Origin of the sequence: Sulfitobacter sp. SK012 (assembly GCF_003352085.1) — a bacterium.
Lineage (GTDB): Bacteria > Pseudomonadota > Alphaproteobacteria > Rhodobacterales > Rhodobacteraceae > Sulfitobacter.
The window spans coordinates 4,353,240-4,582,420 of sequence record NZ_CP025804.1 but is presented as its reverse complement, the minus strand read 5'-3'; the positions used below and the strand labels follow the sequence as shown (position 1 = coordinate 4,582,420).

General features: G+C 55.2%; 218 protein-coding genes, 1 tRNA gene and 2 riboswitches (2 of these 221 cut by a window edge). Of the genes, 130 read left to right on the top strand and 89 right to left on the bottom strand.

Features of this window, described 5'->3' with window-relative positions; genetic code table 11:
• The 5 genes in view from C1J03_RS22305 to C1J03_RS22285 are tightly spaced (at most 57 nt apart) and all read right to left on the bottom strand, a layout consistent with a single transcriptional unit that may run on beyond the window.
• Window positions 1-659, bottom strand: partial view of an ABC transporter ATP-binding protein gene (locus tag C1J03_RS22305; protein WP_254694132.1) — the 5' portion only. 136 nt of this gene lie to the left of the window's left edge; only the first 659 of its 795 coding nucleotides appear in the window; it begins with the start codon at window positions 657-659; the stop codon falls past the left edge of the window.
• Between the two features lie 50 nt (window positions 660-709).
• Window positions 710-1,522 carry an ABC transporter permease gene (locus C1J03_RS22300; RefSeq protein ID WP_254694131.1) on the bottom strand — a complete coding sequence of 271 codons (813 nt, stop codon included), beginning with the start codon at window positions 1,520-1,522 and terminating at the stop codon, window positions 710-712.
• Between the two features lie 31 nt (window positions 1,523-1,553).
• Window positions 1,554-2,564: an ABC transporter permease gene (locus C1J03_RS22295; protein WP_114888578.1), complete on the bottom strand. Its 1,011-nt coding sequence runs from the start codon at window positions 2,562-2,564 to the stop codon at window positions 1,554-1,556.
• 57 nt (window positions 2,565-2,621) lie between these two features.
• Entirely contained in the window at window positions 2,622-4,148 is a 1,527-nt protein-coding gene (locus C1J03_RS22290; protein ID WP_114888577.1) for an ABC transporter substrate-binding protein, read from the bottom strand.
• Between the two features lie 21 nt (window positions 4,149-4,169).
• Window positions 4,170-5,741 (bottom strand): phytoene desaturase family protein, encoded by a 1,572-nt coding sequence (locus C1J03_RS22285; protein WP_114888576.1) that lies wholly within the window; start codon window positions 5,739-5,741, stop codon window positions 4,170-4,172.
• A gap of 109 nt (window positions 5,742-5,850) precedes the next feature.
• Here C1J03_RS22285 and C1J03_RS22280 point away from each other — a divergent pair, with 109 nt between their 5' ends.
• From C1J03_RS22280 to C1J03_RS22260, 5 genes are read left to right on the top strand one after another with little or no spacing between them, the layout of a single operon-like run.
• Window positions 5,851-6,642, top strand: a complete 792-nt coding sequence (locus C1J03_RS22280) for a cyclase family protein (RefSeq protein ID WP_114888575.1) — start codon at window positions 5,851-5,853, stop codon at window positions 6,640-6,642.
• Window positions 6,643-6,645: 3 nt separating this feature from the next.
• On the top strand, window positions 6,646-8,208 hold the full coding sequence (locus tag C1J03_RS22275; RefSeq protein WP_114888574.1) for a phytoene desaturase family protein: 1,563 nt from the start codon (window positions 6,646-6,648) through the stop codon (window positions 8,206-8,208).
• Complete coding sequence (locus tag C1J03_RS22270) at window positions 8,205-8,687, top strand: MarR family winged helix-turn-helix transcriptional regulator (protein WP_114888573.1); 483 nt, start codon at window positions 8,205-8,207, stop codon at window positions 8,685-8,687. Before C1J03_RS22275 ends, C1J03_RS22270 begins: the two co-directional genes overlap by 4 nt.
• A gap of 9 nt (window positions 8,688-8,696) precedes the next feature.
• A complete protein-coding gene (locus C1J03_RS22265) occupies window positions 8,697-10,844 on the top strand; it encodes a thiamine pyrophosphate-dependent enzyme (RefSeq protein ID WP_114888572.1) in 2,148 nt (715 codons plus the stop codon).
• The gene (locus tag C1J03_RS22260) at window positions 10,841-12,376 is read left to right on the top strand and encodes an indolepyruvate oxidoreductase subunit beta family protein (protein ID WP_368073913.1); all 1,536 of its coding nucleotides are present in this window, start codon (window positions 10,841-10,843) and stop codon (window positions 12,374-12,376) included. The genes C1J03_RS22265 and C1J03_RS22260 overlap by 4 nt, the downstream gene beginning before the upstream one ends.
• On the opposite strand, the gene glpK is transcribed toward C1J03_RS22260, so the two are convergent.
• The 4 genes from glpK to C1J03_RS22240 form a co-directional block, all read right to left on the bottom strand.
• Window positions 12,373-13,866, bottom strand: coding sequence for a glycerol kinase GlpK (gene glpK / locus C1J03_RS22255; RefSeq protein ID WP_114888571.1), 1,494 nt, complete (start codon window positions 13,864-13,866; stop codon window positions 12,373-12,375). The genes C1J03_RS22260 and glpK overlap by 4 nt on opposite strands.
• Window positions 13,863-15,428 (bottom strand): glycerol-3-phosphate dehydrogenase, encoded by a 1,566-nt coding sequence (gene glpD / locus C1J03_RS22250; protein WP_114888570.1) that lies wholly within the window; start codon window positions 15,426-15,428, stop codon window positions 13,863-13,865. The genes glpK and glpD overlap by 4 nt, the downstream gene beginning before the upstream one ends.
• Window positions 15,429-15,516: 88 nt before the next feature.
• Complete coding sequence (locus C1J03_RS22245) at window positions 15,517-16,584, bottom strand: flavin monoamine oxidase family protein (protein WP_114888569.1); 1,068 nt, start codon at window positions 16,582-16,584, stop codon at window positions 15,517-15,519.
• A 23-nt stretch (window positions 16,585-16,607) separates the two neighbouring features.
• Complete coding sequence (locus C1J03_RS22240; protein ID WP_114888568.1) at window positions 16,608-17,261, bottom strand: cupin domain-containing protein; 654 nt, start codon at window positions 17,259-17,261, stop codon at window positions 16,608-16,610.
• 293 nt (window positions 17,262-17,554) lie between these two features.
• Between C1J03_RS22240 and C1J03_RS22235 the strand changes: the two genes are divergently transcribed.
• The 8 genes from C1J03_RS22235 to C1J03_RS22205 all read left to right on the top strand — a co-directional run bounded on the left by C1J03_RS22235 (window position 17,555) and on the right by C1J03_RS22205 (window position 28,763).
• Complete coding sequence (locus C1J03_RS22235) at window positions 17,555-18,988, top strand: NAD(P)-dependent oxidoreductase (protein ID WP_114888567.1); 1,434 nt, start codon at window positions 17,555-17,557, stop codon at window positions 18,986-18,988.
• Window positions 18,988-19,113, top strand: a complete 126-nt coding sequence (locus C1J03_RS26005; protein WP_302661611.1) for a hypothetical protein — start codon at window positions 18,988-18,990, stop codon at window positions 19,111-19,113. The genes C1J03_RS22235 and C1J03_RS26005 overlap by 1 nt, the downstream gene beginning before the upstream one ends.
• Window positions 19,106-19,534 carry a GFA family protein gene (locus C1J03_RS22230; RefSeq protein WP_114888566.1) on the top strand — a complete coding sequence of 143 codons (429 nt, stop codon included), beginning with the start codon at window positions 19,106-19,108 and terminating at the stop codon, window positions 19,532-19,534. Before C1J03_RS26005 ends, C1J03_RS22230 begins: the two co-directional genes overlap by 8 nt.
• Entirely contained in the window at window positions 19,531-24,063 is a 4,533-nt protein-coding gene (gene gltB / locus C1J03_RS22225; protein ID WP_114888565.1) for a glutamate synthase large subunit, read from the top strand. Before C1J03_RS22230 ends, gltB begins: the two co-directional genes overlap by 4 nt.
• Window positions 24,064-24,206: 143 nt before the next feature.
• A complete protein-coding gene (mtgA, locus tag C1J03_RS22220) occupies window positions 24,207-24,938 on the top strand; it encodes a monofunctional biosynthetic peptidoglycan transglycosylase (RefSeq protein WP_114889147.1) in 732 nt (243 codons plus the stop codon).
• 54 nt (window positions 24,939-24,992) lie between these two features.
• Window positions 24,993-25,658 (top strand): FtsZ-binding protein FzlA, encoded by a 666-nt coding sequence (gene fzlA / locus C1J03_RS22215; RefSeq protein WP_114888564.1) that lies wholly within the window; start codon window positions 24,993-24,995, stop codon window positions 25,656-25,658.
• 6 nt (window positions 25,659-25,664) lie between these two features.
• Window positions 25,665-26,687, top strand: a complete 1,023-nt coding sequence (gene queG / locus C1J03_RS22210; RefSeq protein ID WP_114888563.1) for a tRNA epoxyqueuosine(34) reductase QueG — start codon at window positions 25,665-25,667, stop codon at window positions 26,685-26,687.
• Window positions 26,688-26,756: 69 nt separating this feature from the next.
• Window positions 26,757-28,763 carry a hydantoinase/oxoprolinase N-terminal domain-containing protein gene (locus C1J03_RS22205; RefSeq protein ID WP_114888562.1) on the top strand — a complete coding sequence of 669 codons (2,007 nt, stop codon included), beginning with the start codon at window positions 26,757-26,759 and terminating at the stop codon, window positions 28,761-28,763.
• Window positions 28,764-28,768: 5 nt separating this feature from the next.
• On the opposite strand, the gene msrA is transcribed toward C1J03_RS22205, so the two are convergent.
• Window positions 28,769-29,278: a peptide-methionine (S)-S-oxide reductase MsrA gene (msrA, locus tag C1J03_RS22200; RefSeq protein WP_114888561.1), complete on the bottom strand. Its 510-nt coding sequence runs from the start codon at window positions 29,276-29,278 to the stop codon at window positions 28,769-28,771.
• Window positions 29,275-29,724 carry a peptide-methionine (R)-S-oxide reductase MsrB gene (gene msrB, locus C1J03_RS22195; RefSeq protein WP_114888560.1) on the bottom strand — a complete coding sequence of 150 codons (450 nt, stop codon included), beginning with the start codon at window positions 29,722-29,724 and terminating at the stop codon, window positions 29,275-29,277. Before msrB ends, msrA begins: the two co-directional genes overlap by 4 nt.
• Before the next feature lie 231 nt (window positions 29,725-29,955).
• On the opposite strand from msrB, the gene C1J03_RS22190 reads away from it, so the two are divergent.
• Window positions 29,956-30,588 (top strand): class I SAM-dependent DNA methyltransferase, encoded by a 633-nt coding sequence (locus tag C1J03_RS22190; protein WP_114888559.1) that lies wholly within the window; start codon window positions 29,956-29,958, stop codon window positions 30,586-30,588.
• 7 nt (window positions 30,589-30,595) lie between these two features.
• Here the strand turns inward: C1J03_RS22190 and C1J03_RS22185 are convergent, their stop codons facing one another.
• The 5 genes from C1J03_RS22185 to ade form a co-directional block, all read right to left on the bottom strand.
• Window positions 30,596-31,591 (bottom strand): GlxA family transcriptional regulator, encoded by a 996-nt coding sequence (locus C1J03_RS22185; protein WP_114888558.1) that lies wholly within the window; start codon window positions 31,589-31,591, stop codon window positions 30,596-30,598.
• 69 nt (window positions 31,592-31,660) lie between these two features.
• Window positions 31,661-32,530, bottom strand: a complete 870-nt coding sequence (locus C1J03_RS22180) for a DMT family transporter (protein ID WP_114888557.1) — start codon at window positions 32,528-32,530, stop codon at window positions 31,661-31,663.
• Window positions 32,531-32,872: 342 nt separating this feature from the next.
• Entirely contained in the window at window positions 32,873-33,163 is a 291-nt protein-coding gene (locus C1J03_RS22175) for an HU family DNA-binding protein (RefSeq protein WP_114888556.1), read from the bottom strand.
• Window positions 33,164-33,292: 129 nt separating this feature from the next.
• Window positions 33,293-34,762, bottom strand: a complete 1,470-nt coding sequence (locus C1J03_RS22170) for an AMP nucleosidase (RefSeq protein ID WP_114888555.1) — start codon at window positions 34,760-34,762, stop codon at window positions 33,293-33,295.
• Window positions 34,763-34,937: 175 nt separating this feature from the next.
• A complete protein-coding gene (ade, locus tag C1J03_RS22165) occupies window positions 34,938-36,734 on the bottom strand; it encodes an adenine deaminase (protein WP_114888554.1) in 1,797 nt (598 codons plus the stop codon).
• A 52-nt stretch (window positions 36,735-36,786) separates the two neighbouring features.
• Here ade and C1J03_RS22160 point away from each other — a divergent pair, with 52 nt between their 5' ends.
• Window positions 36,787-37,206 carry a VOC family protein gene (locus C1J03_RS22160; RefSeq protein WP_114888553.1) on the top strand — a complete coding sequence of 140 codons (420 nt, stop codon included), beginning with the start codon at window positions 36,787-36,789 and terminating at the stop codon, window positions 37,204-37,206.
• Here the strand turns inward: C1J03_RS22160 and C1J03_RS22155 are convergent.
• Window positions 37,176-38,072 carry a LysR family transcriptional regulator gene (locus C1J03_RS22155; RefSeq protein ID WP_114888552.1) on the bottom strand — a complete coding sequence of 299 codons (897 nt, stop codon included), beginning with the start codon at window positions 38,070-38,072 and terminating at the stop codon, window positions 37,176-37,178. The genes C1J03_RS22160 and C1J03_RS22155 overlap by 31 nt on opposite strands.
• Before the next feature lie 97 nt (window positions 38,073-38,169).
• On the opposite strand from C1J03_RS22155, the gene C1J03_RS22150 reads away from it, so the two are divergent.
• The 5 genes from C1J03_RS22150 (at window position 38,170) to C1J03_RS22130 (ending at window position 44,287) form a co-directional block, all read left to right on the top strand.
• Window positions 38,170-38,916 (top strand): class II aldolase and adducin N-terminal domain-containing protein, encoded by a 747-nt coding sequence (locus C1J03_RS22150; RefSeq protein WP_114888551.1) that lies wholly within the window; start codon window positions 38,170-38,172, stop codon window positions 38,914-38,916.
• A 27-nt stretch (window positions 38,917-38,943) separates the two neighbouring features.
• Window positions 38,944-40,104 (top strand): acyl-CoA dehydrogenase family protein, encoded by a 1,161-nt coding sequence (locus tag C1J03_RS22145; RefSeq protein ID WP_114888550.1) that lies wholly within the window; start codon window positions 38,944-38,946, stop codon window positions 40,102-40,104.
• A 57-nt stretch (window positions 40,105-40,161) separates the two neighbouring features.
• Window positions 40,162-42,177 (top strand): acetate--CoA ligase family protein, encoded by a 2,016-nt coding sequence (locus C1J03_RS22140; protein WP_114888549.1) that lies wholly within the window; start codon window positions 40,162-40,164, stop codon window positions 42,175-42,177.
• A gap of 16 nt (window positions 42,178-42,193) precedes the next feature.
• Window positions 42,194-42,973, top strand: a complete 780-nt coding sequence (locus tag C1J03_RS22135; RefSeq protein ID WP_114888548.1) for a carnitinyl-CoA dehydratase — start codon at window positions 42,194-42,196, stop codon at window positions 42,971-42,973.
• Between the two features lie 63 nt (window positions 42,974-43,036).
• Window positions 43,037-44,287 carry a glycosyltransferase family 4 protein gene (locus C1J03_RS22130; protein WP_114888547.1) on the top strand — a complete coding sequence of 417 codons (1,251 nt, stop codon included), beginning with the start codon at window positions 43,037-43,039 and terminating at the stop codon, window positions 44,285-44,287.
• Between the two features lie 31 nt (window positions 44,288-44,318).
• Here the strand turns inward: C1J03_RS22130 and C1J03_RS22125 are convergent, their stop codons facing one another.
• Complete coding sequence (locus C1J03_RS22125) at window positions 44,319-45,425, bottom strand: polysaccharide biosynthesis/export family protein (protein ID WP_114888546.1); 1,107 nt, start codon at window positions 45,423-45,425, stop codon at window positions 44,319-44,321.
• Between the two features lie 159 nt (window positions 45,426-45,584).
• Here C1J03_RS22125 and C1J03_RS22120 point away from each other — a divergent pair, with 159 nt between their 5' ends.
• The 8 genes from C1J03_RS22120 to C1J03_RS22085 all read left to right on the top strand — a co-directional run bounded on the left by C1J03_RS22120 (window position 45,585) and on the right by C1J03_RS22085 (window position 54,311).
• A complete protein-coding gene (locus C1J03_RS22120; protein ID WP_162798634.1) occupies window positions 45,585-46,442 on the top strand; it encodes an NAD-dependent epimerase/dehydratase family protein in 858 nt (285 codons plus the stop codon).
• Complete coding sequence (locus C1J03_RS22115) at window positions 46,439-47,053, top strand: sugar transferase (RefSeq protein WP_114888544.1); 615 nt, start codon at window positions 46,439-46,441, stop codon at window positions 47,051-47,053. Before C1J03_RS22120 ends, C1J03_RS22115 begins: the two co-directional genes overlap by 4 nt.
• Window positions 47,054-47,201: 148 nt before the next feature.
• A complete protein-coding gene (locus C1J03_RS22110; protein WP_114888543.1) occupies window positions 47,202-49,082 on the top strand; it encodes a polysaccharide biosynthesis protein in 1,881 nt (626 codons plus the stop codon).
• Between the two features lie 122 nt (window positions 49,083-49,204).
• Window positions 49,205-51,367, top strand: a complete 2,163-nt coding sequence (locus tag C1J03_RS22105; protein WP_114888542.1) for a YjbH domain-containing protein — start codon at window positions 49,205-49,207, stop codon at window positions 51,365-51,367.
• Complete coding sequence (locus C1J03_RS22100) at window positions 51,364-52,068, top strand: YjbF family lipoprotein (RefSeq protein WP_114888541.1); 705 nt, start codon at window positions 51,364-51,366, stop codon at window positions 52,066-52,068. Before C1J03_RS22105 ends, C1J03_RS22100 begins: the two co-directional genes overlap by 4 nt.
• Window positions 52,069-52,217: 149 nt before the next feature.
• On the top strand, window positions 52,218-52,454 hold the full coding sequence (locus C1J03_RS22095) for a hypothetical protein (protein ID WP_114888540.1): 237 nt from the start codon (window positions 52,218-52,220) through the stop codon (window positions 52,452-52,454).
• 120 nt (window positions 52,455-52,574) lie between these two features.
• A complete protein-coding gene (locus C1J03_RS22090) occupies window positions 52,575-53,441 on the top strand; it encodes an SDR family oxidoreductase (protein ID WP_114888539.1) in 867 nt (288 codons plus the stop codon).
• Between the two features lie 81 nt (window positions 53,442-53,522).
• Window positions 53,523-54,311, top strand: a complete 789-nt coding sequence (locus C1J03_RS22085; protein ID WP_114888538.1) for an ion transporter — start codon at window positions 53,523-53,525, stop codon at window positions 54,309-54,311.
• Here the strand turns inward: C1J03_RS22085 and dxs are convergent, their stop codons facing one another.
• The 5 genes from dxs to C1J03_RS22060 all read right to left on the bottom strand — a co-directional run bounded on the left by dxs (window position 54,312) and on the right by C1J03_RS22060 (window position 58,717).
• On the bottom strand, window positions 54,312-56,240 hold the full coding sequence (dxs, locus tag C1J03_RS22080) for a 1-deoxy-D-xylulose-5-phosphate synthase (protein ID WP_114888537.1): 1,929 nt from the start codon (window positions 56,238-56,240) through the stop codon (window positions 54,312-54,314). It lies immediately after the preceding gene.
• A 9-nt stretch (window positions 56,241-56,249) separates the two neighbouring features.
• Window positions 56,250-57,131, bottom strand: a complete 882-nt coding sequence (locus C1J03_RS22075) for a polyprenyl synthetase family protein (RefSeq protein WP_174234486.1) — start codon at window positions 57,129-57,131, stop codon at window positions 56,250-56,252.
• A 9-nt stretch (window positions 57,132-57,140) separates the two neighbouring features.
• Complete coding sequence (locus C1J03_RS22070; protein WP_114888536.1) at window positions 57,141-57,383, bottom strand: exodeoxyribonuclease VII small subunit; 243 nt, start codon at window positions 57,381-57,383, stop codon at window positions 57,141-57,143.
• 126 nt (window positions 57,384-57,509) lie between these two features.
• Entirely contained in the window at window positions 57,510-58,211 is a 702-nt protein-coding gene (locus tag C1J03_RS22065; protein WP_114888535.1) for a response regulator, read from the bottom strand.
• Window positions 58,208-58,717: a MarR family winged helix-turn-helix transcriptional regulator gene (locus C1J03_RS22060; RefSeq protein WP_114888534.1), complete on the bottom strand. Its 510-nt coding sequence runs from the start codon at window positions 58,715-58,717 to the stop codon at window positions 58,208-58,210. The genes C1J03_RS22065 and C1J03_RS22060 overlap by 4 nt, the downstream gene beginning before the upstream one ends.
• Before the next feature lie 164 nt (window positions 58,718-58,881).
• Between C1J03_RS22060 and C1J03_RS22055 the strand changes: the two genes are divergently transcribed.
• Entirely contained in the window at window positions 58,882-59,751 is an 870-nt protein-coding gene (locus C1J03_RS22055; RefSeq protein ID WP_114888533.1) for a branched-chain amino acid aminotransferase, read from the top strand.
• Between the two features lie 30 nt (window positions 59,752-59,781).
• On the opposite strand, the gene C1J03_RS22050 is transcribed toward C1J03_RS22055, so the two are convergent.
• The gene (locus tag C1J03_RS22050; protein WP_114888532.1) at window positions 59,782-60,450 is read right to left on the bottom strand and encodes a helix-turn-helix transcriptional regulator; all 669 of its coding nucleotides are present in this window, start codon (window positions 60,448-60,450) and stop codon (window positions 59,782-59,784) included.
• Between the two features lie 103 nt (window positions 60,451-60,553).
• Between C1J03_RS22050 and C1J03_RS22045 the strand changes: the two genes are divergently transcribed.
• Together C1J03_RS22045 and C1J03_RS22040 are read left to right on the top strand one after the other, a co-directional pair.
• Window positions 60,554-61,006, top strand: coding sequence for a hypothetical protein (locus C1J03_RS22045; protein WP_216825881.1), 453 nt, complete (start codon window positions 60,554-60,556; stop codon window positions 61,004-61,006).
• A complete protein-coding gene (locus C1J03_RS22040; RefSeq protein WP_114888531.1) occupies window positions 60,999-61,871 on the top strand; it encodes a DMT family transporter in 873 nt (290 codons plus the stop codon). Before C1J03_RS22045 ends, C1J03_RS22040 begins: the two co-directional genes overlap by 8 nt.
• Before the next feature lie 13 nt (window positions 61,872-61,884).
• Here C1J03_RS22040 and cobO read toward each other — a convergent pair whose 3' ends face one another.
• From cobO to C1J03_RS22025, 3 genes are read right to left on the bottom strand one after another with little or no spacing between them, the layout of a single operon-like run.
• The gene (gene cobO / locus C1J03_RS22035) at window positions 61,885-62,478 is read right to left on the bottom strand and encodes a cob(I)yrinic acid a,c-diamide adenosyltransferase (RefSeq protein WP_114888530.1); all 594 of its coding nucleotides are present in this window, start codon (window positions 62,476-62,478) and stop codon (window positions 61,885-61,887) included.
• An 11-nt stretch (window positions 62,479-62,489) separates the two neighbouring features.
• A complete protein-coding gene (locus C1J03_RS22030) occupies window positions 62,490-63,467 on the bottom strand; it encodes a DMT family transporter (protein ID WP_114888529.1) in 978 nt (325 codons plus the stop codon).
• A 46-nt stretch (window positions 63,468-63,513) separates the two neighbouring features.
• The gene (locus tag C1J03_RS22025) at window positions 63,514-63,906 is read right to left on the bottom strand and encodes a DM13 domain-containing protein (protein WP_114888528.1); all 393 of its coding nucleotides are present in this window, start codon (window positions 63,904-63,906) and stop codon (window positions 63,514-63,516) included.
• 137 nt (window positions 63,907-64,043) lie between these two features.
• On the opposite strand from C1J03_RS22025, the gene C1J03_RS22020 reads away from it, so the two are divergent.
• A complete protein-coding gene (locus tag C1J03_RS22020; RefSeq protein ID WP_162798633.1) occupies window positions 64,044-64,637 on the top strand; it encodes a TetR/AcrR family transcriptional regulator in 594 nt (197 codons plus the stop codon).
• On the opposite strand, the gene aroC is transcribed toward C1J03_RS22020, so the two are convergent.
• Window positions 64,634-65,734: a chorismate synthase gene (gene aroC, locus C1J03_RS22015; RefSeq protein ID WP_114888526.1), complete on the bottom strand. Its 1,101-nt coding sequence runs from the start codon at window positions 65,732-65,734 to the stop codon at window positions 64,634-64,636. The genes C1J03_RS22020 and aroC overlap by 4 nt on opposite strands.
• 93 nt (window positions 65,735-65,827) lie before the next feature.
• Window positions 65,828-65,928, top strand: a riboswitch (TPP riboswitch).
• Between the two features lie 34 nt (window positions 65,929-65,962).
• Here aroC and C1J03_RS22010 point away from each other — a divergent pair.
• The 3 genes from C1J03_RS22010 to C1J03_RS22000 are packed head-to-tail and all read left to right on the top strand — an operon-like array spanning window position 65,963 to window position 69,154.
• Window positions 65,963-66,943 carry a thiamine ABC transporter substrate-binding protein gene (locus C1J03_RS22010; RefSeq protein ID WP_114888525.1) on the top strand — a complete coding sequence of 327 codons (981 nt, stop codon included), beginning with the start codon at window positions 65,963-65,965 and terminating at the stop codon, window positions 66,941-66,943.
• Window positions 66,919-68,475, top strand: a complete 1,557-nt coding sequence (locus C1J03_RS22005) for a thiamine/thiamine pyrophosphate ABC transporter permease ThiP (protein WP_114888524.1) — start codon at window positions 66,919-66,921, stop codon at window positions 68,473-68,475. The genes C1J03_RS22010 and C1J03_RS22005 overlap by 25 nt, the downstream gene beginning before the upstream one ends.
• A complete protein-coding gene (locus C1J03_RS22000; RefSeq protein WP_114888523.1) occupies window positions 68,462-69,154 on the top strand; it encodes a thiamine ABC transporter ATP-binding protein in 693 nt (230 codons plus the stop codon). Before C1J03_RS22005 ends, C1J03_RS22000 begins: the two co-directional genes overlap by 14 nt.
• Here C1J03_RS22000 and C1J03_RS21995 read toward each other — a convergent pair.
• Window positions 69,146-69,592, bottom strand: a complete 447-nt coding sequence (locus C1J03_RS21995; protein WP_114888522.1) for a 6,7-dimethyl-8-ribityllumazine synthase — start codon at window positions 69,590-69,592, stop codon at window positions 69,146-69,148. The genes C1J03_RS22000 and C1J03_RS21995 overlap by 9 nt on opposite strands.
• Before the next feature lie 78 nt (window positions 69,593-69,670).
• Window positions 69,671-69,829, bottom strand: a riboswitch (FMN riboswitch).
• Window positions 69,830-69,888: 59 nt separating this feature from the next.
• Here C1J03_RS21995 and C1J03_RS21990 point away from each other — a divergent pair.
• The 7 genes from C1J03_RS21990 (at window position 69,889) to C1J03_RS21960 (ending at window position 76,476) form a co-directional block, all read left to right on the top strand.
• On the top strand, window positions 69,889-70,515 hold the full coding sequence (locus C1J03_RS21990) for an FMN-binding negative transcriptional regulator (protein ID WP_114888521.1): 627 nt from the start codon (window positions 69,889-69,891) through the stop codon (window positions 70,513-70,515).
• 64 nt (window positions 70,516-70,579) lie between these two features.
• Entirely contained in the window at window positions 70,580-71,191 is a 612-nt protein-coding gene (locus tag C1J03_RS21985) for a glutathione S-transferase (protein ID WP_114888520.1), read from the top strand.
• Window positions 71,192-71,368: 177 nt separating this feature from the next.
• Complete coding sequence (gene petA, locus C1J03_RS21980) at window positions 71,369-71,929, top strand: ubiquinol-cytochrome c reductase iron-sulfur subunit (RefSeq protein WP_114888519.1); 561 nt, start codon at window positions 71,369-71,371, stop codon at window positions 71,927-71,929.
• Between the two features lie 12 nt (window positions 71,930-71,941).
• Window positions 71,942-73,285 (top strand): cytochrome b, encoded by a 1,344-nt coding sequence (gene petB, locus C1J03_RS21975; protein ID WP_114888518.1) that lies wholly within the window; start codon window positions 71,942-71,944, stop codon window positions 73,283-73,285.
• 12 nt (window positions 73,286-73,297) lie between these two features.
• Window positions 73,298-74,077 (top strand): cytochrome c1, encoded by a 780-nt coding sequence (locus C1J03_RS21970; protein ID WP_114889144.1) that lies wholly within the window; start codon window positions 73,298-73,300, stop codon window positions 74,075-74,077.
• A 923-nt stretch (window positions 74,078-75,000) separates the two neighbouring features.
• Window positions 75,001-75,537 carry a Hint domain-containing protein gene (locus C1J03_RS21965; protein WP_114888517.1) on the top strand — a complete coding sequence of 179 codons (537 nt, stop codon included), beginning with the start codon at window positions 75,001-75,003 and terminating at the stop codon, window positions 75,535-75,537.
• 564 nt (window positions 75,538-76,101) lie between these two features.
• Window positions 76,102-76,476: a glycine zipper family protein gene (locus tag C1J03_RS21960; protein WP_114888516.1), complete on the top strand. Its 375-nt coding sequence runs from the start codon at window positions 76,102-76,104 to the stop codon at window positions 76,474-76,476.
• Window positions 76,477-76,749: 273 nt separating this feature from the next.
• On the opposite strand, the gene C1J03_RS21955 is transcribed toward C1J03_RS21960, so the two are convergent.
• Entirely contained in the window at window positions 76,750-78,411 is a 1,662-nt protein-coding gene (locus C1J03_RS21955) for a sulfatase-like hydrolase/transferase (protein WP_114888515.1), read from the bottom strand.
• A gap of 399 nt (window positions 78,412-78,810) precedes the next feature.
• Here C1J03_RS21955 and C1J03_RS21950 point away from each other — a divergent pair, with 399 nt between their 5' ends.
• The 8 genes from C1J03_RS21950 (at window position 78,811) to C1J03_RS21910 (ending at window position 85,340) form a co-directional block, all read left to right on the top strand.
• Entirely contained in the window at window positions 78,811-79,875 is a 1,065-nt protein-coding gene (locus C1J03_RS21950; RefSeq protein ID WP_114888514.1) for a 3-carboxy-cis,cis-muconate cycloisomerase, read from the top strand.
• 180 nt (window positions 79,876-80,055) lie between these two features.
• Window positions 80,056-81,225 carry a 4-hydroxybenzoate 3-monooxygenase gene (pobA, locus tag C1J03_RS21945; RefSeq protein ID WP_114888513.1) on the top strand — a complete coding sequence of 390 codons (1,170 nt, stop codon included), beginning with the start codon at window positions 80,056-80,058 and terminating at the stop codon, window positions 81,223-81,225.
• 192 nt (window positions 81,226-81,417) lie between these two features.
• Window positions 81,418-81,798: a 4-carboxymuconolactone decarboxylase gene (pcaC, locus tag C1J03_RS21935; protein WP_114888512.1), complete on the top strand. Its 381-nt coding sequence runs from the start codon at window positions 81,418-81,420 to the stop codon at window positions 81,796-81,798.
• Window positions 81,795-82,532, top strand: a complete 738-nt coding sequence (gene pcaH / locus C1J03_RS21930; protein WP_114888511.1) for a protocatechuate 3,4-dioxygenase subunit beta — start codon at window positions 81,795-81,797, stop codon at window positions 82,530-82,532. Before pcaC ends, pcaH begins: the two co-directional genes overlap by 4 nt.
• A 2-nt stretch (window positions 82,533-82,534) precedes the next feature.
• Entirely contained in the window at window positions 82,535-83,149 is a 615-nt protein-coding gene (gene pcaG / locus C1J03_RS21925; protein WP_114888510.1) for a protocatechuate 3,4-dioxygenase subunit alpha, read from the top strand.
• A gap of 9 nt (window positions 83,150-83,158) precedes the next feature.
• Window positions 83,159-83,998, top strand: a complete 840-nt coding sequence (locus tag C1J03_RS21920; protein ID WP_114888509.1) for a 3-keto-5-aminohexanoate cleavage protein — start codon at window positions 83,159-83,161, stop codon at window positions 83,996-83,998.
• Complete coding sequence (locus tag C1J03_RS21915) at window positions 83,995-84,702, top strand: CoA transferase subunit A (protein ID WP_114884852.1); 708 nt, start codon at window positions 83,995-83,997, stop codon at window positions 84,700-84,702. The genes C1J03_RS21920 and C1J03_RS21915 overlap by 4 nt, the downstream gene beginning before the upstream one ends.
• Window positions 84,702-85,340: a 3-oxoacid CoA-transferase subunit B gene (locus tag C1J03_RS21910; RefSeq protein ID WP_114884850.1), complete on the top strand. Its 639-nt coding sequence runs from the start codon at window positions 84,702-84,704 to the stop codon at window positions 85,338-85,340. Before C1J03_RS21915 ends, C1J03_RS21910 begins: the two co-directional genes overlap by 1 nt.
• 46 nt (window positions 85,341-85,386) lie before the next feature.
• On the opposite strand, the gene C1J03_RS21905 is transcribed toward C1J03_RS21910, so the two are convergent.
• The 9 genes from C1J03_RS21905 to C1J03_RS21865 all read right to left on the bottom strand — a co-directional run bounded on the left by C1J03_RS21905 (window position 85,387) and on the right by C1J03_RS21865 (window position 94,788).
• A complete protein-coding gene (locus C1J03_RS21905; protein WP_114888508.1) occupies window positions 85,387-86,169 on the bottom strand; it encodes a LamB/YcsF family protein in 783 nt (260 codons plus the stop codon).
• Between the two features lie 3 nt (window positions 86,170-86,172).
• A complete protein-coding gene (locus C1J03_RS21900; RefSeq protein WP_114888507.1) occupies window positions 86,173-87,201 on the bottom strand; it encodes a biotin-dependent carboxyltransferase family protein in 1,029 nt (342 codons plus the stop codon).
• Window positions 87,198-87,935 (bottom strand): 5-oxoprolinase subunit B family protein, encoded by a 738-nt coding sequence (locus C1J03_RS21895; RefSeq protein WP_114888506.1) that lies wholly within the window; start codon window positions 87,933-87,935, stop codon window positions 87,198-87,200. The genes C1J03_RS21900 and C1J03_RS21895 overlap by 4 nt, the downstream gene beginning before the upstream one ends.
• On the bottom strand, window positions 87,928-88,746 hold the full coding sequence (locus tag C1J03_RS21890; RefSeq protein WP_254694130.1) for a hypothetical protein: 819 nt from the start codon (window positions 88,744-88,746) through the stop codon (window positions 87,928-87,930). Before C1J03_RS21890 ends, C1J03_RS21895 begins: the two co-directional genes overlap by 8 nt.
• A gap of 126 nt (window positions 88,747-88,872) precedes the next feature.
• Window positions 88,873-90,183 carry a TRAP transporter large permease gene (locus tag C1J03_RS21885; RefSeq protein WP_114888504.1) on the bottom strand — a complete coding sequence of 437 codons (1,311 nt, stop codon included), beginning with the start codon at window positions 90,181-90,183 and terminating at the stop codon, window positions 88,873-88,875.
• Between the two features lie 4 nt (window positions 90,184-90,187).
• On the bottom strand, window positions 90,188-90,712 hold the full coding sequence (locus C1J03_RS21880) for a TRAP transporter small permease (RefSeq protein ID WP_114888503.1): 525 nt from the start codon (window positions 90,710-90,712) through the stop codon (window positions 90,188-90,190).
• A 69-nt stretch (window positions 90,713-90,781) separates the two neighbouring features.
• A complete protein-coding gene (locus C1J03_RS21875; RefSeq protein WP_114888502.1) occupies window positions 90,782-91,771 on the bottom strand; it encodes a TRAP transporter substrate-binding protein in 990 nt (329 codons plus the stop codon).
• A 20-nt stretch (window positions 91,772-91,791) separates the two neighbouring features.
• Window positions 91,792-93,042, bottom strand: a complete 1,251-nt coding sequence (locus tag C1J03_RS21870) for an NAD(P)/FAD-dependent oxidoreductase (protein WP_114889143.1) — start codon at window positions 93,040-93,042, stop codon at window positions 91,792-91,794.
• 144 nt (window positions 93,043-93,186) lie between these two features.
• The gene (locus tag C1J03_RS21865; RefSeq protein WP_114888501.1) at window positions 93,187-94,788 is read right to left on the bottom strand and encodes a GMC family oxidoreductase; all 1,602 of its coding nucleotides are present in this window, start codon (window positions 94,786-94,788) and stop codon (window positions 93,187-93,189) included.
• 115 nt (window positions 94,789-94,903) lie between these two features.
• On the opposite strand from C1J03_RS21865, the gene C1J03_RS21860 reads away from it, so the two are divergent.
• From C1J03_RS21860 to C1J03_RS21845, 4 genes are all read left to right on the top strand, one after another.
• Window positions 94,904-96,136 carry a TRAP transporter substrate-binding protein gene (locus C1J03_RS21860; RefSeq protein ID WP_114888500.1) on the top strand — a complete coding sequence of 411 codons (1,233 nt, stop codon included), beginning with the start codon at window positions 94,904-94,906 and terminating at the stop codon, window positions 96,134-96,136.
• A gap of 120 nt (window positions 96,137-96,256) precedes the next feature.
• Window positions 96,257-96,925, top strand: coding sequence for a TRAP transporter small permease (locus C1J03_RS21855; protein WP_114888499.1), 669 nt, complete (start codon window positions 96,257-96,259; stop codon window positions 96,923-96,925).
• On the top strand, window positions 96,925-98,283 hold the full coding sequence (locus C1J03_RS21850; RefSeq protein ID WP_114888498.1) for a TRAP transporter large permease: 1,359 nt from the start codon (window positions 96,925-96,927) through the stop codon (window positions 98,281-98,283). Before C1J03_RS21855 ends, C1J03_RS21850 begins: the two co-directional genes overlap by 1 nt.
• A gap of 17 nt (window positions 98,284-98,300) precedes the next feature.
• Window positions 98,301-99,074 (top strand): IclR family transcriptional regulator, encoded by a 774-nt coding sequence (locus C1J03_RS21845; RefSeq protein WP_114888497.1) that lies wholly within the window; start codon window positions 98,301-98,303, stop codon window positions 99,072-99,074.
• Here C1J03_RS21845 and C1J03_RS21840 read toward each other — a convergent pair.
• Entirely contained in the window at window positions 99,051-100,280 is a 1,230-nt protein-coding gene (locus tag C1J03_RS21840; protein ID WP_114888496.1) for a winged helix-turn-helix domain-containing protein, read from the bottom strand. The genes C1J03_RS21845 and C1J03_RS21840 overlap by 24 nt on opposite strands.
• Window positions 100,277-101,314: a LacI family DNA-binding transcriptional regulator gene (locus C1J03_RS21835; protein ID WP_114888495.1), complete on the bottom strand. Its 1,038-nt coding sequence runs from the start codon at window positions 101,312-101,314 to the stop codon at window positions 100,277-100,279. The genes C1J03_RS21840 and C1J03_RS21835 overlap by 4 nt, the downstream gene beginning before the upstream one ends.
• A 112-nt stretch (window positions 101,315-101,426) precedes the next feature.
• On the opposite strand from C1J03_RS21835, the gene C1J03_RS21830 reads away from it, so the two are divergent.
• The 3 genes from C1J03_RS21830 (at window position 101,427) to C1J03_RS21820 (ending at window position 102,515) form a co-directional block, all read left to right on the top strand.
• A tRNA-Arg gene (locus tag C1J03_RS21830) sits at window positions 101,427-101,503 on the top strand.
• A gap of 153 nt (window positions 101,504-101,656) precedes the next feature.
• On the top strand, window positions 101,657-101,899 hold the full coding sequence (locus tag C1J03_RS21825) for a hypothetical protein (RefSeq protein WP_114888494.1): 243 nt from the start codon (window positions 101,657-101,659) through the stop codon (window positions 101,897-101,899).
• A gap of 103 nt (window positions 101,900-102,002) precedes the next feature.
• Complete coding sequence (locus tag C1J03_RS21820; protein WP_114888493.1) at window positions 102,003-102,515, top strand: hypothetical protein; 513 nt, start codon at window positions 102,003-102,005, stop codon at window positions 102,513-102,515.
• 270 nt (window positions 102,516-102,785) lie between these two features.
• Here C1J03_RS21820 and C1J03_RS21815 read toward each other — a convergent pair whose 3' ends face one another.
• Window positions 102,786-103,697 (bottom strand): VPLPA-CTERM sorting domain-containing protein, encoded by a 912-nt coding sequence (locus tag C1J03_RS21815; protein ID WP_114888492.1) that lies wholly within the window; start codon window positions 103,695-103,697, stop codon window positions 102,786-102,788.
• A gap of 41 nt (window positions 103,698-103,738) precedes the next feature.
• Here C1J03_RS21815 and C1J03_RS21810 point away from each other — a divergent pair, with 41 nt between their 5' ends.
• Complete coding sequence (locus tag C1J03_RS21810; protein ID WP_254694129.1) at window positions 103,739-105,019, top strand: ABC transporter transmembrane domain-containing protein; 1,281 nt, start codon at window positions 103,739-103,741, stop codon at window positions 105,017-105,019.
• 10 nt (window positions 105,020-105,029) lie between these two features.
• Here the strand turns inward: C1J03_RS21810 and C1J03_RS21805 are convergent, their stop codons facing one another.
• Window positions 105,030-106,277, bottom strand: coding sequence for an IS256 family transposase (locus C1J03_RS21805; RefSeq protein ID WP_114887356.1), 1,248 nt, complete (start codon window positions 106,275-106,277; stop codon window positions 105,030-105,032).
• A 486-nt stretch (window positions 106,278-106,763) separates the two neighbouring features.
• Between C1J03_RS21805 and C1J03_RS25495 the strand changes: the two genes are divergently transcribed.
• A complete protein-coding gene (locus tag C1J03_RS25495) occupies window positions 106,764-106,910 on the top strand; it encodes a hypothetical protein (RefSeq protein ID WP_162798632.1) in 147 nt (48 codons plus the stop codon).
• Window positions 106,900-108,234, top strand: coding sequence for an HlyD family type I secretion periplasmic adaptor subunit (locus tag C1J03_RS21800; RefSeq protein ID WP_114888491.1), 1,335 nt, complete (start codon window positions 106,900-106,902; stop codon window positions 108,232-108,234). The genes C1J03_RS25495 and C1J03_RS21800 overlap by 11 nt, the downstream gene beginning before the upstream one ends.
• A 660-nt stretch (window positions 108,235-108,894) precedes the next feature.
• Here C1J03_RS21800 and C1J03_RS21790 read toward each other — a convergent pair.
• The 11 genes from C1J03_RS21790 to C1J03_RS21735 all read right to left on the bottom strand — a co-directional run bounded on the left by C1J03_RS21790 (window position 108,895) and on the right by C1J03_RS21735 (window position 120,485).
• Window positions 108,895-109,989, bottom strand: a complete 1,095-nt coding sequence (locus tag C1J03_RS21790) for a cupin domain-containing protein (RefSeq protein ID WP_114888489.1) — start codon at window positions 109,987-109,989, stop codon at window positions 108,895-108,897.
• A 27-nt stretch (window positions 109,990-110,016) separates the two neighbouring features.
• Window positions 110,017-111,120 (bottom strand): pyridoxal phosphate-dependent aminotransferase, encoded by a 1,104-nt coding sequence (locus C1J03_RS21785; protein WP_114888488.1) that lies wholly within the window; start codon window positions 111,118-111,120, stop codon window positions 110,017-110,019.
• A gap of 202 nt (window positions 111,121-111,322) precedes the next feature.
• Window positions 111,323-111,952, bottom strand: a complete 630-nt coding sequence (locus C1J03_RS21780) for a methyl-accepting chemotaxis protein (RefSeq protein ID WP_114888487.1) — start codon at window positions 111,950-111,952, stop codon at window positions 111,323-111,325.
• Window positions 111,953-112,013: 61 nt separating this feature from the next.
• The gene (gene leuB / locus C1J03_RS21775) at window positions 112,014-113,120 is read right to left on the bottom strand and encodes a 3-isopropylmalate dehydrogenase (protein WP_114888486.1); all 1,107 of its coding nucleotides are present in this window, start codon (window positions 113,118-113,120) and stop codon (window positions 112,014-112,016) included.
• A 56-nt stretch (window positions 113,121-113,176) separates the two neighbouring features.
• Entirely contained in the window at window positions 113,177-114,055 is an 879-nt protein-coding gene (locus tag C1J03_RS21770) for an endonuclease/exonuclease/phosphatase family protein (protein WP_254694128.1), read from the bottom strand.
• A gap of 89 nt (window positions 114,056-114,144) precedes the next feature.
• Entirely contained in the window at window positions 114,145-114,987 is an 843-nt protein-coding gene (locus tag C1J03_RS21765) for a hypothetical protein (RefSeq protein ID WP_254694127.1), read from the bottom strand.
• Between the two features lie 293 nt (window positions 114,988-115,280).
• Entirely contained in the window at window positions 115,281-115,886 is a 606-nt protein-coding gene (leuD, locus tag C1J03_RS21760; RefSeq protein WP_114888484.1) for a 3-isopropylmalate dehydratase small subunit, read from the bottom strand.
• A gap of 152 nt (window positions 115,887-116,038) precedes the next feature.
• Window positions 116,039-116,746, bottom strand: a complete 708-nt coding sequence (locus tag C1J03_RS21755; protein ID WP_216825880.1) for a THxN family PEP-CTERM protein — start codon at window positions 116,744-116,746, stop codon at window positions 116,039-116,041.
• Between the two features lie 307 nt (window positions 116,747-117,053).
• Window positions 117,054-117,854: a VPLPA-CTERM sorting domain-containing protein gene (locus tag C1J03_RS25820; RefSeq protein WP_254694126.1), complete on the bottom strand. Its 801-nt coding sequence runs from the start codon at window positions 117,852-117,854 to the stop codon at window positions 117,054-117,056.
• 326 nt (window positions 117,855-118,180) lie between these two features.
• Window positions 118,181-119,587 carry a 3-isopropylmalate dehydratase large subunit gene (leuC, locus tag C1J03_RS21740; protein ID WP_114888481.1) on the bottom strand — a complete coding sequence of 469 codons (1,407 nt, stop codon included), beginning with the start codon at window positions 119,585-119,587 and terminating at the stop codon, window positions 118,181-118,183.
• 253 nt (window positions 119,588-119,840) lie between these two features.
• On the bottom strand, window positions 119,841-120,485 hold the full coding sequence (locus tag C1J03_RS21735; protein WP_254694125.1) for a VPLPA-CTERM sorting domain-containing protein: 645 nt from the start codon (window positions 120,483-120,485) through the stop codon (window positions 119,841-119,843).
• A gap of 236 nt (window positions 120,486-120,721) precedes the next feature.
• On the opposite strand from C1J03_RS21735, the gene C1J03_RS21730 reads away from it, so the two are divergent.
• The 4 genes from C1J03_RS21730 to rlmH all read left to right on the top strand — a co-directional run bounded on the left by C1J03_RS21730 (window position 120,722) and on the right by rlmH (window position 123,895).
• Complete coding sequence (locus C1J03_RS21730) at window positions 120,722-122,068, top strand: mechanosensitive ion channel family protein (RefSeq protein WP_114888480.1); 1,347 nt, start codon at window positions 120,722-120,724, stop codon at window positions 122,066-122,068.
• A 57-nt stretch (window positions 122,069-122,125) separates the two neighbouring features.
• Window positions 122,126-122,893 carry a hypothetical protein gene (locus C1J03_RS21725; RefSeq protein WP_114888479.1) on the top strand — a complete coding sequence of 256 codons (768 nt, stop codon included), beginning with the start codon at window positions 122,126-122,128 and terminating at the stop codon, window positions 122,891-122,893.
• Between the two features lie 148 nt (window positions 122,894-123,041).
• Complete coding sequence (gene rsfS, locus C1J03_RS21720; protein ID WP_114889140.1) at window positions 123,042-123,401, top strand: ribosome silencing factor; 360 nt, start codon at window positions 123,042-123,044, stop codon at window positions 123,399-123,401.
• 23 nt (window positions 123,402-123,424) lie between these two features.
• Window positions 123,425-123,895 carry a 23S rRNA (pseudouridine(1915)-N(3))-methyltransferase RlmH gene (gene rlmH, locus C1J03_RS21715; protein ID WP_114888478.1) on the top strand — a complete coding sequence of 157 codons (471 nt, stop codon included), beginning with the start codon at window positions 123,425-123,427 and terminating at the stop codon, window positions 123,893-123,895.
• Between the two features lie 9 nt (window positions 123,896-123,904).
• Here the strand turns inward: rlmH and C1J03_RS21710 are convergent, their stop codons facing one another.
• Window positions 123,905-124,258 carry a hypothetical protein gene (locus C1J03_RS21710; RefSeq protein ID WP_114888477.1) on the bottom strand — a complete coding sequence of 118 codons (354 nt, stop codon included), beginning with the start codon at window positions 124,256-124,258 and terminating at the stop codon, window positions 123,905-123,907.
• Window positions 124,259-124,305: 47 nt separating this feature from the next.
• Window positions 124,306-124,998 carry a DUF599 domain-containing protein gene (locus C1J03_RS21705; protein WP_114888476.1) on the bottom strand — a complete coding sequence of 231 codons (693 nt, stop codon included), beginning with the start codon at window positions 124,996-124,998 and terminating at the stop codon, window positions 124,306-124,308.
• Window positions 124,999-125,334: 336 nt separating this feature from the next.
• Between C1J03_RS21705 and C1J03_RS21700 the strand changes: the two genes are divergently transcribed.
• The 7 genes from C1J03_RS21700 (at window position 125,335) to C1J03_RS21670 (ending at window position 132,007) form a co-directional block, all read left to right on the top strand.
• The gene (locus tag C1J03_RS21700) at window positions 125,335-126,783 is read left to right on the top strand and encodes an FAD-linked oxidase C-terminal domain-containing protein (protein WP_114888475.1); all 1,449 of its coding nucleotides are present in this window, start codon (window positions 125,335-125,337) and stop codon (window positions 126,781-126,783) included.
• Window positions 126,784-126,833: 50 nt separating this feature from the next.
• Window positions 126,834-127,943, top strand: coding sequence for an FAD-binding protein (locus C1J03_RS21695; protein WP_114888474.1), 1,110 nt, complete (start codon window positions 126,834-126,836; stop codon window positions 127,941-127,943).
• Window positions 127,940-128,305 carry a hypothetical protein gene (locus C1J03_RS21690; RefSeq protein ID WP_114888473.1) on the top strand — a complete coding sequence of 122 codons (366 nt, stop codon included), beginning with the start codon at window positions 127,940-127,942 and terminating at the stop codon, window positions 128,303-128,305. The genes C1J03_RS21695 and C1J03_RS21690 overlap by 4 nt, the downstream gene beginning before the upstream one ends.
• Before the next feature lie 12 nt (window positions 128,306-128,317).
• The gene (gene glcF, locus C1J03_RS21685; protein WP_114888472.1) at window positions 128,318-129,697 is read left to right on the top strand and encodes a glycolate oxidase subunit GlcF; all 1,380 of its coding nucleotides are present in this window, start codon (window positions 128,318-128,320) and stop codon (window positions 129,695-129,697) included.
• A 91-nt stretch (window positions 129,698-129,788) separates the two neighbouring features.
• The gene (locus C1J03_RS21680) at window positions 129,789-130,592 is read left to right on the top strand and encodes a trypsin-like serine peptidase (protein WP_441351121.1); all 804 of its coding nucleotides are present in this window, start codon (window positions 129,789-129,791) and stop codon (window positions 130,590-130,592) included.
• Window positions 130,579-131,409 (top strand): trypsin-like serine peptidase, encoded by an 831-nt coding sequence (locus C1J03_RS21675; protein WP_162798631.1) that lies wholly within the window; start codon window positions 130,579-130,581, stop codon window positions 131,407-131,409. The genes C1J03_RS21680 and C1J03_RS21675 overlap by 14 nt, the downstream gene beginning before the upstream one ends.
• Window positions 131,410-131,536: 127 nt before the next feature.
• Window positions 131,537-132,007, top strand: coding sequence for an Hsp20 family protein (locus tag C1J03_RS21670; RefSeq protein WP_114888469.1), 471 nt, complete (start codon window positions 131,537-131,539; stop codon window positions 132,005-132,007).
• Window positions 132,008-132,068: 61 nt separating this feature from the next.
• On the opposite strand, the gene C1J03_RS21665 is transcribed toward C1J03_RS21670, so the two are convergent.
• Together C1J03_RS21665 and C1J03_RS25640 are read right to left on the bottom strand one after the other, a co-directional pair.
• Window positions 132,069-133,562, bottom strand: coding sequence for a vanadium-dependent haloperoxidase (locus C1J03_RS21665; protein ID WP_216825879.1), 1,494 nt, complete (start codon window positions 133,560-133,562; stop codon window positions 132,069-132,071).
• A 42-nt stretch (window positions 133,563-133,604) separates the two neighbouring features.
• Window positions 133,605-133,811, bottom strand: a complete 207-nt coding sequence (locus C1J03_RS25640; protein WP_216825878.1) for a hypothetical protein — start codon at window positions 133,809-133,811, stop codon at window positions 133,605-133,607.
• Window positions 133,812-134,083: 272 nt separating this feature from the next.
• Between C1J03_RS25640 and C1J03_RS21660 the strand changes: the two genes are divergently transcribed.
• Window positions 134,084-134,797: a hypothetical protein gene (locus C1J03_RS21660; protein WP_254694124.1), complete on the top strand. Its 714-nt coding sequence runs from the start codon at window positions 134,084-134,086 to the stop codon at window positions 134,795-134,797.
• 48 nt (window positions 134,798-134,845) lie between these two features.
• On the opposite strand, the gene C1J03_RS21655 is transcribed toward C1J03_RS21660, so the two are convergent.
• Complete coding sequence (locus C1J03_RS21655) at window positions 134,846-136,318, bottom strand: NAD-dependent succinate-semialdehyde dehydrogenase (protein WP_114888467.1); 1,473 nt, start codon at window positions 136,316-136,318, stop codon at window positions 134,846-134,848.
• Between the two features lie 79 nt (window positions 136,319-136,397).
• On the opposite strand from C1J03_RS21655, the gene C1J03_RS21650 reads away from it, so the two are divergent.
• From C1J03_RS21650 to C1J03_RS21610, 10 genes are all read left to right on the top strand, one after another.
• Window positions 136,398-137,189, top strand: a complete 792-nt coding sequence (locus tag C1J03_RS21650; RefSeq protein WP_114888466.1) for an alpha/beta hydrolase — start codon at window positions 136,398-136,400, stop codon at window positions 137,187-137,189.
• A 120-nt stretch (window positions 137,190-137,309) separates the two neighbouring features.
• Entirely contained in the window at window positions 137,310-138,521 is a 1,212-nt protein-coding gene (locus C1J03_RS21645) for an aminopeptidase P family protein (RefSeq protein ID WP_114888465.1), read from the top strand.
• Between the two features lie 164 nt (window positions 138,522-138,685).
• Window positions 138,686-139,762: a hypothetical protein gene (locus C1J03_RS21640; protein ID WP_114888464.1), complete on the top strand. Its 1,077-nt coding sequence runs from the start codon at window positions 138,686-138,688 to the stop codon at window positions 139,760-139,762.
• Window positions 139,737-140,003, top strand: a complete 267-nt coding sequence (locus C1J03_RS21635) for a hypothetical protein (RefSeq protein WP_162798630.1) — start codon at window positions 139,737-139,739, stop codon at window positions 140,001-140,003. Before C1J03_RS21640 ends, C1J03_RS21635 begins: the two co-directional genes overlap by 26 nt.
• On the top strand, window positions 139,996-141,117 hold the full coding sequence (locus tag C1J03_RS21630) for a hypothetical protein (RefSeq protein WP_114888462.1): 1,122 nt from the start codon (window positions 139,996-139,998) through the stop codon (window positions 141,115-141,117). The genes C1J03_RS21635 and C1J03_RS21630 overlap by 8 nt, the downstream gene beginning before the upstream one ends.
• Window positions 141,118-141,183: 66 nt before the next feature.
• Window positions 141,184-143,121: an AAA family ATPase gene (locus tag C1J03_RS21625; RefSeq protein WP_114888461.1), complete on the top strand. Its 1,938-nt coding sequence runs from the start codon at window positions 141,184-141,186 to the stop codon at window positions 143,119-143,121.
• The gene (locus C1J03_RS25490) at window positions 143,118-143,345 is read left to right on the top strand and encodes a hypothetical protein (RefSeq protein WP_162798629.1); all 228 of its coding nucleotides are present in this window, start codon (window positions 143,118-143,120) and stop codon (window positions 143,343-143,345) included. The genes C1J03_RS21625 and C1J03_RS25490 overlap by 4 nt, the downstream gene beginning before the upstream one ends.
• A complete protein-coding gene (locus C1J03_RS21620) occupies window positions 143,342-144,697 on the top strand; it encodes a DUF6638 family protein (RefSeq protein WP_114888460.1) in 1,356 nt (451 codons plus the stop codon). Before C1J03_RS25490 ends, C1J03_RS21620 begins: the two co-directional genes overlap by 4 nt.
• A 3-nt stretch (window positions 144,698-144,700) precedes the next feature.
• Window positions 144,701-144,967: a hypothetical protein gene (locus C1J03_RS21615; protein WP_114888459.1), complete on the top strand. Its 267-nt coding sequence runs from the start codon at window positions 144,701-144,703 to the stop codon at window positions 144,965-144,967.
• Window positions 144,968-144,982: 15 nt separating this feature from the next.
• Window positions 144,983-145,609 carry a DUF1523 family protein gene (locus tag C1J03_RS21610; protein ID WP_114889139.1) on the top strand — a complete coding sequence of 209 codons (627 nt, stop codon included), beginning with the start codon at window positions 144,983-144,985 and terminating at the stop codon, window positions 145,607-145,609.
• Between the two features lie 84 nt (window positions 145,610-145,693).
• On the opposite strand, the gene C1J03_RS21605 is transcribed toward C1J03_RS21610, so the two are convergent.
• Both C1J03_RS21605 and C1J03_RS21600 read right to left on the bottom strand, forming a co-directional pair.
• Window positions 145,694-146,074 carry an HIT domain-containing protein gene (locus C1J03_RS21605; RefSeq protein ID WP_114888458.1) on the bottom strand — a complete coding sequence of 127 codons (381 nt, stop codon included), beginning with the start codon at window positions 146,072-146,074 and terminating at the stop codon, window positions 145,694-145,696.
• A gap of 10 nt (window positions 146,075-146,084) precedes the next feature.
• A complete protein-coding gene (locus tag C1J03_RS21600) occupies window positions 146,085-147,662 on the bottom strand; it encodes a DUF5928 domain-containing protein (protein ID WP_114888457.1) in 1,578 nt (525 codons plus the stop codon).
• A 142-nt stretch (window positions 147,663-147,804) separates the two neighbouring features.
• Here C1J03_RS21600 and C1J03_RS21595 point away from each other — a divergent pair, with 142 nt between their 5' ends.
• From C1J03_RS21595 to maiA, 3 genes are all read left to right on the top strand, one after another.
• Entirely contained in the window at window positions 147,805-148,623 is an 819-nt protein-coding gene (locus tag C1J03_RS21595; RefSeq protein WP_114888456.1) for a sulfotransferase family protein, read from the top strand.
• A 120-nt stretch (window positions 148,624-148,743) separates the two neighbouring features.
• Window positions 148,744-149,439: a fumarylacetoacetate hydrolase family protein gene (locus tag C1J03_RS21590; protein ID WP_114888455.1), complete on the top strand. Its 696-nt coding sequence runs from the start codon at window positions 148,744-148,746 to the stop codon at window positions 149,437-149,439.
• Window positions 149,436-150,083, top strand: a complete 648-nt coding sequence (maiA, locus tag C1J03_RS21585; RefSeq protein ID WP_114888454.1) for a maleylacetoacetate isomerase — start codon at window positions 149,436-149,438, stop codon at window positions 150,081-150,083. Before C1J03_RS21590 ends, maiA begins: the two co-directional genes overlap by 4 nt.
• Window positions 150,084-150,089: 6 nt before the next feature.
• On the opposite strand, the gene C1J03_RS21580 is transcribed toward maiA, so the two are convergent.
• From C1J03_RS21580 to C1J03_RS21555, 6 genes are all read right to left on the bottom strand, one after another.
• Window positions 150,090-150,677 (bottom strand): DUF805 domain-containing protein, encoded by a 588-nt coding sequence (locus C1J03_RS21580; RefSeq protein WP_114888453.1) that lies wholly within the window; start codon window positions 150,675-150,677, stop codon window positions 150,090-150,092.
• Window positions 150,678-150,750: 73 nt separating this feature from the next.
• Entirely contained in the window at window positions 150,751-151,740 is a 990-nt protein-coding gene (locus tag C1J03_RS21575) for a P1 family peptidase (protein ID WP_114888452.1), read from the bottom strand.
• 64 nt (window positions 151,741-151,804) lie between these two features.
• Window positions 151,805-153,262, bottom strand: coding sequence for an aldehyde dehydrogenase family protein (locus C1J03_RS21570; protein ID WP_114888451.1), 1,458 nt, complete (start codon window positions 153,260-153,262; stop codon window positions 151,805-151,807).
• Window positions 153,259-154,863: an ABC transporter ATP-binding protein gene (locus C1J03_RS21565; protein ID WP_114888450.1), complete on the bottom strand. Its 1,605-nt coding sequence runs from the start codon at window positions 154,861-154,863 to the stop codon at window positions 153,259-153,261. The genes C1J03_RS21570 and C1J03_RS21565 overlap by 4 nt, the downstream gene beginning before the upstream one ends.
• Entirely contained in the window at window positions 154,860-155,675 is an 816-nt protein-coding gene (locus tag C1J03_RS21560; protein WP_114888449.1) for an ABC transporter permease, read from the bottom strand. Before C1J03_RS21560 ends, C1J03_RS21565 begins: the two co-directional genes overlap by 4 nt.
• Window positions 155,672-156,619 (bottom strand): ABC transporter permease, encoded by a 948-nt coding sequence (locus tag C1J03_RS21555; RefSeq protein ID WP_114888448.1) that lies wholly within the window; start codon window positions 156,617-156,619, stop codon window positions 155,672-155,674. The genes C1J03_RS21560 and C1J03_RS21555 overlap by 4 nt, the downstream gene beginning before the upstream one ends.
• An 86-nt stretch (window positions 156,620-156,705) precedes the next feature.
• Here C1J03_RS21555 and C1J03_RS21550 point away from each other — a divergent pair, with 86 nt between their 5' ends.
• Window positions 156,706-157,827, top strand: coding sequence for an acetoin utilization protein AcuC (locus tag C1J03_RS21550; RefSeq protein WP_114888447.1), 1,122 nt, complete (start codon window positions 156,706-156,708; stop codon window positions 157,825-157,827).
• A gap of 58 nt (window positions 157,828-157,885) precedes the next feature.
• Here C1J03_RS21550 and C1J03_RS21545 read toward each other — a convergent pair whose 3' ends face one another.
• Window positions 157,886-159,364 carry an ABC transporter substrate-binding protein gene (locus C1J03_RS21545; protein ID WP_114888446.1) on the bottom strand — a complete coding sequence of 493 codons (1,479 nt, stop codon included), beginning with the start codon at window positions 159,362-159,364 and terminating at the stop codon, window positions 157,886-157,888.
• 126 nt (window positions 159,365-159,490) lie between these two features.
• Between C1J03_RS21545 and C1J03_RS21540 the strand changes: the two genes are divergently transcribed.
• Window positions 159,491-160,738, top strand: coding sequence for an Hsp70 family protein (locus tag C1J03_RS21540; RefSeq protein WP_174234485.1), 1,248 nt, complete (start codon window positions 159,491-159,493; stop codon window positions 160,736-160,738).
• Here the strand turns inward: C1J03_RS21540 and C1J03_RS21535 are convergent.
• Entirely contained in the window at window positions 160,728-162,005 is a 1,278-nt protein-coding gene (locus tag C1J03_RS21535) for an acetylornithine deacetylase/succinyl-diaminopimelate desuccinylase family protein (protein WP_114888445.1), read from the bottom strand. The genes C1J03_RS21540 and C1J03_RS21535 overlap by 11 nt on opposite strands.
• A gap of 177 nt (window positions 162,006-162,182) precedes the next feature.
• On the opposite strand from C1J03_RS21535, the gene C1J03_RS21530 reads away from it, so the two are divergent.
• Complete coding sequence (locus tag C1J03_RS21530; protein ID WP_441351145.1) at window positions 162,183-163,109, top strand: YihY/virulence factor BrkB family protein; 927 nt, start codon at window positions 162,183-162,185, stop codon at window positions 163,107-163,109.
• Between the two features lie 31 nt (window positions 163,110-163,140).
• Here the strand turns inward: C1J03_RS21530 and C1J03_RS21525 are convergent, their stop codons facing one another.
• Window positions 163,141-163,692 carry a cupin domain-containing protein gene (locus tag C1J03_RS21525; RefSeq protein ID WP_114888443.1) on the bottom strand — a complete coding sequence of 184 codons (552 nt, stop codon included), beginning with the start codon at window positions 163,690-163,692 and terminating at the stop codon, window positions 163,141-163,143.
• Window positions 163,693-163,878: 186 nt separating this feature from the next.
• Here C1J03_RS21525 and gabT point away from each other — a divergent pair, with 186 nt between their 5' ends.
• Window positions 163,879-165,273 carry a 4-aminobutyrate--2-oxoglutarate transaminase gene (gabT, locus tag C1J03_RS21520; RefSeq protein WP_114888442.1) on the top strand — a complete coding sequence of 465 codons (1,395 nt, stop codon included), beginning with the start codon at window positions 163,879-163,881 and terminating at the stop codon, window positions 165,271-165,273.
• Between the two features lie 73 nt (window positions 165,274-165,346).
• On the opposite strand, the gene C1J03_RS21515 is transcribed toward gabT, so the two are convergent.
• Window positions 165,347-165,964 carry a helix-turn-helix transcriptional regulator gene (locus C1J03_RS21515; RefSeq protein ID WP_114888441.1) on the bottom strand — a complete coding sequence of 206 codons (618 nt, stop codon included), beginning with the start codon at window positions 165,962-165,964 and terminating at the stop codon, window positions 165,347-165,349.
• Between the two features lie 487 nt (window positions 165,965-166,451).
• On the opposite strand from C1J03_RS21515, the gene C1J03_RS21505 reads away from it, so the two are divergent.
• Complete coding sequence (locus tag C1J03_RS21505) at window positions 166,452-166,868, top strand: DUF6855 family protein (RefSeq protein ID WP_114888439.1); 417 nt, start codon at window positions 166,452-166,454, stop codon at window positions 166,866-166,868.
• Between the two features lie 42 nt (window positions 166,869-166,910).
• Here the strand turns inward: C1J03_RS21505 and C1J03_RS21500 are convergent, their stop codons facing one another.
• Window positions 166,911-167,783, bottom strand: a complete 873-nt coding sequence (locus C1J03_RS21500; protein ID WP_114888438.1) for a LysR family transcriptional regulator — start codon at window positions 167,781-167,783, stop codon at window positions 166,911-166,913.
• A gap of 104 nt (window positions 167,784-167,887) precedes the next feature.
• Between C1J03_RS21500 and tmpA the strand changes: the two genes are divergently transcribed.
• On the top strand, window positions 167,888-169,030 hold the full coding sequence (tmpA, locus tag C1J03_RS21495; RefSeq protein ID WP_114888437.1) for a 2-trimethylaminoethylphosphonate dioxygenase: 1,143 nt from the start codon (window positions 167,888-167,890) through the stop codon (window positions 169,028-169,030).
• Window positions 169,027-169,620 carry a (R)-1-hydroxy-2-trimethylaminoethylphosphonate oxygenase gene (gene tmpB / locus C1J03_RS21490; RefSeq protein WP_114888436.1) on the top strand — a complete coding sequence of 198 codons (594 nt, stop codon included), beginning with the start codon at window positions 169,027-169,029 and terminating at the stop codon, window positions 169,618-169,620. The genes tmpA and tmpB overlap by 4 nt, the downstream gene beginning before the upstream one ends.
• A gap of 135 nt (window positions 169,621-169,755) precedes the next feature.
• On the opposite strand, the gene C1J03_RS21485 is transcribed toward tmpB, so the two are convergent.
• The 5 genes from C1J03_RS21485 to C1J03_RS21465 form a co-directional block, all read right to left on the bottom strand.
• Window positions 169,756-171,939 (bottom strand): TRAP transporter permease, encoded by a 2,184-nt coding sequence (locus C1J03_RS21485; protein WP_114888435.1) that lies wholly within the window; start codon window positions 171,937-171,939, stop codon window positions 169,756-169,758.
• 69 nt (window positions 171,940-172,008) lie between these two features.
• On the bottom strand, window positions 172,009-173,004 hold the full coding sequence (locus C1J03_RS21480; protein ID WP_114888434.1) for a TAXI family TRAP transporter solute-binding subunit: 996 nt from the start codon (window positions 173,002-173,004) through the stop codon (window positions 172,009-172,011).
• 127 nt (window positions 173,005-173,131) lie between these two features.
• A complete protein-coding gene (locus tag C1J03_RS21475; RefSeq protein ID WP_114888433.1) occupies window positions 173,132-174,469 on the bottom strand; it encodes a sigma-54-dependent transcriptional regulator in 1,338 nt (445 codons plus the stop codon).
• A complete protein-coding gene (locus C1J03_RS21470; protein WP_114888432.1) occupies window positions 174,466-176,190 on the bottom strand; it encodes a sensor histidine kinase in 1,725 nt (574 codons plus the stop codon). Before C1J03_RS21470 ends, C1J03_RS21475 begins: the two co-directional genes overlap by 4 nt.
• 230 nt (window positions 176,191-176,420) lie before the next feature.
• Window positions 176,421-177,209 carry a hypothetical protein gene (locus C1J03_RS21465; RefSeq protein WP_254694123.1) on the bottom strand — a complete coding sequence of 263 codons (789 nt, stop codon included), beginning with the start codon at window positions 177,207-177,209 and terminating at the stop codon, window positions 176,421-176,423.
• A gap of 358 nt (window positions 177,210-177,567) precedes the next feature.
• Here C1J03_RS21465 and C1J03_RS21460 point away from each other — a divergent pair, with 358 nt between their 5' ends.
• Window positions 177,568-178,914: a tetratricopeptide repeat protein gene (locus C1J03_RS21460; RefSeq protein WP_254694122.1), complete on the top strand. Its 1,347-nt coding sequence runs from the start codon at window positions 177,568-177,570 to the stop codon at window positions 178,912-178,914.
• Window positions 178,915-179,019: 105 nt separating this feature from the next.
• On the top strand, window positions 179,020-179,964 hold the full coding sequence (locus tag C1J03_RS21455; RefSeq protein ID WP_114888430.1) for a homocysteine S-methyltransferase family protein: 945 nt from the start codon (window positions 179,020-179,022) through the stop codon (window positions 179,962-179,964).
• 165 nt (window positions 179,965-180,129) lie between these two features.
• Here C1J03_RS21455 and C1J03_RS26000 read toward each other — a convergent pair whose 3' ends face one another.
• The gene (locus C1J03_RS26000; RefSeq protein WP_302661610.1) at window positions 180,130-180,255 is read right to left on the bottom strand and encodes a hypothetical protein; all 126 of its coding nucleotides are present in this window, start codon (window positions 180,253-180,255) and stop codon (window positions 180,130-180,132) included.
• 404 nt (window positions 180,256-180,659) lie between these two features.
• Here C1J03_RS26000 and C1J03_RS21450 point away from each other — a divergent pair, with 404 nt between their 5' ends.
• The 14 genes from C1J03_RS21450 (at window position 180,660) to C1J03_RS21385 (ending at window position 198,291) form a co-directional block, all read left to right on the top strand.
• On the top strand, window positions 180,660-181,619 hold the full coding sequence (locus C1J03_RS21450; protein ID WP_114888429.1) for a TAXI family TRAP transporter solute-binding subunit: 960 nt from the start codon (window positions 180,660-180,662) through the stop codon (window positions 181,617-181,619).
• 110 nt (window positions 181,620-181,729) lie between these two features.
• Window positions 181,730-184,477 carry a TRAP transporter permease gene (locus C1J03_RS21445; protein ID WP_114888428.1) on the top strand — a complete coding sequence of 916 codons (2,748 nt, stop codon included), beginning with the start codon at window positions 181,730-181,732 and terminating at the stop codon, window positions 184,475-184,477.
• A 162-nt stretch (window positions 184,478-184,639) separates the two neighbouring features.
• Entirely contained in the window at window positions 184,640-185,749 is a 1,110-nt protein-coding gene (locus C1J03_RS21440) for a carbon-nitrogen hydrolase family protein (RefSeq protein WP_114888427.1), read from the top strand.
• Window positions 185,750-185,833: 84 nt separating this feature from the next.
• The gene (locus tag C1J03_RS21435) at window positions 185,834-188,575 is read left to right on the top strand and encodes an aminotransferase class I/II-fold pyridoxal phosphate-dependent enzyme (RefSeq protein WP_114888426.1); all 2,742 of its coding nucleotides are present in this window, start codon (window positions 185,834-185,836) and stop codon (window positions 188,573-188,575) included.
• Window positions 188,576-188,589: 14 nt separating this feature from the next.
• Window positions 188,590-190,050, top strand: coding sequence for a biotin carboxylase (locus C1J03_RS21430; protein WP_114888425.1), 1,461 nt, complete (start codon window positions 188,590-188,592; stop codon window positions 190,048-190,050).
• Window positions 190,051-190,068: 18 nt separating this feature from the next.
• Window positions 190,069-191,040 (top strand): C45 family autoproteolytic acyltransferase/hydolase, encoded by a 972-nt coding sequence (locus tag C1J03_RS21425; protein WP_114888424.1) that lies wholly within the window; start codon window positions 190,069-190,071, stop codon window positions 191,038-191,040.
• Window positions 191,041-191,094: 54 nt separating this feature from the next.
• On the top strand, window positions 191,095-191,742 hold the full coding sequence (locus C1J03_RS21420; protein ID WP_114888423.1) for a paraquat-inducible protein A: 648 nt from the start codon (window positions 191,095-191,097) through the stop codon (window positions 191,740-191,742).
• The gene (locus C1J03_RS21415) at window positions 191,700-192,359 is read left to right on the top strand and encodes a paraquat-inducible protein A (protein WP_114889136.1); all 660 of its coding nucleotides are present in this window, start codon (window positions 191,700-191,702) and stop codon (window positions 192,357-192,359) included. Before C1J03_RS21420 ends, C1J03_RS21415 begins: the two co-directional genes overlap by 43 nt.
• On the top strand, window positions 192,352-194,436 hold the full coding sequence (locus tag C1J03_RS21410) for a PqiB family protein (protein WP_114888422.1): 2,085 nt from the start codon (window positions 192,352-192,354) through the stop codon (window positions 194,434-194,436). Before C1J03_RS21415 ends, C1J03_RS21410 begins: the two co-directional genes overlap by 8 nt.
• A gap of 1 nt (window position 194,437) precedes the next feature.
• Window positions 194,438-195,004: a PqiC family protein gene (locus C1J03_RS21405; protein ID WP_254694121.1), complete on the top strand. Its 567-nt coding sequence runs from the start codon at window positions 194,438-194,440 to the stop codon at window positions 195,002-195,004.
• 64 nt (window positions 195,005-195,068) lie between these two features.
• Window positions 195,069-195,557, top strand: a complete 489-nt coding sequence (gene smpB / locus C1J03_RS21400; RefSeq protein ID WP_114889134.1) for an SsrA-binding protein SmpB — start codon at window positions 195,069-195,071, stop codon at window positions 195,555-195,557.
• Window positions 195,550-196,206 carry a glutathione S-transferase family protein gene (locus tag C1J03_RS21395; RefSeq protein ID WP_114888421.1) on the top strand — a complete coding sequence of 219 codons (657 nt, stop codon included), beginning with the start codon at window positions 195,550-195,552 and terminating at the stop codon, window positions 196,204-196,206. Before smpB ends, C1J03_RS21395 begins: the two co-directional genes overlap by 8 nt.
• Window positions 196,207-196,252: 46 nt before the next feature.
• A complete protein-coding gene (sseA, locus tag C1J03_RS21390) occupies window positions 196,253-197,107 on the top strand; it encodes a 3-mercaptopyruvate sulfurtransferase (RefSeq protein WP_114888420.1) in 855 nt (284 codons plus the stop codon).
• A complete protein-coding gene (locus C1J03_RS21385; protein ID WP_114888419.1) occupies window positions 197,107-198,291 on the top strand; it encodes an amino acid aminotransferase in 1,185 nt (394 codons plus the stop codon). Before sseA ends, C1J03_RS21385 begins: the two co-directional genes overlap by 1 nt.
• Before the next feature lie 88 nt (window positions 198,292-198,379).
• Here the strand turns inward: C1J03_RS21385 and C1J03_RS21380 are convergent, their stop codons facing one another.
• Window positions 198,380-199,702, bottom strand: a complete 1,323-nt coding sequence (locus C1J03_RS21380; RefSeq protein ID WP_114888418.1) for an ammonium transporter — start codon at window positions 199,700-199,702, stop codon at window positions 198,380-198,382.
• Window positions 199,703-199,730: 28 nt separating this feature from the next.
• Window positions 199,731-200,069 carry a P-II family nitrogen regulator gene (locus C1J03_RS21375; protein ID WP_114888417.1) on the bottom strand — a complete coding sequence of 113 codons (339 nt, stop codon included), beginning with the start codon at window positions 200,067-200,069 and terminating at the stop codon, window positions 199,731-199,733.
• Between the two features lie 255 nt (window positions 200,070-200,324).
• Here C1J03_RS21375 and C1J03_RS21370 point away from each other — a divergent pair, with 255 nt between their 5' ends.
• The 9 genes from C1J03_RS21370 to C1J03_RS21330 all read left to right on the top strand — a co-directional run bounded on the left by C1J03_RS21370 (window position 200,325) and on the right by C1J03_RS21330 (window position 210,672).
• Window positions 200,325-202,529 carry a transglycosylase domain-containing protein gene (locus tag C1J03_RS21370; RefSeq protein WP_114888416.1) on the top strand — a complete coding sequence of 735 codons (2,205 nt, stop codon included), beginning with the start codon at window positions 200,325-200,327 and terminating at the stop codon, window positions 202,527-202,529.
• 102 nt (window positions 202,530-202,631) lie between these two features.
• The gene (locus C1J03_RS21365) at window positions 202,632-203,471 is read left to right on the top strand and encodes a PhzF family phenazine biosynthesis protein (protein WP_114888415.1); all 840 of its coding nucleotides are present in this window, start codon (window positions 202,632-202,634) and stop codon (window positions 203,469-203,471) included.
• Between the two features lie 469 nt (window positions 203,472-203,940).
• Window positions 203,941-205,677, top strand: a complete 1,737-nt coding sequence (locus C1J03_RS21360) for a type I secretion system permease/ATPase (protein WP_114888414.1) — start codon at window positions 203,941-203,943, stop codon at window positions 205,675-205,677.
• A complete protein-coding gene (locus tag C1J03_RS21355; RefSeq protein WP_114888413.1) occupies window positions 205,674-206,981 on the top strand; it encodes an HlyD family type I secretion periplasmic adaptor subunit in 1,308 nt (435 codons plus the stop codon). Before C1J03_RS21360 ends, C1J03_RS21355 begins: the two co-directional genes overlap by 4 nt.
• A 73-nt stretch (window positions 206,982-207,054) precedes the next feature.
• Window positions 207,055-207,513, top strand: a complete 459-nt coding sequence (locus C1J03_RS21350; protein ID WP_114888412.1) for a RidA family protein — start codon at window positions 207,055-207,057, stop codon at window positions 207,511-207,513.
• Window positions 207,510-208,271: a glycerophosphodiester phosphodiesterase family protein gene (locus C1J03_RS21345; RefSeq protein ID WP_114888411.1), complete on the top strand. Its 762-nt coding sequence runs from the start codon at window positions 207,510-207,512 to the stop codon at window positions 208,269-208,271. The genes C1J03_RS21350 and C1J03_RS21345 overlap by 4 nt, the downstream gene beginning before the upstream one ends.
• A gap of 51 nt (window positions 208,272-208,322) precedes the next feature.
• The gene (locus C1J03_RS21340) at window positions 208,323-209,510 is read left to right on the top strand and encodes a GNAT family N-acetyltransferase (RefSeq protein WP_114888410.1); all 1,188 of its coding nucleotides are present in this window, start codon (window positions 208,323-208,325) and stop codon (window positions 209,508-209,510) included.
• Complete coding sequence (locus C1J03_RS21335; RefSeq protein WP_114888409.1) at window positions 209,507-209,803, top strand: 4a-hydroxytetrahydrobiopterin dehydratase; 297 nt, start codon at window positions 209,507-209,509, stop codon at window positions 209,801-209,803. The genes C1J03_RS21340 and C1J03_RS21335 overlap by 4 nt, the downstream gene beginning before the upstream one ends.
• 23 nt (window positions 209,804-209,826) lie before the next feature.
• The gene (locus C1J03_RS21330) at window positions 209,827-210,672 is read left to right on the top strand and encodes a mechanosensitive ion channel family protein (protein WP_114888408.1); all 846 of its coding nucleotides are present in this window, start codon (window positions 209,827-209,829) and stop codon (window positions 210,670-210,672) included.
• A 61-nt stretch (window positions 210,673-210,733) separates the two neighbouring features.
• On the opposite strand, the gene C1J03_RS21325 is transcribed toward C1J03_RS21330, so the two are convergent.
• Window positions 210,734-211,222 (bottom strand): peroxiredoxin, encoded by a 489-nt coding sequence (locus tag C1J03_RS21325; protein WP_114888407.1) that lies wholly within the window; start codon window positions 211,220-211,222, stop codon window positions 210,734-210,736.
• 87 nt (window positions 211,223-211,309) lie between these two features.
• On the opposite strand from C1J03_RS21325, the gene C1J03_RS21320 reads away from it, so the two are divergent.
• Both C1J03_RS21320 and rsmD read left to right on the top strand, forming a co-directional pair.
• On the top strand, window positions 211,310-212,518 hold the full coding sequence (locus tag C1J03_RS21320; protein WP_114888406.1) for an NAD(P)/FAD-dependent oxidoreductase: 1,209 nt from the start codon (window positions 211,310-211,312) through the stop codon (window positions 212,516-212,518).
• Entirely contained in the window at window positions 212,515-213,066 is a 552-nt protein-coding gene (gene rsmD, locus C1J03_RS21315) for a 16S rRNA (guanine(966)-N(2))-methyltransferase RsmD (protein ID WP_114888405.1), read from the top strand. Before C1J03_RS21320 ends, rsmD begins: the two co-directional genes overlap by 4 nt.
• On the opposite strand, the gene map is transcribed toward rsmD, so the two are convergent.
• On the bottom strand, window positions 213,063-213,884 hold the full coding sequence (map, locus tag C1J03_RS21310) for a type I methionyl aminopeptidase (protein WP_441351120.1): 822 nt from the start codon (window positions 213,882-213,884) through the stop codon (window positions 213,063-213,065). The two genes, rsmD and map, sit on opposite strands and share 4 nt — an antisense overlap.
• Window positions 213,885-213,914: 30 nt before the next feature.
• Window positions 213,915-214,628 (bottom strand): DNA/RNA nuclease SfsA, encoded by a 714-nt coding sequence (gene sfsA / locus C1J03_RS21305; protein ID WP_114888403.1) that lies wholly within the window; start codon window positions 214,626-214,628, stop codon window positions 213,915-213,917.
• A 46-nt stretch (window positions 214,629-214,674) separates the two neighbouring features.
• Between sfsA and C1J03_RS21300 the strand changes: the two genes are divergently transcribed.
• Genes C1J03_RS21300 through C1J03_RS21285 form a run of 4 tightly spaced genes read left to right on the top strand, consistent with a single transcriptional unit; the run spans window position 214,675 to window position 217,636 of the window.
• Window positions 214,675-215,394: a competence/damage-inducible protein A gene (locus C1J03_RS21300; RefSeq protein ID WP_114888402.1), complete on the top strand. Its 720-nt coding sequence runs from the start codon at window positions 214,675-214,677 to the stop codon at window positions 215,392-215,394.
• Window positions 215,394-216,110, top strand: a complete 717-nt coding sequence (locus C1J03_RS21295) for a GNAT family N-acetyltransferase (RefSeq protein ID WP_114889133.1) — start codon at window positions 215,394-215,396, stop codon at window positions 216,108-216,110. Before C1J03_RS21300 ends, C1J03_RS21295 begins: the two co-directional genes overlap by 1 nt.
• Window positions 216,111-216,122: 12 nt before the next feature.
• Window positions 216,123-216,692: a peroxidase-related enzyme gene (locus tag C1J03_RS21290; protein ID WP_114888401.1), complete on the top strand. Its 570-nt coding sequence runs from the start codon at window positions 216,123-216,125 to the stop codon at window positions 216,690-216,692.
• Window positions 216,689-217,636 (top strand): OmpA family protein, encoded by a 948-nt coding sequence (locus C1J03_RS21285; protein ID WP_114888400.1) that lies wholly within the window; start codon window positions 216,689-216,691, stop codon window positions 217,634-217,636. The genes C1J03_RS21290 and C1J03_RS21285 overlap by 4 nt, the downstream gene beginning before the upstream one ends.
• 93 nt (window positions 217,637-217,729) lie before the next feature.
• Here the strand turns inward: C1J03_RS21285 and C1J03_RS21280 are convergent, their stop codons facing one another.
• Entirely contained in the window at window positions 217,730-218,635 is a 906-nt protein-coding gene (locus tag C1J03_RS21280; protein ID WP_114888399.1) for a LysR family transcriptional regulator, read from the bottom strand.
• Between the two features lie 314 nt (window positions 218,636-218,949).
• Window positions 218,950-220,977: an NADPH-dependent 2,4-dienoyl-CoA reductase gene (locus tag C1J03_RS21275; RefSeq protein WP_114888398.1), complete on the bottom strand. Its 2,028-nt coding sequence runs from the start codon at window positions 220,975-220,977 to the stop codon at window positions 218,950-218,952.
• 15 nt (window positions 220,978-220,992) lie between these two features.
• Between C1J03_RS21275 and C1J03_RS21270 the strand changes: the two genes are divergently transcribed.
• The 3 genes from C1J03_RS21270 to C1J03_RS21260 all read left to right on the top strand — a co-directional run bounded on the left by C1J03_RS21270 (window position 220,993) and on the right by C1J03_RS21260 (window position 222,487).
• A complete protein-coding gene (locus C1J03_RS21270; RefSeq protein ID WP_114888397.1) occupies window positions 220,993-221,526 on the top strand; it encodes a GNAT family N-acetyltransferase in 534 nt (177 codons plus the stop codon).
• A complete protein-coding gene (locus C1J03_RS21265; RefSeq protein WP_114888396.1) occupies window positions 221,523-222,005 on the top strand; it encodes an RNA pyrophosphohydrolase in 483 nt (160 codons plus the stop codon). The genes C1J03_RS21270 and C1J03_RS21265 overlap by 4 nt, the downstream gene beginning before the upstream one ends.
• 62 nt (window positions 222,006-222,067) lie before the next feature.
• The gene (locus C1J03_RS21260; protein ID WP_254694120.1) at window positions 222,068-222,487 is read left to right on the top strand and encodes a hypothetical protein; all 420 of its coding nucleotides are present in this window, start codon (window positions 222,068-222,070) and stop codon (window positions 222,485-222,487) included.
• Here C1J03_RS21260 and C1J03_RS21255 read toward each other — a convergent pair.
• Genes C1J03_RS21255 through nth form a run of 3 tightly spaced genes read right to left on the bottom strand, consistent with a single transcriptional unit; the run spans window position 222,484 to window position 224,716 of the window.
• Window positions 222,484-223,083 carry a GNAT family N-acetyltransferase gene (locus C1J03_RS21255; protein ID WP_114888395.1) on the bottom strand — a complete coding sequence of 200 codons (600 nt, stop codon included), beginning with the start codon at window positions 223,081-223,083 and terminating at the stop codon, window positions 222,484-222,486. The genes C1J03_RS21260 and C1J03_RS21255 overlap by 4 nt on opposite strands.
• Window positions 223,083-224,075, bottom strand: a complete 993-nt coding sequence (locus C1J03_RS21250) for an adenosine kinase (protein WP_114888394.1) — start codon at window positions 224,073-224,075, stop codon at window positions 223,083-223,085. Before C1J03_RS21250 ends, C1J03_RS21255 begins: the two co-directional genes overlap by 1 nt.
• The gene (gene nth, locus C1J03_RS21245; protein ID WP_114889131.1) at window positions 224,072-224,716 is read right to left on the bottom strand and encodes an endonuclease III; all 645 of its coding nucleotides are present in this window, start codon (window positions 224,714-224,716) and stop codon (window positions 224,072-224,074) included. The genes C1J03_RS21250 and nth overlap by 4 nt, the downstream gene beginning before the upstream one ends.
• A 359-nt stretch (window positions 224,717-225,075) precedes the next feature.
• Here nth and C1J03_RS21240 point away from each other — a divergent pair, with 359 nt between their 5' ends.
• The 3 genes from C1J03_RS21240 to C1J03_RS21230 all read left to right on the top strand — a co-directional run bounded on the left by C1J03_RS21240 (window position 225,076) and on the right by C1J03_RS21230 (window position 227,449).
• Window positions 225,076-225,942 carry a methylated-DNA--[protein]-cysteine S-methyltransferase gene (locus tag C1J03_RS21240; RefSeq protein WP_114888393.1) on the top strand — a complete coding sequence of 289 codons (867 nt, stop codon included), beginning with the start codon at window positions 225,076-225,078 and terminating at the stop codon, window positions 225,940-225,942.
• Between the two features lie 146 nt (window positions 225,943-226,088).
• Window positions 226,089-226,760, top strand: coding sequence for an OmpA family protein (locus tag C1J03_RS21235; RefSeq protein WP_114888392.1), 672 nt, complete (start codon window positions 226,089-226,091; stop codon window positions 226,758-226,760).
• 146 nt (window positions 226,761-226,906) lie between these two features.
• Window positions 226,907-227,449 (top strand): NADPH-dependent FMN reductase, encoded by a 543-nt coding sequence (locus tag C1J03_RS21230; RefSeq protein WP_114888391.1) that lies wholly within the window; start codon window positions 226,907-226,909, stop codon window positions 227,447-227,449.
• Here C1J03_RS21230 and C1J03_RS21225 read toward each other — a convergent pair.
• Window positions 227,446-228,477: an NAD(P)/FAD-dependent oxidoreductase gene (locus C1J03_RS21225; protein ID WP_114888390.1), complete on the bottom strand. Its 1,032-nt coding sequence runs from the start codon at window positions 228,475-228,477 to the stop codon at window positions 227,446-227,448. The genes C1J03_RS21230 and C1J03_RS21225 overlap by 4 nt on opposite strands.
• Before the next feature lie 61 nt (window positions 228,478-228,538).
• Between C1J03_RS21225 and mnmD the strand changes: the two genes are divergently transcribed.
• Window positions 228,539-229,181: the 5' portion of a tRNA (5-methylaminomethyl-2-thiouridine)(34)-methyltransferase MnmD gene (mnmD, locus tag C1J03_RS21220; protein ID WP_114888389.1), read on the top strand. It continues 29 nt past the right edge of the window; 643 of the gene's 672 nt are visible here — the first part of the coding sequence; it begins with the start codon at window positions 228,539-228,541; its stop codon lies beyond the right edge, outside the window.

Sequence of the window (229,181 nt, the reverse complement as noted above, 5' to 3'; positions counted from 1 at the left end):
GCACGCATTTGGGCTTCTTCAATGACTTTTCCAGCGTAAAGTACCGACAGGGAATCGCAGATTTTTGACACCACGCCCAGGTCATGCGTGACAAACAAAAGCGCTGTGTCATGACGCGTTTGCATCTGCGCGATCAGGCGCAGGATTTGTTTTTGCACGGTTACGTCCAAGGCGGTTGTCGGCTCATCAGCGATGATAAGCTTCGGTTCGGCCGCAAAGGCAGCTGCAATCAAGATGCGCTGGCGCATACCTCCCGACAGTTCGTGTGGATAGCTGCGCATGACCCGGCTGGGGTCTGGGATTTGGACCTCATCCAGCAACTCTAACGCGCGGCTTTGCGCCGCGCTGCGGGTCCAGCCCAAAATGTCGACCAATCGGCGTGTAATCTGCGGACCAACACGGCGGACAGGGTTCAATGCGGTCAATGGGTCTTGTGGGATCAGCGCGGCGCTGGCCCCAATATGATGCCGCCGTCTGCGAGAGGGCAGGCCAAGCAAATCAATGCCATCGAGCCAAATCTCTCCACTCGTGATTTGCATCGCGCGGGGCAAGGTGCCCAAGACTGCTTTACCAATCATCGACTTGCCCGCACCAGATTCGCCCACCAACCCATGGACCTGCCCCGCAGCCACATCCAAAGAGACGTCGCGAAGTATCACGCCCCCCCCTTTTAGCGTCACGGTCAGACCTCTGATGGACAGATACGCGGTCATCGAAGCACCGGATCAAAGCGATCTTTGAGACCCTCGCCCAATTGCGAAAAACTCAGAACGGTGAGAAAGAGCGTGATTAGCGGAAAGACGAGGACCCACCAGGCCTGATGCACGGATGTGCGCCCCTCTGAGATCATACCGCCCCACGTTGGGCTGTCGGTTGAGATCGACAGATTAACGAAAGACAAGATCGCCTCGACGATAACGGCGATGCCCATTTCCAGCGTAAGTAGAGCCACAATTGTTGGCAAAACATTAGGCAGGATTTCAGTCAGCATTGTGCCAAACCGGGTACGCCCGGCGATCTGCGCGGAGGCGACATAGTCCATCGCGGATTGCCCCATCGCTTCGGCGCGGATCACGCGCGCAAAGCGGGTCCAGTCGATAATGATAATCGCAAGGATGATGGAGGTCAGGCCGGTGCCAAGAACGGCAATAAGTAGAATTGCAAAAAGAACCGGCGGGAAGGCCATCCAAATATCGACGAAGCGGCTGATGATACGGTCTGGCCAGCCACGGTAGTACCCTGCGATAAGGCCGAGTGTGGCTCCAATCACGCATGTCAGCGTTCCCGCAACAACGGCGACGATTAAGGCCAAACGTGCCCCATAGATGATGCGCGTCAGGACATCCCGACCCAACGAATCGGTGCCAAGGTAGTATCCCGGCTCAGATCCGGGCTCCCAAAAAGGCGGGAGGCGTGCAGTAAACAGGTCTTGGGCAAGGGGGTCTTGGGGCGCGAGCCAAGGCGCCAATATTGCAACGAATGCAAGGACGAGAAGCCAACCGCCCGAAAGCCAGAGCCGCACTCCCAAGGGGCGCCTGAGGGTTCCCCGCGCGTCACGCATTTCGCAGCCTCGGGTTGAGAACAACATACAGCATGTCGACAAAGAGATTGACCATCGTAAAGAGGACCGCAAACAGGATCACGATGCCTTGGATCAATGGAAGGTCCCGGTTGATGACCGCGTCGATAGCCATATTGCCAAGCCCTTCGTAGCTAAAAAGGCGCTCGATAATGACTGTGCCGCCAATCAGAAAAGTAAACTGGACCCCAACAAGTGTCAGTGTCGGAAGGATCGCGTTGGGCAAGGCTTCATGGACGATGACGTGCGTCTCGGAATAACCCTTGGTGCGGGCGAGGGCGACGTAATCAAGGTGCATTGTCTCTTTCAGAGACTGTTTCAGAAGTTGTGAAATGATCGCCGCCAGCGGAATGGCAAGGGCTAGGGCGGGCATCAGCATATGCGCGATCAGGTCGCTGAATACATCGAAACGCAGCCGCACAATGCTCTCGAATAAATAGAAGTTGGTGGTGAAATCAATGTCTAAACTGGGGGAAATGCGCCCTGAGATGTGAAAGACGGGCCAAAGCACGCCAAATAGCAAGATCAACACCAATCCCCACAAGAAGTCCGGAACTGAAAGGGCGATGCCAGACGTCACATCAATCGCGCCCTCGGCCTTACCATCGCGAAACCGGGTTCCGGCAAGGGCAAGAGCACCCCCAAGCGCTACGGCGATACCCAACGCCACAATCGACAACTCTAACGTTGCGGGCAGACGCCCCAGCACCAGGCCAGAGACAGGCTGCCGCGTTGTGATTGATGTGCCAAAGTCGCCCTTCAAGACATCAAAAAACCAGATCAAGAATTGCTGCAAGATTGATTTATCAAGGCCATATTGTGTCTCTAACCGGAGGATATCAGCATCTGTCGCGCCGGGCGGAAGCATCATTGCAATCGGATTGCCTGGCACAACACGCACAACAACAAACACAATCACCGCCACGCCAAAGAGCGTGATCGCGGTGCTGATGAGCCGCAATAGGATAGTGCGCAAAAGTTTCATGGGAATCCGGTTTGAAATACGGTGGAGCCAACCTTTGCCAGCACCACCGGGTCGCTTTTACGAGCGTGTCATGAGGTGCGGAAGCAGCGCCCCTGAGCGATGAGGTTGAACCGTCACGGCATCGGAATGCACGATCGGCTGGACGTACTGCAGCAGTGGAATAACCTCAGCCTCTTCGGCGATGTGCCGGTCGACTGCCTTCCAGCCAGCAATGCGCTTGGCCTCGTCTTTTTCGCCCCAAAGCGGCGCGATTAGATCGAAGGTATCCTGACCGTCCCAAACAGAGTGCGGCGATGGACCAAACATCGCAAAGCCGGTTGAGGTCGTTGGATCACCCACCGAATTGCCCCAGTTGTAGAAGGCCGCCGGTGCGAGCTGATCTGCGGCGCGCAGTTCAAAGTGCTTTGCGATCTCGTAAACCTCGATTTCTGCCTCGATCCCGACCTTGCGCCAAAGGCCAACAATCGCCTGAATGATCTCATAGTCCTTAGGCTTGAAGCCCTTCGTCGTTTGGATCGTAAACTTGACAGGGTTGTCTGGGCTAAATCCTGAGGCCGCCAACAACTCAATCGATTTCTCCGGGTTATACTCAACGGTGATCGACGGATCGTATGCTGCGTAATCTGGCGTTTGCAGTGTGTCGATTGGCACGCCGTAACCCGACAGCAATCGGTCTACGATCAGCGATTTGTCGATGGCGTGGGCGGCGGCCTTGCGCACATTTGGATCGGCCATCGCATCAATATCGTTGAGGAAAATCATCCCAATATCAGAGATGGGTTCCGCTACACCGGCCAAACCATCTTTGGCCTTGAGGCGGTCAAACTCCTCATAAGGAATTTCAAGCGTCACATGGGAATTGCCAGATTCGACCTCGGCCACCCGGGACGCCGCGTCTGTCACGAACTTGATTGTCACGGTTTTGAATTCCGGTGCCCCGCCCCAATAGTTTTCATTGGCTTTCAGGCGCACAAACGCATTGCGTTCGAATTTATCGACCATGTAGGGGCCGGTTCCGATGGGGGCCGCTTCAAACCCGTCTGCGCCAACTTCCTCGTAGTATTTCTTGGGCATGACATAGCCTGTGAGAAAGCTCATCCATTTGAAGAACGTAGGCTCATACTCCTTGACGTCCGCCGTCACGCGGTTGCCTTCGGCTTTGATGTTTTCAACTTTGCCCCAGACAAACTGGATTGGGTTCCCTGTCTCTGGGTTGGCGGCACGTTGCAACGACCAAACAACATCCTCGGCCGTCAGCGGATCACCGTTGTGCCAGGTTACACCTTCGCGCACATCCATCCAGATTTGGCTCTCGTCATCATTCCAGCCATGATCCGCAATGATGCCAGATCCAAAGCTGAGGTCAGGGTTTTGTGGGATATAAAGATCAAATACAGACTGATAGATGCCCTGGATCGTCGGGTTCACTGCGGAGGGTCCAACAGTCGGGTCCCAGCTGGGCAGATTGACGTTATAGGCAATGACCAGCTCGTCAATCGCCTGGGCAAAACTAGGTAGGCCGATGGTGGTAAATGCCGCGGCCGCGGCGGATGTCTTGAGAAGGCCTCTGCGTGAAAGTTTCATTTGTAATCTCCCTGATTGTTATTATTTTCCGGCAAGTTTTTTGGCGAGCAAAGTGCCGGGCCCTGCTCCCGTTCCGCCACCGGGCCAAACAGCGGCACCAGTGTGATAAAGGTTTTTGATTGGCGTCTTTCCATCGGCGTACCCGCGCGCGGGACGGTTCATGAAATGTTGGTGAAGATGGTGGCTCCCACAGACTTGATCACCACCAACAAGATTAGGATTATCCGTCTCTAACATGGCCGGGCTGACAATATGCTTGGCTAAGATCTTAGCGCCGGTACCGGGGGCGTAGCGCTCCAGAATATCCAGCGTACGGGCCGCCATCGGCTCCGCTGCGTCTTGCCAATTGGTCGCTGCTATTTGATTCAAAGCGTCGCCCTTAATCTGCCCCGGTACCATGCGAACCTGAAGCCAAAGAACATGTTTGCCCGCAGGCGCACGGGTGGGGTCGACCACCGTCGGTTGACCGCAAACGATCACCGGCTCAGACGGCAGTAGGCCTGCTTTCGCTTGCGCATATGCCTGCGCCATCTGGTCCATGGAGGGCGCGATATGAACATAAGCAAAACGTTTCAACTCAGCCCCCGCGGTCCAGTCCGGCAGGCCGTCCATCGCAAGGTGGATCATCATTGTGCCCGGAGCATGCTGGAATTTCTGCATCGCATCTGTGTGGCGCGCATCCCCGATGTCGCCAGTAAGCTTGGCCAAGGCTGCCGGCGCGACATTGGCGATTACGGCTTTGCTCGCCATCACCCGCTGACCGTCGGCTAGCGTAATCCCGTAAGCTTTCCCTTCTCGGTGGTCGATGCGTTCCACGGGGCTGTTACAAATCACGTCGCCGCCACGCGCTTTGATCATTGATACCATCGAACGGGTCATTGTATCCGCGCCACCTTGGCCCAAAACCATGCCAAAGGCCTGTCCAGCCATCGCCTCAAGGTACGGAAAGAGTGCGCCGCCTGCGATGTCAGGCGCGAAATCCAAATGCATGCCCCATGCAGCAAGTGTTGCTTTGACGTGGTCGCTTTCAAAGGTCTGATCGAGCCACGCACGGGGCGACATCATCAAAAACCGCGCAAGATCAAGTGTGCCAGCCCCGTGCCGTTTGCGCCAAGTCTTCCAGCCTAAAGATGAAATTGCACGCAAATTCATGGGGCTGCCAAGTAGGGCAAATATATCCTCAGCTTCACTGGGGAAGTCATCCGTTAGTTGTTGCCAAGCCGCTGCATCTGCGTTTGAAAACCCGCGAACACGCGCCTTTGTCAGCGCTGCATCGGCAGAGACGCCCAGCCATTTTCCGTCTGGAAAAACAGACGCAAAGGGGTTGGATGTTGGTGCAAAACGCAGACCATGTTTGGCCAGATCGTCCGCATACTCACTATTAAAAGCAGACCCTGCAAAGAGCGAGAGATTCATCGCCGCCCAATCATGGCGAAATCCAGGAAGGGTGTACTCGCCTGTCTTGACTGCACCGCCAGGTACGGAGGCCTGTTCATAGACGGCGACCTTCCAGCCGCGCGCTGCCAAGTGGCAAGCGCAAGCCAAACTATTGTGACCAGCCCCGATGATTATTGCATCCGGATCTTCGCTCATTGCTTTGCATCCCCTCGACAAGATAATTGCAAACGCATGTAAATTTGTCTAGCATTGATTCAGGAAACACTGCGCGGGCGAAACTGTGCAAACTCAGGGAGACGGGATTATGAGCGCTGCTTCATTGTTGGGCGAATTGGGAAAAATGCTGGCCACGGGCGGGGTCGAGGTGGTGGATTGTTCAGGATCGCTTGGTCCTGATACGCCGATCCTGCAGCTGCCCGCTGACTTTGCGAAACCCACGCCAAAGGTCGAGATTCACAAGATTTCTGAATACGACAATGACGGGCCTTTCTTTGCGTGGAACTGGCTGGTGTTGGGCGAACACTCTGGCACGCATTTTGACGCGCCGCATCACTGGGTCACCGGCAAGGATTATGAGGACGGCTACACTGACACCTTGGATGTGAACCGCCTTATCGCGCCAGTGAATGTTATTGATTGCTCCGCAGAAAGTGCGGCAAACGAAGATTTTTTGCTGACCGCTGACCTGATCAAGGCGTGGGAAAAAGAGCAGGGCGATATTGGCGCAGGCGAATGGGTCGTGATGCGCACCGACTGGGACAGCCGTGTAGATGACGAGGCGAAGTTTCTAAATGCCGATGACACAGGTCCCCACAGCCCTGGGCCGACCCCTGATGCGATCGAATACTTGCTAAGCAAGAAGATCGTCGGTTGGGGAACCCAGTGCATTGGAACAGATGCAGGGCAGGCTGGCGGAATGGAGCCGCCTTACCCGGCGCACAACCTACTGCACCGCGATAATTGCTTTGGGCTGGCGAGCCTTGCAAATCTAGACAAGCTGCCTGCCAAAGGTGCGGTCTTGATTGCCGCGCCGCTGAAGATCGCAAAGGGTACCGGCAGTCCGATACGGGCGCTGGCGTTGGTCCCTAAGGACTGAGGCGTGGCGGACGTCGATCATCTGATCATCGGGTCGGGCATTAACGGTTTGGTGGCCGCCGCGATGTTAGCGCGCAAAGGCGATAGCGTGCTGGTGATCGACCGCGAAGATCGCTTGGGTGGCTGCATGATGACGTCTGATGACGTGACGTTGCCCGGCTTTCATCATGATGTGATGGCCACAACATTTGTCCTGTTTCTAACTGGCTCCGCGCATGAAGCGTTGGGGGCAGATTTGGCGCAACATGGGCTGGAGTTTTGCCATTCACCAAATCCAACGGCGGTGCTGCGTCCAAATGGTGAGGCGCTTGTGTTGTCAATGGATCGCGCCGCCAATGTGGCCGCATTCAATGCAACAAGCGCCGGAGCCGGAGATCAGCACGCGGCAGATGTTGGGCGCATTGAACAAGATGCGCCGTTTCTTTTTGCGCTGTTAGGGCAGCCGCTTTGGTCACGCCAAACGGCGACATTGTTGGCAAAGCAAGCATGGAAAAGAGGCCTCAATGACCTCAAAGTCTGGTTCGGTGAGGCACTGGAACCCGCACGTGGTTGGTTGGAAACTCGCTATGACAGCGTGTCGGTGCAGGCGCTTTGGGCTCCGTGGGTTCTGCATGTCGGATTGACGCCTGAGGCGAGTTATTCTGGGCAGATGGCGCGGGTGATTGCTTTTGCGTTGGAGGCAGCTGGCGCGCCAATTGTGAAGGGCGGCGCAGGGCAAGCGGTCGTCGCCTTTGAGACTCTGATAGAGGCGCATGGCGGAGAATGTCGGACCGGCGTAGAGGCCAAGAGAGTTATTGTCGAAGGCGGTAAAGCAGTAGGGATAGAGACTGTTTCTGGCGAAAAGATCCGTGCTAAAAATGTCATTGCATCCACTGCACCTAGACAGCTGGACGATAGCTTGCTCGATAGTTCCATGCGCTCTGACAGCCCCAAGAAATTTCGTCATGGGCGCGGAAACTTCCAGCTGCACTATGCGCTGGATGCAACACCTGATTGGGTGGCAGATGGATTGGATGACGTCGCGCTGATCCATCTCTCTGATGGAATCGATTCAGTCTCTAAATCAAGCAATGAGGCAGAGCGGGGCATGATCCCTGTGACGCCAACGATCTGTGTTGGCCAGCCTCACGCCCTTGACCCGACGCGCTGCCCTGAAGGCAAAGCGATCTTGTGGTGTCAGATCCCAGACAGCCCGACCCAGATCAAGGGCGATGCCGCAGGAGAGATTGAAACAGAAGAGACTTGGACCGAGGCCATGCGCGAGGTCTATGCCGACCGTATCGAAGGTATCTTGCGCAAGAGTATCCGTAATTTTGACGACATTGTTCTCAAACGCCGTGCCTATTCGCCCGCTGATCTGGAGGCGATGAATGTGAACCTTGTTGGGGGCGATCCTTACGGCGGTGCCTGCGCGCTAGACCAGTTTTTTGTCTGGCGACCGCATGCCGGATCGGCCAACAACGCAACCTCGATTAAAGGTTTTTATCACATTGGTGCTTCAACCCACCCCGGGCCGGGATTGGGCGGTGGATCGGGCTATAACCTCGCGAAAGGGCTTGGCGCATGACGAAGCAGCAAAAAATCGCGACCCCCCAAGTGCATCGATTGGGCGAAATGGGGCTGGAAAACTTTGCCCCCTATCTGATGAACCGCATCATCGGGCGATATAACGCCGCGCTACAAAGCGAGATGGCGGCATTGGATTTAACAACTCCGCAGGCACGTTCATTGGCTGTTTTGTCAGTGATCGACGGCATCCTTATACGAGAACTGGCCGTTTACGCGGTCGTGCAACAAAGCACGCTGAGCCGGGCATTGGATGCGCTGGACCAAGGCGGGATGATCCGTCGCGAGACCGATACGGAAGACAGCCGGGCCACGCGCGTGTTCCTTAGGGACGCAGGGCGTGATGCCTACGAGCGGCTTTGGCCGCATATGTCAGCAGCCTACGAGCAAATGTTTGCAGGTATTGATGACGTGGAAAAGCGTGCCTTTGTCGGGACGCTGCAAACCATGCTGCGCAACATACGCAAACATGATTTCTAAGGGGGCACTATGGCTGAACGTTCGTTCAAGGCTGAGGTAGAGCACCTGCGCAAAGGTGATGGTGATGTATTCACCGGCGAGGGCATTCTGGCGATCACCAAGGCGCTGTTGGAAAACGGTGTCGGGTATGTTGGCGGGTATCAGGGGGCTCCGATCAGCCATTTGATGGACGTATTGGCAGATGCGCAAGAACTCATGGGTGAACTTGGCGTACGGTTCGAGGCCAACGCAAGCGAGGCAGCAGCCGCAGCGATGTTAGCTGCTTCCGTGCACTACCCAATCCGGGGTGCGGTAACGTTTAAGGGGCCTGTTGGGGTCAATGTCGCATCAGATGCATTGGCCAATCTCAGCTCCTCAGGTGTGACGGGTGGAGCTTTGGTGATTGTCGGCGAAGATTACGGCGAGGGATCGTCGATCATGCAAGAACGCAGCCACGGATTTGCAATGAAGTCGCAGTTCTGGATGCTGGATCCTCGACCAAACCTGCCTAGCATCACCAAAGCGGTGAAAGACGGTTTTGAGCTGTCTGAGGCAAGTAATACGCCAGTGATGCTGATGGTGCGCATCCGATCTTGCCACGTCACGGGCAGCTTTGAGACTCGCGATAACGTGGCACCGCCCTTGACGGTTAAGGAAGCAGTTGAGAACCCGCGCAGCGATTTCGCGCGTGTCGTGTTGCCGCCCATGAGTTACCTGCATGAGCAGGATAAGATCAACAATCGCTGGCCCGCGGCCGAAAAATTCATCGTTGAGAACAAGCTAAACGAGATGTTTGGACCAAGCAAAGCGTCGCTTGGGATCATCGTACAGGGCGGCATGTACAATGGCTTGATCCGCGCATTGCAACGGCTTGGATTGGCGGATGTATTCGGGAAAAGCGACATACCGATCTATGTGCTTAACGTCACATATCCTATAGTTAGAGACGAATTTGATGGATTTTGCGAAGGCAAGGACCACGTGATGATCGTGGAAGAAGGCCAGCCTGATCACATTGAACAACAGCTGGGATCGTATCTTTTCAAGTCGGGACGGCAGCTGAAGCTCTATGGCAAAGACGTGTTGCCGATGGCGGGTGAATACACAGGTCAGGTGATGCTTGATGGCGTAACCTGGTTTCTACGTGCCGCTGCCCCTGACATGCTACCCGGTGCAGTGCGCGCGCCAAACGCGCCGCAACCAGAGATACCTGATCTGAGCAAAACAGTGCCTATTCGCCCACCTGGCTTTTGCACCGGTTGCCCGGAACGCCCCATCTTTGCAGCTCTAAAATTGACCGAACAGGAATTAGGCAAACACCAGATCACTGGCGATATCGGCTGCCACCTATTTGCCAGTTTGCCGCCGTTTGAGATTGGCGGATCGACGATGGGCTATGGATTGGGGCCAGCGTCCAACGCCGCCTTTGATGGGGGCGGGGAGCGGCGCGCGATCTCGATCTTGGGGGATGGGGGTTTTTGGCACAACGGGCTTAGTTCGTCGATTGGAAACATGGTGTTCAACAAATCCGACAGCGTGGCGGTGATCGTGGACAATTACTATTCTGCAGCAACAGGCGGGCAGGACGTGCTATCTTCGCGGGCCCCTAATGCAACGAAGGCGACGAATAATCCGATTTCAGCGGCGCTGAAGGGTGTCGGTGTGGAGTGGATACGCCAGATTGACCACACCTATGACGTCGGCAAAGTTCGGGAGGTTCTGCACGAGGCACTGACGACGGATTTTAAAGGGCCAAAGGTGATTGTCGCCTCGTCTGAATGCATGTTGAACAAGCAGCGGCGTGAAAAACCGTTGCGCAACAAAGCGATCAAAGAAGGACGGCGGGTGGATATTCCGCGCTTTGGCATTGATGCGGATGTTTGCACCGGGGACCACGCTTGCATCCGGCTTTCTGGTTGTCCGTCTTTGTCGCTGAAGCGGCTTAATGACCCGCTGCGCGATGATCCTGTCGCGCATATTGATCAGACCTGTGTGGGGTGCGGAAATTGCGGCGAAGTCGCAGATGCTGCCGTGCTCTGTCCTTCATTTTACCGAGCTGATGTGGTGCATAATCCCAGCGGATTTGAGCGTTGGGTGGCCGATAAGCGAAGTCAGGTGATCGATTGGCTACAGACCAAGCGGGATGCAAAACGCCTGCGCCTAGAGGATGTCGCGTGAACCTGATTTTACCGCAAAAGACCCCTGATGCACGCATGGGAGAGATCCTAAAGCTGGCAGTGATGGCCGTTGGTGGGCAAGGCGGCGGCGTGCTGACGGGCTGGATCGAAGGGATGGCGCGGGCCAATGGTTATGATGTGCAGGCGACATCCGTAGCTGGCGTGTCGCAGCGTACCGGGGCCACGATCTATTATGTTGAGATGATCCCAAGCAGTGCGCAGCAGCCGATTTTTGCGCTGGCCCCGTCGACCGGCGACGTCGACGTGCTGATCGCCTCAGAGATGATGGAAGTGGGGCGCGCTGTATTGCGCGGCTTTGTGACGCCGGATCGAACAACGCTGATTGGTTCAACGCATCGCACTTTGGCAGTCAGCGAAAAAACGGTACCTGGGGATGGAATAGCCAATGCAGATGAGGTGCACGCCGCAGCCGAAATTGCCGCACAGAGACTGATATTGGCGAATATGGAACAGTTGGCGATCGCGCAAGGTTCAGTCATTTCCGCGTCTTTATTTGGCGCTTTGGCAGGATCCGGCGCACTACCGTTTGACCGCGCGATGTTTGAGGATGCCATCCGGGCAGGAGGCAAAGGAGTTGAGCCTTCGCTGCGGGCATTTGCTGCGGGGTTTGATGCAGCCCAGAACGGTGAGCCTGACGCGCCTGAAATGGCCGCAAAGCCAATCGCGCAGATCGTTGGGCCCGATGTGTTGCTGCGGGACTGGCAAAAACTCATCAACAGAGTGGGCACTTTGCCTGAGCGTGTTCATGAGATGGCACAGGCTGGCCTGCGCAAAGTCGTGAATTTTCAGGATTGCAGTTATGGCGCGGTCTATCTGGAAAGGCTGGCGGAAATCGTCGGGCAAGATGACGCTGCGCATGATTGGAAGCTCAGCATTACAGCGGCAAAATATATCGCCAATGCGATGTCCTATGATGACATCATCCGGGTGGCTGATTTGAAAACCCGGCGTCCGCGCTTTGACCGGATCAGAGCAGAGATGGGTGCGCAGGATGATCAACTGATGCAGCTGACAGAGTTTTTCCACCCCCGCGCTGAGGAGATCGCCGGAATGCTGCCAGCAAAGATGGGCGCGCGGGTTGAAGCAAATCCGAAACGGATGGCGCAATTGGGCCGCTGGTTTGGCAAGGGACGTCGCCTACGCACGGACAGCCTGTGGGCGTATCTGATGCTGCATTTCTTGGGGGGCCTCAAAGGCTACCGTTTGCGCACCCACCGTCACGCAATAGAGATAGCACATATGGAAGAATGGCTAGAACAGAGCCTAACGCCGCTCAGCAACGATTATGCGCTCAGCGTCGAGCTTTTGAAGTGTCGACGCTTGGTCAAAGGCTATTCTGACACGCATGTGCGCGGGCTGTCGAAGTTCGGTACCGTGATGGGCGCGGCCAAGTTGTTACACGGCCGCGAGGATGCAGCAGTCTGGATCGCGCGCTTGCGCGAAGCGGCGCTTCAGGATCCCGAAGGAAAGGCGTTGGCAGGCGCAATAGAGACAGTTCGTTCGTTTACCTAGACGGACAGAGTAGCCTTAATCGCACGTTTCCATGCGCCATACCGGACCTCTCTGGTTTCGTCGTCCATCGTGGATGTGAAGGTCCGCTCCAGCGCCCAAGCATCGGCAAAACCTTGCATGTCTGGATAAATCCCGGCGCGCTGTCCGGCAAGCCACGCAGCCCCCAGCGCAGTTGTTTCAACCACCATTGGTCGATCCACAGGCGCGCCAATAATGTCTGACAGAAACTGCATGGTCCAGTCGCTATTGCTCATCCCGCCGTCCACGCGCAGGGTCGGTTCCGCCTCATCTGTTTGCCAGTCGGCGTGCATGGCTTCTAGCAGATCACGGGTCTGAAATCCGACGCTTTCAAGTGCTGCACGGGCAAGTTCTGAGGGGCCGGTGCCGCGCGTTAAGCCGTAGATTGCGCCACGGCAATCGGGGTTCCAATAAGGCGCACCAAGGCCTACGAACGCAGGCACCAAAATGACGTCCTGCTCTGGGTCGGCAGCTTCGGCGAGCGGTTGTGTTTCGGAAGCATGGTCGATCAGTTTAAGCCCGTCGCGCAGCCATTGCACGACGGCCCCAGCGACAAAGATGGATCCCTCCAACGCATAGGTCGGCTTGCCGTCTAGTTGGTAGGCGATGGTGGTCAACAGGCGGTTCTTTGACGTGACCGGTGTGTCGCCTGTGTTCAACAGAGCAAAACAACCGGTGCCATAGGTTGATTTCATCATGCCGGGGGCGAAACAGGCTTGCCCGATGGTGGCGGCTTGTTGATCGCCGGCCACACCAAGGATCGGAATTTCACAGCCAAACAGATCTGCGCGGGTCATTCCGAAGTCGGAGGCACAGTCGCGCACTTCTGGGAGCATCTGCATTGGGATATCAAATAGGGCGCAGATTTCCTCGCTCCAGCAACCGGCATGGATGTCATAAAGCAGGGTCCGCGCAGCGTTGGTTGCGTCGGTCACATGCGCGACACCACCGGTAAGCTTCCAGATCAGATAGCTGTCTACCGTACCGAACAAGAGCTTGCCTTGCGCAGCACGAGCCCGAGAACCCTCATGCTGATCAAGGATCCACTTGAGCTTGGTCCCTGAAAAATACGGATCCGCCAGCAAGCCGGTGGTCTTGGTAAGCATCGGTTCATGGCCATCTTCGCGCAGGGTCCGGCAGAAATCAGCCGTGCGGCGGTCTTGCCAAACAATAGCGTTGTGCAATGGCGCGCCGGTTTCTGCGTCCCAAACCACAGTCGTTTCGCGCTGATTGGTGATCCCGATGGCGGCGATATCTGCGCCAGACAACTGCGCCTTTTCGATTGCGGCGCGACAGGTGGCAGCCGTTGTCGACCACAGATCTGAAGGATCATGTTCGACCCAACCGCTTTGTGGAAAATGCTGTTCAAATTCTTCTTGGGCAGAGGCGATGGGGTGCATACCCTCATCAAAGATGATCGCACGCGATGACGTGGTCCCTTGGTCGATCGCAAGGATATGAGTGGCGGTCACGGGCGGTTCTCCTTCATCCAGTCGTCTAATTTACTTGCAGCAGCGGCATCCAGTCGCAGCCCCAGTTTGGAGCGACGCCAGAGCACATCTTCTGCTCTTTCTGCATATTCATGGGTCATAAGCCAACGCACTTCCGCTTCGGTCAAGGTCGCACCAAAATTGGCACCAAGCGCTGCGGTTGACGTGGCATCACCCAAAAGGGGCCATGCGTCTGTTCCGTATGCGCGGATCAGGCGGCGCGCCCACTTTAGGTCCAGAAAATCGTATTTTGATCGCAGCTTTTCGATCAAGCGCGCGACATCGCCAACCGGAAAATCACCCCCGGGCAGAGGGGCACCAGCGGTCCAATGCGGCTTCATGTTGGGTATGTGAGGCGCAATCTTGTCCAGCGCGTCTTCGGCCAGTTTTCGGTAGGTGGTGATCTTGCCCCCAAAGATATTCAGGATCGGCGCACACGCTTCGTCGTCTAGTTTTAGAACATAGTCGCGCGTGGCAGCCGTCGCACTTCGCGCGCCATCATCATAGAGAGGGCGAACGCCAGAATACGTCCAGACGACGTCATCACTGGTCAGTTGACGTTTGAAATATTGATTGGCAAATCCGATCAGGTAATCCTGTTCTTCTGGCGTGCAGACGGGTTTGACCGACGGGTCATCATGTTCAGCGTCGGTTGTGCCAATCAGGGTGAAATCGGTCTCGTAGGGGATCGCAAAGATGATCCTCCCGTCGGTTCCCTGAAAGAAATAGCATTTGTCATGATCATAAAGCCGGGGAGTGACAATGTGACTGCCCCGGACAAGCCGCACGCCCTCGCTTGAATTGATGTGTACTTTGGACTGGATGATATCCCCGACCCACGGGCCGCCAGCGTTGACCAGAATGCGGGCATGATGGGTTTGCGTGCCTGTAGCGCCTTCGGTGGTAATTTCCCAGTGATCGTCTTTGCGGCTAGCGGAGGTCACACGGGTCTGGGTCATGATCTTAGCGCCAAGCTCTTCGGCTGCGCGCGCGTTCAGCACAACCAATCTCGAATCTTCGATCCAGCAGTCGGAGTATTCAAACGCCTTGGCGAAACGTTCCTCAAGAGGGGTCCCTTCGGCTGTGCCGTTCAGGGATAGCGTTTGCGTGGCTGGGAGGATTTTGCGGCCCCCCAAGTTATCATACATGAACAGACCAAGCCGGATCAGCCAAGCGGGGCGACGCCCCTTCATCCAAGGCATCACGATATTCAGAATACGCGACGTGGGCGTTTCACCTTCAAACCGCATATCTGGGTGGTAGGGCAGCACAAAGCGCATGGGCCAGCTGATGTGTGGCATTGCCCGCAGCAGGACTTCGCGTTCGGCAAGTGCGTGGCGGACCAGGTTAATCTCGAAATACTCGAGATAGCGCAGACCGCCATGAAAGAGCTTGGTCGAGGCAGAAGAGGTCGCAGAGGCGAGGTCATTCATCTCTGCCAAAGTAACGGACAGGCCCCGCCCTGCCGCGTCGCGGGCAATGCCGCAGCCATTCACACCACCGCCGATGACGAAAAGGTCGCTGATCTGCGGATCGGATGCCATCGATTGCGCCTGCCTATCAATTTGGGATCGTGTCAGAATGATCTCAGCATTGGTAAGGGGAACCTATATGTGGCGCAAGACCTGCGGCTCAGACCTCTGCTTGTGATCCATAAGCATGCTGCAGGAATTTAAATGATGCTTCCGCTGCTTCGAGAGCTCCTTCAAGAAAGCCGCCAAATTGAGGTGCAACTTCGGTTCCAGAAAAGCTGAGGCACCCGCCCCAAGGATCTTTGAGGTTGGAGGGTAGGCTGTAGGTTGGATGCGCATACATCGGGGCCAGGTCAAGCTGGGTTGCTGTCTTGGAATCAGCGGCCCAATCCTTGATAAACAGCGCTTTTGGGTGCGCGGCTTGCGGGCCAAAAAGCCGTGTTAGTTGGGCGGTAACATGCGACCGCAGCGCTGTCTCGTCTTGTCGCGCTTCTGGAGGAACTCCGATAAATCCAAAGAGCGCGCCCAAACGGCCGTCCGCTGGAGAGGCGTCGTGGATTTCGACCATCGGGCCGACACGGCTCATCGCGTCTCCCGACAGATCTTGGGCACGCCAAAAGGGCGTCTCATAAACCGCAACGGCCTTGGCCTGACCGGCCATCCAAGTTGGAATATCAGTCATACTGCGAAGGGCAGGCGTAGGAAGAGCGGGCGTAAACGCCATCTCAGCGGCGACGCGTGGAGGCAAGGCCAGCACAACATGCTGCGCGTTCAGCGATGTGCCGTCCGTAAGTTTGGCGGTTATTCCGCTAGATGTTTTTTCAAGGGTCGTAACCTCAGCGTTGAGGCGCATGTTGTCAGCCGGGATGGTGTTTGCCAGACCATCGATGAGCGCCCCGAGACCGCCTTCAAGACGGTAGGACCCCTGCATAGATGCATGTCCGCGCCCATGCTGTACGCCATTTTCATCCTCAAAAGTCAGGATGCCTTCGTAGTGCTGATCGAATTTCTTGAGCCCTAGCTCTGCGATCAATGCTGCGATCCGGGGCTGTCCGGGCCAAAACCAACCTGGCCCCAAGTCAAAATAGCCCTTGCCAACGGTTTGCGTCAGGATGCGTCCGCCCAAGCGGTCTCGTGCTTCAAGCAGCAAGAAATCGTGACCGTCGCGGTGTAATTGCGTGGCGAGGCTGAGGCCAGAAAGGCCGCCGCCGATGATTAAGGTGTGCATTTAGATTGTCCGGAGTGGGCGCGTCATGGGCGCGGAGCAGAAGCGAAAGGCAAGTGGCCCGTTTTCATCCAGACCGCAGCGCCATCCGGCCCAGCACTCGCATCAAGATTTGCCCCCTCAGGCAAGCGCAACCAGCTCCCCTCGCGCAGGATATCACCCCCTTCAGACAGGGTTCCCGAAAGAACCAGAAGTTCGGCACCGCCGGGTAGGTCTTGGGCAAGGGCTTTGCCTGCGTCGAGCGCGTGATATGTCACTGTTTCTTGAGGATCTTGGTGCAGAATGGTGCGCCCTTTTTGAGCCTCCACGGCCATATCAACGCGGATTTGCTTGCGGTCATTCATGTCGAATTGCCACAGCTTGACGAAGATGGTGCAGCCAGCCTCTGAACCGGGGGTGTGCGCGCTTGTGGGTGGGTTTCGGACATATGTTCCAGCAGGAAAATCGCCATGCTCGTCTTGGAATACACCGTCGAGTACGATGAATTCTTCACCTCCCGTGTGGGTGTGCGCAGAGAATTTCGAGTCGGGTGCATACCGCACAATCGTCGTCGCGCGCGCAACCTCTCCGCCGATGCGGTCTAGCATGCGCCGATCAACCCCAGCCATTGGGGAGGCCTGCCAATCCAGTTGATCTGAGTGGATCACCACCCGCTGGGAGAAGTCTGCGTTGAGTTCCATGGTGCTGTCCTTTGGCAGGTGCTTCGTCGGTAGCGCTTCATATAGATATCGTAAGCTGTCTTGTTTAGCCAAGGTCATCGAATTGTGATGCGTTTGAGGAATTATGCTAGTCTGAGGGGAGTCAATGCAGTCGGAAATCAATATAGTCCCGATTCGGTCCTACATTTGGTGGATTTCCGCTACTAAATGATGGGTAGCAGCAATAAATGTGAATATAGGTCAGCAGTGCTGCCTTTCATTCCAACTGCTGATGCTCTATCGGGGTCTTTCGATTGTATTGAGAGGGCGAACCAATGGCAAAACAGCCGATGCTTAAATTCACCAGCGTTGAGCGGGATATGCCCGAGAAACGTCCGCCTAATCTACGCCGTGAAGATTTTCATGAGATATATGCAGAGTACGCGGACGCCAAAGCCCGCGAGCAGTCCAGCCGGTGCAGTCAATGTGGTGTGCCGTATTGTCAGTCGCATTGTCCGCTGCACAACAATATTCCCGATTGGTTGCGCCTGACCGCCGAAGGCCGCCTTCAAGAGGCGTATGAGATCAGCCAGGCCACAAATACATTCCCCGAGATTTGTGGTCGGATTTGCCCGCAGGACCGTCTGTGCGAAGGCAATTGCGTTATCGAACAATCGGGCCACGGCACTGTCACCATTGGGTCGGTCGAAAAATACATTACCGACACCGCATGGGAAAAGGGCTGGGTCCAGCCAATCAAACCGGCGCAGGAACGGACTCAGAGTGTTGGGATTATCGGCGCGGGTCCGGGCGGCCTTGCTGCGGCGGATGTACTGCGGCGTCAGGGTGTGCAGGTCACGATCTATGACAGATATGACCGTGCGGGCGGGCTTCTGACCTACGGCATTCCTGGCTTTAAGTTGGAGAAAGACATTGTGACCCGTCGCAATGATCAACTGGCGCAAGGTGGCGTGACCTTTAAGCTGAATTGCAATGTCGGCGAGGACATCAGTTTTGATGAAATTCGCCGTGCACATGATGCGATTATTATCGCTACAGGTGTCTATAAAAGCAGAGATTTACAGGCCCCTGGTGTCGGTGTGCAGGGCCTTGTCCCGGCGCTTGATTTCTTGACTGTGAGCAACAAGAAGAGCTTTGGCGATGACGTGCCGAAATTTGATGATGGCAGCCTGAATGCGAGTGGCAAACGGGTTGTTGTGATCGGTGGTGGCGATACGGCCATGGACTGTGTCCGGACGAGCGTGCGGCAAGGTGCGGCAAGCGTGAAATGCCTGTACCGCCGCGACCGGGCCAACATGCCGGGCAGCCAGCGTGAAGTTCAAAACGCCGAGGAAGAAGGCGTTGTGTTTGAATGGTTGAGCGCGCCCAAGGGTTTTACCGGAGATCCGATTTTGGGCGTGATGGTCCAAAAAATGCGTTTGGGGCAGCCCGACGTCACTGGCCGTCAGGCCCCCGAAGTGATCGATGGTGCGGATTATGTTGAAGACGCTGACTTGGTGATTATGGCGCTGGGCTTTGAGCCTGAGGACCTGCCAACGTTGTGGAAATGCCCGGACCTGCCGGTGAACCGTTGGGGTACGATCAAAGCCGATTATGTGACCGGAGCCACCGAGGCCGAGGGCGTTTATGCGGTGGGCGATATTGTGCGCGGCGCGTCACTGGTTGTTTGGGCGATCAAGGATGGGCGCGACTGTGCCGAGGCGATCCTTGCCAAGCTGGGAACTGCTGAAGTGATGGCGGCTGAGTGATGAAGTCGGGCTGTGACATGCGTGCACAGGATGTGCACAACCTGTGCACCGAAGCGGTGCACATCAGCCAAAGCGGTATGACAGGTCCGCTGACCCGAATTGATGGAGATGTAAACAATGTCTAAAGATATCAAAGGCCAGTGTTTATGCGGCGCGGTAACGGTCTCTGCCAAGGTAGATAAACCGCGGTTGCGTGTTTGCCATTGTGACATGTGCCGCCAGCATACATCCGGTGGGTTCTATTCGATTGAAACATTGCCAGACAGCATCAATGTTGCCGGGCCTGCGCAGTCATTCATATCGTCCGATTGGGCCGAGCGAGGGTTCTGCAGCACCTGTGGCTCCACGCTTTGGTACGGCATGCAGCATGATGGGTCGCGCAATCTGGCGGCTGGACTGTTCCCAGATGCCGGGGGCGGGGTCCTCAAGATAGAATTTTTTACGGATATGTGTCCCGCGGGCTATCGCCTTGCTGGGGATCACAAAAAGTTAAGTACTGAAGAAACAACTGCGATGTTCGCCCCCTTTGAAGGAGACGCCAAATGACCAAATATGATGACGCATGGGTGGCCCGCGAAGAAGCCAAGCGCGCCATGGTGGCCGAAAAGGGCATGTATTCGCCAGAGGAAGAGCATTCATCCTGTGGTGTCGGCTTGGTCGTGAATATCGACGGGTCGAAAACGCGCGATGTGGTTCTGAGCGGTATCAAAGCGCTCAAGGCGATTTGGCACCGGGGTGCGGTAGACGCGGACGGAAAAACAGGCGACGGCGCGGGCATCCACGTCCAGATTCCAGTGCCGTTTTTCTACGATCAGGTACGCCGGACAGGGCACACGCCCCGGGAAGACCAGTTGATCGCTGTGGGCCAAGTGTTCTTGCCGCGCACAGATTTTGCCGCCCAAGAAACCTGCCGAACCATCGTGGAAACCGAAGTCCTGCGGATGGGGTATTATATCTATGGATGGCGCCATGTGCCGGTGGATATTTCCATGCTGGGCGAAAAGGCCAATGCGACGCGGCCTGAAATTGAGCAAATCCTGATTTCGAACTCCAAGGGGGTCGATGAGGAGACGTTTGAGCGTGAGCTTTATGTGATCCGCCGCCGCATTGAGAAGGCTGCAGTGGCTGCACAGGTGCCGACGCTTTATATCGCGTCGATGTCGTGCCGGTCGATCATCTACAAAGGGATGATGTTGGCCGAACAGGTTGCGGAGTTCTATCCGGATTTGATGGACGACCGTTTTGTCAGTGCATTTGCGATCTATCACCAGCGGTATTCGACAAACACCTTTCCCCAGTGGTGGCTTGCGCAGCCGTTTCGGATGCTTGCGCATAACGGCGAGATCAACACCCTAAAGGGTAACCTTAACTGGATGAAATCGCACGAAATTCGCATGGCGTCAGCCACGTTTGGAGACATGGCTGAGGATATCAAACCCATCGTGGCGGCGGGGTCATCGGATTCTGCGGCCTTGGATGCTGTTTTTGAAGTGCTGGTTCGGGCAGGGCGTACAGCGCCGATGGCCAAGACGATGCTGGTGCCTGAATCGTGGTCCAAGCAGGCGGTGGAACTGCCGCAGACATGGCGCGACATGTATTCCTATTGCAACTCGGTGATGGAGCCGTGGGACGGCCCCGCAGCACTTGCAATGACCGATGGTCGCTGGGTGTGTGCCGGGCTTGACCGCAATGGTTTGCGCCCGATGCGCTATGTCGTGACAGACGACGGCATGCTGATCGCGGGATCCGAGGCTGGAATGGTGCCGCAAGATGAGGTGCGCGTTGTCTGCAAAGGTGCGCTTGGGCCGGGGCAGTTGTTGGCGGTCGATATGACCGATGGCAAAATGTACTTGGACACCGAAATCAAAGATAAGCTGGCGAGTGCGCGGCCCTTTGGTGAGTGGGTCGGCAAGATCAACGAGCTGGACAGCGCAATTGCAGCAGTCACCGAAAAGCCGATGTTTAGCGGTGGTGAATTGCGCCGACGTCAGGTTGCAGCGGGTTATACCATCGAAGAGTTGGAGCAAATTCTTGCCCCGATGGCCGAAGACGGCAAGGAAACGCTCGCGAGTATGGGCGATGATACGCCCTCGGCAGTGCTTTCGGGTCAGTACCGCCCGCTGAGCCATTTCTTCCGTCAGAACTTTAGCCAGGTTACGAACCCGCCGATTGATAGTTTGCGTGAATTCCGGGTGATGAGCCTGAAGACACGGTTCGGCAACCTCAAGAACGTGCTGGATGAAGACAGCAGCCAGACCGAAATTCTGGTGCTTGATAGTCCGTTCATGGGCAACGCACAGTTCGAAGAATTGCAGGGCCATTTCAACGCTGACGTGGTGACCATCGATTGTACGTTTGAGCCGGGAACAGGCAGCCTGAGCGCAGGGCTTTCGCGAATCAGGGCCGAAGCGGAGGATGCCGTGCGGTCCGGTGCCGGCCATCTTGTGCTGACGGATCAAAACAGCAGTGCTGGCCGAGTGGCCATGCCGATGATCTTGGCGACCAGCGCGGTGCATAGCAATCTGACGCGCAAAGGTCTGCGGACATTTACATCGATAAACGTAAGGTCGGCGGAGTGTATCGACCCGCATTATTTTGCTGTGCTGATCGGCTGTGGCGCGACGGTTGTGAACGCCTATTTGGCAGAGGATTCGATTGCCGATCGCATCGGGCGCGGCTTGCTGGATGGGACATTGACCGAAGCGATCCGCCGGTACCGCGATGCGATCGACCAAGGCCTGCTCAAGATCATGGCGAAGATGGGGATTTCGGTGATCTCTTCTTATCGCGGTGGGCTGAACTTTGAAGCGGTGGGACTAAGCCGAGCCATGGTCGCAGAATATTTCCCCGGTATGACCAGCCGGATCAGCGGTATTGGCGTGAGCGGCATTCAGCACAAAGCAGAAGAAGTGCATGACCGCGGCTGGCGCGGCGATGGCGTCGTGATGCCCATCGGTGGGTTCTATAAAGCGCGCCAATCTGGCGAGACGCACGCATGGGAAGCAACCTCGATGCACATGCTGCAAGCGGCCTGCACGCGCGCTTCTTATGAAATGTGGAAGCAGTATTCGGCCAAGATGCAGAGCAATCCACCGATCCATCTGCGCGATCTGTTGGACATCAAACCCTTGGGTGCCCCTGTGCCTTTGGAAGAAGTGGAAAGCATTACCACCATCCGCAAGCGGTTCGTGACACCGGGCATGTCGCTGGGCGCACTTAGCCCTGAGGCACATAAAACGCTTAACGTGGCGATGAACCGGATCGGTGCAAAATCTGACAGTGGGGAGGGTGGCGAAGACCCGGCGCATTTTGTGCCAGAAGCAAACGGAGACAATCCGTCCGCGAAGATCAAACAGGTCGCTTCTGGCCGGTTTGGCGTTACTGCGGAATACTTGAACCAGTGTGAAGAGCTGGAAATCAAGGTCGCCCAAGGTGCCAAGCCCGGTGAAGGTGGGCAGTTGCCCGGTATGAAAGTGACGGAGCTGATCGCACGCCTACGCCATTCGACACCCGGCGTGATGCTGATTTCGCCACCGCCGCACCACGATATCTACTCGATCGAGGATTTGGCCCAGCTGATCTATGACCTTAAGCAGATCAACCCGCGCGCCAAAGTGACGGTTAAGCTGGTCGCGTCGTCGGGTGTAGGCACAATTGCCGCCGGAGTCGCCAAAGCGAAGGCCGACATCATTCTGATTTCTGGCCACAATGGTGGAACCGGCGCATCGCCTGCGACCTCGATCAAATATGCAGGTCTGCCGTGGGAAATGGGCCTGACAGAGGCGCATCAGGTTCTGTCGATGAACAACCTGCGTGAGCGAGTGACCTTGCGCACCGATGGTGGGCTTCGTACCGGTCGCGATATCGTAATGGCGGCAATGCTGGGGGCCGAGGAATACGGTATCGGCACAGCGGCATTGATTGCGATGGGGTGCATTATGGTGCGTCAGTGCCAATCAAACACCTGCCCCGTGGGCGTGTGTACGCAGGACGAAGATCTGCGTGCTAAATTCACTGGCAACGCCGATAAGGTGGTAAATCTAATCGGGTTTTACGCGCAAGAAGTGCGGGAGATCCTGGCCAGTATTGGCGCGCGGAGCATCGATGACATCGTCGGTCGTGCGGATTTGCTGGCCCAGGTCAGCCGCGGTTCGGCGCATCTGGATGACCTTGACCTGAACCCGCTTTTGATCACCGTCGATGGCGCATCAGAGACTGTTTATGACCGCGATAAGCCGCGCAATGCTGTGCTTGATACGCTGGACACCAAGATTGTACGCGATGCGGCACGGTTCCTGGAAGATGGTGAAAAAATGCAGCTGAGCTATGCGGTGCAAAATACGCACCGGACTGTGGGCACACGTGTTTCCAGCCATATCGTCAAGAAATTCGGGATGCGTAACACGCTGCAGCCTGATCACTTGACGGTTAAGCTCACAGGGTCCGCTGGCCAGTCGCTAGGCGCGTTTGCGGCACCGGGTCTTAAACTTGAAGTGTCCGGGGACGCTAATGATTATGTCGGCAAGGGATTGTCCGGAGGCACCATCGTTGTGCGCCCGCCCATGGCAAGCAAGATCGTGGCATCTGAGAATACCATCATCGGAAACACAGTGCTTTATGGCGCGACAGACGGATATCTCTTTGCAGCAGGGCGCGCAGGCGAGCGCTTTGCTGTGCGCAACTCGGGTGCGTATGTCGTGATCGAAGGCTGTGGCAGCAACGGCTGTGAATACATGACCGGCGGTGTTGCCGTGATCCTTGGTGAAGTCGGGCCCAATTTTGGGGCCGGGATGACCGGGGGGATGGCGTATCTTTATGATCCCAAAGGGTTGGCACCAGCAATGATGAATATGGAAACGCTGGTGACATGCAGCGTTTCCGAGGGATATTGGATGACTGACTTGGAACAGTTGTTGGAACGGCATCTGGAAGAGACCGGTAGCAAAAAGGCCGCTGAAATCTTGCAGAACTGGGACAGTGAAAAGGCGCATTTCATGCAGATTTGCCCGAAGGAAATGCTGACTCGTTTGCCTGCGCCGTTGGTGTTGGAACAAGCGGCGGTCCCTGCTGAGTAATATTATCATGACGCCGCGCAGGGGAGTCCTTGCGCGGCGTATGCTTTTGCGAGGCGCGGCGTTTTTGAACAACGCCAGGACAGATATCATCCGCGCGCGTGATGGGCGTTCCCAAATCGACCGCCGAGATCTATAGCTGTTGCATGGCAAAACGTACGAGCAAATCCAAGACGGCAAAGACCGCCAAAACAACACCAACCCGGACTGTGTTTCAGCGCATTCGGTGGTTTTGCCTGCGCGCAATCTGTGTGGTTTTTATCGTCATCGTGGGGGCCGTGGTTCTGGGACGGTTCATTGATCCGCCAACGACGGCTTATATGTTTGGCGAGGGCCGGAGGCTGGGCAGCGTAGAGCAGGCGTGGATCCCCATGGATGACATTGCGCCGGTTATGGCGCGGTCTATTGTGGCGGCTGAGGATGCTAATTTCTGCGAGCATTGGGGGTTTGACGTCAAGGCGATCCGGTTGGCGATTGCCCAGGGGTCGAACCGCGGTGCCTCAACCTTGAGCCAGCAGACCGTCAAGAACGTGTATCTATGGCAAGGGCGGTCGTGGTTTCGCAAGGCGATGGAAGCGGGCATGACCCCAATCGTTGAGGCGATCTGGCCCAAGCGGCGCATTCTTGAGGTTTATCTGAATGTCGCGGAATTCGACGAGGGCGTGTTTGGCGTGCGTGCAGCGGCCAGACATTACTTTGGCGTCACCCCCGCCAAACTGAGCCCGACCCAAGCGGCGCGGTTGGCAGCGATCTTGCCATCGCCCAAAACACGCTCGGCCTCAAAGCCCACAAAATATATTCGCAAACGCAGCGCGCAAATACGCGATGGAGCGGCAACAATCGGCAAAGATGGCCGCGCAGCTTGTTTCGAGAGTTGAAAAACTTCGGCGCGCAAGGCATTGAAGGATAGCTCCAGAATTTGCGGATAGATCATGGCCCGATTGTTTCACGTCCCCCTATCGCCCTTTTGCCGAAAAGTGCGGCTTAGCCTTGCCGAAAAAAAGATCGAGGTTGAGCTTGTTGAAGAGCGATATTGGGAGCAAAGCGCAGATTTTATGCAGCGCAACCCGGCGGGCAAAGTGCCTGTGTTGTTTCTGGATGGACACACGATGTCCGAAAGCGCGGCGATCTGCGAATATATCGAAGAGACACGGCCTGAGCCGTCCTTGTTGCCGTCTGATCCGTTGCAACGGCTCGAAGTGCGCCGGTTGGTCAGTTGGTTTGATGACAAATTCCATGCCGACGTGACGTCTAAGCTTTTGTATGAACGGATCAACAAGAAGGTCATGCAGCAAGGATACCCAGACAGCGGTAATGTCAAAGCGGGTGCGAAGGCAATCAAATACCATCTAGATTACATGGCATGGTTGCTGGATCATCGGCGCTGGCTGGCCGGAGATGCAATGACACTGGCGGATTTTGCGGCCGCTGCGCATTTGTCGTCGCTTGATTACATTTCGGACGTCGATTGGAACCGCAGCGATGTGGTCAAGGATTGGTACGCCAAGATTAAATCGCGACCGGCGTTTCGGTCTATTCTGGCAGATCAGGTGTCTGGCTTCCGTCCGCCAGCGCATTACAGTGATTTAGATTTCTAGGCGGGTTTGGTGGATTTGAAACAAGCCCTCGTCGCGCGCGCGTTGGAAGAGGGGTTTGTCTCGGCCGGTGTGTGCCGCCCGTGGGACGTCCCCGAGGTGCCCGCGCGGTTGGATGCTTTTCTGGAAGCCGGATATCACGGACAAATGAGCTGGATGGAAGACCGCGCTGCGTGGCGTGGAAACCCAGCGGCGCTATGGCCTGAAGCGCGATCTGTGATCATGTTGGCAGAGAGTTATGCGCCGAAGCATGATCCATTAAAAGCGCTAGAATACCCCGATTTAGGCTCTGTTTCTGTCTATGCGCAGGGTCGCGACTATCATGATGTGGTCAAGAAACGGCTAAAACGTTTGGCGCGTTGGTTGATCGAACAGGAGCCTTGCGAGGTGAAAGTGTTTGTTGATACTGCGCCGGTGCCAGAAAAGGCGCTGGGTCAGGCGGCAGGGCTGGGTTGGCAAGGCAAGCACACCAATCTTCTTAGCCGGGATTGGGGAAATTGGGCCTTTATAGGGTCTGTGTTTACGACACTTGAGCTGCCAGTTGACCCTCCCGAAGTTGATCATTGCGGCAACTGCACAGCGTGTCAGGATATCTGTCCGACGCAGGCATTTCCGGAGCCGTATCGGCTCGATGCGCGGCGTTGCATTTCGTATCTGACGATCGAACACAAAGGCCCGGTTGACGAAGATCTACGCGCGCAAATGGGCAACCGCATTTATGGATGTGACGACTGCCTGGCGGTGTGTCCATGGAACAAGTTTGCGGTTGCTGCGAGCGACATTCGGTATCACGGGAGTGCAGGAACGGCGCCTTTGGAAGAGCTTGCGGCGCTTGATGATGCCAGCTTTCGGGCGCGATTTTCCGGCTCCCCCGTCAAGCGGATTGGCAGGGACCGGTTTGTACGCAACGTGCTTTATGCGATTGGGAACTCGGGGATGGCGTCCCTGATCCCTACCGCGCAAATGTTGTTAGAAGATGCAGACCCCGCAGTTGCAGATGCGGCGCGCTGGGCGGTTATGCGTCTGGCATAAGGTCGCTTTTGGGCTGGCGGTACTGGCGGTTCCGATTACACCCTACGTGACAGGAATAAGGAGAGACCGATGGCGGTGCTGTTGGGTGTAGATACAGGTGGGACATATACCGACGCGGTGCTGATCCGCGACGAAGAGGTCGTGATTGCAAGTGCCAAGGCACTGACCACACGGCATGATTTGGCCATTGGTGTGGGTAGCGCCGTGCGCGCGGTGCTGGAGCAGTCGGGGACCGCGGCGGCTGATGTATCGATGGCCTCTTTGTCCACAACGCTTGCAACCAATGCGTTGGTTGAAGGGCAGGGTGGGCGTGTCGCGCTGATCTATATCGGATTTAAAGCGCGCGATTTGGAGACACAGGGGCTAAGCGGGGCTTTGAAAGGCGATCCGCATGTGGTGCTGTCTGGGGGACATAACCATGCAGGTGGCGAGGCGTTACCGCTGGATGAAGTTGCGCTAATTTCCTTTTTAGAGACACATAAGCACGATGTGAGTGGCTTTGCCGTCGCCAGCCAGTTCGCCACGCGAAACCCTGCGCATGAGTTGCGGGCCGCAGAGTTGGTGGCGCAGATCACCGGTCGGCCTGTGTCGGCGTCGCATCAACTGTCTGCGCGGTTGAACGGACCCAAGCGCGCGATGACGGCGGTGTTGAATGCGCGGCTTATTGGGATGATCGACAGGTTGATTGGTCGGGCAGAGCATATGTTGACCGAGCTTGGCGTAACCGCGCCGCTGATGGTGGTGCGCGGGGACGGTGCCCTGATTTCAAGTGCTCAGGCCCGGGAACGGCCCATTGAAACGATCCTCAGCGGGCCTGCCGCATCGATTGTTGGGGCGCGGTGGATGACCGGTGCCTCAGATGCGTTGGTCAGCGACATTGGCGGAACGACAACAGATGTGGCGCTGCTTCGAGGTGGCCGACCTGCGATCGACCCAGCGGGCGCGCGGGTTGGTCCTTACCGCACGATGGTTGAAGCTGTTGCGATGCGCACGACGGGGCTCGGTGGGGATAGCGAAGCGCATTTCTTGACCGATGGGTTGCAAGGCGGCGTGACCCTTGGGCCGCGGCGCTTATTGCCAGTGTCGTTGGCGGCACTTGATGCGCCCGATGTGGTGCATGACACGCTTGATGCTCAGCTGCGCAACGCCACGCCGGGAGAATACGACGGGCGGTTTGTCCGGGCTGTGCAGGGCCAAACGCAAGAAGGTATTTCTGAACGTGAGGCTGGGTTGCTGGATCGAATTGGCGACACGCTGCATCCATTGGGTGATGTATTGCGGGCGCGGGTGGAATTTAGCGCGCTCAACCGATTGGTGGAGCGGGGATTGGTCCAGATCGCGGGGGTGACCCCATCAGATGCGAGCCATGTTTTGGGCTTAAATGACGCTTGGGATAACGAGGCGGCGCGCAAAGCTTTGCTGTTGCTCGGACGGCGGCGCACGGGGGCTGGCGTCATGCTGGCTCAAACTGCCGGGGATATGGCGCAGATCATATTGGACCGGCTACGTCACCAGACCGTTATCGCCCTATTAGAGACTGCTTTGTCTGAAGAAGAGGCCCCGTTGAACCTAGCTCCAGAAGCGCTCGCACAGCACCTGCTGATGCAAAAGGGGTTGGGTGGGCACCGAGGGTTGGTGCGGATTGATACGGGATTGAACTTGCCCGTCATTGGTCTGGGGGCGTCAGCACAAACGTATTATCCGGAGGTTGGTGAACGTTTGGGTACGCAGATGATCTTGCCAGAGCATGCCGGTGTGGCCAATGCGATTGGGGCCGTTGTCGGCCGCGTGACCATGCGGCAAAGCGGAACCGTGACGGCGCCAAGCGAGGGTAAATACCGCGTCCACCTGACCGAAGGGCCAGAGGATTTCGCGGATTCAGAAGCGGCGATGGTTAGATTAGAGACTGTTTTGAAGGATGTGGCGCTCGCCCAGGCCCAAGCCGCGGGGGCTGCTGATATTCAGGTTAGTATCGCGCGCGACATCCGCAAAGCGGGGATCGAAGCGCGCGAGGTGTTCATTGAGGCGACCGTGACCGTAGAAGCCGCAGGCCGCCCCAGGGTTGCTGAAGGATAGTCTGCTTATTCAGCCGCCGCGCGTTTTGGTAGAACCCAATCGGCGCGTGGGAAGTGACAGGTGTAGCCGTGGGGGATGCGCTGAATATAATCTTGATGCTCGGGCTCGGCTTGCCAGAATTCACCAACCGGTTCGACTTCGGTTACAACATTGCCGGGCCAGATGCCTGAGGCTTCGACGTCCGCAATCGTGTCTAATGCGGTGTCTTTCTGGGCCTCATCCTCAAAATAGATCGCTGAGCGGTAGGCAAGACCACGATCATTGCCTTGGCGGTTCAGCGTTGAGGGATCGTGGATTTGAAAGAACAACTCCAACAGATCACGGTAGCTTAGAATATCTGCATCAAAGATTACTTCGATCGCTTCGGCGTGGGTACCATGGTCGCGGTAGGTGGCGTTCGCCACGTCGCCGCCGGAATATCCTACGCGGGTACTGATCACACCAGGACGTTTACGGATGAGATCTTGCATGCCCCAAAAGCATCCACCTGCTAGCACTGAGCGTTGTTCGTTCATGTCACATCCTCCACTTGGTTCAGATAATCGCCATAGCCTTCGCCCGCCATGTCATCTTTGTGGATGAACCGCAGAGAGGCCGAGTTGATGCAATAGCGCAGGCCACCGCGATCTGCGGGGCCGTCGGGAAATACGTGACCGAGGTGGCTGTCTCCGTGTGCACTGCGCACTTCGGTCCGGACCATGCCAAGCGTGGCATCGGTTAGTTCGGCAACGTTTGCAGGTTCGATCGCTTTGGTAAAACTGGGCCAGCCGCATCCGGATTCGTACTTATCGGCGGAGGCAAACAAGGGTTCGCCTGAGACGATATCGACATAGACGCCCGGCTCTTTGTTGTTCAAATGCTTGCCTGTGCCGGGGCGTTCGGTGCCGCTTTCTTGGGTGACGTAGAATTCTTCGGGTGAGAGCGTCGCAATCACGTCCGGGTTTTTTGTGTAGCTAGGCATGGGCTGCTCCTTGCGCTGGTGTTGCCGTATTAGATGGGGTGAGATGCGGAAATTCAAAGGGTTTATACCAAGTTGTGAAGCTAAATGTGACTGAATGCCGTGGATCGCGGTTTGGAGGGATGTGTTTGGAGTGGATTTCAACGCTGCGCTCATTGCGTAAGATGGTCGTGTGTTGCAAGCTGGGTGCCGTTCTGAACAAGTTGGGGCTCATTTTACTGCAGGAGCTGCGCCATGCCGCATAAAACACCCGATCTTGATGCTGCATATGCGGTTGAGACACCCGATGAAAACCGAGCGCTCTATCGCGATTGGGCGGGCAGTTATGACGCCGAGTTCGCCAAAGATATGGATTACCGCCTTCCCCAACTGGTCGCGCTGGTTTTTGCAGAACAAATGAATGGCTTGGGGCCAGTGTTGGATGTGGGCGCTGGGACGGGGCTGGTCGTTGAGAATATTCCTGTCCGCGCGACCTTTGAGATCGACGCGCTGGATATTTCACCCGACATGTTGGGTGTGGCGATGAAAAAGGGTCTTTACCGAACTGCCATCGAAGCTGATTTGACCCATCCGTTGGACATCAAGGACGGTATTTATGGCGCTGTGATCAGCGCCGGGACATTTACCCATGGGCATGTGGGGCCTGAAGCAATGAAAGAGCTGTTGCGTGTCGCCCGCACACGGGCATTGTTTGTGTTGGCGATCAATGCAGAGCACTACGTCTCGCTTGGCTTTGCCGCGGCCTTTGAGGCGTTAGAGACCCAATTGACAGATTTTGAGCTGCGCACGGTGCATATCTACGGGTCTGACGCGACAGATGCACATAAGAATGACCAAGCGCGGATTGCTACTTTTCGCAAATGTTAGAGCCTAATTAGGCACCATCAGACCAGAGTACTTTGCCATGTGTCGCCTCTAGCCCCGGTGAGATGCCGAAAGCTGCGCGATAGCTTTTGGAGAAATGCGACAGGGATTTGAAACCACAGGCCATACAGACATCCGTGACGGACAGATCGGTTTGCTGCAGCAGATTGCGCGCCTTTTCCAGCCTGATGTGCAAATAGTGGCGTTTCGGCGATGTATGCAGGTACTTGGAAAACAACCGTTCAAGTTGGCGGGTGGATAGGCTGACAATATCGGCAATTTCATCAGGGCGCAGTGGGTCTTCGATGTTGTTGTCCATCACTTGCATGGCCAGCAACAGTTTGCCGTTGCGAATTTCGGGGCGTGATTGCAGTGACATACGCTGACCTGCAGAATTGGCGCGTGGCACCGTATAGACCATCTGATCTGCAACCCAAGTGGCCAGTTCTGGTCCAAAGTCGTCGGCCACCCGGTGCAGCATCATATCCATCGATGCGGCCCCCCCTGCAGAGGTAAAGACCCGCCCATCAACCGAAAAAATTGTGTCTTCCATGATGACATCGGGCAGCATTTCGCCAAGCGCTGTTTTATATTCCCAATGGGTGGTGACGCGTTTGCCGCCGATCAGGCCAGCCAGAGCAAGGATGTAAGTGCCGGACGACAAGGCACCGTAATCCATGCCTTTGCGGGTCTCGCGGCGCAGCCAGCCGAGCATTGCCTTGCTGCAACCCTGGCCCGCGTTTTCGCCAGCGCAAACGATCAAAGTCTCATCGCGAGAAAGGTCGGTCAGAGCGCTGTCTACGTTGAAGGTCACGCCGTTATAGGCAGGCACCGGCGTGCCAGTTTCTGAGATCAGCCGCCAGCTGTAGAACTGTTGGCGTGTCGGGTGGTGATTTGCGAGCGAGAGCGCCTCAATCGCGCAGGAGAACCCAAGGGTTGAGAACCCTGGAACCAGAAGAAAAGCATAGTGTTTTGGGCCGTCGGCCGGCGGGGTCGGAATATTCATGGGCAAAGATTAGCATAGCAAACGCAGCGAGTGGCTCTGTTCTGCGGCATGTGTGTGTCGCAAACGGAATCACGCCTTGGCGCTGCGCGACAGTTGCACAGCGAGGATGCCAGCCGCGATAATCACCACGCCGATCACATCGCGGGTGCCAAGCTGTTCGCCCAGCAGCAAAGCGGCGATTGCCACGCCAAAAAACGGGTTGAGAAAGTGGAACGTCGCCGCACGCGTTGCACCGATGCGGTTGACTAGCCAGAACCACAACGCAGTCGCGGCAAGTCCCGGAACCAGACAGGTGTAGGTAAATGCGATCGCGAGCGGCCAGCTTGGGTTAAGGCGCGGTGTTTCAAACAGAAGCGTGGCGAGCGACAGTGTGATGCAGCCCACCAGCATTTGCAGGCCGACGATCATCATGAAATTTCCGCCTGAAGTTGCCCCTCGGACAGTAAGGGTCGCGGCCGTCAACGCGACAACGCCGATGGTGCACAGCATCACACCATAAAGATCGACACCGGCGCTTAGCCTGCTGCCCATGATCAGCGCCACGCCGCCAATCCCTGCGACAAGCCCCACCATGCCAAGCGGACGCAAACGTTCGCCCAGCAAGAGCCATGCGGCAAGTCCGACCGCGAGTGGCATGGTCGAGGCGATGATGGCAGCGAGCGACGCTTCGATGGTTTGCATCGCGACGAAGTTGAGGCCTAGGTAAACGGCATTTTGAAGTACGCCAAAGATGATCGTGGCGCGCCATTGGGCGCGAGTCAGGCGCCAGCTTTGGCCCAAGAACAGCGCAATCGCCACGCCAATCAAACCCGAGATCAGATACCGGAGCGACAGGGCAAACAACGGTGATGCGTCCGCAACAATGATGCGGGCCGAAGTGAAGGCCGAGGACCACATTAGCGCAAAGGCTAGGCCCACCAAGATTGCGCGAATGTCCACGGAACGCGTCCTTTTGAGAAAACTACAAATTAGACAGTTTCGTAAATAGGGGGGGAGGGCAATGGCGTGTGGATCACGCCCTAGGGTTGATCCCCAATTGACCGCATCTCGGGGAGTGTTGGATCGCGAAAATTTGGTGTCGCGGCCTGTCCATTTGAGCCGCGCTTCATAAGTGCACCAGATCGGTTGGCGATAAGGACGCGCAGCACTTCAAATGATAGATCGTTGGGTGGCTATCGGGCGCGCAATTGAACGCAGGGTTGGTTGGTATTTACCCTGACAGAAGGCACAAAAAAGGGCCGCATGAAGCGACCCCTTTAAGCTGTCTCTGGACCAGAGAACTTAGCCGTTCACGCTGTCTTTGAGCGCTTTGGCGATGGTCATTTTCACAACCTTGTCCGCTTCTTTCTTGAACTGTTCGCCGGTGGCAGGGTTGCGCACCATACGCTCAGGACGCTCGCGGCAGTAGATTTTGCCAACGCCTGGAAGTGTAACGGCACCGCCGCCAGATACTTCACGCGTGATCAAGCCGCAAACCGCTTCAAGTGCGGCGCCGGCTGCTTTTTTGTCTGTGCCCATGTCATCTGCCAATGCGGCGACGAGTTGGGTTTTTGTCATTGGTTTGGTTGCCATCTTTTATTCTCCTTCGTCCGCCCGAATGTGGGGCCTCACGGACAGAATGTAACGGTATGTTGTGGGATAACACAACGAATAGTGGGTGAATTTTCGGTAAAAAGTGCTGTTTTTTGCTGTTTTTTACCTTCAGAGGAAGGCAGTTTCGTCAAATGACCGCAATTTCCGACTGTGAATGCGCTCCAAGGGCATATCCCGCAACCGTTCCATGGCACGGATTCCGATCATCAAATGCCGTGCAACTTGGGTTTTATAGAAGTCTGAGGCCATGCCAGGCAGCTTCAATTCGCCGTGCAGGGGCTTGTCGGAGACACATAACAGCGTACCGTAAGGAACACGAAAGCGGTATCCATTAGCGGCAATTGTCGCGCTTTCCATATCAAGCGCAACAGCCCGAGATTGGCTAAGGCGCTGGACCGGACCGGATTGGTCGCGCAACTCCCAGTTGCGGTTGTCGATGGTCGCGACGGTGCCAGTACGCATGATACGCTTGAGCTCATAACCCTCAAGTTCGGTCACCTGTGCTACGGACTGCTCCAACGCGATCTGGATCTCAGCCAAGGCGGGAATTGGTATCCAAACAGGTAGGTCATCATCAAGCACGTGATCTTCGCGCAGGTAGGCGTGAGCGAGGACAAAATCGCCCAAAGCCTGTGTGTTTCGCAGCCCTGCACAATGCCCGACCATCAGCCACGCATGGGGGCGCAATACGGCGATGTGATCCGTCGCGGTTTTGGCGTTTGAGGGACCCACGCCGATGTTGACCAACGTGATGCCGGAACCGTCCTCGCGCTTGAGGTGGTACGTTGGCATTTGAGGTGTCTTGGCGGAAAGAGGCAGCATCGCATCGCCATCGGTAATCTCAACATTGCCGGTGCTGACAAACGACGTGTAGCCGCTGTCAGGGTCACGCAAGACCGAGCGGGCATAATCCTCAAACTCAGTCACGTAGAACTGGTAGTTGGTAAACAGGACGTGGCACTGAAAATGTTCAGGATCGGTGGCGGTGTAATGTGCCAGACGCGCCAGCGAATAATCCACGCGCTGCGCGGTGAAGGGCGCAAGAGGGCGCACATCATCAGGTGCGTTGTAGGTACCATTCACGATATCATCGTTAGTGGTGCTCAGATCTGGAACATCAAAGACATCGCGCAAGGTGAAGTCAGCTGCGCCGTCCTGAGGGATCTCAACCGTTTTATCCGAGGACATCGCAAAGTGGATCGGAATCGGTGTGGCAGATTGGCCAATCACAACGGGCTGGCCATGGTTGTCGATCAACAGCTTAATCTGCTGGATCAGATAATTCCGAAACAAATCCGGCCGGGTGATCGTCGCGGCAAAGGTGCCGGGTGAAGAGACATGGCCGAATGCCAGTCGCGAATCCACCTGCGCATAGCTTGATGTCGTGAACCTGACCTCGGGATAAAATGCACGAATGCGGTTGCCTGTTGGGGTGTTCTGCATGGCCGACGCAAACCCGTCGCTTAGGAATGTGGTGGCTTCAGCATAAAGTTCCGTCAGGCGGTCTACAGCGGCTGTGGCGTCTGTAAAGGATTTGGCAGTTGGCGCATCGGGCGTCAGGATTATTGAAGTACTCATAATATTGCTCTCATTTTTTCTTGGGGCGAAGGACGCCCGTCTATTTTTCTAACTGAACCTTTTTGGTTCTTCTTTCGTCATTTTCGTGTCTTCCAAATTCATGTCGGGAGACCGCATTTCTGACCCTTGATACGGGTCCTTTCGTCGTCGTTTCGGGGTGGAGTGAATATCAATTTCACGACACAATAACATCGGTAAATTCAAAGGTACGCACATCCACAAGACCAAGGTCCGAGATCCGCAGTTCCGGGATCACAACCAACGCCAGCAAGGAATGTTGCATGTAGGCATTATTCAGCGTGCACCCACAGTCCCGCATGGCTTGCATCATTTTTTCCGTTCCAGCGGCGATTTGCGAGGCAGGGCTATCAGACATCAAGCCGGCAATGGGCAACTCAATCAACGCCAACTCGACGCCATCGCGGAAGACAGTGATGCCGCCCCCGACTTCGCGCAGTCGGTTTGCAGCCATCGCCATGTTATCCGCGTCGGTGCCAACGACAATCATATGGTGACTGTCATGGGCCACGGTTGAAGCCATCGCCATTGGGCCCAAATAGCCAAATCCCGAGACGAATGCGTTAACGACGCCGCCGGTGGCACGGTGGCGCTCTACAAGTGCGATCTGGCAGACTTCACCGGTGGCCTGAACGCGGCCATCTGTTACAGGCAGCTCAAATTGGAGAGCTTTGGTCGGTGCTTGGTTTTCCACCACACCGATGACATTGGCCGTTACGGCGTTGGCCCCTTTGGGTGCGGGTATGTCGAAATCTGATGCGACTAGTGTCTTGCCCATGCGCACCGTATTTCGTGCGTCATCAGGCCAATCATAGTGCGGGCATTCCACAAGACAGACACCGTCTTGAGCAACGATCTTACCGCGCGCAAAAACAGTCTCTATCTTGAGAGTTTTGAGGTCTGGCGTCAGAATTACGTCTGCGCGGCGCCCGGGGGTAAGCGAGCCTATTTCACGCTCCAACCCAAAATGAGTAGCGGTATTTATCGTGGCCATCTGGAGCGCCACAAGAGGGTCGCACCCGCATTCAATGGCGTGTTTCACCACGCGGTTCATATGGCCGTCATTCACCAAGGTCGCGGCGTGGCAATCATCAGTGCACAAGATCATGTTGCGCGGATCCAGACCGCGCTCGGTGATCGCGGTGATCTGGGTTTCAACATCATACCAAGCAGACCCAAGGCGGATCATTGCCCGCATCCCTTGCCGCATTCGGGCAATGGCGTCTGCTTCACAGGTGCCCTCATGGTCATCCGCAGCACCGCCAGCGACATAGGCCGCAAAAGCTGGACCCAAATCGGGTGACGCATAATGCCCACCCACGGTTTTGCCCGCGTTCTGGGTCGCGGCCATTTCGGCAAGCATTTGAGGGTCGGCATTGATCACGCCGGGAAAGTTCATCATCTCGCCCAGGCCAATAATACCCGGCCATGCCATTGCTTCGGCCACATCTTCGGCGCTGATTTCAAACCCGGTTGTTTCCATTCCCGGCGCGGAGGGCGCGCAGGAGGGCATCTGAGTGAACATGTTGATGGGCTGCAAAAGCGCTTCGTCATGCATCATGCGTACACCACGCAAACCAAGCACATTGGCGATCTCATGCGGGTCGGTGAACATCGATGTAGTGCCATGCGGGATCACAGCACGGGCGAATTCAGCTGGCGTCAGCATGCCGCTTTCGACATGCATGTGGCCATCGCACAGGCCCGGGATCATGTAGCGGCCATTGGCCTCAATGATCTGAGTCTCAGAGCCACGGCAATGGCTGGCATCTGGTCCAACAAAAGCGATGCGGCCGCGTGTAATTGCGATGTCATGATCCGGGAGAGCTTCGCGGGTATGAACATTGACCCAAATGCCACCGGTTATGATCGTGTCTGCAGGGGCGCGGCCCGCAGCGACATTGACCAGATCGGCGGCTACTTCGGGCCATGTTGGGAAAGATTCTTGCGTCATGTCCCAAGGTGCCACAGGGTGAAGGGAGGTTCAAGCGGGGGGACGTAAAGTCATGGATTATGAGACGATATCAGCCGAGGATTTCGGCGCAGGCCTGAAGGGGCTGGGGGTGAATATTCTGGTGCGCGATGTGCAGCGCCAAGTCGCCTTTTTAGAGACTGTATTTGAAATGAAGGCGCACCGGGTCAGCGCGGATTTTGCGATCATGATCTATGGTGATCAACTGTTTCAAATCCATAGCGACGGCACTTATCATTCTAATCCGCTGCTGGGCCTTCTGCCCGAGCAGCCGCCCCGGGGCGCAGGCATTGAATTGAGGCTCTATGAAAGCGATCCAGACGTGGTTGCAGAGCGGGCAGAGGCCGCGGGGGGCATGATTTTGCAGGCACCGAGTGACAAGCCGCACGGCCTACGCGAGTGCTATATCCTGTGTGAAAATGGTTATGCTTGGGTGCCCAGCCGACCGCTTTGAAACGTGGCCAGTTCAGTTTTCAACCATTTCGTAAAGGTCTGCGCGCTGGCAGGGTTTTGTGCTTGGGGTGCCTGTAAGAGATAGTAGCACTCTTGCATGGGCGCGCGGTGCGCAAACGGCGCAATCAACCGTCCTTGTTCGATTAACGCCCCGGCGGTGGCGTCATGGGCCAAGGCAAGTCCGCCACCTGCCGCAGCGACGGCCAATGGGACGGAATAGGTCGTCACATATGTTATGGCTGGATTGTCCCATGTTAGGCTCTGTTCTTCGGCCCAAACCGCCCAGTTCCCCATCATGCTTGAACAGTCATAGAGTGGCTGTTGTTGGAGTGTCTCAAGGCAGACCTGATAGCCCGGCTTGCAGACCGGGTAGTAGTGATCGCGGTGCAGCAACTCGGCGTGGATTGTATCAGCGGGGCGCAGAGAATAGCGGATTTCGATGTCAGCCCCTTCGACCATATCCCGCGGCTCCCACAGCTCCGTTGATATATCGAGCTGCACTTCGGGATGGGTGCGCTGAAATTCGGGCAGGCGGGGCGCGAGCCATTGAATTGCAAAGGTCAGATTGCATTGCACGCGCAGTACGTCATCGCGCAAGCGGGTAATGGCGCGGGTGCCTTGGGACAGCGTGCGAAAGGCGTCGCGCACTACGGGCAGGTAGGACATGCCCGTTTGGGTCAACTCTAACGCGCGAGGGTGGCGGTGAAACAGGGGCCTGCCAAGGTGTCCTTCAAGCGCCTTGATTTGCTGACTAACCGCGCTTTGCGTCATATTGAGATCCCGCGCGGCTCCAGTAAATGAGAGCTGGATCGCTGCCGCTTCAAATGCGCGGAGCCAGTTGAGAGGGGGGAGGCCAGTTCGTGGCATAACGCATCCATTAGTTAAACTTATCGAAAGCTAGCCATTTTTTCGTTGGTCAATCAAGGCCGCGCGGGGCAACTCTGTACAAAAGAGGAGATGAGCTATGACCGGCACTCAGAACATGAACCATTGGCAGGAGCGCACTGATCTTGCTGCGGCGTTCCGCTGGACAGCGCGCTTGAACATGCATGAGGGCGTGGCAAACCACTTTAGTCTGGCAATCAATGATGCTGGAACGCGGTTTTTGATGAACCCCAATCAAGTGCATTTTAGCCGGGTCAAAGCCAGCGATCTTCTGGTCATAGATGCAGACGACCCCAAGACATTAGAAGGTCCGAATGCGCCTGATCCGACGGCGTGGGGATTGCATGGCGGGGTGCACCGGCATTGCCCTCATGCGCGCTGTGTGATGCATGTGCATTCGATCTTTGCCACGGTGCTGGCGTGCTTGCAAGACAGCCGCCTGCCGCCGATCGATCAAAATAGCTGCACCTTTTACGACCGCGTCGTGATCGATGAGGATTATGGCGGGTTGGCATTTGAGGATGAGGGCGCGCGCTGTGCCGGTCTTTTGACGGACCCCAAGCACAAGGTCATGGTGATGGGCAGCCACGGTGTGCTGGTCATCGGGGATACCGTAGCAGACACGTTCAACAGGCTCTTCTATTTCGAGCGCTCTGCGGAGACATACATTCGCGCGCTGCAAACCGGGCTACCTTTACGCCGCATTCCAGATGATATCGCCGAAAAAACCGCACTGGAGCTAGAGAATTACCCTGATCAAGACGCCCGGCATCTGGCCGAGTTAAAGGCGATACTGGATGTGGAGGGGTCTAACTATGCGCAATAGAGTGACGTTAAAATTTGGAAAAACCGCATGAATTACGGGCTTACGGACGAAAACCAGATGATCGTGGACGCGGTCCGCAGCTTTGTCGAAAAGGAGATCTATCCGCATGAGGATATGGTCGACCGGACAGGCGAAGTACCCCAAGAACTGGCCGATGAGATCAAGCGCAAGACGATCGAGTTGGGTTTCTATGCCTGTAACTTTCCCGAAAGCGTCGGTTGTGCGGGGCTGAACCACCTAGAATTCGCGCTGGTTGAGCGGGAGTTGGGCCGTGGGTCGATGGCACTGAACCACTTTTTTGGTCGTCCGCAAAATATCCTGATGGCCTGTGAAGGCGATCAGATTGAGCGCTATCTTATGCCTGCTGTTCGCGGGGAGCGGATGGATGCACTTGCTATGACTGAACCGGGTGCGGGATCGGATGTGCGCAGCATGAAATGCACGGCCCGCCGGGATGGTGGTGATTGGGTGGTCAATGGGACCAAGCATTTCATCTCTGGAGCGGAGCACGCTGATTTTATAATCGTCTTCATCGCCACAGGCGAAGATCAAACAGACAAAGGTCCGAAAAAGCGGATTACGGCATTTTTGGTGGATCGCGGAACGCCCGGCTTTACGATCCGGGACGGCTACAAATCGGTCAGCCACCGAGGGTATAAAAACACCATCCTTGAGTTTGACGACTGCCGATTGCCAGAAGCTCAGGTTCTGGGTGAAGTCGACGGTGGATTTGAGGTCATGAACACATGGCTTTATGCGACCCGGATCACGGTTGCGACGATGAGCGTCGGTCGGGCGCGGCGGGTGTTTGATTATGCGTTGGACTACGCGGCGACACGCGAGCAGTTTGGCCAGAAGATCGGCAAGTTTCAGGGAGTGTCGTTCCAACTGGCGGACATGATTACGGAGATCGATGCCGCGGATCTGCTGACGTTGGCTGCGGCGGACAGGTTGGACAAAGAGTTACCAGCCAATCGTGAAATCGCAAGTGCGAAGCTGTACGCCTCCGAAATGCTGGGGCGGGTGACAGATACGGCGATCCAATTGCATGGTGGCATGGGGCTGATGGACGATTATCCATTGGAACGGTTCTGGCGAGACGCGCGGGTTGAGCGCATCTGGGACGGAACATCAGAGATACAACGCCACATCATCAGCCGCGATTTGCTTCGAGCTTTGGGCGCATGATGTTCGGCAGATGCTGCACGTCGAATGCGGAGACTCCTTGCGAGAGAAAACGCTGCCATGGCGCGTGATTTCTTTCGGCTGATACGGCCTTCTTCGATCTGTGTGATTGGAGGAGGAGCGTGGTGCGCGCAGATCATCTTGCAGTCCCAGCGGATGGGATATGAAGGGTCAATACACGCGGTTCATCCGCGCGGAATTGAGATTGAAGGGATCACCGCAGTCCAAAGCCTGGCGGATCTGCCCCTTGTGCCCGACGCCGTTTTTATCGGGGTAAACCGGCATGCGACTGTAAACGTCGTTGCAGAACTTGCCGAGATGGGTGCCGGGGGGGCGGTATGTTTCGCGTCTGGGTTTTCGGAAGCTGCCGCAGAAGAAAGCAGTGGCGTGGATCTGCAAGCGCAATTGGTTGCCGCCGCAGGTGAGATGCCCGTTCTTGGGCCCAATTGTTACGGGTTTATCAATGCGCTCGAGGGGGCTTTGTTGTGGCCCGATCAGCATGGATGCCAACGCGTGGAGCGCGGCGTGGCGATCCTGACGCAGTCGTCTAACATAGCGATCAACCTGACAATGCAGCAGCGCGGTTTGCCGATTGCCTATATGATTGCTTGCGGGAACATGGCCCAGACAACACAGGCGCAAATCGCGCTGGACCTGTTGGATGATGCCCACGTTACAGCGATCGGGCTACATATTGAAGGCTTCGCAGATACGGCAGAATGGCATGAGGTCGCTTTGAAGGCGCAGGCCAAAGCTGTGCCGCTGATCGCGCTAAAGGTCGGAAAATCAACTCAAGCGCAGGTCGCGACCGTTTCGCATACGGCGTCTATGGCGGGCAGCGATGCGGGAGCGGCGGCACTGCTGACGCATCTGGGGATTGGTCGTGTTCTGGATTTGCCGACTTTCGTTGAGACGCTCAAGTTACTGCATTGCTGTGGTCCACTAGATGCGTCGACGCTTTCTTCGATCAGTTGCTCTGGGGGTGAAGCGAGCCTTGCTGCTGACACGGTTGAAGGGCGTGCGCTGTCATTTCCGCCACTGATGCAGGGGCAACGGGATGCTTTGGCTGATGCATTAGGTCCAATGGTCGCCTTGGCCAACCCGCTGGATTACAACACTTATATTTGGCGAGATGCGCAAAGAATGGCGGATGCATGGGCTGCGATGGCAGCCGCGCATATCGGTTTGACCCTGATCATTGTGGATTATCCCCATACAGACGCAGCCGACTGGGTCTGTGCCACGCAAGCGGCACTTGAGGTCAGGCGGCGGACCGGCCGACCTGTTGCGATGGTGGCAACATTGCCCGAGTTGATGCCTGCAGATGTGGCTGCAGAATTGATGGTTGGCGGGGTGATCCCGATGAATGGTTTGACGGAAGCCATTTCCGCGGCTGAAATCGCTGCCCATCTGGGTGAGCCGACCCAAGAACCTCCCTTGCAACCGGGTGTCGAAAGGATTCCAGATTTGCTGAGTGAGGCAGAGGCAAAAAAACTGCTGGCGCAATACGGCATGCAGGTCCCGCGGGGGGCGACCGCTGTGACGGCGCAGGATGCTGCAAATAAGGCGAAGGAATTGTCGGAGCCTTTGGTCCTTAAGGCGATGGGGATGGCGCATAAATCAGATGCGGGCGGTGTTGTTTTGGGCCTGCGCCAGGACCAGATCGAAACCGCGGCGGCCAAGATGCCCACTGGTACGTTGCTGATTGAAGAGATGGTGCAAGGCGGCGTCGCCGAGGTTTTGGTTGGCGTAACGCGTGATCCCGCACATGGATTTGTACTGACTGTCGGGGCCGGAGGTGTGCTGACCGAGCTTTGGCAGGACACACAGTCGCTATTGATCCCTGCCACTGCCGCATCGGTTGAAGCCGCGTTAAGGCGCTTGCGCATATGGCCGCTGCTGGATGGGTATCGCGGCAAGATGCCCGCAGATCTACCCAGTGTTATCGCTTCGGTCATGGCGGTGCAGGCGCTTGTGATTGCGCATTGTGATGTGATCAGCGAAGTTGAGATTAACCCGTTAATTTGCACGGCCACGAATTCAGTCGCAGTAGACGCGTTGATCCGTTCAGCCTGACCCAAAAGGAGACCCCATGGACCCGATTGAGACCCGCCGCGAAGGTGCCATTCTGGAGGTGACGCTGGACCGGCCCAAAGCCAATGCGATTGATTTGGCGACGTCGCGGATAATGGGCAAGGTTTTTGCCGATTTTCGAGATGATCCAGAATTGCGTGTGGCGATCGTAACAGGTGCTGGGGAAAAGTTCTTTTGCCCTGGTTGGGATCTAAAAGCGGCGGCGGATGGTGATGCCGTTGATGGGGACTACGGCGTTGGTGGCTTTGGCGGATTACAAGAGTTGCGCGGTCTGAACAAGCCGGTGATTGCCGCGGTGAATGGGATTGCTTGCGGTGGTGGGCTGGAGCTGGCGCTGTCGGCGGATATGATTTTGGCGGCTGAGCACGCGACATTTGCATTGCCTGAAATCCGGTCTGGTACGGTCGCCGACGCGGCGAGCATCAAGCTGCCCAAGCGCATCCCTTACCACATTGCGATGGAGCTTTTGCTAACGGGTCGGTGGTTTGATGCAAGTGAGGCCAAGGGTTGGGGTCTGGTGAACGAAATTCTTCCTGGCGATCAAGTTATGGCGCGCGCATGGGAATTGGCGCGGCTTCTCGCGTCTGGCCCACCGTTGGTTTACGCCGCAATCAAAGAGATCGTGCGCGATGCCGAGGATGCAAAATTTCAGGATGCCCTAAACCGCATCACGCAACGCCAATTGGCGTCTGTTGATATTCTGTATGGCTCAGAAGACCAGCATGAAGGAGCGAAGGCCTTTGCCGAAAAGCGAGATCCGGTCTGGCGTGGGAAATAGCTTTGCCAAGCTGGGGCGGCCAAGGGTATTAGGGCAGTTGAGGCTAAGAACAGGACGCTTCCGATGAATATTCTCTTTGTGCACCAGAACATGCCGGGTCAATACCGAGAGATGGTGCAATGGCTCGCCGCGCAAAAGCAGCACCAAATATATTTTCTGACCCAGCGCCAAAAGCCCCCTAGCTTTGAAGGTGTCGAAACGCGGATTTACAAGACGCACCGCCGCCCTGCCAAGGATGCGTATGGCTTGAGCAAAGTTTGGGAAGAATGCAGCGCCAATGGCTATGGTGCGATCCTTGCTGCGCGCCAGATCGAGGCCAAAGAAGGATTCAAGCCGGATATTATCATTGGGCATGTCGGCTGGGGTGAACTGACTTTTTTCAAAGAACTTTGGGCGGATGTCCCGATCATCGGATTCTTTGAGTATTACTATAGTGCCACAGGAGGGCCGGTTGGGTTTGACCCAGATGATACAGTGTCTGAACAGGCTCCGTTTATGATGCATGCGCGCAATGCGGTGCCGGTTATGAACCTTCAGACCGTTGATAAAGGCGTCAGCCCAACCCTGTGGCAGCGCAACCGCTTTCCGAGCAGTTTCCACGACAAGCTTTATGTGTCGCATGACGGCATTCGCACCGATTTGTTGAAACCCAAGCCGACGGTAAAACTGCCGTTGGGGCGTTTGGGTCGGGAGCTGACGCGGCAGGACGAGGTGGTCACATATGTGACCCGCAATCTTGAACATACGCGCGGGTTCCACATCTTTATGCGGGCGTTGCCCGAAATTCTTGCGGCGCGGCCGAATGCGCGGGTGCTGGTACTGGGCGGCAATGATGTTTCTTATGGATCAAAAGTTGCAACGCCCGGAGGCCTGCGCGCCGAAATGGAGGCAGAAGTTGGGGACCGAGTCGATTGGGACCGGGTGCATTTTCTGGGGCAGGTGCCGTACGGGGATTATCAACGGATCATTCAGGTCAGTCGCTGTCACATCTATTTGACGATGCCGTTTGTGCTTTCATGGTCGCTGCTTGAATCGATGTCGATGGGGGCGACTGTTGTGGCCTCGGACGTGGCCCCTGTGCGTGAGGCGATCACTCATAATGAGACGGGTCTGTTGGTCGATTTCTTTGATCCCGCAGCCCTCGCCGCTCAGGTTGTTGAGGTGTTGGAAAAGCCCAAGGCGTATGAACACTTGGGCAAGGCGGCACGGCAACATGTGATAGAGAATTACGATTTCCTGACCAAATGCCTGCCTGAGCATATCGCTGAGATCAACGCGCTGGTGCCGGCAGGTAAGCAGATTGAGATACCTTAGCTTACGAGCCTCACCAGATCGACTGTCGAACTTAGTTAAGGATGGCCACTAGGCCTGCTGTCGAGCCTATCAAGCGAAAGATGGTTTGGGCACTGGCGACAGGGCTTTCTGTAGCCAAGAGCACATCGCCTGAGTTGATGGCAAAGTTACGTGCCGAAAAGAGACCGTCTGATTTCGTTAAATCAAGGGTAAAGATGACACGTTGTTTGCCCGGGCCGCCACCATCGGTCTGCACCGCGCTCGCAGGGTATTCGCGCAGTATCAAGAGGCCTTTTGGGTCTGCTCGGAGGTCGTTTAAACCGCCGATGGTCGACAAGGCATCAAGCGCAGAAACGCTGTCGCGGTTGAAAGGAAACTGATTTTCGAGGCCGGTCGCGCCCAGCGATAGAAAATAACGCTCGTCCGCTTCGACGATAACCTTGTCCCCGCCCTGCAGGCGGGTGTTCAAACTGGGGTCGTCATAAAGGCGGGAAATAGAGGTACCGTAAATATTGCCGCCGCGCACAATCTTTACCTGCGGGTTATTCAGGGTATCGCGTACGCCCCCCGCGGCCGAGATTGCAGCTAATACGGTGAAATTTTGATCCGGTAGTTTGACATTTCCCGGTATGGCAACGCCGCCGACCAGATCAATTGAATTCACACGCCCTTCGGACATTTGAAGCTGAACCTGAGCGGACGGTACAATCGCCTCAAGCTGGCGTTGGACCAATTGGCGCGCGCTATCTGGCGTCCGACCAGAGACCCTGATCTTGCCAATGTAGGGCACAAAGATTGAACCACCTTCAGAAACGCGCATCCCAGAGAGCGTCGCGACCCGTTGGTCAGGAGCCGTCAGCAGTGAGTTCTCACCGCTGTCCCAGATGAACACATCGAGTGTATCGCCGGGTTGGATGACTTGTGCAATTGATCCGGCTGAAGAGTTGATCCAGTGGCGGTGCTCTTCGCCTGTGAGGGGCCATTTCGCTGCGGTTGGCAGGAACGCCTTGGTCACTGGGTAGACGGCAAAATCAGCTTCCGGATTGTTGGCTCCGCGCAGTACTTCGGCTTCAAGTGCCGCTCCGCGCGGCAAGCTCCCGCAGGCGGCTAGGCTGAGCGCCAGCAAGACACAGGTGATCCGTGGAAAGAAAAAACCCATATTAGTAGTACCGCTTTATTTTTCTTCCATACTTGGGGGACATACGAAACAGTGCTTTTTAAGGCCTTATTGCCTTATCCGGATGCACTGCGGCGCAAAAACACCACCCCCAGTTGGAATTTTCTTTTGGGCAAGATACTTGCTGTGCTCATGAGGTCAATGATTTCAACCAAAAGCGGCGAATTTTTCGCCAAGAAACGCCCAGTGCTTTTGCTTGGGGGCGCTGGGCGTCTGGGAAACGTTCTGCGAACGCATTGGCCGGATGAAGATGACTTGGTGTGGCAGGGCCGCAAGGCCACAGACGCGCTTAGCATTGATATTCTTGCTGAACCCGAGGCTTTAGCGGAGGCTGCTGCAGGCGCGCGGGCTGTTATATGCCTCGCAGGCATCACGCCAGCCTACGCTGCGCGCAGTGGAGATGCATTGTCGCTCAACGTTGATTTGGCAATGGCGGCGATCCGGGCGGCGGGGCCAGCGCGGGTGTTTCTGGCATCTTCAGCAGCAGTTTATGGGGCACAAGCTGGGCGTCACTGTGAGACAGATGCCGTCGCGCCGGTGTCGGAATATGGCGCGGCCAAGCTGCAGATGGAGCAAGCAGGGCTGGAGCTGGGTGACCAACTGGGGACGCCGGTGACCAATCTGCGGATCGGCAATGTAGCGGGCGCGGATGCGATCCTTGGCGGGTGGCGTGAGGGCATGATGATTGACGCCGTCGCAGGAGCCACGCCCCGGCGCAGTTATATCGGTCCTGTGACCTTGGCGCGGGTGATGGCGCAGCTGAGCGTGGCCGAAGAAGTGCCACAGACGTTAAATATTGCAGCGCCTGGCGTCGTTGCGATGGGCGATCTTCTGGATGCAGCCGGGCTTGCATGGCAACCGCGTAAAGCGGGGCCTGAAGTGATCCAAGAAGTCTTGCTGGACACCGCTCGACTTGAAACGATTGTGAAATTTGCGCCGCATGAACGCTCCGCCGCCGGGATGGTTGCGCAGTGGCGTGCCAAAAAGGAAAACGTATGACTTGGCGCAAGCGCATCTTTGATCTGTTCTTTGCCAGCTTGTTGGTCATAATTTTAGGTCCAATCATACTGTGGTTGGTTTTCTATATCTGGCGCAAACAAGGTGGCCCGTTGTTCTATGTTGCGGAGCGGATGAAGGGGCCAAATGAGCCATTTAATCTGCTGAAATTCCGAACCATGAGTGTGGTGGAGGACGATCAAGGCGTGTCAGGTGCACATAAGGCGTCGCGGGTGACACCCTTGGGTGCCAAGCTGCGCGCCAAGCGGTTGGATGAGTTTCCGCAGCTTTGGAACATCTTGCGAGGGGACCTGAGTTTTGTTGGCCCACGCCCGCCCCTGCGTGAATATGTGGAGCGGTTTCCCGATCTTTATACCGAAGTCCTTAAATCGAGACCGGGAGTGACGGGCCTTGCCACGATCCGTTTTCACAAACACGAGGACCGCTTGCTAAAGCGCTGTAAGACGCCAAAACAAACCGATGATGTCTATTGCCGGATTTGTGTGCCACGAAAAGCGCGTTTGGATCTGATTTATCAACGCCACCAAAGCACGTGCTATGATTTTGATCTGGTTTTCCAAACCATTGGCAATCTATTCCGCCGGGAACGATAACCAAGCGTTGCGCGATAGGCGCAATTTCTATCCGATGTGCGCAGGGCCTGTGAAACCCGGACGAAATGCCATAGGTTAATTGGATTATTGTGGTGACCCGCAAGCAATGCGAATTGCACGGGATTTGAGGCGAGGTCGAAGCGGCATTATGCTGGACTGGATCAAGTCGCTCAGCAAAGCGCAAAAGCGCGCGATCATGCTGGCGGCAGACTGTATTTTGTTAGTCGTGGCGTTGCTATTCGCCTTTGCAGCCCTTGGGTTGGATGTAGGTGTATCCGGGGCTTTGCTGGGCTACCTGCCGGTGTTGCCTTACATGCTGGCAAGTGCTGTGGGCGTGTCATTTTGGCTCGGCATCAGCTCAATTCGGCTCAATGCCTATGAGACAGCTGCCGTTGGCCTAACCGCTGTATTTGCGATGTTCATGACCACGGCGTCGATCACGTTTTCCAATGTAGCCGGGTTGGGTCTGCCATTGGGCACGCACCTGGTGTTCGGGGCTGCATTTTTTGGTCTTGTGGTGGTCAGTCGTGCGGTTTTGTTGCAAGTAGTGCTGGCGATTTATCGGCGTTCTGCGCCGCGTAGCCGAGTGCTGATCTATGGCGCGGGGACGACCGGTACGCAGTTGGTATCGGCATTGCGCAGCCATGAGAATATCGAACCCGTTGCCTTCGTCGATGACAATCAGGCGCTCCACGGGCTGAACGTTGCGCGCCTACCGGTGTACACGCCGTTGCGGATTGCGGAGATCGCCAAGGAAAAACAGATCGACCGCGTCCTGCTGGCCGTACCTTCGCTGAGCCCGCCGAAGCAAGCCCAGATCGCCCGGCGGCTTGAGGGTTTGGGGCTTGAGGTTCAGACTCTGCCGTCTTTTGCTCAGCTTGTTGGTGAAGAAGCGTTGGTTGATAAGCTCAAGCCTGTTTCGGCGCAAAAATTCTTGAATCGCGATGAGGTTGATCATGCACTGGGCGATGCGCGCGATTGCTACGCGGGCAAAGTGGTGCTGGTGTCTGGCGCTGGCGGATCTATTGGCTCAGAACTGTGTCGACAGGTATTGGAGTGCGGTCCGACAAAGCTGATCCTTTATGAACTTAGTGAGCTAGCACTATATAATTCGGACATGGAACTGCGCCAACTGGCGGAAGGTGCGGGAATTGAGATTATTCCGGTGCTGGGGTCGGTGACGGACACGCGTCAGGTGCGCAAAGTGTTGACCAATCACAGTGTCCAGGTGGTGCTGCATGCAGCCGCCTACAAGCACGTGCCTTTAGTGGAAGCCAACCCGCTTGCCGGTCTTGTTAACAATGTCTTTGGCACACAAACGCTTGCTGAGCAGTCTGCAAAAGCTGGCGTGGAAAGGTTCATCTTGATCTCGTCGGATAAGGCCGTGCGGCCCGCGAATGTTATGGGCGCTTCTAAACGTCTGGCTGAACTGGTGGTGCAAGATCTCGCGCGCCGGGCCGGGCCCGGAGGTACAGTTTTCTCGATGGTGCGGTTCGGCAATGTGCTGGGCTCATCGGGGTCGGTTGTGCCGCTGTTCCAAGATCAACTGAGCCGCGGCGGCCCTTTGACGGTCACGGATCGGTCAGTGTCACGCTATTTTATGACAGTCCAAGAGGCTGTCCGCTTGGTGCTGCAGGCCAGTGGGATGGCCCAAGGTGGCGAGGTATTTGTGCTCGATATGGGTAAACCGGTGCCCATCATCAGTCTTGCACGGCAAGTGATCGAGAGCGCGGGCTATACGGTGCGCGATGAGGATCTGCCCGAGGGCGATATCGAAATTCTGATCACTGGCTTGCGTCCCGGCGAGAAAATGACCGAAGAGCTAAGCTTGACGGGGGAGTTGATCGGAACGCGTCACCCCAAAATCTTCTCAACGCGCGAGGAGGGCCTTTCTGAGATCGAGATAGCCTCTGCCCTGCGCCGTCTGCGCGAGGCGTTTGTTGCCTGTGATGAAGACATGGCGCGCGGCGTTGTGAAACGCTGGGTGGAGGGCTTTCAGAGCCAGTTTAAGCCTGCGGAAGTTTCCTGACAGACACGCAGATATGTCACGATTCTTCGCTCAGTCCAGCCTAGGTGCAGCGGGCCTGTTGATTTGTCTGGATGGGCAGTGCAAAACCATTGAAAATAAAAAAGACGAGCAGAGGGCATGACATGATCGCGAGACGTGTACGGAACTGGACGGGAGGGACCGCGTGCGCCGCTCTGCTGTGCGCTCCGTTTGTGACTTATGCGCAGGACCCCCAAGATGTCTTTGCGATCCCTGATGCGCCAACGTTGACGTTTTACGGCACCCCCGGCCTGATCGATATGCCTTCGGGCGAGGCGATGCCAGACGGGCAATTTGCCATCGGCATTTCAAATTTTGGCGGCACGACACGGACGACGCTTAGTTTTCAAGCGACGCCGCGTATATCTGCAAGCTTTCGATATGTCGGTATTCAGAATTGGAACGACAACGGTTTCAGTACATACCGTGACCGCAGCTTTGACGTGCGTTTTCTGCTCAACCGCGAAAGCCGCTATTTACCCTCCTTGACCCTTGGTCTTCAGGATTTTGCGGGCACTGGCATTTACGCAGGTGAATTTATTGCAGCGACCAAGAACTTCTCTGGCGGAGGTTTGCGTGGCAAGCTCAAGGTCACCGGTGGTTTGGGTTGGGGCCGTTTGGGCAGCTCGGGCGGTATTGGTTCGCCCTTCGGCTCGACACGCCCGGGCTTTCAAGCAGGCGACACCGGAGGTGAGCCGGGCTTTGATCAATGGTTCCGCGGTGAAGTCGCACCCTTTGGTGGTGTCGAGTGGCAAGTGAGCGACAGCCTGGGTCTAAAAGCAGAGTACAGCTCAGATGCTTACAACCCAGAGACATCACGTGGTGTTTTTACGCGCAAATCGCGGTTTAACTTTGGCGCGGAATATCAGGTTTCTGATGCCGTGCGCCTTGGTGCCTATTATCTTTACGGCTCAGAGCTGGGCGTGAATGTTCAGGTTCAATTGAATCCCAAGCGCCCGTTATCGCCGCTTCGCACGGCCGCGCCGCGCCCCTATGACATCCGCCCGTCCCGCAGCAGTGCTCCCGAAGCTTACAGCGGCGAATGGGCGAAATCCGAAAGCGTTGCATCGACAGCCGTGCGCGATGCCCTGATCCCTCTGCTGGAAGCTGATGGGTTGACCTTGATCGAGGCACAGACGACAGCCAAGACTACAGAGGTCCGGTTCTCGAACTACCGTTACCCAGCGACCTCTGTAGCCGTTGGTCGCGTGGCGCGGGCGATGGCGCGGGTCTTGCCGGCTTCTGTTGATACATTCCGGATCGTGCCCATCGAAGACGGTCTGGCGCAGTCTGTTGTTGTGTTCCGCCGTTCCGATCTGGAGCGGCTTGAGGTGGCACCAAACGCAAGCGATGCATTGCTGGCCGTCTCGAGCGTTGATGATGTGGCCCCGAGCCTCGCAGGCGGTGTGGAAAACGAAGATCTTTATCCTGATTTCGCCTGGTCGATCGGGCCGTATCTAGCTCAAAGCTATTTTGATCCTGATGAACCCATTCGGGCGGATGCAGGCATTCGATTCAATCTTAGCTATAGCCCCGCGCCTGGTTGGATCGTCGCAGGTGAATTACGCCACCGCCTGGTCGGAAACATTTCGGATGGCAGAACCAGTGATTCAGTATTGCCGCACGTCCGTTCGGACGCGGTGCTTTACGCTCAAGGTGGTGATACAACAATTAACCAGCTTTACGTTGCGCGCCAATGGAAACTAACACCAGAAATCTACGCGCGGGTTACGGGTGGGTATTTGGAAAGCATGTTCGGCGGTGTGTCGAGCGAAGTGCTTTGGAAACCGGCTGCCAGCCGCCTGGCAATTGGGGTTGAGGCGAACTACGCGATGCAGCGTGATTTTGACCAGCGCCTCGGCTTCCAAGATTACTCCGTCGCGACAGGCCATGCCTCGGCGTATTACGAATTCGGCTCGGGCTACACAGGACAACTAGATGTTGGTCGCTATTTAGCAGGAGACGTTGGTGCCACTGTTACGTTGGCCCGTGAGTTTGCAAACGGCTGGAAAGTTGGTGGGTACTTTACCCTCACAGATGTTTCGTCTGAAGACTTTGGTGAAGGTTCCTTTGACAAGGGCATTACATTCACTGTCCCAGTGAGCTGGTTCCTTGGTAAGTCGGAAAAGCAAAAGTTGTCGACAACAATACAACCCGTAACGCGTGATGGTGGCGCGAGGCTGAAAGTTCCTGGGCGTCTGTACAATCAAGTGCGCCAGGGACACAGCCAAGCACTGGAGAATACCTGGTCTGGAGTTTGGGAATGACACAGAAAATGCGCTCCCTGCTTGTGGGATTTGCCGCCATCGTGATTCTCGCCGGATGTAGTTCCGAGAATCAAAAAGAGACGCCTCTTCGTGATGTGTTCGCGGGCTCTTTGAAAGAAGCGGTTGGGGATCGGAATGCCGAACTAAGGCCGGTTGTAACTGTGACGCCCAAAATGCTGGCTGAGACTAAGATCGCCGCCTTGCAGGTCAATCCTGAGAAAGCTGGCGGGTCTGATTTTCTACGCCGTGTTGCGCAGCGTCGTGATTCGGTACCCGGCGTAGTAGAAATTTGGAGTTCGTCTGATCGGGCTCAAGTTTTTCTTCGCGGGGGCGTATTGGTGGGCACTCGGGGTGTTGGAACGGATATTATTTCGTCAAATGCTGGTGCGACGGTCAACGCAATTGCACGCAGAGGTTCGGGGGCCGGCCAACGCAGCTATGTTGTGTCCAATGGCGATAATTCTACGACTGAAATCGTTTTGAACTGTCAAATCGACAATCTGGGAACTGAAGAGATAATCATTGTAAACCAATCATTTACGACCTCCCATTTAAGGGAAACTTGTACGGGCGGACCTACAGGCGACACTAACATCATCAACCAATACTGGGTGCAGAACAGCAGTGGGTTGGTCAAGAAATCACGGCAATGGGCTGGCCCGGCATCCGGTTACTTCGAACTGATCTTACTGAAAAACTAGGCAAATCTGCCACACTGGGCGAATTCTTGCGGGTCATTTCACGTGAAGGTTATCTGAAGCGTTGTTTTAGCAGAATTAATACGTTAATAATATTTCCAGACTAATGGGCATTCGTGCCAACCGATTGTCTTAAAACAGGAAATGACAAAATGATGAAAATTATCTCCGCCTCTGCAATTATCGCAGCCATGGCAACTTCTTCTTTCGCCGGTAGCTTGGCCGATCCAATTGTCGACACAGCACCAGAAGGCGTATTTGTACCCGAAACTGGTTCTGGTATTGGCGTACCTGCAATCCTCGGTGGCGCTTTGCTTCTTGGCGCAGTCGCAGTGATCGCATCTGATGATGATGATTCATCTTCGACAACTACAGGTTCAGCAGACTAATCTCTGTACGAAAACCTATTTGATTGACGGCCTCTCCTATTCGGAGAGGCCGTTTTTCGTTTGAGTACTGTCGGGCGGTTCACTCTTGCTGAGGGCTTGATCCAAAGGCAATATCGCGACATGGAAAAAACACTCCTCTCTCTGGGCCACGGATTTTCTGGCCGGGCGTTGGCAGCGCGACTGGTGCCACAAGGTTGGTGCATTGTCGGAACGACCCGCAGCACAGAAAAGCTTGCCGGCATCGCAAAGACCGGCGTTGAGCCATTGCTTTGGCCGGGCAGCGACATCGCGCCGCTGATCGCTGAATTTCCCAATATTCTGGTGTCCGCCGGGCCTGCGCAGGACGGCGATCCAGTCCTTGCCCAGATGCACGCCGCTCTTGCGGAGGCCGCTCCAATGATGCGGTGGCTTGGGTATCTCTCGACAACGGGTGTCTATGGTGATCACCAAGGTGGGTGGGTTGATGAAACCACGCCACTCAATCCTTCAACCAAGCGTGGGCAAGCCCGCATTGAAGCGGAAGCCGCTTGGGCTGCAATTCCCAATTTGCCGCTGCACATCTTTCGGCTTGCCGGTATTTATGGGCCGGGGCGCGGCCCGTTTGCTAAGGTGCGCAAAGGCACTGCGCGGCGGATCATTAAGGAGGGGCAAGTGTTCAGCCGTATCCACGTTGAAGACATAGCCCAAGCTCTTGAGTTGTCGATCGCGGCACCAGACCCAGTTTCGATCTATAACCTCTGTGATGATGATCCAGCACCACCGCAGGATGTCATTCGCCATGCAGCAGAGCTTTTGGGTTTGCCGATCCCACCAGCCGTCAATTTCGAAGACGCAGAGATGACACCGATGGCGCGGAGCTTTTATGCGGAAAGCAAACGTGTAAGGAATGACCACGCAAAAGTGGCATTGGGCTGGGTACCGAAATATCCAGACTACCGTTCTGGATTGGCGGCTATGCTGGCGGCGGACCAAGCCTTAGACGACTAGATGATCGCACAAGGCAATCGCATCTTGTCGCGTCCAGAACGGACCGCCATATAGCAACAAGTCTGATACCAAAGGTGAGCAATGACCCTGCAAGAAAAGCTGACGAAACATCTGGCCTCTGACCGAGTTCGGAACTTCATTCTTGGGATCATCATCTTTAACTCGATCATTCTGGGCCTGGAAACGTCGAAAGTTGTCATGGCCCAAATGGGCAGATTGATCCTGCTTCTGGATGGGCTTTGCCTAGCCATATTCGTGATCGAACTTTTGGCGAAAATCTATGCCTACCGCGGGCGGTTTTTCAAGGACGGATGGAACGTCTTTGATTTCGTTATCATTGGCATTTCACTCGTTCCTGTGGCCCAAGGTTTCTCAGCATTGCGCGCTTTGCGTATTCTGCGGGTGCTGCGCGTGGTCTCGGCTGCGCCACGTCTGCGCAGGGTGGTTGAAGGGTTCATCACGGCGCTGCCCGGCATGGGGTCAGTGTTTTTGCTGATGGCGTTGATCTTTTATATCGGTGCCGTCATCGCCACCAAACTTTTTTCGGATACCTTTCCCGAGTGGTTCGGAACACTGGGCAACTCGGGATATTCGCTGTTTCAAATCATGACGTTGGAAAGTTGGTCGATGGGGATCGTCAGACCCGTGATGGAGGTTTTCCCCCACGCTTGGCTCTTTTTCATTCCGTTTATCATGGTCACGACATTTGCTGTGGTGAACCTGTTGGTGGGTCTAATTGTGAACTCGATGCAGGATGCGCATCATGAGGAATCGAATGCCTCAACGGATGCATACCGAGAAGATATGACTGCCCGACTGACCGCGATTGAAGCGCATCTGGCTGTACTTGCAAAGCAGCGACAGGACTAATTAGGCGCTCTGCACATTGATGCGGCCAATGCCTAAGACGTCCAAAACTTTTGTTTCGATCTGGTCAGCATTCATGCCTGCAGCGGCATACATATCCGTAGGATTTGCATGATCAATAAACGTATCGGGGAACACCATGGACCGGTATTTTAGCCCTTTATCGAACACGCCTTCATCTGCCAACAGCTGAGCGACATGACTGCCAAAGCCGCCAACCGCACCTTCTTCGATCGTAATGAGTGCCTCGTGACTGGCAGCAAGATCAAGGATCAAGTTACGGTCCAGAGGCTTGGCAAAACGCGCATCGGCGATCGTGGGCATGATACCTTTAGCAGCCAGTGCTTCGGCTGCTTTTTCTACTTCCGCCAGACGGGTCCCGAATGACAGGAGTGCGACGCGCGCACCTTTGGTGATGATCCGGCCTTTGCCGATTTCGAGCGCTTGCCCCCGCTCGGGCATCTCAACCCCGTTGCCCTCACCACGCGGAAAGCGAAATGCGATGGGTCCATCGCTATAGGCTGCAGCCGTGGCGACCATATGTTTAAGCTCTGCCTCATCGGCGGCGGCCATCACGACAAAACCAGGAAGATTTGTCAGATAGGCAATGTCAAAAGCGCCTGCATGGGTGGCACCATCGGCCCCAACGAGGCCCGCCCGATCAATGGCAAACCGAACCGGCAGGCGCTGGATCGCAACATCATGGACGACCTGATCATAGCCGCGCTGAAGGAACGTGGAATACAGCGCGCAAAAGGGTTTCATCCCCCCGGCAGCGAGGGCCGCAGAAAACGTGACGCCGTGCTGTTCGGCAATGCCAACATCAAAGCAACGACTTGGGTAGCGTTCGGCAAAAAGGTTCAAGCCTGTGCCATCAGGCATCGCAGCTGTGATTGCGCAAATCTTATCGTCATCGGCGGCTTCTTGCAGAAGGCTGTCAGCAAAAACGCGGGTATAACTTGGTGCGTTGCTGGGGGCTTTTTTCTGCTCTCCGGTGACAACGTTGAACTTGGACACGCCGTGGCCCTTGTCGCGCGCTTGTTCGGCAGGGCCGTAACCTTTGCCCTTTTTAGTCATCACGTGGATCAAGATTGGGCCAGTTGCGCGGGCCTTAACGGTGCGCAAAACTGGCAACAACTGATCCATGTCATGCCCGTCAATTGGTCCGAGGTAGGAAAATCCAAGTTGCTCAAACAAGGTGCCACCTACGGTCATTCCCTTGAGCATATCTTTGGCGCGCTTTGCCCCCTCGCGGAAAGGATAGGGCAACAAGTTAACCGCACCTTTCGCAACTGCTTTGAATTCCTGAAAAGGTTCTTCTGCATAAAGCCGGCTCAGATATGCGGACATCGCGCCGACGGGTGGCGCGATCGACATCTCATTGTCATTCAGGATCACGATCAGGCGCTTTTTCAGGTGGCCCGCATTATTCATCGCTTCGTAGGCCATACCGGCAGACATCGACCCATCACCAATGACTGCAATTGCGTCGCCGAGCCCCTCGGGTACCACGCCGCCTAAATCCCGCGCCACTGCAAAACCCAGCGCAGCGCTGATTGAGGTGGAGCTATGCGCTGCGCCAAATGGGTCATAGGGCGATTCACTGCGTTTGGTGAAACCGCTCAGCCCGTCTTTTTGGCGCAGGGTGCGGATGCGATCGCGCCGCTCTGTCAGAATTTTATGTGGGTAGCATTGGTGGCCCACGTCCCAGATGATCTTGTCGCGCGGCGTGTCGAACACCGCATGCAACGCTACCGTTAGTTCAACAACACCCAGACCTGCGCCCAAATGGCCGCCGGTGACCGACACAGCAGATACGGTTTCGGCGCGCACTTCGCTTGCGATTTGCGTGAGCTCCGCATCATTGAATTGCTTGAGGTCGGCGGGGCGTGTGACCCGGTCCAGCAGTGGTGTGTTCGGCGTATCGGTCATAACGTTCCCTTAGCTCTTGCGGGAAATAACGAAGCGCGCGGCCTCTCGCAAGGTTTCTGCCTCATCCCCGTAAACAGTCAATGCGTCACAAGCGGCATCCACAAGGCCTTGCGCGCGCTGCTTGGCACCATCAAGGCCAAGAAGTGACACGAATGTTGCTTTGCCGGCATTCGCATCCTTACCAACGGCTTTGCCCAAAGTGGCCACGTCTCCTTCAACATCTAGGATGTCATCAGCAATTTGAAAGGCCAACCCAAGATTACGGGCATAGGTTTCCAACGCCCCGGTGTCGGCCTGCGCCATCCGTGGCCCCGCCATTGCGGACCACTGGATCAGCGCGCCAGTCTTACCGTCCTGCAACGTTATGATTTCGTCTAGGGACAAAGGCGCATCGGCTGTTTCTGCTGCGATATCTAACGCCTGACCACCTACCATGCCTCGAATGCCGGCAGCTCTTGCAAGGCTCGTCATAAGATCAAGGCGTCCGGCATCAGGGCAATCGGTTTGTGCCACCAGCTCAAAGGCCAAGGTTTGCAACGCATCGCCTGCAAGAACGGCCGTTGCTTCATCCCATTTGCGGTGGACGGTCGGGCGGCCGCGCCGCAGGTCATCGTCATCCATACAGGGCAAATCATCATGAACTAGGGAATAAGCTTGTATGGCCTCAATAGCCCCTGCAGCAGGTGCTGCTGCCAATGGTGCAATATGGTGAAGCCTTGCAGTCTCGAGCACGAGAAATGCCCGCAATCCTTTTCCGCCTTGGGACGCATACATCATCGCCGCTGCAATCGGCCCGGATGTGCCGTCCAACGCCGCATCGATCTGCACAGAAGCCATGGTGCCCGCAGTCGCCAAAGCGCTCGGGAAAGGTTTGCGTTCCGAAAAGCTCATGACCGGACTTCAGAGCCCTTCGACAGGCGTAGATCCCGTCGGGTTGCCGTCGCCATCCAACGTGATGGCAGCAACCTTTTCTTCGGCTTCTTTCAGCTTGGCCTCGCAGCGCGCTTTCAAGGCCGCCCCGCGTTCATAGAGCGAAATGCTCTCGTCCAATGCCACGTCGCCCCGTTCCAATTGGCCCAAAACCTTTTCCAGTTCGGCCATGGCGGTTTCAAAGTTCATTTCTTCAACGGGGGTGTCGCTCATTGCGGTCTCTCTTTTTACTGTTGGCTCATCATAAGGCTCACTATGAGCCAAGGCCAGACCGCCTTATCCTGCATCGGCCAAAAAATTCTACAGGTTCTAGGCGGGCGGAGCCTTGGTCGTCAGCGCTCAATCATGTGCGAGCATATAGCCAGCGCCGCGCACCGTTTGCAGGTAGCGTGGTTGTTTCGGGTTTGCCTCAATCTTGCGCCGTAGCCGTGTGATTTGTACGTCAACGGCACGTTCTTGGGCCTGGCCGCGGTCCCGGCCTAACTCTTCAACCAGATGCGAGCGGCTTAGTGGCTCACCCGGTTTGGCCGAGAAAATTTTCATGAGCTGCATTTCTGTGGCTGTGAGGCGAACGAGTTCTTCGCCCTGCCACATCTCACCGCGTTCCATATCATAGCGAATGGTGCCGAGCGTCAGCACCTTTGGCGCGCTGTCTTCCGCTGGTGTTTCAGGGATACGCCGAAGAATCGCATTGATCCTAAGCAACAGCTCTTTGGGTTCAAACGGCTTGGCGAGGTAATCGTCGGCACCCGCCTCCAACCCTTCAATCCTGTCGTTGGTTTCACCTTTGGCTGTCAGCAGTAGGATCGGGGTTTGCATGGTTTCACGCAAGGACTTGCACAGTGACATGCCGTCTTCGCCGGGCATCATGACATCCAGAACGATCAAATCAAAATCGAGGCCAGCAAGGATGCGCCGGGCATGCGCGGCATCACGAGCGGCAGTCACCAGAAAGCCGTTTCGCATTAGGAATTTTTGCAAAAGCGTACGGATACGCTCATCGTCATCGACGATCATCAGATGTGCGTCCATTGCGGTCATACGCCGTGCTCCTTCAATCGGGTGTAGCTGGCGCGCATCTCTGGATCCATCATTGCCTCGAGCACTGTGCGAAACCCTGTAACTGCCTCTGGGCCAGCATCTCTGTACGCGGCGCGCATCCGTGCGCGCTGAGCGTCCGATAATGTCTGCTCCAATGTGCGTCCTGTACTTGTTAAATGAAGATGCCTTTCGCGTTTGTCGGCACGGCCGACCGTGCTCTCTACGAGACCATCAGCAATCAGGGTGCGCAAGACACGGTTTAGCGACTGTTTGGTAACCCCAAGGATATTCAGGAGATTGTTTACTGTGGTTCCGGGCGCGCGGTTGATGAAGTAAATGGCCCTGTGATGGGCGCGCCCATATGCCAGTTCATCCAAAATGCGATCAGGATCGGCCGTAAAACCTCGATAGGCAAAGAACATCGCCTCAGCGCCTTGCCGGAGCTGTTCGTCCGTTAAGAACAAAAGCGCTTCACCACCCAAAGTCACCGATGCTCGCCTGTCCATTATGTGCGTCCTACCTAACTGCTTGGCGCAGTTTATGTCAGCGTTGTTGACACTCCAACCCCGAAAGGCTATCGAATCTAAGGTTTGACGCAATTATATGTCTCTAAATCACTATATTTGCGCAATTTTCGTAAAGAGATCTTTGGATCGGGAAAGGAACTATCATGGCTGGCGCTTATAACGACCGGGACGGTCACATCTGGATGGATGGCAAGATGGTTGATTGGCGTGAGGCGAACATCCATATCCTGACCCACGCGATGCATTACGCGTCCTCTGTTTTTGAGGGCGAGCGCGCCTATAACGGCAAGATTTTCAAATCGCGCGAACATTCCGAGCGTTTGAAACGTTCCGCTCAGATGGTCGATTTTGAGATCCCTTATACGGTGGATGAGCTTGAAGCCGCCAAGGTCGAGGTGCTTGCGGCGTCGGGCCTTCAGGATGCGTATGTGCGTGCGATTGCTTGGCGAGGCGCTGGCGAAGATATGGGCGTTGCGTCTTCGCGCAATCCTGTACGCGTGGCGATCGCGGCATGGGAGTGGGGCGCGTATTATGGCGATGCCAAGATGAAGGGCGCCAAGCTCGACATTTCCAAATGGAAGCGGCCTTCGCCCGAAACGATTCCCTGCCATGCAAAGGCCGCCGGTCTTTATATGATTTGCACAATGTCCAAACATGCAGCCGAGGCGAAGGGGTGCTCAGACGCGATGATGTTCGACTATCGCGGCTATGTGGCCGAAGCGACGGGCGCGAATATCTTTTTCGTTAAGGATGGTGAAGTCCACACACCTGAGCCCGATTGCTTTTTGAACGGCATCACCCGTCAGACTGTCGTTGGTATGTTGCGTGATCAGCAAATCACCGTGCATGAACGGCACATCATGCCTGAAGAGCTTGAAGGCTTTGAGCAATGCTGGCTGACGGGTACAGCGGCCGAGGTTACACCGGTTGGTCAAATCGGTGACTATAACTTTGAGGTTGGCAGCCTGACCCGTGATGTGGCCACGCGTTACGAAAAGCTCGTGCGCGAATAAATGAACGGTCGGGTGGGGGCCATTCCCCACCTAACCCGACAGATCTGCGGCGTGCTCAAGGGCCCATGCCTGACGCAATGCCATGCCGCGACCCAAAAACTGTTCCTCCAAAATTTGTAATTCAGTGATGCGATCTGGCCGAAAGTGCCGGAAATCGCGGCGCATTTCGCACCAAGCAGCCAGCACTATGGAATCGTAATAATATATGACGGCGACAGGCAGGACGGTGCGGCGCGTCTGCTGTCCGGTGGCATCGGAGTAATTGAGCGAAAGTTTTCGCTCTGACCTGATCGCTTCGCGGACCTGCGACATGTCGATGCCCTTGGGCACATTTTGGGGCCAGCTTGATGTATAAACTGACGCACTGAACGCCATTGCCTCGGCCAGCTTTCGCGCGGCGCGTTCTGCTGATTGCTGTAATCCTTTGTCGCCGGTTCTAGCGATCATACTCAAACCGACCGTTAAGGCTTCCGCTTCTTCCAAATCGAAGTTCACTGGCGGCAGATCGTATCCGGGCCGCATGATATACCCCACGCCTGCCTCGCCCTCGATTGGCACACGCATCGCCTGAAGGCTCGCGATGTCGCGGTAGATGGTGCGTTTTGTTACCTCCAATGCCTCAGCGATCTGTGCTGCGGTTCGGGGGCTTGGCGCTGCCCTCAATATCTGGATGATTTCAAACATACGGCTGGATCGCATGGATAGGCCTCCTTGGATGATGTTGGGCCTAACACAACCCTGCTGACAGATACATGTCAGCAGTGATTGGGTAGATCCAAGATATCACCACAAGGAACACACCATGACCCAATCAATTCTCCAGCACGGTTTTGCCACCACTCCGATTGAAATGCAGATGATGTGGCTGCTGAAGTTTCAGGCTCCGATAGATGACATCGACCTCATATTTGAGGCCATCACTGACATTGAGCCACTTGCGCATGGAAAGACCAATATGAATGGCTATCGTCATGCGCCAGGACAGGAATATTACCGCCCCCGCGAAGGAACGCCCACTGGTGCAGAAGAAGACATTCGCAAACGCCCCGGCGTAGATGAAATGAGCCTGTTCTTGCCCCGCGATGAAGATAAGCTGCGCCGAGTGATCGAGGCGATCTATGAGGTTCATTGTTATTATGAACCCGTCATCATCGTTCAAGAAGTTCTGCGAAGTCGCGGCAAAGGTTTAGACGACAATAAAAATCCACACCGATGGTGGAACAAAACTGGCGATTGGAAAACCGCGAATGGATAAAACCGCACGTACGCCAGCAGCTGATTACCGGCTGGGCCTGATCCTTGTCACTGCAGCCGCGCTGGCATGGAGTACCGCAGGCCTGTTCACCCGCCTGATCGAGGCCGACACAGGATCGATGCTGTTTTGGCGCGGGCTGTTCGGAGGGCTAGGTATCTTTGCTGTGTCTTTTGGCCTGCAAGGACGCCAGGCATTTGGGGAATTCGCCCGGCTTGGCGTCGCGGGCTGGGGCTTTGCCATCATTTCCGGCGCAGGGATGCTGTGTTTTATCACTGCGCTGCGGCTTACCACTGTGGCGCATGTTGCGATAATCTATGCCACTGTCCCACTTGTTGCTGCGGCTTTGGGGTGGCTGGTACTACGCGAACGATTGTCACGCGGAGCGTTGATGGCAAGTCTTGTTGCGTTGGTGGGCGTGGCGATCATGGTTGGCTTGGGACGCGATGGCGCGCTGCTTGGAGATGTGTTGGCATTTGGTATGACGCTCGCGCTTGCTGCGATGATGGTGATTTCGCGGCGTATTCCAACCCTTCCGATAATGGCCGCATCTGCATTGTCAGCCGGGTTGAGCGGGCTGGCCGCGCTGCCTTTTGCTGAGACACTAGCCGTATCTAGCTCTGATATGGGGCTGCTGATCGCGTTTGGATTGGTCAACTCGGCGCTGGGACTGGCGTTGTTTTCACTGGGCGCGCGATATTTGCCAGCGGTCGAGACGGCGTTGATCACCGCACTCGACGCGCCGCTGGCCCCTGTTTGGGTTTGGATCGTATTTGCCGAGACACCGGGCCGCCACACCTTCCTCGGGGGCGGTATCGTTCTCGTTGCTGTTGCGGTGCATCTGTGGCGTCAGAACCGCTCAGGATGAGAGATCTCTGATGTCAGTAATCCAACCCACGCTGGGCTTTGATGCCAGCCTTGAACGGGTGCTTTACCTCGGTCATCTCGGTAACCAGATCAGCGTAGTTACACAGCTCTGGTTTTGCGTCGCGTCCAGTAAGGATCACGCCGGTCCGCTTGTCACGCGCATCCAGACCGCTGATGACATCTTCGATGGATAGGTAATCGTAGCGCATCGCAATGTTGATCTCGTCCAGGACGATCAAGTCATACTCTCCGCTGCTCATCATTTCGCGAGCTTTGTCAAAAGCGGCTTGGGCAGCGGCGATATCTCGGCCCTTGTCTTGGGTGTCCCAAGTGAAACCTTCGCCCATGGTGGCCCAGGTTACTTCGCCCAAACGGTCAAAGAACTGCCGCTCTCCGGTTTTCCATTTGCCCTTGATAAATTGAACAACGCCGACTTTTTGCTTCCACCCCAATGCGCGGATGACAACGCCGAATGCCGATGACGACTTGCCCTTACCAGCACCGGTATGGACGAGGATCAGACCCTTTTCTGGGTCCTGAAGTTCGGCCACCTTTTTGCGTTGCTCTGCTTGGCGTTCTTGCATCTTTTGCTTGTGATCGTCTGTCATTGGATGGCTCCTTATCCGGGTGTGCCAGCGGGGGGCACTGAGGCTTTTGATTTGCTGCGGTCGAGGCCAAGCTGGCGTTCTCGAACAATGATGAGGACCCCGCCGGCGATTACAAGCGCCGCTCCGATCAGGATCGGGGTAGTTGGGACTTCGGCAAAGACAACCCAGCCAATGGCGCTGGCGAAGATCATGGATGAATAGTCAAACGGCGCAAGTACCGAAGCGCCCGCAAAGCGTAGCGATGATGTCACAAGGATCTGCGCTATACCGCCAATAAGGCCCGCTAGGATCAGAAAGATCAGGGCATTTTGACCGGGTATCACCCACCGCAGTGCAGGCAGGTCCAGTATCGCGCCAATTGGGAGGGTTAGAAAGGATAAGCACGTCGCGGTAAGCGAAAAGTAAAAGACGATTGCCGCCGTATGCTCTGTTTTCACGAGGCGGCGCACGTGAATTTGAACCAGCGCGCGCAAAACGGAGGCGACGAGTATTATGAGGGCCCCAATAGTGGCGGCGGTCCCTAGGCTGCTTTGATCCGCAGAAAGGCGCGGAGCCACCATCACCATGACACCGAGCAGTCCCAGAACCACGGCAGTCAGGCGCACAAGCCGTACACGCTCACCCAAGAATAGAGCGGCAAAAACCACTGTGAACATTGGGGTCGCATACCCGATCGCAGTGACTTCGGGCAGGGGAAGTAGGCCAAGTCCGCCAAAAGTCAGACCCATCGCCAATGTACCAAAAAGGCCGCGCCAGATGTGGCCCATGAGATTTACGGGCACTAAGCCGGTCTTGAGATCATCGCGCTGCCAAAGCCACAGAATGATGATTGGGAAGGCAAAGAATGAGCGAAAAAAAACCGCCTGACCAGCGGGGACAGTGTCTGACGACGCTTTGATAAGCGCCGCCATCACCATGAATAGAAAGATCGCGGCCAACCGCAAAGCGATTGCGGTACTTGGCCGGTTCTGTGTCATTGTTTGCGCCATGCCCTCTCTTGCTCTTCGCCGCAGCAAAGATCAAGAAGCGCTGAGCTTAGCTCAGGCTTGCGACGCCCAGAGGGACGGCGAATTTGAGGCACCAGATATAGACTTCGTTAAAATCGTCCACATTGATTGATGCAGGAACCGTAAAGGTTTGCGAACCCGTGTTGGATTCGAGCAAGCCAACATCGGTGCCTTCCACAAAGCTACCGTTCGCTCCAAAGCCTATGCGGGGGTCGGGTGCGCCGTCCAAAAAGAAGTCAGCTCCCAGCGTTACGGTTGCGGTCCCATCAGCATTTTTGACAACGGTAACGCCGCCAGTGGTCACGTGATCGCTGGCTCCAGTGAAGGTTCCGGCGGTGTCGGCGGCTGCTGTTTGAACCAGTCCAAACACGAGGCTGGTTGCGAGGGCGATTGAGAGAGTTGTGTTGCGTAAGCGGTTCATAGGGCTGTTCCTTTGATGCGTTTTTAAGTCTGATGACGGTTATCTATAGTCGCATTCTCGATTCACCAAGACACGTTGACGTGAGTTGTGTAACAATCGGTTCCAAACTAATACAAAGCCAAGACAGGAGGGCGTTGATGGCACGACCAAGGGAATTTGAAGAGGCAGACGCCGTAGATCGCGCGTTGCAAGTGTTCTGGAAAAGCGGGTTTCAGGATGCGTCTTTGCCCGATCTATTAGAAGGAATGGGACTAACACGCGGCAGCCTTTATAAGGCGTTCAAGGACAAGAAAAACTTGTATCTTAACGTTCTGGATCACTACGAAGTCACCGCAGTGGATACCGGTGTTGCGAAATTGACGGATCCGTCGGGTCCTGACGGGACGACACGCATATTGCGGCTCTTTTCCGGGCTGTCACAAGCCGTCTCAGATGGCGATCAGCGTGGCTGTGTACTTTGTACTGCAGCCGCTGGTCCCGAGATGTCCGATCCAGAAATCGCGGCGGCGGTCCGTCGTGGATTGGCAAAACTGCGCGATGGTATCGAGGCGGCACTCGATGTGTCCGAACGCCATAAAGGGTTCGCCAAGGACGACAAACATGACGTCGCGAATGCGCTATTGGGCCAATATGTCGGGCTCAAGGTTCTTGCGCGCGCAGGCGGGGCAATCGGTATTCTAGAAGGTGCAGATCGCCACGCACGGCTCATTCTTTCGGCGCAAGCTGGTTAGCCAATCGTCCCGAGGTTCTTTCCGATCTGACCTCGGTGCAGCAGAAGATGATCCAAAATCACGCAGGCCATCATTGCTTCGCCAACGGGCACGGCGCGGATGCCAACGCAGGGATCATGCCGGCCTTTGGTGATGATCTCGGTATTTTCGCCAGTCTTGGTGATGGTCTTGCGTGTGGTCAGAATACTAGACGTCGGCTTAACTGCAAAGCGGACGACAACGTCTTGGCCTGTGCTGATCCCGCCCAGAATGCCGCCTGAATGGTTGGATGAATAAACGGGGCCATCCGGGCCCATGCTCATCTCGTCCGCGTTAAGCTCTCCGGTCAGCATTGCGGCAGACATGCCTTCGCCGATCTCAACACCCTTAACAGCATTGATACTCATCATTGCGGCGGCCAAATCGGTATCAAGCTTGCCGTAGACCGGCGCACCGATGCCGGCCGGCACGCCTCGCGCAGTGACTTCGATAATTGCGCCAACGCTGCTGCCTGATTTGCGCAAACCATCTAGGTATGCGGCCCAATCTGTTGCGGCCTTAGCATCTGGCACCCAAAAAGGGTTCTCGTTGATCTGGTCCCAATCAAAGGCCGCGCGGTCAATCTGATGTGGTCCCATCTGGACCATGTAGCCGGTGATTTCGACGTTAGGGGCAATCGCCTTGATCGCTTCGCGTGCCAGCCCGCCTGCCGCAACCCGCGACGCCGTCTCGCGGGCTGAAGACCTTCCGCCGCCGCGGTAGTCGCGAATACCGTATTTCTGGAAATAGGTGATGTCGGCGTGGCCGGGGCGAAATTTCTCTTTGATATCCCCGTAATCTTTGGAGCGTTGATCGGTGTTCTCAATCATCAGCTGGATTGGCGTGCCTGTGGTGACGCCTTCAAAGGTACCTGACAAAATGCGCACTTCATCGGCTTCTCGCCGCTGAGTGGTGTATTTGTTTTGCCCAGGTTTACGCTTGTCGAGCCACTGCTGGATCATACCTTCATCAATCGGCACGCCCGGCGGACAGCCATCGACGGTGGCCCCCAGAGCCGGCCCGTGGCTTTCGCCCCAAGTGGTCACGCGGAAAAGATGGCCAAAGCTGTTGATCGACATAGGCTAAGCTCCTTTGATCTCTTCCATTAACGAGGTGGGGGCCATGCCTCAAGGGATTATCCCTTGCCTCCTCGTGGTGCGCGTCCTACATCTCTCCATACCTCGGGGGGCTGTAAAGCTGAGATGCGAATGATCGCGGACCCGTTGAACCTGAACCGGTTAACACCGGCGGAGGGAAGGTCTGGACATCTATCCAACGCTTTCTGACGCCGCAACTTGGAGGATGCTATGAAGTATCTTACGTTTGCTGCTGCCACTTTGTGCACAACTGCCGCGCTGGCAGAGACACCTGTTTTGACTGTCTATGCGGGGGACTACTTTACCTCCGAATGGGGCCCCGGCCCCGTCATCGAAGCGGGATTCGAAGAATTCTGCGACTGTGATCTGCAATTTGCTACGGGTGATCTATTGCCGCGCTTGTTGCTTGAGGGAACACGGACCAAGGCGGACGTGGTGATCGGCCTGACGTCTGACGTGACGGCCAAAGCCCGCGCAACGGGCCTGTTTGCGCCGCATGGGCAAGACAACGATGCCCTGACACTCCCGATTGCTTGGTCGGATGATACGTTCTTGCCATTCAATTACGGTCACACCGCGTTTATTTATAACGAGACCCGGATGGACACGCCGCCTGCCAGCTTTGCGGATCTATTGGAGATGCCTGATGACGTCAAAATCGTCATTCAAGATCCACGGACTTCGATCTCCGGTCTGGCGCTCGTGCTGTGGGTAGAGGCGATTTACGGCGATGAAGCTAAGGCAACTTGGGAAAAGTTGGCTCCGAAGATTTTGACCGTCACCAAGGATTGGTCGTCGAGCTACGGCATGTTTACGGACGGCGAAGCAGACATGGTGCTCAGCTACACAACGTCGCCCGCGTACCACATGTTCGCCGAAGAAGATTTCACCAAAAAGGCTGCGATCTTTCCTGAGGGACATTACTTCATGGTCGAAACCGTGGCCAAGATTGCCCAGACTGAACAGCCCGAACTCGCGGATGCTTTCATGGCGTATGTGATGTCTGAGAATTTCCAGACAGTTATTCCGACCGCCAATTGGTCCCTGCCGTCAGCTTTGCCACAAGACCAGTGGCCTGAAGGTTGGAATGAGCTTCCGTTGCCAGAAAAAGTGCTTTTCTACGATGAGACACAGGCAGCCGCCCTACAAGAAAAGGCGATTGAGGCATGGCGCAGCGCCCTGACGCAGTAACCCGTCGCTTTGGAATCGCCGCCGCTTTTTTAGTGGTGGCGGCGATTGTGCTGGCGTGCGTTGGGATTGCGACCCGGGTCGAGGCGGGCAGCATGCTTGGCCCCGGTGACTGGGCCGCGATCAGGTTTACAATTGTGCAATCCGCGCTGTCGGCCGTTTTTTCGGTGGTTCTGGCGATCCCGCTTGCACGTGCCTTGGCGCGGCGACGGTTTGTTGGTCGCGATGCATTGGTAATGTTGCTGGGTGCACCTTTTATCCTACCTGTCATTGTGGCCGTGTTGGGGTTGGTGACAGTGTTTGGCCGTTCAGGTTGGGTGAATGTTGCGCTGGGTACCATCGGCTTGCCGGGTGTGTCCGTTTATGGGCTACACGGGGTTGTGTTGGCGCATGTGTTCTTCAATCTACCGCTTGCGACCCGGCTTTTGCTGCAAGGGTGGGCGGCTATTCCATCCGAGCGGTTTCGCCTTACCGCGCAGTTGCGGCTAAGCCCGCGCGCTGTGTTTCGTGCAGTCGAAGGTCCGATGCTACGGCAAGTGGTGCCGGGTGCGTTGGCGTTGGTTTTTGTGATCTGCTTGACCAGCTTTGCGGTGGCTCTGACGTTGGGTGGTGGCCCGAAGGCGACAACAATCGAGCTTGCGATTTACCAAGCGTTCAAATTTGATTTCGATCTTGGTCGTGCCGCGCGCTTGTCTGTGGTGCAATTGGTTATGGCCGGGGGCATTGCGCTTTTGGCATTGCGGCTGGTGCCGACCATCAGAGTTGGCGGTGGTTTGGATCGCGCCCGTCGGCGTTGGGATGCGCCCCAAGGCTGGCGGCGATGGTCGGATTCTGGAGTGATTGCGCTGGGCGCTGGGTTTCTGCTGCTGCCATTGGCCGCGGTTGTGCTGCGCGGTGTTGCGGGTCTGCCGCAGATGCCGGGGCAGGTCTATCAGGCGGTCTGGGTGTCGCTTGGAGTTTCGGTAGGGAGCATCCTGGTCATGCTGGCCTTGGCGTTACCTATGGCGGGATTGATTGCTGGCCGTTCGCGCGGCGGGATCGAGGCCGTAGGGTTATTGGGTTTGTCCGCATCGCCCCTGATGATTGGCACAGGCTGGTTCATTCTGATCAACCCGGTGGCGGATCCACGCCTTTTTGCACTGCCCGTAACGATGATCGTCAACGCGATGATGTCGCTGCCATTTGCATTGCGTATCTTGGTGCCGCCAATGCGCGATACGCTGCAAGTATACGGACGGCTTAGCAACGTTTTAGGGATGCGGGGCTGGCCGCTGTGGCGCTGGCTGATCCTGCCACGGCTCCGCGCTCAGATAGGGTTTGCTGCTGGGCTGACCGGCGCACTCTCAATGGGCGATCTAGGTGTGATCGCGCTTTTTGCAGATCAAGACCGGGTCACACTGCCTTTGCAGATGTACCGTTTGATGGGGGCTTACCGGATGGAAGCGGCCGCGGGCGCGGCGTTGTTGTTGCTGGCGCTGAGCCTTGGGATATTCTGGATATGTGACAAAGGAGGGCGCTGGAATGCTGACACTTGATAATGCGGTCATCGCGCAAGGCGACTTTGAGATGCATGCAAATTTGACGCTGGAAGCGGGGCGCAAATATGCCGTGATCGGGCCGTCAGGCGCTGGAAAATCGACTTTGCTGAATGCGGTTTGCGGGTTTGTCACGCTGAGTGTTGGCCGTCTGCTTTGGCAAGGCCAAGACATTACCGATGCGCCGCCGGGTGCGCGTAAGATGACAATGCTGTTTCAGGATAATAATCTGTTTCCCCACTTAACTGTGGCGCAGAATGTCGGCCTTGGTATTCGTCCTGACATGCGGTTGAGTGCTGCGGATCGTGACCAAATTGAAGGTGCTTTGGCGCGTGTCGGTCTTGATGGATATGCAGACACCCGCCCTGGTAATTTATCCGGTGGCCAGCAGAGCCGAGCGGCTTTGGCGCGGGTGTTGGTTCAGGCGCACCCGCTGGTGTTGCTGGATGAACCGTTCGCGGCCCTGGGGCCGGCGTTGCGCAATGAAATGCTTGATCTGGTCAGTGACCTTGTGACCGAAACGGGGGCGTCGTTGTTGATGGTGACCCACGCGCCCGAAGATGTGCGGCGCATTTCGGATGAAGTGATCTTTGTCGAGGGTGGTCGCGCCAATGCGCCACAAGCAGCGGCAGGTCTGATGGAAAACCCGCCGCCGGAATTGCGTGCCTACTTAGGCTGATTGGAGAGCCGGCTTGGTCATTGCCAAGGCCGCCGCTGCAGCCTCGCGGCCCTTTTCAACGAAATTCGCACGGTAGATGGCGTTGTGATGCGCGGTTTCTTGATATTGGTGCGGCGTTAACGAAACTGACAGCACTGGCACCCCGGTATCAAGGCCCACGCGCATCAACCCATCAACCACAGCGGCCGCAACGAAGTCATGTCTGTAGATGCCGCCATCCACGACAAACGCTGCGCAGATGATGGTTGTGTAGCGCCCGGTGCGCGCCAACTCTTGGGCCTTCAAGGGCATCTCAAATGCCCCGGGGACATCAAAGTTGTCAATTTGTGATGTCGGTATCAGTTCCGTAAATCCATCCAACGCGCGGTCGACAATATCAGCGTGCCAACGTGCTTTAATGAATGCGTAACGGGCGGGGGCGCAATTGCCATGTGTCATATTTGATCTCCTTTAGGTTCGACACGTCCACCCAAGGCGATCACGTCCCTTGGCTGCCCCCAAAAGGGCAATCATGGGTCGCATTCTCTTCCATCCGGACTATGACCGTCGGCTCTGGCATCTCACCAGATCTGCTGACCAAGCGTCCCTCGTTAGAGGAGCACGTTGCGCTCGCGGGCTCGTGGGGCAAGCCCACATACCGCCGGTGGGGAATTTCACCCCGCCCTGAGAATACCGCGAGATTGCCAAGGAGCAGGGTGGTCTGCAATAGAGAAAGACTGAAGAGGAGAGCAAAGATGCACCCTAACCCGATCTTTCATACTGCTGATGCCGCAAAGAACCTGGGTTTTGCGCGTGAGCGTGGCTTTGGTGTGCTGGCCGTGCAAGGCGAAGGCGCGCCGATGCTGAGCCATGTACCGTTTCTGCTGAACACCTTGGGCGACAGCATTGATTTGCATCTGGTGCGCTCCAACCCCATCGCGCGGGCGTTAAAGGTACCGTTGCAGGCGACGATAGTTGTGTCTGGGCCCGATAGTTATGTCTCGCCGGATTGGTACGGCGTCCCCGATCAAGTTCCGACATGGAACTACGTTGCGGTTCATTTGACCGGAACACTCAGCCGATTGCCACAAGATACCATGCGGGAGATGCTGGACTGGCAATCAGCGGCGATTGAAGAACAATTGTTGCCCAAGACGCCTTGGAAGACTGACAAGATGACGCCTGAGGTGTTGGAAAGTATGATGCGGATGATCGTGCCGTGCCGCATGCAGGTCACCGGTGTCGACGGAACTTGGAAGCTCAGCCAAAACAAGGCAGACGAAGTGCGATTGGCGGCTACTGATCAGATGGAAGGGTATGGCATCGGATCAGAGCCGCGCATTGTGGCCGCTTTGATGCGCGGTGTGGCCCCGCGCGATTGAGTGGCCATTGCGCGCAGGGGCAGGGCAGGGAATACTGTCCGCAACCCTGCAGGAGTACACCCCCATGAAGCTGTTCCATTCGCCCGCCTCACCCTTTGTCCGCAAAGTTGATGTGATGTTGCATGAATTAGGTAAAACCGATGCTGTGGAGCTTGTGTCGGTGCAAACCACGGCGTTGTCGTCTGCCGATGCGCTGATTGCGACGAATCCGCTTGCCAAAATACCAGCGCTGGAACGGCCCAATGGTGCGACACTTTATGACAGCCGGGTCATCACCGCGTATCTCAACGATCTTTTCGACGGGAACCTTTATCCGCAGGGCCAGCGAAAGTGGGAAACCCTAACGCTAGAAGCGACCGGCGATGGAATTATGGAATCAGCGGTCTCCATGACCTACGAAATACGTCTGCGCGACGAAGCAGAGCAGTCGAGCGCGTGGATCGAAGCACAGTGGGGCAAGGCCTCGCGCGCTATCGCCGCAATCAATGCACGCTGGATGAGCCACCTCGAAGCGCCGCTTGATATGGCGCAGATTTCTGTCGCATGCGCATTGGGTTACGTGGATTTCCGTCATGAGGCACGCAACTGGCGTCAAGGAAACGACACACTGGCCACGTGGTTCGAGAAATTCGAATCGCGACCCTCAATGATGGCAACAATGCCACCCAAAGCCTAAAAATGCGAAGTTTGAGCTGTATTTCCGTTTGAAAAACAACCCCTGCGACGGTTTGCACGCCCAAGACATCTGGACGCGCGCGGCCCATGCCGGTAGACACCGTTGAACTAAGGTGACTTTTCAGGGTCGCCGCAATGGCTATTGGCCGTTTAACGCCCAAGATTTGGAGAAAATCCCGTGTCTCAAGCAGAAGATCATTCAGAAAGCCGGAGGGATTTCCTCTATTACGCGACAGCGGGAACGGGTGCCGTTGCTGTTGGCGCGGCAGTTTGGCCTTTGGTTAACCAGATGAACCCCTCTTCCGACGTTGAAGCGCTGTCTTCGATCCGCGTAGACATTTCGGGTGTTGAAGAAGGTACGCAACTGACCGTGAAGTGGCTGGGTAAGCCGGTTTTCATGCGTCGTCGTACAGAAGCAGAGATCGAAGAGGCCCGCGCAGTAGATATTTCCGAGCTGCCCGATCAGAACGCTGAGAATGAAAATATTTCCGGTGATGCACCGGCGACCGACGCCAACCGCGCCCTTGATGAAAGCGGCGAGTGGTTGGTGATGATGGGCGTTTGTACCCACCTGGGCTGCGTGCCGTTGGGCGATGCAGGCGATTTTGATGGTTGGTTCTGCCCATGTCACGGTTCACACTACGATACTGCTGGCCGTATTCGCAAAGGGCCTGCACCGCGCAACCTGCCGGTTCCGATTGCTGCATTCGTGGATGAATCCACGATCAAACTGGGTTAAGGGAGAGCTTTTATGTCTGGTATTCCTCACGACCATTACGAGCCGAAGTCATCCGGCGAAAAGTGGATCCATAGCCGTTTGCCGATCGTAGGTCTGCTCTATGACACGCTGATGATCCCAACCCCCAAGAACCTCAACTGGATGTGGATCTGGGGAATTGTCCTGACGTTCTGTTTGGTAATGCAAATCGCGACCGGCATCGTGCTGGCCATGCATTACACGCCGCATGTCGATCTGGCGTTCTCAAGCGTCGAGCACATCATGCGCAACGTGCGCGGTGGTTATATGCTGCGGTATATGCACGCCAACGGGGCCTCGCTGTTCTTTGTCGCAGTTTATGCGCACATCTTTCGGGGCCTGTATTATGGCTCTTATAAAGCACCCCGCGAGATCACGTGGATTATCGGGATGCTCATCTACCTGATGATGATGGCAACCGGCTTTATGGGTTACGTTCTGCCATGGGGTCAGATGTCCTTCTGGGGTGCCACCGTTATTACTGGTCTCTTTGGCGCGATCCCGTTCATCGGTGAAAGCTTGCAGACGTTGCTTCTGGGCGGCCCTGCCGTTGATAACGCCACGCTGAACCGCTTTTTCTCACTGCATTATCTACTACCCTTCGTAATCGCGGGGCTCGTGGTTCTTCACATTTGGGCTTTCCATTCTACGGGCAACAACAACCCGACGGGTGTGCCAGTTCGAACGAAATCCAAAGAAGAAGCACAAAAAGATACCCTGCCATTTTGGCCTTATTTTGTGATCAAGGACCTGTTTGCGCTGGCTGTGATTTTGTTGGTGTTCTTTGCGATCGTTGGCTTTATGCCAAACTATCTGGGACACCCGGACAACTACATTGAAGCAAACCCGCTGGTGACCCCTGCACACATCGTTCCTGAATGGTACTTCTTGCCATTCTACGCGATCTTGCGCGCGTTCACTTCCGAAGTTTGGGTGGTGCAGATCGCGTCCTTTGTGACCGGCGGCATCATTGACGCTAAGTTCTTTGGCGTGTTGGCAATGTTTGGCGCGATTGCAGTGATGGCGCTGGTGCCGTGGTTGGATACATCCAGCGTACGCTCTGGACGCTACCGCCCAATGTTCAAATGGTGGTTTGCTCTGCTGGTGGTGGATTTCTTTGCACTGATGTGGCTGGGTGCTATGCCCGCGGAAGAGCCTTATGCGAGCTTCTCTTTGATCGCGTCGGCCTATTGGTTCGGATATTTCTTGGTGATCTTGCCGTTGCTCGGCGCGATTGAGAAACCGTCGCCGCAACCGGAGACTATTGAGGCCGATTTTGACGCGAAGCACGCGTCAAAGGCTGGCGGCACCAAGACGATTGTGAACCCGGCGGAGTAAACGGACATGAAAATGATGAAAAAACACATCCTTGCCGCCGCTATGGCCGTAGCAATCGCTCCGACTGCATTTGCAGCCGGTGGGAGCTCTGGGCATATTGAGAACATCGATTTCTCATTCGATGGTCCATTTGGCTCATACGACACCAACCAGCTGCAGCGCGGCCTTCAGATTTACACAGAGGTCTGCTCTGCCTGTCACGGTCTGAAGTTTGTGGCGTTGCGGACGCTTGGATCTGAAAGCGGCCCCGCGCTGCCAGAAGACCAAGTGATCGAGTACTCCAAGCAATGGGATATTTTCGATGCTGAGTTGGATGACACCCGTGAAGGTACGCCTGTAGACCATTTCCCTGAATCGGGATTGGAAGATGCACCTGACCTGTCACTGATGGCCAAAAAGCGCGCTGGTTTTCACGGCCCTTACGGCCTTGGCATCAACCAGTTCTTCAAAGGTATTGGTGGGGCTGAGTACATTGCTGCTCTGCTTTCTGGCTATACCGGTGAGGAAAAAGAGGAGGCGGGGACAACCTTTTATGAGAACTCCGTCTTTGGTTGGATCTCAATGGCGCCACCGCTTTATGATGAGCAGGTTGAGTTTGCTGATGGCCACGCAAACGACGTTCACCACATGGCAGAAGACGTTTCAGCCTTTTTGATGTGGACGGCCGAACCGAAAATGGCAGCAAGAAAACAGGCTGGTTTTACAGGTGTTATCTTGCTGACGCTTTTGTCTGTGCTTCTTTATCTGACCAACAAGCGTCTTTGGGCACCGATCAAGCACAAAGAGGACTAATACCTGTCAATGCCCACCTCGAGTGGCGGGCGTTGCTTCGATTGAAATGAAGGCGCTGCGGTTTTTTGTCCGCAATGAAAGACCGTAGCGCCCCACCATCCCTTTTCGATATGCCGATGATGTCGTGTTCAAACATCCAGACATCAGGCGACAGATCAAAGCTCCCCATCAGATTATGAATGTTTGCCCGATGTTGTCAGGGCTATGTATTGATAAACGCACAGTGATCTTGTGGTTTGTGTCGATCTGCGGCGGTATTATTTCCAAAGCTGCAGGAAATCCCAGAGTTTGCACGCCCAATTCACCCTATTGTTCACAGAAGAATGGGTAATCAAATCACCCTGCAATGGTGCATCTGTTCTCCGAAAAAAATTATATTCAACAAGTTCCTTAAACATCTGCAGTTAGCATAAATTGATTGCATAGAGCGTTTGACTGATTGTGGCCTTGTTGGAAATTATTTTTCTTCCAAGTGTTTGAGAAGGCCATCATTCGCAATGCATCGGAAGGTCTGTCCAATACATCCCATTGGCTGACAGTGCTTTGCAGTGAAGAGTACGGACCGCACAGTCTGCCCTGTGCGGTCCTTTTTTTAAGAACCAGATTTGTATAGTCTGGATTGTTACGTGAGGTTTAACCAGTGAACTATTTTCAAGATCCATCTGTCTCAGATTGCTGGGATTCAGCCAGAAAACAACATTCAGTTTCACTATCTGAGAACTCGATTCCTGATCGAGTTGCAATAAGGCGCGTCTATTTGAAGCGCGTCATAATCACTGCGATCACCGGTATGATTATTCTGAAAGCAATGACTTGATGGGTAAGGGTTGAATCCGGCCCCATCAAAGAACACGTCAAACGCATTTCGAGACAACAAGACGTTGCCCAGTTCGATTACTAACGAAGCTATTTGTGAGTACCCAATGTTACAGACTATTGACGACGATCAGTTACTAGAAAATGTAATGATGAAGCTGGATTCTAGCGAGGTTGCGACGAAACGCCCTCGGCCGCAACGCGACGCGTTATCTTGGACATTACCAGGATTTGTAGCGGGTGCACGCGTTGCCACGTCGTTCGGAAATCTACCCATCGAGGCACTGCGCCTTCGCGACCCGGTAAGAACCATTTCGGGTGATTACCTGCCCGTGAAGTGGATTGATAAAATCCAGCTTGATACGAAATTCCTGTCGCTACACCCAGAAGCAAACCCCATTTTTATTCCGCAAGGTTCACTTGCCCCAATGGCCCCCAACAGCGATATTTTGGTGTCGCCGGTTCAGAATCTCAAATTGCCCAAACATACGAGCGGAACACCGGCAATTTCTGCGCAGTCCATTGTCGGCCGGGGCAATATCGCCAGGAAGTCGCAGCAAAATCTAACGTACTATCTCTTCCATTGCGGCGAAGATACTTCAATAAGCATCGATGGGCTCTGGTTCGAAATCCTGCACAAATAAGCAAAGTGTGATCGTTCCTTTGTGGGTGAATTCAGCAGACTGGAAAACTGAATATCAGTGGGCCGTTAATGGCACCGCTGTTTCGAACGTTTGCGAGAGCAATCCTGACATCCAACCACCCAAAAGATTGTTGTCTGAATAGATAGGGCACCAGTTGACGCAGAATGGGTCAGTCAACGAACCACGTTTTGCGCTAAGGTCTGCAGCACCTTCAAAAACACTAAACCGCATCTCAAAGGTGGCGTCATAATCTGCGCGCGTGCGAAGCGTATCGGTGGGGCTGGCAAAGAATTTTTCACCTTAGATGATGTCCGTGCCATTAAGCCACAAAGCTTGAAGCGCGTGCTGCAAATCATCATCAGATAAATCTGCTGTTGCTGATCTCGTGATCTTCGCTGCATGCCGATCTTCCCTGGAAGTGTTCGATCCGCCTGCCAGGTCAGACCACAGAAACTAGCGCAGGAGGTGTGTTGGTCTTATTGGTGGGAGTGAGTTAGACTGATGTCATCTATTGGGTTATGCGGCCCGATATTGTTGATATTTTAAAAATCTAGGAGGTTCTCTATGAATGTGCTCGCAAAAACCACCGCTGTTTCATTCATTTGTCTGCTTGCGGCCTGTGAAAACTCCGGTGCCAACTATACACCCGTAATCGACGGTGCGGTTGGCCCGAACTACAACTCAGATCTTGCACAATGTCAGGGTTTGGCTGCGTCTCAGGCTTCGATAGATGGTAGCACAGGCCGCGATGTTGCTACAGGTGCAGGTGTTGCTGCAGCGTCGTCAGTTATTATCAATGACAATAGCAGCAATCTTGGTGAAGCGGCTGCAGTCGGGGCATTGGTCGGTTTGACGGGCAACGCACTGAAGAAAAACGCCGACCGAGAGGCCATCGTGAAGAACTGTATGCGCGGACGTGGCTATAACGTCGTAGGCTAATATTTAACCTTAGCCCTGCTTCGGAACTTAGTTTGGCTTTGCAATATAATGGGTTCGACCAGAAATGGCCGGACCCATTCTTGCCATTTGCTTGAGGGTTAAAGTGCACACAACTAAGTGAGGCCGTTTGAAAAATGGGGTGTCTTGCCCCCGGACTTAGCTACCACAACGGCGGTCCATCCTTTAACATCAAGCTCGAATCAAGCGTAATAGCCGCACGCTTTGGGATGTTCGTTCAACTTTCAATTACCTGAGCTATTTTCGACGAACACGCTATTGCGAAGGGCCGGGGCGCGGTTTGCCACGGTAAAATTGCGTCACAGGCAGAGCGATTTCAGTCTCATCGTAGACGCCCAATACGACCCCAAGCCCGCCCGATCCACTGCCCTTCGCAAGGATTTCAGCATCGCTTTTTGTGGTCCTTTGGGATTGCCGGATTGCCCAATTTGCGAGCCGATCGTACATCAACTTGATGATGTCGCAGTGATCAGGACTGTCCCAAAGGTCGACGAGTTCATCGGGGTCGTTTTGCAGGTCGAAAAGCTGGCAGCGCAGACCTTCGGCATGCATGAATTTCCAATTTGCGTCTGCCACCATAAAGAGCCGTGCCTGACTAGGTGTCGCAGCTAACATCGATGCCTCGGCCTTTTGGGAATAGTCATATTCGCTGATCGCAAAATCACGCCAATCTGGGGTTTCGCCGTGAAGCCATGGCTTTAGCGACCGCCCCTCAAGGATATGCGGCTTGGCTTCGCCGCCTGCGTAATCAAGAAAAGTAGGGGCAAGATCAATGGCCTCAACTAGTTCATCACAAACGGTGCCGCGTGTACCGTCAGCGGCCTTTGAAGGATCTCGGATAATAAGCGGCACTTTGACCGAAGGCTCGTGAAACAGGTCTTTTTCACCCATCCAATGATCGCCCAGATAATCACCGTGGTCTGATGTCACGACAATCAGTGTGTCGTCCCAGCGCCCGTTGTCTTTAAGCCACTGAAAAAGCCTGCCCATCTGGTCATCACATTGCTTGATCAAGCCCATGTAGGCCGGGATCACCGCTTCGCGGACCTCGTTTCGGCTAAAGGCCTTGCCAACGCGCCCCTCCATGAAGGCCTTGTAAACCGGATGCGCCTCTTGCTGTTCGCGGGGGTCGCGGACAACAGGGATCACGTGCTCAGGGCCGTACACATCGTTGTACGGAGCAGGCGCGATATAGGGCCAGTGCGGTTTGATATAGCTCAGGTGCAAACACCATGGCGTGTCGTCAGCCTGAGCCATAAATTCGATCGCGCGGCTGGTCATGTACGGCGTTTCGGAATCGTCGTTTTCAACCACAGCAGCTTTGCGGGAGTTTTTAAGAAACCATCCAGAGGCCATTTCTTCGGGGTCATCTTTGTTGCGACCAGAGTTAGCATAATCATGCCATGGATTGGCGGAATCGTAGCCTTTGTCGCGCAGATATGTGTTGTAAGTTTCGGCACCTTTAGGATCATAGAAACCGTCTGGTCCCTCGGGGCGCATCCCGTCGTCGCGTTCCCAAACGTCAAAGCCACATTGCTCGACCCGCGCTCCAATAACTGTATCGCGAGGAATGCCGAGGCGCTCCATGCCTTCGTCATCTGCCTTCATATGCGTTTTGCCGACCAGCCAGCAATCCATACCAGCATCCCGTAGGTGATCACCCATGGTGCGTTCACCAACCTTAAGCGGTACGCGGTTCCAGGTGGCCCCATGCGAATGCACGTAACGTCCGGTGTAAAAGCTCATCCGGGAGGACCCACAGATCGGTGACTGCACATATGTCCGCGAGAAGCGCACGCCCTCAGCGGCGAGCGCATCAATGTTTGGCGTATGCAAATGCGGATGCCCTGCGCAGCTAAGATAATCCCAACGTAGTTGGTCAAACATGATGAAAAGGACGTTCTTGGGTTTGGTCATAGGTCTACACCAGCTTCATTGTTTTTGAGCGCGAGCAGTTTTCATGTTCAGATATGGCCCCGCGTTAAATATGTTGATCGTTCATTTGGCATAAAACCTGCATCATTGCGTAGGCTTATGCCAGCCTTTCGACGATTTTTCAGAGCCTCGAAGCCGGGGGTCCTTAACGAGTAGGCAGGCGATCGTATCCATCGTCGTGCCATTCGCTAGTGCACAGACAAAACCCACATGTACCACCTGATGGCTGAGCGTGAAGAATTTCTAATGTATCGCTCGGCGCAAGAAATCTGGCAATGGACGTAAGTTCGGGTATGAGAGGGTGATCCGTTTCCATTGGCATTGCTCGATCATGGGCTTGTTATTGGGTCGGTCGAAATACGCCAGCCCAAGGAGGGCACCATGTCCAACGCATTCACCCGCACCGGCCTCTTTGGGCAACTGTTTCAAGATGGCGAAGTCGCAGATGCGTTTTCAGCTGAGATTTTCGTCTCCCGCATGATCACGTTCGAGCGGGCTTGGACCCAAGCCTTGGCCCGTGTCGGAGTTGTTGATCAGGCTTCGGAAAGCGCCGCCCTTGCTGCGATTGACGCGTTCACGCCAGATTTCTCAGGGCTATCTGCGGCAAGCGATGTGGACGGACTGCCGCTGCCCAATCTGGTGAGCCAGTTGCGCGCTGGAATGCCAGAGCCAGTACAGAAAGCGGTTCATACCGGCACCACCAGCCAGGACGTGATCGACACTGCGATGATCATGACATGTCAGCATTTGCTTTCGGTCTTCGCGGCAAGGGGGGCTGCGATATTGGTGCAGCTTGATGGTTTGGATGACGCATTTGGCAACAACGCGATGATGGGGCGTACCCGGATGCAGGCTGCGTTACCGATTACGGTTCATGACCGACTGCGCATCTGGCGCGGCCCATTGGCCCAGCAGCTTCACGCACTGACCGTTCTTATCGAACAAAGTCGGGTCCTCCAGGCTGGGGGAGCTGTTGGGTTGCGAGATAAACCGCAGGCACAGGCTGATGCGGTCGCTACGCATGTGGCTGATACGCTTGGCCTGAAAGTGGTGCCTCTTTGGCATGCGGACCGCAGCGCCATCCTTGATCTAGGAAACTGGCTTGTGAAAACAGCTGGGCTGTTGGGAAAGCTCGGTCAGGACATCGCGCTGATGGCGCAGCAGGGTGTAGACGAAGTAGCCCTTGAAGGTGCAGGGGGATCGTCTGCGATGCCGCATAAACAGAACCCCATTCGCGCAGAGGCACTAGTAACGTTGGGCCGGTTCGTCGCGGGACAGCAGGGCGTTTTGGGGCAATCCATGATCCACGAGCAGGAACGTTCCGGTGCTGCTTGGGCGTTGGAGTGGATGACGCTCCCGTTGATGTTTGAAGCAACGGGCGCATCGCTCAATAATGCCGCGGTGTTGCTGTCGCAGATCCGTCGTCTTGGCGGTTCGGCAGGTTAAGCGGGGGATACTACTGCCTTTAGATTAGCTTGGCGCGCCGTCTCCACAAAAAGGGAGAGCTGGGTCATGTTGACCTGTCGGGCGTGTGTGCTTTCCAAAATGGAAATCAACGTAGATGAATCAACAATTTACATGGTTTTATACACGGCATAACCTTGCGACAACAGATTTGAGGACACCATGAAAACACAGGTCGCTATCATCGGCGGCGGTCCATCGGGCCTTTTGCTTTCGCAACTTTTGCATGTGCGCGGTATCGACAGCATCGTTTTGGAGCGCAAGACTAAGGACTATGTGCTTGGCCGTATTCGCGCCGGTGTGTTGGAGCGTGGCCTGGTCGGCCTGATGGAAGAAGCGGGGTGTGCAGATCGGATGCATGCCGAAGGTTTTCCCCACGACGGCACGCTTGTGTCCTACGGAGACGAGATGTTTCGCGTCGATTTCACCAAGCACGCTGGCGAACATGTGATGATCTACGGCCAGACCGAAGTGACACGGGATTTGTACGACGCGCGTGAAAAAGCGAACGGCCTGATTGAATTCAATGTCGAGAACGTTGTGATCCATGACGCGGATAGCGATAGCCCGCACTTAACCTACAATGTTGATGGTGATGCACGGCGCATCGATTGTGACTTTGTTGCGGGCTGTGACGGGTTCCATGGGGTCAGCCGTCAAACGATCCCTCTGGATGTGCGAAAGGAATACGAGAAGCTCTATCCGTTTGGTTGGCTGGGCATTCTGAGCGAAACGCCACCCGTGAATCATGAGCTGATTTATGCGAATTCTGAACGTGGGTTTGCCTTGTGCTCTATGCGCAATGACAAGCTGAGCCGCTATTATATCCAATGCTCGTTGAGTGACAGTCCTGACGACTGGACCGATGAGGCGTTCTGGGCAGAGCTTAAACGGCGCCTCCCGAAAGAGCAGGCGGATAGCTTGGTAACAGGGCCCTCGATTGAGAAATCCATCGCACCCCTGCGGTCATTTGTGACCGAACCGATGCGCTGGGGTCGCTTATTTTTGTGCGGTGATGCTGCCCATATTGTACCGCCTACGGGTGCCAAAGGCCTCAACACTGCGGCGTCAGATGTGCACTACCTCTACAATGGGTTGCGCGATTATTATGAAAATGGGTCTGAGGCCGGGATCGATGGGTACTCCGAAAAGGCGCTCGCCCGTGTCTGGAAGGCCGAGCGGTTTTCCTGGTGGTTTTCATCGTTGATGCACCGCTACCCGGATCAATCTGAATTCGATATCAAGATGCAGGTTGCGGAGCTGGAATTCCTGCGCTCCAGTGACGCGGCACAAAAAGCGATGGCAGAGAACTATGTTGGTCTGCCCTATTGATGCGGGTATCGAAACCAAACGGCAGCGCGTAGCATAGGCGAATGGATGTTGCCCCCAGAGGACAGCTGCCAAACAGTGCGCTGGTAGAGTGTTCAATTTCGCGTGCCTTCGACGGGGCATGTTATGTGTCTTGTGTTGAAAACCCGGCGGCCGGTGCGGCCATTCTCTCGCCCTTTTTAAAGGAACACGCCAATGTCTGATCGATTTGATGCCGGAATGAAGGTGCGCCGTGAGGTGCTTGGGGATGCGCATGTTGACCGTGTCGAAGCGACGAAGATGCCATTTGACGCGCCATTCCAGACGATGATTACGGAGGGGGCTTGGGGCACGCTTTGGGCGGATGATACGATCTCAAGGCGCGATCGTTCCTTGCTGACGCTTTCGCTGTTGGCAGCAATGGGTAATTTCGACGAGATCCCGATGCACATACGAGCCTGTCGGAATACCGGTGCCAAACCCGAAGAGGTGCTGCAGGCATTTATGCATGTGGCTGTCTATGCCGGTGTGCCAAAGGCCAATCACGCGATTAGACTTGCGAAGGAGACCTACCGGGAAATGGGGGTGGAGATATGAGCAAAGCACCAACTATGGGCGGTTTTGTTCCGCGCGACCGGGATCGGCATCCAGCCGCCCTGACGCCACCTTACAAGACCTCCGTGAAGCGCAGCCCGCAGGCGGCACTATTGTCGTTCCCGACCACGTTGTCAGAAGAAACCGGCCCAGTCTTTGGCCACGAGATGTTAGGGGCGCTCGACAGTGATCTGATCCATAACTTCGCCAAATCGGGCGAATGCGCAATTGGCCCTCGGATCATTGTACATGGCCGGGTCATGGATGAGATGGGCCGCCCGGTGCCCGGCGCTCTGCTGGAGTTTTGGCAGGCGAATGCAGGTGGACGTTATCGCCACAGAAAGGAAAGCTATCTTGCCCCGCTTGATCCCAATTTTGGGGGCTGTGGGCGAACGATCACCGCTGAAGACGGTTCTTACGAGTTCCGCACAATCCAACCCGGTCCTTATCCTTGGCCCAACGGGATGAACGATTGGCGCCCGGCTCACATCCATTTTAGTGTCTTTGGTCATGGCTTTGCCCAGCGGTTGATTACTCAGATGTATTTTGAGGGCGATCCGCACATTTGGCTGTGCCCGATCGTGGATACGATTTCGACGCGCGAGGCAGTAGAGTCGCTGATTGCGCCGCTGGATATGAACAGAACTGTTCCGATGGACAGTCGCGCCTACAAATTTGACATCACGCTGCGTGGGCGGCGTCAGACCTTCTTTGAAAACCGGCTTGAGGGGCTTTGAATATGACACAGAAACTCAACGCTTTTTACGAATCCCCATCACAAACTGCCGGGCCATACGTGCATATCGGATGCACGCCGAATTTCGCTGGCATTGATATCTATGGCAGCGACCTGGGGGCCACGATGAAAACTGGCCCGGTCAAAGGCCAAGAGATTACCATCCGCGGCACCGTGTTTGACGGCATGAATGCCGCCTTAAAGGACGCAATGATTGAAATATGGCAGGCCGATGCAAATGGCCTGCACAACGCTGCCTCAGAGGTGTGCGGGGCTGCCGATGCGAATTTTACCGGCTGGGGGAGGTCCCCGGGCGACATGGACACGGGTGAGTTTGTTTTCGAGACGATAAAGCCAGGACGTGTGCCGTTCCCTGACGGCCGATTGCAGGCACCGCATGTTACGTTCTGGGTCGTTGCGCGGGGCATCAACATCGGTCTACATACCCGTATGTATTTCGCTGATGAAGCCGACGCGAATGCCAAAGACCCAATCTTGACCCGGATTGAACATCAAAACCGTATTCCAACCTTGCTTGCGCAGGCGGAAGGGGGCGGAACCTACCGTTTCGATATCCGCCTTCAAGGTGCAGGTGAAACCATCTTTTTTGACATATGAGGGCAGACCATGACCAAACCTTGCATCATTTGCGTCGCCATTACTGGGTCAGTTCCCACAAAGGAGAGCAATCCCGCAGTCCCGATCACCGTGACGGAGCAAATCGAAAGCACCCATGAGGCTTTTGAAGCTGGTGCCGCGATTGCCCATTGCCATGTGCGCAACGACGACCAGACGCCCTCCAGTGATCCGGAGAAATTCGCGCGTCTCAAAGAAGGTTTGGAAAAACACTGTCCTGGTATGATTGTGCAGTTCTCAACGGGTGGCCGTTCAGGGGCTGGCAATGAACGAGGCGGTATGCTGCCGCTGTCGCCCGATATGGCGTCACTCACTGTTGGGTCAAACAACTTTCCAACTCGCGTCTATGAGAACCCGCCGCAGTTGGTGGAATGGCTGGCGTCCGAAATGATCGAACATGACGTGAAGCCAGAAATCGAAGCCTTTGACCTCAGCCACATCCTCAAGGCCAAAGAAATGCACGACAATGGCCAGATCAAAGATACGCCGTATGTGCAGTTCGTGATGGGTGTGAAAAACGCCATGCCCGTCGACCGTGATGTGTTTGATTTTTACCTCAAGACGGTGCACCGCTTGTTTGGCGAGGATGCCCCATGGTGCGCCGCTGGGATCGGTGCCAAGCAGCTTGAGTTGAACGAATGGGCCATTTCAAATGGGGGCCATGCGCGGACAGGATTAGAAGACAACGTGCGTTTAGATCGCAACACGCTGGCCCCGTCCAACGCTGCGCTGGTCAAAATGGCGGCGGAAATCTGCGAGAAATACGCGCGCCCCGTGGCAAGCTGGCAGCAAGCGCGTGAAATTTTAGGCCTTCGAAAGGGTACAGCATGAACAAGATTTACGGGAGTGCGTCTTCGGCACTTGAAGGGCTTTTGCACGACGGGATGTTTATCGCGGCTGGTGGATTTGGGTTGTGCGGCATTCCTGAGTTGCTGTTGTCGGCGATCCGGGATGCGGGGACCAAGGATTTAACGTTTGCGTCCAACAATGCGGGGGTTGATGATTTTGGCATTGGGATCTTGCTGCAGACGCGTCAGGTCAAGAAAATGATCAGCTCTTATGTGGGCGAGAACGCGGAATTTATGCGCCAGTATCTCTCGGGCGAGCTCGAGTTGGAGTTCAACCCACAAGGCACGCTGGCTGAGCGGATGCGCGCGGGCGGCTGCGGCATTCCGGGGTTCTACACCAAGACCGGCGTCGGCACCGTGATCGCGGATGGCAAGGAAGTGAAGAACTGGGACGGCCAGGATTACATCCTCGAAGAGGGCATCTTTGCGGATCTGAGCATCATCAAGGCGTGGAAAGCCGACGCCACTGGCAACCTGATCTTTCGCAAGACGGCGCGCAACTTTAACCCGCCAGCGGCCATGTGCGGCAAGGTCTGTGTTGTTGAGGTCGAAGAGATTGTGCCCACCGGCACCTTTGACCCCGACCATATCCACCTGCCCGGCATCTATGTGCACCGCATCATTCAGGGGACACATGAAAAGCGCATTGAACAGCGCACCACCAGACCCAAGGGGGAGGACGTATAATGGCCGATGCACTCAAGGGCTGGGACCGCAACCAGATGGCGGCCCGCGCCGCCGAAGAGCTGAGCGATGGCATGTATGTGAACCTCGGGATCGGCATCCCGACGCTGGTGGCCAATTACGTCGGCGACAAGGACATCACGCTGCAGTCAGAGAACGGGATGCTTGGCATGGGCCCGTTCCCGATCGAGGGTGACGAAGACGCCGATCTGATCAATGCCGGCAAGCAGACCATCACCGAGCTGGACCGCACCGCTTATTTTGACAGCGCGACCAGCTTTGGCATGATCCGCGGCGGCAAGATCGCAGCGGCCATTCTGGGTGCAATGGAAGTGGCAGAAAATGGCGACCTCGCCAACTGGATGATCCCCGGCAAGCTGGTCAAAGGCATGGGCGGTGCGATGGATCTGGTCGCAGGCGTTGGCCGTGTGATCGTGGTGATGGACCACGCCAACAAGCACGGCGACAGCAAGGTCCTTAAGGCATGCACCCTGCCGCTGACCGGCGCGGGAGTTGTGGACCGGATCATCACAAACCTAGGCGTGCTCGACGTGGTGGAAGGCGGCCTGCGCATTGTGGAATGCGCCCAAGGCGTCACCGAAGCAGACCTGCGCGCCGCGACAGACGCGACACTGGTCTGAACACAACAAAACGGAACGCAGGGCCCAAAGACGGGGCCTGCGTTAGTTAGGTTGATGCAGGGTTGGTTCGGCCGGGGAAACGCTCAACGGTAATGCCCGCGCCTTCAAGTGCTGCACGAACGGACCGGGCAATTTCTACGGCAGTTGGCGTGTCTCCATGCAGGCAGATCGTGTCGATTGCAGCAGGAATTTGTTTGCCGCTTTCTGTGATGATTGCACCGGCCTGAACCATCTTAACCATACGCGCACCTGCTACCAGCGGATCATGGATCACTGCACCAGCTAGGGACCGGTCGACCAGTGTTGCATCATCATTGTAGGCGCGATCAGCAAATATTTCACCTGCCCAAGTGCAACCCAAAGCCTCGACGGCGTGCTGCTGCGCAGTTGCCGCCAACACCATGACAATCAAATTAGGTGCGACGGAAAGAGCTGCTTCATAACAATCACGCGCCAGCGTTTCGTCTTCTGAAGCCATGTTGGCCAGCGCACCGTGCAGCTTCAAATGCCGTACCTCTGCACCAATGCTCCGCGCCATGCCGGTACTGGCTGCAACCTGATAGCGGATCTGATTTTGCAGCGTCGCGCGTGGAACTGACATACGATTGCGCCCAAAACCAGCGAGGTCCATGAACCCGGGGTGCGCTCCGATCCCGACACCATTTTGATGCGCGATGGTCATTGTCGCGGCCATGGTGTCGGCGTCACCGGCATGCCCACCGCAGGCGACATTTGCCGAAGTAACGGTTTGCAATAGGCTCGCGTCATCGCCCATCGTCCACGGCCCAAAGCTTTCGCCCATATCGGCGTTCAGGTCTACACGGATCATATTTCAGTTCTCCTCGGCGAAAGGGTCAGCGGTGGCGGATATAGCGCCGCTGACCAATTGATAGCGCAACAAGTCCCGCATGGTGTGCGGGTCCCGCACAAGCGGGTAGATGCGTTGGGCCAACATTTTGCGCTCTGTGCTTGCCTGACGCTCTGCGGCTTCGGCCTCTCTGTGCGACACAAAAGAAAAGCACAAAGTTGCCCCCGCAGGTGCTTGGGCCACCCTATTCAAATCGCACGGGATCACCGTGCCAATCCGCGGGTAGCCTCCCGTGGTGCCGCATTCGCACATTAGGACATAGGGTGTGCCATCGCCGGTAATTTGGATGTCACCGGGCACGATAATTTCAGACAGGATGTTGAGTTGATCATTTGCAAAGAAGCCACCCTCGTCGCTGTCCATCCTAACGCCCATTCGGTTTGCCCGAGGGTCGCGGCGAAACTGGGTTTGGTTGAAACGGTCGCGAACGTCTTGCTCAAACAGATCGGTTTGCATGGATGCAACAACACGGATTTGACCCCCATCAAAGCGCTCTTCTTGTGGGAGGGCGTTGCCTGTGGTCTGAGATTTATCCTTGCCTATTGGCAGGGCATCTCCAAGAGCGATAGCCGCGCCAAGGCCCGCGCTGATATGGGTCGCTCGCGAACCCATTCTAACGGGGCCGTCGATGCCTCCGCCAACGTGAAGGTATCCATAAGTTCCCACACGCGCCCCCCCTATGACCAGTTTTGCGCCTGCAGGCAGTGCGTGGCTTGCGTTCCAGGTCAGGGGCGTTCCATCAATGCTTGCGGACATTGGCGCGCCAGTCAGGGCGATGCGGCTGTCGGTATCGCTGTGAAACGTCCCGCCCATGCCTACCATCTCAAGCGCGGCAAGTTCGCTCGATTGGCCGAGCAAAGCGGCACCTTCAAACAGAGCAGTTGTATCGGCGACACCGCTCTTGTTGAGGCCTTGTGACAGGTATCCCAATCGACCCTGATCCTGAATCGTGATTGAGGGTCCAGCAGATGTGACGTGGAGAGTACCGCTCATGTCAGGGCCTCTTGCTGCGCGCCACCGTTGCCAGATGTATCTTTGGCGGTGATTTTACGCAGTTCGTTGGCTGTGACGGCGGGAAAGCAAAGCTCGTCTCCCGGAGAGAGGGCAAAGGGCATTTCTGCCTCCGGTCGGAATGTCTGAAAGGCTGTCTGACCCACATGCCGCCAGCCGGTCGGCGATGCATTGGTGAACACGATCAACTGGCGGATTGCGACCACAAGAGCGCCGGGTGGTACGGATTTGGTTAGGGTTTGCTGGCGGGGGATGTTCCAGTGTTCTGGCAACTCGCCCATATAAGGCTGGCCCGGGGCAAATCCGATTGTAAGAACACGGACACGAGACGTGGAGAGTTCCTTGATTGCCTGCTCAGGGCTAACGCCTGCGGCCTCTGCAGCCTCTATCAATTGTGGCGCGAGGGCTTCGTCATAGGCGCAAGGAACCTGCCACAATGTTCGGCCTGCGGGGAGTGGTGCGTGAAACCAATCTTGCGCAGCGAGCAGAGCTTGTAGCTTTGCGGTCATCGCCTGTGGGGCGGTACGCGCCAAATCGACGGCAATAAAAGTTGAAACCAAAGAGGTGCTCGTTTCCGTGACTTCGGACCACTCAGCTGCCTGCAATGCGGCGCGAAAAGCGAGGGCTGCGCGGTTGGCAGGCTCGCTCACCTTTTCCGCAAATTGCACAAGCATACCGGACATTCCAACACTGCGGATTTGTGGAAAATCAGTCATGGGGCAAAGCCCAACGATAGAGACGGGGCAGCAGCAAGGGGGTGAGGTACATCGGCAATTGCCAGCAGGCGATGAAGATCAACAGTGGTGCTATCGTTTCTGGCGGCAGCGCGACTAGGAAAAGTGCGATATTGCGGTTGCCTGCGCCGATGGCAAGCGGTCCTGCGACGGGGCGCAGACGCGAGTTCCGTAGGCAAATTAGGGTTGTGAATTGTAACCCATAGCTGATCGCAAAAGCGAAGATCGCCCACAGCAGCACCGATGATGCGTCTGCTCGAACAGCTGCGTTCAATGGGGCCATGAGTGCGACAACGATGACAGAGAACGCGATAACGGATGCGCCGTCCAAGGTTTGGACTTGCCGTGCGTTGGGGTGTGGAAAAATCCGGGCACGCAGGACGAACCCAAGAAGCGTTGCAATAACGATGACGACCAATACCGCAAGGGCGCTTTGAATGACTTCGGTCGGCGGCCCCAATTGAGGAAAGAGCGCGAGGACCGGCAAGACCGTCACCGGAAAGGCTGCCGTGCCCAACACCAAGATTTGCATCATGCGGCCCGCGTCTTGACCAAGGAGCAAAGCGAGGTTTGGCCCGCCCGAAATTGCCGGAGCTGCGGCGACCAAAACAAGCGCAAGGGCCGCGGGCGTTTGTGTCAGCCCCAGCATCCACAACGCGGCGTAGCAGACCAGTGGAAGTGCCAGTTGCAAGACAAAAACTGCGCCCAAGCCCCAAGCCAAGTCGTGCGCTGCCCCGAGTGCTGCACGATGCCCGATCCGCAGGGCGGTGACAGTCAGTAAAATAGCGACCATCTGCGGCAACCACGGCTGCAGTGCTCTTGCCAACTGCGGGAGCAATGCGCCAGCCATCAGGCCGGCGACAAGACACAAGCGTGCGTGTTTCGAACAAAGACATAGCATCCACCCCATGTGTCACCGTCAGACCGGACCTTTGCGCAGGTTATCCGGTAACCACGTTGCAAGTTCTGGAAACCAGATCAGCACAAAGACCATCAGCACCATGATTGCAAACATCGGCAGGGCGGCACGGGTGATGTAGCCCATCTCGTGATCCGTCATGCCTTGGATGACAAAGAGGTTGAACCCAATGGGCGGCGTGATTTGTGCCATCTCGACGACGACCACAACGAATATGCCGAACCAGATCAGGTCGATCCCGGCTCCGCGTACCATCGGTTCAACCACGGCCATTGTCAGAACGACCGAAGATATTCCATCAAGGAACATGCCCAAAATGATATAGAACACCAACAGCGCCATCAGGAGTTGGAAGCGTGTCAGCTCCATTGCCGCGATGCCATCTGCCAATGCGCGGGGCAGGCCGGTAAAGCCCATAGAGAGCTTGAGGAATGCCGCTCCGGCGAGGATCAAGGCGATCATAGCGGAAGTCCGCATCGCGCCCATCAGACTTTCACGAAAGCTGTCCCAATTGAGCGATCCCTGAAACATAGCCAACACAAGCGCGCCGATAACGCCGATTGCGGCGGCTTCTGTTGCGGTAGCAAAGCCGAGGTACATCGACCCAATCACAACCGTGATCAGCGCAAAGACAGGCAAAAGAAAACGTGAATTTGCGAGTTTTTCGCCAAACGTCATCTGCGGCTCTGGTGTGGGGTTCCAGTCTTTAGAGACCATAGAATAGATGGCCACATAGCCCATGAACATTACGGCCAGCACCAACCCGGGCATAACACCGGCAAAGAATAACTTGGTGATGCTCTCGTTGACCGTCACGCCATAGACGATCAGGGCCAGTGACGGCGGGATCATCAGGCCCAAGGTTGCGGCTCCTGCGAGCGTGCCGATGATCATCTTTTCAGGGTAGTTGCGGCTGCGGAGTTCGGGGATCGACATCTTACCAACAGTGGTCAGCGTTGCGGCTGAAGAACCCGAGACGGCGGCGAAAACTGTGCAGCCCACGATGTTGGTGTGGACCAGACCACCGGGAAGCTTTGCAAGCCAAGGAGAGAGGCCCTTGAACATATCTTCTGATAATCGCGTTCGGTATAGGATCTCGCCCATCCAGATGAACAGCGGCAAGGCCGTTAGCGTCCAAGATGATGAGCTTGCCCAGATCGTAGTGATCATGGCGTCCCCAACGGGGCGGGTGGTGAAAAGTTCCATCCCGACCCAAGCAACACCCATTAGGGCAAGGCCAACCCAGACGCCGGTACCAAGCAAGAAAAAGAGGACAAAGAGGAAGAGAACAATCGCATAAAGTTCGGTCATTTGGTTATTCCCCAAAGCTTTCATCGACAAGGTCACGCGTAATGCGGTGCTCTCCCTTGAAGATGACGTAAAGCAGGTTGTCAGTGAGTGCGATTGCAAGGATTGCCCCGCCAATGACCATCACGGATTGTGGAATCCACAGCAGAGTAGCGTCCTGATCTTGGCTGACTTCGCTGAACTTCCACGACCAGTAGACGAACCAATAGGCGTAATAGGTGAAGTACCATGCGATCGCGGCAGCAAGGCCAAAACACCAAATTTCCAGAAGCCGCTTAGGGCCCTTCGCGAGTGAATTGAGAAGGATCGATACGCGGATATGAGCGCCTCGATTGAGAGCGTTGGCAAAGGCAAAAAAACTCGCTCCGGCCATGGCGTATCCTGCATAGCTCGCGGCACCGGGAAACACGGCTCCAGTCCAGCGCGCGACCATCTGCGCAACGATCAGCGCCAGAATAGCAACGAGGCAAAGCGCGGCAAGTGCGCCTGCGCCAAGGTAGATACCGTCAAGAATTTTGCGCAAGGCTGTCATGTGAACGCTCTCCTCGGAGTCACAAGAAAAATGCGGCGGCCCGAATGTCCGGGCCGCCGCGAAGTGCGATTACTGCATCGCTTTGTAGTCGTCGACCAAGGCCTGGCCGTTTACGCCGGCGGCCTCCAACCATTCGGTTGTCATGGTGTCACCTACGGTACGCAGACCCGACATCAATTCGTCGCCTGCGGGCTGCACGATCATGCCGCCTTCTCTCAGCCCGTCGTAGGTGAACTGAGTGTAAGATTTGGATTTATCCAAACCACGTGCCGCAGCTTCATCTGCGCAGCCGGTAATGATACCCTTGTTGGCGTCAGAGACGCCTTTCCAGACATCGCCGTTCACCATGATGTAGTTGCGCGGCAACCAAGCATCGACCTCATAGTAATGCGTCAGGCTTTCCCAAACCTTCTGGTCATAGCCCGTTGCACCGGACGAGATCATCGATTCAGCAACACCCGTTGCAAAGGCTTGGCTGACTTCAGCGGCCTCAATCGTAACGGGGGCCATGCCGGTCAACTCAGCCAAACGCGCTGTGGTGTTGTTGTATGAGCGGAACTTGATTCCTGCCATATCGGCGACCGAGTTCACTTCTTTCTTGAAGTAGAGCCCCTGTGGCGGCCATGGCACATTATAAAGCAGGTGCAGGTTTTGCTCTTCTAGGACAGATTCGATCTTGGGCTTGGCTGCTTCCCACAGCTTACCACTGGCATCAAAAGATGGCGCGAGGAAAGGGATTGAATCAAAGCCAAAGACCGCGTCTTCGTTCTGGTGACCTGAGAGCAGACGCTCACCAATCTGAACCTGGCCAGTTTGAATAGCGCGTTTGATGTCTGCGCCCGCGAACAGCGAACCACCCGGATGCACGGTGATTTCGATCTCACCTTGGGTGCCTGATGTGACGCATTGAGCAAATTCGACACCATTCTCTGAATGGAAGTTGGAGGCCGAATAGGCCATCGGCATGTCCCATTTTTCAGCGGCAAAGGCAGGTGCTGCTCCTGTCAGTGCGATGGCGGCTGTGGCCGCACAACTCATGAGTTTGGTCGTCATTTTCATGGTAGTCTCCCGGTTGGTTTTTAATTCGGTATGTTTCCGAAACGTTGTGGTTCGTAAGGGGTCAGATCAGTATTATGAGGCTGCCCCGTAATCAGCCCTGCGATCAGGCGACCCGTTTTTGGGCCACTCGTCAAGCCAATGTGGTGATGCCCGAAGGCTGTGTAGACCCGACTTGTCCCAACTTGCCCAATAAGCGGCAGGCTGTCGCTGGGGGCGGGTCTGTGCCCCAGCCATTCTATTTCATCGGTGGCGGTAAGTTCAGGAAACGCAGATTTTGCCTGTTGACGGAGCAGGGCAAGGGGGGCTTTGGACGGCCCCGCCTCAAGCCCACCGAATTCGAGGATACCTGCACAGCGGAGACCTTGCTCCATGGGAGTCGCCACAAATTTTCCGCTCGCGATCATAATGGGCCGGGTTGGGCCGCCTTGGGCATTTTTAAAAACAATGTGGTAGCCGCGCTCGGATTCGAGCGGGACGTTCAGGCCTAGTTTGGCCATCAGGGGTTTGGACCAGACACCGGTTGCCAGCACCACATCGTCACAATCAATGCGGCCTTGGCTGGTCTCAATCCCGGTAATTTTACCGCTGCTTAAGTCGAAGTCCTGTACGTCGGCTCCGCGAAATTTTCCGCCCATATCCTGAAAGGCCATCGCAAGTGCCTTAACGTATTCGCCGGGATCCCGAATAAAGCCGTGATCACGCAACATTGCGATGCAGCCAATATCTTTGCTCAGGGAGGGCTCAACATCGTGGACGTTCGCACCTTCGATCAGTTCGGGTACAAACCCGGCTTCTGCACGGCGGGCCCAAGTATAGTGATCAAGGTCAAAGGCGCGTCGATCAGTGTAGGCAAAGCAGTAGTCACTGTCCTGGACCCAATCTTCGAGCCCAAGATCTGCGCAAAGGGATTTGTGCTGGCTCACAGTGTCACTAACGATGGGGGTCAGACCACGTGCGATGCGCCGCGTATCGGTGTCGTTGGCGTGCTTCAGGTAATCGCGCAGCCATGGCAGCATCCGTGGCAGATATCCCCAACGCACGAACAAGGGAGAGTTTTTATCAAAGACCATGCCTGGAGCTTTTAGGGCCAACCCCGGACCGGTCACAGGCACCATAGAGCAGGCGGCCAGCACGCCTGCGTTGCCGTGGGATGTGCCTGAACCGGGTGCTGCGCGGTCAACCAGCGTTACATCTGCCCCTGCGCGTTTCAACCAAATGGCTGACGATACGCCGACGATTCCTGCGCCGATCACGGCGACATGACGCTTCATCGGCGCAGACATTTACACAAGGGTGGCAGCATGAGTGACGATTCCTTTGAGCGCATACTGGCACAATTTGACATCACGTCAATAAAATGTTGATAAATTGTAAACGTTGTTCGTTGCAGGGGACCTCTGCCAACTGGTCTGCAGTCAGCTGCGCGCGTCTTCGAGAATCAGATCGCTGGCTTTTTCTCCAATCATGATGGCGGGCGCGTTGGTGTTGCCTGAGACGATTTCTGGCATAATAGAGCAATCGGCGACACGAAGTCCTTGGATGCCGTGCACCCGCAGGCGCGCGTCAACCACAGCTGATTTGCCGTTGCCCATTTTACAGGTACCAGTTGGGTGGTAAATCGATGCGGTGTTGTCCCGCGCCCAATTCAACGTGGCGTCATAGTCGTTGATATCGAGGTCTGCATGCGGCCGGTATTCCTCTGAAATCTTCGAGGTCAGCGGCGCATGACGTGCAATGCGGCGGGCAATATTCACACCCTCAACGATGGTGCGGCAGTCCGTTTCGGTGGCCAGATAGTTGGGGTGGATGGTTGGATAGGTGCGCGGATCAGCAGATGACAGCCTGATTTCGCCTTTGCTTTCGGGCCGTAGTTGACACACGGACATCGTAAACGCCGAGAATTTGTCAGCACCTTTGCCGGGGTTTTCTGCCGACAAAGGTTGTACATGAAATTGGATGTCAGGCGTCTCCATATCGGAGCGAGTTTTCATGAACCCAGTTGCAAGGCTAGCGGCCATGGTCATGGGGCCTGCGCGGAACATCAGGTATTTCAGCCCGATCTTGGCTTGGCCAAACAATGACCCAACTTCATCATTCAAAGTGGGCTCGTTGCATTTATAGACGAGGCGCGCTTGCAGGTGGTCTTGCATGTTCTTGCCGACGCCGTGCAGGTCCTGCACAACTTCGATGCCGTGTTCTGCCAGTTGATCCGCTTCACCAATGCCCGACAACATCAGTATTTGAGGTGAGTTGATGGAGCCGCCGGACAAGATGATCTCGCGCCGCGCAGTGACGGTTTGTTTTTTGCCAGAGCGATCTGTGTAAACAACGCCTGTGGCTCGTTTGTCTTCGATCACGACTTTCTCGACCTGAGCATGCGTGATGATCTGGAGGTTTGGTCGCGACTTGACGGGGTTAAGATAAGCGACAGCACTGCTGCAGCGGCGCCCATTGCGGGAAGTTAGCTGAAAGAAGCCCACGCCTTCCTGATCCGCACCGTTATAATCTGGATTGAACTTGTAGCCAGCCGCCTGCGCAGAGGCGACCCAAGCATCGGTGATCGGGCGTTGAATGCGCATGTTTGAGACCGACAGTGGGCCTTGGTCGCCGTGATACTCATCGGCACCGCGTTCATTTTTCTCAGCCCGCTTGAACAAGGGAAGCACATCGTCCCAGCCCCAACCGGCGTTACCCATCTGACGCCAGCGATCGTAGTCTTGCGGCTGTCCTCGGACATAGAGAAGGCCATTCAGCGAAGAAGACCCGCCCAGAACCTTGCCGCGGGGCCATTCGATGGAGCGACCGTTCAGGCCAGGATCGGGTTCAGTCTTGTAACACCAATCGACTTTGGGGTCATGGATGGTCTTAAAGTAACCGACGGGGATGTGAATCCACGGGTTCAGATCGCGCCCGCCAGCTTCAAGAAGGATGACGTTATTCTTTGGGTCGGCACTCAATCTGCTGGCCAGCACGCACCCTGCGGAGCCGGCACCAACGACGATGAAATCTGCTTCCATTTCACATTCTCCCGGATATTGTAAAAAAATTCTATACAGAAGCAGTATTTCATACTAGTGTTTTTTGAAACAAAAAGTCTCAATAATCGAGAAACACTTAACGGGAGGAACTAAAATGAGTATACAGAACAGACTGAAGGGCATTTCGCGCCGGGACCTTTTCAAGGTCGCAGGGCGTTATGGCATGAGCTCAACTTTGTTGGCAGCCGGCGGTGCTGGTGGCGTGATGAGCCTCGCGAATCTCGCGAACGCCGCAGAAACCACGTATGACAAACGCTTCACTAAAGAAGCAAAGCATACGTTTAAATTCGGCGCGTCTGGCTTTAACGCACGGAACCTTTTGATCGAACGCGCGGGCGCGTTGGAATTCTGTCGCGACCTGGAATCACGTACAGATGGTGAGATCCGCATCGAGTTTATCGGCGACAACCAAATCTGTGGTCAGACGTCATGCGTTGAGAAATGTCAGCAAGGCATCGTTGATTTCTATGCGGCTTCCACACAGAACTCCGCTGGTGGTGCACCTTACTTGAACGTGCTGGACTATGCATACATGTTCCGTAACCGCGCGGATCAGTACCACTTCTTGTATTCACCCGCGTCCCAAGCACTGCTACGCGAGCCTTATGAAAAGCGTCACGGCCTGAAGCTGTTGTTCTCTCACGCTGAACTGCGTGGCATCCAGTTGGGTCTGGCATGGGAAGATAAGCCAACGGTTACATCCGTAGAGCAACTCGCTGGCACGAAAAACCGCGTTACAGGTACACAGCTTGGTCGCATCGCGATGGAAGCCATGAATCTGAACCCGGTTCCAGTCGCATGGGAAGAAACACTCGACGGTCTGAAGCAAGGCCTGATTGATGGCGCGGAAACATGGGCATCTGCGGTTGCATACGCCAACATGTCACCAGTTGTATCCCAGTCTGTTCACTTGAACTTCTTCTGCGGTACAGAAGCTACTTCCATGAACGCATCTGTATTCGATGGTCTGTCCGGCGATCTGCAGGACGCGGTTATGGAATCTTCCTACTGGGCGCAAACGCACGTTCAGGCAGCGAACGAAGCGGCACTGGTGAAAACTGTAGGCCAGTCTGATCCAATGCTGCCAGGCACAATCTTTGCTGAAAACAACGTCCGCAACGCATTCTTGTCCGATGAGGAAATCAAGAAAGCGGAGATGATGTGTTCTCCAGAGTTCCAACCACAGTTGTGGGAGCAATGGCGTGAGCGTCTGAACGGCTGGTCCGGTGGCCGTGATACGTATCAGGAAATCTACGACGAAGTTCGCACAATCGACGGCGACACAAAGCCAGAGAACGTTGAACCACGTCGCTGGTGGAAGTCCTAAACTTCTTGAACTAGTCTTGGGCCGATCCGCACATGGCGGGTCGGCCTTTTTTTAGCCGTTTTTCAGACGTCGAACGTTGGCAGTCAGGTCGCAACTGAGTGTCGAAGAGGGGGGATATTTATGTCGATTTTGTCCGAAGCATGGTCAGTTATACCTGCCATACTGTCTGGCGATCCATGGGAAATGAAGACCGCATTTTACTCAGATGGGATGTGGCTTTTTGGGGTCGTTGTGACACTGGTTGGAGGTTTCCTGGCGCATCTTTTGTTCAAGAGTGTTCCCTTCATCGAACGCCATCTAGAACGCGGCATATCAGTGGTTGCTTACCTTGTGATCGCGGCGATCATCTTTTGGGGTGTAATCGACCGGTTTGTATTCTCCAGCCAGTGGTCTGGATCTACAACGGTCCCACCGTTCCTGTTCATGATTATGGCGTGGTTCGGGTGTTCCTATAACGTAAAATTGCGCACGCACCTGAGCTTTAGCGAATTCCGCTCAAAGATGAGCCCAGTGCGCCAGATGGCTACGTTGAGCCTAGACGCTGTTCTGTGGCTTGGATTCTGCCTGCTTGCGATTACAACTTCTTTGCGGTTCACCGCGTATTCTGCCGATAACTTTCAGATGGTGGATGGGGTCGATGATGTTATGAAGTGGTGGTTCTACATCACTGTTCCGATCGCGTTTACTTTGATGTCAGGCCGCGTGGTCGGCAATTGGCTTGAAGATTGGAGCAATTTCAAAGCTGGAAACCCAATTATCAAACAAGCCGTTATTGGGGGGGATGTCTAATGACCGATGGATCTTGGATTACGCTTATTTCTATCGCTGTGACAATTTTCTTCATGCTGGGTACGCCAGTGTTGCTGGTTATCTTCTACTGGGTGATCGGCTGTAGCTTTGTGATCGACCTGCCCTTGGACAACACGGGCAACGAACTGCTGAACGTTTTCAACAAAGGCTTTGCTCTTTTGGCGATGCCCCTGTTCATCTTAACTGGGGATTTGATCAACCAATCTGGAATTGCGCGACGATTGTCGGATTTTGCCTATTCCTGTTTAGGGTGGTTGCGCGGCGGTTTGGCCATGGCGGCCATTGCAGCCTGCGGTCTGTTTGCGGCGATCTCTGGGTCCAACTCAGCGACCACAGCAACGATCGGTTCGATGCTTCATCCTGAAATGGTCAAAGGTGGCTATGATGAACGGTTCTCGGCAGCAACAGCTGCTGCGGGTGGTACGGTTGGTATCATCATCCCGCCGTCGATTATCTTTATCGTCTACGGGTTCTTGTTGAACCTGCCAATTTCTGACCTGTTCATCGCTGGTATCGTGCCGGGTGCGTTGATGGTTCTTGCCATGATGACGGCAGCTTTCATCATCTGTACGATCAACGGTTGGGGTTTCTTGATCCGTCTGTCGCCACTGCGTGTGATCAAAACAGCAATCGGTGCATGGTTGGGCTTCTTCGCTATCGGCCTGGTTCTGTGGGGCATTTACTCTGGTAAGTTCTCACCTACCGAAGCCGCTGGTGTGACAGTCGGCTTTTGTATCATCGTTGGCATGATCAGCTATCCACTCAACAAGATCATGGGTGATGGCACCGACAAGCCAGTCGAAGAAAAGTCCGTTGCGTCGATGTTTGTGGTAGAGGGCTTTACCTTGCTGAGCCTGCCAAACATCGTCTCGCGGTCTGCGCAGATCACCGGTATCTTGGTTCCGCTGATTGCCGTATCTGTTGCGATGCAACAGGTGATGTCATCGTTGGGCGCGAAGGAATTCATTGGTGCATTTGTGACAGGCATGGGCGGTTACTACGCTGTTCTGTTCACATCGATGGCAATTGTGTTTGTGACCGGCATGATCCTAGAATCATTGCCCGTAACGATCATTCTCGCACCTATCTTGGCCCCAATCGCTGCATCCGTGGGGGTCGATCCGATCCACTTCGCGGTGATCTTCCTTGTTGGTGCTTCGATTGGATTTATTACGCCTCCCTACGGTCTGAACCTCTATGTGGCCAGTGGCGTAACGGGTGTGCCCTACTTCAGACTGCTCAGGTACATCGTTCCATACCTTGTCGCTTTGATCAGTGTGTGGATTTTGGTTGCACTTATTCCTGACCTAGCATTAGTGCTCCTGCCGAGTAGATAAAAGAAAGTCTCCGACCCATGCCTGACGCTAGTATGTCCGACAAAGCTATACCAACCAATCTAAGGTTGCTCTTGCTGTTGGAAGAACTGGCGCGGGTCGGAGAACCCACTACACCCACGGCGGCGAACGAGGCTTTGGGTCTGCCCAAGCCAACCATTCACCGGCTGTTCCATACGTTGGAACAAGAAGGGTTTTTACAGCGCGATATTGATGGGCGCTCCTATGCCCCCGGTCAGCGGTTGCGGAAGCTCTCAGTTAATGTCCTGTCTTCTGCACGAGTACGGATGGTCCGATTGACGGTGTTGAACGCACTGGCCAAAGAGATCGGAGAGACCTGCAACATTGCGATGCCGGAGCGGCACGCGATGATCTATCTGGACCGCGTTGAAACAAAATGGCCGCTGCGCATTCAGTTGCCTATTGGAACGGAAGTGCCGTTTCACTGTACGGCCAGTGGTAAGATGTATCTGTCGACGCTGGCACCGCGTTTATTCTCCAAATACCTCAACCTTGCGACGCTGGAGGCTCACTCAGCCAAATCTTTGACCGATCCAGATGCTTTGAAAGAGCAAATTGAGATTGTCCGCAGCGCTGGGTATTCAACGGATAATGAAGAATTCATGGATGGCATGGTCGCGGTCGCGGTGCCTATCTTGGACGACAACAAGCGGTTGATGGCAACGCTGTCTGTACACGCGCCGACCCAACGAGTCAGTCTCGAGACGCTGACAGGCCATATTCCACGCTTGCAAGCAGCAGCCCTAGAGCTAGCCGAATTGGTGCTGAGCTGAGCCGCGCAACCAACCGTCGCCGAACTCGAATTTACTAACCCCGGCGAGCTGAGTGAGGCGTTGAAGCTCAGCTTCAAATGCAGCGATGCGTCCCTTACCCCATTTGATACCCGGTTCTGGCCACAGTGCCCGCACCACAAGCGTATCGCGGTCCCGGAAAGCCTTCATGTCGACGCGGCCGACGATCTGATCACCCTGCAGAATGGGAAAGACATAGTAGCCATAGATACGCTTTGGCTCGGGGACAAAAACTTCGATACGGTAGGAAAACCCAAACAGCCGCTGCGCCCGTTTGCGGTCGCGTAGCGCAGGATCAAAGGGGCTGAGAACACGCAGGCGGTTGGTTGGTTTGGTATTGAGAGCAGGATCGTCTTGCACATCGGGGCGTGCAAACGCGGCGCGGGTCTGACCGTCCGCCCCAGTTATCTGGACTTCGACAATGCGGCCCGCCTTTAGCTCAGCCGAGCACCATGCGCGCGCAGCGGCAGGCCTAATATGCCCCCAAAACGCTGCAATTTCGCTATGAGTGGCAAATCCAAGTCGGTCAAGTGCACCGTTGCAGCACCATTCTACGGTGGCTTCAACAGACGGGGCTTGTGCTGGATCGCAGAGCGCGTCGTTCAATACTCTTTCAGTCAGGTCGTAACGTTTCTGGAACCCTTCACGTCCCACAACACAAATCTCACCGCTGCGCCAAAGATATTCCAGCGCAGTCTTGGACGGATGCCAATCCCACCATCCACCGGATCCACGTTTTTCGCCTTTTCCAACGTCGGATGATCCGCATGCTCCGTGGGTGCGGATGTGTTCCAAGACGGCTTGAAATTGTTCTTCAAACCCTTCGCGGCGTCCGTTCTGCCATTGCTTGCGCAACCGTTCAGCATCTTGGTCACGGCGCATCTGCCAATAGGGGTAATAGCCCAAAGGAATGATGGCGGCGTCGTGTGTCCAATGCTCAAAAAGGGCGCGATCCCCTTCGAAGAGTTTCTTGAGATGCTGCGGCTTATATTGGGATTTACGGGCGAAAAGGATAAGATCATGGGCCCGTGCGACTGTGTTTATGCTGTCCAGTTGCACGAAGCCGAGCCGCTCAATCAAGCTCAGCAATTCCGGGCCCTTTGCGCTTCCGTGAGGTGCGTCGGTCAAGGCATGCCGGTCTAAAAATAGCCGCCGCGCTTGGGTGTTGCTAAGGGTTGGGCCGGTCATCTTCGCTGGTTGCGGCGCAAGGTATCCCCAAAGGCGATCTTGGGCGTCAACTTGATGAGTTCGGGCGCGGCGTCCTCGTCGTCGCCTTCGGAACGCCTCAGAATGATCTCTGCTGCGGCACGGCCAATTTCGGCCCTGCAGGCGTCCATTGTGGCTAACTTACGCGGTAGACCGTCCAGCAGCTCCACGCCATTGAAGCCTGCAATACCGATCTGGCCAGGAATATCGTAGCCCTTTTCCAACAAGTACAAGAGACCGCCAGCACCAATCATGTCATTGGAATAATACAGAAAATCGAGATCGGGAGAGCGCTCTAACATCTCGTGGGTCATTTCGCGCCCCTTAGCGAGTGCCGAACCGCCGGAGTAAAAAGCACGGTCTTCAACTTCGACGCCGGCCTTGGCCAAGCCTTCGGTTAGCCCTTCGAACCGCTTGCGAGCCCTGTGGTCCAAAGGCATCTTGGTGCCAAGAAATCCAATCCGTTCATAACCCTCGCGCAAGATAGCACTGGCCATTTCACGCCCCGCGCGACGGTGTGAGATACCTACGTTTGCATCGACTGGATTGCCATCTGTGTCCATAATTTCAACGACAGGAATACCGGCATTGTGCAGCATGGCCCGTGTCGCTTCGGAATGCTCAACCCCTGCGATGATGACCCCTGTGGGCCGCCAAGACAGCATTTCATAGAGTACCCGTTCTTCTTTTTCGGGCAGATAATCCGTTACACCGACAACGGGTTGCAGCGGTGTGCTGTCGAGAACTTGATTGATGCCGTTGAGAACTTCGGGAAAAACCATATTGCCCAAAGATGGAATAATGACGGCCACTAGATTGACACGTTGTGAGGCCAGGGATCCAGCGATCTGATTGGGCACATAGCCCAGCGTCTTGGCTGCCTCAAGCACGCGCGCACGGGTTGCGTCAGAGACGTCGCCGCTTTTACGCAGCACTCGGCTGACTGTCATTTCTGAAACCCCGCATGCCTCGGATACATCGCGGAGGGTGAGCGGGCGTTTTGAAGGCGTGGACAAGGGCAATTCCTGACTGGTACATCTTTGTGATACCGCGAAGCGGGCGCAACGATCAAGCACTGTCCAATCGGGCGATGACAAAGCTAGCAAGCTAAGTTAAACGATCCGTGGCGGTCCCGTGGCTCAACTGGATAGAGCAGCCCCCTCCTAAGGGGCAGGTTATTGGTTCGAATCCAATCGGGGTCACCACTTTTACCTTTTGATATTAGATATTTAATCTTGGAATGTTGAAATAGCAGGCTTCTTTATTGGAATTTGCTGTTGCTTTGGGATTATTCAGCAGAATCAATAGAAATACCGCCCCATGCGCATGATCTAGGTTGCTAAAAGGGAGCTAGGATTTTGTTGTTCACGGGGTTGGCCGCTGATAGCACCAGCATCTTCCGTGTGTTCCTGATCCTGTTTGCGGATTTTTTCAGCCTGCCTGTGGTTTTTATTATTCTCGCTATTAGCGGCCTTTGCATCGCAGCACTTAATGTCTCTCAGATCAAGACGCCAATGTTATCAGGAAAGCCTGTGAACGTTGTCCTGCTCGCGACGTACACGCTCGTGGTAACGGCTATCTATGGCTGGAAACTGCGTTAGGTTTTAAGCTGAATGATGCACACTGCGACCTGGGTGGGATCAAACACCCCTATCATTCGCGGTCCTTTAGCTTAAGGGGAAGTAACCATTAGGAGGACGAACATTGGCAGTCTCACAGAACTTACCTGAACTGGTTCGCGCAGCGCAGAACACAGCACAGGCGTCCCAAGAACGGATATCAGAAATTTTGAACCTCTCAGAAGGTCAAACCCTGTCGGACGCACAAAGCAAAGAGATGACATCCGAAATTGTCGCGATTGAATTGGCTGCCGTGGACATTTTCGCCGTGTTTGAAGCACGGATGCAGCGTCATTTCAAACGCGGTCCGCTGTCACGCAAAGTAAAAGCAGCGCTCTTGGATGCCGGACAAGCAGACCTCGCCGATAGGCTTCACCAGCACTATTTGGCGATCAATGTTCTGAAGCATGGGACGGGGGCGAGCTATCGCGAACTATTGAATAACAAAAGCACGCTGTTCGTAGTGACGCAGCCCGCGGATGTACCGGACGAGACGGAGGATGTGTCCACCGGCCTGATTGATGTGTCAGCGCCACACTTCTTTGCCGGGTTGGCAGAAACAATCCTTGAGGCCTACCACTTTCTTGAGAACCGATAAACGCCAACTCAAAGACGGCAACTATCACAGCTGGGCAAGCAGGCCCAAATTCTCAAACTTTGCGACAAAACCCTAATCCCCTGTGATCTCGGAGCAAACGGCGAAAAGGGGTGAAACGATCGATTTTAGTGTGGAGTTCATCGCGCATATTAAATCAATAGGCGCGATGAACATTATTCTGTTTGTCGGTCAATCCGAAGGTTTTCGAAATACGATCTCCTCAACTTGGTGCATAAGGTGGCGACCTCAAATCCTCTAGCGCACCAAGTACTAAGCGCTCTGGCGGCGTTTCCAAATCCCAAGACCGCCCAATGCCGCCGCCAAGAACAGGATTGATGCGGGCAGAGGTACAGGTGCGACACTGCTGTAGAAGGCTACAGAGCGCGGCCTTTGTGGGTAAACACCTTGTTCACTGAATAATAGGAACGTTTGCGTCTCGCCTAGATCGAGGAAATCGCCATCGCCATTGGTGTCGAACAGAGCCAGAAGTGTATCGTTGTCGTCAAGCTGGTTGCTTGGCACTAAGCCGCGATCCCCATCAATAGCAAAGTCAAAAATTGCCCCATCCGTGAAGCCAGTAGCATCCCACACATTGAACGCCTCGGATGCTAGATCAATTAGTCCATCCCCGTCCAAATCTGTGTACCGCAGCAAGCCGTCTGTAAAAAGATCCTGTGCGAATAGATTGCCGTCGCTGGCTGACAGGGCAAGTGCAAAGGGCGCATCGCCTTGCGCGACAAATTCGACAACTTCGCCGCTTTCGATTGTGCCGTTTCCATCAGCATCTTCTGCCCTGTAGATTCTCGGGCGTCCTCCAGCTGTGTCAGTGATAAATGCAGCGTCGCCGTCAAAGGTGATTTCAAATGGAGACGATGAGGCATCCAGAGCCCCGAGATCCAGCCAAACAGAACTTTCACCGACATCATTGGCATCACCATCGCCGTTCACGTCATTGGTCCGATACACAACATCACCGCTGGGATTGCCCCTGGTGTCTGCCTCTACGACGTAGAGTGCGCCATCGCCTCCAAAGGCAACGCCATTGGCGGTGTTTAAAGCAAATTCATTCGCATTGTCGCTGGAAAACCAAACCGTGGCTTCGCCCGCGTCTTGCGCGTTGTCGTTCCCGTTTCGGTCGCGCAGGCGGTAAACTGTATCACTCGCTCCGTCGCCTATGTACACGTCCCCCGCAAGGGATTGTGTGAGCTGAAAGACGTTGCCAGTTGGAGCAACGAGACCGCTTGCACGGTCAAATCATTCGAATTGAAAAATTTGATAGCACGCATATCAATCAAAAACCAATTTCCGTCTCAGACGTGATGAATCGTTTTCGCTCGTTGATGCCGTGGTTGATCTTTGCAACATTCATGTCGAACTTGACCGGCTTAGCAACCCCTTTGCTTATCATGGTCATTTATGACCGCGTCATACCATCTGGCTCCACCGATCTTGTCTTTTCGCTCGTCACTATCGTCTTGGTATTTATTGCGACTGATGCAGTGTTCCGAACCGCTCGGTCAAGCGCACTGACGCACATGGGTAAAGAGACGGAACAAGCTCTTGGCCTCGCGCTTTTTCGAAAACTCATGGCTCTGCCCGTGGGCCAAATAAAAAAGTCGGATGTTGAGCAACAGCTTGCAAGGTTTAAGCAATTCGAAGCATTTAGAGACGTATTTACAGGACAGCTTCTCATAACTGTTCTTGATCTTCCTTTCACGTTCATATTCTTTTTCGTACTCTTTTGGTTGTCCCCACAAGTCGCGCTTCTGATCGCAGCACTTGCTTTCATCTTTATCGTTGCAACTTTTTACTTTTTACCTGTCCAAGAGAAGCTTGGGATCGCAGCATCCCAGCATGGCGCTGAGCTTCAGGCCCATGTTTTCGAGGCTGCAAATCACCAACGCGTTATTCAACGCCTGGGATTGGGGAATCACTGGATTGAAAAACAAGCCTTTCTCATGGACACCGCAGCTAAATCAACACAGATGTATAGTGCTAGTCAGCTGATGTCTCAGAACATTGGTCAAAGTTTGATGGCTTTCGCTGGAATTGGTGCCGTTTGCTTGGGGACGCTAAGTGCCATAGCCGGTGATCTCAGCTTTGGAGCCCTTATTGCCATCATGTCGCTCGTCTGGAAGATTCTATCTCCGCTCCAAGCACTTTACGCGAGCATCCCTCAAATTTTCAGTTTTCAAAAAAGCAAAGCGCAAAGTGATCGCGTTCTTGCTATCCCCGGGGAATTAGTTCGAGGTGTCACACAGAGTCATCAAAAAACGTTTAATGGTCAAATAAGCTTGAACGGCGTGACAAAACGCTACGATGCAAGTAGCAGTCCCGCACTTTCGCAACTCACCCTCAATATTAATCCTAAAGAATTCGTTGTCTTATGCGGCAACGACAGCAGCGGCAAAACAACTCTATTGAACCTTTTATGCGGATTTTATCAGCCCACCATCGGCACTGCCCTCTTGGGCGGCGGAGTTATTGTCAAATCTGGTGTTTAAGGGTTTCTGGTCATGCGGCGATCTGGCTGTTTTCAGTGGCTTCAATTCCGTCTTTGAATGCGACGCCGGTGATGACTTTGGCGAGGTAGTCAAAGCCGCGTAGTTTCCTCCAGTTTTGCTCGGCGCATTGCCCCAGCTTGAACATCATGTGCAGCATGCCGTCGCGTGAGAGGCAGCCCTTTGATCGTTTGGTGCGATGACGGATCGTGGCAAAGGCGGATTCAATTGGATTACTGGTGCGGATGCTTTGCCAGTGTTGTGCTGGAAAGTCGAAGAATGCCATGAGTTCCTCGCGGTCCTTTTGCAGGCACAGCGTCGCCTTGGGGTATTTGGGTTCGTAGGTTTTGATGAACAAATCTAAGGCCTTGCCCGCATCATCTTTGGTCTCAGCCTGCCGGATGTTGTGGATCGCAGCTTTGGCCTTTGGCTGAGACAGCTTGGGCAAACAGTTGAGCACATTCATAGTTTTGTGTTGCCAACAGCGTTGATGACGGGTCTCAGGATAGACTTCATCTATGGCGGCCCAGAACCCCATGGCACCATCTCCAATAGCAAGTTTCGGGGCGTTCATTCCCCGGCTTTTGAGGCTGAGGAGAGCCTCGCGCCAGCTCTGCGTGGACTCGCGCACCCCGTCCTCAATAGCCAAGAACCGCTTCTTGCCACGGGCTGTTACCCCCACAATCACAAGGGCGCAGAGCTTGTCATCCTCGCCCCGAAGGCCGCTGTGGACACCGTCAGCCCAGATGTAGACCAAGGGCTCATCGTCCAACGCTGCCTTTCTCCACTCGCCGTATTCGTTGGCCCAATCGCGCTTGAGCCGTGAGACCGTATTTGCCGACAATCCCGCCGCATCAGGGCCCAGAAGAACCTTGAGAGCCGAGCCCATTTCACCGCTGGAGATGCCCTTCAGATACAGCCATGGCAAGGCCGCTTCCAACGTTTTGGTTCTGCGCACGTACGGTGGCACCAGGGCCGAATGGAATGTCACGGGCTGGCCGTTTTTTGAGCGAACCTTGGGAATGCGCACGTTCACGGGGCCGATGCCCGTTTGGAACGGGCGCTCGGGATGATGCCCATTGCGCACAACAGTCGCATGACCGGCCTCAGTGCGCGCGGTGGTAAACTGAGACAGATAGCTTTCAAGCTCAGCTTCAACGGCTGTTGCGATCAATTGCTGCGCTCCTGTTCTCAATAAATCCGTCAGCGCGTCCGTGATCCCGTCTCGACGCGAAAAATCAACAATGTTAGTCGTTTCCATGGTGGTGTATCTCCTTCGGTTGGGCTGCTGTCTCGCAACAACAAATCAACCAGATACGCCGCCAACCTTCAAATCCCCCAAACACCAGATTCAGTCATAGCTCTGGGCGGCGTCGATATCAGGCAAATTCCTGTCGACGATCTACGAAAGTCTGTCACATACGCGCAACCAGATCTATTTTACGGAACGGTTTTTCAAAATTTTAGGTTGGCGGCACCCAGCCTGACGAAGGCCCAAGTCACACAATCTCTCAACGGAATGAATCTCGGCGGTATTATATCGGCTTTCCCCGATGGAATTCACACGCGGTTATCAGAAGCCTTTCGAGACAAGCTAACGACATCTACGCTTCGCGCACTTTCGCTTTCGCGCGCTTTTGCCCGTGGCGGCTCAGTCTTACTTCTCAATGAGCCTACTCACGGTCTCGACTCCGCCAGGCGGACGGCTTTGATTAACAACCTGACCCGGAGCAAAGGGCAAAGAACAATGATAATAGCTTCCCAAGACCCAGACATCATTGGGTTGGCGGATCGCTACATCTTTTTAGACGAAGGCCGGTTGATCGTGAACGACACCGGTCCGTCAGGCGCAAAAAAGATCCACGCTTTGCTTGGCAAAAATAATGGAGATTAAGGCTTTGAATTCCCTCTTTGCCCGAAAAGGCGTTTTTCAACGTTCCAAAATACGAAATGACGCGCGTGGTCCAAGGATTGCTAGGGCCGTCATTTTGACCATAGTTGGATTCTTGACGCTGAGCATTTGGCTTGCCTCTGTAACCACGATTCCTGAAGTGACGAGGGCGAGCGGCAAACTCAAGCCTATGGGAGGTTATCGGCAGGTTCAATCCTCCGAAGGTGGCATAGTCTTTGACGTATTAGTTGCTGAAGGGGAGAAAGTTGAACGGCATCAGGTTCTTGCCATTCTCAGGTCAGGTGCTTTGGGTGAGTTAATAGGTGACGTCGAAGAGGAAATCAGGAGTTCTCAAGATGAATTGTCTAACCTGAAAGGGATCGTTGAGACCCTGAGCCATTCGGCAGTTTCTATTTCTGACGCTACTGAATACCTGCGAGCAGATGGCCTAATGTACGCTGCGTCTCGTCTGATTGTTTTCGCGTCGCAGCAATCCATTCATGCTCAAGTCGCTGAACAATTAGAACAAACTCTAGTCGTTCAAAAAGAAACAAGCATTTTGACAGCCAAGCGCATAGATACGCGCAAAGCTCGCCTTGTCCGTGTACAAACTTTGCATGCCAAAGGGTTGGTTGCGATCAAAGAACTCGATGAACAACATGATAAACTGAACCAATTGCACGCTGCTCAGATTGAAGTAGACGTCCGCCTAATTCAAACTAAAAAGGAATTAAACGCTGCTCGGGCTCTAATGGACCAAGATCGCCTAAACCTACGTGGTACTCTTATTGCTGAAATATTTAAATTAGAGCAGAAAATGGGCTCTCTCTCAGTACGCATGAGCGCGCTCGTTGAACGGAATAAAAATCTTGAAATTCGGGCTCCGGAAACAGGAATCATTCAAGCTGTCGCATTTCCAAATTTTGGAGAGGTTGTTACCGCTGGCGAAATAATTTTTGAGCTTTTGCCAACCAAAGCCCGCCTTATGGCTGAAATCGAGTTTGACCCTGCAGATATTGGTCACATCTTTTTGGGTGACACTGTTTCCCTGAAAATGGACACCTTCGACGCTCGCCGTTATGGACAGGTATCGGGAGAGATATCCAGTTTTTCACCTAGCTTAGTGGTAGATCCAAAATCTGCTCGCGAGTTCTTCCGCGCTACAGTCTCGCTTAACAAGGAAACTATAGGATCTGGTAAATGGGAGCGTACTCTTCAAGCTGGGATGGTTACTACGGCTGAAGTGGTCACTGGTGAGAGAACGGCAATAGCCTATTTGATCAAGCCGGTCAGTAGATCGCTTGAGAATGCATTTGGAGAGCGATAATGAACTGAACAAAGGCTTCCTACAGTTTAGATCTGTGGCGCTTCCGGGCCCGTTTAACTGGCCCTGAACCATCGACATCAGCACGCTAGCTTTAGCACCTCGACGAAGTTTCCGAGAAGATCGACGGCGTAGCGCGTTTTGAATTGCGGATGCGACGTATTAGAATTCCTCGTCAGAAGGCGCAGTGATCACAAAGCAGCGTTGAAACCTTCACAAAATCAATGAGGCGATACGGTCAACTGGAAATCGAATTAACGGACAAGCTGCGTACATGTAGCTCCGCGATGAAGTTTGTTGGCAACGCGCAAAAGCAGGAGACGGGCCGTCGGTTGAACAATCGAGTCGAGATTTTTCATTTCATTTTCTTTCTCGACGGCGGAAACGGGGCATGCTCCGCTTCAGGAAAATGCTTTGTTTATAGGTATTTGCAGCTGTTCAACCTGCCTTCCGTAGCCGTTTCGACCAGGAACACACTCTACAACGGAGACCATTTCACGCTCACGCGATGGGCCGCGGTGTCCGAGTGTCACAGGTTTTGTTCCCGATAGGGTCACGCCTTCTGCGGTAAACTGGGACTGGTTCAATGTCGTCTGGCAGCATTTCCAAATCAACCGACCAGAAGCATCGGTAACTAACGTGTGATGTAAAGTATCGTGCCCTTTAGCTTGTTACCGTTGTTGCGAAATCTCCGCGCAGAGCAACCTCAAGCAGTTCTAGATCTGAGCTGCAATCCCTGTACTGCGCAGCCATGTTAGGTGGGAGGACAAAGGCGTCACCGGGCCGCAGGTCACGATCTTGTTGGCCTTCAGCAGACAGTGTCATCTGGCCTTCCACTACGAAAGTGAAGTGGATGTCAGCATCGTGCATGGTAAGCGGCGTCTCACCTATATCTGGTCGGGCGATCTGGATGCCAGCGACACCTTTGGTTCCGGCTGCGATGCCCGTGTCACGCGCGGTAAAACCGGGAATGCGGAAAGGCGACCAGGTGGCGTCATCTTTGATGTGATGGACAAATATTTGCCCTTCCCATTCGCGACTAGGATCGCCCGTGCCGTTGGGTAGGGTGAATTCATGATCGATCGTGGTGATGTGCTCGGCCGGGACGCCAATCTCGATCACTTCGATGTTAGGCGATGCTTCGACAACGCGGTGGCGGATGCCGGGGGGCTGTGTGACGCAATCTCCGGCATTGAGACGGATAGCTTCACCCTGATCTTCATACAGAACATCGACCCAACCCTTGTAGCAATAGATGAGCTGAAACCCGACGGTGTGATAGTGAACCATGTCAGGCACCGGCCCGCCATCTGGGATGCGGATGTGGCTGGCGATAATCGAGCCCCCTAGGCGTGATGGAATAAGATCACGGTAGTGCATCCCGGCGCGGCCAATCACCCAAGGTGCTTCATCACGTAAGCGCCGCACAGCAAACTCATGTTGCGTTTGGGTATTCTCTACCTGTGGGGTCAGCGGGACAACGGTGATTTGGGTGCCATTGGGTGCGGTTAGCTGCCGTGCACCTTCAGCAAAATTATCCGGATCATCTGTCAGGATCCGAATGTGGCCGGGCGGCACGTCGGCACCCTTTTCAATGCGTAGGCGCAACCCGTGGCCAGAAAAGCTGGCAACCGACGGGTCATCAGCAGGGAAAATATTCTCCAGACGCATGCCAAGTGTCTTGGTGTAAAACGGCAGGTCTTTGCGCAATTCCTGCGTTGGGAGCAGCACTTCGGCCAGAATATGGGGGTTTGTCATGAGTGGGTCCTGTTGGTGGGCATGGGGCTAGTTCGCAGACGAAGGATCGGTGATGAATTTCCCGGCGTGCTCCAAAAGCAGGCCGTTTTGATCCGGGGTACCGAGGCAAAGGCGGGCATAATGCTGCAAGCCTGGTTCGCGGACACGGCGCAGAACAATACCTGACTGCGCATATAGATAGGCACCCCAGTCATCGACGTCGCGCGGATCGCTTGCCGGTAAGGTGACAAGGATAAAGTTGGTTTGGCTTGGCTCAACACGGTAGCCATGGCTTTGCAGGCCTTGTGTCACACGGGTGCGTTCGAGGTTCAGAGTGTCGATGTTTTCCACAATGGATGCGCGATGTTCTAGCGCTGCGATACCGGCCACCTGCGCCAGCGCGTTCACGTTGGCGATGGCGCGCAAGGTGTTGAGCACAGCGGCGATCGCAACAGGTACATTGCACCAACCGAGACGGTAAGCCGCAAGCGAGAACGCCTTGGAAAAAGTCCGGGTCACTATGAGGTTCGGGTGATCAGCGACGCGGTCGTGCAAACGTTGGCAGAAATCGAACCCCACAAACTCACCATAAGCGAGATCAGCAACCAGCACGACATGAGAGGGGAGTTCATCAATAAGGCGATGTATTTCCTCTTCGGTCGGCATCGTGCCGGTCGGGTTGTTGGGCAGAGCGAGGTATATCACCTTGGTGCGGTCCGTAACGCAGGAGAGGATGCTGTCGACATCTGCCGTCAGCGTGGATTCAGGCGCGCGGATGACCTTGGCACCCAACCGGTGCGCGATAAGTTGGAACTGGTAGAACCCATTTTGAGACATCAGGATCTCGTCACCCGGCCGGACAAAGGCGCGAGCAATTAAATCTACCAATTCTTCGGACCCGTTGCCGCAGATGATTGTCTCAATCGGGAGATTATAGGTGTGCGCCAGAGCTGTGCGAAGATCGGTAGAAAATGGATCACCGTATTTATTGCCTCGGGCCGCACGCTGGCAGATGGCGTCCAGAACAGCTTGCGGTGGGGCAAAAGGAGACTCGTTCAAAGAAAGATCTATCAGCGGCAGACCTTTGGGATGTGGTACGCGCAGTGTTTCGGTGATCTTGAGGGCGTCAATATAGGGCTGAGGGGCGGACATATTTGGGCTTTCCTAGAGTGATAGCTTACTCTAGGCGGCTGTGTCGGATCAGGGAAGAGGGGCTGGCAAGGAGAGTGAGTGGCTGCCATCAAATGCGCCGCGCAAAGTCGCTTTGTATTCAGTCTCAAGGACCATCAAAAGTGCAAGTTGGCGATGCGCTGCGCCTGTACGACTAGGGGTATTCTGACGTTTGAATCACTCCTCAGGCAGTATCATCCACCAGATTGGACAAGTCTTGCGTCGCTGATTGTGCAGATTGTGCCAAAGCGCGAATATCTGTGCTGATTTGTAAAAACCCGCGACCGGCATCGCCAACTCTGGCTGCCTCCACAGAGGCGTTTATTGAGATGAAAAAGATCTGTTTGCTGATCCGCGCCAATCCCTTGACGGTTTCAACGGTCTGCGCTTTTTGTGCGTGTTGTCGTTCAATGACAAGGCTGATGAAAAGTCCACGATATCGATCAATGGCTGTGTCTATTGTCGGCAAAAGCTCTTTGGTAAGTGTCTGGTGCAAGGCCTGCGCCGCGCGCGTCTCGTAGGGGCGGGCCAAGAACTGGATAAAACTCCGCCGAATAGTATCTACTTCATCAGCGGCAGTGCCAAATGCATCAAGATCGGCCGGAGCGATGTGCACACCGTAGCCGCGCATCAATTGTGGCCCCTTGTCTCGCAGCATGTTGGCGGCTGTTTCAAAATGAAGCAGCGTGTCCTTGTTTTGTGCGATACCTAGGGACGCATTGATGAGCAGGTCATGTCCAAGCCATTGCACAGGTGCAATTGCCTTTTGAACCTGCACAAGCGGATCTGCCGCCCATTCCTGTTTTGATACCATTGAGGGTCCCAACGCTGTTAGGCGCCCTCAATATCGCTTCTATCTAAACGAAAGCTAAACGTCAGAGGCTGGCATCAAGTGCTGCAAGGATCGCATCACCCATATCCGTGGTCGAAATCGGTGTGCCGCCTTCGGGGCCCATCAAATCTGCAGTGCGGGCACCGTCGGAAAGGACTTTCTCGATTGCTTGCTCCAAGCGCGTTGCCTCGTCGCCCTGATCGAAAGAATAGCGCAGTGCCATAGCAAAGCTGAGAATGCAGGCGATCGGGTTTGCCTTGCCTTGCCCGGTAATGTCAGGCGCAGAACCGTGTACTGGTTCGTACATCGCCTTGGGGCGACCATCTGCATTAGGCGCGCCAAGGCTGGCGGAAGGCAACATGCCAAGTGACCCGGTCAACATCGCAGCGCAATCAGACAGAATGTCGCCAAAGAGGTTGTCGGTCAGGATGACGTCAAATTGCTTGGGGGCACGCACCAACTGCATCGCGCCATTGTCGGCATACATATGGCTCAGTTCAACATCAGGATAATCTGTGTCGTGCACACGCTGCACGACTTCGCGCCATAAGATGCCGCTTTCCATGACGTTGGCTTTTTCCATCGAACAGACTCTGTTGTCGCGACGGCGTGCAAGCTCAAAGGCAGAACGCGCGACACGGTCAATTTCAGATTCAGTGTAGCGTTGCGTGTTAATGCCGACCCGCTCGTTACCCTCTTCAAAAATACCGCGCGGTTCGCCGAAATAGACGCCCGATGTCAGTTCCCGAACGATCATAATGTCCAGCCCGGCAATCAGATGTTTCTTGAGCGATGAAAAGTCAGCCAGGGCGTCAAAACACTGCGCAGGGCGCAGGTTTGAGAAGAGATCCATTTCTTTGCGCAGGCGCAGAAGGCCACGTTCAGGTTTGACCGAAAAGTCCAGATCGTCATACTTGGGGCCACCAACAGCACCAAGCAGCACGGCGTCCACCTCAAGCGCTCGCGCCATGGTGTCATCATGCAGTGGCGTGCCGTGCTTGTCATAAGCCGCACCGCCAACCAGATCGTGCTCTACGTCAAAAGCAATGTCGCGCTTAGCTCCGTACCAGTCGATGACGCGGGTGACTTGGTCCATAACTTCGGGTCCGATACCGTCCCCGGCGAGGATCAAAAGGGTGGGATTGGCCATGGCGTACGCTCCTGTAAATTAGGTTGCTCGCGGCCTAGCGCGGTGGGCGCGGAGGGTCAAGGATCGGTCGGTTCTAGATCGGCCCAAAGAAGCAGATGACGACTGGCGTTTGGCGCGGCAAACAGGCCGAAATCGACGACTTTCCAATCAATTGAAGGTAGCAGGTAGTCTACACGCAGCTCGCCCGGACCGGGGTCAGGCCAGTTTGCGGTGGGCGCATTGGGAAACGGATTTTGTAAGCGCGGGTCCGTGATAAGAGCGTTGATGGCTGCCTTGCGGCCTTCGCCACGCTCTGGGTCAATATTCGCATCTCCAAGGAGCACAAAATCGGAGTGATCTTTCAGAAGCTGGCTCCACAGTGCGACCTCGTCATGATTGCGCCTACCATTACGGTCTTCGGCACCGTCAAAGACAGGAGGTGTCGCATGGAACGTCATTACATTGATCGGCCCAAAATTTGGCGTGCTGATGGGGACAACCCAATGGCCCTTGGAAGACAGCCGTTGGATTTCATAGGCGGCGTCCCCGCCAAAAGGGCCGGTATCCGTCATCGGGAAAAGATTGCCTGGCATGTCGCGCCAAAGAAGGCCGCTGTGGTCGGTGACCTTATCTTGAAGGACCGGAAAACGGGACAGGATCGCCATGCCGCCTTGGCCGGAAAACCTACCGAAGCCCTGAGCATCGTCACCGCCGCCCAGCTTGCCGTCACCATTCAGGTCCACCCCTGTGGGCATGCCGGTATTTGGACGAAGCGCAAAGCGGTAAGGGTACGAAGACCCGCGTTGTTCAAGAGCATCAGCAAATGCGTTTAGCGCAGCGTTTTGTAGATCAAAATCAATGCTCTGCAGCACAATGATGTCGGGGTTTGTCGCGATGAGCGCATCTTGGGCGGCAATCACCTGCGGGTCTTCGCCACGCAAGATATCACCTAGCAAAATACCTGGGCCTTTGCGCGACAGTTCCGTGTTGAAGGTGGCAATCCGAAAGGGCTCAGCCGAAACAGTCGTTAGCGACAGGAGCAGTCCTAGGAGTAGGCCGGTTGCATATCGCCCTGTGCGTCGGCATAGGCGCGACGGCGTTTTTCTTCGATCATGTCGGCGATTTTGCCCATTGCGATGCCACGCATGATCATGCTGGCAGGAAGGAAGGCCCATGCGCTGAGTGTCCAGATTAAGGTCTGAGGATGCTCTAATGATATCGGGTCTAACAGATCGGCGGCCAGTTTGACTACCGCTGGGATCACAAAGGGCAGCAAGAAACCAAGAGCGATATTTATCCGCGAGTCGCGCTGCAGCCGGTCAAGCACATCGCCGCCAGCCGTCGGGTCAAAGAGCGGCAAGTTGACCCAGACGTTGAAGGCTCCATTGCGAGTCGGCCAATTCATGACCCGCACCAAGACGAGGAAGGCGGTCATGGCCAACAAGGAGATGACATAAGAGAGCCCAGCAAATGTCCGAACGGACGCGACTGTCTCAAGTGGAGCGTTGTCAGGCAGCATCAAAACGACCAGGCGCACGGGTGAATAGGGGAAATCGATGGCGTTGCCAACAATCGTGCCAATGGAAGTTAGCGCCCCACTGAGCGCTGTCGGTTCGGTCTTGCCGCGCAGGATCAGCGTCAGGAACAGGACCGTCAGAAATAGTGCGATGAACCGGAGGCGATTGAAGGGAGCCGCATCGCGAAATTCAACAATACTGGGGAAGTTTGAGTTGTACTCAACAAATGTCAGGAGGGATGCCAGCAGGGCCACAAGCACAACGATCTGCGACGAGTCAGAAACTACGCCCGGCAACATCAGTGCCGGTGTCACAATCATTAGCGCGACCAAGAGGCCGCGAATTGCGGCACCTGTCATCCGTGCAATCACTTTTCAATCCCTTCAAACTGGCCAGCCACGATACGATGCCGTGTGCTTATCCCAACTTGATGCCCCCGGGTTTGGGAGCCTGCCTCATTCTTGCCCAATTTGTGCCTTCTTTCGCCTTAATTCTCAAGACCGTGAGCCTATCTAACTGCAGTGAATCGACAATTTGAAGGAAGGGGTGGTGCGTTCTTGCATCATTTTGGTGGCAAGAATAAGGCAGTACGCCACATTTAGTAGGTGACGTCCTGCCACCTACTAAAAGTATGATTGTATTGTGAGCCGAGAAGAAAGAGTGATTAGACCCAAGGGCGGCTTTGAGCCGCTGTGCTTTCAAAGCTGTCGATAGAAGTAACTTTTGCCATCGTCAGGCCGATGTCATCAAGGCCGTTCATCAGGCAATGCTTCTTGAATGGGTCGACCTCAAACTTGAAAACCTCGCCGTCCGAAGACGTGATGGTCTGAGTTTCGAGGTCAATCTCGATCCGTGCATTCGCGCCTTTTTCGGCATCCTTCATCAACACATCCACCTGTTCTTGTGGCAAGGCGATGGGCAGAATGCCATTCTTGAAACAGTTATTATAAAAGATATCCGCATAGCTGGGCGCAATAACGCAGGTGATACCAAAATCCGCAATCGCCCATGGCGCGTGTTCACGGCTGGAACCACAGCCAAAGTTATCCCCAGCCACAATGATTTGTGCATCGCGGTACTGCGGCATGTTCAGAACAAAATCGGGGATTTCGTTGCGATCGTCATCATAACGCATTTCGTCAAAGAGGTTCACACCCAGACCCGAGCGTTTAATTGTCTTAAGAAACTGCTTGGGAATGATCATGTCGGTGTCGATGTTAATCAAAGGCATGGGGGCTGCGATACCGCTGAGTGTGGTGAACTTGTTCATGTTGTATCTCCTGGACAGGGCATTTCCCTTTTGCGGTGGTGATGCAACAAAATGGACTTGCTTGCAATGCGTCGTGGCTGATTGCGTAGTGCATCCCCAAATGAAAATGGCGGCACCGAAGCACCGCCATCCTATTAACCGAAGTCGCTAAGTTATGTTTTTGCTTTGCTCTTGCGGCGGCGCGTTGCGGCGATACCCCCGATACCAGCCATCAACATCCAACCAGCCGCGGGCAGTGGAACGGGGGGCACTTCTTCTGCAAGGCTGAAGCTTGCGCTAAGTGTAGCGCTGTTTGATTGGTTTTCCGAAGTCAGAAAGCTGGAAAAAGGCCCTGAACCAGTGTCAAAACCGAGCACAGTCAACGTAAAATCCTGCCCGTCTACATCAAAGACTTGCGACAGATCCTGTGCATTGACCAAGGTCACGAGGTCAGCGCATGGGGCAGATCCGCCCTGCGCACAAGGATTTGCGTTGTTAGGTGTCTCAATGTGAGTGAACGAGAAAGTCGGATCAATGCTAAAGGCCGTCCCATTCACAGATCCTGCGATGGAAATGGCCAAGTCTGCGCTCAGAAGGCTACCGTTGTTGAGGTTGATCACAAAGTTGTTGTGGACGAACTCACCTAGATCGAAAGGCGACGAAAGATTACTTCCGCCACTCGCCGCGTTGAGCGTATAATTGCTGCCTGGATTGCTGAAACCATTCCACGCAAGGACGTCCGTATTTTCGCCCGTTGCTGACCCAGAGGTCATGACTGCGTTCTGCCAAACTCCGGAAATGCTGCTGATGTCGACCGTTACCGCGCCAGCGCTAAATGCTGTGACCATTGTCACAGCTGCAGACAGTGCTGCTGTTTTCAAATATTCATTTTTACCCTTCTTGGCTGAAACAAGCCAACTAGTTTACGAACCATTAAACACTCTTACCTTTGAAAAAACTCATTGTTCGAATGCCAAGACTCACGAAAATGCGTAATAATTACGCACTTAAAAAGTAAAATATTGCTATTTCCAATTCAACTAACTGGCTGTTGAAACTTGCTTGTCAAAAACCAAAATCTACCAATTTAGGGTTGTAACGAGCTCATTTTTGAAAAAACCTTCCATAAAACGGATAGAGCCGCACCTTTTCAAAAGGCGCGGCTCTCCAGTCTTGCTAGGACGATACTTAGGCAGTCTTGCGACGGCGGCGGATGAAGCCCAAACCACCAAGACCTGCAATCAACAACCACCCTGCTGCAGGCAGTGGTACCGGGTTTGGAGCTGGATCTGGAATTGGATCGGGATTCGGACCAACGAAACCATCGAACAGGAATTCTTGGGTATTCCTCACAACCTGCGCTTCTCCGTCGTTGATAGAGCTGAGCCAGTCAACATCACCGAACGCGGCGATCCGGCCTGATCCAAGGGCGTCTTCATCCCATGCTGCGGCGACTGCACGACCAGTAACATCCGATGACACGGCAACACTATTGCCGACGACACCCCCGATTTGACCCGGAGCACTTGGAACCCAGCCGACCGCGAGGTCGGCGTCTACGTTTCCGACTGCATTTGGATTGAAGCTAAAGGTACCACCGACGTCGCCAAAGCCACCGACACTGACGCCACCAGACAAAAGGCTGGCATTCACGATTCGCTCTACGCTATCGTTTGCTGCTTCGCAGCATGGCCGTTCGAATGTCAGATAGAGGCCACCGCCATTGCCGACGAAATTTATCATCTGGTCTTCAAGAGCGGCACCGTAGGAGCTGTTGAAGCTGAGCGACCAAATTGTATCGAAGACACTCAAATCCATCGGCACTGCCGCTCGGCTCACATTTACGACAACGTCGCCCTGTGCCTCAAGAACGTCTTGCACATTGTTCTGGGCGCTTGATCGATCGCCAAATATCAGTACAGAAGCGGCATTTGTTGGAACAGTTGAAATAGTTAATACACCACAAGCTAGAATTGAAAGTAGTTTCATTATTTCACCTTATAAAACCTTATAAAAACAGGGCCGTGAAATATGCCCCCCATCTACATCATACATTAATCAGTGAAAATTTCAACTTGGGCGTACTTGTCAAAGGGGCTTCTGCAGAGGTTGGGCCTCGGTTTAGTGCGCCGCCAATAACCGCGCTGTGGCTCTTTTTAAATCATTTCATACACTTCGATCAGTGTCCGGTCACACGAACAGCGGCAGCCATGTCGCGCAATATTAGGTGAGTGCAGCCATTGAAATCGTGTTGGTAAAACGAATCCGCCGGGCAATTTGCCCGGCGGTTTTTTGTCTTAAAATGTCGCCCGCACCTACATCAAATCGCGCACGTCCGTCAGCTTGCCGGTGATCGCGGCGGCTGCCGCCATGGCGGGCGACATAAGGTGTGTACGACCGCCACGTCCCTGACGACCCTCAAAGTTGCGATTTGACGTGGCAGCGCAGCGTTCGCCGGGCTTCAATTGGTCTGGGTTCATCGCAAGACACATAGAGCATCCCGCAAGGCGCCACTCAAACCCGGCATCGATGAAGATCTCAGCGAGGCCTTCTTCTTCTGCTTGTGCCCGAACAAGCCCGGAGCCCGGAACGATCATGGCCCGCAATCCGTCTTTGACTTTTTTGCCCTTCATGATCTCAGCAGCGGCGCGCAGATCTTCGATGCGGCCGTTTGTGCATGACCCGATAAAGACAGTGTCGATTTCCACCTCTGTCAGAGGCGTACCAGCGGTCAGGCCCATATAGTCGAGCGAGCGTTGTGCGGCGCCAACCTTGCCACCGGTAAAGTCATCAGCCGCCGGAACATTTGCCGTGATGGGCAATACGTCCTCGGGCGAAGTGCCCCAGGTCACAACCGGCGCGATGTCTTCACCTTTGAGAGTGATAACCTCGTCCCAAGGTGCATCATCGTCGGAATAAAGCGTCTTCCACCAATCCAACGCGGCTTCCCACTGAGCACCTTTCGGGGCGTGCGGGCGACCATTGCAATATTCATATGTCTTTTCATCTGGTGCAATCAGACCTGCGCGCGCGCCGCCTTCGATTGCCATGTTGCAGACGGTCATACGTCCTTCCATGCTCAGATCGCGAATTGCTTCGCCGCAATATTCAATCACAAAGCCGGTGCCGCCTGCCGTGCCGGTAACGCCGATGACGGACAGAGTGATGTCTTTGGCCGTGACACCTGGGCGTAGCTTGCCGGTGATCTCGACCTTCATGTTCTTGGATTTCTTCTGGATCAGTGTTTGCGTGGCGAGCACATGTTCGACTTCTGATGTGCCAATGCCGTGTGCCAGTGAGCCAAATGCACCATGTGTCGCTGTATGGCTATCGCCACAGACCACAGTCATGCCGGGCAGGGTCCAGCCTTGTTCGGGGCCGACGATATGTACGATGCCCTGACGGACGTCTGTCACTGGGTAATAGTGGATGCCGAAATCTTTGGCATTTTTGTCCAGCGCTTCAACTTGAATGCGGCTGTCTTCTGTCATTGTCGCCGCATTGGCACGGTCAAGCGTGGTGGGCACATTGTGATCAGGCACCGCGATCGTTTTGTCGGGAGCGCGGACCGTGCGGTTGGTCATGCGCAGCCCCTCAAAGGCTTGGGGGCTTGTGACCTCGTGCACGAGGTGGCGGTCGATATAGAGCAAGCATGTGCCGTCGTCGGCTTCGTCCACGAGGTGGGCATCCCAGATTTTATCGTAAAGCGTTTTGGGGGACATGTGGTCCTCTCCCGTATGAAATGTTGAAACAGTAGGTATCCGAGTATGTGTCTATTGCCGTGCCCATACGGAACGGGTTGCACCGAAAAATCGCTCGCGCAGGCGGCTATGGTCGGTCTGGTTAAACACGGTTTTCATAGCGCCCCAGATATAGCGGTGCTGCTGGTCTCGCAAGAGGCAGCTAGATCATATGCAAAAAGACTACCCTGAAAAGGGCAGTCTTTGGTGTCGCAAGGGTATGGAATGCTCCGTGTCAGCCTTTCTTGCGGCGGCGTACGACAACGAGCGCACCCAATGCGCCAATGAAAAGCAAGCCACCCGCGGGCAGCGGAACCACTGCGATACTGTCGGTGAGCGAGAACGTCGCAAGAGCGTTTTCCGGGGTCGAGCTATCAAAAAACCCAAGGCGGTAGCTGCCTGTAGAAAGATTCTCAAACGCGAATTCACCTGGTTGGGTAAAGCTGACACCATAAGTGCTGCCCGTTGGTCCGATCAGATTGCAATCGCCTGCGACAAGGCCAGCAGCGGCCGCACAGAAGTTGGTGTCGTTCGACAGACGGCTCGTTGCTGCACCGGCAGGAGCGTTAAGCAAATCAAGGGTGATCCCAGTCACGTCGCTCAATGAATTGTTCGCTCCAAAGAATGCATAGCTGCTGAGGAACAGGTTGCCGATGCCTTCGAGCGTAAAGTCGATGTATCCGGCTGCTGGCGTTCTAGTCCAATCAAACGTCAAAGAGAGTTGGTCAGCAGGGCCACTTGTTGGGATGCCGCCGGCAGAAGCGGAAATGGTGGTGGTAAATACACCGCCTTCGTCAATGCCGTCGATGGTTGCTGCTATGGCACCTGTCGCGATCAAGGCGGAAAGGCTCATAGCGCCGAGCAGTTTTGTACATGTCATGACGGCCGTCTCCTAGCAAGTAAGGCAATAAACCTAAGGTTGAGTAATCCATACTATTTACTACCTGTCAACGAAGGCATGTATCACATGCTCGATTGTTTCAATTTTCGAAACAATAACTTCTACGGCCAATTACTGGTGAATATCTTGAGCCAAGTTAATGTGCGCGGCTACCCACTTGGCCGTGTTGCGTGTTTCGACTGCTTCGTGCACCATTTGGTCAAAGGGGATTGCCGATGAATGATGACACAGACCCGTTCGCAGAATTTCTGGCGACGCTTCACGGGCTGTGGATCAATGTGGAGGCCTTCTTATCTGGGATTATCACGCCCGGTTGGAAACAGAACCAGATCATCATCCTGATCATTCTGGCTGTTGTAGCAATTTGCCTGCACAAGCTTTCGGGACGGGTTTTAGAAAATTGGGTTCGGACGCATCAAGGTTGGGCCAAGTGGCAACTGCGTCTGATCATACAGATCAAGCGGCGGCTGGGCCTCATTTGGTTCGCCGTGCTCACCTACGCTGTCTACATCGTTATGCAGAACATCACCTGGCCATCACGGTCTATCTTCTTGGGGGTGGTGGCTGAACTGGCAGCCGTTTGGGTTGGCATCGCCTTTGCCGTGCGTTTGGTTCGCAATCGAACGTTGCGGCGGGTGGTGACGTGGGGATTGTGGATCTATGCGACGTTCTATTTCCTAAACGTGTCCAACGAAATTGCGAGCTTCCTCGATGGTCTCGCGCTTGAGGTCGGGAACTTCCGGATGTCAGTGCTGACTTTGTTGACAGCTTTGATTGTGATTGGAGCGCTGTTTATCGCCGCGGGTCTCATCAGCAAGACCACGGCCGTCAAAATCCGCCAGAACGATGATATCAGCCCCTCAATGCAAGTACTTGCGGTCAAAGGCCTGCAAGTCGCAGTTTATGGCATGGCGTTCTTTATGGGCGTGAAGGCGGTTGGCATTGATCTGACTGGGCTTGCGGTGCTGTCGGGTGCGCTTGGTGTAGGTCTTGGTTTTGGCTTGCAAAAGGTGGTGTCGAACCTTTTCTCAGGTGTGATCATCCTGCTTGATAAGTCGATCAAACCGGGGGATGTGATCAGTCTTGGGGATACATTTGGGTGGATTCAAACACTGGGCGCACGCTACGCGTCGGTCGTTACACGAGATGGCAGAGAATACCTTATCCCGAACGAGGATTTGATCACCGGACAGGTCGTCAATTGGTCGCACTCCGATGATTTTGTGCGCTTGGATATCTACTTTGGGACGGCCTATTGCGATGATCCGCATCGAGTCCGTAAACTGGCGATTGAGGCGGCAACCAGTGTCGCACGGGTGTTGAGTTTTAAGGCACCAGTCTGCCATATCGTGGGGTTTGGAGACAGTTCGGTGGATTACATTCTGCGGTTTTGGATCAAGGACCCGACCGGCGGCCTGACCAACATCCGCGGTAATGTGTATCTTGCCCTTTGGGATGCGTTTAAGGAAAATGGCATCTCGATCCCGTTCCCGCAGCGCGAGGTCAAGGTTCTGGATGATCGCAAGCTTGCTTCGCCACACGCAAGTTCTGCGCTAGACTAGTTGCATTGTGTTTGCCGCGGGTTAAGTAGTTCAGCGGTTGCCAAGGGGCAGGGTGCGATGGGTCAGCAAAAGACAGATATAGTATTGGTGTTGGGCAGCGGACCGAATGTTCTTGCGGCTCAAGATTGGCCCAAGACTTGGTTCGACCGGATCGTCGTGATCAACAACGCTTGGCAAGTTCGGCCAGACTGGGATGATTTGGTCTACCCAGAAGATTTTCCGTCGGACCGGATGCCTCCAGATATACGGACGAAACAAAAGCTGATTGATGCTGCGGCCTTTGTGCCTGCACAAAACAGTTTTGGCGGCTTTGTTTATGCAGGTGGCACCATGGCGTTTACGTCTGCCTATTGGGCGCTGCATGCCCACAAGCCGCGTGTGATGGCGTTTTTGGGGTGCGACATGATGTATCCGAGCCAAGGCAAGACGCATTTTTATGGCCGTGGCACCGCTGATCCGTTGCGCAATGACATCACACTTCGCGATCTGGGGGCCAAATCAGCAAGGCTGGCCGCGATTGCAAACCAGCAAGGGTGTGCTTGCGTCAATCTATCGTCTGAGCCTTCTGCCTTGTTGTTTCCGCGCGCTAATGCTGCTGAATTGCGTGGGTTGAACGTAAAAATAGACTTAGAAACAGAGGATTACCGCCACCTTAGGCAGCGCGAAGATGATCTGGGATATGTCACGCCTGATGGGCGCTACTGGGAAGACAGCACGCTGTTTGATGAAAAGAAGCTGGCAGCACTCGATTTGGACTGGCGCGATTTTTACACATCTGCCGTTAGGAATTTATCAGGCCTTGCAGGAGTGGGCGAATCCCGCTAGCTGCGGCGCTTGTCATTGAAATGTCATATCTGCGTTGTTATTCTAAGGTGACCCCAGCGTCGGGGGCCAGACGGCGCGACAAAAGGAGGACGATGTCCTGTCAATCCAAGAGCACGCAGCGCAGGCTGCGGATGCCGGTGTGGCGCTGATGGCGGTAACCGGTGAAAAGGCCACAAGCGAGAAGCTTCTGGCTACGATCCTTTCCTCACTCGAAGACGACAAGGCCGAAGATGTTGTGCAGGTTGATCTGCGCGGCAAAACTGAGATTGGTGATTACATGATCATCTGCTCAGGTCGGTCCTCGCGTCAAGTTGCGGCCATCTCTGAAAAGGTGGCGCAGCGGGTCAAAGAAAAATACGGCCACATGGTGCGTATCGAAGGCAGAGACACAGGTGACTGGGTTTTGATCGATACTGGCGATGTGATCGTTCACGTCTTTCGTCCAGAAGTGCGTGAATTCTACCAGCTTGAAAAGATGTGGATGCCCCAACCGGCTGCCACCAACTGATGCTGTCTTAAGGGTTTAGCGTGATGCGCGTGCAGATTTGTGCTGTAGGTAAACTGCGCGCTGGCCCTGAAAAATTGCTGATAGATGATTACCTGACCCGATTTGAGCGCACTGGGCGTGGTATCGGGTTTGGTCCAGTTTCGCTTCACGAGGTCGAAGACCGCAAAGGTGGCGGGATGCCAGCAGAGGCATCCTTGCTGCGCCGAACTGTTCCTGACGGTGCTGTAATTTGCGCATTAGACGAACGCGGAACCGTAGAAACCTCAGTCAAATTCTCAAAACGATTGGCGGATTGGCGGGATGCCGGGCGCGGTGATCTGGCCTTCGTCATCGGTGGCGCAGACGGTCTGGATCCAGAAATTCGGGGCCAAGCTGACCACCTGCTGTCTTTTGGCAAAATGGTCTGGCCGCATATGCTGGTGCGCGTCATGCTTGCTGAGCAAATGTACCGCGCTGCTTCAATCTTGTCGGGCGGTCCGTACCACCGAGTTTGATTGGCGCGCTTATCTCAGCCGAACGCCAACAAAACTATCGTACCAGCCGTTTACGTTGTCGCGTGCCTGAATGCGAACTTGTTCTGTGCCAGTAGGGACTTTCACACCAGATAGCGACCGTGTGAAAGGCTGCTCATTCACATGAGGATGCGCAAGGGTTCGCTCACCCAGAATGGTGCCATCTAAAGAGACAATCCGCCAGCCATCCACATAATCATCCCAACCTGTGTCGGTGTGAGAGATCGTCACATCAAAAGTATATAACCCACCTTGTCGATGTGCGGTGACGTTGTCGATGCGCGGCGGGTCAGCGAACACTGGGGCAGAAAGAGCTATGAATAAAGACAGGCTTCGTTTCAACATGTCCGATACCTTAATATGTAAAGCTGTTATCTATAAACGCTTGGCCGTCACTTTGCCAAGAGAATGCAACGCGAATGTGATGCGAACTCACGCCGCCATATGATTGTGACAGTTAAGACACCGGCTGCGATTAGCGCAATAGGCCCAGCCAACCAAGCGAGCGCTGCCAGGGCAAAGTAGATCGCCCGTAGACCTCTGTTGAAGCTGCGCGCTGCTGTGATGTTAATCTCTGCGGCTTTGGTCGCAATAGGAACGGCGTCTTTATGTGTCGCGTCGTTTGGCACAGCACCCATCAGCACCGAACAATAGCCAAAAAGCCGGTTTGCCCAAACGAACTTTAAGAAACCGTTGGTCAAATAGACCACGACGAACATCATCTTGATCTCGAGAACGACGGCGGAGTGCTCATCGAACGTGAGGTCTTCGGCAAGGCCAGACAGTTGCTCAGAATTACCAATTAGCGCCAGTGCTCCGCCGATCGCGATCATGCTGGTTGAGGCAAAAAATGAGGTGCCTTGCCTTAGGGACGCAACCGTTTGGGCGTCAAAGATGCGCGGCTCTCGTGTAACCATCTGACGCATCCATTCGCGGCGGTACTCGGCCATTATGACCGACACGGACGGCTTGGCCGCGGACGGCCTTTCTATCCACAGACCAATAAAAAACCAAAGAGAGATAAGCAGTGCAACAGCTGCGCCGTCGAGAAGCGAAAATAGATAAATGCGATCAATGATGTCCATTGGCGGTGTCTACGCCCCGGCGCAGGTGCTGACCAGTGGCTTGTTGATGCAATCAATGAAGCGTGCGGAAATCGCGAAGGAAGCCGATTGCGGCATGATCTTTTTGATCCTCACATTGTGCCGGTTCAGACCCTAGGCCCCCATCTGCTTTCGGTCGGTATGCATATCAGGATCTCGCCGACGTTGCTGTTGCTTTGGTGGCCCCAAAGACGAAGAGTAACCCCAACCAAGGCGCATCAGACGTTGCCAGCGAATGATATTGCAGCACGGGTGCGCGGTTCTATCTTGCAAATCTCGACGATTGGTAATATTATTTTACCAAATTAGGAGAGCTCTATGGAAATGCCAAGCCCGGACCCTCGCATTCTGGCGATCAAATCCCGCGTTGTAGCCCGTCTGCACGGGGTGCTTCCGGGGGATGCAGTGATCCATGATGAGGTCGAAACACGAGCCTATGAATGTGACGCACTTACTGCATATCGGTGCCCTCCAATGGTTGCTGTCCTACCTACGACGACCCAAGAAGTCGCCGCCGTGCTTAAGATTTGCCATGAAGAAGGCGTGCCCGTTGTGCCGCGCGGCTCTGGGACTTCGCTGGCCGGAGGAGCGTTGCCCACAGCAGATTGTGTTATCCTAGGCGTAGCGCGAATGAATGATGTTCTGGATACCGATTACGACAACCGGATCATTCGGGTTCAGACGGGGCGCACGAACCTGAGCGTGACGGGTGCCGTTGAAGAGAACGATTTTTTCTATGCGCCAGACCCTTCAAGTCAGCTGGCCTGTGCGATTGCAGGTAACATCGCCATGAATTCGGGCGGCGCACACTGCCTGAAATATGGCGTCACGACGAATAACCTGATGGGCGTCACCATGGTGATGATGGACGGTGAAATAGTTGAAATAGGCGGCGCGCATCTTGATGCGGGCGGTTTGGATTTGCTGGGACTGATCTGCGGATCAGAAGGGCAGTTGGGTGTCGTGACCGAAGCGACGTTGCGTATCTTGCACAAGCCCGAAGGCGCGCGGCCAGTATTGATGGGATTTGACGACAGTGAAGTCGCCGGTGCCTGCGTCAGTGACATCATCAAGGCTGGTGTTCTGCCTGTTGCGATCGAATTTATGGACCGCCCCTGCATCGAAGCAACAGAGGCTTTTGCCAAAGCTGGCTACCCGATGTGCGAGGCTCTTTTGATTGTTGAGGTTGAAGGATCAGATGCTGAGATCGACCACCAGCTTTCGCTGATCATGGAAATCGCGCGTCGTCACAATCCCGTTGAACTGCGTGAAAGTACCTCAGCCGAAGAAAGCGCCAAGATCTGGCTTGGCCGCAAATCTGCCTTTGGCGCAATGGGGCAGATCAATGATTATATGTGCCTTGACGGAACGATCCCTGTATCAAGCTTGCCTTTGGTGCTGCGCCGCATTGGCGAGATGTCTGACGAATATGGGCTGAAGGTTGGCAACGTGTTTCACGCTGGCGACGGCAACATGCACCCGCTGATCCTCTTTGATGCGAACAAGCCCGGCGATCTGGAGCTGTGTGAAGCGTTTGGCGCAGATATTCTAAAACTCTGCGTAGAAGTTGGTGGCTGTTTGACCGGGGAGCACGGTGTCGGGATTGAAAAGCGCGATCTGATGCATGTGCAATACGCGCCCGCCGATCTCGAAGCGCAGATGGCTGTGAAAGATGTCTTTGATCCGAAGTGGTTGTTGAACCCTGCGAAGGTCTTTCCGCTTGATGCGTCAGATGCTCGGCGTGCGGAATCCGCGGCTGCGGCCTAAGGGCTATAGGACCAAGTAAACCCTCCGGGATAATTGAGGCCACAAGAACTATGACACCCAAAACTGAGAGCGAACTTGTTGAAGCGATCCAAAGTGCGCGCGCACCTCTTGCTGTTTCTGGCGGCGCAACGCGCGGTATCACCGTTGACGGTGAGCCGCTGTCAGCAAAAGGTTTGAGCGGGATCAGCTTGTATGAGCCCGGCGCAATGACGCTTGTGGCGCAGTCAGGCACTCCGATTTCTCTGATTGAGCGCACCTTGGCCAAAGACAATCAACGTCTCGCGTTTGAGCCTATGGACCACCGAGTGCTGTTGGGTACAAAAGGCGAGCCGACCATTGGGGGCGTGATGGCGGCAAATGTCAGTGGCCCGCGACGGATTGCAGTGGGTGCCGCGCGGGATTTCGCGCTGGGGGTTCGCTTTGTTGATGGATCAGGAACGGTCATCAAGAACGGGGGCCGGGTGATGAAGAACGTCACCGGCTATGACTTGGTTAAGCTGATGGCGGGATCATTTGGGACGCTAGGCGTTTTGACCGAAGTTGCCCTCAAGGTATTACCGATGCCTGAAACAGAAGGCACCCTTGTGCTGTCTGGGCTAGATGACGCGGCCGCAGTTGCCGCTTTGGCCAGCGCACTGGGCAGTCCTTTTGAGGTCACTGGTGCGGCGCATGACCCGCAAATAAATGAGACAATGTTGCGCGTTGAGGGATTTGAAGCATCAGTGAACTACCGCATTGAGCAACTGCGAAGTTTGTTGTCTGAAACGGGTGCCGAAATGCAAGTCGAGGATCGCGACAAAAGCCGGATGCGCTGGGCCGATCTTCGGGATGTCAGGGCTTTTGCAGATTCCGATGGTGATGTTTGGCGCGTGTCGTGCAAGCCATCTGACGCGCCGGGGCTAGTCACAACGGCTAAAGCACAAGCTGTGTTGTTTGACTGGGCTGGTGGCCTTATCTGGCTGAAAACAACGCCGGGAAGTGATCTACGTTCTGCACTTGGCACCTATGATGGGCATGCGACCTTGGTGCGTGGATCAGCTAAAACGCGCGCTACATTGGGCGGATTTCAAACGCCAGCTTCTGGTGTTGCACGTCTGTCACAAGGTCTGCGCGCGAGATTTGATCCACGCGGCATTCTAAATGCTGGATTGATGGGGTGAGCCTCGCAACGCTTTTCCTGATTATTTTTATCGTGGGTCCCGTGTTGTTCCGGCAGATGACCAAACCGGAGCCGTCGCGGGCAAGCTTCTGGATCTTGGGGCTTTGTACGGGGCTCTGTGCACTGGGCGGGCTGGCCGTACGTTTTGGCCTTCCTCTGGCATGGGGTCGTGACTTCACCGTGACAATCGCTGGTATCGCGCTGATTTGGATCGCTTGGATTAGCGTATTGTCGCCTGGGGCCCAATCGTTGCGGCGGCGCGATCCGGGCACCCTGATGCGGCGCTGGACGGGCATGATTGGTGCGATCGGTACAACAGTACCATGGTTTGGTCTGGCTTCAGCCAGCCTGATGCAGGGATAGAGGGCAACAGCAATGCAGACGATGTTTACCGAAAAACAACTTGAAGACCCGGCGACGAAACGCAGCAATGAGATCTTGCGGTCCTGTGTGCATTGCGGATTTTGCACAGCGACTTGCCCAACATATCAGGTGCTTGGCGATGAACTCGATAGCCCTCGCGGACGTATATATCTGATCAAAGATATGCTTGAGAACAACCGTGTGCCGGACGAAAAAACGGTCAAGCATGTCGATCGTTGTCTGAGCTGTCTTGCCTGTATGACGACCTGCCCATCGGGCGTGCACTATATGCATCTGGTTGATCATGCGCGCGACTATATTGAACAGCGGTACAAGCGGCCATTCAGTGACCGTGCCTTGCGTTGGATTTTGGCGCGTATTTTGCCTTATCCGATGCGGTTCCGAGTTGCCTTGCTGGGTGCCAAGATAGGGCGGCCCTTTGCGCGGTTCATGCCTGATCCAAGACTGCGCGCCATGCTTGAGATGGCACCAAAGGTGATCCCGCCTGTTTCGCGCAATGATGATCCGCAAAGCTTTGCACCAAAAAATAAACGCAAAATGCGGGTCGCGCTTATGACGGGCTGTGCGCAAAAGGCGCTCAATACAGATATCAACGATGCCACCATACGGCTGTTGACCCGGCTGGGGGCCGAAGTCGTCGTCGCCAAAGGTGCTGGCTGTTGCGGTGCGCTGACCCACCACATGGGCAAAACCTCTGAAAGTCATGCAACAGCGGCTCTAAATATCGACGCTTGGTGCGCTGAGATGGACGGCGAAGGGTTGGATGCGATCGTTATCAACACCAGCGGGTGCGGCACAACGGTCAAAGACTACGGTCACATGTTTCGCAATGACCCAAAGGCTGCGGCAGCTGCGCGAGTGTCTTCTTTGGCGCGGGATGTGTCGGAAGTCTTGATGGAATTGACGGGCAAGGATGCGGATGGCACGCCATGGCAACCTGCCAAAGATGGGACCATAGCGACCGATGGCAATGCCCCTCCCGAAGGCATTGTAGTTGCTTATCATGCGGCCTGTTCATTGCAGCATGGCCAGCAAATCAAAACCTTTCCCAAGGACCTACTAAAGAAGGCTGGATTTAGCGTTGTGGAGCCTGCGGATTCGCATCTGTGTTGTGGTTCTGCAGGTACGTATAATCTGATGCAGCCGGAAATATCGTCGCAGCTAAAAGAGCGCAAAGTCAAAACCTTAGAAGCCAAGAACCCGGATATTATTGCTGCAGGCAATATTGGTTGTATGATGCAGATCGGTTCGGCCAGTGCGGTACCTATTGTGCATACGGTTGAGCTATTGGATTGGGCATGGGGTGGCCCCAAACCACCAGCACTATCTGCGGATGTGGTAAAACAGCCTGCGATCCCAAAATTGAGGTAACCGCGCCGTAATTCTGCCGTATCGGGCCGCTATTTCTGTTTAGGTATTTTAGATTTTCACCGAATAGACGGAGCTTCCTTTGCGGCGTTGGATGGCACTTTCCCTAATGGTGGCCACTTTGGCCACGACTGCGTTTGCACAGGATCTAAGGTTGCGCCGGCTTCAAAGCGGTGTCGACGCCAAAGCTTGGGAAGCTGTTGGGCGTCTGGACATAAACGGAACCGGGTTCTGCACTGGTACATTGATTGCTCCTCGCTTGGTGCTGACTGCGGCGCATTGTTTGATTGATCACGAAACGAAAACGCTGATCGACTACGGTACGATTGAGTTTCTTGCCGGGTGGCGCGATGGCCGCGCAGGTGCTTACCGCCAAGTGCGCCGTGCCGTTGTGCATCCTGATTATGAATATGACGTTGATCTGTCCTCAGGCCGAGTTCGAAATGATCTGGCCCTTCTTGAGTTAGATCAATCGATAAATAGCCTATCCATCAAGCCTTTCCGAACCGCAGAGCGGCCACAAAAAGGGGATAAGGTCGGCGTGGTAAGCTACGCAAAGGACCGCAGTGAGGCGCCCTCTCTCCAAGAGGTGTGCACGGTTCTAGCACGTCAGGAGGGAGTCTTGGTTACGTCTTGTTCCGTTGATTATGGCTCCAGCGGCGCGCCAATTTTCATTGTCAAAGATGGCGAAGTGCAGATCGTTTCTGTGGTGTCAGCCAAAGCCGAAGTTGCCGGCGAAGCGGTATCGCTCGGAACGGCGCTGATCCAGCCTTTGGCAGAGCTCCATGCTGAGATGATGGCTGGCCACGGTGTGCTCTTGGAGGCTGGCCCAGGCGACGCTCGCAGTCGCGTTGGTGAAAATGATCGCAATACGGGGGCAAAATTTGTTCGCCCTTAATCTCATACGAAAGACGGTTTTTGGCCTTTTAGTCGTCGTTGGCGCGCCGGTGCTTGCACAAGATACGGCACTTGTCGGGTTGGACCGGATCGAAAAGGCGTCGCCTTGGATTGCGGTCGGCCGGTTGGATGCTGCGGATGGTGGATTTTGTACGGCGACGTTGATCGCGCCCAATCTAGTTTTAACCGCAGCGCACTGCACCTACGATTCAAACGGCAGCGGTAAACCGCGGCGTGCCAAAGAATTGACGTTTCGCGCAGGCTTTCGGAATGGAAAAGCGCAGGCTGAACGCAAGGTTATCCAGATCGCACGGCCCGAAGAGTATCTATATAATAGCGGCGATACCGAACGTAACATCAGGACCGACGTCGCTTTGCTTCGGCTTGCACGCCCGATTGAAACGCACATCATCAACCCGTTTATCGTCGAGCCACGGCCAATATCGTCAGGTACTGTCAGCGTCGTTTCTTATGGGCAAGGTCGATCAGAATTGCCATCGCTTCAACGAGAATGCCAAGTGCTCGGGGCCACGCGCGGCCTTATGGTTATGGATTGCAATGTTACATTCGGCTCGTCTGGTGCGCCTGTTTTCAAGCGAGATGGCCAGCGGTTGCGGATTGCTTCGGTGATCTCTGGTACAGCTAGCTTTGATGGTACCAGACGCACTGTTGGCATGGCTTTGCCGAACATGGTCAGCGCACTAAAGGCGCAAATGCGCGCCAACGGGCCAGCACCGGTGGCCAAAGCCCGGCGTATCCAGTTGGGCGGCGGGCGCAGCGGTACAGGCGCGAAATTCGTCCGCGTCGACGGGTCTTGAAACCAGCAAAAACCATCCCCACATGATCATTGTCAGGGTGCCTAATGAGGGCTCTGGCAGACTGAAATCGGGTCCGTCCAATGTCGGAGGGCCTGCTGATTGATCGCTCAAAAATGAGGATGAACACATGCGTAGTTTTGATTTTGCACCACTTTACCGGACCAGCGTTGGTTTCGACCAGATCGCGAACCTAATGGACCGTGTCCTAACAGCTGAAGGCGCCCAGCCCAGCTATCCCCCCTATAACATCGAGAGATTGGAAGACGATTCATATCGGATTTCCATCGCAGTCGCAGGCTTTGCAGACGCTGACCTTAGCGTTGAAGTCCGTGAGAAATCGCTGATCGTTTCAGCGAAAAAGGGCGACGAGAACGACGGAGTGAAATACTTGCACCGTGGTATCGCGACCCGCGCTTTTGAACGTCGGTTTCACTTGGCCGATCACGTGACAGTGTCGGGTGCCAGCCACGTAAATGGCATGTTGCACATCGAGCTGCAGCGGCAGGTGCCTGATGCGTTGAAGCCCCGCCAGATCCAGATTGCATCCGCAGCACCGTCTATCGAAAAAGATGTCGTGGATGCAAAGGCCGTCAACTAACCTCCCCCTAAGACGACGGCATCAAGGCCCAGCGTATCCCCGCTGGGCCTTTTTCATGCTCTCACCGCGCGCCAATGCGCAGTGTTTCCCCGTCAAAGGTTGTAAGGGACATTACAAACGGGTCGGTTGAATAACACAAAGCTTGCTCTTGTAAGATACCAATTGCGATTTCTTCGCCCATGCGCAAGCTGTCGTAATAGTCCGAGAAGTAATGAACCCCGGCCATATTCCGACCGATGGAGATGTTAGCGGCAAGTTTGTTCAGCTCGCCTTCCAACGTCAGAGGCCATTCTGGCTCCACATCGACCAACTCGGTTCCATTGACGCGAGATTCGTATGCCACGCCAACGTCCCCTGCCTGCGCATGGCGAAAGACGGCGCGGTCCTCGTCCTTGATCAGGACAGCCCCGGTGTCAAAGAACGCTTTGAGCACAGTGATGCAGGCTCCCGCCACTGTGGCATGACCCGCAGCATAGGATGGATGCATTGGTGACCCTTCGGCAAACGCCATCGGCAACAACGCGGTGCTCTCTGCGTTGAGCGTTTCTATGGCATCCACGGTATCGCTGATGCTGCCACGCAAACCGACCATGTCACCGCACAATTGCGGGAACGCTGCGTCGAGTTCTGGTGCCTTATGAATGCGCGCGGCAAGCGCTTCGGGGCGCAAACGCAGGTGGTTGTTGAATTTTTGATACCGCGCTGCCTTTAGCGCACGGGTGGCCACTTCTGTCACCATTGTCAGGATGTGGGGCCCGCCATAAAGCGCAAATCCACCCACGTTTGAGGGTCGCCCGGCCATCTCTGCTCCCGAAGGGTAGCTTTCGCGGGCACCAGAAAGCGTGGCAAACCCAGGATCAAACGGCGCGTTCATGGCCAGCAGGATGAGGCATGCATTCAGATACGCCTCATAAAGAGCGTCGAAGTGCACATACGTGGCCAGGTCACGCGGCGTGTGCATGAACCGTCTTGTGCCAGCGCTGAAGGGTTGGCCCGGATCGCCCGGCCCGCGCACATCAAATCCATTTTGCACATCTAACCAATCACGCCAGTTGGTCAGAAAATCGACACCAGGGTCAGCCACGGGCACTCGTTGATCGATGGTCAACGCCCCATAAGCGATCTGGCCATCTGTATGACTGTGGATGCCCCCGATGTCGTTGCCGATTAACAAGAACTGCGAAAGGTAAGGTCCGACATCAACCCCTCGGGATGATCCACGAAAGGCGGTCTGCCGGGTTAGCTCTCCACCCTCAGTCTTGCGCGGACGGTTCGGAAATCCCGCCTGCGCATATTCATACCCGTTCATTCGAGCGACAGATGCGGTCAGTGCAGCACTGCCACCGGGGCTGTCAAAGAATTGGAATGGCTCATCACGTAGCAGTGCCAACTCGTAGACTTCGGCCATCTCAAAGGCGAGTTCGTCCGAGCCAAGTTTGGGGGCCGCTGCCATGGTCACAGCCTGCGCGTCGGGGCCCTGTAAGTCATAGGCCAAACCGGCGGTCGGTGCTTCCCACTTGCGCCGCGCCGTTTCTTCGCGTTCGGGGACGGGCACGCGGTTGTTGAAAGCGTCGATAACGCCGTCATCAATGGCTTGTCAAAATGCGCCGAAATGGTCGGGCTTTGCTACCAGCCCGGTATGCAAATCGTGCTCCAACCCTTTGGTAAAGCTCATGGCGAAATGCGCCCCGGCGAATTTTTGCTCGTCGCCGTTTGAGAGATGCGCAGGGTGCGGGCGATCTTTGGCTGCCTTGGCTGCTGTGACACGCGCTCTAAATGATTCTTGTGTTCTATACTGAGTCATTGTGACCTCTATAATTTTAATAAAATTAGGACGTTAGAATAGGTAGTGGTCGTACGGCGATGAATAAGCCGCACTATATTCTACCATAACGGGAATAGTTTTGCAGTCAGGTTTACCTTACGGTCGAAAATCCCAACTTTTTCTGGTCCTGAAGGGCGCGGTCTTCGCAGATCACGAATTCTAAATCTCTTTGAGTGATTGTGCTGGCAACATGGAAACTGTTGTCGTGAGGGTTGATGTTTTTGAAACGTTGCGCAGGTATTGTGGCCTGCATGATTTGGCTATCCATGCCTGCTTTTGGCGAAGCGATATCTTTACTGGGCTCATCATCTCTCGGTGTTGCGCGCAGTGCATTGATCCAGACCCGCGCTGAGGTAGAGGCAAGCAACGGCCCGCGCCGGGCTGCAAGTCTGTTTGCCGGACTATCGGGGGCAGGTATGTTTGCTCCCCTACCAGATCCGGTGGTGAAAACCGCTGTGGTAATGGTCGCTCCATCTGTCTTTAGCGGGTCAGGGATTGAACGTTTAAGGAATCTTATTGGTCAGGCAGAATCGCGCAAACATGGTTATGATGCGGTCCAACATGGGGCTAAGATACGTCCGGCCAAGCGCCCGACCGAGCTGACCATTGATGAGATTTACGCTTGGATAAAGGACACTCCGGGACAGCCCCATGCAATAGGGCGCTATCAGTTCATTCCCCCGACCTTACGCCGTTTGGTCAAAACACTAGGTGTCCCCCCGCAAGCGCGGTTTTCACCGGCTCTCCAGGATCGGCTTGCCGATGTTTTACTTGCAGAGGCGGGTTTGCACAAAATCAAGACGGGCAAGATAGCACGTCACAAATTTATGAATAATCTTGCTATGATTTGGGCGGGATTGCCAAATTCTTCCGGCCAATCGCACTACCATGGCTATGCAGGGAACAAGGCATCAATGTCCTGGGCCAAATTCGACGCCGAGATGGCACAGATTTTCCCGAGTTAGAAAAAAGTGGCCCGCGGATGCTACAGCGGGCCACCTGAAAGTTTTAAGTTAGACCGACATGCAGATGTATTTCATCTCGAGGTAATCCTCGATGCCGTGGTGGCTGCCTTCGCGTCCGAGACCAGATTGTTTGACCCCGCCAAATGGTGCCACTTCGGTCGAGATGATGCCGGTGTTTACACCAACGATGCCGTACTCAAGCGCCTCGGCTACCTTGTAAACGCGGCTCAGGTCTTTGGCATAGAAATAGGACGCAAGACCAAAGATCGTATCATTGGCCATCGCAATCACATCATCAACCGTGTCGAATTTAAAGAGAGGTGCAAGTGGACCAAATGTTTCTTCGGTCGCCACTTTCATCTTTTGCGTGACCCCAGTGATAATTGTCGGGGCCAGGAAGTTGCCATTCATCTCGCCACTGTCACCAAGCGTCACCGAACCACCCTTAGCAACCGCATCCTCGATGTGTTCCCGCACTTTTGCCCCTGCATCGGGGTTGATCAACGGGCCCAGGTCGGTGCCATCCTCAAAGCCGTCTCCGACCTTCATCTGCAGCACCCGCGCTTTAAGCTTTTCCGCGAAGGCATCGTATACGCCTGCCTGCACATAGATACGGTTGGCGCACACGCAAGTCTGACCGTTGTTGCGGAATTTGCACAAGATAGCCCCTTCGATTGCGGCGTCCAAATCGGCGTCATCAAATACGATGAAAGGTGCATTACCTCCCAGCTCCATTGAGCATTTCATCACCTGATCAGCGGCCTGCTTGAGCAAAATGCGCCCAACTTCGGTCGATCCGGTAAAGGTAATCTTGCGGACGGCGGGGTTCTCGCAGAACTCTTTGCCTATTGCTGACGAAGAACTGGACGGTACTACGTTGAACACGCCTGCTGGGATGCCAGCGCGTTCGGCCAAAACACCCATGACGATAGCACTAAGCGGTGTTTCTGCGGCAGGGCGCGCAACGAATGCACAGCCAGCGGCCAATGCTGGTGCGGCCTTGCGGGTGATCATCGCGTTTGGAAAATTCCACGGCGTGATTGACGCGGCAACGCCAATCGGCTGCTTAATGACGGTGATCCGTTTATCGCGTTGGTGGCCTGGGATCGTTTCGCCGTAAATCCGCTTTGCTTCTTCGCCGAAGAATTCGATGAACGACGCGCCATACGCGATCTCGCCCTTAGCTTCGGCCAATGGTTTGCCCTGCTCTGCAGTCAGGATGATGCCCAAATCATGCTGATTTTCCATCATCAAATCGAACCATTTGCGCATGACACCTGCGCGCTCTTTGCCGGTCCAGCTTGCCCATTCTTTTTGTGCAGCGTCGGCCTGAGCGATGGCTCCGGCGACTTGGGCCCGGCTCAAGTTTGCCACCTTTGCGATCACATCACCGCGTGATGGGTTCGTAACGTCGAACGTTCCATCATCACCGTCGACCCAGTTGCCTCCAATAAAGGCGCGTGTTTCCAAAAGGGTAGGGTCGTTTAGCATGGATTTCAGGTCGGTTGTTGAGGCTGTCATAGCTTTCTCCGCATTTGCTTGTGGCCTCCAAAGCAACTCCGGTTATGATTGTCCAGTTCGACTTTGAAAGGATGAATGAATGCAGCTCGATGACGCCTATGCAAACGCGGCGCATATTCCCGGCGCGGATGCTTTTCCGCCAGCATGGGAAAAAGCGGCAGCGGCCTTCCGATCAAAGCTAGGTGCGCGTGCGGAACTAGGTGTGTCTTACGGGCCCACGGACCGGCAGGCCTATGACTTTTTTCAACCCGAAGGTGTGTCACGCGGTACCGTTGTCTTTGTACATGGCGGCTATTGGATGAAATTCGACCGCAGCAGCTGGTCCCATTTAGCGGCCGGTGCTCTGGGGCGCGGATGGGCCGTCGCCATGCCGTCCTATGATCTTTGCCCGGATGCACGGATTGCGCAGATCACTGGCCAAATTGCGCGCGCGGTGACCCACATATCCAAGCGGACGCTGGGGCCGATTGCGCTGGTAGGTCATTCTGCAGGGGGGCACTTGGTGTCCCGGATGACTGACCCCGTTTTGCTAAGTTCTGACGTGCGCGGCCGCATTGAACAGATTATTCCGATCTCGCCTGTGGCGGATTTGGCCCCGCTCATGCAGACCAGTCTGAACGAAACCTTGCAGTTGGACGCAGCAGAAGCACAGAGTGAGAGCCCAGCAAATATGTCGCCGCCCCACGGTGTGAATGTCAACGTTTGGGTCGGGGCCAATGAGCGTCCCGTGTTTCTGGAACAGGCGGAGCTTTTGGCGCGGGCATGGGGCGCACGGCGCGTGGTGGCTGAGGGTTTGCACCATTTTGATGTGATCGATGCGTTGGCTGATTCCGAAAGCGATATGGTAAAGGCGCTGCTTGGTGTGAAGTAAGGGCTTGATTGGTGCGTTGATTTGGGCGATCCCAAGCACAAGGCTGGGTGTGATGGCGTCGCGCCCAATAAGGTCTATTCGTCCTGAACGCCGGGACCTTTCTGTAAGGGAGGGTCTGATATGACCACTTCACGTGCCGACATGTACCGCTATCACAATGGCGAAAAATCTACGCTACCTTTTGAGGCGGCGGAATATGAAGCGCGGCTCGAAGAGCTGCGCGAGCGGATGGACGCGGCGGGTGTTGCAGCTGCTGTTTTCACCTCAATGCACAACATCGCGTATTATTCCGGCTTTCTTTATTGTAGTTTCGGTCGGCCTTATGGCTTGGTTGTGACGCAAACGGACTGCGTGACAATCAGTGCGGGCATCGATGCAGGCCAACCTTGGCGCCGAAGCTTTGCTGACAACATTACCTACACGGATTGGCAGCGCGACAACTACTGGCGTGCGATCCTTAGTGTGGCTGGTGAAGGGCAAGTCATCGGCTATGAAGGGGATCACCTGACCCTGATGCAGCGCGACAAGCTGGAAGATTTCCTTAAACCTGCCGTGATGGTCGACCTGTTCGAGACCACGATGCGCCAACGGATGCACAAATCCCCGGCTGAGATTGCGTTGATCCGCCACGGTGCACAGGTTGCCGATGTTGGTGGCTACGCAATTCGTGACGCGATCAAGGTTGGTGCGCGCGAAATCGACATTGCCATGGCGGGGCGTGATGCGATGGAGCTGGAAATTGCCAAGCGGTTTCCCGACGCTGAATATCGCGACACGTGGGTCTGGTTTCAGTCAGGCATCAACACCGATGGCGCTCATAACCCGGTGACTGGGCGTGCTTTGCAGCACGGTGATATCCTGTCACTCAACACGTTCCCGATGATCTCAGCGTATTACACCGCCCTGGAACGGACGCTATTCGTGCAAGATGTCGATCCTGCGAGCCTAAAGATCTGGGAGGCCAATGTGGCCGCGCATGAGTTTGGAATGGCCTTGTTGAAGCCGGGCGCAAGCTGCGCTGACGTCACGCTAGAGATAAATGAGTTTCTGGCGGAGCGGGACATGCTGCAATACCGCACCTTTGGCTATGGCCATTCTTTCGGTGTGCTGAGCCACTATTATGGCCGCGAAGCGGGACTTGAGTTGCGCGAAGATATCGACACTGTGCTGGAACCTGGCATGGTTATCTCGATGGAACCGATGTTGACGATTGAGGCAGGCAAACCCGGTGCGGGCGGCTACCGCGAGCATGATATCTTAGTGATCACGGATACCGGCAACGATAACATCACCGGCTATCCTTACGGTCCAGAGTTCAACGTCGTGGGCTAAACCTGATACCAACAAGGGGTTTCGGGGCATATTCTTGAGCCCCAGTGCCCTTTCCTTTGTATCGTGCATTTGCGAGAGTTTAATGGAAAACGATGTGAAGGTGATGTAAATCGCCTTCACATTACCTATATTGTACGTAACTGATTGAAACGAAGGAGTGATTGATGGCCAATCTGGATGCACAGGTACGGGAATCTCAAACGCAGGTCGCAGAAGCACAAAGCAAAATTTCTGAACTTACCAGCCGGATTGAAACGGCACGGGCCAAACTTAAGGCTGGCGATGATGCGATGATCGACATCGAAAATGCATCGCTTGAGGATGTGCATGCGCACACTGAGATCATGAATGCCAATATCGCAGAACTGATTATGGGCCTTGATGACGTTACCGCCGGTTTTTCCAAGGACTTTGACGATATGCGTTCAAAAACCGGGTGGGAGAGCATCATTGGCATCTTCTCCGGTGCCAAATCTGACAGCATGCGCCAAGAGCGAGTGCGTTCAGCATCCATCGATGACAAGTTGCAAGATCTGATCGCCAAATCAGATACAATCGTGCAGCTGCTCGAAGGACAGTTGGTCATGCTCGAAGAGCAAAAGACCAAGGTGGAGGTCAACCTGACCGAAACGTTGGACGAGCGTGAACTGACCGTTGGAGAGCTTGAAACGATCCGTACCGATATTGGCGGTATGGATCCCACGATTATTAAGCTGGAAAATGCGATTGCGTCCGAGACGGATGCCGCCAAACGCACCAAGCTTGAGACTGAACTCGCGGCTGCCAACACCAAATATAACGGGTTGGTGCAAGAGGAGCAGGTCAAGCTGGCTAAATCCCAGACGTTGGAGCGTTATATCGAAAAGGGTAAAACCTGGATCGACAGTTTGCAGAACCAGGCGGCGACGCAGATGGTGCTGATCAACAAGCTGCAGACAGACACCAAACAGCGCGTTGTGCTTTATGATGCTTTGACCAAATCGCTGAAGACGGCGCAGCAGCAGGACGTCGCGCACCGCATAAACGAGATCGGCGTGAAGACCGATCAAGAGGCGCAGTCAGCCATGGCAGGCATTGGTGCTGCAACAAATGCGCGGATGGCCGAGATGATGGAAAAGCACGAGGACCACATGGTTTTTGCCCGTGAGGTACTGGAGCAGAAGGCGAAGGCGGACGAGCGGTTCGCGCGGCGCTTTGCCAAGATCATCGAGAAGCATGACAGCAACCAGTATGGGGGATAAGCCTAAGGAAAGCGCACCCCTTAGGCCACTTGGTTTGTTGGCGGCTTTGGCTGGCTTGCTGCTGGTCAGTCCGTTCATCTATCTGCCGGATTGGTTTCTGATTCCGGCGCTTACGGCTGTGGGGATTACCTTGCTGATAGCGCGGACCTATTGGGCTTACTCGCAACCAATGGATCCGAAAGCTGAGCAAGCACAACTGCGACAACGTATCGTCAATGGGCTCAAATCAAAGAATGACTGATCCGACACTCGACCACGTCGGCCTGTCCGACACCTTCGCCAGCCGCCGCTATTTCCGCAAGTTCGAGGGCATCATGCAGCATATGCTGCGGGTTGCAGGCGTCATGGAAGCAGAAGGCAAACTGGACCGGGGCGAGGTAGATATTCTCACCCGATATGCGTCTGGGTTAACCCATACCTTCCGCGCGCTGAGCCTGAAATATCTGCTGGTCGGGCGCGAGACGGGGCGTTTCTTTGGCTCTTTGACAATGGACGAGCGCGATAGCGGTTTTCCGGTGGCCGAAGAGCTGATGACCATGGCCAATGACGCCCAGCAAGCCGTGAGCCATTTGGCTGGAATGCCCAGCGTTGAAGGCTTCAAAGATCAAATGGTGAAGGCCATTTTGGGGGATCGAAAAATCCCGACAAAGCTGCAGTTTTCTCTATCTCAACGGCTCTATTATGAAGAGCTGATGAAAGGGCAGATGTTCTGGGTAAATAACCATCCAGAGGCGGTATGGCTGAAGAACCTTGAGGGGGGGCGTCGGCAATTTCGACTGCATTGGGCGACCTACGACAGTCAGGTCAATTTACCTGTTATCTACCTGATGGAGCTTGAGGACAGCGGCGATGTTGCATTGCCCAAGGATACACAACGTTGGCCGGAAGTGCAGGCCCATCTGAACGCCCAAGCTCTGGGCGGGCTTAAGCTGGTGACAATTGCGCGTGGGTTTGATGAAGATTTTGTCGACCTGCACCCCAAGCGGCTTCGGCGGTTTCACGTGGGTCCGATGTACTCGAACGCCTTCACGCGGCAAGCGGGGCCTTTGCGTGAGGTTCTTGCAGAGGCAAACGCGCCCGCCGGTCAGGACTGGGCTTTGGTCTGGACCGAAGAGGAGCTGCTCTCTGATCGGGTGATCGAGGAGAAGGCCGGATGGTTTTCGACAGTCGAACGAGAGGTTTTTGCGTTGGACCCGTTTGGTGGCAAAGGTGCCGATTTGGGTGCTACGCGATCACAGCGCAGCATTATTTTGCCTCAGCGCCCTTACCAGGTGCTGGAGGAGAAAAACCCGCCCGGCTTTGGATCGGTTTCGAAGTTTGTGGTGAGCCCACAAGGCCGTGTTTTGCAATATTGACGTTGTGGTCCGTTATGCCACCGGTGGCAATCCGATGGGAAAGATGAAGTTGAGAAGGAAGTACAAATGAGCCAGACGTCCGATCAGATGGAGCTTCGTGAAGAAGATATTGCTGCACATGTTGCGGTGGCGCAGTCTCTCTTAAAGGCGTTCGACCACGCGCCCCGGATTGGTAAAGCGGGATCGGAACAGGCTCAGACGGAGAAGTCATCTGGGATCGGCACGCGGCGGCGGTTTCGCTCAACGACACCGGGTTTGGCTACACAGCGGCGCGCGGTTTCGGGCTCAGTACAGCTGTTGGGCCGAATTATGGGGGCTGATGACGGTGATAAACTGGTCACCCCGTTGCAGGCGACAGTCATGCATGCGCTGCGCCGGGCAATTGCGATTGCGTTGGCCGTAGCGGAGAACGTGGCCGAGCAATCTGGCCTTGGTGACCTAAAGCGCGCCAACCTCGAAGGGTCTTTGCCGGCCGCCCGCAAGGCGGAATTCGCTGAACTGCTGGCCGCCGAGGCATTGGTGACGCTCTATGTGTTCGGCAATGCGACGGCATACCTCCTTTCTTCTCATCTACCCGAAGCAGCGGTTGAGGTGGGTGAGGTGGATGAGGTCCTTACAGACAACGGCCAGACCGCTTTGCATGGTGTTTTGTGGGAGCTTGATCAGGATATTGCGGCCCACGCACAGGATGACGCTTTCTTGGTCGCGACGGTGTCCGCCTTTGCCGAAAGCCTGATGGAGAAGGTCTCTCTGCGCGCCCAGACGGCCCCGCGACTTGAGGCATTCAATACGGCAGCGTGGCGGGTAGAGGCAGATGATTTTACCGTGAGTGGATTTTCTCCCGCTTCAAAGGCAAAGTCCACGACGCTGACAATGACGTTCAAAAAGCCAAACGAAGTCGTTGGCAACCACATTGCGAAATATCAGTCGATGAAACTGGCCAAAATGCTGATGGCCTATGATTTTGACCGCCACCTGAACCCCTTTGCGGAGCTCGGCGGGTTTATCTTTACCTTCATGGGCGACGGCGCGCCGGGGACGGGCAAGACGACGCTTATTCAGATGATGGCGGGGCTGGTCAGCGAATATTGTCAGGTCGCTGGCTATCCGTTTCGGTATCAGAACCTCAGCACGGATAATATCGACAGCTATCAGGGTAAATCGGGGCAAAACGCCAAGGCATTTATCAACAACATCATCGATCCAAGTGTCATCGGTTTCGGCACCATCGACGACATTGACCAACTGGCAGGCAAACGCGGCGATAGGCAGTCTTCCGCAGGCCAACTCGAAATTACTGCCGTGCTGATGGAGAGTTTTGCGGGGGCAAATACCGTCGTGCGCGGCAATTGCACCTTCGGCATGTTCTCGAATTACCCTGAGAACGTCGATGATGCCCTGCGCCAACGGGCGGGCGCGCGGTTCCTTGTGGATGGGCCGCAAACGCGGGACGACTATGTCGACATTCTGTATTTGCTGATGGGCAAAAACCACGACATCCCGCTGGGTGATCACGAAGTGTTCGAGGCCCAGCAGATCAAGAAGGCAGTTGCCGCGTCATTTGACTCGCATTCGCAGCCTCACGAGGAAGGCCTCTTGAAGGTCTATGAAGCCGTAAAAGGCGAGATTGGCGAGCTGGATACGATCAACAAACTGGGCACCTATCTCAAAGGCATCCAAGAGGCTGACGAACGTTTTACCGGCCGCGCGATCAAGAACATCACGGATGCAGTCAAAGTCCGTGCGATGGATTTTGAGCTGCCCGATGAATGGATGGAAGACCCGGAGCTGTTCTTGTTCAAAGGCTATGATGCCAAAAAGGCGATGATCGAGGACATGCGCAAACCCATCACGGTTGAGATGGTCGTGCAGGAAATCAACCGCTACGCGGACAGCGAATTTCGCTATGCGGATAAGTCCGATGAAGTGGCGATTGATGGCGCAGTGCGGGACATGCAGCGCATGGAGGCTGCGAAAAAGCGGTATTTGGGAGGGAAGGGGTGACTCATCTCTCCGATCAAACTGAGGGCGGGCTTAACGAGTTTATTGAGTTTAGGAACACAGGCTGCGGAATGACGGGCGTTGAAATGTCTGAGCTTGAACAACAGGATCTTGAGTTGCGGTTCCTAAATGGTTGGGCGTCTAAGTTCCCTAACAAAAACGGTGGGCGTCATTCTGCGCCTATCGAACGCCGATACATGCTTGCTTCGCGATTGGCGCTGATATGAAACGCCTCATCCAAAAAGGCCTGATGTTCGGCAACCTGTTCCACGTGGAAAGCCCCACACTGGTTGAGCGCTACAACCGCGCATTGGAACACCTCACCGGCAAGCGAACCGCGCTCACTGATTTCCACGTTGATATCTCGGGGTATTCGCCCGAGATCGGGGATGAGCTGGACGACACGCTTTACCTCAACCACGCAGGCGTGAACCGGCAGTTCATTTTGCTGAGCATGGAGCAGCGGACGGCACCGCTTTTGAACACCAAATTCTCAACCTCACGCGATATCCTAAAACAGTTTTTTGCGGGAAATGAGGCGCAGCTTTTTGCGCTGACGGCGCGGGATGCGGTGGCGGGGGAGTTGGTGAATTCGGTTTATGACATCTCAACTCCGGCGCGGCTCTTTGACATCCGGCGCGTCACGGTTGAGGCAGATACCACCGCAGGCACGGTCCGGGATGCGAATAAACTCGCCGGGATGGTGGACCAGTTTCGCAACGAGCCTGACGGTTGGTTTGACGATGTGTTGATTGCCGAAATGATCGACCTCGCGGGGAAGACAGGCGATGTGGTGCGCAATCCTGTGCGACTTAATCAGATGAGCTTTGATCAGCGCAATTTCTGGACGGCGCATTTTGGCGGGCTGTATTTATGGCAGGACATGGAACACCCGGCGGTGATTGCGCCCTCTGGCAAGGCCGGGTTGGGTGAGTTGCCGCTCGAATATGTGTTCGACTTGCGCGACCGCAACAACATCGCGAAGTTCTTCAAGTTCAACGGACTGGTTGAAACCATCGTTGAGGCCCGTGGTGTGGATGCGGCGGCGATACTGCGCCAAAAGATGGATTTCATTCTAGTCGATGCTGCGGCGGATGCGGGTGCAGATTTGCAAGGCAGCACCCGTGCGGACATGCGCAAGTTGGCGCGGTCACATTCGGACAAACTGCCAGAAGAATTCCATGCCTTGGCAGCGCTGGTGAACTGGGCCGAAAACGGTGGCAACTGGCCCAAGATCGACAGTGACCACCCGGCCTATTTCTACACGCTGCGGGCGGCGGACACGCCTGATGCGGCTTTGGTGAATATGTTGTTGGCTGAATTGGCACCAAAGGACATTCGGCAATTGTTCATCTGCCACAAGGAATTATTTTACCGTACCTATGCCGGCTGGCCGGAGACAAAGAAGGCTTATGTTGCTGATTTTCTGGAACGTGAGTATCAGGTGGATAAGGCGGGCGCGCGTGATGCGCTCTTTGGCCACGAGGCTCCTATGGCGGAGCCAGAGCGTGGGGGGCCACCGCCTTTGCCTGATATGGTAGCCCGGGTGGGCCCATGGGGCGCAGTAAAGAGGAGGTAAGGTATGTTTGCATTGGGTCGGCTTTTGTTTATCGGGTTCATCGTTTTGACGGTGATCTATGTTTGCCTGTCGCTTTATTCGCGTGCGGTGCGGCGTGGAAAACTGCGAGCGGAGTGGCACGAAGGACCGCAGGACATCGACAAAGAAACATTTGTCGATCAGGGTCTGGCCGAATATGACACCTCGTTACGGCGCAAGCTGATTTTGGGTGTTTATGTCGTCCCGGTGATCGTAGTTAGCGTCATCATTTACCTCACGAATTTCAGTTAAGGAGACGTCATCATGCTGGGCCTCATCAAATGGACGTTCTGGATTACTTTTTGGGTGCTGGTTGTGTCTGTGTTTCACTACACGTTGCCACAAGTAGATATTGTGCGGGTCACCGACACTTATGAAAAACGTGTTGATCCCGGTGAAAACTCAATCTTTTGGGCGCAGGCAGATATCGGAACGGATCCTTTGGCACTCAATCGGGATGTTTTCTTTATCCAGACGCGACGGGCCAAAGGTGATGTGATGGTGTACCGCAACGAGGATACTGGTTGGGGTTGGCCGCCGTATTTTAAGTTTGATACATCTAACTTGCAGGCCGAGGCGGCGGATCTAAAATCCACGGCGGATGGCGGGCAATATGCGGCAATCAAACACTATGGTTGGCGCAATGAATTCCTGACGGTCTTTCCCAATGCGGTTTCGATACGCGCAGTGGACGGTCCAGACGCCCCCAAGGGCCTGCCGTGGCTGAACATTATCATTATTACCATATTCGCAGCGGTCGCCTATGGCATCTGGGTGCGCTGGCGCAGGTTCCGCCGAGCGAGGATTGATCCAACTGTAGAGGCGATCGAGGATGATTTTGCCGATGCCTCAGGCCGGTTTTCGAAATGGATAGGGTCATGGCGGCGAAAGTAAAACTGCGCGACCGCTTAGTACGATTTGGCGGCGCGCGACCCTAAGCAGCCCTCGCGATAGTATCCGCCAAACTAAGCGGCGTACTCAGGTCGCTGGAGGGACCATGCGGCCCATCCGGCGGCCACCCAGAATATGAACATGCAGGTGCGGGACATCCTGAACGCCATGGACACCTGCATTGCTGATCAAGCGGTATCCTTCGGCGCTATCGGGTTTGACGCCCTCTATTTCGCAGACCTTTGCGATAGCGCGCGTGTAGTCAATAATTTCCGCGTCTGACGCAGTTGCCGCAAAATGATCGTAGCTGACATAAGCTCCCTTTGGGATAATCAACACGTGCACGGGTGCCTGAGGTTCGATGTCGCGGAAGGCTAGTGTGTGCTCAGTCTCCAACACTGTGGTGTTCGGGATTTCGCCGCGCAGGATTTTGGCAAAGATGTTCTGGTCGTCATAGGCGTAGGCCATTGAGGTATCCTTAATCGGCAAAAAGGTGGTCGGTTGAAGTGATCTGCTTCGCCTTGTCCACAGGAATGGTCAGAAAGTCAGCGAGCGCGTCTGCGTTTGTATCTTGTGATGCGCTTTCACGCATCCGGGAGTGATTTTCAAACTTAGCGTCAAGGATCCGGTCACCCTCAAATATCATATCATTGCGGATCGTCGGGAGCAGCCGGTCGAGGGTGTCTTGGGACGTTTGTTCGCCAGCGAGACCGACGCGCATGGCATGCCCAATGAGGTAGTCATCTGAGAACTGGCATTCGATTTCCAGCAAGCGCGTCACAGAGCGGTCAGAAGCGAAGTCATTCAGCAGATCAAGGTTGCCGGGGTCCATACAGACGATCAGGCGATCGGTCTCGAAATAGTCAAACAGCATCCGCATCAATGAGCGACGATGCCGGGTACGTTTTTCGAGCGTTTTCTGGATGCCGCCAAGGTCAGGCAGGGGCGTGTCTTCTTCGTTAAAGAGGTACTCGATCGCGGGTACATTTGTGGTTTGGCGGATGCGTTCCAGCACGCGTTTCGCGACATGCCATTTCTTGCAAACCACGATAAGCAGTTCGCGCTCGCGGCCCAAAGTACTTTCAGTTTCCCAAAAACGGGTAGAAAAACGGCGCCCGATGCGGCCTCGACCTGTCAGAAACTTGAACAGGCTGCGTCCTTCGTTGCTGATCTCGAACTGCACTTTTTGCGCCGCGTAAAGCAGGCCAAGGCGGCGCTTGAGATCATGCGCTTCTGCACTGATCTTACGGGCAAAAAGATAGTCTTGGCTGACCAGTAGATCGTAGTGGTCATTGTAAAAGGTAACAGGCATGCCGTAATCCGTGAACATTAAGAATGTCAGCGTACGGGTGCGAATTTCCTCTTCCGGAACAAGATGGTGCACAAGCGTCTGAAAAAAGGTCTCATCCGGAATCCATGTGGTTTTGAAAAACCGCATGACATCCCGACGCTGTTTGGCGAAGTCGAGAACCCATTCGATTGTGCGGCGGCGCAGACACCACCATTGGCTGCCGATTTGAACTTGGATGTCAGCGGGGATGCTGCGGGTCATTTGCAATTTTCGTTGCAGATTGAAGGCTGCATAAAACAGTTTTTTCTGCGTTCGTTCGTTAAAGAAATGACGGTAAATCAGCCGCTCTTCCTTCATGCCAGTCTTGATCCAGTCACTTTCGAGATAGTCAAAGCTCTCGATGAAATCAACATCATGGTCATCAAGAAACTGGTGGGTGTATTCGGCAGATTTGATCGCCATGCAGTCGCCTGAAAGCATGTAGAAATGCGTGGCGCGCGGGAAGGCATCAATTGCGGATGTCAGAGCATGGAGGGTTGCTTGCACCAGCGACCATTCGCCCCAGCCACAACGGATGCGTTTTTGGGCGAACGTAACGTTGGGATTTGCGCTCAAAGCCTCAGAAATTGCGAGGAATTCTTCCGGATTTGCGGATGCATCAAAGTGAATCGACATGTAGTCGCCCACAGCTGTCAGCCGCTCCGCCTGCTTGATAATGGCGTCCGGGTCCTTGTGACACAGCAATATGTAGGCAATTTTTGCCATTTAAGAAACGATGAACCCCATTTTGCACTACTGTTTGACAAGATAAAGGTGAACACCGATTGAATAAACAGCATTTATTTGCTTTTTTAGGATCAGTTCAATCTGTGACAAGAAAACAGGTGGGCAGAGCAGGAGGCGGTTTATGGGTTTTCCCGGTACGTGGATGACGGAGAGTGAAAGCGTGGTGTACCGTGTGGTGCCCAAATGTGCGTGCTCCAGCATAGGTCAGATCATGTATTACTCTGATCATGGTGAGTTTTTTGATGGCGATATCCATGATGCCAAGTCTGGCCTGCACAAATGGGCGCTGGACGAAAGCCAGTTGCCGATCGCGACGAATGTGCAAAACCACACCTCGTACGCCTTTACCTGCGTCCGAAATCCTTACACGCGGATATTGAGTTCGTTTTTCGACAAAATTTGCGGCATCCAGCGCAACGGAAAGCGGTACCGTGGCAACCTCGTGCCGCTACTGATCCAAAAATATGGCATCGACGTTGGCGGGGATGACGGCAAAGCCGATTTTGACCAAGTTGCCAGCTTTCGCAGGTTTCTATTGTTTGCGCGCGATACCATTCGCTGGCGGCGTCCTATGGACCCTGACATTCATTGGTCTGCGATGTCTGGCCACGTCAGCACATTTATCGCCAATGGTGGGACTTACGACAAGATTGTTTGGACGGAAGCGTTCAATGATGGCATGCAGGACGTGCTGAATTCTGTCGAAACCAAGCATGAGATCAAGCTTGATGGTATCCCGCGGTTCAACGAAAGCGAAGGGCATGGCCCCAAGCGCGCGCACCCGGTTGAGGATTATTTCGACGATCTCTCGATGCATCTGGTCCGGGAAATCTACAAGCGCGACTTTGAGCTTTTCAAATATGACTTTGAAAACCCGGGCAACAAACTCCCCATCGGCGAGATCGACCTTGATGAGGTGCATGCCAAGTTGGGTGACTAACCCGGAGCCTGGACCATTTGAGGTTGCTACACCCTGCGTGGTATTCGCTTTGGGGCTGCTGCGATGCGAGGGCTTTCTGTAACCGGTTCACAACGAAATCCAGAATAAAGGACACCAGTGATGAGCTATGTTTTTGAGCCGCTGCAACAAGCAAGCCTTGCCGTCAGAGGCACAACTGATCGGTTCCCGGTGCGGCGCATTTTCTGTGTGGGGCGCAATTATGAGGCGCATGCCCGTGAGATGGGCAATGACCCTAGCCGAGAGCCGCCGTTCTTTTTCACCAAGCCAGCTGATGCCGTTGTCGATACGCCCTGCACGTTGGCCTATCCAACACTAACTGATGATCTGCATCACGAGATCGAATTGGTGATCGCGATCGGCAAAGGAGGCGCGAATGTTGCCGAAGCCGATGTGATGGATCATGTCTGGGGGGCCTCTGTCGGGATTGACATGACTCGCCGTGATTTGCAGGCAGATGCCAAGAAAACTGGCCGTCCGTGGGACATGGCCAAAGGGTTCGATCAATCAGCGCCCATTGCGCCGCTTATGCCATTGCGGGATGTGCCAAGCGTTGAGAAGGGCCGCATCTGGCTCGCGGTGAATGGTACTTTGCGGCAAGAGGGAGATTTGGCCGATTTGATCTGGTCGGTGCGAGAGCATGTCGCCACCTTAAGTCGCGCGGTAACCTTGGCACCCGGTGATTTAATCATGACTGGGACACCCGCAGGCGTTGCTGCGGTAGTTCCGGGTGATGTGATGACCGGCGGTGTCGACGGCATCGGAGAGCTAGAAGTCACGATTGGAAACCGCGCGTGAGCAATTTGCAGCTGCATAATTACTTCAGGTCTTCGACCTCTGTTCGAGTGCGCGCAGCATTGAACCTCAAGGGACTGTCTTACGATTATATCCCTTTGTCATTGCTCAAGGGCGAGCAAGCGAGCGCTGATCATCTGGCCCTAAACCCGTCGGGGCTTGTGCCGACATTGGTGACCCCGCAAGGCGCGCTGCCGCAATCTCTGGCGATCCTAGAATGGCTGGACGAAGTGCATCCCGAACCGGCGTTGTTGCCCCGCGATGCTTGGGCGCGCGCGCGGGTTCGGTCGTTGGCCCATATCATTGCGCTCGATGTGCATCCGGTGAACAATTTGCGTATTTTGCAGCATCTCGAGGCTGAATACGGTGTTGATGCGGAGGGCAAAGCGGCGTGGTTTGGCAAATGGGCTCATGCTGGAATGGCAGCCCTTGAGGCGCGATTGGCGTCTGAGCCAGAGACCGGTACATTTTGCCATGGAGAGACCGTAGGCCTAGCCGACCTTTGCCTTTATGCGCAGGTTCTCAACAACGGTCGTTTCGGGGTCACGCTTGAGGACTACCCTACGATCGCGCGTATTCAAGACGCCTGCATGGATATTCCCGCTCTGGAAAAGGCCGCGCCAGCCAATCAAATCGACGCGACCTAGGCTGCATTATACAGGGTCGCCGTATGGGTTGGGCGTCTCTTCCCCTTTGGTGGAGAAAAATACGATGAGAACAATGAGACCGACAATTGGGATTAGGATCAGCAGGAGCCACCAACCTCGGCGACCGATGTCATGCAATCGACGTGCAGCGACAGCAATACCTGGGATAAGGGTGATAAGGCTTAAGATGCTATTTATCGGTCCGACATCATAAAACCCGAACGTGCTATCGATAATGCCCGTCCCAATCCCAAGAATTATCATCCAAAGCGTCCAGAACCAAAATTGCGGCCTGTTTGAGCGGCCTTTGAAATCGACATAGCGGGAGAAACCATCTTTTAGCGCACCGACAAAAGTCGATGCATCTTCACGCGGACGGGCAATATTCTCTCTGGCAGGCGCATGCGATGCCATCATCGGGATTGCGGTCCCTTTCATCTGTCCAAGAGGCAGCCAATCGTCCATCCCTTCCTGCCAGACAAGTGTATCGGCGCGCACTGTGCCATTCGCGATCAGGCCATCCAGTTCATCTTGATTGATTGGCCCATAAGAAGTGCCTTCAAGGGCATAATGCCAACCTAGAGAATTGTTCATCTGAGGTGTCCTTCGGGTTTTCTATTCGTTTTGCGGGCAGGTTAGCCTGAGTTTTAGTTCGCGAAAAGGTCGCTCATGAATTCTGGGTGGACCAACAAGGCAGCAAATCGTTCGGTGCCGGGGTTGCTGCAAAGACAGCGCGCGCGATCGCCCGGCTGAGGCAAAGGGCAGCTGCGTGGCCGATCAGTAACGTGTCTCCCTCAGGTTTGCTCCCTGTCGACAAGGCAAAAACCAGATCGCCGTCATGGGGCGTGTGTGCAGGGACTGTGGCGCGCGCGATGCCGTCATGAGCGGCCGTAGCGACGCGGTGACAGGCAGCCTTGCTGAGGGTCGCGTCCGTTGCCACGATGGCAATGGTGGTATTCGTGCGCGGGTTCAGGGCAACGCTTTTGCGACTGTCCAGTGACCGGCCAAGGCCCGTTGCGGTATCAGGCCCAACCCCACCGAATTCGCCATCAATCTCAAAAGGGGCCGCATAGAAATGGCGATCGCCCGGCGTGGTGACCGAACCGACGGGGTTCACGCCTACCAAAGCGGCCACGGTACTGCCATCGGGGAGAACCAGTGACGCGGTACCAAGACCGCCTTTGAGCATCGCTGTCAGTGCCCCAGTTCCGGCACCGACGCTGCCAACATCAAAGGTTTGAGATGCTGTGCGGTAGGCTTCAAGACCGAGCGCTGCATAGGGGTTTTGCGTCCAACCCTTGGTGCCGCCATTCAGAAGATCAAATAGGATCGCACCGGGCACCAGTGGGATCAGTGCATCACCAACCTGAAAGCCACGCCCATCAGCGCGCAGCCCTTCCATCACGCCGGAACACGCATCTAAGCCGAACGCGGATCCACCAGACAAAACCAGTGCATCGACAGCATCAACGGTCTTATCGGGCGCCAGCAGATCAGTCTCGCGGGTGCCGGGTGCGCCGCCCATGACGTGAACCGAGGCCACAAATGGCTTGTCCCCGACAACCACTGTCGTGCCTGACTTCAATGCATCGTCTTGGGCGTTACCAACCCGTAGGCCAGGGACGTCAGTGAGGCTGTTACGGGGTCCGGGGATCATATTTGTGGCCTTTTGAATAATGCCTGAGCGACGATATCTTGATCTTTGCGGCAGGCCAAGCGGGTCAGCCGTGATAGGCGGCGACGGTCTTGAGCTGGGAAAAGCCATACAGTGCTTCGAACCCTTTTTCACGTCCATGGCCGGATTTTCCGACACCACCAAAGGGCAGCTCTACCCCGCCACCGGCCCCGTAGTTGTTGATAAATATCTGTCCCGCCTGAAGCGCCTTAGCGAGCCGCATTTGACGTGCGCCGTTCTGGGTCCAGATGCTAGCGACCAGCCCATAGTCTGTACTGTTCGCAATGCGGATCGCTTCTTCTTCGGTGTCAAAGGGGATGATGACTTGCACAGGCCCAAAGATTTCATCGCGTGCCAACACATGGTCTGGGGGCACATCGGCAAAGAGCGTGGGCAAGACGTAGGCCCCGGTATCTGTGGCCCCAACAAACTGGCCTTGCGCGACAAGTTTCAGGTCTTGGCCCTTGGCGATAAACCCGTTGACGATATCCTTTTGGCGCTGGGAAATCAGGGGACCAACTTGCTGGTCATCCAGCGCAGGTCCAACCGTCAGCGCGCTGTAGGCTTCGGCCATACGGCCGCGTATCTTTTCATAGATAGGGCGCTGGACTAGAATACGCGAAGATGCCGAACAGGTTTGCCCCGCGTTTTGAATACCTGCGTTGACCAAGTAGGGAAGAGCCGCATCGATATCGGCATCCTCAAACACCAACTGTGGAGATTTTCCGCCTAACTCCAGCGTGACCGGGACAACGTTGCGCCCTGCTGCTTGCTGGATCAATGCGCCGGTTCGGACCGAACCAGTAAACGAGATATGGTGCACACCTGAATGCTCCGACAGCGCGGCCCCGGCCTCAGCCCCTAGTCCTGGCACTACGTTCAACGCGCCGGGCGGCAGGCCTGCATCGGTGCAGATATGTGCAAATGCGAGCGCGGTTAGGCAGGCTTCTTCGGCCGGTTTTAACACGCAAGCATTGCCCATTGCCAATGCTGCGCCAACCGAGCGGCCGATGATCTGCATCGGATAATTCCACGGTACGATATGGCCCGTCACGCCATGCGGTTCACGCAACGTATAGACGGTGTAGCCGTCGAGATATGGGATGGTCTGGCCATGCAGTTTGTCAGCGGCACCTCCGTAGAATTCCATATAACGGGCAAGTGCAATCACATCCGCGCGGGCCTGAGAGAGTGGCTTGCCCACATCCAGCGCTTCGAGCGTTGCAAGTTGACCGATCCTTTCAAGCACCGCTGTACCAATGCGCGTGAGAACCCGCCCGCGTTCCAAGGCTGTCATGCGACCCCAATCACCGGCACGTGCCACGTGGGCTGCTGCGACGGCAGCATCAATGTCAGGCTGTTGTCCGCGTGCAATCACAGCGAGGGCACCGCCGTCAGAAGGGTTCACAAGCGGCAGCGTCTCTCCACCCTTTGCGGCCACCCATTTTCCTCCGATCAGACAAAGTGAGGGGTCAAACCAAAGAGCGTCATGAGTATCGGTCATAGGGCAATTTCCTGAGTATTAAGATCGGGCAGCACCGGTGCCGCAGCAATCAATTCGCGGGTGTAGGGGTGTTGGGGGTTGTTAAAGACGTCGGCCGTTGCACCCTCTTCGACGATCTTGCCGGACTTCATGACCAGCACCCTATCAGTGACGCTGCGCACGACGCTGAGGTCATGAGAGACAAACAGATAGCTAAGATCATAGGCCGCACAAAGTTCTGCCAACAAATCGAGGATCTTCGCGCGGACCGAAACATCCAGCGCGCTGACCGCTTCGTCAAACAGGATCAGATCTGGCCGAATGATCAAGGAACGCGCGATTGCAATACGTTGGCGTTGCCCGCCGGAGAATTCGTGAATGTACTTCTGCGCATCTTGAGGATTGAGGCCAACAGCGCTCAGAGCCTCATCAATGGCACGGGTCCGATCTGCACCTCGTGGTGGGTCTTCGAGCAGATGAAATGGCTCCGTAACAAGGCGGGCAACCTTGTGGCGGGGATTAAAGCTACCAAAGGGGTCCTGAAAAACGACCTGCATTTGCCGGCGCACGGCGAGGTTTGGCAAGCCATTGGTGAAAACGGGCGCGCCTTTTAGAGTAATAGCCCCTTCCTGCACTTCTTCTAGCCCCAGAATAGCACGGGTAAGTGTGGATTTTCCGCACCCGGATTCGCCAACCAGACCCAACCGTTCACCGCGGTTCAGTACAAAACTCACATTATCGACCGCACGGAAATGACCCGGCTTGGCAAAGAGCGTTTTGCGCGGGATGCGGTAATCGCGGCTGATGCCTTTGACCTCCAACAAGGGCGCAGGAGGCGGAGCAGGCGGCAAGTTGACTTTATGCGCCGAGGCGGCAAATAGCATCCGCGTATAAGGGTGCTGCATGTTGAACATCAGATCGGTGGTGGCACCGCGTTCAACGATCTCTCCGTGTCGCATGACGATGATCTTATCAGCCATCTGAGAAACGACGGCCAGATCGTGGGTGATCATCAACAGCCCCATGCCGTCGTCACGCGCAAGCTGGGTGAGCAATTCAAGGATTTGCGCCTGCGTGGTCACGTCCAACGCCGTGGTTGGTTCATCTGCGATCAGTAAACGAGGTTTGAGCGCGATCGCCATCGCAATGACCACACGTTGACGCTGTCCTCCCGACAGCTCATGCGGGTAGCGTGACAGCGGAAAATCCGCATTGGGCAATCCGACGCGTTCAAGGGTCTGTGCAGCGCGGATCATCGCTTCAGTTTTGGATGCATTGGTATGGATAAGGATTGTCTCAGCGACCTGTGCGCCGATGGTCTTAACCGGGTTCAAGGCCGTCATGGGTTCCTGAAACACCATCCCCATGTCGTTCCCTCGTAAGGCACACAGGGCCCGTTCTGGTAGCGTGGTCAAAGCTTGATCGTCCAGCAGAATATTGCCCGTTGAGGTCGTCCCCTTGGGCAACAATTGCATGATGCTAAGTGCGGTAAGTGATTTTCCTGAACCGCTTTCGCCTGTCACCGCAACGATTTCTCCCGCCGCGATGTCAAAGCTAACGTCTTTCAGGATCGACAACCCATGGATCGATAAGGACAGGTTTTGAACGCTCAAAAGGGTCATGCCCGCGTGATCCTTAAACGTGGATCAAGCACATCGCGCAGACCGTCACCCATCAGGTTCAGCCCTAGAACGGTAAAGATGATCGCAAACCCCGGCATCAACGCCATGTGAGGCGCAATGCTGACAAGGGTTTGCGCATCAGCCAGCATTCGGCCCCAAGACGGCGTCGGAGGTTGCGCGCCAAGGCCCACATAGCTCAGCCCTGCTTCCGCAAGAATACCCAAGCTAAACTGAATGGTGCCCTGTACGATCAGCAGGTTTGCGAGGTTTGGCAGGATATGTTCGGTCGAGATACGCACAGCAGATTTGCCAGCGACACGCGCAGCCATGATGAATTCGCGCTCCCACAGGCTGAGTGCTGCCCCGCGTGTGATCCGCGCAAAAACGGGGATGTTAAAGATACCGATGGCGATGATCGCATTGACCGCCCCGGCTCCAAAAATTGCTGTGATCAGGATCGCGATGACAAGGCTGGGAAACGCAAAGATCAGATCATTGCCGCGCATGATAACTTCGTCCAGCATCGAGCCCCGCCGTGCTGCTGCCCACAAACCCAGCGGAACGCCCAGCCCCATGCCAATCCCGACCGCCACCAATGCGACTGCAATGGACGTGCGCGCGCCGACCATGATCATGCTGAGGATGTCGCGCCCTAGATGGTCGGTCCCCAACAGATGTAGGGCACTGGGGGCTTGGAGTTTATTAGGGATATTCAGGGCGGTATGGCTGAAGGGCGTCCAGAAGAACGACAGCAGCGCCGCCGCGACGAACACGCCGGTAAGCAACCCACCAAGGATCAAATTGCGCCTCACGTGCGAGACCTCAATCGGGGGTCCACTGCAGCATAGGCGAGATCAACTATGAAATTCACCATGATCACGGCGAAGACCAGCAACATGACCACGGATTCCACAACAATCAGGTCGCGGGCAGAAATGGATTGAAACACCAGACGACCTAGGCCGGGCAAGTAGAACACCTGTTCAATGATGATTGCCCCAGCCAGCAGGAAGGAAAACTGCAGGCCGATGATTGTCAGCACCGGAATAAGCGCATTGCGCAAGCCGTGCCGCCAGAGCGCCTGACGCTCAGATAGCCCTTTGGCGCGTGCAGTGCGCATGAAGTCCTCGCCCAGCACATCCAACAGCGCCGACCGCATAACCCGGGCAAGGATCGCAGCTTGCGGCAGGGCCAGTGCGATCGCAGGGAGGGTGAGGGAATGGAGCCCGGCCCAAAGTCCCTTGTCCCATCCGGCAAATCCGCCAGCAGAGAACCAACGCAGATTGATCGCAAAGATCAAAACCAGCATCATAGCAAACCAGAAATTCGGGATCGCGACCCCTAGTTGTGTGGCCCCCATCACCCCAATATCGCCCGCCTGACCACGACGCGCGGCGGCGTAGATGCCAGCGGGAAACGCGATCAACATCGAAAGGGCGAGTGCATAAAGCGAGAGCGGCAATGACACCCAGAGCCGGGCGGCGATCATTTCGGACACCGGTGTGCGGTATGTATAAGAGGTGCCAAAATCGCCCGTCAACATGCCAGACACCCACGCCAGATAACGCTGAGTTTTCGACACATCCAGACCCAGCTCTGTGCGCAGAGCGGCCAAAGTATCGGGTTGCGCATTGATCCCCAGCATGAAGGACGCAGGATCGCCCGGAGCGACCTCGATCACAGCAAAAATGACCAGCGACGCAATAGCGAGGCTGATCAGCAAGGACATGAGACGTTTGAGTGAATAGCGCAGCATTGCCAGAGGTTAGGCCAAGCGCGCAGGAAGGGTCCAGCGCCGTTTTCAGCGCTGGACGGCAAAGTGGCGAGTGCTAGGTTTGGTTTGTGGACATACCCCAATTCATAGGACACGAGATTTTCCGCGGCTCCAGTTATGGGCGCTGGCATCCGTTGCGCGTGCCGCGTGTCTCAACGGTGATGGATCTAAGCCGTGCGATGGGCTGGCTGCCAAAGTCGCAGTTCATCACTTCGCCGCGTGCCAAGCCCTCTGCCCTGAGCCATTGGCATGACCCAGAGTATATCGCGGCGTTACAGCGGGTGGAGGGGGATCAAATCGCCACCCCTCAGGACTTGGCACGTCACGGCATCGGCAGTCCCACAAATCCCGTCTTTCCCGAGATTTTTCGCCGCCCCGCAACCGCCGCTGGTGGGTCTATCCTTGCCGGAGAACTGCTCGCCAAAAGTGGCGTGATCTATAATCCGGCGGGCGGCACGCATCACGGGATGCCGGGCAGGGCCAATGGTTTTTGTTATCTCAACGATCCGGTTCTGGCGATGCTGTCGCTCCGGCATAATGGCGTGCGACGGATCGCCTATGTTGATATTGATGCGCACCATCCAGATGGCGTTGAAGTGGGGTTTGGCGGTGACCCTGATTGCTTGATGATCTCGGTTCATGAGGACAGGCTTTGGCCGCGAACCGGCGCAATTGACAATGACGCTGGGGGGAACGGGTTTAATATGGCCGTCCCACGCGGGCTTAATGACAGTGAGATGGCGTATATTCGCGATGTCCTGATCTTGCCCAAAGTGGCAGATTTTGCACCCGATGCGATTGTGTTTTTATGCGGTGCTGACGCTGTGGAAGAAGATCCGCTGTCGCATCTTTGCCTTAGCAATAACGCCCATTGGGCAGTGCTGCGCGGGTTAATGGCCTTGGCCGCTCCCCGTCTGCTGGTGTTGGGTGGCGGCGGTTACAATCCTTGGTCTGTCGGGCGGCTTTGGACCGGAGTGTGGGCGACGTTGAATGATTATGACATTCCGACCCGCATACCCGCGCAAGCAGAGGTCGTGCTGCGCGGCTTACGATTTGACGGTAACCGCCGGGGCAAGAACCCACCTGAGCATTGGTTCACAACACTGCGCGATGCCCCGCGAGAGGGGGCCGTACGAGATGTAGTCCGGCATTCCGTCGAGGTCTTGAATGCACGATCAATGCCAGCCTGATACAAAAAAAGGCCCCTGCACCAGCAGAGGCCCTTTTTATTTTCAATGACAGTGGAAGTTACTCTGACCAGCTGACGCCAGTTAGGTCAGTGGCCTGTGTGGGTGCGTTGACCCAAAGACCCTGCAATCCGGCTTTGGCGACACCCAATGCCGCCAGCTGAAAGAGGTAGCCGTTGACGTAGTCTTCCGCGATGATCTTTTGCGCATCGCCCATTAGTTTGGTGCGCGTTGCCGGATCGCTGGTTGCGGTGAGGGTCGTCATCAACTCTTGGAACTCCGGATTGTCGTATTGGAAATAATAGTCGGGGTTGGCGTAGATCCCGATGTCCATTGGCTCCGTGTGGCTGACGATGCTGAGGCCAAAGTTCTTGCCGCGAAACACGGTTTCCAGCCATTGAGCCCATTCGACATTGTTAATCTTGGCTGTGATGCGAACCTCAGCAAGCTGGGCTGCGATGATTTCGCCGCCGCGCCGCGCGTAGGAGGGCGGTGGCAGATCAAGTGTCGTCTCAAACCCATCGGGGAATCCCGCTTCGGCCAGCAGTGCTTTGGACTTTTCAGGGTCAAAATTGCTCAGCCCGGTTTGGTCGACATACGCAGGGTTGTGCGGTGCGAAATGCGCGCCAATGGGTGTGCCATAGCCAAACATCGCGCCATCAATGATCGCCTGGCGGTCGATCGCATGAGCCACAGCGGCACGCACCAGTTTGTTGTCAAACGGCGCTTGCTTGTTGTTCATTGAGAGAATGGTCTCCCCCTCAGAGGACCCGACAAGCACCTGAAAACGGTCATCGGCTTCGAACTGAGGCAGATTTTCAGGGGCAGGGAAGCCGTTAAAGTAATCCACATCCTCCGCCATCAACGACGCAAAGGCGGCCGTTGGGTCAGAGATGAATTTGAACGTGACGTTGTCCAATGCGGCGGGCGTGCCCCAGTAATCAGGGTTGCGGCTCAGTTCGATCTTGTCGCCCTGGGTCCAATTGTCGAACTTAAATGCGCCTGTGCCGATTGGCTTTTGCTTGATCTCGCCAATGCTCTCGACTGCGACAATGACCGCATCGCCCCAAGCCATATTGAAGAGGAAATTGCCGTCAGGTTTTTTCAGACGCACGGTAATGGTCTGCGGGTCCACGATGGTGACGGTGTCTATGTTTTCAAACAGGCCTTTTTGCGCATTCACACTGTCATCAGCACGGGCACGGTCGAGTGAGAATTTCACATCCTCGGCATCCATTGTCGTGCCGTCATGGAACGTGACGCCAGATTGCAAATGAAAGGTATAATCGCAACCATCTGCAGAGATGTCCCAACGCGCGGCCAGGCCTGAAATGATGCCCCCGTTGCTGTCAAAGCGGGTCAGCCCTTCGAACACATTCGAATACAGCACCGAATCGATGGCACCCGCAGCAGCGCTGGTCGGATCAAGGTGGGGTGGCTCAAGCTGAAGGGCCACGGTGATGTCATCTTTGGCCAAGGCAGCACCTGAAAGCAATGCGGCGGCGCTGACACCCAGCAAAAGGGAACGGAGGTGGAACATGGATATCTCCCGGTTTGATTTGAACGCAGGCTAGACAATTGGGGTGCTACTGACCAGAGCTTGCTTGCCTTTCCGGTGGGTCGGACGTAGGGACGCGATCCTGTTTGAAGTATGAAGGTGGGACGTATGTCAGTTCTGGGTGTCGATTTCGGAACGTCCAATTCAGCGGCCGGTGTAGCGCCAGCCGGTGTGCCGCAGTTGATCGCGTTGGAGCCCGGCCAGCAGACCCTGCCGACTGCGGTCTTCTTTGATTTCGAGGACAGAAAGATGCTGGTGGGGCAGCGCGCCAACGACGCACTTCTGGGCGGTGACGAGGGCCTCTATATGCGGGCGTTGAAATCGTTGTTGGGCACAAGTCTGATGCGCGAGACGCGCAGCCTATTGGGCGAACGGATTGATTTCATCGAGATCACATCGCGGTTTTTGCGGCAGATCAAGACACAAGCCGAAGCGGCAACAGGCGACACATATGACCGTGTTTTGTCAGGTCGCCCAGTGATGTTTCACAGCTCCGATCCTGCGCGCAACGCCCAAGCCGAAGTAGATCTACGCGACGCTTACCTGCGGGCTGGGTTTGCTGAAGTGCGGTTTATGAATGAGCCAGAAGCCGCGGCGTTGGCCAACCGTGATGTCCTGAACGAAGGCGATCTGGGTCTCATTCTTGATATTGGTGGCGGTACGTCTGACTTCACATTGTTTCGGCATGAAGGCGACGGGATCAACATCTTGGGCAGTCATGGCGTGCGCGTAGGTGGTACGGATTTTGACCGTGCGCTTAGCATCGCGCATGTGATGCCGTTGTTGGGGAAAGGATCGCCCATTCGGCATGCCTTTGGGCCCGATACTCACCCTGCGCCGCATAAGATATTCAATGACTTGGCGACATGGCAAAAAATCCCGTTTCTTTATGCACAAGACACCCGCCGCGCCGCGCGGGAGCTAGAAAAATACGCGGTTGAAAAGCCGTTGTTCGGTCGGCTGTGTTCTGTTTTGGAAGACGAGCTGGGCCATGATCTGGCCTTTGCCGTCGAAGCGGGCAAGATCGCTGCGAATGGCGGCGGCGGAGAGGCGGCAATTGCATTGAATGTGCTGGAGCGTGGCCTGTCAGTGCCGTTACCAACCCCAATGATGGCTGACACCCTAAGCACGTTGGCGACGGAAATCGGCGATGCGGCAGACACGACATTGCAGTTGGCCGGGGTCAAAGCGGATGCCGTGACCCACTTGATTTTTGTCGGAGGCTCCAGCCTGATGGGTGTCATTGAGGATGCGCTAAGCGCGCGTGTTCCTGCAGCAAAAGTTCAGCGCGGGGCTGCGTTGACGGCAATTGTAGATGGTTTGGCGATTGGCGCTGAGGCTGCGTTTAACGATTAAGTAATAGCGATTCGAGGGCCGCACCCATAACCTTGGCGCTGTCGATCATGTCATCCACGCCAATCCATTCATCGGGTTTATGCGCCAACTCCAACACACCGGGGCCATAAGCGATGCAGTTCTTCAGCTTGCCGATACGGTCGATATGCTTCTGATCATAGGTTCCGGGGGAGGCGACGTAATCAGGTTCCTTGCCGATCACGTCACGGATGGCGCGCGCCACGGTCTGAACCACTGGAGCGTCGCGGTCGGTCATGGACGGTAGAACGGCGTTCAATTCTGTCATCGTATAGTCAAAATCGACGCGCGTTGCCCGCAAGCCTTCGAGCAAGCCCGTAACTTCGTCGCGTACTTGATCCAGTGGTTCTTCGACCAGAAAACGACGATCAATCACGATCCGACAGCTATCGGGGACGCAATGGGCGGGCAGGCCGGTAAAATCATCGTCCTGCTCTTTTTGGCCGCCGTGGATGGAGTTGATGTTCATTGTCGAAGACCGCGCGCCTTCGGGGACAACGGGCATATCTGTTGTGCGTGCTGCCATGGCGGGGAAAAGCTTGTTCTCGAACTCTGAAATAACCGCCCCCATGTGGCGCACGGCACAGTCGCCTAAGAACGGCATGGAACCATGCGCAATCTCGCCCTTGGTCTCAATCTCTGCCCACCAACCACCGCGGTGGCCTAGGCAAATGCGGTCCTTGTTGAGTGGTTCAGGGATGATGACATGCTGCACGCGGGTTGGGTTGAAATACCCCTGTTCGGCCAAATAGGCGACGCCGCCATAGCCACCTGATTCCTCGTCAGCAGTTCCAGAGATTTCGATCGCACCGGCGAAATCGGGGTGGGTTTCAAGGAAAGCCTCTGCCGCGATGATAGAGGTCGCAAGCCCACCTTTCATATCGCAGGCCCCACGCCCGTAAATGCGCCCGTCGGCCAGTTCAGCACCAAAAGGATCAAAGCTCCAACCTTGGCCGACCTCAACCACGTCTGTGTGGCTGTTGAAGTGGACACATTCGCCAGCAACCGTGCCTTCGCGTCGCGCGATGATGTTCCAGCGCGGATATTTATCGCCGTCTCCCGGTGTGCCAATGGCACGGATAAGCTGCGTCTCGAACCCTGCTTTGCGCAGCCTACGGTCAAGATATTCGCAGATCAACCGATAGTCGCGCCCAGGTGGATTTAGGGTCGGGATTCGGATCAAATCTTGTGTCAGGGCGATCAGCTCGTCGCGCTTGGCGTTGATGGCTTCAGAGAGAGGTGTGTTCATGGACCTATGTTTCTACGGTGCTGGCCGATTGGCAAGTGCCTTGAAGCTTTGGTTGCAGCTCACTTTCAAAATAACCCAGTTTCAAGTTTCTGGCTTGGGGTCAGGCCCACTACGCGGTAAACGGAGATCCAGCGATGGATAAAAGGTGAGTGTGTAGATGCAAGGCAGGTTCACGTGATACAAAGCGCACCGGGCAAGCTGGCGTTTATTTGGACGGCCATAAAAGGCACCATTGCCCAGATCAGTGAAAGTAATCTTGGGCTCGTCTCTGCTGGCGTTGCGTTTTTCGCGATGCTGTCGCTCTTTCCAGCGCTCGCTGCGGTGATCGCTGTAATGGGTTTGATCGCGGATCCAGTTGTTGTGGTCGCACAGCTTGAAGAAATGCGGGAATTTTTGCCCAATGACGTTTACGAGATTATCAACACGCAAGTTGTGTCGCTGGTGACAGCCAGCGCGGACACACTGGGTTGGGCCGGTCTCGTGTCACTACTTGTGGCGCTGTGGTCGGCGCGCGCCGGGGTCGGTGCGATAATGATCGGCCTCAATTCGGTTTACAATGAACGTAACCGCAATACAGGCTGGCACTTTGTTCGCGCAATGGTTCTGACGATTGGACTGGTAGGCGTAGGCATCGTTTCATTGCTCACACTTGTCGTCGCGCCGATTGTTTTGTCGTTCTTCCCGTTTGGGCCATCCGGCAAACTGGTCGCTGAATTTGTGCGCTGGGCAATCGCGGTTTGCGTCCTATTCGCCGGGATCGGTATGTTGTATCGCTATGGACCAAATCGCAAACCCGTCCGGGCGGGATGGCTGACGCCCGGCGCGGTTCTTGCCGTGGTCAGTTGGGCTCTCGTTTCTCTCGCCTTTTCGCACTACGTGGCGAATTTTAGTAACTATAATCAAGTTTACGGATCAATCGGAGCTGTGATTGCTATGCTGATCTGGCTTTGGATCAGCAGCTTTTTTGTGCTGCTGGGCGCGGCGCTGAACGCCCAGTTGGAAAAGCGCACCGGTGTCGGTACGTCCGAAGCCAAATCGAGCCATGTCGACGAGCGAGGGATATTAGCGACGGACCAGATCATTGCGGCAGATGAGGATGTCTAATCCTTATCTCGTTGCCACTTTTGCACCGGGATCAGAAAGTCGGCGGCGTGCAGGCGCTCACAATAACGCAGACATCTGGACCTAGGTTGCGAAACCGGTGCGGTAGCCGGCTGTCAAAGAGGTACCCGTCGCCGGGTCCAAGAACGCCGACCGTATTCTCAACGGTTACCTCGATTTGACCGGTGATAACGATGCCAGCTTCTTCACCCTCATGAGACAACCGCTCGGGCCCTGTGTCTGCGCCAGATGGGTAGGTTTCATGTAGCACTTGCAGGGCATGTTCTTCCGCATTGCCAAGTTGCCGCAAGGATACCTGACCTGGTCCAGGCGGCGAGAGTTCGATAAATTCATCAGCTGCGAAGAATACCTTGCGGGTGTCCGTCTCTTCGATTGTGGAGAAAAATGCCGCCATGCTGATCGGTATCGCGTCCAAGAGGCTCTTTAGCGAGGCGACCGAGGGGCTGGTCTTGTTTTTTTCGATCAATGAAATGGTGCCATTGGTCAGCCCGGCCCGCGCAGCCAATTCGCGCTGCGAAAGACCACGTTCTTCGCGGATCGCTCTGAGCTTATGTCCGATATCCAAGGTTGTGCACCTATTCCAACTGCCTAAAAGCTCTGTGTATCTGGGCTGTCGCGGCTTGTCACAGGCAAATTCTAGCCTGCTTATTCAGAATATCGAAACCGCCGAAATATCACGATTGACAATTAAATTAAACGGCATAAAGGATATTTTAAACGCGGCGCACGTTCTTTGGAAAGGGAATCGTTCATGTCCACTACTCGTAAAAAACCTCGGAAGCCCTCTGTTAAGGCGTCTGCAAAGAAGAACCCTCAAATCTCTATCGTAGATACGGCCGCTCCGACGGTTGCGACCAACGCCGATTTTGTCGCGCGTCGTGAAGCGGCGGTGCCGCGCGGTGTGGCTTCTGCTGCGCCGATCTATGCCAAATACGCCGAAAACGCGGAGCTTTGGGACGTAGAAAGCAACCGCTATATTGATTTTGTTGGCGGCATTGGTGTTCTCAACACGGGCCACCGTCACCCCAAAGTGGTTGAGGCGGCCAAGCTTCAGGAAGATCACTACACCCACACGTCTTTTCAGGTTGTGCCTTATGGACCCTACATCGAATTGGCTGAAAAGCTGAACGAATTGGCCCCCGGCGACGCACCAAAAAAGACGTTGCTGGTGACCACCGGTGCCGAAGCGGTTGAGAACGCAGTCAAGATCGCGCGTGCGGCTACTGGACGCCCGGGCGTTATCGCCTTTACCGGCGGGTATCACGGCCGGACGCTGTTGACCCTTGGTATGACGGGCAAAATCTCGCCCTACAAAAAAGATGTGGGCCCTTTCCCGTCGGATATTTTCCGCGCTCCGTTTCCATCAGTGCGCGATGGCATCACCGTCGAAGATGCGCTGACGGGTCTGCAAAACCTGTTTCTGACCGATGCGCAGCCAGAACGTATTGCTGCCATCATCATCGAGCCTGTCTTGGGTGAAGGTGGGTACACGCCTGTGCCATTCGAGATGATGCAAGCGCTGCGCGACATTTGTGACCAGCATGGCATCTTGCTGATCGCGGACGAGGTTCAGGCAGGCTTTGGTCGGACTGGCACATGGTTTGCGATTGAACATTCGGGCGTTGTGCCCGACCTGATTACGGTCGCGAAATCCATGGCCGGTGGTTACCCTCTGGCCGGCGTGATTGGCCGTGCGGACCTGATGGACGCGGTGATCCCCGGTGGACTTGGTGGAACTTATGGCGGCAACCCTGTGGCCTGTGCTGCCGCACTTGCCGCGATTGAAGCGATCAAAGAAGAAGGTCTGCTGGCCCGATCAACAAGCATGGGTGCCCATCTTAAGGCGCGCTTTGCTGAGATTGGTGCGCGCACGGCACCTTTCCGGATGTGGGACATTCGCGGATTGGGCGCGATGGTCGCTGTCGAATTTGTGACTGATTTTGGCAGTGCCAAACCAGATGCCGATCTGACCAAACGTGTTATCGCACACGCGCTTAGACGTGGTCTGCTGCTGCTGAGCTGTGGCCTGCATGGCAACACTGTTCGAGTGATGGTGCCGTTGACAGCTTCCGACGAGATTGTCGAAGAAGGCCTCGCGATCTTTGAAGCAGCGCTTGCAGAAGCGGTGGCAGAAGAGCAGCACTAACTGTTTAAGCGAACGCTACTTAGATCAAGGCGCGCCGTGCAACCGACGCGCCTTTTTTTGTTACTAGATGGCCTTACTTTTCCCCGAACCGATGTGCTGAGATATTTATGTCGCCGCAGTTTCGAAGTGGGATATTTTCCCCTGAAATCTGGTCCGTGATCTCCCATTCATCCTGCGATAACGTGAGGGCAACTGGATGAACCAGCTTTGCGCTCTTCCCATTTGCATCGATCCGAACGATCCGATTGTCGCTGATGGCCTGCGCGAAAGCCATCACGCGCGGATCGTCGGGCGGGGTCGGTCCATCAACGCGAAACTGAGCCATCGCCTTTTGCGCGGTATGCCGAACCTTATCGGGAAAACTCTCAACCAGTTTGTTGCGCGCACGATCAAAGGCCTGTTCCAGACCGAGAGCCCCCAAAGCAGGGTTGCGACTGTTTAGAACCACGCCCAGAGCTTTTGCCTCGTCCTGGTCCAGCCCGGTCAGTCGCGTGCGGTAATTAAAGCCCAGTTCAATGCCGCCTTGGTTGCCTTGAAAAACAATGATCGGCAACCCTGCCTTGGTCATCGCATCAACGTCCCGTAAAATCGTGCGCGGCGTCACCTCCAGCTCCGATGCAAGTTGGGTGGAGGTAAGTCGCCCTCTATTTTGCAGCAAGAGCAGGATTTGCAGAAGCCTAGAAGCGCGCATTTCGATCTCTGAAACATGACATAAGATGTCATATTAGGCTTGCTATGCATCTAGGTGTCAAGCAAAGGAGCCCAAATGACGTCATTCAAAGTTACCCGCGAAATTGTTGCATCACCGGCTGCTATTTGGGCAGTTCTAGAAGACCCAGACGCACTCGGGGTGGGGCATTTGGGATCCTCAGCATCACCGGCAAGATACAATCTGAAGGCCGTATCAAATTGATATCTGAGGTTGATCCAACGCGCGCATTTCCGTTGCGGGTTACACAGTTTGACAGAGCGCGTCAGATGGCTTGGACAGGGGGTGTGCCGTTTGGATTGTTCAGGGGAGAAAGGATATTTAGGCTAACACCAAATGGCAAAAGCACGACGTTCAGCATGGAAGAGACCTTCACGGGTCCGTTGCGTAAGCTGATCATGAATTCCATGCCAGACCTGCAACCGTCATTTGAAAAATTTGGCGATGCACTCAAGGAAAGGGCAGAAGCATGAACCGAGTGACCTATGGATTAGGGATCATTGGCGATCCTTGGATTTTGAAAACGCCTCCACTGGGCTCTGAGTTTGAGGCCTGGAGAGACGAAGCAGCGGAACCACCCGCGGTGTTCGTTCAGGTTGGAAAGACGCGACTGTCTTATCAGTTGCGTGCAATCGAGGACGCCCATGCAATGCTGCTCGCGCATGGTGATTGGATGCCGCTTGGCAATGCCGATGAAGGAAAACCAACCAAGGAAGGCACGTTAGAGCATTGGGCGCGCAGTCAGGAGAACCCCGTTGGCGGGTATTATGGATTACGAAAGGGGTACCGAGGACGTTTTGCCAATTACATCTCCCCGGTTCTCGAAGTTCTGGGGTTGGCAGAATTGGAACACAACCCGCGCAAAAATCGCATAAGAGGTTTGTAGGGGGTTAACTGGACCGGTTTCTCAGAAATGGGTTGGCCAAGTCTAGCGTGAGCCCTCGGCCGCAAACAGACAGTCCACGACGTTATCCCATTGTGATTTGGTTAGTCCGTCTTTGTGCGCGATCATCCAATATGTCTCTTGCGGCTCCATGACGAATTCTGACGCGCGGACCAGTTTGCCTTGCTCCAACAGTGGGGCAGCGAGTGGAAGGGACGCGAGTAGGACACCTGCGCCGGATACCGCCGCAGAGAGAGCCGCAGAGAAACTGTCAAAGCGCAGTCTTGGGATTGGCGTTATGGGGTCTCCTGTTTGGCGCGCCCATTCGTGCCAACCGTGCCTTGGTCCAGACAACCCAAGGCGGGGCAACTCTAACCATGATGCATGAGTTGCTAGCAATTGAGGCGCAACAACCGGGCTTAGGTGCTCCGCAAATAACGGGATTTTATGAAGGTCTTTTCCTTCGCCACGTCCGTATTGCACGCGGATTGTTGTATCTAACAAGCTGTCGTCAGGCTGCAACACCATGGTAGACAGCACGATCTGCGGCTTGTGTGTGCTCTGCCAGTTGCGGAGTCTTGGAGCCAGCCACAATTCATTCACAGACGCACTTGCGAAAATTGTGATCTTTTCACGCTGAATGCCAAATAGATCTTCGTAACTTTCGTCGAGATTGCGAAACGCCGCCGATACATATGGTAGCCATGCCTCGCCTTCAACGCTGAGCGTCACGCCTCTTGGATTTCGCACAAACAGCCGGACGCCTATGCGCCGCTCCAGATTTGAGATGCGCTGACTGATCGAAGCTTGGGTGACGTTACTTTCCTTCGCCGCTGCGGTGAAGCTTCCGGTCCTGCCAGCCAGTTCAAAGGCACGCACCCAATCGAGCGGTATGTTACTTAATGAGAGATTAGACATAAGAAAAACCGCGCCTAAGGTTCGAATTATATTGATTGTGATTATGCCGCGCTCATGGAAATTTGCAACGAATTAGACACCCTTGATCCAAAGGCATCCCACCAATGTTCGAATGTAACTTGACTGAAGACGGCACATATTTGACGATTGTCGACCGTGGTGCTCAGACAAGGTTCCACGCCATTTGGCTTCGGGATAACGCATGGGATGCGGCAACGCGATCTGCTGACAATGGTCAGCGTTTGATTGCGTTGCGCGATATTCCGCAAGAAACATTGATCAGTGCTGCGGCGTTGATTGGTGAAACACTTAGCGTCACGTTTTCGCCCGAAGAGAAGACCATCGATTATGACCTAAGCTGGCTGCTTAGAAACGCATACGATCGCATGGGAGTTGCCCAAACTGGGTGGACAAAGTCCATGGTTGAAACCTGGGACAGCGATTTGATGTCACGGATCCCGGTTGCTGATTTCGACGCGGTTCATTCTGATCCGACAGAATTGAAAAATTGGCTTAGCCAGATCGCGCGCTTTGGGTTTGCCAAACTGGCGAACGGTCCGGTTGAAGAATTGGCGCTGGAGCGTGTCGTGGATTTGTTTGGCTATGTCCGCGAGACCAATTACGGGCGTCATTTCGAAGTACGCACCGAAGTTAATCCAACAAATCTGGCTTATACCGGAGCTGGATTGCAGGCACATACAGACAACCCTTACAGGGACCCCGTGCCGACCATTCAGGTTTTATACTGCCTCGAAAGCTCTGCTGCTGGTGGGGAGAATATGGTTGTCGACGGCTTTCGTGTGGCCGAAAGGTTGCGGGCCGACAACGAAGATTGGTTCAACGTTCTCTCGCGGTATTGCGCTGCGTTTGAATATGCAGGTTCGGGTGATGTGATGCTACAATCGCGCCGCCCCATGATCGAATTGGCACCGGACGGCGAGTTGATCGGTGTCAGGTTCAACAATCGCTCAACCGCGGCGATCACAGACGTCCCGTTTGATGATATGCAGACCTATTATGCCGCATACCGCCGTATGGGCGAACTCATCGATGATCCGTCGATGGAAGTGTCATTCCGCCTTGAGCCCGGTGAGTGCTTCTTGGTCGATAACCGGCGCGTTTTGCATGCCCGCAAAGGATACTCAGGAACCGGTAAGCGTTGGTTCCAAGGGTGCTATGCCGATATGGATTCACTCAATTCGAAATTGGCGGTTCTGGATGCAAAACAGCGAGAGGCGGCCCAATGAGTAAACCCGATTTCAACACATTAAGCCCCAGCAACATCGTCGCTTTTCTGGAAGATATCTTTGAGCGGCGCGGCGGTGAGGAATATCTTGGCGAGCCTGTGACCATGGCGGAGCATATGCTCCAAGGTGCCACGATCGCTGAACAGAACGGTCAGCGCGAGATCATCATCGTATCCGCCTTGCTGCATGATGTGGGTCATTTCACCAGCGAATTTGGCATGTTCAGCATGGACGACACCGAAGACAAATATCACGAAGACGCTGGGGCGGAGGTTTTGCAGGATTACTTCCCTACAATCGTCACCGACTGTGTGCGGTATCACGTCGCTGCAAAGAGATACTTATGTGCAACCAGGCCATCCTATTTCGACAGGCTGTCAGATGCGTCGATACATTCGCTTAACCTTCAAGGCGGGCCGATGAATGATGCCGAAATTCAGGCATTCGAGCAGAACCCGAATTTGGAGGACATCATTGCTGTGCGCTTTCTGGATGAAGCGGGAAAGCATGCAAATATGAAGACACCGCCGTTCGCGCATTTCGCCCCGATGGTGCAACGTATTGTCGATCAACATTGTGGTGTTGCGTGATGACGGACCCTCAATACGTTTTTGAGGCAAGCAGCAAGCCGTCTCTCCTTCTAGATTAGGCTCCTTTGGTGCGCGTAACCGCGGCCTCGAGAACGAGACACCTCGATGCCGCTGTTGGTGCATGGGCCGCTCGCATTACCCGCCTTCGGGCACCATGTGCGCTCCTGTTTTGTTGCGCGAAGACAATGCGATCGCGATCAGGATGGCTGTGGCGCCGACGATGTTGGGCAACCATGCCAAGGGCCAATATGTGCCGATGCCACCGAGCACCAAAAGCGGCAATGTGATTGGGCTAAGAGGCCCTTCGGCGTACCATTGGATCAGGGCGTTGGTTGCGTAAATCCCGAACAGGGCAAAGAACCCGATTTGAAGTACTTCAATCAACTCACCTGAGATCAACGGCGTGTAGGCAAACATCAAGGGGACGACATAAAGACCCTTCGCGATCTTCCAACTCTCGAACCCGGTTGCCATGGGCCGGGACCCTGCAATGCCAGCCGCCGTGAAGGCAGCGAGGCATACTGGCGGGGTCACATTAGAGTCTTGGCTGAGCCAGAAAATGATCAGATGCGCGGTTAGCAAAAAGACCGTTTGCGTAGAAGGATCGATCAACACTGGCCGTATCGTGACCGCGATTTCGAATGGGATGTTTCGGATCAATTCCCACGCTTCGGGTTTGGTCATGCCACTGGCCACCTGTGCGGCAAGGGGATGATCGACCAAGGCAAACAACGCGGATTTAGACGGATCCGAGATGCCTGCAATCAGCTGCTCAACGATCAAACCGTCTGCCATGATGCCTGCCAACGCTGGAGCCGTGAGGATCGCAAGGATGATATACGCGGCGGTCACCGGCAATCCCATGCCCAAGACCAGCGAAGCCAAAGCGATCAGCGCGATGGCCAGAACGAGGGACCCTTGCGACCATTGGGCGATCATCAACGAAAATCCGTTGCCCACACCGCTAGTGACGATTGCGTTGTTCATGATCCCGATGGCCGTCAACAAAATTGCCGTCATGATGGCAGATCTGATGCCGCTGACCAAAGCTTCGGCAATGCGCGAGGGGCCCATATTGACGGGTTTGAATGTCCCATCCTTGTTAAAATAGGCCACGACGCTCGTGGCCCATGAGGTGCCGATGACCGCCACGATGGCCCAGCAGGCCGCATAGGGTGGAGTGACGCCAGACAGAAGCAACCAGATCATGACGGCCAAGGGAATGACAAAAACCAACCCGCCAGAGATCATTTTTCTGCGGTCTACCGTCAGGTCAATCTTGGCACCTGCGTCATATTTTACCGCCTCAATCCGCACGATGAATGCGACCGACAGGAAATAGAGGATTGCGGGCACAACAGAAACGGCGACGATGGTGCCGTAAGGGATCGATGTATAGCTCGCCATCACGAACGCGCCCGCGCCCATGATCGGGGGCATCAGCTGGCCTCCCGTAGATGCCGCGGCCTCGACGCCTGCGGCAAATTGCGGCCGAAATCCATTGGCCTTCATCAGCGGAATTGTGATCACCCCAGTTGAGGCCGTGTTGGCAATGGCAGAGCCAGAGATGGTGCCGGTCAGTGCCGAAGAAATAACCGCAACAAATGCCGCACCCCCCTTGATGCGGCCTGCGACGACCTTGGATACCTCGATCACAAAGTTACTGGCACCTGACACAACCAGAAAGCCGCCAAAGATCATAAACAAGGTGATATTGGTGACAGAGATGGTCGCGAGGATACCGAACACCCCCTCATCATTATAAAGCGTGCGAAAGAGTACGTCATTCAACGGCAGGCTTGCGGACCGGAAAACACCTGGCAGCATGGTGCCCAAAAACAAGATGTAGCTAAGGGATAAGCCAATCAGAATCGGGATGACCCAACCTGACACGCGGCGCGAAAGATCGATGCACGCAAAGATCAACAATATGCCAGCGGCCCAGTCAATAGCGGTAAATTGCCAGCCCAGACCGGTGACAGCGAGAGAGCGCTCATAAAGCCCGGATTCTGCCCAAGCGACCCAAAGTGCTGCACTGGCCACAAGCAATCCGTAAAGTATGTCGATCACCCAAGCCCACGTTTGATTAGATTTTTTGCCCCAAGGACTGAGGGTCACAGAAGCCAGAAAAGCGAAACCTGCAAAATGGATGGCATTTTGCCACAAGCCCGGCTCGGTCAAATAGACATTCGTTAAGACGTGCCAAATCGCAAAGAGCAGCGCAAAACCAAATACGGCTTGGTTGCGCCCAAACTTTCCGCGCGGCATTTCCCAGAGTTGGGCGCGCGTCATTTGGCCGTTTTCTGTGGATCGTGTCATCTGTGGTCCCCCCTAAATAGAAAGAAGGGTCGCCGGATTACCAGCGGCCCTTCAGATCATGTGGCAGCGTTACTCAGCGATTAGGTTTGCTGGAATTTCCAAACCCATTTCGGTGTAATAGCGCGCCGCACCGGGGTGCAGAGGTGCCGGCAGTCCGGCCATTGCTTTCTCGACCGCCATTGCCTTCGTGGCCGGGTGGATCGCCTGCAAAAATGGCAGATTCTCATACATGGCTTTGGTCAGCAGATAGACATGCTCTTCGTCCACGCTTGCGTTTACGGCCAAAAAGTTTGGCTGAGCGATGGTGTTCACGTCATTGCTCTGACCCGGGTATGTGCCAGCAGCGATTGTGTATGGCACCCAAAGATTGCGACCACCGTCCATTGCAGTGGCTTCGTCGGCCGTCACGTCCAAGATTGTGAACTTACCTTCGTTAGAGGCCATCAATTTGGTGATTGCGCCTGTTGGGGGGCCTGAAGGGATACCAGCCGCGACAGCCTGACCGTTTGCCAACGCATCTGTCGTGGGGCCGTAGCCCGCTGAGATCAAAGTGAAGTCAGCTTCCAAATCCAGACCAAGACCGGCAAGCAACACTGTGTTGGATCCGATGGTGCCTGAGTTTTGCTTGCCCATGCCGACGGACATGCCTTTGAGGGCCTTTAAATCCTCAACAGTGCCGGTCGTGGCTTTTTCCGCCGGAACGATAAACTGCTCAACGTTTTGCCACAGCATTGTGACGGAACGAAGGTTGGATTGCGGTTCACTCACGGGGCCCGTGCCGGTGATTGCATAGGAGCCATAGAGACCCTGCAAAATGGCGAAATCAGCCGTGCCTGCAGACAACGCCTGCACGTTTGCGCCAGAGCCTGCCGAGTTGACGGCCGTCAGCGAGAAATCCTCTTTCGGCAGCAATTTGATCTTCGACAAAGTCGAGATCGCTGTGCCGACCGGGTGATAGGTGCCGCCAGTGGACGCCGTGTTCAATACGTAGTCGGCGCTTTGCGCGAGTGCGCCGCCAGCCGTGATCAAGCTGGTGCTCAGAACGAGTGCTTTCAACATTTTCATTTTTATTCCTCCCAAGTTCAAAACCGCAAAACGGCCTTGGAACGTTCTTGGGGAACTCTGGCAGTAAGCGGTATGAGGCAAAGTGCAGGGAAGGAAATAATCTGCCTGCGGATTTCCGCAGGGCAACTTAGCTGTTCAAAATGGCATCTTTATCCAGATCAAGCTTGACGATTTTTTCGTTGAGCGTGCGGCGTCCGATGCCAAGTGTGCTGGCCACGTCGTCCATGCGCCCATTCTCTTCTTGGATTGCCCTGCCGATCAATTCGCGTTCAAACGCCGCTACAGCTTCGCGCAGGGTACCGGGAAACGGCTGCAAAGAAGTCTGCCGCGCAATCGCAAGCCTGACTGAGCCGCCCCCACGTCGTTCTGCCAACACCCGCCGCTCAGCGACGTTTTGCAATTCGCGAACATTGCCGGGCCAATCATAAGACATCAGCGCCGAGATATCGTCATTTGTCAGCTTCGGAACCGGCAGCTCATAGATTTGACTGAGACGCTGCATGTAATGGCGCAACAACAGCAGGACGTCCTCGCCACGATCGGCCAAACTGGGAAGTTTGATCACTAGCGTGTTCAACCTAAACAACAGGTCCTCGCGAAAGGTTTTTTCTGCGATCAATTGGGACATCTGACCAGAGGCGGCGCTGATGACGCGGAACTCAACCTTTTGGACTTCGGTTTCGCCGACCCGCTGGTATTGTTTGGTCTCGATCGCACGCAATATTTTGGCCTGCGTTTCAGATGGCATCGATGTTAACTCATCTAAAAACAAGGTGCCGCCATCCGCTTCACTCATCAATCCACGGGGGTGTTCGGCCGTCCCGAACACCGTTTCTTCAAACCGTTCTGGCGGGATCGCCGCGCAATTGATCGGAACGAAAGGCGCTGTGCTAGAGGTGCCAAGATCGTGCAGCGCGCGCGCCACCAGTTCTTTTCCGGTGCCGGTATCACCAAGGATCAGAACGTTTGCGCGGCTCACCGCAAAATCAAATATCAAATCCCGTACGGCAATGATCTGGGCGCTGTTGCCGATGAGGATGCGCTCGAGGTCGGTCAGTTCAGCCAAGCGGCTCTGAAGCAGTTTCGTGCTATCTTCTAGGCGCTTCATGCGAATGGCATTTTTAAGAATGCCAAGCAGGCGGCGCGGCTCAAACGGTTTTTCAACAAAGCTGTATGCGCCGTCCTGCAAAGCGCTGACGGCCATCGGAATATCGCCATGCGCTGAAAACAAAATGACCGGTACATGGCTGATTTCGCGTGCTTTGCGTTGGAACTCCAATCCATCCATTTCGGGCATGCGCACATCACTCAGGATCGCATCCGGGGCATTTAGGTGAATGGCCTCCAGACCGTCATGTGCATTCTTGGCAATCACAGCCTCATAGCCGGCATTTTCCAGCAAATGAGCCAGCGAAACACGCATCCCGCGGTCGTCATCTATGACAAGTACTGTGGCTTTGCTCATGTTGGGTCTCCGTCGCCCGGAAAGGGCAGTGTGACGATAAATTCCGCACCGCTGCTGGCGTGGCCAACGGTCAGCTCTCCGCCGTGATCTTTGATGATCTCAGTCGTAATCGCGAGGCCTAATCCCATACCAACACCTGACGGCTTGGTGCTATAAAACGGTTCTTGCAGGTCTGTGAGTGTGGCCCCGGCCAGACCTGGGCCATTGTCAGTAACCCGTATCTCGACGCTGTCCGAACGCTTGGCAACATCGATGCTGACCTTGGGGTTGGATTGATCCTCAACCGCATGAATCGCGTTTTTTAGAAGGTTGGTAAAAGCCTGCTCCAGCTGCACTTGATGCGCATGCAGAAAAATGGGCTCGGGCAGGTCTGCAGAGCGAAAATCAATCCCTCCGGTTGCGATTTCCGTGCTCAATAATTGCTCAACCTCGCCCAGAACTGTCGCCAAATCTACATCGGCTTTCTTATCAACCCGCCCGCGTGCAAAGAACCTAAATTGCCCCGTGATCGCCTCCATCCGGTCGACAAGTTTGTTCAAACTTGTGGCCGTCTTGGCCGAGGTGATTTCATTTCCCATCTCTGCTGCGGCAAGATGGTTGCGAAACGCGCTGATCGGTTGCCCTAATTCATGCGTGACGGATGCTGCCAGATGTCCGAGGGCCGCCAGTTTTGCACTGCGCGCCAACTCGGTTTGCGCCTGTTCAAGTTGGTGGTTTTTTTCAATCAGCTCGCCACGTTGCTGCTCGGATGCGGTATAGGCCAATTCGATCCGGCGTGATCTGAGGAACGTGGCAAAACCGAGCAGAATGGCGATGATGCTGCCAAACATGACAGTGCTCAGAAGTGTTTGGCGCAAGATCACACTTTCCGGCTGTAAGTAATGGACGGTCCAGTCGCGCCATTCGGACGATCCCGATGCCCGCAAATAGGTGGTCCCTTCAACTGCAATCCGGTTACTATCTAGAAAGGACCAATCTAATGGGGCCAAAGGTTCGGCACCAAATTGACGGCTTTGCAGGATGGCACTGCGCACTTCAGGTGCAAGGGTGTCGACGGGCCGGTACAGCCAATCAGGGTTCGAGGCGAGCACGACGATATTGTCTTTGTTTAAGGCTACAACCGTTTCACTGTCGCTCTCCCAGGATCGCTGCAATTCGCTTACATCCAGCTTGATCGCGATAACGCCTTTTGGGGTATCTGCTGCAAATGACACCGGTTCCGCCACGAAGTACCCTGGCCGACCTGACGTCGCACCGATTGCAAAATAGTCGCTACGTTGACCATTTAACGCGTCCTGGAAATAGGGTCGAAACCCATAGTTTTGACCAAGAAAGCTATGGGGCTGGGTAGCATTTGACGTGGCAAGCACGAGCCCGGTCGCATCCATCAAATATATCGCTTCCAGCTTGGCTTCTTGTGCCAACAGGTCGAGCCGATCGTTTATGTCGGTCTTGACGGTTGTGGGATGCAGAGCCTGCGCGTACCGAGGGTCGCGTGCTAGAACAAAGGGCAAGTGCTGATGCTGGCGCAGCGTTTCGTTGAGCGCACGCAGATAAAGCGCCATACGATTTGAGGCCGCCTGTGTCTCAAGACGCTCGAAATAATGTTGCGCCCCAAAGAAAGTTGCGGCGGTCGCGAGCACGCCAGTAAAAAGCAGCACGCCGAGAATACTGGTACGCATCCGTCCCGGTGCGCGCGCTCTAGGTGTCTCAACTGGCATTGACCTCTCCCAAGGTTCAATTGTGATACGGCATCACGCGTTATGTAAATAGCACATGGAACGAGGGCAAAGACGCCTCTGCGGATATCCGCAGAGCTGGGCGTGGATCACAGGATACCAAACCCAAGTCAAACCAAAGCGGCAAACTGATTACCCTTCGATCGACACTCCCAATCTTCGGCAGAAAAACCTGAAGCGAAAGATGGGAGGACCGGATGCACCTGGGATCTCTATTTGGGGACGAGCAATTTTACTGTGAAACCGATCGTATCTTTTGGGCCGCGGCCTTCGTCGTAAAAGTTGCGCTCGTAGCTGACTTGGAACTGCACTGGTAAGCCGCTGATCTTTGTAAGCTTGGAGACTTTCATGCCAAGCGGCAAACTGGTGAATTTACTTCGGTCCCAGTCATAGACAACTGTCATATCAGAAGCGCCAAAAGACCAACCCTCTCCAAGGGACGCGGAAAGGATAGGTTGGACCGTTGAAATATTAATATCTGGAAGGTCGTCATTGCCAGCAACTGTGAGAATGTTCTGGTTGAAAAGCCCTGCAAGGCCCCAAGAAGGACGGGCAACAAAACCAAACGCCGGACCGATACCCCATTTTTCCGCGCTGACCCCATCTGCACCCGTTGGGAGCAAAGCAACAGCACCCACACCAACCCGTCCCCAATTGCGATCGAACGCCGCAAGGTTAAAGACTGTGGCGTCACCAAATCCTGTCGCACCACTCGCGCTTTGGGTCACATAGGGGAGGGTCAGGCGGGCTATGTTATTGATGCCGCCCAATGTGAACGGGATAGCCGAGCGAAACTGAACAATGTTCTGTTCTTCATCGGTGTTATGCAGATTAGGCGTGTAAAAATTCTGTACCTGAAAGGACATTAGGGACGCAGTTGGGTCGCTCGCTTGGCTGGAAATGGACTGACCTTCTTCCGCGTGCGTCGTGCCGGGCGCGACAAAAATACTCAGAGCGGAACAAAGAGCACCCATCGCATGCGCAGTAATTCGATGTTTCATATGGTCACCATGTAGCGAAAAGGACAATTGTTGTAGGGACGCTAAGTCAAAAGTTGTCAAAAGTATCGCCGTTTTCGGCATATTTGGACAATCTCTGCATCTCACACTGCGAGCAGCGCCTCTTGGGTAGTCCAGATCGAAAATTGGCGCATGCTTATAATTGGTCCGTCGGTGACTTGATGTCGAGAATGTCGGCATCATCGATTTCGCCTTCACACCAAAGCCGCGTTCATCTCACATTCCATACTGAACCAAAAATAACCGAATTCCCTTGTGGCAACGCCGTCTTAAAAAACCCGTTTTCTGTGCGAACTCCGTTGCCAACGCTTCGGTGGAGATGCCCGCGTAAACCAGCCGGATGCTGACTTTTTCAATTTATGCCCCTAAGGTTCTGACAACGCAGGTCGGAATAGGGCAGATCATGATGCTAACGGATGGCTACGGAAATAAAATCTCAGTGGACTCACAAGCCGCGCTAGATCTCTACGATCAGGGTGTTCGGTTGTTTCTGGGGGCCGGGTTTGGCGCACCGGACGCGTTTCAATCTTCTGTCGATCTCGACCCAAATTTCGCACTTGGTCATGTAGCCTTGGCTCGGTCTCTGATGATGTCTGGGCAGATGCCGCAGGCCAAAGCAGCGATCACCCGCGCTCAAGAGCTTGGATCAAACCTCGACAGTCGCCAGCGCCAGCATATCGAATGCATGGTGCTTCTTTCGTCTGGTCAGCCAAAACAGGCGCGTGAGTTGGTCAAAAACCACGTGCGCGACTACCCCCGTGACGCGCTTATCGCTCAGCTTTGTGCCAGTGTGTTTGGGCTGATCGGGTTTTCGGGCGAGGTCGGGCGAGAAGCCGAACTGCTTGCTTATACTTCAGCGCTTTTGCCGCATTATGGAGATGACTGGTGGATGATGTCGATGCACGCCCTGTCGCTGTGCGAAACAGGCCAAATCGATGCCTCGACAAGGTTGATGGACAAATCCCTTGCCCTGAACCCACGCAACGCAAATGCCGCACATTTCAAATCACATGCGCAATATGAAGGGGGCGAAACCGCTGCGGGCCGCCAGTACCTAGCGGGCTGGTTGTCGGATTATGACGATCGCGCAATCTTGCATGGACACTTAAGCTGGCATTCCGCCCTTTGGGCTTTGCACGACGGCGATGAAGCAGGGATGTGGGCCGCAATAGATGCTGGCGTTGGCCCTGGCGCAGCAAAAGGACTGCCGATCAATGTCCTTACCGACACGGCGGCCATTTTGTACCGCGCTGAGATGGCCGGGCTATCCGTAGACCCTGTTCGCTGGTCGGCGCTCAGCGACTATGCACAGCGTTTCTTTCCCGAAACAGGCCAGAGCTTTGCGGACATGCACGCCGCGTTGAGCCACGCAATGGCAGGAAACGGGGACCGTCTGGCTCATATTTCGGATACCGCCAAGGGCTTTGCCGGCGATCTTGTTAAACCCCTTGCACAGGCTTGGGGCGCGATCGCGCGTGAAAATTGGAGCGATGCCTTGGAGGAACTTGGCCAGGTCATGGGGTCAACGGAACGTCTTGGAGGAAGCCGAGCGCAGCGAGATCTTTTGGAACTGACATATGCGAATGTGCTTCTGAAACTGGGCAAAACGGCCGAAGCACAACGCTGCCTAACTACCCGCAGACCTGTTCTGACAGCCAATCTGTCTTTGGCGGGATTCCATTCCTGATGCAGTCTGGGGCGTTAGATGGTCCGGCCAAGGGCGCATTTGGTGAAAATATACCCATGAGCTAAATTCTTCTAAACGGATGTTTTGTGCGAAGGGAATGGCCGGATGGCACGATACGCGAAGAAGCTACCCCAATTGGATGGCGGGCGATTTCTAACCTATGTGGGTATGGAGACCGATCTCTTGTTTACCGAAGGCGTGGATTTGCCGGGCTTTGCAACCTACCCATTTTTGGAAACGGAGAAGGGGCGGGCTCTGCTTAAGCAGTACATTCAAAACCTAATCGAAGTTGCTCGGAAATTTGATCTTGGCGTTATCCTTGAGAGCCACACCTGGGTTGCAAACCGGGATCGTGGCGCGGCAATTGGGTACACACCTGCGACACTAAAAGACAGGAACATCCAATCCATTGAGTTTTTGGTGGCGGCGCGCGAAGCTTTTGGCGACCTGCCAACACTTATCAGTGCAAATGTGGGACCAAGAGCTGACGCCTATGCGCCATCCGAGCAAATGTCGGCGGACCAAGCGGAAGAATATCACTCAGAACAAATTGGAATACTTGCAAAAACTGAAGCAGATTTGATCAGTGGTTATACAATGGCCTACCCTGAAGAGGCGATTGGAATGGTTCAAGCCGCGCAGAAGCACAAGGTTCCTATCGTTATCGCCTTTACGGTCGAGACAGACGGATCCTTGCCGACGGGCCTCTCTTTGGGAGACGCAATCGAGGCCGTTGATCAATCAACCGACGGCTATGCCTCCTACTTCATGATAAATTGCGCACACCCGGATCATTTTGGCCAAATCCTTTCAAATGCGCCTTGGATGAACCGACTAAAGGGCATTGTCGCAAACGCATCACGTTGCAGCCACGAGGAATTGGACGAATCTGAGGTGTTAGACGATGGCCACCCCGAGGAGTTAGGTCAGCAACTTGCCAATATTCATAGGATGTACCCAAATATCAACATACTGGGCGGTTGCTGCGGAACTGACATGCGCCACCTGGCTTGTATCGCAAAAAGTCTGCGCACTGTGAACGTCGGTTGAAATCGCCTAAAGGCTCGATCAACAAATACGCGGCACATCTTCTGACCCGAAAGCGCATTGTTTCGGATTGGTGACGCTGCCCCTATCGCAAACTTAAAGCACCCCCGCCCATTATCGGCCAGTCCGGCGCAATGCGGATGACGTCTCATTGCTCTGGGTCCAACATCAGCCCAAGGGTTCGGGGGTATCCACTTCGGGCAGATCGGAAATGATCAAGAAACATCCGGCAAGGGTCGTCTTTCTGACCACCGGGCCACGTGCAACACGGGCCTTGCCAGAAACGTTCAGCACTACTGATTCCAGCGGCCGAGAACGTGATTTTTCAGCTTATCTTAGCATACCCGCACCCAATGCCCTCCAAATGGGGCGTGTAAAAACGCAGTGGGTTGGTGAATTTATTAAACACGGCATGGGATTGACTTGCGTATATATTCTACGACTGCGGGAATTTGAGTTCAAAGTTAGGGGTTTGGGCAAGATTGGATCGTGCTGCCGACGTTGCTCTTGCTCAATATATCAAACGTGCATAACCTGATCAGATAGAATCTGGCGGGCCCTTTCACTTTATCGTTGAAATGAAAGTAATCCCGGTGAGAATTGGTGTGATGGAGCTGCTCGTCTGGCTTGATTATATCAAAATGCCACGACTGAGGCCAACAATGGCATCAGCGAAATAATATTTAGGGAGACCAAGAATGAAACTACTCAAGACACTTGCGTTTGCTGGGGCCATGATGGCCGGCACAACAGCATTTGCTCAGGAAAAATTCCTCACCATCGGGACCGGCGGTCAGACTGGTGTTTACTTTGTTGTGGGTCAGTCGATCTGCCGTTTGGTAAACCGTGGCTCTGCCGATCATGGTTTGAAGTGCACAGCACCTTCAACTGGTGGCTCTATCGCAAACATCAACGCGATCAAAGCGGGCGATATGGACATGGGCGTTGCTCAGTCCGACTGGCAGTTTCACGCCTATAACGGCACGTCAGAATTTGCCGATAACAAATTCGACAAAGAGCGCGCTGTATTTTCTGTACATGGTGAACCCTTCACGGTCATCGCACGTGCCGACGCTGGCATCAGTTCATTCGAAGACCTCAAAGGTAAGCGCGTGAATATTGGCAATCCTGGCTCTGGTCAGTATGCCACAATGAAGGTTGTGATGGACGCTCTTGGTTGGACCTTGGACGACTTCGCACTCGCATCCGAGCTGAAGCCAGCCGAGCAAGCCGCCGCATTGGGTGACAACAAAGTTGACGCAATCATCTATACTGTTGGCCACCCAAATGGTTCCATTCAGGAAGCGGTTTCAACCGTCGACGCGGTAATGGTACCGGTTGAAGGCCCTGCCATCGACAAGTTGATCGCGGATAACCCTTACTATGCTGCAGCCTCCATTCCCGGCGGCATGTACAAAGGTTCCGATAACGAGACCAAAACTTTCGGCGTGAAAGCGACATTCGTGACATCTGCGGATGTGGACGATGACCTCGTCTATGAAACCGTTAAAGCGGTGTTTGACAACTTTGACCGCTTCAAGCGCCTTCACCCTGCGTTTGAGAACCTCAAGCAAGAAGAAATGATCTCGGACGGTCTATCTGCTCCGCTGCACTCCGGTGCTGCGAAGTACTACAAAGAACAAGGCTGGATTGAGTAATCTGACCTGAAATAATGGCGCGGCGGCAGGAATACTGCCGCCGCGCCATTTACGATACGACACTACTTACAAACGCATTCGCCCTAAGGCGAGGCAGCAGGGGGACGACCATGTCAGACAAGAATCAACAGCAAGCCGCAGCCGTTGAAGCAGCCGCCGATGGGCGGGGCGGGCTTTCGCAATCTGAACTTGATGAACTTGTCGCATCCTCTGATACCGGCGGCAGATCCGCCGCAGGCTTTGTGGGGACGTTCCTCATGCTGGTGGCACTGGCTTGGTCGCTGTTTCAGCTTTACATCGCGTCGCCCTTTGGCCTTTTCAATGATACGCTAGCGCGGTCGATCCACCTTGGATTTGCCATCTTCCTCGGCATCATGGCCTTTCCGGCTGCCCGAACAAAATTTCAGGTCGGCCTCGGTGTAATTGTACCTGTCGCTCTTGCCGCGCTCTTTATGATCAGCGCCAAGGACGCGACGCCCATCTGGTGGATCCCGATCCCCGCGGCCGGTGTTGTGGCGACGGTATTGCTTGGCTCGCCCAAGGATCGCATACCAATCTGGGAATGGGCATTGGCTATCGTTGGCTCACTCTGCGCGCTGTATCTCTTTATGTTCTACCGGGAGATCGCGGACCGCGTTGGTGCCCCGATCCTGCAAGACTATGTGGTTGCCGTTACAGGTCTGATGATCTTGCTTGAGGCAACGCGCCGCGCCCTTGGGCCTGCGCTGATGATCGTGGCGAGTGTGTTCCTGATGTACACCGTTCTTGGCCCAAATATGCCAAGCATCATCGCCCACAAAGGCAACAGCCTGTCGGAAATTGTGAACCACCAGTGGATCACGACCGAAGGTGTATTTGGCATCGCCCTTGGGGTTTCGACCTCGTTTGTGTTCCTCTTCGTGCTGTTTGGCTCGCTGTTGGACCGTGCGGGTGCCGGTAACTACTTTATTCAAGTTGCGTTCAGCTTGATGGGTCACATGAAAGGCGGCCCTGCAAAAGCAGCTGTTGTGTCTTCTGCGATGACGGGCCTGATTTCGGGCTCATCGATTGCCAACGTTGTAACGACAGGGACATTCACGATCCCGTTGATGAAAAAGGTTGGTTTTTCATCTGAAAAAGCCGGCGCTGTCGAAGTTGCATCATCGGTCAATGGCCAGATCATGCCGCCAGTCATGGGGGCCGCGGCCTTTTTGATGGTCGAGTATGTCGGCATCCCCTATTTTGACGTGGTCAAACACGCGTTCCTTCCTGCGGTGATCTCCTATATTGCGCTGGTCTACATTGTGCATCTCGAAGCGTTGAAGGCCGGCATGGAAGGTTTGCCGCGCGCCTATACACCAAAGCCAATTGTGCAACGTCTGATCGGTATCGCCTTCGCCATCGCGGTGATCTGCGTGCTGTCATTTGTCGTCTATTACGGCATGGGCTGGATCCGTCCGGTGTTCCCAGAAACGGCTGGCTACATCATCTTTGTGTTCCTCAGCCTCGTTTATGCGAGCCTGCTTTATGTGGCATCCAAAGAAGAGCCGCTGGAACTTGATGATCCGAACGCGCCAGTAACTGCGTTGCCACTTCCGGGCCCAACGATCCGGTCTGGTCTGCACTTCATCCTGCCCGTTGTTGTTCTGGTTTGGGCGCTGATGGTTGACCGTTTGTCGCCTGGCCTCTCAGCCTTTTGGGCGTCAGGTTACATGGTGTTTATCCTCTTAACACAGCGGCCGTTGATGGCGATTTTCCGCGGCGAAAGCCGTCTGGCCAATGACGTCAAAGAAGGGTTCAGCGACCTAGTCGACGGCCTGGTGACTGGCGCGCGTAATATGATCGGTATCGGCATCGCTACGGCGACAGCAGGTATCATCGTGGGCGTCGTCAGCCAGACAGGTGTAGGATCTGCGCTCGCTGATGTTGTCGAAGTGCTTTCGGGCGGTAGAATTCTTGCGATCTTGTTGCTCACTGCAGTGCTGTCTCTGATCCTTGGTATGGGCTTGCCGACAACGGCAAACTACATCGTGGTATCAGCGCTTTTGGCTCCGGTCATCGTGACGCTTGGCCAGCAAAACGGCCTTATCGTGCCGTTGATCGCGGTGCACCTCTTTGTGTTCTACTTCGGCATCATGGCGGATGTGACGCCACCCGTCGGCCTCGCGAGCTTTGCTGCGGCGGCTGTGTCGGGCGGTGATCCGATCAAAACAGGCGTGGTCGCATTTTTCTATAGCTTGCGCACAGCGGCCCTGCCGTTCCTGTTTATCTTTAACACAGAGCTGCTGTTGATTGGTGTGACGTGGGCGCAAGGGCTCTTTGTCTTTGTGGTCGCGACCATAGCCATGTTGCTCTTTGCTGCAGCGACCCAAGGGTGGTTCTTGGCCAAAAACCGGTTCTATGAAAGCATCGCGTTGTTGTTGATCGCCTTTACGCTTTTCCGTCCGGGATTCTGGATGGATATGGTCTCACCGCCATATTCTGAGCAAGAGCCTTCAGCGATCGTGCAAGCAGCACAAGATACACCAGCGGGCGAAGAACTACGCTTGCGGGTGGCAGGTTTGAACGATCTGGGTGACCCGATTGAATTCGTCGCATTGTTGCCAATTGGCGACGGGGCGACGGGCGAAGAAAAGCTTGAAGCTGCGGGTTTGGTCTTCCGCCAGGACGGGGACAAGATGATTGTGGATGACGTCGTCTATGACAGTGCGGCACAATCTGCCGGACTTGATTGGGATCAAGAAGTTCTGCGGGTTCTGAAGCCTGTGGGGCAACCCTCCAAGTACCTGATGTTCATCCCGGCACTGCTGCTTTTGGGGCTGGTTGTCTTCCTGCAAAGGGGCCGTAATGCGCGCGGGCCGCGCCCGGCGGCGGCGTAAGGGTCATCTTCTCAGGGAGCGCATATGAGATTTGCAACAGGTGCACGGAATGTTGTCACGTGGGCTGTTTCACATCGCGCATATTGGGCGTAATGAACGGCTCAGGCGGTTGGTGCGGCGAGGATGTTCCTCGCCCCGTCGCCCGTACCGGAGTGAATTGATATGACCCCTTTCGCAATTGCTGGCGTACAGATGTACGTGAATGCACTGCAATCCAACGTCGATGGTATGATCCATCGGCTGGATATCCTGATGGCGCGTTTCCCGTGGACGCAAATGGTGCTGTTCTCGGAACTGGCGCCGTTCGGCCCGCTTGACCGTTATGCCCTGCCGGCCGAAAACGATACTCTTGAGGTGTTTCAAGCCGCTGCGCGCAAGCACCGTGTCTGGCTGATCCCCGGATCGATGTTCTTGCGCGACGCAGCAGATGGGCGCATCTATAACACGTCCGTCGTGATCAACCCTGAAGGCGAGATTATCCGCCGCTACGCCAAAATGTTTCCGTTTCGGCCATACGAGACGGGCGTCGCGGCTGGCACTGAATTCTGTGTATTTGACGTACCGGATGTGGGCCGCTTTGGCCTGTCGATTTGCTACGACATCTGGTTCCCGGAAACCACGCGCCAACTCACCAGCCAAGGCGTCGAGGTCTTATTGCACCCGGTGTTGACAGGCACCACGGACCGCGATGCAGAGCTTGCCATTGCGCGGGCCACAGCGGCACAATTCCAATGCTATATCATCGATGTGAATGGTTTGGGCGCGGGCGGCGTGGGCAAATCCTGCGTTATCGACCCGACATCCATGGTGCTGCATCAATCTGCGGGTCAAGAAGACATGTTCCCGATTGAAGTGGATCTATCCATGGTCCGCCGTCAGCGTGAAACGGGCATGAAAGGATTGGGCCAGGTGCTTAAATCCTTCCGCGACCGCTCGACTGACTTTTCTGTCTATGACCGCAGCAGTGGCACGGATGCCTACCTGCAAACCCTTGGCCCACTTGAGACCCCTCAGCAAGGATCGCGAGCAGGCCTGCATGTGGACGTACCCGCGCAAAGCGTACCTGAAGTGCCCATCTACAAAGGTACGGAAGCTGCTTCAAATTTGACCGATTCACAGCCAGATTTTGCACCAGAACCGATGCCGAACCCAACAGCTGGCACCGCGTCTCAACCCCAGGCGGCACCAACGCCTGCACCGGTTGCGGCGCAGCCAAACCCACCCGTCAAACCCGGCGTTCTTACCGGGTCAGGCGAAACATCTAGCGGCTAGGCCTACGCAAGCTTTTGGGGTGGTGCCACACTGTGCCACCCCGAAGAATGCAAAGGCCTACCCCGCCCCAGCGGAGAACGACCGATGCATTCTATGAACGACTATTCCTCCGCCATTCAATTGCGATCTGACCGGTGGAGCGCATTGCGCGAAAGCACGGGGGCGATGACGCGCTCCCCGTCAGCCAAAGATGCCAAAGCGCTAACCAATCGCATTGGTGACTTGTTTGAATCGCTGGCATTGATTGAGCCCTATTGGGCCTTTCCCGGCATGGCCGCCTTCGACCATATGCGGCGTCTTTGGGAACATAAACATTACGACGATCTGAGTTTCGCCACGACACGCGTAACTCGGGCGCTGACAACGGGTGCGTATCGCCGTCGCACGATTCCGTTGGAGCGCGACAGCCTAGACAATCAGGATGAGCACGACGACGAAGCCATGCTCAGCCCCGAAGCGCGCGCGATGAGTAAGCCCTATTTTGAAGTGCTGATTGTCGACAATGTGAACGAACAGCAGGAACGCTGGCTAAAATCGAATGTGTCGCGGATGCGCCGTACTGAAGACCAGTTTATGTATGAGGCGGTCGTGGTGCCCTCGCTTGAGGATGCGCTGATCGCGGTGATGTTCAATCACAACATTCAGGCCGTGATTGTGCGCCCGGGCCTGACGCTGAAATCCAAAATGGTCGAGAGTATCCTCACGCGCTATTTGGCCCGTGCAGGGGGCCGGGACGAAATCGACGCATTGCTGCCTGAAAACTACGGACCAGAGCTGTGCCGGATGATCGCCAAAGTGCGGCCTGAGCTTGACGCTTATTTGGTGACCGAACGCTCAGTTGAAGACATTGCCGGTCTAGATTTGGGTATTTGCCGCCGCGTTTTCTATAACCAAGAAGACTTTATGGAGTTGCACCTGAACATCCTGCGCGGCGTTCAGGCTCGGAATAAATCACCCTTTTTCACCGCCCTCGTCGAATACTCCAAACAGCCTACCGGCGTTTTCCACGCGATGCCGATCAGCCGTGGGAAATCGATCACCCGGTCACATTGGATCCAAGACATGGGGGCGTTTTATGGCCCCAATATTTTCTTGGCAGAGACCTCTGCAACATCCGGCGGGCTTGATAGTTTGCTGGAACCGCATGGGCCGATAAAGGAGGCGCAAGAACTTGCCGCGCGGGCTTTCGGCTCCAAGCAGACTTTCTTTGCCACCAACGGCACCTCGACCTGTAACAAGATCGTTGTGCAGGCGCTTGTGCGTCCCGGCGATATCGTTTTGGTCGACCGCGATTGCCACAAATCACACCACTACGGCATGGTCTTGGCCGGTGCGCAGGTTAGCTATCTCGATAGCTATCCGTTGAGCAAATATTCGATGTACGGTGCGGTGCCCCTGTCCGAGGTCAAGCATCAGCTCTTGAAACTCAAAGCGGCTGGCAAGTTGAACAAAGTTCGGATGCTCTTGCTGACCAACTGCACATTTGACGGTCTGGTCTACAACGTGGAGCGTGTGATGGAAGAGTGTCTGGCGATCAAGCCAGACCTGATTTTCCTCTGGGATGAAGCATGGTTTGCCTTTGCCCGTTTTAATCCAACCTACCGCCAGCGGACCGGGATGAACGCGGCCAACACGCTGCGCATCAAGTTCAAAACGGAGGCCCATGCCAAGGCTTACGAAGCCCAGCAGGAAGCGCTGAAAGATGCGGATGAAGAAACACTGCTCAACACCCGTCTGATCCCTGCGCCCAATGCGCGGGTTCGGGTGTATGCCACGCAATCCACACATAAAACGCTGACGTCGCTGCGGCAGGGTTCAATGATCCATGTCAACGATCAGGACTTTAAAGGCGAGGTGGAGCAATCATTCCATGAAGCCTACATGACGCACACGTCGACGTCGCCAAACTACCAGATCATCGCGTCGCTTGATGTGGGGCGCCGGCAGGTTGAGTTGGAAGGTTTCGAATTTGTCCAACGCCAGATCGAGGCGGCCATGTCGATGCGCCGTGCGATCACAGATCACCCACTTCTCAGCAAGTATTTCAAGGTTCTGACAGCGGGCGACATGATACCTGAACAGCACCGCGAAAGCGGCGTGACGAGTTACTATGATACCGAACAGGGCTGGACCGACATGTGGGACTGCTGGGAGATGGACGAGTTCGTTCTTGATGCCACGCGAGTCACGCTTGCGGTTGGTGGTACGGGTTGGGACGGCGATACGTTTAAGACTGACATCCTGATGGATCGCTACGGGATCCAAATCAACAAGACATCGCGCAATACGGTTTTGTTCATGACCAACATCGGCACAACGCGGTCGAGCGTTGCATATCTGATTGAGGTGTTGGTGGAGATTGCCAAATCGCTAGATGATTTGCATGACGATGCCAGTCGGATGGAAAAGCTATCGTTTGACAAGCGTGTCGCCAACTTGATGGAACACTACCCGCCGCTGCCTGATTTCAGTCGGTTCCATGAGGCATTTCGCGCAGATGATGTGACGCCCGAAGGCGATATTCGAACGGCTTTCTTTTTGTCCTACGACGAAAACAACTGCGATTACCTTGAGCTGAATGGCTCGTTAAAGGCCGCGATGGATTCGGGCGAAACGGTTGTCTCGGCCAGCTTCATCATCCCCTATCCACCCGGATTTCCGATCCTTGTCCCCGGACAGGTGGTCAGCCAGGAAATCCTGTCGTTTATGCGCGCGCTCGATGTCAGTGAGATCCACGGCTACCGCCCGGATCTGGGTCTGCGTGTGTTTACCAAAGAGGCGCTGGACGAGGTGCGCCAAAAGAACCTTCTGTCTTCCCCGGAATAAAAAGGACCTACATTATGTCAGCAACTGTGCTCAAAAATATCTCTGAAATTCGCCGGTTCTTTCACCGGAACGATGACCCCGTCTATTTCATTTCGGCGACCAACTTTAACCTGTTGGGTCTTGATGAATGGGTGAAGAACTTCAAATATATCTGTTACATTGACTGTTACGGTGGGAAGCATCCCAACGTGTTCTGCCCATCCGAACAGCCGCATGCGGAATTCCAGTCCATTGAGGACATCAACAATTACCTGCTGCAGCACAAAGAGGTCATCGACTTTATCAAGCGGCGTGGCGGTAAGCCAAAATTTGTCTTCCTAATGTTCGACGAAGAAACCGAGCGCCTTTCAAAAGAACTTGGCGCGGATGTATGGTTCCCAAAGGCCAAGCTGCGCACGAAAATGGACAACAAGATCGAAACTGTCCGCATCGGTAACAAAGCTGGTGTGCCTTCGGTGCCCAACGTTCTGGCCGAAGTCAAAAGCTATGAAAACCTGCGTGCAACTTGCGAAAAGGCTGGGATTGGCCATGATCTGGTGCTGCAATCAGCCTTTGGCGACAGCGGTCACACCACGTTCTTTATCAAATCCGAAGCTGATTTTCGCCGCCACGAGCATGAAATCATCGGCGAAGGCGAGATCAAGATCATGAAACGCATTGATTGCCGAGGCTCCGCGATCGAGGCCTGTGCGACCAAAGAAGGGACAATCGTTGGTCCCCTGATGACCGAACTTGTCGGTTTCAAAGACCTGACGCCTTATCGTGGTGGCTGGTGTGGCAACGAAATCCTTTCCACTGCCTTTCCACCAAAAGTCCGCCAGAAGGCCCGGGAACTGACGTTTAAGTTTGGGGAACAGTTGCGCAAGGAAGGCTACCGCGGGTATTTCGAGCTCGACTTCCTGATCGATAAAAAGACAGGCGATTTGTGGTTGGGTGAGCTGAACCCGCGCATCACAGGTGCGTCTTCGATGACAAATCACGCGGCCTTTGCCCATGCGGACGCGCCATTGTTCCTGTTCCACTTGCTTGAGTTTTCCAAGAAGAAGTTCGAGCTGGACACATCCGAGCTGAACAACCGTTGGGCCAACCCAGATATGATCGACAGTTGGAGCCAGATGGTCATCAAACACACCGATGACAACGTGGATATTTGCACCGCGTCCCCTGAAACTGGCATCTACAAGATGCTAGAAGACGGGCGTGTTGTGTTCGACCGTTTTGATTATCACCGCCGCGCCGTGGAGAGCGAAAACGAAGCGTTCTTCTTGCGGATTTTGCAGCCGGGCGATTACCGCTATGAAGGTGCGGACATCGGCATTCTGGTCACGCGCGGCCGGTCGATGACAAAAGCCTTCCAGCTCAATGAACGGGCCAAGAAATGGATCCATGGCATCAAACGGACGGTAGACGGCAAGCCACTTGCCGTGGCAGAAGCAGGTCCTGCGCTGGCGGACCCAGCGTTCAAAATACTCTAGTATCAGGAAGGCCCACAGATGCTGTGGCGTGCAATATCAGAAGAACAGCCCGGTCCGAAATGGGCTGGGCTGTTCAACGAATACTGGCCTGACTACCATCGCTGGTGGCTCAAGGAAGGCGATAAGGCACGCCCGACCTACGCCCAATCACGCCGTGCTTTGACAACTCACATGCCCGAGATCGTGCCGCTCTATGATGAGCTGTGTGAACTGGCGGGCGGTGGGGACCATGCCGCGCGCTTCCTTAGCTTTGACACGCCACCTGCCTATTTGGCGGGGTGTTCTCAGGCGATTTGGACAGGCAAAGAGCCAGTGATGGTGCGCAACTATGACTACAAGGCAAATGCCTTTGACAGCTTGGTGCTCCATACGGGCTGGCAGGGGCGGCGTGTCATGGGCACGTCAGACGGGCTTTGGGGGCTCGTGGACGGTGTAAATGATGCAGGCCTTGCGATTTCGCTGACTTTTGGCGGCCGGCGTGTTGTTGGGACGGGCTTTGGCGTGCCACTGATCCTGCGCTATGTGATGCAGACTTGTGAGACGGCGGAGGAAGCGGGCAAAGTATTGGCCCGTGTCCCAACGCATATGAGTTACAATGTGACCGTGCTTGACCGCAAACGGAACTATCTGACGGCGATGATGGCACCGGATCGACCAGCAATCATTACCCATGCCGCGGTGGCGACGAACCATCAAGAAAACGTCGAGTGGGTCAGTCACGCGCGCTTCACGGCCACAGTTGAGCGTGAGCGTTTCTTGTTGCAGCGCCTGACGTTGCACCGTGACCCAGAAGAGAAATTCATCGGTGCTTTCCTCAAGCCGCCGCTTTACTCGACGGCGTTTAATGCTGGTTTCGGGACACTGTATACGGCTGTCTACCGGCCCCGAAAACGTGAGATGGAGCTACGCTGGCCGGGAACGGTTTGGCCGTTGTCCCTCAATGAATTTGTTGAAGGTGGTCGACACGTAAGGGTCCCCGGTGCGGCCTAGCCCGCATAGAAAAATGCGATATCGCTGGCACGAAACCTCAGATATGTTGTCCCAATGACAAATGTGGCCCTCCCTCCGGCAGATGTGCTGAACGATGTGTTGATCGTCTGCCGGCAATGTGATGCGACCTACCGTTTGGTTCGGCCCAAATCGGGCGAACGGGCTGTGTGTCGGCGGTGCCACAAGGTGCTGGTTGCCCCGCGCGCGGGTGCAGGTGCGCGCATCATCGCTCTTGCCGTCTCGGTGGTTATCCTAATTGTCGCAGCAACCTATTTTCCATTCCTCCAGATCAGCGCAGGCGGTAAAACACACTCTGTTTCTGTGCTGGACGCGGCATTATCCTTCTCGCATGGCATGTTGGTTGCATTGGCACTCGTAACAGCGGGTCTGATCGTATTTGTGCCGCTCACCCGCATGTTGCTGACGATCTATGTGCTAGTTCCGGTGGTCAGGGATCGACCCCCAGCACGCTATGCAATGCAGGCTTTTCGCTTCTCAGAAGCTTTGCGGCCCTGGTCGATGGCAGAGATTTTTGCTTTGGGTTGCGCTGTTGCTTTGGTCAAGATTTCCGATCTGGCACAAGTCTCGTTTGGGCCAGCGTTCTGGCTCTTTGGCATTCTCGTTGTGCTGGTAGTGGCAACAGATAGTTTTTTATGCAAATGGTCGGTATGGGACTCACTGGAACAACCCAACAAGTCGTAACGGCGCGCGATGCTGGGCTGGTTGTCTGCACCCGGTGCGGCAAAGCTTGGCCACTCGAAACAGCGCATTGCGGACGCTGTGGCCACAAACTTGTCTCACGTGATCCGCATAGTTTGCAGCGGGTTTGGGCGCTGTGGATCATGGGTTTGATGTGCTACTTTCCCGCAAACATCCTGCCGATGCTTGAGACCAAGACGTTGTTCCTCACTGATGAAAGTACGATTATCAGCGGTGCTGTTGAGCTCGCGCATCACGGTGCTTACGGGATCGCGGGGATCATCCTTTTTGCCTCGGTGGTTATTCCGCTGTTTAAATTCTGGGCAATTGCGTTCCTTGCAATCAGTGTCCAGCGCAGATCCACAGCGTCTTATCGGATGCGGCTCTTTCTGTATGAGGTCGTTGAATATATCGGCCGTTGGTCGATGATTGACGTCTTTGTGGTTGCGATTTTGTCATCGCTGGTGCAACTCAAGGCACTTGCTTCGATCAATCCAGGACCCGCCAGTTTCTTCTTTGCACTTTCGGTCATATTCACAATGTTGTCTGCGCAGGCCTTTGACACTCGCCTAATTTGGGATGTTCAACGCAAAGCCGAAGAGGACCCACAAGATGTCTGATACACCTCCTGAGGTTCATATCGAACAACGTCGCAAAGGCGGCTTTTCCGGCGCATCTGTGATTTGGTTGATACCTTTGTTCGCACTTGCTGTGGCACTTGCTGTGGCTTGGAAAACGTTCAACGATCTTGGGCCTCTGATTGTTGTCGAATTCGTGAGCGGCGCAGGGATTGAAGCAGGCCAAACCGAACTTAAATACCGCGATATCACCGTCGGTAAGGTGGAGAAACTCAACTTTACCGAGAACCTAGATCGGGTTGCGGCGCACATCCGTGTCGACAAAGAAATCGGACCTTTCATCGACAACGGGTCGGTCTTTTGGATCGTTCAACCTGAAGTGTCGGCGCGCGGTATTACCGGGCTGAGCACTGTTTTGAGCGGTGTTTATATCGAAGGATCATGGGATTCTGAAGTGGGCCCCTCTGCCGAAACATTCGTGGGTGCCAGCCATCCGCCACTTATTACGCCTGGCCAATCGGGCCTTCAGATCGCATTCAGAACGGCGTCGGGCGGCACCTTGACGGATAATGCGCCCATCCTTTTCAAAGGTATCGAGGTTGGCAAACTGGGCAGGGCACAGATCGCTTCTAATGGTTCTTTTGCCATTGCCGAAGCGCTTATTAATGACGATCATCGCAACCTCATAAATTCCAATACACGGTTCTGGGATACCTCTGGCTTTAGTGTGTCTATCGGGCCAAGCGGTGCCGAAATTGACTTCTCCTCAATCGCGACGCTGGTGGGCGGCGGGATTACGTTCGATACATTTGTTTCTGGCGGTGAGCGGGTCTCAGACGGAACTGTGTTCGAAATTTTTGATAGCAAGGAAGACGCGCGCAGCAGTCTTTTCAACGCGTCCGAAGTGGATCCATTGCGTCTGAACGTAGTCTTTGACGACAACCTTGCAGGTTTGGCTGTCGGTGCTTCGGTTGAATTGAGTGGCCTGCGGATTGGTGATGTTGAAGCGTTGGTCGGTCTTGTGGACTACGACCAATTCGGCGACAGCCGGGTGCGCCTCAATGCGACGCTGGCGATCCAGCCTGCGCGGCTTGGCTTGCCAGGTGAAACGACGCCGGAAAAGGCACTGGCGTTGCTTCAGGAACGGGTGGCTGACGGCCTACGTGCGCGGCTAGCTTCGGCCAGCCTTTTGACCGGGGGTCTCAAGATTGAGCTGGTTTTGGTGGATGATGCTCCTCCCGCGCGCATGGAAGTTGTGGGTGATGAATTGCCTGTCATACCAACGACCCAAAGCAGCACATCGGATGCCGCCGCGACCGTCGAAGGTGTTTTCAGCCGACTTAATAAGCTGCCCATCGAAGAGTTGCTGGAAAGCGCAATAAGCTTGATGAATTCTGCTGATGCATTTGTATCTGATGAAAACCTACGCGAAACGCCGGGCGATGTGCGGACACTTTTGGGCGATCTGTCAGGTCTGGTGAATTCCGAAGATGTGCAAAACGTCCCCGTTGCGCTCAACGCGACGCTTATGCGGGTTGAAGCATTGGTGGCCGAGTTAGAAGAACAGCAATTGGTCGCAAAACTGACCACGGCGCTGGATTCTGCGGCAACCGCGGCGGATGCGATAAGCTCGTCGGTTGAAGGGGTTCCCGAACTGGTAGAGGAAATCCAAGCGATAGCGGCCAAGGCAGAATCGCTGGAGTTCGACGAGCTCTTTAACGAACTGACTGCACTGGTGAAATCTGCAGATAACATCATTGGGACGGATGACGCGATTGCATTGCCGGGTGCCCTCAAAGGTGCGCTGGACGAAATGAATGCGACGTTGGGCGAATTGCGCGCTGGTGGTGCCGTGGACAACGTGAACCAAACGCTTGCTTCGGCACGCAACGCGGCCGACAGCATCGCGATTTCTGCTCGGGACCTGCCGGATGTTGTGGAGCGTCTGACAAAGCTTTTTGCGCAGGCTAGCCGCACCATCGAAGGCTATGATCAAGGGCAGACCCTCGGGCGCGAAGCGAAAACGACCATGCAAGAAATCCAGAAAGCCGCTGATGCCCTTGCCAAACTGGCGCGAACCATTGAACGTAAACCGAATTCGCTGCTGTTGGGACGATAACATGATGAAATACGCGCGCCACCTTGCCACATTGGTTCTTTTCGGCGCTCTAGCGGCGTGCAGCAATCCTGCGCGAGTCGCGGTTGAGCCACCGACAGTGACGCAATCGGTGCGTATTTCATTCCGGTCCGTTGAGGTGCGCGATGTGTCCTTGCCCAGCTATGCTGCGGCCGACGAAATTTCGACGCAAAATGTTGATGGCGCTTTGATTAGCTCCTCCAAAACGCTGTGGGCTGATGCGCCGGAGCGCGCTGTTGCACTTGGGTTAACGCGCAACCTGACGCAGCTGACCGGCGCTCGGATTGCATCTCAGCCTTGGCCGTTCGAAGCCTTTCCCGATGCTCAACTTGAGGTCCGCTTTGCTGAGATGATCGCGGGGAGCGATGGCGTGTTCCGCACGTCTGGTCAGTATTTTGTAGGCGTGTCGGATGGTCGGCGCGAGCGTTCAGGTCTGTTTGATCTGACTGTGGCATATGACCCGGCGGGCGGCCCAGCAGCAATCGCACGGGGGCGCGGACAGATCATTCTGGATCTCGCAACGCTTATTGCCCGCAATGGTTTGAGCTAAAACCTGACTTTCATGCGCATCACTTGCCTTGCGCGGGGCAGGCCAAGTCCCTACATCTGCGATCATGTCCCAAGTTAAATCCACCGGTAAATCCGACCCCAACTATAAAGTCATCGCAGAGAACCGGCGCGCCCGGTACGATTTTGCGATTGATGAAGATATCGAATGTGGTGTCATCCTCGAAGGCTCGGAAGTGAAATCGTTGCGCATGGGTGGCTCCAACATCGCCGAAAGCTATGCAGCGGTTGAGGATGGAGAGCTTTGGCTCGTGAACAGTTACATCGCGCCCTACAAGCAGGCCAAGACATTCGGTCATGAGCTGCGCCGTCGTCGCAAGATGTTGGTGTCGCGCAAGCAGTTGGCGCATCTGTGGAATGCAACCCAGCGTAAGGGCATGACCCTTGTCCCGCTAGTAATGTATTTCAACCACCGCGGCATGGCCAAGCTCAAGATTGGCATCGCCAAAGGCAAAAAGAACCACGACAAGCGTGAAGCCTCAGCCAAGCGCGATTGGTCACGCCAAAAATCCCGCCTCCTCAAAGACAATGGGTGATCGGCTTGGCCTGATCGGATACCATTATTCAGTCTACACGCGGATTGTGCGGATGGCTGGGATCGCGTTTGAACTACAGCTCCGCTATACTGAAGCCGATCCTTTTGCCGCGCATCCTGATCCTGTGCTTGCGGCCCATACGCCCTTGGGACGGGTGCCAGTGTTAACACACGGTGATTTTATCCTGACGGAAACGGCCGCCATCCTGCGTTACCTTTCAGCATTAGCGGCAGGCCCAAGCCTTGTGCCAAACGACCCAAAGGCAGCGGCGCGCATGGCGCAAGTGATCGGGATCGTGGATGCCTATGGCTATGTGCCGATGGTGCGGCAGGTTTTCTCAAATGCGGTCTTTGCACCAATGATGAACGAGGCTGGCGATCCTGAACAGATCGTGCGTGGCCTTGCAGGGGCAAAGCCGGCGCTGTCGCTGCTTAATGAAATCGCCACCGAAGGTTTGGTCTTGAACGGAACGGTGACGCTTGCGGATATTCACCTTGCTCCGATGATCTCGTATTTCACCATGGCCAAGGATGGCGCAGCGTTGTTGGCGCAATATGCTGCTTTAGCTATGTGGTGGGCTAGGGCGTCTACTTTGCCTTGCTTGCAAAATACGGACCCTTTTGCACCCCAAGCACACTTGCCTGTTTGAGGCCTTGGCGGTAGGCAAAGAAAACCCATGACATAAGGGATTTCCAATGACCGATGATCCAAAAACACTTGTCTCCACAGCGTGGCTGGCAAAACATCTAAAAGACCCGGACCTGCGTTTGCTAGACGCGTCATGGTATCTGCCGGATGCGGGCCGTGATGCAAAGGCTGAATACAACGATGGCCATATCCCCGGTGCGCGGTTTTTCGACATTGAAGACATTTCAGACGCCCGGTCCGATCTACCGCATATGGCACCGCCGGTTGAGAAATTTATGTCCCGAATGCGCGCATTGGGCGTGGGTGATGGGCACCAAGTGGTTGTTTATGATGGCGCTGGGCTTTTGTCAGCGGCACGCGTGTGGTGGCTTTTTAAGCTGATGGGGCAGGCGAACGTTGCTGTGCTGGATGGGGGGCTGCCGAAGTGGGTTGCCGAGGGTAACGCCCTAGAGGACATGCCGCCAATTCCACGCGACCGGCATATGACCGTGCGGTTGCAAAACCAACTGGTGCGCGATGTGACACAAGTGGCCCACGCCTCCAAGCTTGGTGATCCGCAGATTGTTGATGCGCGTGCGGCCAGCCGGTTTCGGGGCGATGCGCCAGAGCCACGCGAAGGTTTGCGCGCAGGTCATATCCCGGGCGCGCGCAATGTGCCCTTCGGAGACCTATTGAACAGCGACAAGACTATGAAATCCGTCGATGCAACCCGCACAATATTTGAAACCGCTGGTGTTGATCTGTCCAAGCCAATCATCACGAGCTGTGGGTCCGGCGTCACCGCCGCCATCCTCGCCCTCGCGCTTGAACGTTTGGGCCACAACGCTTGGTCGCTTTATGACGGGTCTTGGGCGGAATGGGGCATGTTCCCTACCGTACCCGTCGCAACTGGAGACGCATAATGTTTGAGACCCTCAAAGCACAACCCGCCGACAAGATCCTAGCGTTGATGCAGATGTACCGCGAAGATCCGCGTGACACTAAAGTTGACCTTGGCGTGGGCGTCTACAAAGACGCGACCGGCCTGACACCAGTCATGCGCGCCGTCAAAAAGGCCGAGCATCAGTTGTGGGAAACACAAGTTAGCAAAGTCTACACGGGGCTCGCTGGCGATCCGGCATTTGGCGATGCGATGATCGATCTGGTTCTGGACGGTGCTGTGGCGCGCGACACAATCGCCGCCGCTGCGACGCCGGGCGGGACGGGCGCGGTGCGTCAAGCCTTTGAATTGATCCAGATGGCGCGTCCGGATGCGCGGGTGTTTGTCTCGGATCCGACGTGGCCAAACCATTTGTCGATCCTGTCCTATCTGGGGATAGAAACGATTCCCTACCGCTATTTCGACAACGAAACGCGCGGCGTGGATTTTGATGGATTGATCGAAGACCTCAAGACCGCGCGCAAGGGCGATGTGGTTTTGCTGCATGGCTGCTGCCACAACCCAACGGGGGCAAACCTGAACCCGGCAGAGTGGGATGCGGTGATCGAGGTGCTGTTGCAGACCGGCGCCACACCCATGATCGACATCGCCTATCAGGGCTTTGGCGATGGTCTGGCCGAAGATGCTGCTGCGACGCGCAAAGTTGTCGCCGCGGTGCCGGAATGCCTGATTGCAGCGAGCTGTTCGAAGAACTTTGGCATCTACCGCGAACGCACGGGGCTTTTGATGGCCATTGCGTCAGATAAGTCAGCGCAACAGCTCAACCAACAAACACTGGCATTTCTGAACCGTCAGAACTTTAGCTTTCCGCCCGATCACGGTGCGCGGTTGGTGACGATGATCTTGAATGATAGCGCTTTGCGGGCCGACTGGCAGGCGGAGCTTGAAGAGGTGCGCCATGCCATGCTTGGCCTGCGCACACAGCTCGCGGGTGAACTGCAGCGTTTGTCAGGTTCAGATCGATTTGGGTTCCTCGCACAGCACCGGGGCATGTTCTCAAGGCTGGGAACAACGCCGGAGATGGTTGAAAAGCTGCGCGCAGATCACGGGATCTATATGGTGGGCGACAGCCGTATGAACATCGCTGGGCTGAACGCGGAAACTGTCCCGATTTTGGCCAAGGCGATTATTGACGTTGGTATCTGAACCACCAAAATACGCTTAAAATCGATGGTGCAAAAAGAAAAACCCGGCCAGTTAAGGCCGGGTTTTATATGTTTCAGGGTCTCAGTACTTAGCTCTTTGAGAACTCGGGATAAGCTTCCATGCCCAGTTCAGACATATCTAGGCCCATGATCTCGGCTTCTTCGCTAACCCGAATGCCCATGGTCATCTTGAGGATGAACCACACGATCCCGGATGTGACGAAGACAAACGCCCCGACAACAACGATGGAGTAAAGCTGCGTTCCTAGGTTCGCATCGCCATTGGTAAAGACGACAGCGATTGTCCCCCAGATACCTGCAAAGAGGTGAACTGGGATCGCACCAACCACATCGTCGATCTTGAACTTGTCCAAGAGTGGCACTGCGAAGACCACGATAACACCACCGACGGCACCAATCAAAGTAGCGGACATCAGTGAAGGCGTCAGCGGTTCAGCGGTGATGGACACCAGGCCCGCCAATGCACCGTTCAGGATCATCGTCAGGTCAGGCTTGCGGTAAAGAACCTGTGTCAGGATCAGTGCGGCAATCGCACCACCAGCAGCAGCTGTGTTGGTGTTGGAGAAGATGCGGCTGATGTCAGAGACGTTGGCAGCGCTATCCATGTAGAGTTGTGAGCCGCCATTAAAGCCGAACCAACCGAGCCACAGGATGAACATACCCAGCGTCGCAAGGGCAAGGTTGCTACCCGGCATTGGAACGACACGGCCATCTTTGTATTTGCCGATACGTGGGCCGAGGATCAGCGCGCCTGCCAAAGCAGCCCAGCCGCCTACGGAGTGCACAACGGTTGAGCCCGCAAAATCAAGGAAACCCATGCTGTCCAAGAAACCGCCGCCCCATTTCCAAGACGCTTGGATTGGGTAGATTACGGATGTCAGAAGAACCACAAAGATCAAGAACGGCCAGAGTTTGATCCGCTCGGCCAATGCGCCTGACACGATGGATGCCGTCGCGGCACAGAACATCAATTGAAAGAAGAAATCTGAACCAACAGAGGCATAGGTCAGATCAGGCTCAGCTCCGACAAGACCGACAGGTTCGAGGCTTGCGAACTTAAACGCGCCAAGCATGCCGTCGATGCTCCAACCGTCGCCCGGGTACATCAGGTTATAACCCAACAGGAAGTAAAACACGGAAGCGAGGCTAAGAAGTGCCACGTTCTTGGTCAGCTGCATGGTAACGTTTTTGCCGCGTACCAGCCCAGCTTCGAGCATTGCAAAGCCAGCCGCCATGAAGAACACCAAAAAGCCTGCCACAAGGAACATGAAGGTGGTGAAAATAAAGCCTATCTCGGCGTTGGTGGGTGTCGTATCTGCTTCTTGTGCCAGACCTAGCGATGGGAGCGCGATCGCTGCCGCCGTGATCGAGAGTTTCGTGAACAGGTTCATCTGTATTTTCCTCGTTGGAATGTATGGATTAAATGGCTTCTTCGCCGGTCTCGCCCGTGCGAACCCGCACGGCCTGCTCGACATCAAGGACGAAGATTTTGCCGTCGCCGATCTTGCCGGTTTGTGCCGTTTGGCTGATCACTTCGACCATCTGGTCGGCAACGTTGTCTGCAACAACCAGCTCGAGCTTTACCTTGGGCACAAAATTCACAACGTATTCTGCGCCACGGTAAATCTCTGTGTGACCTGACTGGGCGCCGAACCCTTTTATTTCTGTAACCATGAGTCCGCGCACGCCGACGTCGGTCAAAGCTTCGCGCACCTCTTCGAGTTTGAATGGTTTTATGGTGGCAATGATGAGTTTCACCGTTGAGTCCCCTTTTGATCCGCAGGCTTGTCCTGCTTTAGACAGGGGTAGAGAGCCGGTAAGCGCGGGGTTTATGAAAGGTTAAGGCTGCCAATCGAGGTGTTTAACCGACTGCGATGCTCAAAAAGTGTGCGATATACCCGTTCTGCACAAAAATTACGCAAAATATTGACACTTCTTGTCCCTGCAAGCGCTAAACAATTCGCTCAGAGGCGGCTAGACTACATAAAAATCAAGCCGGGCAGGCCCTAAACAATGACTGATTCACCCAAGCGCAAGCGGCCTCTGGTCGCCGATAAGCGCTATTCGTCCAAACCTAAGGCCAGCGCTACAAAAGCGAAGCGCAAGCCAAAGCGCAAACCGCGCCGGGTGAAGCGTACCGGCATCCTTGGATGGCCAGGTCGTTTGATGCGTTGGATCTTGCGGCTGATCTGGGTGGTGACATCCCGTGCAGCACTCGTGGGCTGCGCGATTTTGGCTCTGGCGATCGGTTATTTCTATACGACGTTGCCACCGGTTGACGAACTGCTAGATGGACGCGCGCGCGGCTCGGTTACGATGCTGGATCGCGATGGCCGGGTCTTTGCATGGCGAGGTGATCAATTTGGCGGGGTCGTGACATCAGACAGCGTGTCGCCCTATCTCAAGAACGCGGTGGTCGCGACGGAAGACAAACGGTTCTACCGGCATTTTGGCCTCAGTCCGCGGGGCATCGCATCAGCAGTGCGCATCAACCTGTCAGAAGGGCGCGGACCCTTGCAGGGTCACGGCGGCTCTACCATCACGCAGCAGGTCGCAAAGCTTCTGTGTCTAGGTGATCCTTTTGATCCAGCAGCAGGTCAGACTGAGCGTGAGTACGAGGCGGCGTGCCGTCGCGGCTCCCTGTCTCGCAAAGCCAAAGAGGCGATTTATGCACTCGCGATGGAAGCGAAATACTCCAAGGGTGAAATCCTGTCGATCTATCTGAACCGGGCGTATATGGGCGGCGGCGCGTATGGCGCAGAAGCGGCCGCCCAGCGGTTCTTTGGCAAACCAGCAGCTACAGTCAGCGCGGCTGAAGCGGCGATGTTGGCCGGGTTATTGACTGCCCCCACGACTTTGTCGCCCACCAACAGTTTGGATCGCTCGCAAAATCGCGCGGCAACCGTTGTGCGTCTTATGGAAGAGCAGCGTTATCTAACGGCTGCTGAAGCGGCAGACGCTCAGGCCAACCCCGCCGTCCTGTCAGACGCAGCAGAAGCGGAAGCGGGAGGATACTTTGCTGATTGGGTGATGTCGTCGGGCCCTGAATTTTTCACCCGCAAGACCACAGAAGACGTGATCATCAAGACAACCCTCGATCCGCGGATGCAGCGCGCTGCCGAAGACGGACTGAACTGGGTTTTTGACAATAAGGTCCGCGAGGGGTCAGAGGCTCAGGCGGCGATTGTCGTGATGTCAGCGGATGGGGCCGTGCGTGCCATGGTTGGCGGTCGCAAAACCAAAGTGTCGGGTGCCTTCAATCGGGCCACGCAAGCATTGCGTCAAACCGGATCAGCCTTCAAGCCGTTCATCTATGCTGCAGCGCTTGATTTGGGATACTCTCCTAACGATACAATCGACGACGCGCCTTATTGCCAGAATATCCCCGGCTCCGGAGAATGGTGCCCCAAGAACTATACCAAGAGTTATAAGGGCCCGGTCACGTTGACGGATGCCCTGAAGCTTTCGTTGAACATCCCCGCAGTGAAAGTGTCCGAAAGCGTCGGTCGCGGGTTGGTCGCGCGGGTTGCGGAGCAATTCGGCATTAAGAGTGACCTCGCCGCGGGCCCGGCGCTGGCACTAGGCGTCTCTGAGAGCACCTTGCTGGAAATGACGGGTGCCTTCGCTGGCATCCTGAACGGCGGCTCTTCGGTGCAGCCCTACGGGTTGATCGACCTGAGCTTGCGCGGGGACACGGAACCCTTGATGGGAACAGGCGGTGGGATCGGAGAGCGGGTCATTCAAGAGGCTGCCGCCGGCCAACTGATCTACATGATGGAAAAGGTCGTTTCCGAAGGCACTGGCCAGCGTGCCCAATTTGAAGGCCGCGAGTTGGCAGGCAAAACCGGCACAACCCAAGCTGCGCGCGATGCTTGGTTCATTGGGTTCTCAGCGGATTACGTTGCTGGGGTCTGGATGGGGTATGACGACAATACCCCGCTCAAGGGTGTGACGGGCGGAGGTTTGCCCGCAGAAATCTGGCGCGAGGTCATGACCCGCGTTCATGAGGGGGTGCCGCCCAAGCCGCTCCCAATGCAGGCACCAGTGGCACCTCAGGTGGTCTTTGACGGCAACATCTCTACGTCTGATCCTGATGCAAGTGGGGGGCGTGGAACCAGCGTTATCGACAAGATCTTGGGCGATATATTTGGCAGAGGAAGCAGCGGCACCAGAACGGAGCGCAAGGCAGATCGCGCCCGAGACAATGAAAACCGCTAAGCCGACATCACGCTTTGTGATTGGTGTGCTGTCAAAACGGAATTTTCCTTTCTAGGGGAGGGATGTCAGGTGTCCGATAAGTAATTAACAGGAGACATTCTCATGAAACCAATTCACATCTCTGCGTTCGCTGAAGGGGCCGAGGGCGGCAATCCTGCTGGTGTCTGGATCGGTGATAGATTGCCTGCTCCGGCAGAAATGCAGGCGATCGCGGCTGAGATAGGCTATTCTGAAACGGTATTTGCGATGCCTGCGAATGAGGGCTGGAAGGTTCGATACTATGCTCCCCAAGGTGAGGTTGCCTTTTGCGGTCATGCGACGATCGCTTTGGGTGCCGCATTAGGCCGGCAAGAAGGCTCCGGCGTGTTTGCACTTGCACTGCGGGACAATCAAATCACGGTCCAAGCGCGTGTGGATGGTGAAAACGTTCAAGCCGCCCTGCAATCGCCCTCAACTTGGTCAAAACCGCTTGAAGCTACTCTGACGGATCAGGTGTTGGGGCATTTTGGCTTGAAACGGGATGACCTTGACCTCCGATTGCCGCCAACCTTGGCCTTTGCGGGGGTGCGTCACGCGGTTCTGACACTCTCTGATCGGGCTGCCCTAGCCGCGATGGCGTATGATTTTGACGAAGTTCGGGCGGTTATGTCTGCCCATGATTTGACCACGATCAGCTTGCTCCACATTGAAGGACCAAGGGCATTTTCCTCTCGAAATGCTTTTGCGAGCGGGGGCGTTATCGAAGACCCTGCAACCGGGGCTGCCGCTGCTGCGCTTGGTGGGATGCTGGTTGATCTTGACTGGGACGGCTTACAAGCGGGCGGGAGATTTGAGATCGCCCAAGGAGTGGATATGGGCATGGCGTCGCGTATTGGTGTCGATGTATCGGGGACGCCGGGAGACAGCGTTCGCGTCAGCGGTGCGGCGCGCTGGATGTCCTAAGGGTACATTGTTTCCTCTGGGTTGCGGTGCGTTGCGCTGTTCATGCTTTGCTCGAGGCATCGGCCCAAGATGAGGGGTCATTCAATGCGCTAAATGTCGCCGTTCAGTGTTCGAGGCGGTCTCATGGGCGGAGCTGGGCCCATTCTTAGTGGGGAAGCTGTGCCGGTAACGTCAACAATTTTAAAAAATTAAATAATAACAGTGTTTTGCGGATTTATTGTTTAATCCCTTCCCAAGGGTGGGAAGCCTTGAATGGACCCATATTCAAACCCAAATTGGAATGTGATACGTGACCTGACAGAAGCGTGCCGGCATCAATTGAAAGTTTGATCCAATCGTAACTTGGAAATTCCTTGTTAATGCCACTATGGCTAAGTCAATGTGCGGCCAAATACAGGGCGCGCACAGCACGTCCATGAGGCTAATGCACCCCTGACTTAACAGGGGGCGAGCGAGCGGAAAGGTTACGATGATGAGCGATCTCGTGAAGAACGGTCGAGCAGAGCTGCGCGAGGTGCGCAAGCGCAGTAGATATCTCTATTGGACAGTTGGGCTTTTTAGCTTGTTTGCCAATCTGCTGATGCTTACGGGTCCGATGTATATGCTGCAGGTTTACGACCGCGTTCTGGGTTCTGGGTCGCAGGAAACGTTGATCGCGTTATCGTTGCTGGTGCTATTTATGTACACGATTATGGGCATCCTCGACTATACGCGCGGTCGTATCATGGCCCGCGTCGGTGCCCGCTTTCAAGAAGATCTGGACCGACGTGTCTTTGATGCGGTTGTGCGTAAATCCGCCGTGGCCCCTGATGTCAAAACCAACGGTGGCCTTGCCGATCTTGAGGCAGTTCAACGCCTGATCACGTCGCCTGTTTTTATGGCTGGCTTTGACTTGCCTTGGACACCGATCTTTTTCGCGGGGATTTTCATTTTCCACGCCTATCTTGGATACTTGGCGCTTGCGGGTGCGGCGCTTTTAGTGCTGATCGCTGTGGCAAACCAAATGTTGTCTCGGCATGCGCAAGCAAAAGCTGGCGTGTCGGGCCAAGCCGCCTCTGCAATGGCGGATCAAATCCGTACCGAAGCGGAGATTGTCCAAGCGATGGGCATGCGCGATGCCGCCTTCACCCGTTGGCAAAAGGCGCGCACCGTCGCGCTTGAAAGCCAAGTTCGGGCGACTGATGTGGGCGGTACCTTTACATCAATGACAAAAACACTGCGGTTGATTTTGCAATCGGCGATGCTGGGCATGGGCGCCTATTTGGTCCTGAAGAATGAATTGACACCGGGAGCTATGATCGCGGGGTCGATCCTTTTGGGTCGCGCGTTGGCACCGGTTGAGATGGCGTTGAACCAATGGCCCATCGTACAACGTGGTATGGGCGCTTGGGGCAATTTAGCGGAACTTTTGGGCGCAGTATCGCCAGAGCCGCCACGCACAGAATTGCCAAAGCCCAAAGCCCTTTTGCAGGCTCGCAACCTGACTGTTGTGCCGCCCGGCGAAAAACAGGCTTCGCTCAAATCAGTGACCTTTACTGTTGAGCCAGGACAGGCGGTTGGCGTGATTGGCCCGTCTGGTGCTGGTAAATCAACCTTGGCACGTACGCTGACAGGTGTTTGGCGCCCCGCAGGCGGTTCGGTTCGCTTGGACAGTGCCGCGCTTGAGCATTACGGAACCGAAACACTCGGTCGCCATATCGGTTATTTGCCCCAGCGCGTGCAGCTTTTTGATGGCACGATAGCCCAGAACATTGCTCGATTGGCTGATAACCCTGACGACGCAAAGGTTGTTGCCGCGGCCAAGATGGCCGCGGCCCATGAAATGATCCTAGAGTTGCCGCAGGGTTACGACACGTTGATCCAATCCGGGCAGGTGCGTCTTTCGGGTGGGCAGATGCAGCGGATTGGGCTTGCACGGGCGCTCTATGATGATCCGGTGCTGGTTGTGCTCGATGAACCTAACTCGAACCTCGACAATGTCGGCTCGCAAGCGCTTAATCACGCAATCCGCGAGATGAAAGCGGCAGGACGTTCGGTGATGATCATGGCACACCGACCCGCGGCAATTCAGGAATGCGACTCGCTGTTGGTGCTGGATGGTGGGATGCGCATGGCCTTTGGTCCAAAGGACGAGGTGTTGGCTGGCATGGTCAAGAATCACAAGCAGCTCAAGAAAGCACCGGCAGATTCAGGAGGCGTAACATGAAGAGTTCAAACAACCGCTGGTCGGCTTGGCGGCCAGTCCTTATTGGCTTTATCGGCTTGGCGCTTCTCTTTGGTGGATTTGGGACTTGGGCTGTGACCACGAACATCGCGGGTGCAATTGTTGCGTCCGGACGGCTCGAGGTCGAGCAAAATCGTCAGATCGTGCAGCATGACACAGGCGGCACCGTCTCAGAAATCTTGGTAAAAGAAGGCGACACCGTCGCCGCAGGCGAGCTTTTGATCCGGCTTGATCCGCAACAGCTCGCATCGCAATTGGCGATCAATGAAGGGCAGCTTTTTGAGTTGATGGCGCGTCGTGGCCGTCTGGAAGCGGAACGTGATGAGACCGATACAGTCACCTTTGACGAAGAGTTGATCGCTGTAGGTTTGGCCAATTCTGACCTGCAGGAACTGATGGACGGTCAAGGAAATCTGTTTACCGCGCGCCGTAATTCAGTTGCCCGCGAGATTGAGCAATTGGGTAAGCGTCGAGGCCAAATCGAAGATCAGATTATCGGAATTGAAGCGCAAGAAGCGTCACTTGCAACGCAGGCAGAGTTGATCGAGCAGCAGCTGAAAAGCCAGCAATCGCTACTGGATCAAGGTTTGGCTCAAGCGGCTACTGTTATTGGACTGCAGCGGGAGCAGGCGCGTTTGCGCGGCGAGATCGGCGAGCTTGCGGCGTCCAAGGCACAAGCCGGTGGTCGCGTTACTGAGACGGAAATCGAGGTCCTCAAGTTGGGCACCGCTGGGCGCGAAGAAGCAATCACACGGTTGCGAGATTTGCGGTATCGCGAATTGGAATTGATTGAACAACGCATCGCATTACGGGCTGAGATTGACCGGCTTGATATTCGGGCACCAGTCTCAGGCATTGTTTATTCGATGCAGGTGAGCACGCCGCGTTCGGTGATCCGTACAGCAGATCCTTTGATGTATCTGGTACCCCAAGACCGCCCGTTGGTGATTGCAGCGCGGGTCCAACCGATCCACGTGGATGAAGTGTCGGTGGGTCAAGCTGTCAAACTGCGCCTGTCATCGCTCGATCAACGATCGACGCCCGAACTTACTGGTCATGTGGTGCAGATATCGGCGGATGCGCTGGAAGATGATGCGACAGGCCAGCCTTATTACCGGGCTGAAATAACACTTGATGCAGGTGAACTCGGTAAGTTGGCGGAGGGCACCGTTTTGGTTCCGGGCATGCCTGTGGATGCGTTCATTCGAACTGCTGAACGGTCCCCAATGGCCTACCTGATCAAACCTATGGCTGACTATTTTGTGCGTGCTTTCCGCGAAAGCTGATCTGCCCCCTTTCGGCTCGGCGTGATCCCCGGTAGCTTTCGCTGGAAACACATTGCCGCAAAGGAAGATCACCATGAGTATCACGTCTCGCCTCGCCGAATTGGGTGTCTCACTGCCTGACGCCCCGGCTCCGGCCGCCAACTATGTTCCCTTCGTTCAAGTGGGCAGTACTCTTTATGTTTCCGGCCAAATTTCCAACGGGCCAGACGGATTGATCACCGGCAAAGTCGGTGATGATCTTGATGTTGCCGCGGGTGCTGCAGCGGCACGCATCTGTGCAATCAATTTGCTAGCGCAGGTAAAAGCGGCCTGTGGCGGCGATATCGAGCGTTTGGTGCGCGTGGTTAAGCTGACGGGATTTGTAAATTCTCACGGCGATTTCAAAGATCAGCCCAAAGTGATCAACGGGGCGTCTGATTTTCTAGTCGAAGCTCTGGGCGATGCTGGTCGTCATGCGCGATCTGCTGTGTCCGCAGGCGCATTGCCATTGGGCGTGGCCGTTGAGATCGAGGGAATCTTTGAGGTCAAATGACCTTGCCACCCAGTTTCAGTCGTGTGCCGCTGGCGCACCGGGCCTTGCATGATATCGCTGATGGGCGACCCGAAAATAGCCGTGCCGCGGTCCGCGCCGCGATCGCTGCCGGCTATGGCATAGAAATCGACGTCCAACTCAGTGCAGATGACGTGGCGATCGTATTTCATGACTATGCGTTGGATCGCCTGGCCAAAGCCACAGGACCTGTGCGTCTACGCGGTGCATCTGAGCTTGCTGGCATACCGCTGATTGGCAATGATGAAGGCATTCCAAATCTGTCTGAAATTCTTGATTTGATTGCTGGTCAGGTGCCCGTGGTGATAGAGGTCAAAGACCAAGATGGAGCGATGGGCAAGAACGTCGGGCCATTGGAACGTGCAACGGCGCAAGCGCTTGTGGGTTACACAGGGGACGTTGCGGTGATGTCGTTCAATCCGCATTCAGTAGCATTGATGCGTGATCTCATGCCGTCGGTGCCGCGCGGGCTGACGACAAGCGGGTATCTATACGACGAGTGGCCGCTGCCCAAGCCGATCTGTGACCGTTTGCGCGACATTCCGGATTACGACGATGTTGGTGCCTGCTTTATCTCTCATGACATCGATGATCTGGACCGTCAGCGGGTCAAGGCGCTCAAACAGGACGGAGCTGTGATCTGCTGTTGGACGGTTCGGAGTGCTGGGGAAGAAGCCGAAGCCCGAAAAATTGCCGATACGATCACCTTTGAGGGATATGCGGCGCAGCACCGCCCTTGAACACAGGCCAGTTGGTCACAGTTTAAGAGGCAGGCGTCAAAAGGCAGGAACATGAACGATCAACAGGTCGAAATTTCGATAATTCCTTCGCTTGCTGACATATCGGCGGCGGAGTGGGATACGTGCGCCTGTCCCGAAGCGGCTGAAGGCGCGCGCGCGCGTGATCCCTTTACCACCCACCGATTTCTCAAGGCGCTGGAAGATAGCGGCAGTGTAGGCCCAGGCACTGGCTGGCAGCCGCAATATCTAACTGCCCGGATTGATGGTGTGTTGATCGGCGTCGCACCGCTTTATGCCAAGTCGCATAGTCAGGGTGAGTATATCTTTGACCATAATTGGGCGCATGCTTACGAACGGGCAGGTGGCCAGTTTTACCCCAAGCTGCAGATTGCCGTGCCATTTACTCCCGCGACAGGACGACGGTTTTTGACCCGCCCTGGGTTCGAGGAGGCAGGGTTGGCTGCTTTGGTACAGGGTGCCATCCAACTGACAGAGAACAACGGGCTTTCTTCTTTGAATGTGACATTCTGCACGGAGGATGAAGTGCAGCGGGCAGAGGCATATGGCCTGATGGCGCGGAAGAGCCAGCAGTTTCATTGGCTCAATCGAGATTATGCAGATTTTGATGGATTCCTTGGCGATCTAAACTCACGAAAGCGCAAAACTATCCGCAAGGAACGCCAGACTGCGCAGGGTTTTGGTGGCACGATTGAAACCTTCACGGGCAACCAGATCGAGCCTGAGCATTGGGATGCGTTTTGGCATTTCTATCAAGACACAGGTGCGCGCAAATGGGGGCAGCCCTATCTGACGCGCGCGTTCTTTGACATCGCGCATGAGGTGCTGAGGGACGACATCGCACTGGTGTTGGCAAAGCGTGACGGGCACTGGATTGCTGGCGCGCTGAACTTTATCGGAGCTGAAGCGTTATTCGGCCGGTATTGGGGCTGCCGTGAGCATCACTCCTGCCTGCATTTCGAGCTGTGCTACTATCGCGCAATCGATATCGCGATTGCGATGGGCCTCAAGACCGTTGAGGCGGGTGCGCAAGGCGAGCACAAATTGGCGCGGGGGTATTTGCCAACCTCAACATGGTCGCTCCACTGGATGCGTGATCCGGGGTTTGGCCGCGCGGTTGCAGATTACCTGGGTGCAGAACGGGCTGCTGTGGACCAAGAGATTGAAATACTAACGGACTACGGGCCATTTAAGAAAATTGAAGTGGAGGAACAGGAATGACAGAGAAACTGAGCACCGAGACGCGCAGCACACTGCTTGACCCGCTGATCGAGGGCGGCTGGAGCATTGTGGAGGATCGTGATGCGATCACCAAACAGTATAAATTTGCTGATTTCGCCGATGCTTTTGGGTGGATGACCCGTGTTGCCATCTGGGCTGAAAAGTGGAATCACCACCCAGAATGGGAGAACGTCTATAACCGCGTAAAAGTCACATTGACGACCCACGATGTCGATGGATTAAGCGCACTAGATGTCAAGTTGGCCCGCAAAATGGACGGTCTCCGAGGGTAAATAGCAAAATACAGGAAGAACCAATGCAACAACTATTGAGTGCCGAAATCTGGCAGGGCAAAACTCTGTCTGACCTATTTTCGTTTGAATTTATTGCCTCTGCTGCGGGCTCCGTATTGGGGGCCGTGCTAATTCTTTTGCTGGGGTGGACCATTTCTGTTTGGGCGCAGCGGCGTATTCAAAAAATAGGCAAAGCCAACAAACATCTTGACGAAATGCTGTTCAACTTTCTGGCTTCGTTCGCGCGCTATCTTATATTGGCCTTTACGGCGATGTTTGTTCTCAACACATTTGGTGTCGAAACAACGTCCATTGTCGCGATCATTGGTGCGGCAGGTTTGGCGATTGGCTTGGCGCTTCAGGGGACACTCTCAAACGTGGCGGCAGGCGTCATGTTGATCCTTTTCCGGCCAATCAAAATTGGAGATTTCGTTGAAGTCGCAGGGAAAATGGGCACTGTTGTCGATATCAGCCTAAACTTCACCGAGCTTGCCGATTTGAGTAACGTACAGGTTATTGTCCCCAACGCCGGCGTTTGGGGCGCAACAATCACCAATTATTCCACCAACGATACCCGTCGTGCGGAATGGACGTTTGGCGTTGGATACGGTGCCAATCTCAAGATCGCCGAGCAGATTATCCGTGACACGATCATGGCTGATAGCCGCGCCAAGAGCGATCCAGAGCCTTTCGTTCAGGTAACAAACCTTGGCGATAGTTCCGTCGATTTTCTGGTGCGAGTTTGGTGCGACGCGTCCGAGTTTTTCGGATTTCACGCCGATATGACGCGTCAGGTCAAAGAAGCTTTGGACGCAGGTGGGGTCGATATTCCGTTCCCGACACGCACGATTGTTCAAACGTCCGGCTAAGCTTCAATCTGCTGAAGCTAACAGGGGGCAGGCACCATACATGGGCCTGCCCCTTTTGGTTTTACATGTTTGCCAAAAGGCTTTCGCCGCCTGAGATTTCACAGACGCCCGAGTTCTCTTCAGGCTGCCAAAGGGTCACTTTGCCGTTTTCAACCAGCATCGCGTAGCGCTTTGAGCGCGCGATGAGGCCAGCGGGAGGCGCGTCAAACGCCATGCCGAGAGCGTTGGTGAATTCGGATTCTGCATCCGCCAGCATTGTGATCCCGGCAGCTGTGGCACCTGTCGCCTCGCCCCAAGCTTTCATGACGAAGGGGTCATTGACCGAAACACAGATAATCTCGTCTACGCCTTTGGCATCAAACTGGCCCTTGGTGCGCACAAAGCTGGGCACGTGGGCGGAATGACATGTAGGGGTATAGGCACCAGGTACCGCAAAAATTACAACCTTCCGGCCATTGATTTTGTCGGACATCTTGACTGGCGCGGGGCCATCTGCGCCCAGTTCAACAAGTGTCGCGTCAGGTAGCGTATCGCCTTGAGAAATTGTCATGGTTAGAGCCTTCTGATGATTGTGTTTGTCTCGGTGACAGATGTAGCTTGGCCGAGAAGTAAGGCCAGTCCGATAAGGGAGATTTTGATGCGACATATCGTTGTGGTTGGTGCCGGACAGGCTGGATCCTCTTGCGTGGCAAAGCTGCGGAATGACGGGTTTGACGGCAAGGTCACGCTGATCGGTGCTGAGCCTGTACCCCCTTATCAGCGCCCCCCCTTGTCCAAAGCATATCTGCTGGGCGACATGGCGCTTGAGCGCCTTTATTTGCGCCCAGAGAGCTTTTATTCCGAGCATGACATCGATTTGCGCATGGGCCGCCCCGTCAGTCATCTAGACATCGACGCGCGCAAAATCTCCATCTCGAGTGAGACGTTTGAATATGACGAACTGGTCCTGACAACAGGGTCTGTGCCCAACCGGTTGCCCGGTGCAATTGGCGGCGCGCTTGAGGGCGTGCATGTGGTGCGGGACCTGTCAGATGTCGATGCCATGTCTCCCCGCTTTATCAAGGGCACACGGGTGTTGATCGTCGGTGGTGGCTATATCGGACTGGAGGCGGCCGCGGTCGCGTCCAAGCTTGGTCTGAAAGTCACATTGGTTGAGCAGTCCGAGCGTATTTTGCAGCGCGTGGCCGCCCCTGAGACGTCTGATTTCTTTCGCGACCTGCATACCAAGCACGGCGTTGATATCCGCGAAGGTGTCGGCCTTGATCATTTGCAGGGTGAGGTCAATGTGACTGGTGCCATGCTGAACGATCACTCGGAGCTTGCCGTTGATTTTGTGATCGCGGGTGTTGGGATTAGGCCCGGTACGGGTTTGGCGGAAACAGCCGGAATCGAGATTAAAAACGGGATCAAGGTTGATGCGCACGGCCGCACCAGTGCGCCGCATGTCTGGGCCGCTGGGGACTGTACGTCGTTCCCATATCGTGGTGGGCGCATCCGATTGGAAAGTGTGCCGAACGCGATTGAACAGGCCGAGGTTGTCGCGGCAAATTTGATGGGCGCAGGCAAGGAATATGTCGCAGCCCCTTGGTTCTGGTCTGATCAATACGATGTCAAACTTCAGATCGCTGGCCTGAACACCGGCTATGATCGGGTGATCACGCGGCGCACGGACGCGGATAGTTTGTCGATCTGGTATTACCGAGGCGATGACTTGCTTGCCGTGGATGCGATGAATGACCCGCGCGGGTTCATGGTCGGCAAACGTCTGATCGAAGGTGGAAAATCGCCTGATCCGACTGCTATCATGGACCCTAGCACTGATCTAAAGGCATTGCTGCGCGCATGAGGATTATCGCGGGTACCAACCGCGGCGTCCCCCTTGCCGACGTGGGTAAAGGCGATGCCGCAGCCCATCTGCGCCCGACATCTGATCGGGTGCGCGAAAGCCTATTTTCCATGCTGACCCATCACAACGTCATTTCTGGCGCACGGGTGCTGGATCTGTTTGCCGGCACGGGTGCCCTTGGTCTTGAAGCGCTTTCGCGGGGTGCGCGCCACGTCAGTTTTGTCGAAAATGGACGTGTAGCGCAGCGCTTGATTGGCGAGAACGTGGAGAAGTTACGCGTACAAGATCAGGTGAAACTCCTGCGCGCTAATGCAACGGATTTGCCGGGCTGCGATGGCGGCCCGTTTGATCTGGTTTTCCTTGACCCACCTTATGGCAAGTCAATGGGGCAGGCAGCTTTGGAAAGCGCCCTAAAGGGGGAGTGGATTGCTGAGGATGCGATGATCGTTTGGGAAGAGAGCGCTCCGATGCGGGCACCACCGGGTTTTACCCGACTTGATGCCCGCAAATACGGGGACACTCACGTTACGTTGTTGGAACGCGCTTAATCGCTTTTGGTGTAGGTCGGATGGAACATACCGGACGGTGAAAGCGTAAAAATCTCAAACCCGTCTTCGGTCACGCCGATGGAATGCTCATATTGTGCGGAAAGCGATTTGTCGCGGGTTACCGCCGTCCAATCGTCAGCCAAGGTTTTTGTCTCTGCCCGGCCAAGATTGACCATCGGCTCGATGGTGAAAAACATGCCGGGTTCCAACACAGATCCGGTGCCGGGACGGCCGTAATGCAGCACATTGGGCGGCGAGTGAAAGACCCGGCCCAATCCGTGGCCACAGAAGTCTGTGACAACACTCATGCGGTTGCCTTCGACAAAGGCTTGGATCGCGTGTCCAATGTCACCAAATGTATTGCCCGGCTTGACCACTTCGATGCCGCGCATCAGCGCCTCGTGGGTCACTTCGATCAACCGCTCTGGTTTGCGCGCCAATTTTCCGGCCACATACATGCGGCTGGTGTCCCCGAACCACCCGTCCACGATCACGGTCACGTCGATGTTAAGGATGTCGCCGTCCTTGAGTTTTTTGTCACCCGGGATGCCATGACAGACCACATGATTGACCGAAATACAGCTGGCATGCTTGTACCCCTTATACCCAATCGTCGCTGATTTTGCCCCAGCAGCGTTGACCTTTTCTTCGATAATGCGGTCAATCTCTCCGGTGGTCTGGCCCACAAAGACATGTGCCGCGACCTCATCCAAAATGGTCGCTGCAAGACGTCCGGCGACATGCATGCCGGCGAAATCTGAAGGGTCGTAAATGCGGATGCCGTCTTTGGTCTGGCGGCCACGGTGTGTTTCGCTCACCGGTCTCTCCATCTGGTTGTTTTGTGTTGTCTACCCTCGGGGCCGCCGAAGGGCCAGAGGGGAGCTTAGCGAAATACCTTGTGGGTCAATGTAGGTGCCAATGCACAGCGTTTCTACCCCCGCAGACGTCGCAGCCGCATGGGCAGCGGCATAGGTCGGGTCGATATCGCTGGCCATTGCAACTTCGCTGCAATCGGTGCGCTGTACGAGATACAAAAGTACGGCGCGATGGCCTTGCCGCGCGACCTTTGCCAATTCAGCGAGGTGCTTGGCCCCGCGCGCAGTCACGCTATCGGGAAACTCCGCCAAGCCGGGAGTGCGGTTCAATGTCACAGATTTGACCTCGACATAGGCGTCGGGCAGGCTAGGTTCCGTCAGTAAGAAGTCTACGCGAGAGTTTTCGCCATACTTCACCTCTGGCCGCACTGTATTATAGTTGGCAAGCGGTGGGACTTCCCGAGCCATCAGGGCCGCGCGGAGCACCCGGTTTGGCAGACTGGTATCCACACCGGTAAAATGGCCATTCTCGTGGTCGACCAATCGCCAGCCGTATTTGAGCTTTTTCTTAGGGTCGTCATTGGGTTCCAGCCAGATCCGCATACCTGGATCCGCGAGTCCCTTCATCGACCCGGGGTTGGCGCAATGGGCCACAACTTCGCGACCGTCTTCCAGCGTACAATCCGCAAGGAAGCGTTTATAGCGCCGGATAAGGCGAGCGGGGACAAGTTCGGTTTGAAAGCGCATGGACGCGGGCCTATACCCTCTATGATACAGGCTCAAGGAGTGAGAGATGGCGAATCCTACGGCAGCAATGCTGGTTATCGGCGATGAAATCCTGTCGGGGCGCACACGGGATGCAAACATGCACTACCTTGCTGGGCAACTGACTGAGATCGGCGTGGACCTCAAAGAGGTGCAGATTGTCGGTGATGAACCCGGCACGATTGTAGCAGCGGTGCAGGGTCTGTCTTCGCGCTTCGGCGTTGTTTTTACTTCTGGAGGGATCGGCCCGACCCATGATGACATCACCGCTGATTGCATGGCAGCTGCGTTTGACCAGACAATCGATGTGCGCGACGACGCGCGCGCAATTCTGGCCACGCATTACGCAAAATCAGGGACAGAATTGAACACGGCGCGGTTGCGGATGGCGCGGATACCTCAGGGGGCGACGTTGATCGACAACCCCGTTTCGGCCGCACCCGGCTTTACCGTCAAGAATGTGCATGTGATGGCCGGGGTGCCATCGGTGTTTCAGGCGATGGTTGCGAGCGTGTTGCCAACATTGACGGGTGGCGAGCCTCTGATCAGTCAGACGGTGACAATCCACCGAGGTGAAGGTGATATTGCAGGCCCATTAGGTGCGTTGGCGCTGGCCTATCCAACTTTGTCGATGGGCAGCTATCCCTTTCAGCGTGATGGCAAATACGGCGCGCACATTGTGGTGCGTGGCACCGATGTGCAGATGATTGACGAGGCGATTGCCAAGCTTGAGGCCGTTTTTGCATGATGCCGGATGCTCACCAGCTTTATGACGTGACAGAGGGTACCTGGCCTCCGGCGCGACGCGTGCAGGTGGGCCCTTTTGTCTGTCGCGACGGCCAAGGTGGGGGCAAACGCGCGTCCGCGGCGACTGCCAGCGGCCCGGTCGACGGTGCAGATATCGGACTTGCCGAAGAGGCGATGCGCGATCTCAATCAACGCCCACTTTTCATGATCCGTGAGGGTGACAAGGAATTGGACGGGCTGCTTGAAGCGCGCGGGTATGAGGCGTTTGATGAGGTGATGCTTTATGTCGCCCCGACCACGTTGCTGACCGATGTTCTGATCCCGCCAGTCACCGCTTTTGCCGTCTGGGAACCGCTCGCGATCATGGCCGAGATTTGGGCAGATGGGGGCATTGGTCCTGCACGCCTTGATGTGATGGCGCGTGCAAAAGTCAAAACAAGCATCCTCGCGCGGTGGAATGAAAAGCCAGCTGGTGTTGCCTTTGCAGGGGTCCATGACGGCGTTGCAATGGTTCACGCGGTTGAGGTTGTGCCTCATCAACGCAGGCAAGGCGTGGCCGAATGGATCATGCGTGCGGCGGCCTTTTGGGCGCAAGAACAAGGAGCAGCACATCTGTCGGTGCTGTGTGTGACGCAAAATACTGCGGCCAATGCGCTTTATACCAAGCTGGGCTTTGCGCGCGCAGGCCGCTATCATTATCGCCAACCCACTGAGTGAAAGAACGCACAGATGTCTAATGAAATGCCCACCGCCCTGAATCTGCCAATGGTCGATCCACTGCCCGAGCAGACGCAGAAGTACTTTGACGTTTGTACGGAAAAGCTCGGGATGGTGCCTAATGTACTCAAGGCCTACGCATTTGATATGGCCAAACTCGATACATTTACCGCGATGTACAACGATCTGATGCTAGGAGATTCCGCGCTCTCCAAATTAGAGCGTGAGATGATTGCGGTGGCCGTGTCGGCGGTGAATAAATGCTACTATTGCTTGGTTGCACATGGTGCTGCAGTTCGACAGCTTTCGGGGGATCCAGCGTTGGGTGAAGCGTTGGTTATGAATTACCGCGTGGCAAAAATTGACACGCGCCAGCGGGCGATGCTGGATTTTGCCGTCAAGCTGACCCAAGCTAGCGCCACGGTTGAAGAGCAGGACCGCGAAGCACTTCGTGCGGTCGGATTCTCAGATCGTGACATCTGGGACATTTCTAGTGTGGCGGGGTTTTTCAACATGACAAACCGAGTGGCCAGTGGTGTCGATATGCGTCCCAACGAAGACTACCACGCGCAGGCGCGATGATCCGATTTGCTGGCCTCTTGGGTACGACTCTGGCGCTTAGTCTAGCGGCGACATCGCTTTTGGCGCTAGAGTTCGAATTGCCGGCCGCGGCGCGGCAAACGGCGGTGCGCGACACCAACCCCGATAGATATGCGGCTCCAACTGGCGTCTTTGCAAATGGGGTGGTTCCGACCGTTCTGATAGAAGGCGATATCCGCCGTGGCGCATGGCGTATTGATACGCCCGGCCTGACATCGTTGCAGATCATGCGCCCTCTACGCGATCAGCTTGAAGCGGCAGGGCTCAGGATTATTCTGGATTGTGCGGCGGCAGAATGCGGCGGCTATGATTTCCGCTTTGCGGCCGAGACGTTGCCGGGCCCCAACATGTACGTCAACATTCGCGCTTATCAAGTCATTACTGCGGTCCAGGGTCGCACGGATGCGCCCTCGGAAGTGATTACAATTCTGGCCAGCACCTCGGCGAGTTCGGCTTATGTACAGATCATTCAAGCCAGCTCTCAAGAAAGAGGTGCGGTTGATGTGCGTCCAGTTGCGACGCCATATCCGCAAGGCGTCGCTGACCTTGGCGACTTGGCCGAACAACTTTTGGGTCGAGGGCATATGGTGCTTGGTAGCCTTGAATTTGGCAGTGGCAGCGCGGACTTAGGGCCGGGACCTTTTGCCAATCTGGCAAAGCTTGCGGCCCTGCTTGAAGCGCGCCCGAAGCTGCGGGTAGCATTGGTGGGGCATACCGATAGTGTTGGTGGTCTGGACGTGAATATTTCCTTGTCGCGCAAGCGTGCGCAATCTGTGCGGCGCCGTTTGGTCGAAGCGTATGACGTAGACCCAGCTCGGATGGAGGCGGAGGGAATGGGATATCTTGCCCCTGTCGCGTCGAACCTGGACCCGTCCGGCCGGGATGCGAACCGGCGCGTCGAGGTTATCTTACTCAGCGAAAACTAAACTAGAGTACAAAAAACCCCGATACCTATGCAGGTACCGGGGATGATGCGCGCTTTGCACACATCAGTTCACCGAGGGAGATGGTGTCGTAAGTTACCAGTCGCTCGGACCTTTTTCGGCGAAGGAGTGAACCAAGAAATCGATGAATGCGCGGACCTTGGGCTGTGTGAAACGGCCCGGTGGGTAGACGGCATAGATGCCTTGGGTTTCCAGTGGAAGTTCAGGAATGGCATCTTCGATGAGACCCTTTTCCATCGCTTCTGAATATAGAAAGCTGGGGAGGTAAGCGATGCCAAGGCCAGAGATCGCGGCGTTTAGCAAGGATTGCCCGTCATTGACCGAAAGCCAACCAGCGGTGCGTACCTGTCGTTTCTCACCCGAAGGCGCGGTCAGTTTCCAAACATTCCCGGAAGATTGGTTGGAGTAATGCAGCAGCTTGTGATCGTTCAGGTCGTCGATCTTTTCAGGGCGGCCGTATTTCTCGAAATATTCTGGCGAGGCGATCATGCGTTTGGTCGTCTCGGTTAATTTGCGAGCCCGCAGAGAGCTGTCTTCCAGCTCGCCAATGCGTACGGCCATGTCGAAGCCTTCAGAGATCAACTCAACGTAGCGATTGTTCAGCACCATGTTGACGGTGATATCTGGAAAATCCCCAAGGAATTCAGATAGTACCGGCGATAGATGGTTGACGCCAAAGTCAGTCGCAACACTGATGCGCAGCAGCCCGGAGGGTGCCGATTGCATGGATGTTACAAGTGCGTCGGCTTCGCCTGCATCATTCAGAACGCGGCGGGCGCGGTCATAATATGCTAGGCCAATTTCAGTGGGCGAGACACGGCGAGTGGTGCGGTTAAGCAACCGTGCACCCAGACGGGCTTCGAGCGAAGACACGTGCTTTGACACAGCTGACTTAGAGATGCCCATCTTTTTTGCGGCATCGGTAAAGCCACCTTGGTCCACAACTGTGGCGAACGCTTCCATTTCCGTCAGGCGGTCCATGTGCCGTCCCTTTCACTTCTGTTTCTATCGAGGTGTATGGGAGGCAATCTGGGCACAAAGGCGGCGAGGGTGGGACAGTAGCAAGGTAATTGCTAGGATCGTTCATGGCAGGGAAACAACTGAACAATCGTTTCTCAGCCGTGATTAGTGCGCTGTGGCCCCACATCACGCTCCAATCAAGGCGGTGGTCAGCACGACCATGATGACACGTTATCTACTACGCGCTTTCAGCTTTAGGTGCTGCGCGCGGCTAACACATTATGCGTTTGACCCATTGCGGCCCTGCTAGGGCAGACCGCGACGGTGCCGAGAAATCAGATCGCCGCGGCCAGACGGGTGCCTTGGTTGATTGCGCGCTTTGCGTCCAGTTCAGCGGCGACATCCGCGCCACCGATGACATGGCATGCGATGCCCTTGGCCTCGAGCGCATCGGCAAGGCTGCGATCAGACAGCTGCCCGGCACACATCACGATGGTATCGGCCTCGATCAACGTTGGATTTTCGCGCGCTTCCCCAAAAGTAATGTGCAAGCCGTCCGCGTCGATCTTTTCGTAGTTCACGCCCGCGATCATCTTAACGTCTTTCATTGTCAGTGAGGCACGGTGAATCCAGCCTGTCGTTTTGCCCAAGCCTTTGCCGACTTTGGTGGGCTTGCGTTGCAGCATGGTGATCTGTCGGGCAGGGGCTTGCGGTTGTGGTCCTTCGGGGGCCAACCCTGCGCGGTGCGCGCTGGTATCGGCGACGCCCCATTCGCGCATCCATTCCGGCAGGTTCAATGTGGTGCTTTCGCCGTCATGGACCAGATGCTCGGATACATCGAAACCAATGCCGCCCGCCCCAATCACCGCCACGCGGTCGCCAACCTTTGCAGTGCCTTTCAGCACTTCAATATAACTGACGACGTTGCCGCCATCTTGACCGGGAATTTTTGGATCGCGCGGCACGACACCTGTTGCAATGATAACCTCATCAAAGCCGCCCAGATCATCAGCAGAAACTTCGGTGTTCAGCATTACGGTGATGCCGTGGTGGGCAACCATAGTGCGGTACCAATCGACGAACCCCCAGAACTCCTCTTTGCCGGCGACCTGCTTGGCAAGGTTTAGCTGACCGCCAATCTCTGACGCGCGGTCGAATATAGTAACGTTATGTCCGCGTTCTGCGGCCGTGATCGCCGTGGACAAACCCGCAGGACCGGCCCCAACAATTGCGACGGTTTTAGAGGTTGTGGCAGGACCAATGCTCAACTCGGTCTCATAACATGCGCGCGGGTTGACCAAGCAGCTCGAGATTTTGCCAGAGAATGTATGATCCAAACAGGCCTGGTTGCACGCGATGCAGGGGGCAATTTGATCAGCCTTACCCGCGGCAGCCTTGGCGACGAAATCCGCGTCAGCCAACATGGGGCGCGCCATTGAGACCATATCAGCGCACCCATCCGCCAACACGTCTTCGGCGACCTGTGGCGTGTTGATGCGGTTGGATGTGATCAGCGGGATGCCCACTTTGCCCATCAGTTTTTTCGTAACCCACGCAAAGGCGGCGCGCGGAACAGACGTCGCAATCGTGGGAATGCGCGCTTCGTGCCAGCCAATGCCGGTATTGATGATCGTCGCTCCGGCGGCCTCGACCGCTTGGGCCAATTGCACAACTTCTTCGTAAGTTGATCCATTCGGCACAAGATCGATCATCGACAATCGGTAGATGATGATAAAATCAGGACCCACTGTTTCGCGCACGCGCCTTACGACTTCGATCGGCAGGCGCATGCGGTTTTCATAGGAGCCACCCCAGCGGTCTGTCCGTTTGTTGGTGTGCGTGACAAGAAACTGGTTGAGGAAATACCCTTCGGACCCCATCACCTCGACCCCGTCGTACCCAGCTTGTTGCGCGCGACCGGCCGTTGCGGCGATGTCAGCGATCTGTTTCTCGATACCGTCCTCGTCCAGTTCCGCTGGTGGAAAAGGAGAGATGGGGGATTTGACCGCTGATGGTGCGACACAAGCAGGACCGTAAGCATAACGGCCTGCGTGCAAAATCTGCATGGCGATCTTGCCATCTGCGGCATGCACTCGGTCCGTAACGATTTTATGGTTCTCAACGTCGTCTTGGTTGATCATCATCGCGGCACCGGGCAAAACTGACCCTTCGAGGTTCGGGCCGATGCCGCCTGTCACCATAAGCCCGACACCGCCGCGCGCACGTGTGGCGTAAAATTCCGCAACCCGGTTCCAGTCCTTGGTTTCTTCTAGGCCGGTATGCATGGACCCCATGAGCACGCGGTTCTTCAAAGTTGTGAAACCAAGATCAAGCGGCTTGAGCAGATGCGGAAAATTGGACATAGAGACCTCTAATAGATGACGTTTGCCAAACCATGGCCTCGCTCGGCTGGGTTGTCACGAAAAACACCACGTAAGGAAAATATTGTGCAGGTCAGGCTTGCCCATACTGAGGAATTCAACGCCCTAGGGCAGGTGATGTTCGATGCCATCCACGCCCTACCCAGCCCTTATAGCGACGCACAACGGCGCGCTTGGAATGAAACGCCATATGCGGGCGCTGATTGGCACACCAAGCTTGCGCGGCAATATGTCGTGGTCGCCATGGACCATGCGGACCTCGTGGGCTTCATGACCTTGGAAGGGGATTATGTCGACTTCGCCTATCTGCTGCCTCGGGCGCGGGGCACCGGCGCATTTCGCAAACTCTATAACGTTATTGAAGCGCAGGCGTTGCAGGCGGGTCAGAGCAAGTTGCGCGTTCATGCCAGTTTGAAAGCTGAGGATGCCTTTGCCGCGATGGGGTTTCATGTTACCAGCCGCGAAACGATCGCGCGCAAGGGACAAGACCTTCGCCGCGCTGAAATGCAAAAACATCTGGAGCAGCCATGACCCCCGAAGAAATCGCCAAACTGCCTTATCGTCCCTGCGTCGGGCTGATGTTGCTGAACGCACGCGGTGAGGTTTTTGTGGGTCAGCGGCGCGACCGCAATATGGATGCATGGCAAATGCCCCAAGGCGGCGTCGACAAAGGCGAAGCCCCCCGTGATGCAGCCCTGCGGGAACTGGAAGAAGAGACCGGGATCACCTCCGACTTGGTCGAGGTCGTCGCCGAAAGTGCGCATTGGCTACCCTACGAGTTGCCGCATGATTTGGTGCCCAAGCTTTGGAAAGGGCGGTTTCGCGGCCAAGAGCAGAAGTGGTTCCTGATGCGGTTCAGCGGAACTGATGATCAAGTGAACATCGAGACGGCAGAGCCTGAGTTTTCCAAGTGGCGCTGGTTGGCTGTTCCTGACTTGGTCGCCAATATCGTGCCGTTCAAGCAGGAAGTCTACGAAGCGGTGGTCGCCGAGTTTGAGGCGCATCTTTGATACGCGCGCTGGTGATGTGCGCGGCCCTTGTGGCCCCATGGCCGGCCTTCGCGTTGTCGTGCATGCCCCATTCAGTAGAGGCCGCTTTTCAGGGCGCAAAAATATCGGATGCCGAGTATATCGTTGTGCGTGGCACGCTTCGTTTTGACCACAAGCTGCTGCCAAAGACAGATTGGGAGCACCAGCAAGACACCCCGCCCATGACGCGTATTCCGGTCACCTTGCAGGGATTATCACTGTCGCGTGCTGGGTTTGATGTGCCCTTCGACCGCAAAGTGACGTTGGAAGTTGCGTGCCTTGGACCTTGGTGCGCGTCTGCGAATAACGGCGACGTATTGGCGTTTGTGGCGCGCGGTTTGAGTGGGTACGTCCTAGAAACCAACCCGTGCGGAGGATTTCTATTCGGCAATCCCAGTCCTGCCATGCTGAAAAAGGTTAGCGCCTGCTTTCAGGGCAAAGACTGCACACCGCCCAAACGTTAACCCTTAGGAATGATCGGGATGTTTGGCCCTGCCGTTTCAGGGAGCACACCGATAAGACGCGGATCATCGTCGATCTCAATTTGCCGTTTATAGGGTGTGAACCCACTGCGAATGTAAAAATTCAGTGCCTGAGGGCTGTCGAGGGTGCATGTGTGCAGGTGGAAGCGCGCAATGCCTGCGTCCCAAGCGCGGGTGATCGCTTGGTTCATCAAGTAACGCCCCGCACCGGAGCCGATCAACTGGGGTGTCAGACCAAAGAACGCCAGCTCGCACGCGTCGTCCTGACAAAAATCAAGTTCCAGCAGTCCGTGATCCTTGCCGTCCTTTGAAACGGTGAAGATTTGCACGTTTGGATGTGTCAGGATCGCGCCAAGCTCAGCATCAGACAGTTTGAGCCTCCCGTACCAAAGCCATTCCATCGAGCCTACGCGCAGGATCATGTCGCGGTACCATTCCAGATCGGGCTGCACGCGCCGAAAGGCCACCCCATCGGGCAGCGCGATCTTCCGCAAGGCTGGTCTGGCAGTCATCTCCAGATGAGTGACCACCATTGCCAGCTTGCCTGCGGGAACGTCGTGAAGCCCGTCGGTCAGCATCAGTCGATCAGACTTTCGGCGCGGAACATTTCTGCCATGTCCTTTTCAGGGCGCGGCCCAATATGGCTGATCACTTCGCCAGCACACAGGTTACCCATGCGTCCGCAAGTCTCAAGATCGCGACCCGTTGCGAGACCATAAAGAAAGCCAGCGGCGAATTGATCGCCTGCGCCTGTGGCGTCAACGGGTGTTATTGCCGTCACCGGAACATCGACGCGATTGTCGCCCTGGATAAGGGTGACGCCGTCACCAGAACGGGTGCAGACAACCAGAGGACAAATCGCAGAGATCTGTTTCAAAGCTGATTCCAGATCATCTGTTTCAAATAGGGAAGTGATTTCAGCCGTGTTGCCGATCACAAAATCCAGATCGTCGCGGATCAAAGAAAGGAAGTCGGCACGGTGGCGTTCCACACAGAAGGGATCGGATATTGCGATACCTGCTTTGCCGCCACCTGCTTTGGTCGCACGCGCGGCTTCGCGAAACGCGGTTTTTCCGGCGTCATGATCAAAGAGGTAACCCTCAAGGAACATCAGCTTTGCATTGCCCGTCACCACCTCAGGAACGTCAACCGAGGTCAGCCCGGTTGAAATGCCTAGATAGGTATTGAGTGAACGCTCACCGTCTGGCGTGACAAAGATCATGCAGCGCGACGTCGGTGTGTCGGCCTCGGCCACGGGAGGGTTAGGGAAATCGATGCCAACATCGGTCATTGCGCTGGCGTAGAACTTACCCAGATCATCATCGCGTACGCGGCCGATAAACGCGGTCGGTAGGCCAAGAGCGCCGACACCCGCAATGGTATTGGCAACAGACCCACCGGGGGTCTGTAACCGCTCGTCCATCGCGTCATATAAGACTTCAGCGCGATCTTGTTCGATCAGTTGCATGATCCCTTTTTCAATGCCCATCTCACTTAAAAAGGCGTCCGGGGTGCGGGTGATCACATCGACAACGGCATTCCCGATACCAACGACTTCGTATGTTTTCATTCTGTTTTGTCCTCAAATTCGCAAAGATCGCGGATGATGCATGTGCGGCACATTGGTTTACGTGCCTTGCAGTGATAGCGCCCGTGAAGGATCAACCAGTGATGCGCATGCAACTGGAAATCCGCAGGGATATTGTCTTCGACGGCCCGCTCTACGGCATCGACAGTTTTGCCGGGGGCAATGCCCGTGCGATTGCCGACGCGAAAAATATGTGTGTCTACCGCCTGCGCAGGCTGTCGCCACCACATGTTCAGCACCACGTTGGCCGTTTTGCGCCCCACACCGGGTAACGATTGCAAGGCAGCGCGTGAATTTGGCACCTCACCTGCGTAGTCATTGACCAAGATATGGCTCAGTTTCATGACGTTCTTTGCCTTTTGGCGAAAGAGGCCGATCGTCTTGATGTGTTCGGTCAGCGCGTCGAGACCAAGATCAATCATCTTTTGGGGCGTGTCCGCGATCTGGAACAGCGCGCGCGTGGCTTTGTTGACGCCAACGTCAGTGGCCTGCGCACTCAGGGCGACAGCGACAACTAGCGTGTAAACGTTCACATGCTCCAACTCACCCTTTGGTTCGGGATCGGCGGTTTGAAAGCGCGTAAAAATCTCGCGGATCGTGTGGTAATCAAGCTGCTTTCCCATGGGCAAGGGGTATGCGGGCATCTGGGCTGAAGGGCAAGAGAAGCCGTTGGGATTTGAGTAAGATTTAATGGGTTCGCAGAGCGGTATTTTAGGATTTTTCTGGCATTGAATGGGGTGGCGTACTCATCGGAGCAGATTATGCGGGAATATCTCTTCAGCGTGGCCCAATCGGTGGGCTGTCACTTAGCTATAGCCTTACCTAGGTGCGGGTGCGAAACTGACGGCAATAACTCTCCGCTTCGATCTGTTCTGAAGGTTTTTGATCGGCACCGTCCCGGAGCCGTGGGGAGATTTGTAGTTCTGCGCGATGGCGCAAGAAACGGGTCGCATTGATAAGAGGCTCTCCTTAGGTTGGCAGTATGTCAGAACAAATACCTCACCCCGCCGCTGAAGATCCTGGTTATCATTACGGTGTCATGCGCCGCGCGATTGACCTGATCGACCAATCCAAAGACCCGCTTCAACTGGATCAAATTGCCAGCGAGATGGGTATGTCAGGGGCGCATTTCCAACGGGTATTTTCCCGGTGGGTTGGCGTTTCGCCAAAGCGGTATCAACAGTATTTGATGTTGGGTCAGGCCAAAGTAATGCTGCGAGATCATTTTACCACGCTGGCGGCCGCACATGATTTGGGTTTGTCCGGGACCGGTCGGTTGCATGATTTGTTCTTGCGCTGGGAATCGATGAGCCCGGGTGCCTTCGCCCGCCAAGGTGCAGACCTAACGATATCTTGGGGTTGGTTTCAGAGCCCCTTTGGCCCTGCTTTGGTCATGGGGACGCAAAAAGGCATCTGCGGTTTGGCCTTTTCTGCCGAAATGGGAGAGGCGGCCGCAATGCAGGATTTGCAATCACGCTGGCCCAATGCGGTCTTTGTTGAAGATGCGGAAATGTTGCGCCCTTGGGTGATGACTGCCTTTGGGGCGCAGGATCGGCCTTTGGAGAAGGCACCGCTATACCTGATCGGAGCACCGTTCCAGATTAAGGTTTGGGAGGCGTTGCTCAGCATCCCGTCAGGTCAGGTCACAACCTATTCAGAAATCGCGGATGCCGTTGGCTCCCCCAAGGCTGCTCGAGCGGTAGGAACAGCCGTTGGGCGCAATCCCGTCAGCTGGCTGATCCCTTGCCACCGCGCTTTGCGTAAATCCGGGGCGCTGGGCGGCTACCATTGGGGCATGCCGGTAAAGCGGGCAATGCTGGCCTATGAGGCTGCGCGCGCCGAGGCTTGAGACGAGATTGAACGTTGTTTGATGTGATGGGCGGTATCGTGCCGACTGCCACGATACCGTGATGTTACACGGACCTATTGCCTTGTATAATGCGCGTGTAAAAAGACGCCCCGCCCGAACGGGGCCGCAACATGAAGGCAGTAAATATGACATTCATTAAATCTTCCATCGCCATCGCTTTGGCCGGTATTTTGGCGCTCAGCGCTTGTAACGATGTAAGTACTCTGGGTGCCCAGCCGGGCGATCCAAATCAGAAAACCAAGAATGGTGCTTTGATTGGTGCTGGCGCTGGTGCTCTCTTGGGTGCCTTGTCAAAAGGTGACGGTAACCGAGGTGACGCAGCACTTAAGGGTGCCGTAATCGGTGGAGCACTCGGTGCGGGCGTCGGCTATTCCCTCGACAAGCAAGCCGCGGATTTACGCAACAGCGTGGGCAATGACGTTGGCATCACGAACACGGGTGACCGGCTCATCGTGACCTTGCCGCAGGATATTCTGTTTGCAAGCGGCAGCACGACTGTACGGCCCGATCTGCAGCGCGATCTTGGTGCCGTTGCCAGCAACCTGCAGTCTTATCCAGCGTCGACCATTCAGGTTGTCGGGCACACGGATAGCGACGGTGAAGCAGCGTACAACCAGCAGCTTTCCGAAGGGCGCGCGCAAGCTGTTGCCGGCGTTCTACTTAACAATGGCGTTTCAGCAGGACGCATTCAGTCTTTCGGCCGCGGCGAAGATCAATCGATTGCAAGCAACCTGACACCGGAAGGCAAGGCGCAGAACCGTAGGGTTGAAATCGTAATTCTACCTGACGCTGTCTAAATCAAAACAAAGCTCTGAAAATTGGAACCCCGGCCGTTTGTGCCGGGGTTTTGAATTTTTGCACAGGGCTCATGCGTTGGCGGCCCTTGAGAGTTTTCTAAATCAGTGCATTTTGACGACAACACCGAATTGATAGGAACTCGTACATGGCACTCCCCAAACTTTTAGGCATCTCGGGCGCGTTGCGCGCTGGATCGACGAACACGATGTTGCTTCAGGAAGCAGCACGGCTTTTTGGGGAGGCCGACTTTATCCAAGCCGACATTGGCTTTCCGCTTTATGACGGCGACGATGAAGAGGCCAGCGGTATCCCTGCTCAGGTCAAGGCCGTCGCCCAGCAGATTGCAGATGCGGATGCGATCGTGATTTCCACGCCCGAATATAACAAAGGCCCATCCGGCGTATTGAAAAACGCGCTTGATTGGATCAGCCGCGTTGAGGGATCTGCATGGTCGGGCAAACCGGTGGCCGTGATGTCTGCTGCTGCAGGCCGCGCCGGCGGCGAACGAGCGCAGATGGTGCTGCGCGGTTTCATGGTGCCTTTCCGTCCGCGCATTCTTCAAGGGCCAGAATTCCACCTTGCCGCCAGTTATGAGGCGTTTGATGAACACGGCCACCTGAAGGGTGAGATGTACATCAAAGATTTAACTGCCTTGATGGCTGCACTGCGGGCAGAGGTTTCTGGTTAAAACGAATCCTCGACGCGAAAACCGTTGGGGATGGTATCCAGCCCGTCCAACATCAGGTCTGCCAACACGCCAGCCACTTTCGGGGCCATGCCAAAGCCTATCTTGAAGCCACCATTTGCGATGAAATGACCGGGGTGACCCGGCCAAGCCCCAAGCATTGGCGCGCGGCTACGGCTGCGGGGCCGGATGCCTGCCCAGCGTTCGATGACTGACGCGTTGTGCAGGGCGGGGATGGCAGCACGGGCACGGTCGATCACAGCGTCAAGTTGCGCATCGGTCGTGTCATCGATCTCCCACTCACGTTCAGAGGTGGAGCCGATTGCTACGGTCCCATCCAGATGTGGAATCGCGTGCACGCCACCAGCAAAAAGCTGCGGTTGGTTGCGAGCATCGTAGCGCAGCAACGCGGCTTGTCCTTTGACGCCAGTCCCAACAAGACGAGGTGCAGTTTGGTTCAGTGTCTCTAGCCCTGCGATGCCTGTGGCCCATAAAACGGCCCCGTGGTCTGGTGCATCGTTGACCACTTCGACCCCTCGCGATTCCAACGCAGCGACCAATGCAGCGCAGGCCTTGCGCGGATGGAGACGTGCACTGAGGGTGTCGTGGATCATCCAACCCGTCGGGCTAAGCGGTGCCCAAGGGTTCTCATCACAAGGCTGCACAACCCAATGTGCATCGCCTTTCCAAAGATCCTTTGCGGTTTCTGTTCGCTGCCGTGCCAAGGCTAGACCCGCGTCATCTGCAATCGGTTGCGTTCGCCCTGTTCGGGCATATCCCGCATCAACACCACCAACCTCGGTGACGCCTCGCCAAAAATCCGCTGCCATCAACAGGCTCTCAAGCTGAAACGCCTTTTTCGGGTTCCAGTTTTCTGGGACATGTGGGGCCAGCGCGCCGACGATCCCTCCGCTGCTGCCTGCGCCCGGGCCGTAGGGGTCGATAATCTGCACGCGAGCCCCTCGTTGCACGCAAGCCCAAGCAATCGACAGGCCAAATATGCCTGCGCCGCGGATGGTAATATCGGACATTGCCTTGCCTCTCGTTTACGCGCAGTGTCGCGGCTGATCTCTCTCCATACAGGCCATTTCCGTGCAGAACCAGACAGCTCAGATCGAATGGCGTGAGGGCGGTGTGCCGGTCTCAACGCAATTCGACGACCCCTATTTCAGCCTAGAAGACGGTGCCGCCGAGACGGCGTTTGTTTTCTTAGGGGGCAATGACCTGCCAGCGCGTTTTGCACCTGGCTTTCATATCGCAGAGCTGGGGTTTGGTACGGGGCTGAATGTGCTTGTGGCTTGGGACGCATGGGCACGCGCAGGCCTCGAGACCCCACTGCAGTTCACCAGCTTTGAGGCCTACCCAATGTCACGCGACGACATGGCCCGCGCCCACGCGCAGTTCCCATCCTTTGATGGAAAGCGCGATGCGTTGCTGGCGGCATGGCGCGAGGACGGAGGCGTGATCGCACTTGATGGAATTGCGCTTGAGGTAGTGCTTGGCGACGCGCGCGAAACACTGCCGGATTGGCAAGGCAGCGCAGATGCGTGGTTTCTCGACGGGTTTTCTCCGGCCAAGAACCCCGAATTGTGGTCGCCAGAACTAATGGCTGCAGTTGCACGTCATACCGCCCCCAATGGAACGGCTGCGACCTACACTGCGGCAGGGTTTGTCAGGCGCGGGCTTGCCGATGCAGGATTTGCAGTTACGCGCAGCACAGGCTACGGGCGCAAGC

Bases quoted from the DNA above. Each gene is read 5' to 3' on its own strand.
- gabT (WP_114888442.1), top strand. From the start codon at position 163,879: ATGTCCACTACTCGTAAAAAACCTCGGAAGCCCTCTGTTAAGGCGTCT.
- C1J03_RS21800 (WP_114888491.1), top strand. From the start codon at position 106,900: ATGGAGATTAAGGCTTTGAATTCCCTCTTTGCCCGAAAAGGCGTTTTT.
- C1J03_RS21320 (WP_114888406.1), top strand. From the start codon at position 211,310: ATGCGACATATCGTTGTGGTTGGTGCCGGACAGGCTGGATCCTCTTGC.
- C1J03_RS22240 (WP_114888568.1), bottom strand. From the start codon at position 17,261: ATGGAACTCAACGCAGACTTCTCCCAGCGGGTGGTGATCCACTCAGAT.
- C1J03_RS21280 (WP_114888399.1), bottom strand. From the start codon at position 218,635: ATGGACCGCCTGACGGAAATGGAAGCGTTCGCCACAGTTGTGGACCAA.
- C1J03_RS21485 (WP_114888435.1), bottom strand. From the start codon at position 171,939: ATGACACGATCCACAGAAAACGGCCAAATGACGCGCGCCCAACTCTGG.
- C1J03_RS21355 (WP_114888413.1), top strand. From the start codon at position 205,674: ATGAAGAGTTCAAACAACCGCTGGTCGGCTTGGCGGCCAGTCCTTATT.
- C1J03_RS26005 (WP_302661611.1), top strand. From the start codon at position 18,988: ATGAAGTCGGGCTGTGACATGCGTGCACAGGATGTGCACAACCTGTGC.
- C1J03_RS21225 (WP_114888390.1), bottom strand. From the start codon at position 228,477: ATGTCCGATATTACCATCCGCGGCGCAGGCATATTTGGCCTGTCGATT.
- C1J03_RS21515 (WP_114888441.1), bottom strand. From the start codon at position 165,964: ATGCGCGCTTCTAGGCTTCTGCAAATCCTGCTCTTGCTGCAAAATAGA.
- C1J03_RS22125 (WP_114888546.1), bottom strand. From the start codon at position 45,425: ATGGGTTTTTTCTTTCCACGGATCACCTGTGTCTTGCTGGCGCTCAGC.
- C1J03_RS21650 (WP_114888466.1), top strand. From the start codon at position 136,398: ATGCAGCTCGATGACGCCTATGCAAACGCGGCGCATATTCCCGGCGCG.
- C1J03_RS21555 (WP_114888448.1), bottom strand. From the start codon at position 156,619: ATGCTGCGCTATTCACTCAAACGTCTCATGTCCTTGCTGATCAGCCTC.
- C1J03_RS21880 (WP_114888503.1), bottom strand. From the start codon at position 90,712: ATGACAGCCTTGCGCAAAATTCTTGACGGTATCTACCTTGGCGCAGGC.
- C1J03_RS21595 (WP_114888456.1), top strand. From the start codon at position 147,805: ATGGGTTTTCCCGGTACGTGGATGACGGAGAGTGAAAGCGTGGTGTAC.
- C1J03_RS22190 (WP_114888559.1), top strand. From the start codon at position 29,956: ATGCCGCATAAAACACCCGATCTTGATGCTGCATATGCGGTTGAGACA.
- C1J03_RS21235 (WP_114888392.1), top strand. From the start codon at position 226,089: ATGACATTCATTAAATCTTCCATCGCCATCGCTTTGGCCGGTATTTTG.
- C1J03_RS22115 (WP_114888544.1), top strand. From the start codon at position 46,439: ATGACTTGGCGCAAGCGCATCTTTGATCTGTTCTTTGCCAGCTTGTTG.
- C1J03_RS21950 (WP_114888514.1), top strand. From the start codon at position 78,811: ATGTCCAACGCATTCACCCGCACCGGCCTCTTTGGGCAACTGTTTCAA.
- C1J03_RS21700 (WP_114888475.1), top strand. From the start codon at position 125,335: ATGGAAATGCCAAGCCCGGACCCTCGCATTCTGGCGATCAAATCCCGC.
- sseA (WP_114888420.1), top strand. From the start codon at position 196,253: ATGACCGATGATCCAAAAACACTTGTCTCCACAGCGTGGCTGGCAAAA.
- C1J03_RS21635 (WP_162798630.1), top strand. From the start codon at position 139,737: ATGACAGCAACCAGTATGGGGGATAAGCCTAAGGAAAGCGCACCCCTT.
- fzlA (WP_114888564.1), top strand. From the start codon at position 24,993: ATGGCCCGATTGTTTCACGTCCCCCTATCGCCCTTTTGCCGAAAAGTG.
- C1J03_RS21840 (WP_114888496.1), bottom strand. From the start codon at position 100,280: ATGACCGGCCCAACCCTTAGCAACACCCAAGCGCGGCGGCTATTTTTA.
- petB (WP_114888518.1), top strand. From the start codon at position 71,942: ATGTCTGGTATTCCTCACGACCATTACGAGCCGAAGTCATCCGGCGAA.
- leuB (WP_114888486.1), bottom strand. From the start codon at position 113,120: ATGGCCAATCCCACCCTTTTGATCCTCGCCGGGGACGGTATCGGACCC.
- C1J03_RS22095 (WP_114888540.1), top strand. From the start codon at position 52,218: ATGATGAAAATTATCTCCGCCTCTGCAATTATCGCAGCCATGGCAACT.
- C1J03_RS21985 (WP_114888520.1), top strand. From the start codon at position 70,580: ATGAAGCTGTTCCATTCGCCCGCCTCACCCTTTGTCCGCAAAGTTGAT.
- sfsA (WP_114888403.1), bottom strand. From the start codon at position 214,628: ATGCGCTTTCAAACCGAACTTGTCCCCGCTCGCCTTATCCGGCGCTAT.
- C1J03_RS22050 (WP_114888532.1), bottom strand. From the start codon at position 60,450: ATGCGATCCAGCCGTATGTTTGAAATCATCCAGATATTGAGGGCAGCG.
- C1J03_RS21575 (WP_114888452.1), bottom strand. From the start codon at position 151,740: ATGATCCCCGGACCCCGTAACAGCCTCACTGACGTCCCTGGCCTACGG.
- rsfS (WP_114889140.1), top strand. From the start codon at position 123,042: ATGGCGGTAACCGGTGAAAAGGCCACAAGCGAGAAGCTTCTGGCTACG.
- C1J03_RS22280 (WP_114888575.1), top strand. From the start codon at position 5,851: ATGAGCGCTGCTTCATTGTTGGGCGAATTGGGAAAAATGCTGGCCACG.
- C1J03_RS22235 (WP_114888567.1), top strand. From the start codon at position 17,555: ATGGCAAAACAGCCGATGCTTAAATTCACCAGCGTTGAGCGGGATATG.
- C1J03_RS22205 (WP_114888562.1), top strand. From the start codon at position 26,757: ATGGCGGTGCTGTTGGGTGTAGATACAGGTGGGACATATACCGACGCG.
- msrB (WP_114888560.1), bottom strand. From the start codon at position 29,724: ATGCCTAGCTACACAAAAAACCCGGACGTGATTGCGACGCTCTCACCC.
- C1J03_RS21920 (WP_114888509.1), top strand. From the start codon at position 83,159: ATGACCAAACCTTGCATCATTTGCGTCGCCATTACTGGGTCAGTTCCC.
- C1J03_RS21620 (WP_114888460.1), top strand. From the start codon at position 143,342: ATGAAACGCCTCATCCAAAAAGGCCTGATGTTCGGCAACCTGTTCCAC.
- C1J03_RS22245 (WP_114888569.1), bottom strand. From the start codon at position 16,584: ATGCACACCTTAATCATCGGCGGCGGCCTTTCTGGCCTCAGCCTCGCC.
- C1J03_RS21410 (WP_114888422.1), top strand. From the start codon at position 192,352: ATGTCTGATACACCTCCTGAGGTTCATATCGAACAACGTCGCAAAGGC.
- C1J03_RS21735 (WP_254694125.1), bottom strand. From the start codon at position 120,485: ATGACATGTACAAAACTGCTCGGCGCTATGAGCCTTTCCGCCTTGATC.
- glpD (WP_114888570.1), bottom strand. From the start codon at position 15,428: ATGGCATCCGATCCGCAGATCAGCGACCTTTTCGTCATCGGCGGTGGT.
- C1J03_RS21900 (WP_114888507.1), bottom strand. From the start codon at position 87,201: ATGAGCGGTACTCTCCACGTCACATCTGCTGGACCCTCAATCACGATT.
- C1J03_RS22045 (WP_216825881.1), top strand. From the start codon at position 60,554: ATGACCCAATCAATTCTCCAGCACGGTTTTGCCACCACTCCGATTGAA.
- C1J03_RS21895 (WP_114888506.1), bottom strand. From the start codon at position 87,935: ATGACTGATTTTCCACAAATCCGCAGTGTTGGAATGTCCGGTATGCTT.
- C1J03_RS22070 (WP_114888536.1), bottom strand. From the start codon at position 57,383: ATGAGCGACACCCCCGTTGAAGAAATGAACTTTGAAACCGCCATGGCC.
- C1J03_RS21730 (WP_114888480.1), top strand. From the start codon at position 120,722: ATGAATGATGACACAGACCCGTTCGCAGAATTTCTGGCGACGCTTCAC.
- C1J03_RS21340 (WP_114888410.1), top strand. From the start codon at position 208,323: ATGAACGATCAACAGGTCGAAATTTCGATAATTCCTTCGCTTGCTGAC.
- C1J03_RS22130 (WP_114888547.1), top strand. From the start codon at position 43,037: ATGAATATTCTCTTTGTGCACCAGAACATGCCGGGTCAATACCGAGAG.
- C1J03_RS21625 (WP_114888461.1), top strand. From the start codon at position 141,184: ATGAGCCAGACGTCCGATCAGATGGAGCTTCGTGAAGAAGATATTGCT.
- C1J03_RS22040 (WP_114888531.1), top strand. From the start codon at position 60,999: ATGGATAAAACCGCACGTACGCCAGCAGCTGATTACCGGCTGGGCCTG.
- C1J03_RS21415 (WP_114889136.1), top strand. From the start codon at position 191,700: ATGGTCGGTATGGGACTCACTGGAACAACCCAACAAGTCGTAACGGCG.
- C1J03_RS21405 (WP_254694121.1), top strand. From the start codon at position 194,438: ATGATGAAATACGCGCGCCACCTTGCCACATTGGTTCTTTTCGGCGCT.
- C1J03_RS21540 (WP_174234485.1), top strand. From the start codon at position 159,491: ATGTCAGTTCTGGGTGTCGATTTCGGAACGTCCAATTCAGCGGCCGGT.
- C1J03_RS22005 (WP_114888524.1), top strand. From the start codon at position 66,919: ATGGCGCAGCGCCCTGACGCAGTAACCCGTCGCTTTGGAATCGCCGCC.
- C1J03_RS21325 (WP_114888407.1), bottom strand. From the start codon at position 211,222: ATGACAATTTCTCAAGGCGATACGCTACCTGACGCGACACTTGTTGAA.
- C1J03_RS21445 (WP_114888428.1), top strand. From the start codon at position 181,730: ATGTCAGACAAGAATCAACAGCAAGCCGCAGCCGTTGAAGCAGCCGCC.
- C1J03_RS21640 (WP_114888464.1), top strand. From the start codon at position 138,686: ATGGCCAATCTGGATGCACAGGTACGGGAATCTCAAACGCAGGTCGCA.
- pcaG (WP_114888510.1), top strand. From the start codon at position 82,535: ATGACACAGAAACTCAACGCTTTTTACGAATCCCCATCACAAACTGCC.
- C1J03_RS21420 (WP_114888423.1), top strand. From the start codon at position 191,095: ATGACAAATGTGGCCCTCCCTCCGGCAGATGTGCTGAACGATGTGTTG.
- C1J03_RS21955 (WP_114888515.1), bottom strand. From the start codon at position 78,411: ATGACCAAACCCAAGAACGTCCTTTTCATCATGTTTGACCAACTACGT.
- C1J03_RS21785 (WP_114888488.1), bottom strand. From the start codon at position 111,120: ATGTCCGCCCCTCAGCCCTATATTGACGCCCTCAAGATCACCGAAACA.
- C1J03_RS22030 (WP_114888529.1), bottom strand. From the start codon at position 63,467: ATGGCGCAAACAATGACACAGAACCGGCCAAGTACCGCAATCGCTTTG.
- C1J03_RS22230 (WP_114888566.1), top strand. From the start codon at position 19,106: ATGTCTAAAGATATCAAAGGCCAGTGTTTATGCGGCGCGGTAACGGTC.
- C1J03_RS22120 (WP_162798634.1), top strand. From the start codon at position 45,585: ATGATTTCAACCAAAAGCGGCGAATTTTTCGCCAAGAAACGCCCAGTG.
- C1J03_RS21570 (WP_114888451.1), bottom strand. From the start codon at position 153,262: ATGACCGATACTCATGACGCTCTTTGGTTTGACCCCTCACTTTGTCTG.
- C1J03_RS21850 (WP_114888498.1), top strand. From the start codon at position 96,925: ATGACCGATGGATCTTGGATTACGCTTATTTCTATCGCTGTGACAATT.
- rsmD (WP_114888405.1), top strand. From the start codon at position 212,515: ATGAGGATTATCGCGGGTACCAACCGCGGCGTCCCCCTTGCCGACGTG.
- C1J03_RS21425 (WP_114888424.1), top strand. From the start codon at position 190,069: ATGCTGTGGCGTGCAATATCAGAAGAACAGCCCGGTCCGAAATGGGCT.
- C1J03_RS22265 (WP_114888572.1), top strand. From the start codon at position 8,697: ATGGCTGAACGTTCGTTCAAGGCTGAGGTAGAGCACCTGCGCAAAGGT.
- C1J03_RS21275 (WP_114888398.1), bottom strand. From the start codon at position 220,977: ATGTCCAATTTTCCGCATCTGCTCAAGCCGCTTGATCTTGGTTTCACA.
- ade (WP_114888554.1), bottom strand. From the start codon at position 36,734: ATGACGCAAGAATCTTTCCCAACATGGCCCGAAGTAGCCGCCGATCTG.
- C1J03_RS21965 (WP_114888517.1), top strand. From the start codon at position 75,001: ATGTTACAGACTATTGACGACGATCAGTTACTAGAAAATGTAATGATG.
- C1J03_RS21870 (WP_114889143.1), bottom strand. From the start codon at position 93,042: ATGAAGCGTCATGTCGCCGTGATCGGCGCAGGAATCGTCGGCGTATCG.
- msrA (WP_114888561.1), bottom strand. From the start codon at position 29,278: ATGAACGAACAACGCTCAGTGCTAGCAGGTGGATGCTTTTGGGGCATG.
- C1J03_RS21865 (WP_114888501.1), bottom strand. From the start codon at position 94,788: ATGGAAGCAGATTTCATCGTCGTTGGTGCCGGCTCCGCAGGGTGCGTG.
- C1J03_RS22135 (WP_114888548.1), top strand. From the start codon at position 42,194: ATGGACCCGATTGAGACCCGCCGCGAAGGTGCCATTCTGGAGGTGACG.
- C1J03_RS22140 (WP_114888549.1), top strand. From the start codon at position 40,162: ATGGCGCGTGATTTCTTTCGGCTGATACGGCCTTCTTCGATCTGTGTG.
- C1J03_RS21395 (WP_114888421.1), top strand. From the start codon at position 195,550: ATGGGTGATCGGCTTGGCCTGATCGGATACCATTATTCAGTCTACACG.
- C1J03_RS21460 (WP_254694122.1), top strand. From the start codon at position 177,568: ATGCTGACTTTTTCAATTTATGCCCCTAAGGTTCTGACAACGCAGGTC.
- C1J03_RS22025 (WP_114888528.1), bottom strand. From the start codon at position 63,906: ATGAACCGCTTACGCAACACAACTCTCTCAATCGCCCTCGCAACCAGC.
- C1J03_RS21990 (WP_114888521.1), top strand. From the start codon at position 69,889: ATGCACCCTAACCCGATCTTTCATACTGCTGATGCCGCAAAGAACCTG.
- C1J03_RS21845 (WP_114888497.1), top strand. From the start codon at position 98,301: ATGCCTGACGCTAGTATGTCCGACAAAGCTATACCAACCAATCTAAGG.
- C1J03_RS21350 (WP_114888412.1), top strand. From the start codon at position 207,055: ATGAGTATCACGTCTCGCCTCGCCGAATTGGGTGTCTCACTGCCTGAC.
- C1J03_RS21535 (WP_114888445.1), bottom strand. From the start codon at position 162,005: ATGAACACACCTCTCTCTGAAGCCATCAACGCCAAGCGCGACGAGCTG.
- C1J03_RS21505 (WP_114888439.1), top strand. From the start codon at position 166,452: ATGAACCGAGTGACCTATGGATTAGGGATCATTGGCGATCCTTGGATT.
- leuC (WP_114888481.1), bottom strand. From the start codon at position 119,587: ATGTCCCCCAAAACGCTTTACGATAAAATCTGGGATGCCCACCTCGTG.
- C1J03_RS21385 (WP_114888419.1), top strand. From the start codon at position 197,107: ATGTTTGAGACCCTCAAAGCACAACCCGCCGACAAGATCCTAGCGTTG.
- C1J03_RS25495 (WP_162798632.1), top strand. From the start codon at position 106,764: ATGATAATAGCTTCCCAAGACCCAGACATCATTGGGTTGGCGGATCGC.
- nth (WP_114889131.1), bottom strand. From the start codon at position 224,716: ATGGGAAAGCAGCTTGATTACCACACGATCCGCGAGATTTTTACGCGC.
- C1J03_RS25640 (WP_216825878.1), bottom strand. From the start codon at position 133,811: ATGACTCAGTATAGAACACAAGAATCATTTAGAGCGCGTGTCACAGCA.
- C1J03_RS21565 (WP_114888450.1), bottom strand. From the start codon at position 154,863: ATGACCCTTTTGAGCGTTCAAAACCTGTCCTTATCGATCCATGGGTTG.
- C1J03_RS21300 (WP_114888402.1), top strand. From the start codon at position 214,675: ATGGCGAATCCTACGGCAGCAATGCTGGTTATCGGCGATGAAATCCTG.
- C1J03_RS21890 (WP_254694130.1), bottom strand. From the start codon at position 88,746: ATGGTCGCTATTTTACTGACTGTCACCGCCCTGCGGATCGGGCATCGT.
- C1J03_RS21230 (WP_114888391.1), top strand. From the start codon at position 226,907: ATGGCACTCCCCAAACTTTTAGGCATCTCGGGCGCGTTGCGCGCTGGA.
- C1J03_RS21435 (WP_114888426.1), top strand. From the start codon at position 185,834: ATGCATTCTATGAACGACTATTCCTCCGCCATTCAATTGCGATCTGAC.
- C1J03_RS22110 (WP_114888543.1), top strand. From the start codon at position 47,202: ATGCTGGACTGGATCAAGTCGCTCAGCAAAGCGCAAAAGCGCGCGATC.
- C1J03_RS21885 (WP_114888504.1), bottom strand. From the start codon at position 90,183: ATGACCGAACTTTATGCGATTGTTCTCTTCCTCTTTGTCCTCTTTTTC.
- C1J03_RS21465 (WP_254694123.1), bottom strand. From the start codon at position 177,209: ATGAAACATCGAATTACTGCGCATGCGATGGGTGCTCTTTGTTCCGCT.
- C1J03_RS21695 (WP_114888474.1), top strand. From the start codon at position 126,834: ATGACACCCAAAACTGAGAGCGAACTTGTTGAAGCGATCCAAAGTGCG.
- C1J03_RS21365 (WP_114888415.1), top strand. From the start codon at position 202,632: ATGAAACCAATTCACATCTCTGCGTTCGCTGAAGGGGCCGAGGGCGGC.
- tmpB (WP_114888436.1), top strand. From the start codon at position 169,027: ATGAGTAAACCCGATTTCAACACATTAAGCCCCAGCAACATCGTCGCT.
- C1J03_RS21860 (WP_114888500.1), top strand. From the start codon at position 94,904: ATGAGTATACAGAACAGACTGAAGGGCATTTCGCGCCGGGACCTTTTC.
- C1J03_RS22160 (WP_114888553.1), top strand. From the start codon at position 36,787: ATGGATTATGAGACGATATCAGCCGAGGATTTCGGCGCAGGCCTGAAG.
- C1J03_RS21255 (WP_114888395.1), bottom strand. From the start codon at position 223,083: ATGCTGACCGACGGGCTTCACGACGTTCCCGCAGGCAAGCTGGCAATG.
- C1J03_RS21545 (WP_114888446.1), bottom strand. From the start codon at position 159,364: ATGTTCCACCTCCGTTCCCTTTTGCTGGGTGTCAGCGCCGCCGCATTG.
- smpB (WP_114889134.1), top strand. From the start codon at position 195,069: ATGTCCCAAGTTAAATCCACCGGTAAATCCGACCCCAACTATAAAGTC.
- C1J03_RS22100 (WP_114888541.1), top strand. From the start codon at position 51,364: ATGACACAGAAAATGCGCTCCCTGCTTGTGGGATTTGCCGCCATCGTG.
- C1J03_RS22020 (WP_162798633.1), top strand. From the start codon at position 64,044: ATGGCACGACCAAGGGAATTTGAAGAGGCAGACGCCGTAGATCGCGCG.
- C1J03_RS21905 (WP_114888508.1), bottom strand. From the start codon at position 86,169: ATGATCCGTGTAGACCTGAACGCCGATATGGGCGAAAGCTTTGGGCCG.
- glcF (WP_114888472.1), top strand. From the start codon at position 128,318: ATGCAGACGATGTTTACCGAAAAACAACTTGAAGACCCGGCGACGAAA.
- C1J03_RS21995 (WP_114888522.1), bottom strand. From the start codon at position 69,592: ATGACACATGGCAATTGCGCCCCCGCCCGTTACGCATTCATTAAAGCA.
- C1J03_RS21780 (WP_114888487.1), bottom strand. From the start codon at position 111,952: ATGGTATCAAAACAGGAATGGGCGGCAGATCCGCTTGTGCAGGTTCAA.
- C1J03_RS21705 (WP_114888476.1), bottom strand. From the start codon at position 124,998: ATGGACATCATTGATCGCATTTATCTATTTTCGCTTCTCGACGGCGCA.
- C1J03_RS22295 (WP_114888578.1), bottom strand. From the start codon at position 2,564: ATGAAACTTTTGCGCACTATCCTATTGCGGCTCATCAGCACCGCGATC.
- C1J03_RS22055 (WP_114888533.1), top strand. From the start codon at position 58,882: ATGGCTGGCGCTTATAACGACCGGGACGGTCACATCTGGATGGATGGC.
- leuD (WP_114888484.1), bottom strand. From the start codon at position 115,886: ATGAACAAGTTCACCACACTCAGCGGTATCGCAGCCCCCATGCCTTTG.
- C1J03_RS22185 (WP_114888558.1), bottom strand. From the start codon at position 31,591: ATGAATATTCCGACCCCGCCGGCCGACGGCCCAAAACACTATGCTTTT.
- C1J03_RS21260 (WP_254694120.1), top strand. From the start codon at position 222,068: ATGCCCCATTCAGTAGAGGCCGCTTTTCAGGGCGCAAAAATATCGGAT.
- C1J03_RS25820 (WP_254694126.1), bottom strand. From the start codon at position 117,854: ATGAAACTACTTTCAATTCTAGCTTGTGGTGTATTAACTATTTCAACT.
- C1J03_RS22075 (WP_174234486.1), bottom strand. From the start codon at position 57,131: ATGAGCTTTTCGGAACGCAAACCTTTCCCGAGCGCTTTGGCGACTGCG.
- pcaC (WP_114888512.1), top strand. From the start codon at position 81,418: ATGTCTGATCGATTTGATGCCGGAATGAAGGTGCGCCGTGAGGTGCTT.
- dxs (WP_114888537.1), bottom strand. From the start codon at position 56,240: ATGACCGATACGCCGAACACACCACTGCTGGACCGGGTCACACGCCCC.
- C1J03_RS21295 (WP_114889133.1), top strand. From the start codon at position 215,394: ATGCCGGATGCTCACCAGCTTTATGACGTGACAGAGGGTACCTGGCCT.
- C1J03_RS21290 (WP_114888401.1), top strand. From the start codon at position 216,123: ATGTCTAATGAAATGCCCACCGCCCTGAATCTGCCAATGGTCGATCCA.
- C1J03_RS22150 (WP_114888551.1), top strand. From the start codon at position 38,170: ATGACCGGCACTCAGAACATGAACCATTGGCAGGAGCGCACTGATCTT.
- C1J03_RS22065 (WP_114888535.1), bottom strand. From the start codon at position 58,211: ATGACCGCAATGGACGCACATCTGATGATCGTCGATGACGATGAGCGT.
- C1J03_RS22145 (WP_114888550.1), top strand. From the start codon at position 38,944: ATGAATTACGGGCTTACGGACGAAAACCAGATGATCGTGGACGCGGTC.
- C1J03_RS21970 (WP_114889144.1), top strand. From the start codon at position 73,298: ATGATGAAAAAACACATCCTTGCCGCCGCTATGGCCGTAGCAATCGCT.
- mtgA (WP_114889147.1), top strand. From the start codon at position 24,207: ATGGCAAAACGTACGAGCAAATCCAAGACGGCAAAGACCGCCAAAACA.
- C1J03_RS21240 (WP_114888393.1), top strand. From the start codon at position 225,076: ATGTCAGAACAAATACCTCACCCCGCCGCTGAAGATCCTGGTTATCAT.
- C1J03_RS22000 (WP_114888523.1), top strand. From the start codon at position 68,462: ATGCTGACACTTGATAATGCGGTCATCGCGCAAGGCGACTTTGAGATG.
- C1J03_RS21265 (WP_114888396.1), top strand. From the start codon at position 221,523: ATGACCCCCGAAGAAATCGCCAAACTGCCTTATCGTCCCTGCGTCGGG.
- C1J03_RS21630 (WP_114888462.1), top strand. From the start codon at position 139,996: ATGACTGATCCGACACTCGACCACGTCGGCCTGTCCGACACCTTCGCC.
- C1J03_RS21335 (WP_114888409.1), top strand. From the start codon at position 209,507: ATGACAGAGAAACTGAGCACCGAGACGCGCAGCACACTGCTTGACCCG.
- C1J03_RS22010 (WP_114888525.1), top strand. From the start codon at position 65,963: ATGAAGTATCTTACGTTTGCTGCTGCCACTTTGTGCACAACTGCCGCG.
- C1J03_RS22170 (WP_114888555.1), bottom strand. From the start codon at position 34,762: ATGAGTACTTCAATAATCCTGACGCCCGATGCGCCAACTGCCAAATCC.
- C1J03_RS21725 (WP_114888479.1), top strand. From the start codon at position 122,126: ATGGGTCAGCAAAAGACAGATATAGTATTGGTGTTGGGCAGCGGACCG.
- C1J03_RS21380 (WP_114888418.1), bottom strand. From the start codon at position 199,702: ATGAACCTGTTCACGAAACTCTCGATCACGGCGGCAGCGATCGCGCTC.
- C1J03_RS22155 (WP_114888552.1), bottom strand. From the start codon at position 38,072: ATGCCACGAACTGGCCTCCCCCCTCTCAACTGGCTCCGCGCATTTGAA.
- C1J03_RS21370 (WP_114888416.1), top strand. From the start codon at position 200,325: ATGACTGATTCACCCAAGCGCAAGCGGCCTCTGGTCGCCGATAAGCGC.
- C1J03_RS21615 (WP_114888459.1), top strand. From the start codon at position 144,701: ATGTTTGCATTGGGTCGGCTTTTGTTTATCGGGTTCATCGTTTTGACG.
- tmpA (WP_114888437.1), top strand. From the start codon at position 167,888: ATGTTCGAATGTAACTTGACTGAAGACGGCACATATTTGACGATTGTC.
- C1J03_RS21360 (WP_114888414.1), top strand. From the start codon at position 203,941: ATGATGAGCGATCTCGTGAAGAACGGTCGAGCAGAGCTGCGCGAGGTG.
- C1J03_RS21500 (WP_114888438.1), bottom strand. From the start codon at position 167,783: ATGTCTAATCTCTCATTAAGTAACATACCGCTCGATTGGGTGCGTGCC.
- C1J03_RS21910 (WP_114884850.1), top strand. From the start codon at position 84,702: ATGGCCGATGCACTCAAGGGCTGGGACCGCAACCAGATGGCGGCCCGC.
- C1J03_RS22090 (WP_114888539.1), top strand. From the start codon at position 52,575: ATGGAAAAAACACTCCTCTCTCTGGGCCACGGATTTTCTGGCCGGGCG.
- C1J03_RS21805 (WP_114887356.1), bottom strand. From the start codon at position 106,277: ATGGAAACGACTAACATTGTTGATTTTTCGCGTCGAGACGGGATCACG.
- C1J03_RS21590 (WP_114888455.1), top strand. From the start codon at position 148,744: ATGAGCTATGTTTTTGAGCCGCTGCAACAAGCAAGCCTTGCCGTCAGA.
- C1J03_RS21670 (WP_114888469.1), top strand. From the start codon at position 131,537: ATGCGTAGTTTTGATTTTGCACCACTTTACCGGACCAGCGTTGGTTTC.
- C1J03_RS21455 (WP_114888430.1), top strand. From the start codon at position 179,020: ATGGCACGATACGCGAAGAAGCTACCCCAATTGGATGGCGGGCGATTT.
- C1J03_RS21710 (WP_114888477.1), bottom strand. From the start codon at position 124,258: ATGTTGAAACGAAGCCTGTCTTTATTCATAGCTCTTTCTGCCCCAGTG.
- C1J03_RS22270 (WP_114888573.1), top strand. From the start codon at position 8,205: ATGACGAAGCAGCAAAAAATCGCGACCCCCCAAGTGCATCGATTGGGC.
- C1J03_RS21430 (WP_114888425.1), top strand. From the start codon at position 188,590: ATGTCAGCAACTGTGCTCAAAAATATCTCTGAAATTCGCCGGTTCTTT.
- C1J03_RS21580 (WP_114888453.1), bottom strand. From the start codon at position 150,677: ATGAACAATTCTCTAGGTTGGCATTATGCCCTTGAAGGCACTTCTTAT.
- pobA (WP_114888513.1), top strand. From the start codon at position 80,056: ATGAAAACACAGGTCGCTATCATCGGCGGCGGTCCATCGGGCCTTTTG.
- C1J03_RS21345 (WP_114888411.1), top strand. From the start codon at position 207,510: ATGACCTTGCCACCCAGTTTCAGTCGTGTGCCGCTGGCGCACCGGGCC.
- C1J03_RS21960 (WP_114888516.1), top strand. From the start codon at position 76,102: ATGAATGTGCTCGCAAAAACCACCGCTGTTTCATTCATTTGTCTGCTT.
- C1J03_RS21470 (WP_114888432.1), bottom strand. From the start codon at position 176,190: ATGCCAGTTGAGACACCTAGAGCGCGCGCACCGGGACGGATGCGTACC.
- gltB (WP_114888565.1), top strand. From the start codon at position 19,531: ATGACCAAATATGATGACGCATGGGTGGCCCGCGAAGAAGCCAAGCGC.
- C1J03_RS21680 (WP_441351121.1), top strand. From the start codon at position 129,789: ATGGCACTTTCCCTAATGGTGGCCACTTTGGCCACGACTGCGTTTGCA.
- C1J03_RS22085 (WP_114888538.1), top strand. From the start codon at position 53,523: ATGACCCTGCAAGAAAAGCTGACGAAACATCTGGCCTCTGACCGAGTT.
- rlmH (WP_114888478.1), top strand. From the start codon at position 123,425: ATGCGCGTGCAGATTTGTGCTGTAGGTAAACTGCGCGCTGGCCCTGAA.
- C1J03_RS21655 (WP_114888467.1), bottom strand. From the start codon at position 136,318: ATGACAGCCTCAACAACCGACCTGAAATCCATGCTAAACGACCCTACC.
- C1J03_RS22175 (WP_114888556.1), bottom strand. From the start codon at position 33,163: ATGGCAACCAAACCAATGACAAAAACCCAACTCGTCGCCGCATTGGCA.
- C1J03_RS21480 (WP_114888434.1), bottom strand. From the start codon at position 173,004: ATGAAAATGTTGAAAGCACTCGTTCTGAGCACCAGCTTGATCACGGCT.
- C1J03_RS21605 (WP_114888458.1), bottom strand. From the start codon at position 146,074: ATGGCCTACGCCTATGACGACCAGAACATCTTTGCCAAAATCCTGCGC.
- C1J03_RS22285 (WP_114888576.1), bottom strand. From the start codon at position 5,741: ATGAGCGAAGATCCGGATGCAATAATCATCGGGGCTGGTCACAATAGT.
- pcaH (WP_114888511.1), top strand. From the start codon at position 81,795: ATGAGCAAAGCACCAACTATGGGCGGTTTTGTTCCGCGCGACCGGGAT.
- C1J03_RS21645 (WP_114888465.1), top strand. From the start codon at position 137,310: ATGACCACTTCACGTGCCGACATGTACCGCTATCACAATGGCGAAAAA.
- C1J03_RS21270 (WP_114888397.1), top strand. From the start codon at position 220,993: ATGACGTTTGCCAAACCATGGCCTCGCTCGGCTGGGTTGTCACGAAAA.
- C1J03_RS21855 (WP_114888499.1), top strand. From the start codon at position 96,257: ATGTCGATTTTGTCCGAAGCATGGTCAGTTATACCTGCCATACTGTCT.
- C1J03_RS21660 (WP_254694124.1), top strand. From the start codon at position 134,084: ATGATTTGGCTATCCATGCCTGCTTTTGGCGAAGCGATATCTTTACTG.
- C1J03_RS21790 (WP_114888489.1), bottom strand. From the start codon at position 109,989: ATGACAAACCCCCATATTCTGGCCGAAGTGCTGCTCCCAACGCAGGAA.
- C1J03_RS21330 (WP_114888408.1), top strand. From the start codon at position 209,827: ATGCAACAACTATTGAGTGCCGAAATCTGGCAGGGCAAAACTCTGTCT.
- C1J03_RS21875 (WP_114888502.1), bottom strand. From the start codon at position 91,771: ATGAAAATGACGACCAAACTCATGAGTTGTGCGGCCACAGCCGCCATC.
- C1J03_RS21475 (WP_114888433.1), bottom strand. From the start codon at position 174,469: ATGAGCAAAGCCACAGTACTTGTCATAGATGACGACCGCGGGATGCGT.
- C1J03_RS21600 (WP_114888457.1), bottom strand. From the start codon at position 147,662: ATGGCAAAAATTGCCTACATATTGCTGTGTCACAAGGACCCGGACGCC.
- C1J03_RS21450 (WP_114888429.1), top strand. From the start codon at position 180,660: ATGAAACTACTCAAGACACTTGCGTTTGCTGGGGCCATGATGGCCGGC.
- C1J03_RS21250 (WP_114888394.1), bottom strand. From the start codon at position 224,075: ATGAAAACATACGAAGTCGTTGGTATCGGGAATGCCGTTGTCGATGTG.
- C1J03_RS21440 (WP_114888427.1), top strand. From the start codon at position 184,640: ATGACCCCTTTCGCAATTGCTGGCGTACAGATGTACGTGAATGCACTG.
- C1J03_RS22290 (WP_114888577.1), bottom strand. From the start codon at position 4,148: ATGAAACTTTCACGCAGAGGCCTTCTCAAGACATCCGCCGCGGCCGCG.
- C1J03_RS21285 (WP_114888400.1), top strand. From the start codon at position 216,689: ATGATCCGATTTGCTGGCCTCTTGGGTACGACTCTGGCGCTTAGTCTA.
- C1J03_RS21915 (WP_114884852.1), top strand. From the start codon at position 83,995: ATGAACAAGATTTACGGGAGTGCGTCTTCGGCACTTGAAGGGCTTTTG.
- C1J03_RS22060 (WP_114888534.1), bottom strand. From the start codon at position 58,717: ATGGACAGGCGAGCATCGGTGACTTTGGGTGGTGAAGCGCTTTTGTTC.
- aroC (WP_114888526.1), bottom strand. From the start codon at position 65,734: ATGTCGATCAACAGCTTTGGCCATCTTTTCCGCGTGACCACTTGGGGC.
- C1J03_RS22105 (WP_114888542.1), top strand. From the start codon at position 49,205: ATGATCGCGAGACGTGTACGGAACTGGACGGGAGGGACCGCGTGCGCC.
- cobO (WP_114888530.1), bottom strand. From the start codon at position 62,478: ATGACAGACGATCACAAGCAAAAGATGCAAGAACGCCAAGCAGAGCAA.